Raw genomic sequence first — 204012 nt, 5'->3', positions numbered from 1 at the left:
CGCCCCCCCCCCCCCCCCCCCCCCCCCCCCCCCCCCCCCCCCCCCCCCCCCCCCAGTCTGTGTTTTCAGGATCGATCCTTGCGCCGCAGCTCTGCCAACTGCTCGGCCAAGGCGTCCACACCCTCTTCAGGCTTTTGCGGCATCGCTCGCAAAGTCGCCTGCATCAAACGCATCTGGCGAATGAATCGCCGGCAATTGCGGCAGAACATCAGGTGATGACGCACCATCAGTTTCTCGCGAAAGCTCAACTGGCCATCAAGATAATCGCTGGATCGCGCCACTTGCTCCTTGCAGGTCAACATTCTCCCGTCTCCTCAAAATGCTCCACGGTCGCAAAGACCTTCAAACGTGCCCTGTGCAGCAGCACGCGGACATTGGAGAGCGAGATCTCCAGAAGATTACAGATCTCCTCCAGCTCCAGGCCCTGGCGCTCGCGCAGCGTGAGCACACTGCTCTGAAGTTCGGAAAGACTGAGCAACGTATGCTCCAGGCATTCACGCAGCTCGCCTTCGGTCAGCAATGCCTCGGGGGTGTCCTGGTGCCAGGCGAACGGTGCGACCAGCCAGTGGCCGTCGCCGGGAGAAAAACGATCGTCGTCGATGGTGCCGTGGGGGGATGGCAGATCATCCAGCAATACTTCGCGACGATTGAGTTTGTAGCGGCTCTTGGCCGAGTTGGCGGTGATGGTCAGCAGCCAGGTCTTGAGGCTGGAGCGCCCCTCGAAGCGACTGATATTACGCACCACCGACAGCCAGGCATCCTGCACCACTTCTTCGACATGGCGCTGGCCGACAATCGCGTACGCGACCGCGCGCATAGGGCTTTGATAGGTACTGACCAGTTCCTTGAATGCCTTTTGCTCACCGGCGAGCAGGCGCTCAAGCAGTCGGGTGTCGTCTACCGCCATCCATCATTCCCCTTTTTCTGTCTTCGAAAGAATAGCGGCAGGACTATTCGCCTGCCGCCACGTTCGAAAATTACAGCGTTCGCGCCGATTCGGATGTAGGAAACGTCAGCGCGATTAAGAGGAAATGAACTCGCTCTTAACGTTTACGCAGAATCACGCTACCAATCGAGTAACCGGCACCGAACGAACTCAGCACCGCCAGCGAACCGGCCGCCAGATCGTCCTGATATTTGTGGAACGCAATCACGGAACCGGCGGAGCTGGTGTTGGCGTAGGTGTCGAGAATCACCGGGGCTTCTTCTTCGGTGGCTTCGCGGCCCAGCAGCTTGCGCACGATCAGGTGGTTCATGCTCAGGTTGGCCTGGTGCAGCCAGAAGCGTTTTACGTCACCGACATTGAGCTTGTTCTCTTCCAGATGCTCGCCAATCAGTTCGGCCACCATCGGGCAAACATCCTTGAACACCTTGCGGCCTTCCTGCACGAACAGTTTGTCGCGGGCGCCGATGCCCTCTTCCGCTGCGCGGTTGAGGAAGCCGAAGTTGTTGCGGATGTTGTTGGAGAACTTGGTCAGCAGTTTGGTGCTGACCACGTCGAACTGGTGCCTGGAGGTTGCCAGATCGGCGCGCTCGATAATCACGGCGGTGGCCGCGTCACCGAAGATGAAGTGGCTGTCGCGGTCACGGAAGTTCAGGTGGCCGGTGCAGACTTCCGGGTTGACCATCAGGATTGCCCGGGCCTGGCCCAGTTGCACGGTGTTGGCGGCTTGCTGGATACCGAAGGTCGCCGACGAGCAGGCAACGTTCATGTCGAACCCGAATCCCTGGATGCCCAGCGCTTCCTGGACTTCGATGGCGATGGCCGGGTAAGCGCGCTGCAGGTTGGAGCAGGCGACGATCACACCGTCGATGTCGGCGGCGGTCTTGCCGGCCCGTTGCAGGGCTTGTTCGGCAGCACCGATGGCCATCTGGCAAAGCACCGACCATTCGTCGTTGGAACGCTCCGGCAGGCGTGGCGCCATGCGCGCAGGGTCGAGGATGCCATCCTTGTCCATGACAAAGCGGCTCTTGATGCCGGAAGCTTTTTCGATGAACGCGGCGCTGGATTCGGTCAGAGCCTGAATCTCGCCGCTGGCGATGGCGTCAGCATTGTCCGCGTTGAACTGGGCGACGTAGGTATTGAAAGACTGCACCAGCTCTTCGTTGGAAATGCTGTTGGCCGGGGTGTACAGGCCGGTGCCGCTGATGACGACGTTATGCATGGTCGTTTCTCTAATCTGTTCAGGCAGAAAGTGCTGGCACCGACGTGCCAACACGCAAAGGGTTCATTCCCGTATCAAGGGACGCAAAAACCAGGCATCGCTTTATTCCGCTGCGCGGCCCGGCAAAGGCTCTGGGACGCGAAAACGGCATTTATGGTGGCGAAGTTTGCCATAAACCCAAGGTTTTGGCCCCATTCTCAAGTACAACGCCTGACCAATGTGGGAGCTGGCTTGCTCACACAAGGGGAATCTCGTCCCCTCAAGGTCATGCCTCGACCTGCGTCCACTGCTTGTTCAGCCGCTTGTCGGAGATCGGCACTTTCGTCCCCAACTGCTGGGCGAACAGCGAAACCCGATACTCCTCCAGCCACCAGCGATACAGCTCGAGTTGCGGATCGCGTTTGCCTTCCTGGGCATGCTTGGCGGCGCGAGTCTGGTATTGCGTCCAGAGCCCGGCGAGCTCGCCGCTCCAGACCCGATCCTTCTGCACCTGCGCGCCCAACTTCTCGAAACGCTGCTCGACCGCCTTCAGATAACGCGGCAATTCCTTGAGCCAGAGCATCGGCGTTTCCCGGACGAAGCCCGGATACACCAGATGGCTGAGCTGCTGCTTGATGTCGTTAAGCGCCACAGCCTGAGCCAGATCGATCTTGCCCTTGAAGCGTTTTTGCAGACCGTGCCAGAGCTTGAGGATTTCCAGCGTCAGGCGCGCCACGCGTTCGGCGTGTTCGGTCCAGCTGCCGCGCTTGCGCTCGGCCAGCGCCGCCAAACCTGCGCCGTCACGCGGCAACGGATCTTCGCCCTCGAGAATGCAGCTGTCGAGGCTGGCCAGCAGAATGTCTTCGACCAGCGCATCGACCCGACCCAGTTCGCGGTACAGCAAGCCCAGTTCGGTCAGGCCCGGCAACTTGCCGCGCAGGAACTTGGCCGGTTCCGCCAGTTGTTGCATCAGCAGGCGTTGCAAGGCGCGGCGGTGCTGGAATTCAGCTTCGGCCGGGGTCGAGAAGCGGCCTTCCTTGACCGTACCGCCCTCTTCCACCAGCGCCGGATACACCGTCATCGACAACCCGGCGATCTTCTGCTGAGTCTTTTCCGCCACCGGCGCGAAGACCTTGGCCTCCACCGGTTGCTGACTTTTCGCACTCTGCGGCACTGCCAAAGCAGCTTGGCTGGCTTCGGCGAAACGTGCGGTCAGTTCCGCCAGATCCCGGCCTTCGCCGAGGAACTTGCCTTGGCCGTCGACGATTTCCAGGTTCATCCGCAGATGGCTTTCAACCTGCTGCGCCGCTTCGGCCCAGGCTTCATCACTGACCCGCGCACCGGTCATGCGCAGCAGTTCGCGGCCCAGTGCCTGTGGCAACGAACCTTCGGCAAAGGTCATGCGTTGCAGCGCGGCCTTGATGAAGTCCGGCACCGGCACGAAGTTTTTGCGCAATGCCTTGGGCAGGTTGCGCACCAGCGCAATGCATTTGGCTTCGATCAGCCCCGGCACCAGCCACTCCAGACGCTCCGGCGGCAGCATCGGCAGCAGCGGCGCCGGCACACGCAGGGTCACGCCGTCGCGTGGGTGATTCGGTTCGAAGTGATAACTCAGGGCCAGTTCCAGATCGCCGATGTGCAGCGTGTCCGGATAATGCTGGGCGGTGACTTCGCTGGCTTCGCGGGCCAGCACATCTTCCTCGCGCATGATCAGCAGTTGCGGATCTTTCTGGCTGTTGACCCGATACCAGCTATCGAACGTCGCGGTCTGGTGAATCTCCGCCGGCAAACGCGCGTCGTAGAACGCGTAGAGGGTTTCCTCATCGGCCAGAATGTCCCGGCGCCGGGCCTTGGCTTCCAGTTCGTCGAGCTGTTCGAGCAATTGCTTGTTGGCGGTCAGGCACTTGGCCCGGGACTGAATCTCGCCCCGCACCAGGCCTTCGCGGATGAACAGCTCCCGCGAAACCACAGGATCCACCGGGCCGTAATGCACCGGCCGGCGACCGACCACGATCAGGCCAAACAGCGTGATCTGCTCAAACGCGACGACCTGGCCGCGCTTCTTCTCCCAGTGCGGTTCGAAGTGGTTCTTCTTGATCAGGTGCCCGGCCAGCGGCTCGATCCAGTCGGCGTCGATCTTCGCCACCATCCGCGCGTAGAGCTTGGTGGTTTCCACCAGTTCGGCGGTCATCACCCACTGCGGGCGTTTCTTGCCTATGCCTGACGACGGGTGAATCCAGAACCGCCGCTGACGGGCGCCAAGGTAATCGCCGTCCTCGGTTTTCTGGCCGATCTGGCTGAGCAAGCCGACCAGCACCGCTTTGTGCAGCTTCGGATAATCCGCTGGCTCTTTGTTCAGGCTCAGCTGCAAGTCGCGACAGATCAGGCTCAACTGGCGATGGGAATCGCGCCACTCGCGCAGGCGCAGATAATTGAGGAAATTCTTCCGGCACCAGTTGCGCAGCGGACTGGCGGTCAACGCTTGGCGCTGTTCTTCGAAGCCACGCCACAGATTGACCAGCCCGGCGAAGTCCGAATCGGCGTCCTTCCACTGCGCGTGGGCCTGATCAGCCGCTTGCTGACGCTCCGGCGGACGCTCGCGCGGGTCCTGAATCGACATGGCGCTGGCGACGATCAGCACTTCCTGCAGGCTGCCGAGCTTGGCCGCTTCCAGCAGCATACGGCCCATGCGCGGGTCCACCGGCAGGCGCGCCAATTGGCGGCCGAGCGGGGTCAGCTGACTGTTGCGGTCCACCGCCGAGAGTTCTTGCAGCAGGTTGAAACCGTCGCTGATCGCCTTGCCGTCTGGCGGCTCGATGAACGGGAAATCGGTGATCTCGCCGAGGCGCAGATGGAGCATCTGCAGAATCACCGCCGCGAGGTTGGTGCGCAGGATTTCCGGATCGGTGAATTCCGGGCGACCGAGGAAATCCTCTTCGCTGTACAAGCGCACGCAGATGCCCGGCTCGACCCGGCCGCAGCGACCTTTACGCTGGTTGGCGCTGGCCTGGGAAATCGCTTCGATCGGCAGCCGCTGAACCTTGGCGCGGTAGCTGTAGCGGCTGATGCGCGCGGTGCCGCTGTCGATCACGTAACGGATGCCCGGCACGGTCAGCGAGGTTTCGGCGACGTTGGTCGCCAGCACCACACGACGGCCCGGATGCGACTGGAAAATCCGCTGCTGCTCGGCCGGTGACAGGCGAGCGTAAAGCGGCAGGATTTCGGTGTGCTTGAGCTGGGCTTTGCGCAGCATGTCGGCGGCGTCACGGATCTCACGCTCGCCGGGCAGGAACACCAGCACATCGCCGGGGCTGCGACGTTCGCTGCGCTCGTAAGCGGCGATTTCGTCGAGGGTGGCGAGGATCGCCTGATCGACAGTCAGGTCGTCTTCGACACGGTTGCCCTCTTCGTCCTGCTCAAGCGTCAGCGGGCGATACCAGGTTTCCACCGGGAAGGTGCGGCCGGACACTTCGACAATCGGCGCATCGTCGAAATGCCTGGAGAAACGCTCCAGGTCGATGGTCGCCGAAGTGATGATGACTTTCAGATCCGGACGACGCGGCAGCAGGGTTTTCAGGTAACCGAGCAGGAAGTCGATGTTGAGGCTGCGTTCGTGGGCTTCGTCGACGATGATCGTGTCGTAGCGTTCGAGGTAGCGATCGTTCTGGGTTTCCGCCAGCAGGATGCCGTCGGTCATCAGTTTGATCAGGGTGTTGGAATCGCTCTGGTCTTCGAAGCGCACCTGATAGCCGACCAGCGCGCCCAGCGGCGTACCGAGTTCTTCAGCAACCCGGCTGGCCACGCTGCGCGCGGCAATTCGCCGAGGCTGGGTGTGACCGATCAAGCCATGCTGGCCGCGACCGATCTCCAGACAGATTTTCGGCAACTGAGTGGTTTTACCCGAGCCGGTTTCGCCGGCGATGATCAGCACCTGATGCTTTTCCAGGGCCTTCTTGATTTCGTCACGCTTGGCCGCAATCGGCAGGCTGTCGTCGTAACGGATCACCGGCAGGCTGGCCTTGCGCGCGAGCACCTGATCGCAGGACGCCTGCATCCGCGCCACCCATTGGGCCAGCTTGGCTTCGTCGGGTTTCTTGCGCAGCTCAAGCAACTGCCGCCGCAGCCGGTGGCGGTCGGCGAGCATGGCGTGATCGAGGTTTTTCAGCAGTTTGTCGATGGAGGGCGATTCGTCGGTCATCGGGTACGCAATTCGGTCGTCTAGTGGCGCAAGGACGCGATTGTCGCAGAAAAGCAGCTGCAAGCGGCAAGCTGCGAGCCGCAAGTTGAATGCGGCGTTTGACTTGAGGCTTGGAGCCTGCGGCTTGCAGCTGCTTTATTCGTTATCGAGACCCTTGCGCCGATAAGGGAACACATCAATAATTTTCCCCGCCCGAATCGCCTCCTGTAGCCCCTTCCAGTAATCGGCGTTGTACAACTCGCCATGCAACTGATCGAACAATTTGCGCTGCGCCGCATCGGCGAACAGGAACGGCGGAAACTCCTCGGGGAACACGTCCAGCGGCCCGATCGAATACCACGGTTCGGAGGCCATTTCGTCCTCCGGCGTGCGCGGTGCCGGGATGTGGCGGAAGTTGGCTTCGGTGAGGAAACAGATCTCGTCGTAGTCGTAGAACACCACCCGGCCATGGCGGGTGACGCCGAAGTTCTTCAGCAGCATGTCGCCGGGAAAGATGTTGGCCGCCGCCAGTTGCTTGATCGCCAGGCCGTAATCCTCCAGTGCTTCGCGCACCTGGGCTTCGTTGGCGTTATCCAGATAGAGATTGAGCGGGGTCATTCGACGCTCGGTCCAGCAGTGGCGGATCAGCACGGTTTCACCTTCCAGCGACACCGTGGACGGCGCGACTTCCAGCAGTTCCGCCAGGCACGCCGGCTCGAACTTGCTCAGGGGAAAACGAAAGTCGGCGAATTCCTGGGTATCGGCCATGCGCCCGACGCGGTCGACGCTTTTCACCAGTCGGTACTTCTCGATCACCGTGGCGCGGTCGACGTTTTTCGACGGCGAGAATCGGTCCTTGATGATCTTGAACACGGTGTTGAAGCCCGGCAGCGTGAACACGCTCATGACCATGCCGCGCACGCCCGGCGCCATGATGAACTGGTCGTCGGTGTTGGCCAGGTGATTGATCAGGGCGCGGTAGAACTCGGATTTTCCGTGCTTGTAGAAGCCGATCGAGGTGTACAGCTCGGCAATGTGCTTGCCCGGCAGGATGCGTTTGAGGAAGCCAATGAATTCCGCCGGCACCGGCACATCCACCATGAAATACGAACGGGTGAAGGAGAAGATGATCGACACCTCCGCTTCGTCGGTGATCAACGCGTCGATCTGAATCCCCCGACCCTCGCGGTGCAGTAATGGAATCACCAGCGGCCATTGATCGTCACTGGTGTAGATGCGCCCGACCAGGTATGCGCCCTTGTTACGGTAGAGCACCGAGGAAAACAGCTCGACACTCAGCTCCGGATCCTTGCACACCCAGTCCGGCAGGTTCTCGCGCAGTTGCGCTTCCAGGCGCTGCAAGTCGCCGGGCAAATCGGCGTAGGCCTCGCTGAAGCGATAATCGGCAAAGATGCTCGCGAGCATGCTCGATATCTGTCCATGGGGCTTGTAGGTGCGGGTCTGTGCGGCTCGCGCGCGGCGCAGGCTCGGGCGCGTGGTGTGGATGAACATGCAGCCGTCGCTGATCAGGTCGTGGCTGAACAGGCCGCAGAAAATCGAGTTGTACCAGGTCTCGGACAGTTCATCGTCGAAGCGCAGGTCGATGATGCTGATGTAGGCACTTTTCACCAGCGGCCAGCAGGTGACATCCATCAAGGTGTCCGGCTCGAAATACTCGCGCAGGCGGGCGACGGTTTCACCGACCTTTTCTTCGTAGAGGTTGATCCGGGCCGCCGATGCGGTTTGCGTGTCCTGCCAGCGGGCCTGCTCGAAGCGCTCCCGGGCGCCGTCGGTGATCCGCCGGAAATGCTCGCGGTAATCGTCAAAGCCATCGAGGATCAGGCGGGCGATGTCGGTGGCTGGCCATTGCTGCGGCATGGATGAGACCTCTGCGGGAATTGGAGAATCTGTGCTCGAAGGCCTGAGCTTAGCCACGGAAACGGGTGCAGGAGAAGCGCAATTTCGGCCAAATCCTCTTGCGGGTTGTACAACGACACAGTTTTTATCAAAGTTTTTTTAATCGACCGTTCGGTCAGTAAACATCCCCTCAGGTTCTCCCCAACGCCGGGCGCCAGCCCGCGATTTCTCTGGGTTTCGGATCCAATTCAACGGCGACGTCTCTAGCTAGCACTGTTGCCCGGCTTGTTCATCCCTGTCCATTCCATCTGCCAATAGCCAATGATTGGTCTTACCAAGATAGTGGCACTTTGATATACAGCCCGCCATCACCCGCCTCACAACAAGATCCTCGGCTCACGAGGACGACCTCTACCCAAATGCCCAAGGAGCACATTGATGTCTATCCGGAATCTGCGCATCGGTTTGCGCGCCAGTTTGTGTTTTGCCGTTCTGGCCTGTCTTCTGGTGGTGGTCGGCCTGTTCGGTCTGGGCCAGATGAAAACCCTGCGCGAGAGCGCGGCAGTGATCGAGGAATCGTGGATGCCCAGTATCGAAAGCATCCATGACGCGGCGGCAAACATCGCCAACATCCGCCTCGAATCCCTGCGCCTGATCACCAGCACCCAGGCTGCCGTTCGCGAACGAAGCAAAGGCCTTCTCACCGCGCAACGCCAGGAGTTGCTCAAGCGCCTCGACGATCACAAAACCCTGATTGCCAATGACCAGGAGCGGACGATGCTGGAAGGCCTGAGCGCCGATATCGCCAAGTACCTGAGCATCCTCGACCAGATCATGAAACAGATCGACGCCGGGCAAAATGATCAGGCTTACGCACGCCTGTCCAACGAACTGGCGCCCCAGGGCACGGTGCTCGACAAGACCCTGGAGCAAATGATCAGCTTCAATCAGCAAGGCGCGGATGCTGCGGCCGAGTCCGCGGCGGCGATGTACCAGCAGGCGCTGTGGATTGTCGCCACGATCATCGTCATCGCCCTGATTGCCACGTTGTTGCTGGCCTGGCTACTGACCCGCAGTATCACCTCGCCGATCAATCAGGCACTGAACGTGGCGCAGCGGATTGCCTCTGGAGACCTCAGTGGTCGCATCGAAAGCGCGGGGCGCGATGAAGCGGCGCAGTTGCTCACGGCTCTGGCCGAGATGCAGGGCAATCTGCGCTCGACCATTCGCGGCATTAGCGAGTCGGCCCAGCAACTGGCCTCCGCTGCCGAGGAAATGAGTTCGGTGATGGAACAGAGCACCCGCGGCCTGCAACAGCAGAATGACCAGATCGAACAGGCTGCCACGGCGGTCACCGAGATGAGCACGGCGGTCGATGAAGTGGCCGCCAATGCGGTGTCCAGTGCCGAAGCGTCCGAAGCCTCGAACGAGGACAGCAAACACGGGCATGTACAGGTCAGCGAGACCATCAGTTCGATTCAGGAACTGGTCAGCGCCGTGCTCGGCGCCTCCGAACAGGCCGAGGGCCTGGCGACTCAGGCCCAGGACATCAGCAAGGTGCTGGAGGTGATTCGCGGCATCGCCGGGCAGACCAACCTGCTCGCGCTTAACGCCGCCATTGAAGCGGCGCGGGCCGGCGAGGCCGGACGAGGGTTTGCGGTGGTCGCCGATGAAGTCCGCTCGCTGGCCCAGCGCACGCAGAACTCCACCGAAGAAATCGAGCTGATGATCAGCAGCATCCAGCAAGGCACCAGTGCCACCGTCGGCGCCTTGCAAACCAGCGCCGAACAGGCCAGCCACACCCTGCGCCGGGCCAACAGCGCCGGCCAGGCACTGGAGAAAATCACCGCGTCGATCTCGCAGATCAACCAGCGCAACCTGGTCATCGCCAGCGCCGCAGAGCAGCAGGCACTGGTGGCCCGGGAAGTCGACGAGAACCTGGTGAACATCCGCGACCTGTCGACCCAGACCGCTGCCGGCGCCACCCAGACGTCTGCCGCCAGTCAGGAACTGTCGCGATTGGCCGTCGACCTGAACGGACTGGTGACGCGCTTTGTGATCTGACCAGAAAATTAAATGCCCGATTAGCGGTTGCCATCGCCGGGGCCCTCGGCAACACTCTCGTCCCGATCAAGGAAGGAGTGGCCCGTGAGCCCCGTCGATATTTTCCGCATGCTGTCGCTGGCCGCCATCTGGGGCGCGAGCTTCCTGTTCATGCGCATCATCGCTCCCGCGATCGGTACGGTTCCGACCGGATTCTTCCGTGTTTCGATTGCCGCCGTCGGCCTGCTGGTGATTCTCGGGCTGATGCGCATCAGATGGGATTTCAAAGGCAAACTCAAGACCGTGATGATGCTGGGCGTGATCAACTCCGGCGTGCCGGCGACGCTGTACTCCGTCGCCGCCCAGGTGCTGCCCGCCGGTTATTCGGCGATCTTCAATGCCACCACACCATTGATGGGTGTGTTGATCGGCGGTTTGTTTTTCAGTGAAAAACTGACGCTGGCCAAACTGGCCGGGGTGTTCCTCGGCCTGCTCGGGGTGGGCGTGCTGACTCGCGCCGGGCCGGTCGCCTTCGATCTGCAACTGCTGATGGGCGCGGTTGCCTGTCTGCTCGCAACCACCTGCTACGGCTTCGCCGGGTTCCTCGCCCGACGCTGGCTGGATCAGGCCGGCGGGCTCGACAGCCGTCTGTCGGCGCTGGGCAGCATGCTCGGAGCGACCCTGTTTCTGTTGCCGCTGTTCGGTTACAGCGTCATCACTGCGCCGCCGGTGAGCTGGGGTGGCTGGAATGTCTGGCTGTCGCTGCTGGGCCTGGGTCTGGGCTGCACCGCGTTTGCCTACATCATCTACTTCCGCCTGCTGAGTTCCATCGGGCCGGTGAAGTCGATGACCGTGACCTTCATGATTCCGCCGTTCGGCGTGTTGTGGGGGGCGCTGTTTCTCGATGAGCCGCTGTCGATGGCCCATGTGTATGGCGGGGTGTTGATCGCCATTGCGCTGTGGCTGGTGTTGAAACCGGCGGCGGTGAAACCGGCAGAAATCGCCACTCGCTGATTTGCAGATGCACAAAGGCCCGGGAGTTTCCTCCCGGGCCTTTTTCATGCGCGGCGGTTACGCCGATTTACTGAACACGAACACCAGACCGACGATGATCAACAGCATCCCCAGCACGCTCAACGCCGCCAGGCGATTGCCGAAGATCAGGTAGTCCATCACCGCCGTCACGGCCGGCACCAGATAGAACAGGCTGGTGACATTCACCAGATTGCCCCGGGCGATCAGTCGATACAGCAGCAACGTCGCCAGCACGGAAACCACCAGCCCCATCCACAACACCGGCACGATGAAACCGGCACTGTGCTCGAAGTGAAACGGCTGGAACGGCACGAAAATCCCGCACAGCAGCAGACCGGCCAAGTACTGCACCGGCAGCGTGCCGAGGGGATTGTCGGTGATGCGTTTCTGCATGATCGAGCCGAAGGTCATGCTCGCCAGCGCCAGCAGCCCGAACAGCATCCCCGCCAGCGACATCCCGGCCAGACCGATGCCCTGATAAACCACCATGATCAGACCGGCCAATCCCAGCGCCAGACCAAAGATCCGGCTCGCCGAGCGCTGCCGCTCCATGATCACCACCGTGAGGATCGGCTGCACGCCCATGATGGTCGCCATCACGCCGGGGGTGACCTTCAGGTCCAGCGCCAGCAGATAGAAAATCTGATAAGCCCCCAACAGCACCACCCCGGTAGCCATCGCGTACAGCATCGGCTTGCCGCCCTTGGGCAGTTTCAGTTTGAGCAACGGCACCAGCAGCACCAGCCCGCACAGGGCGATCACGAAGCGGATCAGCAGAAAGGCAAAGGGTGAAGCGTGGGCCAGTCCCCACTTGGAGAAGATCGCCCCGCTGCTCCACAGCAGAACGAACAGGCTCGTGGACGCCGCCGCGAGCGCGGACTTTTTCGAAAGGACAAACATGAATACCACCTGTAGTCAGGCAAATAGCCAACTCAGCCGAAGCTGAAATTCAGTAGGTTTTTTCAGGCGGGCACAGGGGTCAGCAGGAAACGCTGATCAGCCCGAAACACCAACGCCCGGCGGTGATACGACTGCGCACACCGGCGTGCTACTGACAGGTGGAGGGTAATGACTGATCTGCACAGGCTGCTGATTCCCGCACGGCACGACGCCAGCGTTGACCGCTGAATCGACTACCGCGTTGATGAGGGATGCAGGCATCTGGGCTGATCTTTTTTTGAAGGGTTGAAAGGTGAGTCATGCGACTCACGAGCGCCGACTATAACCAGCCTGCGACATGGATTGCAATGAGTTGGACAAAGGGCCAGTAGCGACAGGCAGGAGGCAGGCGCATAGGCTCGTTTGCTATTGCAACGACCATTGGTGGGGGACATGGAATGCGCGAGATCATATGCCAAGGGAACGTAATCATCTGCGGTATCAGTTGTACAAATCGCAAGCCAGGAAGCTTGCCCGCCTTGCCACGACTCAACTCCAGATTGACCTGGAGATGGCTGGTCCCACAACGCTTGACCTTTCGAAAGTACGTTTCGAACCCATCGACTCGTTGGCGCTGAGTGCTTTTGAGTGTTGGGAGAGCCCGCATTTTTCATGGGAAGAAGTCATTGGATGGAAAGCGCGCGAACCTCTCGCTCTCGACATCGCAATCTGGTTTGAATCTGAACTGTGCGGACTTTGCTTTGCCAACCCGAATAAAAGTCGACAACGCATCCGAATCGTACGACTGGAGGGGCGGCCAAGAGAAACACATCCATTGAAGAACCGTGTTGCACCGCTATCCGTTCTGGCAATTGAGCAATACTTCCGCATCATTGGCAGTAGCTTGATCGAGGCTCAAGAACCATACCAGGGAGCAATACCAATTTACGAACAGCTCGGCTTCGGTTTGGATAACGAGGGTCGCCTTGTCAAAACAGTAGGGAGCCTAGTATTGTGAAAAACGCTCAAATATTGATCAACCAAGGTGGGAATATGCGCAAAGAAATAAAAAAATCCCCCAGAAAGAAAAAAGTGCATGCAATAAGGGGTGAATCTGATCCAACGGTTCTGACAGTCAGTCAACGACGGCTTTTACAGATCATTGCTACCGGCACCGCTATCGATGAACCAAGCTCACTTGCTGGCCGTCCCTGATTCCGAAAACAAAAAACCGCTCAAACGAGCGGTTTTTTATGCTTTTAAATCCAGCCTCAACCAAACAGCCAATACCCCAGCAATGTCAACACCACCACCGCCAGCACCGGCCGCATTACGCGGTAGGCCTTTGGATTGCGGCGTTTCCACTGTTTGACCGCACCGCTGAACTTGTCGCTGAAGTTCTTGCTCCAGGCGTAAGCCTGGTTGATCCCGCCGACGCGTTCGTCGTCGAGGTTTTGCGGTGCGGTGGCGCGGCCCAGCCAGGCGCTGATGAAGCGGTTGATGCGGGTCATCAGTCGATTGCTCAGCGGTCGCTCGATGTCGCAGAACAAGATGACGCGGGTCTTGTCAGTCTCGTTCTTCACCCAGTGCACGTAAGTTTCGTCGAACATGACGTCTTCACCGTCGCGCCAGGCGTAGACCTGACCGTCGACGAAAATCCGGCAGTCGTCGGAGTTCGGCGTCGAAAGGCCCAGGTGATAACGCAGGGAACCGGCGAAAGGATCGCGGTGCGGGTTCAAATGGCTGCCGCCCGGCAGCAGCGCGAACATCGCGCCTTTTACGTTGGGGATGGCACTGACCAACGCCACGGTTTTCGGGCACAGGGTTTCGGCCGAAGGCAGCGGTTTGTCGTACCACTTGAGGTAGAAACGCTTCCAGCCTTTCTTGAAGAACGAGCCGAAACCGGCGTCATTGTTCTTCTCGGCCGCGCGGATGTAGCCCTCGTCGAACAGATGCATGGCTTCGTCGCGAATGGTTTCCCAGTTATCGCGCAACACGTCCAGTTCAGGGAATTTGCTGCGATCCAGATACGGTTTGGATGGCACGCCCGAGAACAAGTACATCAAAGCGTTGTACGGGGCAAATAGCGCCGAATGGTTGACGAACTGCCGCAGCACCGGCAAACGCGCCTTGCCGCGCAAATGCACGTAGAGGATGCTGCCCACAAACAGCAGCAACACCGACACCTTGGCGGCTAACGAAAAGGTCATCAACAACTCCTTGAAATAAGACAACGCCACGCCACGTCATTTGCCCGAGATGGCGGCCGGCCATGATAAACACTACCGGCTCCGGGAAAAACCCGCCCGACTCAAGATTCAGTGTTAAGAATTGCGCAACAAAGCACTTATTAACATAACGATCCTGAACCCTGGCTGACCTGAATCAACGCGCCCCTTACTGCTGGTTCTCCTGATCGGTGAACAGATCACTGAACAGCATGCTCGACAGATAACGCTCACCGGAGTCGGGCAGCACCACGACAATAGTCTTGCCCTGCATTTCCGGGGTTTCCGCCAGACGCACCGCGACCGACATGGCCGCGCCGCAGGAAATACCGCACAGGATACCCTCCTCCTGCATCAGGCGCAGCGCCATGGCCTTGGACTCGTCATCCGTCACCAGCTCGACCCGGTCAACCATCGACAGATCAAGGTTCTTCGGCACGAAACCGGCACCGATGCCCTGAATCTTGTGCGGGCTCGGCTTGATCTCCTCGCCGGCCAGCGCCTGGGTAATCACCGGCGAAGACACCGGCTCCACCGCCACCGACAGAATCGGTTTGCCTGCGGTATTCTTGATATACCGCGACACGCCAGTGATGGTTCCTCCAGTGCCGACGCCCGCTACCAGCACATCAACTGCACCGTCGGTGTCGTTCCAGATTTCCGGACCAGTGGTTTTTTCGTGAATGGCCGGGTTGGCCGGGTTATCGAACTGGGCCGGCATAAAATATTTGCCGGCATCGCTGGCGACGATCTCCGCGGCCTTTTCGATCGCGCCCTTCATGCCTTTGGCTGGCTCAGTCAACACCAGTTCCGCACCCAGCGCCTTGAGCACCTTGCGCCGTTCGATGCTCATCGAGGCCGGCATGGTCAGCAGCAATTTGTAACCGCGAGCGGCCGCCACGAAGGCCAAGCCGATGCCGGTGTTACCGGAGGTCGGCTCGACGATGGTCATACCCGGCTTGAGTTTGCCGCTGCTTTCGGCGTCCCAGATCATGTTGGCACCGATCCGGCACTTGACCGAGTAGCCCGGGTTGCGACCTTCGATCTTGGCCAGAATGGTCACGCCACGGGGCGCGATGCGGTTGATCTGCACCAGCGGCGTGTTGCCGATGGAATGGGCATTGTCAGCAAAAATACGGCTCATGGCTGGGTCCTTGTGCAGCGTTGAATTCAGCTCTCCAAGGTAAGCCTGTTGTCTTTGTCAGTCCAGTTCGGTCGAACGTCTGCGGCAGGCGGCAGTCAACCGCCTTATATCGTTCGGGATCTATTGCCATGAAGCGTCGCTACCGCTGGCCGTTGTGGACTCTTGCCACCACAGTTGTTCTGCTGATCGCCCTGCACATCGCCCTGCCCTATCTGGTGCGCGACTATCTGAATGACAAACTGGCCAACATGGGCGACTACCGCGGCCAGATCACCGACGTTGACCTGGCGCTCTGGCGCGGGGCCTACAAGATCAATGGCCTGAAAATCGTCAAGGCCGAGGGCAAGGTACCGGTGCCATTCGTCGATGCGCCGGTTATCGACCTGTCTGTCAGTTGGCACTCGCTTTGGTACGACCATGCTGTCGTGGCGCAGGTGAAATTCTTTAAACCTCAGGTGAACTTTGTCGATGGTGGTGCCAACAAGCAGAACTCCCAGACCGGTCAGGGCACCGACTGGCGTGAGCAACTGGGCAAACTGTTGCCTATCACGCTCGACGAAGTGCAGATCAGCGATGGGCGGATCAGCTTTCGCAACTTCAACTCCAAACCACCGGTAAACATGAATGCAACCAACGTCGACGCCAGCATTTATAACCTGACCAACGTGGTCGACAAGGAGGGCAAACGCGACGCTCGCTTCGAAGGCAAGGCCCTGCTGCTGGGCCATGCCCCGCTGGAAACCACAGCCACCTTCGACCCCTTGAGCAATTTCGAAGACTTCGAATTTCGCCTGCGGGCCCGCGACATCCAACTCAAGCGCACGAACGACTTCGCCTCGGCCTACGGCAAATTCGACTTCAACGCCGGCCACGGCGACGTGGTCATCGAAGCCGCCGCCAACAAGGGCCAGCTCAAGGGCTACATCAAACCGCTGCTGCGCGACGTCGACGTCTTCAACTGGCAGCAGGATGTCGAGAACAAGAACAAGGGGATCTTCCGCTCGATCTGGGAAGCACTGGTCGGCGGCACCGAAACCGTGCTGAAAAACCAGGGCAAGAACCAGTTCGCCACCCGAGTCGAACTCAGCGGCAGCGTGCACCAGCAGGATATCAACGCGTTCGAAGCGTTTTTGCAGATTTTGCGCAACGGATTCATTCAGGCCTTCAATGCCCGGTATGAACGGCCGAAGCCGGATGCCGGATAGCGCTTGCTCAACTCGCTCTCGGCCGAAACCGAGTCAACATGTGACGCCCCATTCAGAGACTGAATAAGCCGTCTGCGTTCACAGTCGACCGGGCCGCGCGTTATAGTCGGGCATTCGATTATTTCGCCCCCGCCCTGCCCGTTCAGGTCGGCGTTACCGTTCGAGGATTAGCAGATGAAGTTCGAAGGCACCCAGGCCTACGTCGCCACCGATGACCTGAAGCTGGCGGTCAACGCCGCCATCACCCTGGAGCGGCCGCTGCTGGTCAAGGGCGAACCGGGTACCGGCAAGACCATGCTCGCCGAGCAACTGGCCGAATCGTTCGGCGCCAAGCTGATCACCTGGCACATCAAGTCCACCACCAAGGCCCATCAGGGCCTGTACGAGTACGATGCGGTCAGCCGTCTGCGCGACTCGCAACTGGGCAATGAAAAAGTCCACGACGTGCGCAACTACCTGAAGAAGGGCAAGCTCTGGGAAGCGTTCGAGTCCGAAGAGCGGGTCATTCTGCTGATCGACGAAATCGACAAGGCCGACATCGAGTTCCCCAACGACCTGCTGCAAGAACTCGACAAGATGGAGTTCTACGTTTACGAGATCGACGAGACGATCAAGGCCAAGAAGCGCCCGATCATCATCATTACCTCCAACAACGAAAAAGAACTGCCGGACGCCTTCCTGCGCCGCTGCTTCTTCCACTACATCGCCTTCCCCGACCGCACCACCCTGCAGAAAATCGTCGACGTGCACTACCCGGACATCAAGAAGGATCTGGTCAGTGAAGCGCTGGACGTGTTCTTCGACGTGCGCAAGGTGCCGGGCCTGAAGAAGAAGCCGTCGACCTCGGAACTGGTGGACTGGCTGAAGCTGCTGATGGCCGACAACATCGGCGAAGCCGTTCTGCGCGAACGCGATCCGACCAAAGCCATACCGCCGCTGGCCGGTGCGCTGGTGAAGAACGAACAAGACGTGCAATTGCTTGAGCGCCTGGCGTTCATGAGCCGTCGCGGCACCCGCTAAGAGGCTGACGCCATGTTGCTCAACCTGTTCAACGAAATGCGCGCAGCCAAGGTGCCGGTGTCGGTGCGCGAGCTGCTCGACCTGATCAACGCGCTGAAACAGCGCGTGACGTTCGCCGACATGGACGAGTTCTACTACTTGTCGCGGGCGATTCTGGTGAAGGACGAACGGCATTTCGACAAGTTCGACCGTGCGTTCGGCGCCTACTTCAATGGCCTGGAAAAGCTCGACGATCACTTGCAGGCGCTGATTCCCGAAGACTGGCTGCGCAAGGAATTCGAGCGCTCGCTGACCGATGAGGAACGCGCGCAGATCCAGTCCCTCGGCGGCCTGGACAAGCTGATCGAGGAGTTCAAGAAACGCCTGGAAGAACAGAAGGAACGCCACGCCGGCGGCAACAAATGGATCGGCACCGGCGGCACCAGCCCGTTCGGCTCCGGCGGTTTCAACCCGGAAGGCATTCGGGTCGGCGATGCCGGCAAGCGCCAGGGCAAAGCGGTGAAAGTCTGGGATCAGCGCGAGTACAAGAACCTCGACGACTCCGTGGAACTGGGCACCCGCAACATCAAGGTCGCCCTGCGCCGCCTGCGCAAATTCGCGCGTCAGGGCGCGGCGGAAGAACTGGACATCGACGGCACCATCGACCACACCGCCAAGGACGCCGGTCTGCTTAACATCCAGATGCGCCCGGAACGGCGCAACACGGTGAAGCTGTTGCTGCTGTTCGACATTGGCGGCTCGATGGATGCCCACGTGAAGATCTGCGAGGAACTGTTCTCGGCCTGCAAGACCGAGTTCAAGCATCTGGAGTACTTCTACTTCCACAACTTCATTTATGAATCGGTGTGGAAGAACAACATGCGTCGCACCTCCGAGCGCACGTCGACCCAAGACCTGCTGCACAAGTACGGCGCCGACTACAAAGTGATTTTCATCGGTGACGCGGCGATGGCGCCTTATGAAATCACCCAGGCCGGCGGCAGCGTCGAGCACTGGAACGAAGAGCCGGGTTACGTGTGGATGCAGCGCTTCATGGAGAAGTACAAGAAGCTCATCTGGATCAATCCGTACCCGAAAGATACGTGGGGCTACACCTCATCGACCAACATCGTGCGGGATTTGATCGAGGATCAGATGTATCCGTTGACCCTGCGCGGGCTGGAAGAAGGGATGCGGTTTCTGTCCAAGTAATTCGTTGTCTGGACTGACGCCATCGCTGGCAAGCCAGCTCCCACAGGGATCGAGGTGAACACAAATCTTGTGAGCACCGCCGAACACTGTGGGAGCTGGCTTGCCAGCGATGCTTTTAGCGTTGTTTGAACTGGCGCAGATATTCGACGTGTTCCCGGTGTGCGACGTCCTGTACCACCGGGCGCAATCTGACCTTCGCTCCCGGCAGACACTGTGCCAGCCGCGCCAGCGCCAACGGCGTCAACGCGCCCAATCGCGGATAGCCGCCAATGGTCTGCCGATCATTGAGCAACACAATCGGCTGCCCGTCCGGCGGCACCTGCACCGCGCCCAGCGGAATGCCCTCGGAAATCATCGGTTTGCCCTGATACTGCAACGCCGTCCCCAGCCACCGAATGCCCATTCGGTCGGCGCGACTGTCCAGCGTCCAGGCACTGTTGAAGGCATCGAACAGGCTCTGCCCGCTGAACTGACCGATCTGCGCGCCGAGCACCAGATCGAGCGGTGCGTCGAGGCGCAGATCCGGTCGATGCTCCGCCGGCACCTCGCGCACCAACAGGGTTTCGCCCTGATAACTCAGCGAAGCGCCCTTGGCCAGCGGCAGGCCAAAACCATCGAGCCCGCCAAGCTCTTCGCGTACGACCGTGGCACTGCTGCCCAACACTTGCGGCGCACTGAAACCACCGGGCGCCGCCAGATAGGCCCGCGCGCCCAGCAACGGCTGGGTGAACGTCAAGGTCTGCCCTTTACGCAACTTGAAACTGCGCCACGGCGCCAACGCCTCACCGTCGATCTGCGCGCCAAGATCCGCGCCAGCCAATGCCAGCAGACAATCCTCTTGCGCCACCACCGTAAACCCGCCGAGGGTGATTTCGATCACCGGCACATCCAAGCCATTGCCCAGCAGCCAGTTGGCCCAGGCCATCGACCGCCAGTCCACCGCGCCGCCCTGGGTCACGCCCAGATGCCGTACGCCAAACCGGCCGGCATCCTGCAACAGGCACAGCGACGTACTCGCTTCAATCGTCAGTCGGCTCATGCGAGGGCCTCCAGAGGCGTGTCGTCACCGCCGAGGCGGATGAATTCGGCATGGCTCACTGCTTCAAAACGCACGGTATCGCCGGGCTGCATGAGGCTGTAGCCATCGCGTTCACGGTCGAACAACTTTGCCGGTGTGCGACCGATCAGGTTCCAGCCACCGGGGGACACCACCGGATACGCCGCTGTCTGCCGTTCGGCGATGCCGACGCTGCCGGCGGCGACTTTCTTGCGTGGGGTATTCAGACGCGGCGCCGCGAGGATTTCTTCCACCAGGCCCATGAAGGCAAACCCCGGTGCAAAGCCTAGGGCGAACACCTGATATTCACGGGCACTGTGGCGGCGGATCACTTCGTCCACCGACAAACCGCTGCGTTGCGACAGCAGGCTCAATTCCGGTCCGACGCTCAGGTCGTACCACACCGGCAGCACATGGCACTGGCCGCCGGTGCGCGCATTCGGCGACAGGTCGATCAGCGCTTCGGCGATCAACTCCCGCGCCTGATTCGGGCTCAACGCGGTCAGATCGTAATGCACCATCAACGTGGTGTACGACGGCACCAGATCGATCAGATGTTCGCCGAACACCGCGCGCAACCGCTCGCTGGCGGCGAGCATCCACGGCATGTTGGCTTCGGCGATTTCATCGAACAGGCGCAGCATCAGGCAATCCAGCGCCACCACTTCCACCCGCGGATTCATGGCGCGCTCTGCTCGTTCAAGGCCTGACGAATGCGCTGCACGGCGGCCACCGAACTGGCGTTGTCACCATGCACGCACAAGGTGTTGGCTTGCAGGTGCAGCACGCTGCCGTCGCTGGCGGTGAGGTTGTCGCCACGGGCGATGGTCAGCGCTTGGCCGATGATGGTTTCGCAATCGTGGTGCACCGCGCCCGGCAGTTGTCGCGAAACCAGTCGGCCGGCGCTGTCGTAGGCGCGGTCGGCGAAGGCTTCGAACCACAGAGTCATGCCGTATTCGTCGCCAAGCTGTTGCGCCGCTGTGTTGTCGCGGGTTGCCATCAGCATCAGCGGCAAGCTGCGGTCGTAAGCCGCGACGGCCTGAATCACCGCCCGCAACTGCGCCGGGTTGGCCATCATGTCGTTGTACATCGCGCCGTGGGGTTTGACGTAACTGACTTTGCCACCCTGGGCACGGCAAATGCCGTCGAGGGCGCCGATCTGGTAATGCAGGATGTCTTGCAGTTCCTGGGCGGTGTAGGCCATGGAACGTCGGCCGAACCCCACCAGATCCTGATAGGCCGGATGCGCGCCGATCTGCACGCCATGACTGAGGGCCAGGCTGACGGTCTTGCGCATGATGCCCGGGTCGCCGGCGTGGAAACCGCAGGCAATGTTGGCGCAGTCGATGAAGGGCATGACTTCCGCGTCCAGACCCATGGTCCAGCTGCCGAAGCTCTCGCCGATGTCACAGTTCAATAGCAGGCGGCTCACGGTGAACACTCCTGTAGTTCTTTTCTTTTTTTGCCGTGGGACAGACAGTGTCCCGCAGGTTATCAGTTACTGCGCGTCCAGTTGCTTGCCACGGGTTTCCGGCAGGCTCAATGCCGCGAGGATCACCACGCCGTAGGACACTGCCGCAAAGGCACCGATGCCGACACTCAGCGGCACTTTCTGGCTCAGCAGGCCGATCAGCAGCGGGAACAACGCCGCCAGCGCCCGGCCAATGTTGTAGCAGAAGCCCTGCCCCGAACCGCGAATCCGCGTCGGGAACAACTCAGTGAGAAACGCGCCCATCCCACTGAAAATCCCCGAGGCGAAAAAGCCCAGCGGGAAACCCAGCCACAGCATCACGCCGTTGCTGACCGGCAATTGGGTGTAGAGCAGAACGATGGTGAACGAGCCGACCGCGAACAGGATGAAGTTCCTCTTGCGGCCCAGCAGGTCGGTCAAATAGGCGCTGATCACGTAACCGGCGTAGGAACCGATGATCACCATCGCCAGATAACCGCCGGTGCCGAGTACGCTCAAACCGCGTTCGTTCTTCAGAAAAGTCGGCAGCCAGGAGGTAATCGCGTAATAACCGCCGAGGGCGCCAGTGGTCAGCAACGAGGCGCGAATCGTGGTGAAGAGCATGCCGGGGGCGAAGATCTCGTAGAACTTCGAAGGGCTGTCCGGGGTTTGCCTGGCCTTGGCTTCGCGATAAATCTCAGGATCTTTCACCAGACGCCGGACAAAAATCACGAACACCGCCGGCACGATGCCGAGGATAAACAGTGCACGCCAGGCATCCTCCGGCGGCAGCACCGAGAACAGCAGCGCATAGAGAATCGCCGTCAGGCCCCAACCCAAGGCCCAGCCGGATTGCACCATGCCTACTGCCTTGCCGCGATCCTTGGCGCGGATCACTTCACCGATCAGCACTGCGCCAGCCGTCCACTCGCCGCCGAAACCGAAGCCCATCAGGGTGCGGGCGATCAGTAATTGCTCGTAGTTCTGAGCAAAGCCGCAGAGGAAGGTGAAAAACGCAAACCACAACACCGTCAGTTGCAAAGTGCGCACGCGGCCGATGCGGTCGGAGAGAATCCCCGCCACCCAACCGCCGATGGCCGAAGCGATCAGGGTGCTGGTGTGGATCAGGCCGGCTTCGCCGGTGGTGATGCCCCACATCGCGATCAGGGTCGGCACCACGAAGCTGAGCATCTGGGTGTCCATGCCGTCCAGACCGTAGCCGATCTTGCAGCTCCAGAAGGTGCGGCGCTCCTGCTGATTGATGTTGCGATACCAGTCGAACGGGCCGGGACGGGCCGCAGTCTTGGGGAGGTCGAGGGTGTCGGGCGCGCTCATGGCATGTCTCCGCAGGCTTTTATTGGTCTTGTTCGAAGTTCCGACGACGCCTATCGTGGGAACCGGATGCGTCGATTCTTGGGTGCGTCACCCGGTCGCGTCCAACGAATAAAAACCCGCCCAAGACATAAGAAAAATTTGTTGCCATGAACCTGAAGTTTCTCGAAACCTTCGTCTGGGTCGCCCGGCTGAAAAGTTTTCGCCTGACCGCCGACAAGCTGTTCACCACTCAGGCCTCGATCTCGAGCCGGATCGCGGTGCTCGAAGGCGAGCTCGGGGTGAAGCTGTTCCTGCGCGATTCACGCGGCGTCAGCCTGACGCCCGAAGGTTTGAAAGTGCTGGACTATGCCGAGCAGATGCTCGACACGATGCAGGCGCTGAAACAGTCGATCGAGACCCGATCAAGCAAGGTCGGCCGGGTACGGATCGGGGTGATGGATACGGTGATCCACACTTGGCTCAGCCCGCTGGTGGCGCAGATGACCGATCTGTACCCACGGGTGGAAATCGAGCTGGTGGCGGATACCTCGCTGAACCTCTGCGATCAGCTGCAAAAAGGCTTTCTCGATCTGATTCTGCAAACCGATCTCGTGCGCCAGGAAAGCGTGCGCAGCCTGGAACTGGCCAGCCACCCCATCGGCTGGATCGTCGCCAGCAACTCGATCTACAACCGCGACTATCAAAGCCTCGCCGACCTGGCCCAGGAACGGATCATCACCTACTCGAAAAACTCCCGGCCGCACCAGGACATCCTGGCGTTGATGCAGACCCAAGGTGTGTTGGCGCCACGGTTGAACTGTGTGAATTCGGTGTCGGCGATTACCCGGCTGTTACGCGACGGGTTCGGCATTGGCGCGTTGCCGCCGGTGCTGGTGGCCGAGGAACTGGCGCGGGGCGAACTGACCTTGCTCGACATCGAACAGCGCCCGCCAAACCTGCAAGTCGTGGTGTCGTGGCGGGTCGGTGTGGAATGGGTCGAGGAGATTGTGACGCTGTGTCAGCAGGTGCTGGAGGAATATGCGCGCAAGGTGGGCAAGGATTACATCGCTTTAAGTTGATCGTTCCCACTGCGTGGGAACGATGCATCGAAGCTTACAGCCCGCGCACATCCCGGTCTTCGATCGGCCGGCTCTGGCGCAGGCGCTTGCCGCCCAGCACCACCCAGTCGATCAGACGGAACAGGCACTCCAGGCCGAACGACAGCAGCAGCGCGCCGCTCATGCCCCAGATCATCGCTTCCGGCGTCAGCAGGATCTGGTAGCTGTAGCCGTTCCAGGTTTCCTTGCGGATATCCGGATCGGCGGCCAGCACCACTTGCAGGAAGCGGATGTACCACGGGCCTTGCATCGCCTGGAATTGCTTGTCCAGCGCCAGCTGACGGTTGAGCAAAGTGCTCAAGCTGTCGGCATCGCTGCGAAACACCGGGTCTTCGCTGGCGCGATAGTGGGCGACCAGCGCCTGGATATCACCCTTGAAAAACTGCTCGGCGGTGCCCTGGAAGCCGCGCAGACCGGTCTGCGCCTCGATCAGGTGCGCTTCGACCCGCTTGGCGTAATCGTTGATGAAGCCGGGCACCTGGACGCCGATCAACAGGCCCGCCGCAAACAACACCAGCCGTAGATAACTGAGCAACATCGAGGAGAGATCCTTTATTCGGTCGTGCCCTGGCTGACGCATTCGCCGCGTCGCCACAGGCTCCATTGGCCCGGTTCGTAGCGGGTCCAGGTTTCGTTTTCGGTCAAGGGTTCGGTGGCAATCACCGTCACCACGTCGTTGGGCGTGGTTTCGGCCTGGAAATCGACGATCACATCGACGTCCTTGAGCCGCGCCGGGCCAAACGGAGCGCGTCGGGTGATCTGCGCCAGTTTGGTCGAGCAATAGCAGAACAGCCAGTCGCCGTCGCTCAGCAGGCAGTTGAACACGCCCTTACTGCGATATTCGGCGCAGGCCGCGACCAGATCCGGCAGCAGCACTTCTATATCGACCGGTTCCGGAAACGCTGCACGTACGCGATTGAGCAAATCGCAGAACGCCGCTTCGCTGTCGGTATCGCCGACCGGGCGGTAAAAACTCTTGATCGGGGTGAAATCGGCGAGCTGGCCGTTGTGCGCGAAGCACCAGTTGCGCCCCCACAGTTCGCGGACGAACGGGTGGGTGTTGGACAGGCAGACCTTGCCGACGTTGGCCTGACGGATATGACCGATGACCACTTCACTCTTGATCGGATAGCGCTGCACCAGATTGGCGACTTCCGACTCGCTGCTGGCCGCCGGGTCCTGGAACAGGCGCAAGCCGCGCCCTTCGTAGAAGGCAATGCCCCAGCCGTCGCGGTGTGGCCCGGTGCGACCACCGCGCTGCATCAACCCGGTGAAGCTGAACACGATGTCGGTCGGCACGTTGGCACTCATGCCCAGTAATTCACACATGTGCGGACTCTCGTGATTACAGCCGCGGCTCGACCCGCATGCGCTGCGGATTGCTCGGTACCGGCGGGCGACCGTAGCGGTCATCGCCGGCGCCGCCGAACGGTTGATCGGCGTCACGCTCGTCTTCGGCGCGGGCGGCTGCGCGAGCCGCTTCGGCCTGTTCCTTGCGAGCGTTCGAAGCGCGCTCGATCGGGAAGCGGATCAGCACGAAAATCAGGTACAGGCCGAACGCGATCATGGCGTACATGAGCAGTTCGGAAATGGCGCGCCAGGCGTTGTTGCCAACCTTGAACGCCAGATCCAGCGCGGTGATGGCGATGGCCGGCGCGAATTTTTCCTTCACCGGGTCAATGATGGTCGGGCTGAACAGCAACACCGCCATCAATACACGCAGCGGCTCGCGCAGCCAGCGCCACATCCAGCGGGTCATGCGCATCCACACCAGCAGGCAGCCCACGGCGGCAAAGGCGTAAAGGCCCCAGGCGATCAGATAGTCGTTCTCGGTCATGGTGTCCATGGCAAGGCAGGCAAAGAGGCGCTTATAGTAACGACTTTTCGCACGTCAGGCTTCCCCGCCGTCCGTGCGGCCCTTATTTGTCATGTCCGAGAGCTTTCCATGCCCGTATCCGCCAACGTCATCAGCGCCCCGATTGCCCACAAGGCCGCCGGTCACGACCCGTACGCCTGGCTGCAGGAACGCGACACCGACGCGGTGCTCGACTACCTCAAGGCTGAAAACGACTACCAGCAGGCGCAGACCGCCGATCAGGCCGAACTGCGCGAAACCCTGTTCGAAGAGATCAAGGGCCGGATCCTCGAAACCGACCTGTCCCTCCCCTCGCCGTGGGGCCCGTACCTGTATTACACCCGCACCACCGCAGGTGACGAATACGCTCGCCACTACCGTTGCCCGCGTCCGGCCGACGACAGCCTGACCCTCGACGAAAGCCGCGAACAGCTGCTGCTCGACCCGAATGCTCTGGCCAATGGCGGCTTTTTCTCCCTCGGCGCGTTCAGCATCAGCCCGGATCACCAGCGCCTGGCCTACAGCGTTGATGCCTCGGGCGACGAGATTTACACGCTGTTCGTGAAGGAATTACCCAGCGAGCGTGTCAGCGAACTGGAATTCCAGGACTGCGACGGCAGCATGACTTGGGCCAATGACAGCCTGACCCTGTTCTTCGGCGTGCTCGACGACACCCATCGCCCGCACAAACTGTTCCGCTACCGCCTGGACGGCACCGCCGCCGAAGAGGTATTCCACGAACCGGACGGGCGTTTCTTCCTGCATTGCTACCGCGCCAGCTCCGAGCAGCAATTGCTGTTGTCGCTGGGTAGCAAGACCACCAGCGAAGTCTGGGCGCTGGATGCCAATCAGCCGCAGCAGCCATTCACTTGCCTGGCGCCACGGGTCGAGGATCACGAATACGACGTCGATCACGGCAAGCTCGATGGCGAATGGACCTGGTTCATCCGCACCAACCGCGACGGCATCAACTTCGCCCTGTATCAGGCGCCGGACACCGGTATTGCACCGAGCGAAGCCGACTGGCAGAACCTGATCCCGCACAGCGATTCGGTAATGCTCGATGGCGTGACCCTCAACGCCGAAGCCCTGACCCTGAGCCTGCGTGAAGGTGGTCTGCCGATCATCGAAGTTCGTCCACACGGTCTGGCGCCTTATCGCGTGCAATTGCCAGACGCGGCCTACAGCCTCTATGTGCAAAACAGCCTGGAATTCCAAAGCGACCGCATTCGCCTGCGCTATGAAGCGCTGAATCGTCCGGCTCAGGTTCGGCAACTGATCCTCGCCACCGGCGAACAGTCCGTCCTCAAGGAAACCCCGGTGCTCGGCCCGTTCGACGCCGACGCCTACGTCAGCCAGCGCCTGTGGGCGACTGCACCGGACGGCACCCAGGTGCCGATCAGTGTGGTGATGAAACGGGAAATGGTCGGCAAACCCGTGCCGCTGTACCTGTACGGTTACGGCGCTTACGGTTCGAGCCTCGATCCGTGGTTTTCCCACGCCCGCCTGAGCCTGCTGGATCGCGGCATGGCGTTCGCCATCGCCCACGTTCGCGGCGGTGGTGAACTGGGCGAAGCCTGGTACCGCGCCGGCAAGCAGGAGCACAAGCACAACACCTTCAGCGACTTCATTGCCTGCGCCGAATTTCTGATCCTCAACGGCATCACCACCGCGCCACAACTGGCGATCAGCGGTGGCAGCGCCGGTGGTTTGTTGATCGGCGCGGTGCTCAACCAGCGTCCGGATCTGTTCGGCGTGGCGATTGCCGAAGTGCCGTTCGTCGACGTGCTCAACACCATGCTCGACCCGGATCTGCCGCTGACCGTCACCGAATACGACGAGTGGGGCAACCCGGAAGAACCGGAGGTCTACGAGCGGATCAAGGCCTACGCGCCGTACGAAAACGTCACCGCGCAGGCGTATCCCGCAACACTGGTGATCGCCGGCTACAACGACAGCCGCGTGCAGTATTGGGAAGCGGCCAAGTGGGTGGCGAAATTGCGCGCGACCAAGACCGATGACAATCTGCTGCTGCTCAAAACTGAACTGGGCGCCGGCCACGGCGGCATGAGCGGGCGTTATCAGGGATTACGTGACGTAGCGCTCGAATATGCATTTGTTTTCAAGGTTCTGGGCATCGCCTGAGGAACTCCGCCGGTCACTTGGGTCTTAATTCCAGACATTAAGAGCCGATACACATAGAACCCTGTGGGAGCGGACAAGCCCGCTCCCACAAGGAATGTGTAACGCGCGGAAACCGTGAAAAACAAAAAGACTGTGACGACATGTCAGAACCAACCCTACTGAACAACGAAATCCGCGACTGGCTGATGGACTGCGGCCTGTTCGATCAATTGCAACTGGCGGATTTCGCCGCCGCCTCGGGCTACTTCAGCATCAGCACCGTGGCTGAAGGCGAAGCGATCTTTCGCGAAGGCGATGCCGGCAGTTTCATGTGCATCATCCACACCGGCCAGGTGGCCGTGCAGAAAACCGGCGGCGACGGTCAGGTTGTGACCATGGCCACCCTGCGCAGCGGCCGGGCGTTCGGCGAAATGGCCGTACTCGACGGCGAACGCCGTTCGGCGACCTGCGTGGCGGCGAGCAACTGTCAGTTGCTCAACCTCGGCAAGGATTCGCTGGAAAAAATGCTCAACGATGCGCCGAAGATCGCCGCCAAGATCATCCGCGCCCTCGCCGTCTCCCTGTCCAAACGCCTGCGCATGGCTGACGGCCAGCTCGCCGCCCAGCAGATCTAGCCCCCCGGGGATTTGGCTTTGCTTTCATTCTGTTCCAGGCCCGGCAAGGGCTGATCCTTGGTTGGCGGGCTGGGCATTTCGATCGGCACCAGCGGCGGGCCGCCACTACCGGGGCCGGCCTTGGGAATCGGCACCGGACTGATCTGCGGATACGGGGTTGGCGTCGCCGTGCCGGGCGAGCCCGGTTGCGGTGTCGGGCTGACGGGAATCGTCTGTTGCGCCTGTACGGCAGTTATCGAGAGCGCGGCCAGGGTAATGACCGTTAGAATGGTGCGCTTCATCAAGGGCTCCGTTGGCCTGAAGTCTGCCTTCAGGCTACTCCCAACGCGCCGGCTTGCCTTCCCCCCCTGTAGAGATTTCCATGAAACGTTTCGTTCTGCTCGACACCACGCCGATCCCCGACAACGGCGGCGCCCTGTGCCTGTTCGAGTATGGCGAGGACTTCGTCATCAAGATCCAGGGCGGAGACGGCGGACAATTGATGAACACCCGCATGCACGGCTCCGAAGATGCACTGGCCGAAATCCCCTGCCGCAAGGTCGCCGGCCGGCCGAACTCGCGGGTGTTGATCGGCGGTCTGGGCATGGGCTTCACCCTCGCCTCCGCGCTCAAGCATCTGGGCAAGAGTGCTGAAGTAGTGGTCGCCGAACTGGTGCCCGGGGTGGTCGAGTGGAACCGTGGCCCGCTCGGTGAAAAGTCCGGACGCCCGCTGCTCGATCCGCGCACGGTGATTCGCCAGGAAGACGTGGCCAAGGTGCTGCAAAGCGAGCCGAACGGCTTCGACGCGATCATGCTCGACGTCGACAACGGCCCCGAAGGCCTGACCCAGAAGGCCAACAGCTGGCTGTATTCCGCCGCCGGTCTTGCCGCGTGCGCCAAAGCGATGCGGCCCAAAGGCGTGCTCGCGGTGTGGTCGGCCAGCGCCGACCGGCAGTTTTCCGACAAATTGAAGAAGGCCGGTTTCAAGGCCGAGGAAGTCCAGGTCTTCGCCCACGGCAACAAGGGCACGCGCCACACGATCTGGATTGCCGAGAAGCTCAAGGGCTGAGCTAAACTTGCCCCATAACCGTCATTAGTCTTCTGCAAAGGTGAACCCATGAGTTCGTCCACCCCGACCAACACTTCGAAGCTGGATCGCATCCTCGCCGACAACCAGCGCGACAAGGAAATGGGCTACCGCGACAAGGCCCTGAAGATGTACCCGCACGTGTGCGGCCGCTGCGCCCGTGAGTTTTCCGGCAAGCGCCTGAGCGAGCTGACCGTGCACCACCGCGACCACAACCACGACAACAACCCGCAGGACGGTTCCAACTGGGAACTGCTGTGCCTGTATTGCCACGACAACGAACACTCGCGCTACACCGACCAGCAGTACTTCGGCGAAGGCTCGCTGAGCACGCCGAAAATCGCCAAGGCTACTCACAATCCGTTTGCGGCGCTGGCCGGGCTGATGAAGAAAGAAGACTGAAGATCTTCAGTGGCCACACCGGCCCATTCGCGGGCAAGCCCTATCCCACAGGTTTCTCTGGTGTAATCAGATTTTGTGAACGATCGAGATCACTGTGGGAGCTGGCTTGCCAGCGATGAGGCCAGCCCAGACACCACAACGCTTGAACCTGCCCGCCCTCCCCCAATCCCCGTATAATCGCCCTCTTTTTCCCGAAGGCACCCCGCTCGTGGCAGACAAACGGTACAGCTGCATTGGTTTGTATAACCCCAAATCACCGGAAAACGTCGGTTCGGTGATGCGCGCCGCAGGCTGCTACGGCGTGTCGACCGTGTTCTACACCGGCAAGCGCTATGAACGCGCCGCCGACTTCGTCACCGACACCAAGCGCGTGCACTACGACATTCCACTGATCGGCATCGACGACCTGAAAAAGATCCTGCCGCTCAATTGCGTCCCGGTCGCCGTGGAACTGGTCGATGGCGCCCGCCCGCTGCCGGAATACACCCACCCGGATCGCGCCCTGTACATCTTCGGCCCCGAAGACGGCTCGCTGGATCAGGAGATCCGCGACTGGTGCGAAGACGTCGTGTACATCCCGACCACCGGTTGCATGAACCTCGCCGCCACGGTCAACGTCGTGCTCTACGACCGCATGGCCAAAGGCCTGAACACCCGCTCCGGGCCGAAATTCCGCTGAAACGCCGCACATCCGATGGAACGAGCTGACCGCCTGCGCAGTCAGCTTGTTTATCCATTACTCATTGCCTGGAGAAAGATCATGACCGAGCTCAAACGCGTCGAGCGTATCGAATCCACCCCGTTTCAGAGCCGTTCCGAGCAGAACGTCGAAGGCTGGGAGCGCATCGGCTCGCTGGCCGGCGGCGTGATCATGGTCGGCAAGGGCCTGCGCCGTGGCGGCGTATTCGGGCTGATTCAGGTGGCGATTGGCGGCGTGGCCATGGCCCGCGGCATCACCGGGCACAGCTCGGTGAAAAGCCTGCTGGAGAAAAGCCGTCAGGACATGAATAACGTGCGGGCGAAGATCGAGCGGGCCGGTGAAGAACTGAGCAAGCTCAAAGCCAATGCCGAGGCGGCGACCAAGACCGCCACCGTGACCGGCAATGACTCGGTGAAATCGCCGAAAGCCGGGGTCTGATCCGGCATTTGCGGTGGGGCTGAGGGCCTCATCGCTGGCAAGCCAGCTCCCACAATGTTTTGAGTTGGGCACAAATCAGTGTCCAACCCACAAACCGATTTGGGCGGGACAAAAAATCAGTGCTCACCGCACAAATCTGTGGGAGCTGGCTTGCCAGCGTAGGCGGTTTTACTGCAGTAACCCGGTATCAAGGACTTTGGACGGCTCGCCGAGAATGCTTTCGGCGAGTTGCACGAATTCTTTTGTATCGACAGTCCCCAGGTGCATCGCCCCGCGCAGCACGTCGTCCAGCGAGCGCTTGTTGCGGGTCTTCAGGCGAATCTCGCCATCCAGCTCCTGCAACAACAGCACCGCTTTCGACAGCTGCGCGGAGCTGATCTGCTCGCCGCGCAGGGTCGTGACTTTCTGGCTGTCCTTGGTCAGTTTTGCCTGCAACGCCTGATACCGCTCGTCACTCATGCCGCCGGCACGGCGCACCAGTTCGATCGCGTAATACTCCGCAAAACCCTCGCTGATCCAGTCGCTGCGCTGCTCGTCGTTGATCCGTCCGAACACCTGCGCCAGCTCGCGCACCAGGGCGCTGCTGCCGTTTTCGCTGACCAGCGGCAACCGCGTGTTGAGGTAGATCGACTCTCGCGCCGCGAGGCTGCCACGCCACATCGGGTCGTTGGCGCCGACAATCAGCAGTTTGCTCGGATGGCGCGGAAACACCGCCTGCACCTGCGGCCAGACAAACGTCAGCAGCGTCAGCACATCCATCCGGCGCATGCCCTGCCCTTGCGGCGAGGCCACGGTGACTTCGGTTTCCCCCAGTCGAGTGCGGCGGCTGCCGAGGTGGCCGGCGAGCATCCAGCCGGTCGGGCGGTCGAACAGGCGTGACGGATTGTCGATGCGGAATTTGTTCTTGCCGATGCGCGGCCAGGCGGTTTCGACGCTTTTCCAGCCGTCGGGCAATTCGAAGTGCAGGCGTGCGACCAGTTCGACGCCGTCCTGCTGATCGAGCCTGGCCGGCGGCACCAGTTCATCGCCGCGCATCAGCGCCCAGGTCGGGGTCATGCGCGTGTCGAAGCTGCCGTTCTTGCGGCCGTGGCTGATGCGTACGCGATAGGTCAGGCTGGCCTTGTCCGCTGTCGGTCGCCAGACCCCGCGCGCCGCTTTGCCCGGCGTCAGTTGCCACTGGCCGTCGGCCTTGAAGTCGCTGTAGTGGCTGCCGTCGCCGAGGTCGAAATCCAGGCTGCGCACGACTTCGCCCTTGGCGAGGCTCACGCGCACTTCGGCCTGATCGCTCTGCGGCAGCAGGCGTACCTGATAATCCAGATCGACTTTCTTCGCCGCCCACACCGGCGCACTCAGCGCCAGCAGCGTGACGCTCAGCGCCCGGCGCAATCCCGTCGCCATACCTGCTCCTGGGTCAATCGTTAACCTGCGCGGAAAATCAGGTGATCTTCCCAGTCGTCTTCCGGCACGCTGCCTTCGGCGAGCATGCGCCCCGACTGAGAAATCCGTTCGTGGTGTACAGCGTCGCGATCACCGCAGACCAGGTGATGCCACAGCGGCAGATCCTTGCCTTCGCTGACCAGCCGATAACCGCAGGTCGGCGGCAGCCATTTGAAGGCTTCGGCCTGACCGGGGGTGAGCTGGATGCAGTCCGGGACAAACTTCATGCGGTTCGGATAATCGCTGCACTGGCAGGTTTTCAGGTCCAGCAGTTTGCAGGCGATGCGCGTGTAATAGACGCTGTTGTCTTCCTCATCCTCGAGCTTTTGCAGGCAGCACAGGCCGCAACCGTCGCACAGCGATTCCCATTCCTCGTGGTCGAGTTGATCGAGGGTTTTGCGTATCCAGAACGGTTCGACTTTGGCGGCCATGGCTCAAGCATCAACATCAGGTGGTGAAAAGGCCGCCAGTCTAGTGCCCAAGGCCCCGTGATCCAAGCGCTGGCGACTGCCGGTTGTGCGGGGCTTGTCAGTTTTTGCGCGGCCAAGTAGCTTTGCCGGTCACACCAGGCCTTTGCCGGATGCCATTAACGCTCGACCGCGTCGTCTCCGGTGAACTGCAGGCTTGCGCCACAACCCCATCGTTCAGCCCAACTGATCCCGCCGGGTTTCGCTTCCAACCTGTCCTCAAACGTAGCAAGGAATCTTTCGATGAGTGCCAACCCTCGCGTTGCCGAATACGCCATTCACCCGCAGTTCACTGATCGCTGGTCGCCCCGCGCCTTCACCGGCGAAGCGATTCCGGAAGAAACCCTGCTGAGCTTCTTCGAAGCCGCACGCTGGGCACCGTCGGCGTATAACTCGCAGCCGTGGCGTTTTCTCTACGCCCGTCGCGATACGCCGAACTGGGAGCGTTACCTGGGCCTGCTCAATGAATTCAACCGCAGCTGGGCACAGCACGCGTCGGCGCTGGTGATCGTGATTTCGAAAACCACCTTCACCGCACCGGGCGCGACCGAGGAAACGCCGGCGCTGTGGCACACCTTCGACACAGGTTCCGCCTGGGGCCATCTGGCGCTGCAAGCGAGCCTGAGCGGCTGGCACACCCACGGCATGGCCGGCTTCGATCAGGAGCTGACCCGCAAGGAGCTGAACATTCCAGAAGGTTATGCGCTGCATGCCGCCGTAGCGGTGGGCAAGCTGGGTGACAAGGCAACCCTGGCGGATTACCTGCAAGCACGGGAAACGCCGAGCCCGCGTCGTCCGCTGAGCGAACTGGCGGCTGAAGGCGACTTCACCCTCTAAACCATGGCGTCTAACGAAATGTGGGAGCGGGCTTGCTCGCGAAGAGGGCTTACCAGTCGACGACTTGGCTGACTGATAAACCGCTTTCGCGAGCAAGCCCGCTCCCACATTTTTCACTGCGGTGAATCAGTAACCGCGTGCGAAATCCACTTCCCCGCGCAACGCCTCTCCCGCCTGATACACCCGCACGTTATCCAGAAACAACTGCACCATCATCGGCGGCGAGGTCGGCGCCGAGCTGTGACCGGTCAGCAACAAGCCCCAGGCGGTCCAGAACGGATGCCGCTGCGGCAATGGTTCCTGACGGCAGACGTCGATCACCGCGCCCGCCAGATGGCCTTCCTTCAATGCTTCGACCAGATCCGCATCGACCACCGCGACACCGCGTCCGGCGTTGATGAACAACCCGGTCGGCTTGAATTGCTTGAACAGCGCCGCATCGTAAATGTCGTGGGTGTGCTCGGTGTTGGGCAGCAGGTTGACCACGTAATCCGCCTCGCCGACCAGACGCGGCAAGTCCGCCATCGAACCGACCTCGACAAACGGCGCCTGTTCGCGAGCGCTGCTGGCGATGCCGTACAACTCGACGCCGAACGGCAGCAGGAACTGCGCCACGCTCTGGCCGATGTCACCGGTGCCGACGATCAGCACCTTGCGCCCGACCAGACTCTGGCCGGTGCGGTTGTCCCACTTGCGCTCGACCTGGCTGACCAGTCGCGCCAGCACTTCGCGCTCGTGGCCGAGCATGTAAGTCAGCACGTATTCAGCCATGACCTGGCCGAAAATGCCGACGGCCCGGGTCAGGCGGTAATCCCGGCGCAGGCCGTCGGCCAGCAGCGGCGTGATCCCGGCCCAGGTCGATTGCAGCCATTGGGGCTGGTGGCCCTGACGCAACAGGGTCGCCAGCAGATCCGGCTGACCCAGCCACACCGGGCAATCAACGGCCTGGCGGGCCAGTTCGGCGGAGTCACCGCTGGTCAGTACTTCAAGCTCCGGGGCCGCCTGACGCAGCAGTCGGGCGTATATCGCGTGGTCGTGTTCAGCAATCAGAACGCGCATCTTCAAACCTTTCGCAAACCGTGCAGGCGGCCGTCCACTTCGTGGCAGCCGTCGCCGTAAAAACCGTTCCAGGGGTTACCAGAGGCCCAGGACAGGGCCTCGCGGATCAGACCGGATCGTTGCGTCGCAGCAACTCTTCGGGCAGGTGTTCGATGTACTCGTCCTCGGCCGGTGGCATTTGCAGGTGATAGCCCTGCTTTTCGAGGTTTTCCAGGACCACGGCGATGTCTTCGCTGGCCAGCTTGCGCTCCGGGGTCAGTACCAGATCGAAGGAATGCCTGGCCTTGCCGAACGCCGCCATCAGGCCTTCCGGCACGCGCTCCAGCGCATCGCTTTTGAGCACGTAAAGGTACATGCCGCTTTTCTTCGAACTTTGATAAATGGAACAAATACGTTTCAAGGCTGTTCTCCGGCGGTGGCCAGGCTGTCGAGCAGCTTCTGGCCCATCAATTCGCGGCGCCAGCCACGCAGCGAATCAGGCAATTGGTAAGGGCCCTCGGGGAAACCGCTTTTGACCAGCGCTTCGAGGGTTTTCTTGCGCAGCATCAGTTCCGGCGCGATGCCCAGACGTTCCGCTTCGGCCTGACCGAGCGCCCGCAGCTGTTTGATCAGGGCGGCGGCTTCGATCGGCAACGGCTCCGGCACGGCTGGCGGCCATTGATCAGGCCCCACACTGCCAGAGCGCTTGATCAGATCAAGCAGAAACTCGCCGTCCTGACGCACGGTACGCGGATGCATGTCTTCAATCTTGCCCAGCGCGCTGAGGTTGTCCGGTTGCGTGCGGGCCAGCGGCCACAACGAATGCTCACGGATAATACGGTTGCGCGGCAGGTCCCGCGCACGGGCCTCGCGCTCGCGCCAGGCGCACAATTCGCGCAGCACAGCCAGTTGGGCGCGGGACAGTTTCCACGCCAGCTTGGCTTCGCGATACACCTCGTACGGATCAGTTTCGCGGCGCAGGTTGGCGACCAGTTCGGCGCCGTCCTCCAGCACCCAGGCGTATTTGTCGTCGGACAGTTTCGGACGCAGTTGTACGAAAACCTCCGCCAGATGCACGGCGTCTTCGGCGGCATAGCTGATTTGCGTGTCGGACAACGGACGCTGCAACCAGTCGGAACGGGTTTCGCCCTTCGGCAGTTCGATGCCGAGCACTTCCTGCACCAGACGCGAATAACCCATCGAGAACCCGAGGTTCAGGTAGGCAGCGGCCAGTTGGGTATCGAACAGCGGCGCCGGCAGGCTGCCGGTCAGGCGCAGCAGGACTTCGAGGTCTTCGCTGCAGGCGTGCAGGACTTTGAGCACCGCCGGGTTTTCCAGCAACGCGGCCAAGGGCTGCCAGGCGTTGATGGTCAGCGGGTCGATCAGGTAGGCGCGTTTGCCGTCGCCGACCTGCAACAGGCCGGCAATCGGGTAGAAGGTGTCGACCCGCATGAATTCGGTGTCGAGGGCAACGAACGGCAGCTGCTGCCACTCGGCGCAAAACTGCGCGAGGCTATCGTTGTCGCGAATCCAGTGAATATCGATGGCCACACGGCTCTCCCTTCAAGAATGGCGCGCAGTATATATCGCCACCGGCGCTTTCCGCGCCTCTACAGGGCAAGAGCTTGATGAAATCTCCTGCCTGAGGGGAAGAATAGTCTTACAGAGTGAGTCTGCCGGCTCAGTCCTTGGCCAACACCCCGTCGATCACCGCGCCCCGGCAACCGGCAAACATATCCAGATCGGGCTGGTAGACCTTGCTCTGCACTTCCAGCAGACCGAGCATCGAGTGGAACAGGTTGTCCTGGCTCAGCGGCTTGTCGCGGCTCATTTGCAGGCAATGAGTGTCGACCGAGTAGGACTTCTGATAGCTGTCGGAGAACCAGGCCAGCATCGCCACGTGTTTTTGCTGCTCCGGCGCCAGCATGTAAGGCGTGCCGTGGAGGAACAGGTTGTACTCACCCAACGACTCGCCGTGGTCGGACAGGTACAGCATGGCGGTATCGACCTTGTCCTGATTGCTGCGCAGCACATCGATCAGGCTCGACAGCACATGGTCGGTGTACACCAGCGTATTGTCGTAACCGTTTAAGATGCTTTCGCGGCTGCAATTGTTCAGTGCGTTGCTCTCACATACCGGAGTGAAGTGTTCGTATTCCTTTGGATAACGCTTGAAATACTCCGGGCCGTGGCTGCCCATCTGATGCAGGACCAGCACGGTGTCCTTGTCCAGGTGATCGATGAAGCTTTGCAGGCCCTGCAACAGGATTTCGTCGCGGCATTCATTGTTGGCGCACAGCGCCGGGTCTTTCAGATTGCTGACATCCTGCAGGGTGACGCGATCGCAGGTGCCTTTGCAGCCGGACTGGTTGTCGCGCCAGATCACGTCGATCCCGGCCCGTTTAAGCACGTCCAGCAACCCTTCCTCATTCTTTGCCTTGCTGGCGTCGTAATCCTTGCGGCCCATGTTGGAGAACATGCACGGCACCGACACGGCGGTTTCCGTGCCGCAGGAATGCACGTCGGTGAATGCGATCAGGCCGGCTTCCTTGTCCAGTTTCGGCGTGGTGTCGCGGCCGTAACCGAGGATGCCGAAGTTTTCTGCCCGGGCACTCTCCCCCACCACCAGCACCGTCAGGGATTTGCGCGGATGGTTCTGCACGGCGGCGTTGCGCTGGGCGTCTTCGCCGATTGTGACGAACGGTTGATGCACCGAGGCCACCTGCTCACGCAGATAACCGGCCGAGGCGCCGATGTAGTTGCTCGGCACCAGCATCAAGCGAATTTCGTGGTGATTGCGAAACAGCGACGAGAGCCCTTGATAATTGGCCAGCGCCACGCCGCCAATGACTGCAACCGACGCGACACTCACCACAACTTTGCTTAATAACTCGCGATGCCAACGACGATAGTTGACTGGAACTTTCCACAACAACCAGGACGGCAAGACACCCAGAAAAACGATATAAGCCAACAACTTCAAAGAAAGCAGATCGCGAACTTCAGTAGCATTGGTTTCAGCAAAGTTGCGAAACATGCCGGCATCGATCATGACCCCGTATTGGCTCATGAAATAAGCCACGCCGGCACTGACCATGAACAACAACGTCAATACGGGTTTCAACACGGGTCGAAACGCCAGCAACGTCAGCACGATGTTATACGCCGCGAAGATCATCACCCCGAACGCAATGCGCATGGCAATACCCTTGCCGTCAGCAGTGGTGATGTCGAACAGGTGTTGCCAGAGCACGAAATTGAATCCGGTCAAAAGAAAGGCGCTGGCAAACAACGTCACCCATTCCGGGCGCACGGCTTTTAACTTGAGCATGGCGAGGGGCTATTTCCTTGAAAGAAGTGCCGTCGTCAATTGTGAAAATTTCATTGACTCAGACCGCACAAACTTTAAGCACGCAACCATCAATTTTTTGTGAAAAAGAAGCCAACGATTAGTTGGCACATGAAATAACCATGAAACTTGCAGCGTATTTGAGAATGATTCAGCTGTGGTGCAGTCGCGGGCAACGAAAACGCGGTATCGAATTTCTCGATAGCGCTCCCGACTTTCTGATTTGCCGCCCCGCTCGCCTGCCCGCCTAATCGGCAACCTCTGGTTCCAAAGGTCTGACGATGGAAAACGTACGCGCCACTGCCCGCCCCGCTGTCTGGCTGATGCTCGGCATCATCCTGGTCGCCCTCAACCTGCGCCCGTCGATGGCGGCGGTCGGGCCCTTGCTTTCGGCCATTCGCGGCGATATGGCGCTGAGTTTCAGTCTCGCAGCATTGCTGACCCTGCTGCCGGTGATGGCGATGGGGCTGGCGATGTTCTTCGGCATGGCGGTCAGCCAGCGCCTCGGTGAACACCGCACGGTACTGCTGTCGTTGCTGATCATTGGCTTGGCGACGCTGTCACGGTTGTTTCTCGACTCGGCGGGTGGATTGATCGCCAGCGCCGTACTGGCCGGGATCGGCATTGCCCTGATCCAGGCCTTGATGCCCGCGCTGATCAAATCGCGGTTTCCCGACAACGTGGCGCTGTGCATGGGGCTTTACGTCACTTCGATCATGGGCGGCGCGGCGCTGGCCGCTTCGTTCGCACCATGGGTGCTGATGCAAACCGGTAACTGGCGGGCAGGGCTTGCCGTCTGGGCGGTTTTGGCACTGCTCGCCATTCCTGTGTGGTGGGCAACTCGCGCCACGTCATCGGACACCATCCGAACCGTCGTCAGAAAAGAATCTTTCTTCACGAATTCCCGCGCCTGGTTGCTCGCGATCTTCTTCGGTCTGGGCACCGCGTCCTACACCTGCGTGCTCGCCTGGCTGGCGCCTTACTACGTGGAAAAGGGCTGGAGCGAACAAAATGCCGGCCTGATGCTGGGTTTTCTGACGGCCATGGAGGTGATTTCCGGGCTGGTGGTGCCGGCCATCGCCAATCGCAGCCGTGACCGACGTCTGGTGTTTGGGGCACTACTCGGCCTGATCATCGCCGGATTTCTGGGGCTGATCCTCAGCCCGCAGCACCTGAGCCTGCTGTGGCCCTGCCTGCTCGGGCTGGGCATCGGCGGACTGTTCCCGATGAGCCTGATCGTGTCCCTTGATCACCTCGACGAACCACAACGTGCCGGCGGGCTGACCGCGTTCGTACAAGGTATCGGTTACCTGATTGCCGGGCTGTCGCCGCTGATGGCCGGGGTGGTTCGCGATCGACTGGGCAGCTTCGAGTGGGCCTGGTGGTCACTGACGGCAGTGATGGTGCTTATGCTGCTGATGGTGCTGCGTTTCAACCCACGGCATTACGCGCAACACATGGACTAATCTGGCCGGCCCGTCTGGATAAAGGCTTCTGGCCATCTTTACCGGCTTTAAGTTGGCACGTCGTGTTACTAAAACTTTCTGTCCCACAACTGACCGTGAAACGTCCTACAGGGCTTTCTCCTGGCACCATCGTTCCGTTACGATCATGCGCACACGTTTGCGCGGATTCGGCGCAAGGAGCACAGCGAGACGGAACGGATGCTGAACAGTAACTTGCTTAGAAAGCTCGACATGCAGGATCTCATGGTGTTTGTCGCCGTGTATGAGCAAAGCAGCGTCACCGATGTGTCGGAGGCGCTGTTCGTCAGCCAGTCCACCGTCAGTTACTGCCTGAAAAAACTGCGCACCAGTTTTGAGGACGAGTTGTTCGTCAACACCCGCACGGGCATGCGCCCGACGTACAAGGCCAGCAGCATGTACGGCCATGTGCAGAAAATCCTCGAAAGCATCAACCTGTGCCACGCCGGCGCCCCGACCTTCGACCCGATGGCACAAGCGGTGACCTTCAACATCTGCGCGCCGGAATACTTCGAACAACTGATCCTGCCGCGAATGTTGAAACGCTTCGACTTCGATGACTTGCCGGTGATGGTCAACATGCACAAGTTCGAGACCGACGTGCCGGTCGAAGAGTTGCGCGACGGCAGTCTCGATCTGGTGATCTGTTTCGGTCCGAACTTCCATCGCAGTCACGCCGACCTGAAATCACGCATGCTGCTGGAAGATGACCTGGTCTGCGTCTTCGACAAACGCGCCACGCCGCTGGAACCGCGCCTGAGCCTGCAAGCCTTCACCGAACGCCGGCATGTGTTCCCGACACCGTGGACGTCGACCACCAACATGGTCGATGGCTGGCTGGCGCGGCAGGCGCAGAAACGCCAGATCGTCGCCCGTTCCAACAGTTACAGCGCGGCGCTGAAGATGATCACCGGCACCGACTTCATCCTGACCCTGCCTCGGCGCATCCAGCGTTTGCTGACCAACGACGCGGTGTTCCAGCACTGCGAGGCGCCCAATGGTCTGCCGGGCTTCACCCTCGACATGCAGTGGAGCCACAACGTCGATCAGGATAGCGCCAACCTCTGGTTGCGCGAGCAGGTCATCAAGACCTGCGCGGAGCTGGAAGCGGCCTGAGTCCTACACGCCGATGGCGACTTTGCTGTAGGACTCGCGGTCGATATCGAGCAGTTCCACACTCAACTGCACCTCGACCCCAACCGGCCATTCGCACAGGTCCTGCAACACCGCCAACAGGTTCTGCGACAGTTGTTTCTTGATCTCCGAAGATCGACCGCTGAGCAGCGCCAGCCTGACCGCGACAAAGGCGCGCTCGTTCATGGCGGTGCCGACCTTGAAGGTTTCAACCTTGAGCGCACGACTCTTGATATCGAATTCCGCCCCGAATTGACCAGAACCCACCAGGGTGTTGTTGAGCCGGATCAACGCAACATCGGCGTTCAGTTGCGGCAGGTTGGCGGTGTATTCCAGGTGCAGGTGCGGCATTTCGGTGCTCCAGTGGTTCGGCGGAAAGGTCGTACATATAACACAGCAATGCCTGACTCACTCCAGCGACGACATCACCGGCCGCTCACTCATGAATTGCTCCAGCCGCGAACGCAGCCAGCGCTCGCCCGGGTCGCTGTCAACGTGGCTGAGCCAGACCATCGACAGATCGAGGGTCGGAGTCTTGAACGGGAACGGCTCCTTGAACAGCAGCCCGGACGCGGCCATGGCGTCGGCGGTGTAGTCCGGCAGGCTGGCAATCAGGTCGGTGCCGGCCAGCAGCGCCGGCAACGAACTGTACTGCGGCACCGACAGCACCACCTGACGGGTGCGACCGATGTCCGCCAGCCACTCATCGGCGTAGCCACTGACATTGGCGGTGTGGGAAACCAGCACGTGCGGGCGTGCGCAATATTCATCGAGAGTCAGCGGCGTGTCGGACTTGTCGGCGCGCAAGATGCTCGGCTGAATGTGCCGCAGCAGTTTGCGCTTGGCATTGGCCGGCAGACCACGGGTCTGGCTGATGCCGACGGTGATGTCGCCGGCGGCCAGCAGATCGGGAATCCGCCAGTAATCGACGTGTTGCACCACGAACACCACGCTCGGCGCTTCCTGGCGCAAGGCGCGCAGCAGCGGTGGCAGCAGTCCGAATTCAACGTCGTCCGACAAACCGATGCGAAAGGTCATGGTGCTGACGGCGGGATCGAAATCCCGGGTCAGGCTAAGGGCCACCGACAACGAGTCGAGCGCAGGCTTGAGATGGCGATAGATGTCTTCGGCACGGGCGGTCGGCTCCATGCGATGGCCGACGCGGATGAACAACGGATCATTAAGCATGGTGCGCAGACGGTTGAGCGCCGAGCTGATGGTCGGCTGGCCGAGAAACAGCTTCTCGGCGGCTCGGGTCACGTTGCGTTCGAGCATCAAGGTCTCGAACACCACCATCAGGTTGATGTCGGCCTTGCGTAGTTCATTGCGGTTCATCCATTGCCCCCCGATCCCCAGATTGCGCGCAGTGTAGAAAGGCCGCGGGGGCGGCGTCCATCGAAACGCTGCGTCATTGCACCGTCAACGTCTTCAGCCCCAGGCCCATCATCCGCAAATCGTCGTTGATACCCAGTTGCCGAGGGCTGACGGCATCCGGCAACTGTAATTCGATATCGAGCCGGTCATCATTGCCGAGGCGCTGGTTGAGCGCGGCGCTGATCGGAACTTCCAGGCGATTGCCTTGAAACTGCGTCAAACGGGTATCCAGTACCTGTTGGCCGTTCAGACTGACGATCACCCGCTGGCCGGGGTGCCGGGGCTGGATGAATGCCAATGCGTCGATCACGATCGAACGCGCCGGCGGCAACACCCGCAATTCGATCTTCGCCTGTTGCCCTTCCGTCCACGTCCCCCAGCTTTCCGGCGTCGACCAGCCGCTGGCCAGTTGTCGGTTTCGATAATTGAAGGTGAGCGTTTGTCCTGGGCGAGTGAGGGGGATCAGTGACATCCGCCGCCCCTCATCCTGTACGGACAGACACTGCACACAGCGTTTCCAGCCCGGCGCCAGCACCGCGACCCCATCCACGCGCGTCAGCAGATCGGTTTCACTGTTGATGGTTCTGGCGGCATCGACCAGCGCATCGTCGTCCAGCAGGTACAAAGAGTCCGCGTCGTATTGCCCCGAATCGAGCATCGCGCGTGCTTTCTGCTGTGCCCGCGCCAGCGCCGAAGTGCTCATGCGTCCCAGATAGACCGCATCGGTTTTCATCCCGTGAGTCGCTGCGAAACCGGCGATCATCTGCCAGCGCTCACCCTGGTTCTGTGGCATCAGGCTGCGGACATTGGCATAACGCGCAGCGGCACTTGCCCAGAACGGATCCGTCATCGGGCTGGCCCAGACCGACGAAGGTGCCACCAATTTTCCCTGCCGCAGCCCCATCCAGCCGTTGCGGCTATCGGCGACCTGGATCAGCAGCGCCACCGCGAGCAGACCGATGGCGATACGCGGTCGATAACCGCGCACCACCAGGAAAATCGCAGCCAGGATGCAGACGTACAGAACCGGCCAGAACATCCGGCCCGAGGCACGAAAGATATTGGCCAGCGCGACAAGACTTTTCGGCAGCGGATAACCAAGGTTCCACGCCCCGATACCGATCTGATTCGACAGCGCGAACAGCCATAAACCGAACAGGGCCATCAACAGCCATGGACGTGCGCGCACCTGATGGTTCAGCGATTGGCGGTTCCGAAACCAGGCTATCAGCGCCAGCGGCATCAACAAGAGAACGCCCAGGCCAAGATAGTTGAAACCTTCGTAATCCCCGTCAGCCTTCGGCAGATCGGGAAGGATCAATGACCAGCCAGCCGGGTCGACAGGCGACAGCAGATTCATCCGGTACAAACCAAAACCGCCGGAGGCCGCACCATCGGCAATGCTGAAGTAACCGGCCTGCCAGCAACACACGCTCACCAGAGCGAAAAGCGTACCGCCCTCGATCAACCCCTGACGCCGGCTCAAAGCCTGATTGAAAGTCTTGTCCAGCAGATCCGCCACCCAGATCAGGGCAACCATGGCCAGCAGGTAGGCGTGTACCCATGCCGTCACCGCCAGCAAGGCTCCCCAGGCGAGGCGCCGTCGGCGCAGATTCGGCAGCAGCGTCAGGTACAGCGCGGCCAGAATCAGGAAATGGCCGGCCAGTGAAAGGTGCCCGCCCATGCGCAAGAACATTGCTGGCGATAACGCCAGCAGCCCTGCACCCAGGAGTCGAATCAAGGGATTGGCCGTCATCAGCCCAATCAGTTTCCAGCCAAACCAGGCTTGCAACACGCAACACGCCAACAGCCACAAACCGAAATACTGGAAGGTGTCCGGCAACCAGGCATTGAATGGTTTGAACAACAGCGCCAGCAGTGGAATGGAGTCGGAAAAAATGATCGCGCTACCCAGTTCCAAACCGTAAGAAGGATTGAGCCCGAGCGGAAAAGTCCACGGCGCATGCCGGAAAAATGCCCAGCCCAGATAATGCGTCGCCGGATCGCCCTGCTCCAGCCAGGCGATGTTCTGGGGGTTCAGCGCCTGCGGCCCGACCACCAGAAAAAACACCAGAACACCCAATAACAAGGGCAACAGAAATAGAGCCGGCTGCTCGCTTGAATCCTTCATCGATACGTCCAGAAGTTATGCAGTACGAACGTGAACGCCGGAATCGTCAGCGCCACCGCACCGATACCCGCCAGATAATGCAATCCGGCCAGCTGCACCGCCCAGGCCACGAACATCGCCAACAGAAAGCCGCCCGCCGAAACCATCAGAAAACGCAGCAGGGTCTTGCCGTGCAACCGGGCGGAAAAACTCCAGGTGGTGTTGATCACGTAGGACACCACCGTTGCCACGGCAAAAGCCACGCCGTTGGCCAGCGGAGGCTGTGGACTGACGAAGTTGATAAACAGCACCGCCACCAGTGCATGCAGTGCCGTAACGAACAGACCGGTTACGGCGAAGCGCAGGCCGCGCTGAATCAAAGCGGATCTCTGGGGTATCGTCACGGCTTGCGCGCCAGCACGAACACACTCAGACCGCCCACACGGTTGATGCCCATCAACGGCAACTCAAGACTGCACAGGGTTTTCAGCAGCATATTGACCAGCGGATGATGTTTTTTCAGCTGCGAACGCGGGGCCGCCCCCCGAGCGCCGCCGGGTAACAGGCGCGACGCCAGCGCAAGCGGGAAGACCACTGCGAAGTAATAGGCGCCCCGCTCCACCGTCAATCCGGCGTTACCCGCCAAAGCCTCGAATTGCCCCAGGGTGTAGCGACGCTTGTGTTCGAGAAAATCATCGTGCCCGCTCCACATGAACTGGAACGCCGGCACGGTCATCAGGAAGCGACTGCCGGACGGCACTTTGTCGACGTACGACTTGAGCAGACCGAGGTCGTCATCGACGTGCTCCAGTACATCCATCAGCAACACCAGATCAGCGTCGACGTTGTCGATCGAGCGACGGTAATGCACCGGTTTGCCAGCAGTGGTGGCGCTCGAGTCGGCCGGGTAGCTGATGTCCACGCACCACGCTTCGCGCGCCGCCGCGTGGGTCAACAAGTGATGGGAGAAAAATCCTGAACCGGCGCCGACGTCGAGAATTCGTTGGATCGGCGCTTCACCCAGCAAACGGCGGGTGGCGGCCGCTTTGGAGCAGTAATACCAATGTTCGTCGATGCTGTCGCCGAGGATGTCGGTTTCCTTGAGATCCATCTGTCAGTCCTTGGATTCGTAGATGCGGCGCACCAGGAAAACCGGCCGGCGCTTTGCTTCGATATAAGTGCGGCCCAGGTACTCGCCGAGCACGCCGATGCCAATCAACTGCAAACCGCCGAGAAAAGTCACGGCAACCATCAGCGAGGCGTAACCGGGCAAGTCAACGCCATGAATCAGCGTGCGCAGCACAATGAACATCGCAAAGGCGAACGACACCAGAGAGACCAGCGCCCCCAGATACGTCCAGATCCGCAACGGTTCGGTGCTGAAACTGGTGATGCCCTCCAGGGCGAAATTCCACAGCTGCCAGCCATTGAACTTGCTCTGCCCCGCCGCCCGCTCCGGGCGTTCGTACTCGACTTGGGTGGTGCGGAAACCGACCCAGGCGAACAAGCCTTTCATGAAGCGTCGGGATTCGGGCAGCGTCAGCAGCGCGTCAACCACGCAGCGATCCATCAGGCGGAAATCGCCGACATTTTCCGGCAATGCCTGTTCGGCAATTTTGTTGTGCAGGCGATAGAACCAACTGGCGGAAGTCTGCTTGGCCCAAGTGTCGTTGCGCCGGCTAAGGCGATGGCCGAGCACCACTTCAAAACCTTCGCGCCAGCGCTCGATCATTTGCAGGATGACCTCGGGCGGATCCTGCAGATCGACATCGATCGGCACCACGATTTGCCCGGTGGCCGTCTGCAACCCCGCGGAAAGCGCCGCCTCCTTGCCGAAATTGCGGCTCAGATCGACGATGCGGATGCGCGAATCGCTCTGCTGGCAATGCAGCAAACGTTCCAGCGTTGCATCGGAACTGCCGTCATTGACGAACACCAGTTCCAGTTCGACCCGCGTCTCTTGCTCGAAAACCTGACGAATGCGCAGGAGAAAGCCGTCGAGGCTGTCCTCTTCATTGAATACGGGGATCACCAGTGACAACTTCACCGGGCCCACGTGTTGCGTTCCGTGCGGATGGGTCAATGGACTGCTCTTTCTTATAGTGATTGTCGGTCGCCGAACGCTGTTCGACGCCATGAGCCGCCCAGTATTAAGCAGCAGCCCCGAATGTCATGCAAGGGTGAAACAACGGCGTTCCGGCCAATCCGGAGGACGATCCCTACGCTCTGGTCCGTGCTTTTCAGAAACATTCACGAACGATTGGAAACAAATCCCCGATAGCCAAAAAACCGCGCTCCGCTAGGCTTGCGTCGAGGCGTCACACAGGCTGTCGCACATAAATCGCATGGAGCGAACTGAATGTATTTCGAGATTTACAGGCAATCCAAAGGCACCCCGAGCACCGGCAAGGGCCAATGGCGCTGGAGATTGAGGGCGGGGAATCACGAGACGGTCGCCAGTGGCGAATCGTATGTGAACAAGGCGGATTGTCTGCACGTGATCGAATTGATCAAGGGTGTGCAGGGGGATACGCCGGTCAAGGAGATCTGAGGATTCGATCAAAACGCCGGGCTGCCTGTGCGGGCAGTTCCGGCGACTTCTGATCTGGCCTTAGAACCTTTCGGGAATGTGTCGGAACGGATAATCCGACTCTTTATAACCACTTGGTTTCTGCCGCTTGGGCAATCTCACTTTCTCTCGCGGCACCTCTTTGTAGGGGATGCGACTGAGCAGGTCGGAGATGATATTGAGCCGCGCCCGACGCTTGTCGTTCGAGTTGGCCACCAGCCATGGTGCGTAATCGGTGTCGGTGGCTTCGATCATCTCGTCCCGCGCCCGGGAGTAGTCATACCAGCGGCTGTAGGACTTGAGGTCCATCGGCGACAGTTTCCAGATCTTGCGCCCGTCGACAATCCGCGCCTCCAGGCGCCGTGTCTGTTCTTCCTGGCTGACATTGAGCCAGTACTTGAGCAGGATCACCCCCGAACCGACAACTGCGCGCTCCACCAGCGGCACGCTCTTGAGAAACTTGTCGACCTGTTTGTCCGTGCAAAAGCCCATCACCCGCTCGACACCGGCGCGGTTGTACCAACTGCGATCGAAGATCACCACTTCGCCGGCGGCCGGCAAATGCGGCAGATAGCGCTGCAGGTACATCTGGCTCTTCTCGCGATCAGTCGGGGCCGGCAACGCGATGACGCGAAAGACTCGCGGGCTGACCCGCTCGGTGAGTGCCTTGATGGTGCCGCCCTTGCCCGCACCGTCACGGCCTTCGAAGATAATGCAGATCTTGATGCCCTCGGCCTTGACCCATTCCTGCATTTTCACCAGTTCGATATGCAGGCGGCGCAGCTCGGCAAGGTAGTCCTTGCTTGACAGTTTTGTATGTTCGTCAGGTTTTTCTCGGGGCGAGTCTTTCTTTTTTCCCTTTGCCATGGCCAGACCTCTCGGGTTGGAGCGACAGCCAGGCTCTTTGGCATTGCATGGCCTGGAACCGGAAAGTTTAGTCATTTATCGCAAAACGCAAGCAAACGTGCGGTAACTCACAGGCAACGTGCTTATTTCGAAAAAGCCTGTACAACTTTTGACGGAATGCCAATCGCCAACCATTCTCCATCACGGCGCAGCGTCCGATGTCGGCCGTTGATGCCTGGCGTGTTGCAAACCTGCCATCTGGATGTGGGGAAAAGGTCATGCACAGTTCGCTCTTGCGTGCCGCGTCGCTCCTGCTCGCCTTGAGCGCTGCACCGCTCTTGTTGCAGGCCGCCGATGCGCCTGCGGCCCCGGCGGCGGCCACCGCTCCGGCCAAAGATGCCGTGTTTACCGCAGAGCAGCTCGACCAGATGCTCGCGTCGATTGCCCTGTATCCCGACCCACTGCTCGCTCAAGTACTGATGGCCGCCACTTATCCGGGAGAAGTCGCCGAAGCCGCGGCCTGGTCCAAGGCTCATCCGGACGCCAAGGGCGATGACGCGGTCAAGCAAGTGGCCAGCCAGACGTGGGATCCGAGCGTGCAGGCATTGGTGGCGTTCCCGCAGGTCTTGGCGACTCTGGGGCAGGACCCGGTCTGGGTACAACGTCTGGGGGATGCCTTTCTGGCCCAGTCTGACGAACTCATGGCCGGCGTTCAGCGTTTGCGGCGTCAGGCCCAGGCGGCGGGCAATCTGCAGAGCAATCAATATCAGAATGTGACAGTGCAGAACGTAACGCCGCCCATCTCTGCCGGGACAACCAAGCCTGCCGACAACACAACCATCATCATTCAGCCCGCCGATCCGCAGGTGGTCTACGTCCCGACCTATAACCCGACGACCACTTACGGCACCTGGCCTTATCCGGCCTCGCCGCCGGTGTATTACCCGCCGCCGCCCGCCTATTATCCCGGCCAGGCACTGGTGGCCGGACTGGCCTTCGGTACGGGCGTGGCGGTTGTCGCGTCATTGTGGGGCGACTGCGATTGGGGCAATAACGATATCGACATCGATGTAAACCGCTACAACAACATCAACGGCAACAACCGGATCACCAACAACCAGAACAAGTGGCAGCACAACACCGTGCATCGAGATGGTGTGCCTTATCGTGACAACCGCAGCCGCGCGCAGTATGGCCGGCAGCTGGACGGCGCCGCTCAGCGTGACGCCTATCGCGGGGACAACGCGCAGCGGGCCCAGGCTCGGGAAAGGGCCCGCAGTTCGATGGACAGGGCCGGTATCGAACGTCCCGCCACCAGCAATCGGGAAGCCCGCAATCAAGTCCGCGAAGCGCAATCTGCCAACGTTGGCAATCGCATGCAAGGTGGTGCGGACAGACCCAGAGCCGCCGACCGTGCTCAAGGCAACACGCGGGAAGCGCGGCAACCGGGCGCGAATCAACGCGATACCCGTACATCTCAAGCCCGACCCGCAGCAGGCAGCGCGCGGAACAACGCCTTCGCCGGCGCGCGCTCCCCGTCACAGACCCGCGTCCAGGCTGATCGTGGGCGGGCCAGCCAGATTTCCGCGCAACGTCCCAACCCCTCACGCGCCGCCGGACATCAGATCAGCCGGCCCTCCGGCGGGGGCATGCGTCAGAGAGGGGGTGGCCGTCGATGAACACTCATTCTCTGTTCAGGAGCTGCCTGATCCTCGCGGCCGGCCTCGCATTGTCGACCTTCGCCTCGGCCCAGCAAGTATTTCCAACTCCGGAAAAAGCCGCTGACGCCTTCGTCGAAGCCCTCGGTACAGAACACGCCGATCAAAAACGCCTGACTGAATTGCTGGGCAAGGAATGGCACAGCTTCATTCCCCGTGAAGGCTTGCAGCGCAGCGATGTCGATGCCTTCCTGCAGCAATACCGCAAACAGCACACGCTGGAAAAGACCGGCGACAGCAAGGCCGTGCTCTCCGTCGGGCCCGATCACTGGACACTGCCCATACCCCTCATCAAAGACAAAACCGGCTGGCGCTTCGACATGAACGCCGCGCAGATCGAAATCCGCGCCCGCCGCATCGGCCGTAACGAACTGGCGGCGGTGCAATCGGCGCTGGCCTACCACGATGCACAAATGGACTACGCCTCGGAAGACCGCGACGGCGACGGCGCCCTCGAATACGCACAGAAAATCTTCAGCTCCCCCGGCAAACACGACGGCCTCTATTGGCCAGAAGACGACAGCGGCCAGATCAGTCCCCTCGGCCCCGCCTTCGGCCAGGCCATCAACGACGAAGACTGGCACGGCTACCACTTCCGCATCCTCGACGCCCAAGGCCCGTCAGCACCGGGCGGCACCTACAGCTATCTGATTGGAGACAAGATGAGTCGCGGATTCGCCTTGATCGCGTGGCCGGCGAAGTATGCCGACACCGGGGTGATGAGCTTCATGATCAGCCATGAGGGCCAGGTGTTTCAGAAGGACCTCGGGCCGGATGGGGAGAAAGTGGCGAAGGCGATGAAGCGGTTCGATCCGGATGATAGTTGGGAGGTGGTGGACTTGGGGCAGAAGTAGTTGGGGTATTGAATTGGTCTGGATCGGAAACGAAAAAGCCCCGTAGCTTCTCAGCTACGGGGCTTTTTCTATGTATGGCGGAGAGATAGGGATTCGAACCCTAGGTACCGGTGAAGGTACAACGGATTTCGAATCCGTCCCATTCGGCCACTCTGGCATCTCTCCAACGGCGCGCATCATAACAACACTTTCGTTGAATGGGAAACCCCCAGACGAAATTTTTTCCGTGCTATCAGATGCTTGCGTCGATTAAAGCGGTACGCCCAGACGGTTGGCGACTTCTTCGTAGGCTTCGATGACGTCACCGAGGCCTTGGCGGAAGCGGTCCTTGTCCATCTTCTTCTTGGTGTCCTTGTCCCACAGACGGCAGCCGTCCGGGCTGAACTCGTCGCCCAGGACGATGGAGCCGTCGCTGAACACACCGAATTCAAGCTTGAAGTCCACCAGCAGCAGGCCGGCATCGTCGAACAGTTTGCTCAGGACTTCGTTGACCTTGAGCGACAGTTCTTTCATGCGCGCCAGTTGCTCGGCGGTGCCCCAGCCGAAGGCCACGACGTGGGATTCGTTGATGAACGGGTCGCCCTTGGCGTCGTCCTTCAGGAACAGTTCGAAGGTGTACGGGTTGAGCTTCATGCCCTCCTCGACGCCCAGACGCTTGACCAGGCTGCCGGCGGCGTAGTTACGCACGACGCACTCGACCGGGATCATGTCCAGCTTCTTCACCAGGCATTCGTTGTCGCCCAGCAGCTTGTCGAACTGGGTCGGAATACCGGCCGCTTCGAGTTTCTGCATGATGAAGGCGTTGAACTTGTTGTTCACCATGCCTTTGCGGTCGAGCTGCTCGATGCGCTTGCCGTCGAACGCCGAAGTGTCGTTGCGAAACAGCAGGATCAAGCGGTCAGCGTCGTCGGTCTTGTAAACCGATTTGGCTTTGCCGCGGTAGAGTTCTTCACGTTTTTCCATGATGGGCTCCGCTTGCTAAGTAGATGGGCTAGGCGATGTGGCGCCAGTCGAGCCCTGAATCTTGATCGGCCAGTTGCAGCCAGTCCGGGTCGCACCCGAGGGTGTCGACAAAACATTGCCGGGCCAGCTGCGGCAGGTTGTTCTTGCTGCTCAGATGGGCCAGGACCAGGTGTTGCAGGCCTTGCCAGCCCAACTCGGCCACCAGGAATGCCGCCTGATGGTTGTTCAAATGTCCCAGCTCGCCGCCCACCCGCTGCTTGAGAAAGTACGGGTAATGACCACGGGCCAGCATGTCGCGACAATGGTTGGACTCGATCATCAACGCATCGAGGTCCCGATAGCCGTCCAGCACCCGCTCGCAGTAGGAACCCAGGTCGGTCAGCAGGCCGAAGCGCCGCTGCTCTTGATCACTGAATACGTACTGGGTCGGTTCCTGTGCATCATGGGCCACGGCAATGACCCCGATGTTCAGAGCACCGATCTGCAGTTGCTCGCCACCGGTCACGAAACCGGCAGGTTCAATCGGTTTGCGCATCCCGCGCAGTGTGCCGCGACTGAGGTAGACAGGCAGATTGTAGCGCCGAGACAGCAAACCCACGCCATGCACGTGGTCGGCATGTTCGTGGGTTACGAGTATCGCGCTCAGTTGCGCCGGGCTCACACCCAGGCGCAACAGGCGTTTTTCGGTTTCCCGCAGGGAAAAACCACAATCCACCAGCACATACGTATCAGCACTGGCGATCAGCGTGCCGTTCCCTTGGCTACCGCTGCCGAGAACGGCAAAACGCATTGGATCAGCCCAGGTTGTCCTGAATCACGCTCAACACTTTGCGGGCGACATCGGCCGGCGCAACGGTGTTGATGTTTTTCTCGACGGTCACCTGAACGTTTTCGCCGACCTTGCTCAGGCGAACCTGATAACGCTCGGCACGGGCTTCAACTTCTTCCTTGGTCGGCGCGCTGCCGAACAGGCTGCTGAAGAAACCAGGCTTCTCGTCTTTCTTCTCGGCCTTTTCGGACAGGTTGATGTAGTAGAGACCCAGGCTGCGGTTGATGTCTTCAACGCGCCATTCACCCTGCTCCAGTGCACGACCGACGCTCGACCAGGCACGATCCAGGTCCGTACCGACGTTCAGTACCGGGTTGCCGCTGCCGTCTTCGCTCAGGCTGACACGGCTCGGGGTATCGAAATCACGCGAAGCCAGCATCGACACCGAACCACCCTTCTCGGAGGTACGGCTCATGCTCGCGAGCATGTCGTCGACCAGCGCGGCGTCGAGGCCGGTGTTGACCGAACGGTTGGTGAAATCGACATTGGCAGTGCTGCCGGCAGGACGCTCGGCGCTGACCACATAGACTTCACTGGTGTTGCGCTGCACGCCCGGCTCAATGCGCACCCGCACACGGGTTTCACTGTCGGTGCTGACGCCGGCGGCGCTCAGGCGCTTGGCCATGGCGGCGGACAGTTCGTCGGAATGCTGCCAGGTGGTGGTGAATTCGCCGGTTTGCGGGCGCTGTTCATCCAGACGGAAACCGTTGTCCTGGAAGTACTGCACCGCCACTGGCCAGACTTCGGCCGGTGGATGCTGGGCCATGACCCAACGGGAATCACCGCTCTTCTGCAGCGAGTAGTCGCTGGCATCGGCCACGGTCGACAGCGGTTGAGGACGCGGAACGATGTATTCACCCTTGGCGGTGTCGTCGGCCACGTTGCGCGGGATCGGCAGCAGCGGATCCAGGCGCTTGGAGGTGCTGACGTCCGGTGGCAGTTGCATCGGTGCAGTCTGTTGCGCTTCCAGGTAATCGCTACCACGGTCACGGAAATAACCTTCCGGGCCCCAGATCCATCCGCAGCCACTGGTGCTGGAGATAATCAAGGCAAGTGCGGAAAGTCCGGCCATTCGCTTCATGCGTTGTACTTCCTCAATTAAACCAGGACGTTGCACTGGCGCAGGGCCGAGCGCAGCGTTTCATGACAAGGAGCGCTCAGCCAGGTCAGCGGCAGGCGGATGCCTTGGTGCATCAGGCCCATTTCGACCAAAGCCCACTTCACCGGAATCGGGTTGGCTTCGATGAACAGGTCCTTGTGCAGCGGCATCAGTTTTTCGTTGATCGCCCGTGCGGTCTCGGCGTCGCCCTTGAGCGCGGCCTCGCACAGGTCGGCCATTTCGCGCGGGGCGACGTTGGCGGTGACGGAGATGTTGCCCTTGCCGCCCAGCAGGATCAGCTCGACTGCGGTCGGATCATCACCGGACAGCACGATGAAGTCCTTGCTCACGCCTTCGATGATCGCCTTGGCACGTTTCAGGTCGCCGGTCGCTTCCTTGATGCCGATGATGTTCGGCACGGTGGACAGGCGGATCACGGTCTCGGCCTGCATGTCGCAGGAGGTGCGGCCGGGAACGTTGTAGAGAATCTGTGGGATGTCGACCGCTTCGGCGATGTGCTTGAAGTGCTGGTACAGGCCTTCCTGGGTCGGCTTGTTGTAGTACGGGACGACCAGCAGGCAGGCATCGGCGCCGGCTTCTTTAGCGTTGCGGGTCAGCTCGACCGCTTCGCGGGTCGAGTTGGCGCCCGTACCGGCGATCACCGGAATACGACCGGCAACCTGTTTGACCACGGCTTTGATGACGGCGATGTGTTCTTCTACATCAAGGGTTGCCGACTCGCCGGTGGTGCCGACCGCGACAATGGCATGGGTGCCGTTCTTGAGATGGAAGTCCACGAGTTTGCTGAGGCTGTCCCAGTCAAGACGCCCTTGTGCATCCATGGGAGTGACCAGTGCCACCATACTGCCCGCAATCATGAAACCGCTCCTGCCGGAAAAAGAGAGCGGTAATGGTACTGGCGCCAAGATGCTTGCACAAGCGAAGTACTGTGCCGCCATTCCCCTTGGCGCCGCTTTTCGCTACCCTTCAGACTTTGATCGGTACTGATCAGCTTGTACGCCGGGTTCCAGTCTCCCGTTTCGGCCTCCCGGGCCCCGTTCCAGTGTCGTTGCCGTACGCTTGCTTGTTCATGAAGCCGTAGCGCCACACGAATCGGGCCTTCCGGACAGGCATTGCCCCGGCAATCAACGCCCTCTCCCTACCGACCGCTCATCGCTTTAGGAATGCTGCATGTCCACCCCCACAGTTCGCGAACAATTCCTTGTCATCAGTGCCCTCGGCGCCAATCCCATGGAGCTGACCAACGTCCTGTGCCGCGCCAGCCATGAAAACCGCTGCGCGGTGGTTACCTCGCGCCTGACCCGCCACGGCGAGTGCAGCGCGCTGGTGCTCGAAGTCTCCGGCAGCTGGGACGCCCTGGCTCGCCTGGAAGGCAGCCTGCCGGTGCTGGCCAAGCGTCATGCGTTCACCGTCAACGTGGTGCGCAGCGCCGCCCTGGAAAACCGTCCGCAAGCCCTGCCGTACGTGGCTTACGTGTCTTCGGCGTACCGTCCGGACATCATCAACGAGCTGTGCCAGTTCTTCATGGATCACAACGTCGAGCTGGAAAACCTGACGTGTGATACCTATCAGGCACCGCAGACCGGCGGCACCATGCTCAACGCCACGTTCACCGTGACCCTGCCCGCCGGCACCCAGATCAGTTGGCTGCGCGACCAGTTCCTGGATTTCGCCGACGCCATGAACCTGGATGCACTGATCGAACCGTGGCGCCCACAGAACCCAATGTAAGGAAGCTTTCATGGCCGTTGTCATCGACCAACCGGTTACGGATTTCGAAGCACCTGCCACCAGCGGGCAGACCGTCAGCCTGTCGGCCCTCAAGGGCAAGCAAGTGGTGATCTACTTCTATCCGAAGGACAGCACCCCGGGCTGCACCACCGAAGGCCAGGGCTTTCGCGATCAATACGCAGCGTTCAAGGCTGCCAACACGGAAATCTTCGGAGTTTCCCGCGACAGCCTGAAGTCCCACGAGAACTTCAAGTGCAAGCAGGAATTTCCGTTTGAGCTGATCAGCGACAAGGACGAAGCCGTCTGCCAGCTGTTCGACGTGATCAAGCTGAAGAAACTTTACGGCAAGGAATATCTGGGCGTTGATCGCAGCACGTTCCTGATCGACAGGGACGGCGTACTGCGTCAGGAATGGCGCGGTGTGAAAGTGCCAGGACATGTCGATGCAGTGCTGGCTGCTGCTCAGGCGCTGAACAAGGCCTGATGCTGTCGGCGCCCTCGCGGGCGCCGCTCCATTTTCAAAGCAGCGGCGCTACCGCCGGCTCCTTGCGCGGCCAGGCATCCAGCACAGCCTTGAACAGCGTCGCCAGCGGAATCGCGAAGAACACTCCCCAGAATCCCCACAACCCGCCGAACAACAGCACCGCACAAATGATCGCCACCGGGTGCAGGTTGACCGCTTCGGAGAACAGCAACGGCACCAGCACGTTGCCATCCAGGGTCTGGATGATCCCGTAAACCGCCATCAGATAGATGAACTGATCGCTCCAGCCCCACTGGAACAGCGCAATCAGCAGCACCGGCACGGTCACCATCACCGCACCGACATACGGCACCACCACCGACACGCCCACCAACAGGGCCAGCAGCGCCGCGTAATTGAGCCCCAGCGCGACGAACGCGATGTAGGTCACGCCACCGCAAATCACGATCTCGATGACCTTGCCGCGAATGTAGTTGGCGATCTGCCGGTTCATTTCCTCGGCAACCCGGGTGATCAGCGCCCGTTCGCGCGGCAAATAGCCGCGTACCCACTCGCCGATCATTGCCCGGTCCTTGAGGAAGAAGAACACCAGGATCGGCACCAGCACCAGATAGATCATGATGTTTACCAGCAGTGGCAGGCTCGACAACGAGAACGTCAACGCCCACTGGCCGAACTTGCCGATCTCGCCTCGCGCCGCTTCGATGGCTTGCAGCACCTGCTCATCGGAGACCAGATGCGGATAGCGCTCGGGCAGCAACAGCAGCAGCGATTGCCACTTGGCGAGCATGCCCGGCAACTCGTTGAACAGGGTGATCAACTGGTGCCAGAGCAGCGGCAGCACCACGACGATGAACACCATCAGCACGCCCATGAACAACGCAAACACCAGACCGACCGCCGCGCCACCGGGCACACGCAGGCGCTCGAGCGTGAGCACCAACCCCTGCATCAGATACGCCAGCACCATGCCGGCCAGCACCGGCGCGAGCATTCCGCCAAGCGTCAGTACCGCGGTGAAGGCGAGAAACAACAGCACCGCCAGCACCACGGCTTCTTCATCGGAGAAGTAGCGCTGAATCCAGTCGCGCAACACTTTGAACATCAATTTTCCTTAGGTCATTTACGCGGTCGGTTTCAGGCTTTTTTCAGCCAGTAACGGTAGACACCCGCCTCGTCTTCTTCACGCAGCAGCGTATGACCGGCCAACTTGGCAAAGGTGCGAAAGTCGCGTTGCGAGCCAGCATCCGTGGCAATCACCTTGAGTATTGCACCGCTGGGCAACTTGTTCAGTTCCATCTTGGCCTTGAGTAACGGTAACGGACAATTCAGGCCACTGGCGTCCAGTTCACAGTCATGGGCTACAGCGTCGGTCATGCGTCACTCCGAATCAGGTGGTCAGGCTGCCTAGAATATCTGGTCGCAGGCCCGGTGTCCGGCTACAGTAAGGTCTTTGTCGACTAAGGCTTTGTGCATGACATTTCTGCGCCCTACCCTGCTGACGCTCGCTTGCCTGCTCGCCTCACCGGGCTTCGCCGACGACCTGCCGTCACTCGGTGACGCCAGCTCTGCCATCGTCTCGCCACAACAGGAATATCAATTGGGTCGCGCCTGGCTGGCGTTGCTGCGCAGCCAGGTTTCGCAGCTCAACGATCCACAGCTCAAAGACTACGTCGAGTCCAGCGTCTATAAGCTGGTGGAAACCAGCCAGGTCAATGACCGACGCCTGGAGTTCATCCTGATCAACAGCCCGCAGTTGAACGCCTTCGCCGCACCGGGCGGGATTGTCGGGGTCAACGGTGGCCTGTTCCTCAACGCCCAGACCGAAGGTGAATATGCCTCGGTACTGGCCCACGAACTGGCTCACTTGTCTCAGCGCCACTTCGCCCGAGGCGTCGAGGCCTCCCAGCGGATGCAGGTGCCGATGATGGCCGCTCTGCTGGCCGGCATCGTGATTGCCGCTGCCGGAGCCGGCGATGCCGGGATCGCGACCATCGCCGGCACCCAGGCGGCAGCCATTCAGTCGCAGCGGACCTTCTCGCGTCAGAACGAGCAGGAGGCCGACCGTATCGGCATTCTCAACCTGGAAAAGGCCGGTTACGATCCGCGTTCGATGCCAACCATGTTCGAACGCTTGATGCGCCAGTATCGCTACGACGCCAAGCCACCAGAGTTCCTGTTGACTCACCCGGTAACCGAATCCCGCATCGCCGACACCCGCAACCGCGCCGAACAGGCCAAGCCCGGCGGTATCGAGGACAGCAAGCGCTACCAACTGATCCGGGCGCGGGTGCAGTTGACCTATGAAGAAACGCCGGGCCTTGGTGCCAAGCGCTTTCGCGCGCAACTGGATGAGAACCCGAAAAACGACGTGGCTCGATACGGTCTGGCGATCGCCCAGATCAAGGGCGGCCAGTTGAACGAAGCACGGGAGAATCTCAAGCAACTGCTGGAGAAATCGCCGAACGAGATCATCTACAACCTCGCGCAGATCGACCTGGACATCACTAACAACAAGCTGCCCGATGCTCAGTCCCGGGTTGACCGGATGCTCAGCCAGTATCCTGGCAACTATCCGCTGAATCAGGTGCGCGTCGATCTGCTGCTGAAACAGAACCGAACCGCCGATGCGGAGAAGGCACTCGAAGGCTTGTTGAAATCGCGTCCGGACGATCCAGACGTTTGGTACCAGGTTGCAGAAACCCGCGGACTGTCCGGCAACATCATTGGCTTGCATCAGGCCCGTGCCGAGTATTTCGCGCTGGTCGGCGATTATCGCCAGGCCATCCAGCAACTGGACTTCGCCAAACGCAAGGCGGGCAGCAACTTCCCGCTGTCCTCACGCATCGATGCACGCCAGCGCGAGCTGATGGAGCAAGAGCGTATGGTCAAGGACATGATGGGTTAAGCCCGCGCCGAGACAAATTCCGGATACAAAAAAACCGCCTCTTTCGAGGCGGTTTTTTTACTTCCTGGACAGCTGGATCATTCAGCCAGTTTGAAGGTGATGAAGCTGGCACGGCCCTGACGCAGAACGCGCATCGACACCGAACGGTTTTTCGGTAGCGCCTTGGCGATCTCGGCGAACTCCTTGGAAGAACCGATGGCCTGATTGTTCAGGTGCGTGATGATGTCGCCCGGTTGCAGACCGATCAGGGCCGCAGGACCATCCTGCACTTCCTTGATCACCACACCACCTTTGAGGTCGTAGGTTTTCTTCTGCTCGGCGCTCAGCTCGGCAACCGAAACACCCAGACGATTGCTGTTGGTTTCAGCACCGGATTTAGGCAGGGCATCCAGCTCCTTGTCTTCGTCCGGAATGGCACCTACGGTCAGCTCGACATTCTTGCGCTTACCGTCACGTATCACTTCGAGATTGGCTTTGGCACCAGCCTTCAACGCACCCACCAGATGTGGCAGATCAGCAGACATGACGATCGGTTGACCGTTCATGCTCAGGATCACGTCACCCACTTGCAGGCCGCCCTTGGCAGCCGGGCCGTCATCCTGAATCTGTGCAACCAGCGCACCGGCCGGTTTGTCCAGACCGAACGACTCGGCCAGATCCTTGTTCACTTCCTGGATGACGACGCCCAACCAGCCACGGCTGACCTTGCCGCCGCTTTTCAGTTGATTGGAAACGTCCATGGCCACGTCGATCGGAATGGCGAACGACACGCCCATGAAGCCACCGGAACGGGTGTAGATCTGCGAGTTGATCCCGACCACTTCACCGTTCAGATTGAACAGCGGGCCGCCGGAGTTACCCGGGTTGATCGGCACGTCGGTCTGGATGAATGGCACGTAGTTTTCGTTCGGCAAGCTACGGCCGACGGCACTGACGATGCCCTGGGTCACGGTGTGGTCAAAGCCGAATGGCGAACCGATTGCCACCACCCACTGACCGGCTTTCAGATCCTGAGATTTGCCAAGCTTCAGCACTGGCAGATCCTTGCCTTCGATTTTCAGCAGCGCCACGTCGGAACGTGGGTCGGTGCCGATCAGCTTGGCTTTCATTTCACTGCGATCTGCCAGACGGACGAGGATTTCGTCGGCATCGGCGATCACATGGTTATTGGTCAGGATGTAGCCATCCGGCGAAATGATGAAGCCCGAACCCAACGACTGCGCTTCACGCTGGCGATCACCACGCGGAGAACGCTGTTGAGGCGGCATGCCACGCTCGAAAAACTCACGCAGCATCGGCGGCAAGCCTTCCAGGTCGGGCATTTGCTGGTTCACTTTGCGATCCGGCAGCTTTTGCGTGGTACTGATGTTCACCACCGCAGGCGACGCCTGTTCGACCAGTTGGGTGAAATCCGGCAGGTTGGCCGGGCTGGCCGCCTCAGCCGCATGGACTGCAGGAACAGCCTGACCGAGCACCAGCACCGTGGCGAAAATGGAGAGATAAGACTTCAAGCTTGGTATCGACATACAGCTCCCGTTACGACGAGCAGGGTTAAGCGATATGGAGCAAGGAACACCGGAAACCACAGGCCGGCATTTTTGTTCCGGGAACAACAAACAAGGCCAGAGCCGAGAGGCTCTGACCTATAAAAAATTTTCGGGTGTTTTGCAAATGAAAATGCTCAGCAAACATTTCACGTCTCGACGACGAAGTGGAGATAGCTGGAATCAGCTCACTGCTTGCTGGTTGCAGCGCCATCATTGCGCATCGACAGGGCAATCCGTTCGGCGGTCCCGATTGGAATCTCGCCGACTACCGTCACCATCATTTCGCCTTGAGGCGTTGTCAGGCGGCGGGATACAGCAACGGTCGGGCCCAGCTGAGTCCGGGTATCGGTAACGGTTGCACCGTTCAACGGCTCGAGAAACACCGAAAATCGGGCCAGACCGTCGTCATACATCAGACTGTTGACCTGTGTCTTGGTTTCCGGATCCTTGTGCGAGGAACTGCTGGTCAGTTCGAAGCCAGGAGGCAACCAGTCAGAGCGCCAGACCTGCGCGGTCTTGACCGCAGAAGCCTTGTCGCTGTCGAGATTGACCGGCTTGCAATCGGAGTTGGCTTGCAGGTCCCTATCGGTGGGAACTTCAGAGGTATCCAGCCGCGTAAACTGAAATCTCTCGAGTAACTGCCCCTTGTCGTTCAACAGCAGCGACTTGAGCGGCAGACCCGTTTCCTTATCCAAATGCAGTTCGAAGCCGTAACGGTGCTGATCACGTGGCGTCAGCGATACAATCACTGCTTCACGCCCGGCCACACGTGACTTGCCAATGACGGCAAGCTCATACCAGTTCTTCAGCTTTTTAGGATCAAGCGGACGGGCGGCAGAGTTGGGTGAATCCCCCAGACCCGCAATCAAGGTGCCGCTGACGCATTGAGTATGCCCATCAATGCGCAGGACTTCCTGAGCCGAACCGTCGAGCTGAAGCAAACGCTCGCGGACCTGACCATTCTGGACGCGATGCCAGATGTTGTGGGTAGAAAAACTACCGTTACGCTCGTAAACGAATGTGCCGTGAAAGCTTTGCTGCTGCTCAGCCTGGCCCAGGCGGGTCAACCAGTCCTGAGCCTCGTCGGCGTGGGCTGGAACAATGAACCAGCCGCTAAGCAGAAGCGAAAGTAGAGGTATGGCGCGCATGATCCCCCTTAACGGTTTTCCAGACTTGCTGCACGTGCATAAGGCAGCGCGCTCTCGGTGCCTTTCAAGGCAGCCTGTTGAGCGTGTTGGCGCAGGTAACCCGGCAGACGCTGATCATGCCAGCCTGGCTGACCTTGCAGTACGCCATTGGCCATCGGGCCAGTAGCTTCGGAGCTCTCGTTGTAACCTGCCAATACCGCCGGGCCTTTGACCTGAGGAGTCGCAAGGACAGGCTGATTGGATTGCTGGGCGAGTTCAACGCCAGCGATTTCATCCTGGTTATACAGACGAACACCCGCCAGAACGGCAACGGTCACCGAAGCGGCTACGGCCAGACGACCTAGGCTGCGCCATGGGCCGCGAGACACTTTCGCAGGGGCAGCTTCATCTTCCAGCGCAGCAGAAACAGCCGCAGCGAGATCCAGACGCGGAAGCAACAGATCCTTGTGCATGGCTGCCCGAGCGATCTGGTAACGAGCCCAGGTTTCACGGGTTTCAACATCGTCCAGTGCGTTAAGCACTCGACGCAATTCCAGTTCGTCCGCTTCGTTATCCATCACTGCGGACAGCGATTCCTGCAGGGCTTCACGACTCATGGCGTTCCTCTCTTGGCTGTCGCCGCTGTCTTTAGTTCTCCTGCAGCAACGGCTGCAGGGCTTTATCGATGGCCTCCCGGGCGCGGAAAATCCGGGAGCGCACGGTACCAACCGGACATTGCATGACGCTCGCGATGTCCTCGTAACTCAGACCATCAAATTCGCGCAAAGTTAATGCCGTACGCAAATCCTCTGGCAGTTGCTGAATGGTTCGATGGACGGTGCCTTCGATCTCATCCCGCAGCAATGCTCGTTCAGGAGACTCGAGATCCTTCAGGCCGTGATCGCCGTCGTAGAACTCTGCATCTTCGGAACTTACATCACTATCCGGCGGCCGGCGGCCGCGTGAAACCAGATAGTTTTTCGCCGTGTTAATGGCGATGCGGTACAGCCACGTATAAAACGCACTGTCGCCGCGGAAGTTTCCAAGCGCTCGATAAGCCTTGATGAAGGCTTCTTGTGCGACGTCCTGGGCTTCATGGGTGTCGTGCACAAAACGCACGATCAACCCGAGAATTTTGTGCTGATACTTCAGCACCAGCAGATCGAAAGCTCGCTTGTCGCCACGCTGAACGCGTTCGACCAGCTGCTGATCCTCTTCCTGGGTTAGCATGAACACTCCTCGATAAACTCGGAGGAGTCTTTCATGGCCAAACGACCGGACTTGCAAACATAGACTCGGGCTTTTCGCAAAAGTTCTCCCCCTCCAAGCAAGTTTCCTGCGGGCTCTGATTTGGCACGCACGAAAAACGCAGCGCGGGATAAACCGGCTGCGCGAATAATCTTGTCATCGGCTCACCGGCAAGAACCCAACCGCAGGTTCCGCATTGAAGCCGACACTGTCCCTTGTTTCGGGCAACTGTCTATTGATCTTGGGCCTCTGGCAAAAGTTCCAAATATTTATAGACGTGCCGCATCGACATTGTGCAACCGGGGCCGGAAAAAGCGTGTTTCATCTGCGATACAGTCGCTTTTTTCCAAAGTCGCTGAAAAAAACTTCCGACAAAGCGTCAGAATTTTTCCGTCGCAGTAGTCTCACAATGCCATATCCGCCCGGCTATTGTGCCGCCCCACCCCTCTATATACTAGTGGGCTGTGTGGCTGTCTCGACTCGCCCATCCGCCTGTCCTGCGCCAACCCCGACCCGGGTCGCTTTGAGCGGAATCCTGAAATGAGCCAACAGTTTCAACACGATGTCCTGGTGATTGGCAGCGGTGCTGCCGGTTTGAGTCTTGCGCTGACCCTGCCCGGTCACTTGCGTATCGCCGTCCTGAGCAAAGGCGATCTTGCCAACGGCTCGACCTATTGGGCACAGGGTGGCGTCGCGGCCGTGCTGGACGACACCGACACCGTCGAATCCCATGTCGATGACACCCTCAATGCTGGCGGCGGCCTGTGCCATGAAGACGCGGTGCGTTTCACCGTGGAGCACAGCAAAGAGGCGATCCAGTGGCTGATCGACCAGGGCGTGCCGTTCACTCGCGACGAACAGTCCGGCACCGAAGACGGCGGCTTCGAATTCCACCTGACCCGAGAAGGCGGTCACAGCCATCGACGGATCATCCACGCAGCCGATGCCACTGGCGCTGCAATATTCACGACCCTGCTGGCCCAAGCCAAAAAACGCCCGAACATCGAATTGCTCGAACAGCGGGTAGCGGTCGATCTGATCACCGAGCGTAGGCTGGGGCTGGAAGGCGAACGTTGCCTCGGCGCCTACGTACTCAACCGCAAAACCGGGGAAGTCGATACCTTCGGCGCACGCTTCGTGATCCTGGCGTCCGGCGGCGCCGCGAAAGTCTATCTATATACAAGCAACCCCGACGGCGCCTGTGGTGACGGCATCGCCATGGCCTGGCGCTCGGGCTGCCGAGTGGCGAACCTCGAGTTCAACCAGTTCCACCCCACCTGCCTCTACCACCCGCAAGCCAAGAGTTTCCTGGTAACCGAAGCCCTGCGCGGCGAAGGCGCCCATTTGAAGCTGCCGAACGGCGAACGCTTCATGCAACGCTTCGACTCACGTGCAGAACTGGCACCTAGAGACATCGTCGCCCGTGCGATCGACCATGAAATGAAGCGCCTGGGTATCGATTGCGTCTACCTCGACATCAGCCACAAACCCGAAGCCTTCATCAAATCGCACTTCCCGACCGTCTACGAGCGCTGCCTCGGATTCGGCATCGACATCACCAAGCAACCGATTCCGGTCGTACCGGCTGCGCATTACACCTGCGGAGGCGTGATGGTCGATCAACAGGGCCGCACCGACGTGCCCGGTCTGTACGCCATCGGCGAAACCAGCTTCACCGGTCTGCACGGCGCCAACCGCATGGCCAGTAACTCGCTGCTCGAATGCTTCGTCTACGCCCGTTCGGCGGCAGCAGACATTCTTGAGCAACTGCCCGACGTCGCCATCCCGCGTGCCCTGCCCGCCTGGGACGCCAGCCAGGTGACCGACTCCGATGAAGACGTGATCATCGCCCACAACTGGGACGAATTACGGCGATTCATGTGGGACTACGTGGGTATCGTGCGCACCAACAAGCGCCTGCAACGGGCACAGCATCGGGTGCGTTTGCTGCTGGATGAAATCGACGAGTTCTACAGCAACTATAAAGTCAGTCGCGACCTGATAGAGTTGCGCAACCTGGCGCAAGTAGCGGAACTGATGATCCGCTCGGCCATGGAGCGCAAGGAAAGCCGGGGCCTGCATTACACACTCGACTACCCACACCTGCTGCCCGAAGCACTTGACACTATTCTGGTGCCGCCCACCTACGTCGGCTGAACTTGAGGCGTACCCGCAGGCGTCGGTGCAGATCCGCCGCCTGCGCATCCTGCGGCACACAGATCGACCTGACCCGCCGCTCACCGCGCAAGCGAAAGCGCAGCACCACAATCAATGGCAGCGCCAGGCTGTCCGGTCGCAATTGCACCGCCTGCCAGCCATCGGCCTTGTTCCACAACTGCCAGCCATCGGCGTCCCGGCGCAATCGGCAAAATGCCTTGGGATGACTCAGCAGGATCTGGCGCGGCAACACCCAGGCAGCATGACCGAGACACGCGAATGCCCCGAGCAGAGAAGCCCAGAATGGAATCGACAATATAAGCAGAGAACCCAGCGCGAATGCCTGGGCCAGCAGATACGCCGCCAGCAACTGCCGTGAGGCATGCCAGCGGCATTCGAACGTGTTACTTGGGCTGGACACGATCCAGAATCATGCGAACCATGCGTTGCAGCTCGGGATCTTCCGATTCGCTGCGCTCCATGAACCAGCCGAACATGTCCTGATCCTCGCACTCGAGCAGGCGGACATACAGCGCGCGATCCACCTCGTTCAGATTGGCGTAGACCTCTTTCACGAACGGCACCAGCAACACGTCGAGTTCCAGCATGCCGCGACGGCTGTGCCAAAAGAGGCGATTCAGTTCAACTTGTTCGACCATGGAGCCCTCCTCAAATAGGCCGCAAGTATACAGGCCCGAAGCGGGCCGAACAGTCGGCTTTGGTCGGGCGCCATCGATCCTTTATGAACTACCCATTTCAACACCACCCCCTTATGATGTGCCCCAGTCTATTTACCCTGCGATGACCCATGGCCGATTCTGCTTTTTTCTGCACCCTGTCTCATGAAGGCGTTCTCGCGGTTCGCGGCGCGGATGCCGGCAAATTCCTGCAAGGCCAGCTGACCTGCAACATCAATTACCTGAGTGAAACCCAGGCCAGCCTTGGTGCGCGTTGCACACAGAAAGGCCGGATGCAGTCGAGTTTCCGCATCGTGCTCGAAGGCGACGGCGTGCTGCTGGCGATGGCCGGCGCGCTGCTGGAACCGCAACTGGCGGATCTGAAGAAGTACGCGGTGTTCTCCAAATCGAAACTGACCGACGAAAGCGCCTCCTGGGTGCGCTTCGGTCTGGATCATGGCGATGCGGCCCTGAGCAGCCTGGGTCTGGAACTGCCGGCAGAAACAGACAGCGTGGCCCGCCACGAAGGGCTGATCGCGATTCGCGTCTCCCCGAACCGTGCAGAACTCTGGGTGCCCGCCGATCAGGCCGACACCGTCAAGGGCAAGCTGTCCGCGCAATTGACCGAAGCCGAACTCAATCAATGGCTGCTGGGCCAGATCCGCGCCGGGATCGGTCAGGTCATGCCGAGCACCCGCGAGCTGTTCATCCCGCAGATGCTCAATCTGCAGGCCGTCGGCGGTGTGAGCTTCAAGAAAGGCTGCTACACCGGCCAGGAAATCGTCGCGCGCATGCAGTACCTGGGCAAACTCAAGCGCCGCCTGTACCGCGCGCAACTTGACGCGGCTGAGTTACCGGAGCCCGGCACCGCGCTGTTCGCCCCGAGCCACGGGAGTTCCATCGGCGAAGTGGTGCTGGCCGCGCGTACCGAAAAGAATATTGAACTGCTGGCGGTGTTGCAGGCCGAAGCTGCCGAAGCGGGCGACTTGCATCTGGGCTCGGCCGAAGGTCCGGCGCTGCACTTGCTCGACCTGCCATACGAACTGGATCGCGACCGCGAAATCCAGCGTTGATCGCAGCATTTGTTGCAACACCCTAGAGAAACGACATGAGTGAGCTGGCGGATAAGGTCCAACAGGATTTGGTTGAGGCCATCGATAACGATGACCTGGTTCTGCCAACGTTACCGGAAGTGGCCCTGCAGATTCGCAAGGCCGCTGAAGATCCGGATATCAGCGTCAGCGACCTGAGCAAAGTGATCGGCCGCGACACGGCGCTGTCGGCGCGCCTGATCAAAGTGGTGAACAGCCCGCTGCTGCGCGCCACCCAGGAAGTCACCGACCTGCACACCGCCATCACCCGGCTCGGCGTCAATTACAGCAGCAACCTGGCGATCGGTCTGGTGATGGAGCAGATCTTTCACGCCCGTTCCGACGTGGTCGAACAGAAGATGCGCGAAGTCTGGCGCAAAAGCCTGGAAATCGCCGGAGTCAGCTACGCCCTGTGCCGTCGGTATACCCAGCTCAAGCCCGATCAGGCCGCGCTCGGCGGACTGGTTCATCAGATCGGCGTGCTGCCGATCCTGACCTATGCCGAAGATCACTACGAATTGCTGTCCGATCCGGTCAGCCTCAACCATGTGATCGATCACATTCACCCGTTGCTCGGCGACAAATTGCTGCGGGTCTGGGAGTTTCCGGAGCGTCTGGTGGAATTGCCGGGGCTGTATCAGGACCTCAAGCGCGAATCGCAGCAGATCGATTACGTCGACATCGTGCAAGTGGCCAGCCTGTATTGCCACAAGGACACCGATCACCCGCTGGCCCGCATCGATCCGTTCAGCGTGCCGGCATTCCGCAAGCTCGGCATCGACCCGGAGAACAAGGCGCTGTGCGCCGATCTGGAAGAATCGCGGTCGATGTTCTACTGATCAACTGGCGATAAAGCTCACCCGCACCTTCAAACCCGCCTGCTCACCATCGTGCAGGCTGATCTGCGCCAGATGCGCGCGGCAGATTTCCCCGACAATCGCCAACCCCAGCCCGGAACCGGCCACCTGCTGGTTACGCCGGTAAAAACGTTCGAACACCCGATCCCGCTCTTCCAGCGGAATGCCCGGCCCATCGTCTTCAACCTCCAGCACCGCCGGCGCCGTGACCCGCAGAATCACGTTGCCACCCGGCGGCGTGTGCGCCAGCGCGTTGTCCACCAGATTGCTCAGCAACTCGTTGAGCAATGTCGGCTCGCCGCGCAGCCACACCGGCTCGTCCGCTTCCAGCGCCAACGCCACGCCACGAGCGTGAGCCAGTGGCGCCATGGCCATGCCCAGTTCGCGGGCCAACTGACTCAGATCGAGCAACTGCGCCCCGCCCTCGGCGATCGCCCGGGCGCCATTTTCCACCCGCGCCAGCGACAACAACTGATTGGCCAGATGGGTCAGGCGATCCGTGCTTTGTGCCGAGGATTCCAGTGTGTCGCGCCAGGTCTGCGGCTCGTTCGAGCGCAAGCCCAGTTCAAGACGCGCCTTGAGCGCTGCCAGTGGGGTGCGCAGTTCATGGGCCGCATCGGCGATAAATTGCGCCTGTCGCTCGAACTGGCCACGCAGGCGTTCGGTGAAATGGTTGAGCGCACGCACCAGCGGCGACAACTCATGCTGGACTTCCACCAGCGGCAACGGACGCAAGTCGTCAGGTTGGCGCTCTTCCACTGCCGTGCGCAGACGTTCGATCGGCCGTAGCGCAGCACTCACCGCAAACCACACCAGCAACAACGCGCCAATCGCCAGCATGCCCAATCGCAGCAAGGTATCGGCGGCCAGACTGCGAGCCATGCTGACACGCGCCTCGTCAGTTTCGGCGACGCGGATTTCCGCCATGCCGTTCATGTTCGGCTCACTGACTGCCTTGAGCAGACTCACCACTCGTACGTTCTGCCCCTGATATTTCGCGTCGTAAAAGCGCGCGAGGGCGGGATAGCTGTCGGTTCTCGGCGTGCCTGGCGGCGGGCCCGGCAGATTTTCATAGCCGGAAATCAACTTCTGGTTGATGTCGTTGACCTGGTAATAGATACGACCTGCGCTGTCGTAAGCAAACGTATCGAGCGCCACATACGGCACGTCGGCACTGAGACTGCCATCGCGCTGCGACAGACCGGCGGCGATGGTCCGCGCCGAGGCCAGCAGCGTGCGGTCATAGGCGGTGTCGGCGGCCTCGCGACCGTTCCAGTACGCGCTCAATCCGCTGGCGAGCATCAACACCACCAGCAGCAACGCGAGGTTCCACAGCAACCGCCAGCGCAGGCTGCTGGGCTTATGCATCGCGGCTTTCCAGCAAATAGCCCAGACCGCGGAAGGTCACGATGGCCACCGAATGGCCGTCGAGCTTCTTGCGCAGGCGATGCACGTAGATTTCGATGGCGTCGGGGCTGGCCTCTTCGTCGAGACCGAACACCTGCGCAGCCAGTTGTTCCTTGCTCATCACCCGCCCCGGACGGGCAATCAGCGCTTCGAGCACTGCCTGTTCGCGGGAGGTCAGCGTCAGCAATTCATCGCCGAGGGTGAAGCGCCGGGTGTCGAGGTCATAGGCCAGCACACCACAACGCTGCTGGCGTTCGCCGCCGAGCACGCTGCGGCGCAGCAACGCCTTGACCCGCGCTTCGAGCTCAGTAAGTTCGAACGGCTTGGCCAGGTAATCGTCGGCGCCGAGATTGAGCCCGTGGACCCGATCCTTGACGTCGCTGCGGGCCGTCAACATCAGCACCGGCAGGTTCTTGCCCCGGGCCCGCAGACGCGCCAGCACTTCAAATCCGTCCATGCGCGGCAGGCCGACATCGAGAATCGCCACCGCGTATTCCTCGCTGCCCAAGGCCAGGTCGGCAGCCACGCCGTCGTGCAAAACGTCCACGGTCAGACCGGTGCTCTTGAGCGCCTGAGCGACGCTTTCAGCCAGCGGCAAATGGTCTTCGACGAGCAGGACACGCATGGATCTCTACCTCATTCAGGGATGGTCGGCGCCATTCTTTGCGGCGGAGTTTACAGCCGCAACCGCCACTGTGAAGCCCGAAAACACGCGAAAGAATACTGAAAGGTTAGCGAAAGGTTGGGCCGTTAGAGTCGTTTCACCGAAGGTCCCGACTGCCGACCTTCGCCATTTTGCTTGTCCTTGCACCGTAGCTTCAAAACGTAGCTCTCGAAAAACGCCTCGATGCGTTTTCGCCAATAAGAACAATAACGAGGTACTGCACCATGCTGTCGACACAGCTTCAGGTTGACCCGTTTCATTCTTCCTCTCGAATTTCCCCGTTTTCGCTTGTCAGCGCCATCCTCGGCTGCGCGGCGTTCAACCCGTCCGGGTCTGAGCCTGATAGCCTGCGCGCGCGAAACTGCCGCACCTGAAATATCCCCAAAAACAACAACTCCAGTGGAGACACTCATGAACCGATCCCTGCGCCGTTTCGCCCTCGCCGCCGGTTGCGTGCTGTTCGCCGGCCAACTGATGGCCGAACCGAAACGTCCGGAATGCATTGCCCCCGCCTCCCCCGGCGGCGGTTTCGACCTGACCTGCAAACTGGCGCAAAGCGCGCTGGTCAACGAAAAACTGCTGACCAAACCGATGCGCGTGACCTACATGCCCGGCGGTGTCGGCGCGGTGGCGTACAACGCCGTCGTGGCGCAGCGCCCCGCCGATGCCGGCACGCTGGTGGCGTGGTCCAGCGGCTCGCTGCTCAACCTGGCTCAGGGCAAGTTCGGTCGGTTCGATGAAACCAACGTACGCTGGCTGGCGGCGGTCGGCACCAGCTACGGCGCCATCGCGGTGAAAAGCGATTCGCCCTACAAAACCCTCGATGATCTCGTGCAGGCGCTGAAGAAAGATCCGAGCTCCGTGGTCATCGGCTCCGGCGGTACCGTCGGCAGCCAGGACTGGATGCAGACTGCGCTGATCGCCAAAGCCGCCGGGATCAACCCGCGCGACCTGCGCTACGTCGCCCTCGAAGGGGGCGGCGAGATCGCCACCGCCCTGCTCGGCGGCCACATTCAGGTCGGCAGTACCGACATCTCCGACTCCATGCCGCATATCCAGAGTGGTGACATGCGCCTGCTGGCCGTGTTTGCCGAAAAACGCCTGGATGAGCCGGAAATGAAGGACATTCCTACCGCGCGTGAACAAGGCTACGACATCGTCTGGCCGGTGGTGCGCGGCTTCTACCTCGGGCCAAAAGTCAGCGATGAAGACTACGCCTGGTGGAAAGACTCCTTCGACAAACTGCTGGCCTCGGAAGACTTCGCCAAGCTGCGCGATCAGCGTGAACTCTTCCCGTTCGCCATGACCGGTCCCGAGCTGGACACCTACGTCAAGAAACAGGTGGCGGACTACAAGGTGCTGGCCAAAGAGTTCGGCCTGATTCAGTGATCGTCTCGGTCTAGCGTCCATGGCCCTTTCAGCGGGGCCATGGCAGGAGTTCCCTCATGCTTATTCAACGCATTTTTGCCTCGGTGCTGTTGCTGGCCTGTGCCGGCCTGGCGCTGATGGCGTGGCCGTATCAGGCGGCTTTTTCCTACGAACCGGTCGGTCCTCGGGCCTTCCCTCTGTTGATGCTGGGTCTGATGAGCCTGGCGCTGCTGTACATGGTGTTTCGCCCGGCGCCGATCAAACACAGCGATGACGAGCCGCCGCTGGATCGCGAAACCCTGACCAAGATCGCGATCTGCATCGCCCTGCTGCTGGTGTTTGCCGGCCTGTTCGAGCCGCTGGGCTTCATTCTCAGCAGCATTCTGATCGGCATTCCGATGGCGCGCCTGTATGGCGGGCGCTGGTTACCGAGCGTCATCGTCACAACGCTGATGGCGATCGGTCTGTACGTGCTGTTCGACCGCGTGATGGACGTACCGCTGCCCCTCGGCCTGCTCGACGTTCTGGAGAACTGATATGGATACTCTCGGTTATTTGGGTCAGGGCTTCGGCGTCGCGCTGAGTCCGTACAACCTGGTCACCGCCCTGACCGGCACGCTGATCGGCACCGTGGTCGGCTTGTTGCCGGGCCTGGGCCCGATCAATGGTGTGGCGCTGCTGATCCCGATCGCGTTCGCCCTCGGACTGCCGCCGGAATCGGCCCTGATCCTGCTGGCGGCGGTCTATCTGGGCTGCGAATACGGCGGCCGGATCAGCTCGATCCTGCTGAACATTCCGGGCGAAGCCTCCACCGTGATGACCACCCTCGACGGTTACCCGATGGCCCGCAAAGGCCTGGCCGGCGTGGCGTTGTCGTTGTCGGCATGGAGTTCGTTCATCGGCGCCTTCATCGCCACCTGCGGGATGGTGCTGTTCGCCCCGCTGCTGGCGAAATGGGCGATTGCCTTCGGACCCGCGGAATATTTCGTACTGATGGTGTTCGCGATTGTCTGTCTCGGCGGCATGGCCGGTGACCGGCCGGTGAAAACCTTTATCGCGGCGTTGATCGGTCTGTTCCTGTCCAGCGTCGGCATCGACGCCAACAGCGGCGTGTACCGTTTCACAGGCGACAACATTCACCTGACTGACGGCATTCAGTTCGTGGTGCTGGTACTGGGTCTGTTCTCGGTCAGCGAAATCCTTCTGCTGCTGGAGAAAACCCACCGCGGCCAGGAAGCGGTGAAAGCCACCGGGCGGATGATGTTCAACTTCAAGGAAGCGGCGTCGGTGTTCGTGGTGAACATCCGTTGCGGCCTGCTCGGTTTCATCATGGGCGTGTTGCCGGGTGCCGGTGCGACCCTCGCCAGTGCCGTGGCCTACATGACCGAGAAACGCATCGCCGGTGCCAGCGGCAAGTTTGGCCAGGGCGACGCCCGCGGTCTCGCTGCGCCGGAAACCGCCATCGGTGCCTCCGCTTGCGGCGCGCTGGTGCCGATGCTGACCCTCGGTGTTCCGGGTTCGGGTACCACAGCGGTGATGATCGGCGCCCTGTCGCTGTACAACATCACCCCCGGCCCGCTGCTGTTCCAGCAACAGCCGGACATCGTCTGGGGCCTTATCGCTTCGCTGTTCATCGCCAACATCATGCTGGTGATCCTGAACATCCCGATGATCCGCATCTTCACCCGCATCCTCGCCGTGCCGAACTGGGCACTGGTGCCGGTAATCGCGATCATCACCGGGATCGGCGTGTACGCCGTGCACGCGACCACATTCGACCTGTTCCTGATGGTCGGCATCGGCATCTTCGGCTACATCCTGCGCAAACTGGACTTCCCACTGTCGCCAGTGTTGCTGGGGTTCATCCTCGGCGGCCTGATGGAGCAGAACCTGCGCCGGGCGCTGTCGATTTCCAACGGTGCGCTGGAGATTCTCTGGTCGAGCCCGATCACCTTCGGCGTCTGGGTGCTGACCGCGATCATGTTGCTGATGCCGCTGCTGCGCATCTGGCGCAAACGCTCGGCCGCGCAACGCGCCATTGCCGATGTCTGATCGGCTCTCCCTCAAAACCTGGTGGGGAACCCCGCTGGTCGGTCTGCTTGGCGGTTTCATCGCCAGCCAGATCGGCTGGCCGCTACCGTGGATGGTCGGCTCGTTGCTGGCGATCATCCTGGTGCGCTGCCTGACTCCGTGGCAATTGACCGAAATCCCTGGCGGCCGCAAGTGCGGCCAGTGGATCGTCGGCATCGGTATCGGCCTGCACTTCACCCCACTGGTGATGGAGCAGGTCCTCAGCCACTTCGGCCTGATCTTCTTCGGCGCGATGGTCACCAGCCTGTCGGCGGTGGTCGGCGTGTGGCTGATGCGCCGTACCGGCGAGGATCGCGCCACAGCGTTTTTCTCCAGCATGCCCGGCGGCTCCGGCGAGATGGTCAACCTCGGCGCCCGCAACGGCGCACTGCTCAGCCATGTCGCGGCGGGGCAGAGTCTGCGGGTGTTGGTGGTGGTGTTGTGTGTACCGGCGGCGTTCAAATATCTGCTGGGTGACGGCACCCCGATTTCACACGCCGGCAGCGTCGATTGGCGCTGGCTGGCGATTCTTTTTCCGGCGGGCGGCTTGCTCGCCTGGCTCTGGCAACGTTTGCGTCAACCCAACCCTTGGCTGTTCGGCCCGCTGCTGGTCAGCGCAGCGGTGAGCATCGGTTGGGATCTGCACATCGGTTTGCCCAATGGCGGCAGCCAGATTGGTCAGTGGTTGATCGGCAGCGGTCTAGGCTGTCACTTCAACCGTCAGTTCTTCCGCCGCGCACCATCGTTCATGGGACGCACATTGATCGGCACGGCACTGACCATGTTGATCGCGACACTGGCGGCGTTGGGATTGAGTGCGCTGACCCAGCTCGACCTGCGCTCGCTGACGTTGGGCATGATGCCCGGCGGGATCGCAGAGATGAGCCTGACGGCAGAGACCCTGCAACTGTCGGTGCCGCTGGTGACGGCAATGCAGGTGATGCGGTTGTTGTTCGTACTGTTTCTGGCGGAACCGCTGTTCAAATACTGGAACCGCCAGCCCTGAGCATCAGACCACCGACGGCAGGCGCCACTCGATCGGCGCTTCGCCGTTCTGCTCCAGGAATTTGTTGGTGCGGCTGAAATGCCCGCAACCAAGGAAACCGCGATAAGCCGACAGCGGCGACGGATGCACCGAGGTCAGCACCAGATGCTTGGTGGCATCGATCAGCTTCTGCTTGCTCTGCGCATGGGCGCCCCACAGCATGAACACCAGATGCGGTTGTTTCTGGCTGACCACCTCAATGATCCGGTCTGTGAAGAACTGCCAGCCCTTGTCCTTGTGCGCGTTGGCGTTGGCACGCTCGACGGTCATGGTGGTGTTGAGCATCAGCACACCCTGATCGGCCCAGCTCTGCAGATACCCGTGGTTGGGGATGTCGATGTTCAGGTCGCGCTTCAGCTCTTTATAGATGTTGACCAGCGACGGTGGCGCCGGCACGCCCGGTTGCACCGAGAAGCACAAGCCGTGGGCCTGGCCCGGGCCGTGGTACGGGTCCTGGCCGAGAATGACCACTTTCACCTTGTCCAGCGGCGTCGAGTTCAGCGCGTTGAAGATCATCGGACCCGGCGGATAGATTTCCTTGCCGGCCGCCCGCTCCTGCTGCAGAAAAGTGCGCAACTCTGCCATGTAGGGCTGGTCGAATTCGGCACGCAGTGCCTCCTTCCAGCTCGGTTCGAGTTTGATACGGTCGTCAGCAGTCATGGTCATACCCGGCAAAAACAATGGGGCGAACCCTAGGAAAGCCGACCACGCTTGTCAATTGATCTGACGCAGATCCGGCACTTTCCCACACAGCGATCATACTGATCGTTCAAATTCCTGATCGAGGTCACGATGAATCTGCACTTCGAAGAACTTACCGGCACCGACGGCGCACGCATCGGCGTGGCCACGCTGGATGCCGAAAAGTCGCTCAATGCGCTGTCCCTGCCGATGATCCACGCCCTGAGCGACAAACTGAACGCCTGGGCCAAGGATCCGCAAATCGTCTGCGTGCTGCTGCGCGGCAATGGCGCCAAGGCCTTCTGCGCCGGCGGCGAAGTGCGCAGCCTGGTGGAAGCCTGCCGAGCGCATCCCGGCGAGGTGCCGCCGCTGGCCGCCCAGTTTTTCAACGCGGAATACCACCTGGACTACAGCCTCCACACCTATCCGAAACCGTTGATCTGTTGGGGTCATGGTTATGTACTCGGCGGCGGCATGGGCCTGCTGCAAGGTGGGAGCATCCGGATCGTCACGCCGAGCAGTCGTCTGGCGATGCCGGAAATCAGCATCGGCCTGTATCCGGATGTCGGCGCCAGTTGGTTTCTGTCGCGCCTGCCCGGCAAACTCGGCTTATTCCTTGGCTTGACCGGCGCGCACATGAATGGCCGCGATGCGATCGATCTGGATCTGGCCGACCGTTTCCTGCTCGACGAACAGCAGCAGGAACTGATCGACGGTTTGTTGCAGTTGAACTGGCAGGAACAGACCGCCATGCAGCTCAACAGCCTGCTCAAGGCGCTGCAGCAGGAAGCCGTGGCGCAGATGCCGGAGGCGCAATGGCTGCCGCGTCGGCAGCAGATCGATGAATGGCTGGATGTCAGCGACGTGGTCTGCGCCTGGAAAGCCATCAGCCTGCATCGCGACAGCAGCGATCTGTTGATTGCCCGTGCGGCGAAAACCATGAGTGAAGGTTCGCCGCTTACCGCGCATCTGGTCTGGGAACAGCTCATCCGCGCGCGCCACATGTCGCTGGCCGAAGTCTTTCAGATGGAATACACCCTGAGCCTCAATTGCTGCCGACATCCGGAGTTCAGCGAAGGAGTCCGGGCGCGGCTTATCGACAAGGATCACAAACCGCACTGGCACTGGCCGGACATCGCCCGGGTGCCGGACGCGGTGGTCGAGGCGCACTTTCACAAGGTCTGGGAGGGGCGGCATCCGTTGGCGGATCTGTCGCAATACTAAAACCGATCATTGCCCGCGATGGCAGTCTCTTGAGCTCTGTCGCGGGAAGTTTGAGCCCGTTGCGAAACTATCTGCGATCAAACATTCAACGCGTAAAACGCGATTATTTCCTTCAATGCCCGCAACGCCTCTTCATCATTTCTCGGCAAGATATCCTCTACGTCCCGTAAGGGAGGTAGAGGGTGCAAAAGCTCAGCGAGCTGGTTCGCCGTGTAATTCTTAACTGCTCCCTCTTTTCCTTGAACGCTGATGAAGCTGATAGCGGCACCGCCTCCTGAAAAGTGTTGGGAGACACGAATCTTTGGAGACATGCCATAACTCACTACGATGACGAGATCATCCCGTTCACGGTGAAACTTGAGTTGATCAATCGACAGTCCGACCTCCGAAAAGTCTATACCGTCAGTTCCGCCACCGGCATTGACTACCAGATCTCGTCCGAGACCATCATATTTATACACATCATTGCCCCCGCCACCGGACAAGGTGTCATTGCCCGGCCCACCGTAAAGCACGTCATCGCCTGAGCCACCGCCGAGCAGATCATCCCCTTGCATCCCTCTTATTTCACCAGCGCCTCTGAGGGTGTCATTACCGCGACCGCCCACGAGCGGTAGAAAACGGTTCTCTCGAAAGGACTTAACCTGAGCAGCGTCCTGAACGGTGATGCCGTGATGATAAGTATCGGGGGCAATGCCTAATCGGCTGACGAGATCTTTAAAACTGATGCTCGATCCGTCAGAAAACCTCACCCGTTCAATTCCGGAACCACCGATGTCATTCGGATTGGGCAAAACGATTCGTACTTTTTGAGTTCCGCCCCATTCGATATCGAGTGTCGTGTACAACATCTGGGCCCGAGGCGGTTGACGATGAGCGTTACGTGGTGGGGCGGGTGAAAGTTCGATATTTACCGTCTCAACCAATACAGCGCCCCAGGTTAGCTTCAACTTATCTGGTTTCGCCTCTTCCGGAAGAACGACTGTATCAATATCAAGCCCCCCAAACTCTTCATGCCACCCAGAGGCTCCAACCTCAGGACGCAAAAAAAAGAGGTTAAGCACGTCGGCAATAATGGTGGTTGCGCCATCATGCGCTTCAACTATGTAAGTGTCGGGACCGTTTTCGCCGTAAAGCCAATCTTCTCCCGATCCACTGATCAAATAATCGGCCCCCGCGGAACCGAGCAGTGTGTCGTTGCCTGCGCCAGCTGATAAAAATGCGCCTGGGATCCTGTGGTTCACCCCGCCGTACTCAAGCACTGAACCAGCATAGCTAACCACCAGGTCATCTCCTGCACCGCCATGAAAGAGATTTCCCACTTCGAGATTTACCCTGCCGCCAGCGTCATTACCATGAACAACTTTATGCTTGATCGTTTGGGTAGTAGAGCTCCAGCGAAACGCTTTACGAACAGTTTCATGATTTTCAAAACTGCCAGCGGGGTACACGTACCACCCCTTAATGGCGCCCGAGTGGTCTATATCTTCGACTACAGCATCACCCAAGTTGAACGAGAACCCCGAATAACTGGAGCCGGAGGGGTAATATTTGGGCTTCTGTTTCGGTAATTGCGCAGCTTCAGCTTTTACATACTTGAACGTGGTTTTCGTTGCAGAGATTGACTGCCTTTCACTCACCACGGCGTCTGCGGCAATCGCCCCCATCCACTCAGGTGTATTGGAAAAGACTCCGGCTTCAACGTCCTCATGGATCAGGTCGGCGCTGATGGCATAGCCACTTTCGTCGGTAGCAATATGATTTCTTACCCAAACACCCTGATCGTTCAGTGCAAATCCTGATGCCTGCCTGTCCGCTGAGCGCTTTGCTTTCAGTTCCGAAAGAAAAAGACTATCCCAGTCGATGTGACGACTGGTTTCACTACCTTCCCTCTCAGTAGAGGCGGCTAAGTCATCGGGCAGTGTCTGGACGACTGCCACGATCTCACTCTCCATGTCCTGAATTTTTCCGGCATCGGGCACCCTAGCAATTGTCGCGGACGGATCCGTTACATCTACCGGTTGCACCGTTAATTTGATTACATCCTGGAAACTCAGGATCACACCATCGCTGAACCGGAACGTAGAACTTGCCCAATTTTCATGGTGACGAATCAGAAGAATGTCACCAGTACCATTCGACAGCCGCAACGCTGTGCCCGCATCAAGACTGACGATCTCGGCCTGCAAGTTCTCAGCAGAAAATCCACCGCCAAAACTCACGACATTGTTGCCACCTGTATCGGCAACAACATCCAGTCCATCGCCCACTCCGAAGTAGAAAACATCGTTACCCTGCATCCCTTCCAGATAATCGTTGCCGGCACCACCTTCAAATTCGTTATCGCCAGGGCCGCCAAGTAAATAATCGACTCCCTCCCCGCCAACCAGCGTGTCGTTTCCGCCACCGCCCAGCAAAGTGTCGTTGCCTGAACCGCCATCAAGATAATCAGCGCCATGTTCTGCTTCGGATGCTTGCTCGTAATCCCCCATCAAAAAATCATCATCGGCACCGCCCAAAAGCGTATCGGCGCCCAAACCTCCCCAAAGCGTATCGTTTCCTGAATTACCTTGAATGTGGTCATCGTTGGTTCCGCCCGCTTTCAAGTTGGGCTCATCGCCATCCAGAGCGTCGGCGCCTGATCCGCCTATCAGTGTGTCGGAGCCGCCCAAGCCACGGAGTGTGTCGTCACCCGTATTGCCATCAAGATAGTCATCACCGTGATAACGAATCGGGTGTTCATGGTAATCACCGACCAATTCGTCATTCCCACCGCCACCGAAAAGCGAATCACCGGCACCGCCGCCCCAAAGGGTGTCATGTCCCTCACCGCCATCCAGAAAATCACTTCCGAAAAAGTCTACGGCATCGCCCGAAACGCCTCGCAGCACCTCGTCATCACCTTTCAGCACATCATTGCCGCTGCCGCCGTACAACACGTCGCTACCACCGTTTCCGGCAAGGGAGTCATCGCCACTGCCACCCGCCAACAAATCGTCGCCATGATGGCAACTGTCGAGACCGCCACCCCAATCCAGGTTGTCTCCCAGCAATGTGTCATTGCCACTCCCGCCAGCCAGCGTGTCATTACCCTCTTCGCCGCACAGCGTGTCGTCGTCACTTCCGCCATCGAGCAGGTCATCTCCCCAGCCACCGATAATAAAATCTCGGCCACCCTGCCCATAGAGGATGTCGTCACTACCCTCGGTGGGACTATTTAATGAAAATTTGTCAAAGACGCTACGCATGCTGATGACGCCATCACTGAGTGGAACGTCGATGCGCTTGATTGTCCAATTGTGCTCATGTGCTCCGGTTGTTTGATCACCGGACAAATTGTCATCACCTGCTCCTCCAATCAGCGTGTCTCGACCGTTGCCGCCGAGCAGCACGTCTCGCGAGGCAGTGCCGACAAGCAGGTCATCACCCTGCCCACCATCCAGCCAGTCGCCACGGCTGGCCTTTCCTTTTGTTGCATCGGCAAAGGCTTTTTCAAGAGACGACTGCTTGTCGCCGAATAAACGATCGTTGCCTTCTTTGCCGAACAATCGATCAGACCCGCCAAGACCAACGATGAGGTCATCTTTCGGTGATCCGTAGAGCAGGTCGGCTTTGTTCCTCTGTTTAACATTGGGCAAAAGCAAGGCGTTGCCCAACTCATCATAGGAAGGCTGATCCCCACGAACATCCGGGTCGGAATCTTTGACTTTCCAGTCGCCTTGAAGGACCAGATCGGGAGCGGGGAACGCCTGGTCCTGGTAATCAGGAAGATCAATGCCGAGCATCCCCGGCTTAAAGTTCTTTATGACGATGAGATCACTCAGTCCGTATTTAATGTTCAGCGTGGTTTCAGCCAGATCTTCAATGAGCGTCAAGCTGATGGCTCGATCCTCCGTAAGCCAGATATTGCTGAGCGGAGCACTGCGTTCGAGAGGCGGGATAGCAACTCCATTTATCAGCAACGCGCCATCAACGTCCGCCTCGATAATCTCGTCTATTCCATCTCCGCTGGAGAACTCATACCGATCGTTACCCGCCCCTCCAATCAGAGAGTCGTTGCCCTTTCCACCCACCAAAACATCATCACCAACCATCCCGTGCAACGCGTCATTCCCATCGCCTCCACTCAAAAAGTCGTTACCGCGAGCCCCCTGGATAAAATCATTACCGGAAAGTCCGCTGATTGAATCGTTGCCGCCACCGCCGTAAAGATGATCGGTATTCGTTCCGCCACCAAATGATCGTCCGCCATCATCACCAAACATGACCAGAGGGTTTGAGACACCTGTGGTCATCGGGGCCTGTTTGCCCGAAGCCAAATCCGAATAGGAAAAGGTCTGGACAGTATTTCGACCGAACGATCCATTGGTTCGGGAAATCAGCCGGGCCAGCATTTCAGAGCGATCGGCAAGCCACTGCTCAGTGATGAAGCCCTCCCCCGTTTCGGGATCGTAAAGCTCCAGTTCGCGTCCGGAAAAACCGTCGGCTCGCTCAATCACGATTTCGCTTAGTTGCTTGAGGGAATTGCGTAACGCGGCGCCGATGGGCGTTGCCTGGGCGGCCAACCTGGCCCAGTCGCTGGCGCTGCCATACTCGCCAATGGTTCTGGTAACGATGCTTTGAGATTGAGACGGAGAAAATGCGGAGAAAAATGTGTAAGCGTTGGAGGCGAAGGTTTCATCGGTGGTAGGCGTGGCGGCCAAATTTCCGTCGTATGTCCGCCTGAGCATGTCAAAGAAGTCATTCAGGTTATATCGCAATATCAGGCTGACAATAGGTGAAATGGGCGTACCTTTCACCACGTGCTGAATAAGCGGATTGATGCTGCCACTGGCAAGAGCGATATTTATCTGTTCAGGCAGGACTGAGAACAGGCTTTCGACCATATTCAACCCAAAGTTTTTGATCACTGCCTGCAAGGCTATACCGTATGAATCCACGGCAAACAGAATATTCTTTAGGTCATCTAGCCTGTTGAACCTGGCAAGACCATGATTCCCTTTTATATGGGAATCCGGGTCACCGGCGGAGATCAATCGCCAGGTTTCATAGGGTCTTTCTCCACCCAGCAGGCTAAAGCCGATTGTTCCAGACCATCCCGCATTACGACTGGTAGCCGTATCAATGTCACCAACATCTCCACGAAATAATACTTCACCAATCGCGCTCGCATCGATTTCTGCAATTTGGCTTATGGAGGGCACAGTCCATGGAGCCAAATCATGTTCAACGGAGCCTTTTATCAGCGTATTCATGAGATTGACAGCCACCTTATTAGATGACTCTTGCATCTTCGAATCGCTGATTTTTTTATTTAACCTCAACTCCCCCTCTCGCATGGTGTAGGCTCGGATCAACGCAGAGTAAGCGCCCACCCCGCCATTTGCATCAATTGCCACATCGAGCCAGAGTTTGGCATCTTTAAAAATGCCCATTACGTTATCATCGAACGCAGAACCGTCTAAAAACTTCTCACCCAAAATATTCGACAATGTGCGATAAAGTAAAGCGCAGTTTCGCCCCTCCACTGCCATCGCAAAATACTCTTCCTCCTCGACATTGAATTTCATTCCCTCACAAACATTTGCAGCCTGCAAAATTTTCGACTTTTCCAAATCACTGAATATATAACTCATATTTACTTCCCTGTAATAATTGAATGTGAAAGATAGTCACTAACAGCTTTAAGCGCTTCTGGAGCACCCCGCAAACCCTCGGTACCCAAATGTATACGAGCATCCCCACCTGCAAAGTCGAAATGGTGCAACTCGACCGTACAATACGCACGCAAACTCCCAAACTCCAAATTCTCCAACTGCTCCTTATTCATTTTCAAAAGATATGCTTTACTCAAACCACTGGCCGAAGCTTTAGAATCGGGCGAATTTAGACCATTACAATTTATCTTCCGTGGTGTTCCATCACGTCGGCGCCAGTCTTGCATAACAAAAAGTCGAACAGAGAATTCATTTTTGATACTGGGTGGAGGCGCGGTAAGCCAAAGTTCCAGGCCTGGATAATTTTTCAGCTTAACAATCAGTTCATCCGGCCAATTCACATGCCGCCCGCCCATGTTGTGCGGTGCCGTGGTATCCCTCCTTGTGAAAAGCCTGGCGGTAACGTGGAAATGCGTCCAGCTGCTGGGTGGTTCTACCCCAAGAGTTTCATACACAGGAACCAGTTCTTTTCCCGTCCACCAGAATGACCCATCAAGAAGATCGGCAATACAGGAACCGTCGCTCCTTAATGTCGATCCAAAATGGAACCCGGGAATCCTTGTCCGGTCCAGCAGACTGCCGCCAAGGATAGGGACCTGCTCCATGCCCGCCAGTTTCCTGCTGCACTCCCCCTGTTTTTTCTGATAAATCGCCCGCCTTTCTGCAGCCTCTTCCCACCGGATATAGAAATCAACCATCCAATAACAGATCGCTAGCAACAGTCCATATTTAATCGCCCGTCTGCACTGACGAAAAACTTCCCTGCGAGACATCTTCAGCATTTCAAATCTCCATTTTAAAATGATCAATCACGTCACTCGAAACAACTCACCCCACCAACTCCTTGAACACTTCGAAGTAGCCATTCACTCCTTTAACCACATCGAATTCGCTTGCCTTCAACCTCGCCGCGTCCTTCATAGATTCAAAGCCACCGAAAGACGTTAAAACCCTGCACACTGCCGTGGCGATTTCTTCAGTGTCAAAAAAATCCACAAGTATTCCGTTGACTCCACTCTCGATAACTTCCCGTACGGGAGCTGTATCTGAGCCGACGACAACACAGCCAGACGCCATTGCTTCCAACAGAGACCAAGACAAAACAAACGGATATGTCAAATACACGTGAGCCTTTGAAAGACTCAGAACCGACCTGTATGTTTGATAAGGCAACTTCCCAACAAAGTGAACATTGGAAATATCAACATCCACCTCCGTGACCATCTTGCTTCGCCAGTTCCGGTATCCAATGGGCATCCGCCCATAACTGACACCATCCCCACCCACTACAATGACCTGCGCGCTCGGGCACTTTTCCTGAATATAGGGAATGGATCTCATAAAACTATGAAAGCCTCGGTAAGGTTCGAGGTTTCTGGCGACATAAGTCACGATAGGCTGACCTGCTTTTATCACGCGCCCACTCGGCAGCGTTACAGACTCGACCTTTTCTGATTCGGCAAATTGAACAATGCCTTCGTGAATGACGCGAATTTTAGACTGATATGTTTTCGGAAAAAGACCGCGCTGCCATTGTGTAGGTGCAATCCCGGCATCACACTGCTCAACATTCAGAAGATGCATCGAATTCAAGACTCTAAGCCTTGAAGACGCGTCCATCGCACAGGGGAACTCGGGATCGAAACCAGAGTCTGCTTCACGCGCTCGATAATAGTACTCACAGAAATGAACCAGAGGCACGTCGGGATACACATCTTTGACGAATAGCGATTCACCCCACCCAGGATGAGCGAGAACTACATCAGGCTGAAAGCCTGCATGGCTGAGCTTCTTCAATATTCTTTGAACTTGTTGCCCGTCCGAAACAGCCTCTTGATATCTATGCAAATAGTCGTGAGCGTCATTAGTCATCTTCCTTGATGGTCGATATCGAAATAACTTCACCCCGGCAATACCTGGCGCTGTATCGCGTCCAATTGCAATGACGCCCAGACGCCTGCGCAATGCTTCCAACGCCACATGACGAAACTGACCGGGAAAATTCTGATGAATGATAAGAAGATTCATATCCGAGCAATATCCCGCGCTTATACACCTCCATGAAATTGAAGTTTTTCAACATCAACATGTGCATACAAACGCTAACAAATGCCCAGAAATAAAACTGTAGGAGGGTTCCGAGAACCTCCTAGGAGATGGTGCGATACACACATTGCAAAAAAACAGGCACAAAAAAAGCGGCGCTCAATGCGCCGCTTTTTTTGCGGGGTGTTACCAGCGGTTACCGTGTCGGCCGTAATCGCCACGTCCACTGTGACGGTCGTAATTGCCACGACCCCGGCGGTCATCCCAGCCACCGCGACGGTGGTCGTCCCAGCGTCCGCGATCATGGTCGTGCCAGCGACGGCTTTCGTAGTAGCGCGGAGCCGGTTGATAGTAACGGGGCGCTGAATAATAACGGGGCGCCGGTTGGTAATAGCGCGGTGCTGGCTGGTAGTAGCGCGGCGCCGAGTAGTACGTGCTGCCGCCGCTGTAGTAGGTGCCACCGCTGTAATACGAAGGTGCCTGCGATGTGTAGACCTCTGAGCTGTAGTAGCCATCTCCGTAGGAATAAGGGACGCACCCGCCAAGGGAAAAAAGCATCACGGTAAACAGAAGAATTCGGCGATACATGGCGGCCTCCTGGACCGCGGGTAGCCACACCAGCGACGCTGGCAGGCGTCAGTCTTTCATTCGGCGACTGACGAAAAATCAGACAGCGTTTTCAGCATCTGGTGCGTTCCTGTAACAACTTGAAACAAGTGATTGATGAAACCTTGTTCATGCAGAAACGCCGTCATTCAGCCGCTGATTAATGGTGCCCACCGTGATATCCGCCGCCGTGATAACCGCGCCCGTAACCGCCCCCATAGCCATGGCCACCGTAGTAATAACGGGCGCCACCGTAGTAACGCGGACCGTAATAACCACCGTAGTAATAGGGCGAGTAATAGCCGGGATAGTAATAGGGCGTGGAGTAAACATCGTAGCCGCCGGCGTAGTAGTAACAACCGGACAGCCCTAGACCGAGCACTGCTCCCAGCAGCACCCGACGCAGCAATTTTGAAATACGCATGGCGGCCTCCTGAAAGACCTGTGACAGCAGTCGGCACAGACCGGCTGACAACAGATTTGACTGGCGGACCGGCAGCGAGTGCCCAACCCTCACGGGCATCGGATCAGCGGCACCGGACGCTGCATGACGGTGCAAGCGCGCACCAACACAAAGCGTTTACACCGAACCCGCCACCTGCAGCAACGCCATGCCCCCTGTTCCAGAGGGCCCGCCTCGACTTGGCACGCCTCTCGCTTTAACAAACCCGTGCAGGAGTCATCACAGGTTCGCGGCACCACAATTTGCAATGGCTGACTAGGGTTCCGGCTCGCATCTGCGAGTGGCTGGTCCGAGAGTTGGCGACCTCCAGTTGAGGTTACACGGCGGGACAAAAGCCCGGGAGACAAGCCACCGTTCGCGGTGCCGCGTTGCCTTCCTGTCCGCCCTCGATCAACTGGAGAAGCCACCATGTCCCGACTACGTTTGCCCGCCCTGCTCGCCGCCGCGTTCGCCGCGCTCATCAGCACTCAATCCCCCGCCGCGCAGAAAGACCACTTCAGTGTCTGCTGGACGATCTATGCCGGCTGGATGCCATGGGAATACGCCGGCAGCCAGGGCATCGTCGACAAATGGGCGAAGAAGTACGGGATCAAGATTGATGTCGTGCAACTCAACGATTACGTCGAGTCGATCAACCAGTACACCGCCGGCCAGTTCGACGGCTGCACCATGACCAACATGGATGCCCTGACCATTCCGGCCGCCGGTGGCGTCGACAGCACTGCGCTGATCGTCAGCGATTTCTCCAACGGCAATGACGGCATCGTCCTCAAGGGCGAAGGCAAAAAAGTTGCCGACCTCAAGGGCATGGATGTCAACCTGGTCGAACTGTCGGTCTCGCATTACCTGCTGGCCCGCGCGCTGGACTCGGTGGACCTGACCGAGAAAGACCTGAAAGTGGTCAACACCTCCGACGCCGACATTTCCGCCGCCTTCAACACCGAGCAGGTCAACGCCGTCACCACCTGGAACCCGATGCTTTCGGACATCAAGGCCAAACCCGGTGTGACCGAAGTCTTCAACTCCAGCCAGATCCCCGGCGAAATCATGGACATGATGGTGGTCAACAGCGCCACCCTCAAAGACAACCCGGCCTTGGGCAAGGCGCTGACCGGCGCGTGGTTCGAAGTGGTCGAGTTGATGAACGCCAAGAACGCGGCGAGCAAAGCCGCGCTGGAGCACATGGCCAAAGCCTCGGGCACCGATCTGGCCGGATTCCAGGCGCAACTGGACACCACCAAACTGTTCGCCACACCGAAAGAAGCCCTGGCGTTCGCCACCAGCAAGCAACTGCCGGAAACCATGCGCAGGGTCGCCGAGTTTTCGTTCCAGCACGGTTTGCTCGGTGAAGGCGCCAAGGACACCAGTGCCGTCGGCATGGCGTTCGCCAACGGCGTGACCAGCGGCGACACCGGTAACCTCAAGCTGCGTTTCGATCCGACCTACGTGCAGATGGCCGCTGACGCCAAGCTGTAAGCCACGGAGGATTTGGCCATGCGCCTGATCAATCGCCACCCGGATCGCCCGAGTCGCCTGTTGCTGGTGATCCTGCCGTTCGCTCTGGTGCTGTTCGCCTACTTCATGGGCTCGGCCGAGCGCCTGGCGGAAAACCCCAACGACAAACTGCTGCCCAGCGCGGTGCAGATGACCGATGCGGTGAAACGCCTGGCGTTCAATGCCGACAGTCGCACCGGTGAGTACCTGCTCTGGCAGGACACAGCATCCAGCCTGCAACGCCTGGCCATCGGTCTCGGTATCGCCGCACTGGCCGGGTTATGCCTGGGCATGGCCGCCGGCACCCTGCCGCTGTTCGGCGCGCCGCTCTCGCCATTGCTGACGGTGCTGTCGATGGTGCCGCCACTGGCGATCCTGCCGATCCTGTTCATCGTCTTCGGCCTCGGCGAGTTGTCGAAAGTGATGCTGATCGTGATCGGCATCACCCCGGCCCTGGCCCGTGATTTGGAACAGCGCGCCCGGGACATCCCCGTCGAACTGCTGATCAAGGCCCAGACCCTCGGCGCCTCGACCTGGACCCTGATGCTGCGCGTGGTGCTGCCACAACTGTTGCCACGCCTGCTGATTTCACTGCGGCTGATGCTCGGTTCGGCGTGGCTGTTCCTGATCGCCGCCGAAGCCATCGCTTCCACCGACGGTCTGGGCTACCGGATTTTCCTCGTGCGCCGCTACCTGGCGATGGACGTGATCCTGCCGTACGTGGTGTGGATCACCCTGCTCGCCTGGCTGATGGATTGGGGCCTCAAATACCTGACCCGTCGGGCATTCCCCTGGTATGAGGGGGCCGCCAAATGAGCTTCATCACGGTGAAAAACGTCTGGCAGCAATACGCCGACCAAGTGGTGCTGGAAGGCTTGAACCTCAACGTCAACGAGGGCGAGTTCTGCACGCTGGTCGGTGCCTCGGGCTGCGGCAAGTCGACCTTCCTGCGCCTGCTGCTCGGCCAGGAAACCGCCAGTCGCGGTGAGATTCTGCTCGACGGCCAGCCACTCGCCCACGAACCGGATGCCAGCCGTGGCGTGGTGTTCCAGCGCTACTCGGTGTTCCCGCACCTGAGCGTACTGGACAACGTCGCCCTCGGCCTCGAACTGCCCCGGGCGCCACTGCTCGGTCGTCTGTTCGGCAGCGCCAAACGGGACGCCCGCGAACAGGCCTCGGCGCTGCTGCACAAAGTCGGCCTCGGCCATGCGCTGGACAAGTACCCGGCGCAACTGTCCGGCGGCATGCAACAGCGGCTGGCGATCGCCCAGGCGTTGATCATGAAACCGCGCGTGTTGCTGCTCGACGAACCGTTCGGTGCGCTCGATCCGGGCATCCGCAAGGACATGCACGCCCTGCTGCTGGAGCTGTGGCGCGAGACGCAACTGACGGTGTTCATGGTCACCCACGACCTGTCCGAAGGTTTCAGCCTCGGCACCCGTTTGCTGGTGTTCGACAAGGTCCGCCTCGACCCGCACGCCCCCGGCGCCTATGGCGCCCGCATCACCTACGACATCCCTTTGAACAGCGACCGCCGCGCCCAACGCGCCGCCGTCGACGCCCTGCCCGCCGAGCTGGCCGGCACGCTTCGTATTGCCTGAGAGGACTGCTCCCATGACTGATTCGACCCAACTGTTTCCCCCCTTCGCCGAAGAAACCCTGCCCGGCGGCGGCCACCGTTCCTTCGTCCTGAAACGCGGCCAGCTACTGCGCCTGACCGACCTGCGCGGCGGCGCCAACGTCAGCCTGACCCTGCTCAACGCCAACGAGAAAACCGAGCGCCTGAACCTGCCCGACAGCCTCAAGTGCCAACACACCGCCAAGCTCACCACCGGCCACTGCCTGTACTCGGACATGGGCCGGGTGCTGGCGGCAATCACCGCAGACACTTGTGGCTGGAGCGACAGCCTCGGCGGCGTGCTGTGCGCTGAAGAGGTCGCCGAAAAATACGGCCAGGGCCGCTATCAGGAACTGCGCAACGGCTTCTTTCGCAACGGCACCGACAACCTGCTGGTGGAACTGGGCAAGTGGGGCCTGGGCCTGTCCGACCTGCTGATGACCCTCAACCTGTTCAGCCGCGTGAACGTCGATGAAGCCGGGCGCTTCCATTTCGTCGAAGGCCATTCGAAGGCCGGCGATTACATCGAGCTGTACGCCCCGATGGACACCCTCGTCGTCCTCACCGCCCTGCAACACCCGATGGATCCCTCACCTGAATACGCGCCTAAACCGCTGAAGCTGAGCTGGATGAACGCCGACCCGAGCGTCGCCGAGCACTGCCGTACCTCGCGCCCGGAGAACGAGCGCGGCTTTATCAACACCGACCGCTTGTTCGCCTGAGGATCGTCGCCATGTCAGTTGCAATCGCCACTTCGCAAAAACAACCCGACACTGCGGTGTACCGCGCCACCATTCCCGCCGGCGAACCCTGGCTGATGGAGGTCAAGGCCGGCCAGACCCTGCGCATCCTCGACCTGGAAGGCAATCAGGCGGTCGATACGCTGTTCTACAGCCTCGCCAATCCCCGTGAACGCTACGACGTGCAACGCACATTGCGCCGGCAGAACAGCGTGTACCTGAGCACCGGCAGCGTGTTGTATTCCAATCTCGGCAAACCGATGCTGACGATCATCGCCGACACCTGCGGCCGCCACGACACCCTCGGCGGCGCCTGCGCGCAAGAGAGCAACACCGTGCGCTACGCCCTGGAAAAACGCTACATGCACAGCTGCCGCGACAACTACCTGCGCGCCTGCGCCCACGACGGGCGCCTGAGCAAAGGTGATATCGGGCCGAACATCAATTTCTTCATGAACGTGCCCGTGACCGCCGACGGCGGCCTGACCTTCGAGGACGGCATTTCCGCGCCGGGCAAGTATGTCGACCTGCGCGCGGAGATGGACGTGATCGTGCTGATCTCCAACTGCCCGCAACTGAACAACCCGTGCAACGCCTACAACCCGACACCTGCGGAGCTGCTGGTATGGAACTGACATTCGTCCGGCTGCGCCGTTGGTTGTTTGCCCTGTGCCAGGCCCGTTCCGGCCAGTGCCTGAAATCCCCCAAACACCCCTGAACCCTGCGGGAGCTGGCTTGCCCGCTCCCACAAGGTCAATGGTGACTTTCGAAAGTGTGATTTTGCCGTCGGGGACGACCCCGGCGCTCATCGAAAAACTGCGGGACGGCCCGCATCCCCTTCAGGGGTTTTGCCATGTTCGAAAAAGTCCTGATTGCCAACCGTGGCGCGATTGCCTGCCGCATTCTGCGCACCTTGCGTGAACTGCACGTCGAAGGCGTCGCGGTGTACTCCGAAGCCGATGCCGCCAGCCTGCACATCCTGCAAGCGGACGAAGCCCACAGCCTCGGTGAAGGCGCAGCGGCCGGCACTTATCTGGCCGTCGAAAAGATCCTCGCCATCGCCAAAGCCAGCGGCGCCACCGCGATCCACCCAGGCTACGGCTTCCTCTCGGAAAACGCCGCATTCGCCGAAGCCTGCGCCAACCATGGCATAGCCTTCATCGGCCCGACCCCGGAGCAACTGCGGGTGTTCGGCCTCAAGCACACCGCCCGCGCGCTGGCCAAACAGCACGGGGTGCCGATGCTCGAAGGCACCGAACTGCTCGACAGCCTCGACGCCGCGCTGATGGCCGGCGCGCAGGTCGGTTATCCGGTGATGCTCAAAAGCACCGCCGGGGGCGGTGGCATCGGCATGCGCGTGTGCCGTAACGCCAGCGAACTGAGCGAGTCGTTCGAGGCGGTGAAGCGTCTCGGCCAGAACAATTTCAGCGACGCCGGGGTGTTCATCGAGAAGTACATCCAGCGTGCGCGGCATCTGGAAGTCCAGGTGTTCGGCGACGGCCATGGCGAAGTGATCGCCCTCGGCGTGCGCGACTGTTCGGTGCAGCGGCGCAATCAGAAAGTCCTCGAGGAAACCCCGGCACCGAACCTGCCCGACGGCATGGCGGATGAGCTGTGCGCGGCGGCGATCAAACTGGCCAAAGCGGTGAATTACCGCAGCGCCGGCACCGTCGAATTCGTTTTCGACAGCGATGCGCAGCGCTTCTATTTTCTCGAAGTGAACACCCGGTTGCAGGTTGAACACGGCGTCACCGAACAGGTGTGGGGCGTCGATCTGGTGCGCTGGATGATTGAACTGGCGGCAGGAGATCTGCCGCCGCTGAGCACATTGTTTGAGGGCCTGAAACCGGACGGCCACGCGATTCAGGCGCGACTGTACGCGGAGGATCCGGGGCGCGATTTCCAGCCGAGCCCAGGGCTGCTGACCGCTGTGGAATTTCCTGCGGCCAACGGTATTCAACTGCGCATCGACACCTGGGTCGAGGCTGGCTGCGAGATCCCGCCCTACTTCGATCCGATGATCGCCAAAGTCATCAGCTGGGCGCCAACCCGCGAACAGGCCCGCGCCGATCTGCATCAGGCCCTCGGCGACAGCCTGCTGTACGGCGTGGAAACCAACCGCGATTACCTGCGGCAGATTCTGCTCGATACACCGTTCGCCAGCGGCCAGCCGTGGACCCGTTGCCTGGAAGGTCTGGTGTACCGGGCCAACACGTTTGAAGTGCTGAGCGCCGGCACCCAGACCAGCGTTCAGGACTACCCCGGTCGCCTCGGTTACTGGGCGGTCGGCGTGCCACCCTCGGGGCCGATGGACAGCCGCGCGTTGCGCCTGGGCAATCGCTTGCTGGGCAATGCCGAAGGCGCGGCGGCACTGGAAATCACCATGAACGGGCCGCTGCTGCGCTTCAATTGCGACGCGGTGGTGGCGGTGACCGGGGCACCGTTGGCGCTGACCCTCGACGGCGAAGCGATGCCGATGAACACCGCGCTGTTGATTGAGGCGGGCAGCCAGTTACATCTCGGCGGCTTGCTCGACGCCGGCGCCCGCAGCTACCTGTGCCTGCGCGGCGGCCTGCAGGTGCCGGACTATCTGGGCAGCAAAAGCACCTTCACCCTCGGTCAGTTCGGCGGTCATGGCGGGCGAGCCCTGCGTGCCGGGGACGTGTTGCACCTGGCCCCACTGAGCGACCGAAGCGCCGGGCAGACCCTGGCCCCGCATCACGTCAGCGAACTGCCCGCCGTGCGCCGGATCCGCGTGATCTACGGCCCCCACGGCGCGCCTGAATATTTCACTGAAAACTACATCGACACCTTTTTCGCCACGCAATGGGAAGTGCATTTCAACTCCAGCCGCACCGGCGTGCGCCTGATCGGGCCGAAGCCGGAATGGGTGCGCGCCGACGGCGGCGAGGCCGGTCTGCATCCGTCGAACATTCACGACAATCCCTACGCCATCGGCGCCGTGGACTTCACCGGCGACATGCCGGTAATCCTCGGCCCGGATGGCCCGAGCCTTGGCGGCTTCGTGTGCCCGGTGACGGTGATCGAGGCGGATCTCTGGCAACTGGGTCAACTCAAGGCCGGGGACAAAGTGCAGTTCGTGCCCGTCGATCTCAAGACCGCACGCGATCTCGCCCTCAAATGGGACACCTGTGGGAGCTGGCTTGCCAGCGATGGGGCCCGACCAGACACCGCGTCAACTTCATCACTGGCAAGCCAGCTCCCACAGGGTCTGGTTTCGCCTGTGGTTCTGGAATTAGGTGAGGACGACAAGCGGCTGGTCGGGCGTGTGTCCGGCGATACCCATCTGCTGCTGGAAATCGGCGCGCCGGAACTGGATCTGGTCCTGCGCTTTCGCGCCCATGCCCTGATGCAGGCGCTGGAAGGCAAAAACCTGCACGGCGTGATCGACCTGACACCGGGCATTCGTTCGCTGCAGATCCACTACCAGCCCGAACAATTGCCGCTGGCCGATCTGCTCGGCATCGTCGCCGGTGAATGGGATGCGGTGTGCGCCGCCCAGGACCTGCAAGTGCCGTCTCGCATCGTCCACTTGCCGCTGTCGTGGGACGATCCGGCCTGCCAGTTGGCCATCGAGAAATACATGACCACCGTGCGCAAGGACGCGCCGTGGTGCCCGAGCAATCTGGAGTTCATCCGCCGCATCAATGACCTGCCCAACCTCGACGAAGTGCAACGCACGGTGTTCGACGCGAGCTATCTGGTGATGGGCCTCGGTGATGTGTATCTCGGCGCACCGGTCGCCACCCCGCTCGACCCGCGCCATCGACTGGTGACCACCAAATACAACCCGGCGCGCACCTGGACCGCCGAGAACTCGGTGGGCATCGGCGGCGCCTACATGTGCGTGTACGGCATGGAAGGGCCCGGCGGTTACCAGTTTGTCGGACGCACCTTGCAGATGTGGAACCGCTATCGCGAAGTCGCGGCGTTCGACGGCAAACCGTGGCTGCTGCGGTTTTTCGATCAGATCCGTTTCTACCCGGTCAGCGCCGAAGAACTGCTGCGCATCCGCCGGAATTTTCCCCTCGGGCGTTTTGATCTCGACATCGAACATAGCCAGCTCAACCTCGCCGACTACCAGGCCTTTCTGCAACGCGAAGCCGAAAGCATCAGCGCGTTCCGGGCGCAGCAACAGGGTGCCTTCCAGGCTGAGCGCGAACGCTGGATTGCCAGCGGCCAGGCGCACTTCGACAGCGAAGAAGCCGTGCCGGACAGCAGCGAAGACACACCGCTTGCCAGCGGCCAGCAGAGTATCGACAGCCACATTGCCGGCAACCTCTGGCAGGTGCAGGTCGAGGTCGGCAGTCGCGTGGCGGCCGGTGATGTGCTGGTGATTCTGGAGTCGATGAAGATGGAAATCCCCGTGCTCGCGCCCATGGCCGGGGTGGTGCAGGACATTCGCGTGCAGCCGGGATCGGCGGTGCGTGCCGGACAACGGGTCGTGGTGCTGGAACTCGACTGAAACCATTTGCCAAAGGATCAACCCATGAATCTGCAATTCGATGCCCTGCGCCAGGCCTACCGCAATGGCGACACCACACCCCGGCAATTGCTGTTGGCGTTGCGGGAAAAAGCCGCTGCACTGAACCCGGACTATCACCTGTTCATCCATCTGCTCAGCACCGAAGAACTGGAACCGTATCTGGCCGCCCTCGACGGTCACGACCTCGACAGCCTGCCGTTGTATGGCGTGCCGTTTGCGATCAAGGACAACATTGATCTGGCCGGTGTCCCGACCACCGCTGCATGCCCGGCGTTCGCCTACGTACCGGAGCGTTCGGCGACCATCGTCGAGCAGCTGCTGGCGCTGGGCGCGATCCCGCTGGGCAAGACCAATCTCGACCAGTTCGCCACCGGCCTCAACGGCAGCCGTTCGCCCTATGGCGTGTGCCCGAACAGCGTGTTGCCGGAGTATCCGTCGGGCGGTTCGAGTGCCGGCTCATCGCTGGCCGTGGCGCTCGGCGTGGCCAGTTTCGCGTTGGGCACCGACACGGCCGGCTCCGGCCGGGTGCCGGCGGCGTTGAACAATTTGGTGGGCCTGAAGGCCAGCAAAGGGCTGATCTCCACCGCCGGCGTGCTGCCTGCCTGTCGCACGCTGGACTGCGTCACCACGTTCACCGCAACGGCCCGGGAAGCCAGTCAGCTGCTGGCGCTGACCGCGCGCCTCGATCCGAGGGACGAATACAGCCGCAGCAATCCGTCATGGAACGACGGCTCCGCCTTTGGCGTGCCACGGCCGTTCCGCTTCGGTGTACCACGTGCGCGAGACCTGGCGTTTTTCGGCTGTGAGGAAGGCCCGCGGCTGTTCGGCGATGCCATCGGCCGTCTGAAAGCTCTGGGCGGTGAAGCGGTCGAACTGGACCTGTCGCCGTTCCTCGAAGCGGCGCGGTTACTTTATGAAGGGCCGTGGGTGGCCGAGCGCTACAGCGTGGCCGGCGAGTTGATGGAAGAAAATCCCGAAGCAGTGCTGCCGGTGATCCGCGCGGTGCTGGCCAAAGCACCGGCCGTCAGCGGCGTGCAGACATTCCGTGCGCAATACCGCCTGCAAGCGCTGAAAGCCGTTTGCGATAAAGCACTGGAAGGACTCGACTGCGTGCTCACGCCCACCATCGGTCGTCCGGTGACGCTGGCGGAACTCGACGCCGAACCGGTGCTGCGCAATTCCGAACTGGGCTACTACACCAACTTCATGAACCTGCTCGATTACGCTGCCGTCGCCGTACCCAGCGGTTTCATGACCAACGGGCTGCCGTGGGGTGTAACGCTGTTTGGCCGGGCGTTCACCGATCAGTATCTGCTGAGCGTGGCCGATGCCTTGCAGCGCCAGCAGGATCCCGCGCTGCCGACGCCGAACAACCCGGCGCGCCATGACCGTGCGCGACTGGTGGTCTGCGGCGCGCATCTGGACGGCTTGGCCCTGAACTGGCAGTTGCGGCAACGCGGCGCACGCCTGATCGAGGCCACTTACAGCTCGAAGGACTACAAACTCTACGCCTTGGCCGGCGGCCCACCGTTGCGTCCAGGAATGCTGCGCGTGGCCGAAGGCGGCGTGGCCATCGCCGTGGAAGTCTGGGAGCTGCCGAGCAGTGAACTGGGCTCGTTCCTGACCGGAATCCCGGCACCGCTGGGCCTGGGCAAGGTGCAACTGGCGGATGGCCGATGGGAAAGCGGATTCATCTGTGAACCCTACGGCCTGGAAGGTGCAACCGACATCAGCCATTTGGGTGGGTGGCGAGCGTATCTGCAAACCGGAAACTGATCCGAACAGCGGCCCCCTCTCGTTCCGGGAGGGGGCTGGATGAGCAAGCCATTCTCCAGACACCCCTGCCCGGCTGATCCCCCCGCATTTCAGGCACAAATCCCGCAGTCTTTTCCCCGCCGTGCCACTAGAATGCTGCCCATCGGGTCACTGTCAACGGAATTGCCAATGCCGCTCAGATCTGCGTTTCACTCCCAACGTTCGCTGGTACTGACCCTCGTCGCCCTGCTCGGCGCAGGTTTTCTCGCCACATCGCTGCTCAGCTACTACGCCTCGCGGGCGTCGATCCGCGACAACATCGTCAACACCGAGCTGCCGCTGACTTCCGACACGGTGTACTCGGAAATCCAGAAAGACCTGGTCAGACCGATCCTGATTTCCTCGATGATGTCCCGCGACACCTTCATGCGCGACTGGGTAGTGAACGGCGAGAAAGACAGCGACCAGATGACCCGCTACCTCGACGAGGTCATGACCCACTACGGCGCCTACACCGCGTTTTTCGTCTCCAACAGTACCCACACCTACTACCACGCCAAAGGCGTGCTCAAGCAGGTGAAAATCGACGAACCGCGCGACGCCTGGTACTTCCGCGTACGTGACATGAAGGATCCATACGAGATCAATGTCGACCCGGATCTGGCCAACAAAGACAACATGACCTTCTTCATCAACTACAAGGTCTACGACTACAACAATCGCTTCATCGGCGCCGCTGGCGTAGGGTTGACGGTGGACGCGGTGATCAAGCTGATCGACAAGTACCAGCAGCGCTATCAACGCAGTGTTTACTTCGTCGACACCTTCGGCCGACTGGTACTGACCGGCGCCGAGGGCGGACCGGAAGGGGCGCGGGTCGGGAAAAGCCTGACCGACCTCGACAGCGTGAAAAGCCTGGTCAGCCAATTGCCCAAACCCCACAGCGGCAGCTATGAATATTCCACCCACGGCCAAGGACATTTCCTCAACGTGCGGTTCATTCCGGAGCTGAACTGGTACCTGTTTGTCGACAAACGCGAAGACGGCGCGCTGAGTGAAATCCGCCAGTCGCTCTATCTCAACCTGCTGATCTGCCTGCTGGTGACGCTGATCGTGCTGGCGCTGGTCAATCGATTGATCAAGCGCTATCAGGACAAGATCCACGCTCAGGCCACCCTGGACAGCCTCACTGAACTGCCCAACCGCCGCGGCTTCGACCTGCTCGCCGCGCAAGCGCTGCACGAAGCTCACCGCGAGCCGAAACCGCTGACTGCGCTGCTGCTGGATCTTGATCACTTCAAAGTCTTGAACGACACCTACGGGCACATGGCCGGCGATCAGGTGCTGATCGGATTCGCCCGGGACCTGCAAAGTTGTCTGCGGCATTCCGACATTGTCTGTCGTTGGGGCGGTGAGGAATTTATCGTGCTGCTGAAGGACACCGACGGCGAGACCGGTCAGAAGATTGCCGAGAAGATCCGCCAGCACGTCGAACAGCATGAATTTGCCTACAACGGTCACACCCTGAATCTGACCGTCAGCATCGGCGCCACCACCCTGCAACCGGATGACACCTTGCACAGTCTGCTGTCCCGGGCCGATCATGCGATGTACCGGGCCAAACAGACCGGCCGTAACCGCACCTGCGTGGAAATGCCTCACTCGACCTATGCCTGACGCCAAGAACACACCTGACCTCTGCCCGGCCTGCGGCGCCCGCAACGACTGCACCCTGGCCGACCCGCGCACCGCCGACCGCGCCTGCTGGTGCTACGGTGTTTCCATTGACCCGGCAGTGCTCGAAGCCCTGCCGGCGGAACTGCGGGACAAGTCCTGCCTGTGCCCACGCTGCGCTCAGGTCGAGGCGCAACTGCAAGCGGCCAGGCCGTCGATCCCGTAAGATGCGCGGCCCGCTTCCTGCCGATTGCTGATCATGCGTGTCGACCGTTTCCTCAGTAACCTGCCCCGCTACAACCGCAAGCAGGTTCGCCTGTTGCTGGTGGAAAAGCGCGTGCGCATTGACGGAAAAGTCGTCAGCGACCCTCACAGCGAAGTCCTGGAATTCAGTCGCGTCGAAGTCGACGACGAAGTGCTGCAAAGCGGCAAACCGGCGCGCTACTTCATGCTGAACAAGCCGCAGGGCTGCGTCAGCGCCACCCGCGATCCCGAACATCCGACCGTGCTCGACCTGATCCACGAACCGGACAAGGACGACCTGCACATCGCCGGGCGCCTGGACTTCAACACCACCGGACTGATGCTGATCACCAACGACGGCACCTGGTCCCGGCGCCTGACCCAGCCGCAGACCAAACTGCCGAAGGTCTATTACGTCGAGACCGAACAGGAGATCGGCCCGGAATATGCGATCAAGTTCGCTGAAGGGATCTACTTCGCCTTCGAAGACCTGACCACCCAACCGGCTCAGCTGCAAGTACTCGGCCCGCGAACCGCGCGGTTGAGCATCGTCGAAGGTCGTTACCATCAGGTGAAGCGCATGTTCGGCCACTTCAACAACAAAGTGCTGCGCCTGCACCGCGAATCCATGGGCCCGCTGCTGCTGGATCACGCGCTAAAACCGGGCGAGTACCGCGCTTTGCGCACCGAAGAGATTCATTTGTTCTAAGCAGCCGACCGCTCAGCAGAAGTTGTCGAACAATTTACCAACGGCACTTGCGCGATCCGGATCCCCCTGCTTGAATCAGGTCGTCGGCCAAATTGTGACCGATTAGTCACACATAGCATCCAAGAAACTTTTTGTCGGTAGACAGCCCATCAGGGCTGCGCCTCAGCCGACAGACTGCCCGCCAATAACAACACCCGTCGACCTGCCGTATCGGATCGACATGGGCCACAAAATTCCAGGCATATGCCTACCTGTCACAAAGCTCGTGCAATCTCATTTGCGCGCATACCCGCTTGCTTGCCAGGAGTCTTATGACATGAGGCCAGAAATCGCTGTGCTGGATATACAGGGTCAGTATCGGGTTTACACGGAGTTCTATCGCGCAGACGCCGCAGAAAAGACCATCATCCTGGTCAACGGCTCGATGGCCACGACTGCGTCGTTTGCACAGACCGTGAAAAATCTGCACCCGCAATTCAACGTGGTCTGCTACGACCAGCCCTACGCGGGCAAGTCGAAAGTCCACAACCGCCACGAGAAACATCTGACGAAAGAAGTCGAAGGTCTGATCCTGCTGGAGCTGATCGATCACTTCGCCGCTGAACACGTGCTGTCGTTCTCCTGGGGAGGCGCCGCGACCATGGTCGCCCTCGCGCATCAGCCTCGGCGCATCGAAAAAGCCGTGATCAGCTCGTTCTCGCCGGTGATCAACGCACACATGCTTGATTACCTCGAACGCGGCGTCGAATGCCTCGGCCAACGCGACGGCGACCGAGTCGGGCACCTCGTCAACGACACCATCGGCAAACACCTGCCGTCGCTGTTCAAGCGCTTCAACTATCGCCACGTCAGCAGCCTGGCCGAGCACGAATACGGGCAGATGCATTTCCACATCAACGACGTGCTGCACAGCGACCGTCAGTGCTATTTGAACGCGGCGAAGAAAATCAACGTACCGGTGCTGTTCCTGAACGGCGAATGGGACGAATACACCGCCGCCGAAGATGCGCGCCTGTTCGGCAACCATGTCGCACAGAGCACCTTCACCACCCTGCAGGCCACCGGGCACTTCCTCGACATGGAACACAAATCCGCCTGCCGGGACAGCCAGAACGCCTTGCTCGGTTTCCTGAAACCGGCGCAACAGGCCAGCCGAACGCGTTACCAGTTTGTTCAGGATCACCATGCATTGGCCATTTGAAACAGTGTCGTCGCGAGCAAGCCTGCGAGGCTGAGATTCAGCCGTTCTTCAGCCCGCTGCGCTTGCCCGCGATTGACCGATTTCGGCTCTGCTTCAGGACTTTCCGTAGTTCGCGTGCAAAGAAAACTTCAAATCCGTGGCCGAGTCTGGTACAAAGTCAGCCGCTCTGAGCGGGTGTCGTATAATGGCATTACTCCAGCTTCCCAAGCTGATAACGAGGGTTCGATTCCCTTCACCCGCTCCAATCGAATTTATGTCCTGCGTCGTGGTTTTACGGGGGATGAAAAAAACCGGCCTTGATGGCCGGTTTTTTTGTGTCCGGGATTTAGGGCAAATCCCGTTCACTGTGCCGAGAGCGGACATTACTTGCACTTCTTAACTCCACTTCACTGTGGGTTATCACGCCAAAATCGAGATAAACCACAAAATATTGGAATTGGAGGTCGCCTCAAGAACTTACTTTGGCCAGTAACCCACACCTGTTGAGCCTCAACGCCAACCCATTGGATTTCATGGAAACGGCCTGCAATACACTCCCCATCCTGCTGAAGGATCCCAGCCTAGACTTCTTCGTGACCGCCGCCCAATCAAAGGACGATGACCGCTCGGTGGTTATAGTGTTGATCGATAAAAAATCGTGGGTATAGTACCCACCAAGCACACCGCAGGGAGGTGTTGTGAATAGCCGCTTTCTAATTGGCCAGCTCGTCGCAGACGGTTGGTATCTGGTGCGGGTCAGGGGCAGTCATCATCATTTCAAGCATCCGACCAAACCTGGTCTGGTCACAGTGCCTCACCCGAAGAAGGATCTTCTCAAGAAAACGGCCATCAGTATTTTGCAGCAGGCGCTACTTTGACCCGTCAGGTCAATTGCGCCGTGGAGGACGACACATGCTTTACCCGATCGCTATTTCAGTGGGTGACGAAGGACATGCCTGGGGAGTGGAGGTGCCGGATATTCCGGGCTGCTTCTCCGCTGGAGATGATCTGGATGACGCGATGGCGATGGCCCGCGAAGCCATTGAAGGCCATTTCGAGATTCTGGCCGAGGACGGTTCGCCAATCCCGCCAGCCAACAAGGTCACGCTGCATGCCGCCAATCCAAAATACGCTGGCTGCACGTGGGCGTTGGTGGACATCGATGTAACCAAATACCTGGGCAAAGCTCAGAAACTCAACATCACATTGCCGGGCTACCTGCTCAATCGAATCGATGAGTACGTGTTGCACCATCCGGAAGAGAAAAGCCGTTCCGGATTTCTGGCCTCGGCGGCGCTCAAGGTGTTGCAGCAAAGTTGAAGCTGATCAAAAAACCGGTCGCGATGACCGGTTTTTTTATGCCTGCCAGAACAGCTGTAATTCAGTCCTTCACCTCAACATGATCCAGCGCCTGATTCACCGCCAATTCCCCCAGCATCACCAGTTGCGCAATACCTATCGCGGTTCTGCGGTGGGCGGGGTCGAGGGTGGCGGCGAAGTTGTTGAGCATCTCGGATGCCGAGCCCAGTGATTCGCTGGCGTTGGCCAGCAGGGATTCGGTGTCGTAGGCCGGGTTGGCGAAGTACATCGGGTCGGGTTGGTTGGTCGTGCCCATGACATGGGCGCCGGGGCAGAGATAATGATCAAGGGCGCGGTTGGCGGCGTCGTGAAGCTTTCTGCAGTCGATCGAGACGTACGGGGATGTTGGGTCGGTTTCGACCTCGGGGGGATTCGGGGTTGGCTTGAACATGATTTCATCTCTCCAAAAACAGGTTGGAGCTGACCCATTCGGTTCCACGCGAAAGGAGGCAGCTGTACGCAGGTTGGAACCCGGGGAGAGACAACCCGGCAGACCCGAAGGTCTCCCGCGCACAGCCGCCATAACAGAGTGCACACATTCAAGGTGCGCAGCATACGTCATGAATAATGATTGTGCGTTCCAACTCTCCTCGGGGTTCCAATCCCGATCGCCGATTCATCAGCGACCCTCACAGGCTAGAGTCCGCACTTCCGACGGACAACCTGAAAACCTTGTGGGAAGGTTCAGTAAACAGGGCCAACTCTTTAAACATCCCGTATCGAAAAACCGCGTTTACAGATCCCCAACACTCCCCCGGTTCTCACACTCGCCACGACCCGCTAGCATTTCCCCATCGCCCACCACCCTCCCCCTGCGCGGCCATCGACGAATACGCGCTATCACGTTTCGAGGGATTCAAAACCGTGGCCTGCGAGCCACCCAAATCAAATTCAAAAGAGCAGCAAACCCATGACCCAGAACATCTACGACGACCCCGAGTTTTTCCAGGGCTACAGCCAGATGAACCGCTCCATCGGCGGCCTCGATGCCGCGCCGGAATGGCCCGCGCTGAAAGCCTTGTTGCCCTCCCTGCACGGTTTGCAAGTGGTGGATCTGGGCTGCGGCTACGGCTGGTTCTGCCGCTGGGCCAGCGAAAACGGCGCTGCCGAAGTGCTGGGGCTGGATGTCTCGGAGAAAATGCTCGAACGGGCGAAGGAAACCACCTCGGCCGCAAACATCCGCTACGAACGTGCCGACCTGGAACACCTCGATTTGCCTGCGTGCACTTACGATCTGGCCTACAGCTCACTGGCGCTGCACTACATCAAGGATCTCTCGGGGCTGTTTGCCAAACTGCATACGGCGCTTAAACCCGGTGCGCACTTTGTGTTTTCCATCGAGCACCCGATCTTCATGGCGCCACGCAATCCGGGCTGGCTGATCGACAGCGAGGGCAACAAGCGCTGGCCGCTGGACAGTTATCAGAGGGAAGGCGAGCGAGTTACGAACTGGCTGGCCGACGGTGTGATCAAGCAGCATCGCACGGTCGGGACATTGCTCAACGCGTTGATCGACGCCGGGTTCGCGATTCAACACGTCAATGAATGGGGCCCGAGCGATGCCGAAGTGGCTGCCCAACCGGCCCTCGCTGAAGAGCGTGAGCGACCGATGATGATGCTGGTCGCCGTACAGCGCTGACCGCAAAAGAAAGGGCCGATCAAATCGGCCCTTCTTCGTATCAACGTGTTGCGACAATGAACAACCGCGGAAACGGCAACAACACCGAACCATCCGCCAGCGCCGGATAAGCCTTTGCAACCTCCGCCAGATACTGCGCCAGATACTCAGCCCGCTCCGCTTCAGTCAGCGGACTGAGGAACGGAATCAGACCGCTGCCCTTGAACCACTCGACAACGCCTGAAGCCCCGCCCGCCAACTGATGGTGATAGGTGGTGCGCCACACATCGACCCGCGCGCAATGCGGCCGCAGCATCGAGAAATAGGCACTGGCGTCCGCCATCTCGGTCCGCTGCCCCGCCGCGCCCGCCAGTTTGCTGGCCCAAGGCCCGTTGGCCGCGACTTCGCGCATCAACCGATGGGACGGCTCGTTGAGGTTGTCCGGCATCTGAATCGCCAGGCTGCCGCCCTGCGCCAACTTGCCCGCCAGCGCCGGCAGCAACGTCGCGTGATCCGGCACCCACTGCAAAACGGCGTTGGCAAAGATCACATCGAATGGCCCCGCATCCGCCCATTTATCGATGTCCGCCACCGCGAACTGCAACTGCGGCAGACGCTTGCGCGCGGCGTCGATCATGTCCGGCGACCTGTCGAGCCCCTGCACTTTCGCCCCCGGAAAACGCTCCACCAACAACTCGGTCGAGTTGCCCGGACCACACCCGATATCAACCACGGAACGCGCCTCAGGCGTGGGAATCGCCGCCAGCAGGTCGCGGGCCGGGCGGGTGCGTTCATCTTCGAAAGTGACGTATTGCTTGGCGGACCAGGTCATTGCGTTCTCCTGTCGTGGACGTTCTGGCGAAACGTGGAAAAGCGGCTGCCGTCACGATACAGCGATCGTGTTTATCTGCCTTCCCCTACGTAGGTCCGATATCGCCGGGAACGCTGTCTTCGGCCGTGCCCACAGGGATTGAGAAAAACTGTAAGTAGAATTTTCCGCGTCTACCCGATGTCTGAATTTCAAGCGCCCCCACAAGGAACACAGCCATGAAATTCGCAAAGATCTCCCAGACGCTCGCCCTCTGGGCCGGCAGCCCCAAGACGTTTATGGGGGCTTTGATTCTGATCGGGCTCTGGGGCTTGAGCGGGCCGATTTTCGATTACAACGACACCTGGCAACTGATCATCAACACCTCGACCACGATCATCACATTCCTGATGGTGTTCCTGATCCAGAACACTCAGAACCGCGACACCGACATCATTCATTTGAAACTCGATGAGTTGTTGCGGGTGAACAAGGAGGCGCAGAACGCGATGCTCGGGCTGGAGTCGCTGGATCTCAAGCAGCTGGAAGCGTTGCGTCGGCATTACCGGGCGATGGGCGAGAACGAGGTGTTTGACCTGGAAGGTCTGGGGGACAAGAGCAAGCCGAAGCAGGATCTGAATGAATGCTGACAGGCAAAAAAAACGGCGCTAAAAAAGCGCCGTTTTCATTGCTGCCGATTCAGCGACTGGCCTGAAGGGCTCGGGCCATTTCCAGATGACTCTGCAGTTTTGGCAGGGTCTCGTCGGCAAACGCCTTGATCTCCGGCACGTCGGAGGTCTGAGCCTCCTGCTGGATCTGCTGGATGGCCTCTTCCGTGGCTTTGACCTGGCTGGCGGCGTAGGCCTGATCGAAGCTGGCGCCCTCTTTGACCTCCGGCATCAATGTCTTGGCCTTGTCGGCAACTTCTTCGCGGGGCGCTACCGGCAGGTCCAGTTTCTTGGCAATTTTTGCCAGATGCTGGTTGGCGGTGGTGCGGTCGTTGATGACCTGGATGGTGTAGTCCTTGACCTCTTTGGACTCGGCCTTGCTGTGCGCCAGACGACTGGCCTCGATGTCGGCCATGCCTTTGGCCGAGGCTTCGTTGATGAAGTCGGCGGGCGACTGGGCAAACGCGCTGCTGGCAAACAACCCCAGCAGGCTGACAAAACTGATGTGGCGTACTCGGGTGGCCATCCGGCTCATGGTCGCGCCCTCCTTCTTTGCAGATTCAAGCGGGAGCTTGCGCCCCCGCCTCTCAATCAAAACAACCTTCGCCGACTACTTCGATTTCTGAGCAGGCTTGCGGCCCATGTCGGTTTTTGGCTCTTTGTCGACAGTCGTGGTGGTGGTTTTCCCACCTTTGCGACCGGCTTCAGAGGCCTTGGTTCGATCGTTGGCGAAGTTTCCCGAGTTCGAGTTTCTTGAGTTAGGCATGATTCTCTACCTCTTGGCATTGATCGTAAGCGAGCAGGTGCCCGCCTAGATTGAGAATTTCCTGACTGACAAAGGTTTAGAAAAGTTGCCGTCGCCGCGACGAACGGTGACCCGCCGATCAGTTGTCCAGCCTTTTATGATTCTGCCGTTTGGCGGCATACATCACTTGATCGGCGTGACGAAACAGTTGCTGTTCCTCATCACCATGCTCGGGATAACGGGCCACGCCGATGCTCGGTTCGATGTGCAGGTTGTGCCCGTCCAGGCGCATGGGTTGCACCAGTACCTGTCGGATTTTTTCCGCGACACTGTCGGCATCGTCGGCGGCGTGGACGCTGTGCAACAGCACCACGAACTCGTCGCCACCGATCCGCGCCACGGTGTCGGTCTCGCGCACGCAGCCCTTGAGCCGGTTGGCCACCGCCTGCAACAGCATGTCGCCGACCCCATGGCCAAAGGTGTCGTTGACCTGTTTGAAACGATCCAGATCGACATACAGCAGCGCCATGTGCCCGGCCCGTTCCCGCGCATGGTTCAGCGCAGCCTTGAGCCGGTCACGCAGCAGTTCGCGGTTGGGCAACTGGGTCAGTTGGTCGTATTGCGCCATGCGCCGCAGGCGGGCGTGCAGTTGCTGGCGTTCGATGGCGGTGGCGACCTGGGCGCAGACGTATTGCAGCAGTTCCTTGTCGCGTTCGGTGTAGCGCTCGCCGCCGGCCAGGCTTTTGACGATCAATGCGCCGATGGTGCGGTCTTTCGAACTCAGCGGCACGCCCAGCCAACACGGCGATTGCTGGCCGGCCACCAGCGCGGCGAACTCCGGCGGCGCGTGGGGGCAATCCGGGGTCAGCAGGATTGGCTGGCGGCTGCGGATCACTTCCGCACACAGACGCCCAGTGACGGTGCCGGGTTGTTCCGGTTGCAACTCGTCATCGTCGACGTGATAGGGAAAATTCAGTTGCGCGCAATGTTCGTCGTACAGCGCCACGGAGAAATTCAGCGCCGGCAGCCACTCGCCGATGATCAGGTGGATGCGCTTGAACAGCGCCAGCAGATCCTCCGCCGCGTGCGCCGCTTCGGAGATCGCGTACAACGCCGCCTGCCGGGATTCTGCGAGTTTGCGCTCGGTGATGTCACGGGCCACGGCGATGCGCAGTTGATCGACTTCCGACCAGCGCGCCGACCACAGGATGTGCACGACGCTGCCGTCCTTGCGCACGTAGCGGTTTTCGAAATTGTGCTTGGGCTCGCCGCCCATGATGTCGCTCGCGGCGGCCAGGGTGCGCTCACGGTCGGCCGGGTAGACGTAGTCGATCATCGACTGGCCGATCAGTTCGTCAGGCGTGTAGCCGAGAATCCGCTCGCAGGCAGCACTGACAAAAACGAAGCGACCTTGCTTGTCGACCGCGCAAACGGCATCCAGCAGCAGATCGATGTAACTCGCCAACGGCGCGGAATTTCGGCTTTCCATGGTTCAGCGTGGGTGTCCGGGCAATGCAGCACTGTTCAACCATCCATGACCTCGACCTCGCATCCCTGCGACTGTTTTCAAGCCTTGTTCGGCATCAACCCCGGCAGCGCATGCACCAGCGCGTTGATGGCAAAACCGATGAACATGATCCCGCACAACCGGGTGATCGCCAGTTCATGGCGCTGGTACAGCGTACGCACCTGGCGCGCCCCGACGATGCCGATGAGGATAGCGTAGGCGAGCAATCCGCCGAGGAAACTCAAGGCGATCAGCATCGGCAGCATCGACCAGTTGAGCAGTTCGGCGCGGCTCGACAGCAGCGCGGTGAAAGTCGCCACTGCGACCGGGTAGGCCTTGGGGTTGGTCAGGCCGAACAGGATGCCGTGCCAGAACGGCTGACGCGCTGCGCCCTGGGGTTGCTCGCCGTTACTGCGTTTGGCCCGCACTGCACGCCAGCCGAGCCAGAACAGGTACAGGCCGCTGAGTACGCCAAGCACATCGAACGCGGTGCTGCCGATTTCCCGGGCGCCGACAATCGCGATCAACGCGGTGCTGCACCAGATCACATCGCCCAGCAGATGCCCACACAGGAATCCCGCCCCGGCCCGCCGCCCACGTGCAGCGCCAATGCCGAACACCGCCAGCACACCCGGCCCCGGCGTGATGCCGTAAATGAAACCCGAAGCCAGCACGGCCATTAGCAACGATGGAGTCATGAAAACCTGCAAGTCCCGGAAAACGTGGCCGCCAGTCTATCCCAGCGTTTGGTGAATGTTCACGACTCGCTGAAAAAACCCATGCCCGCGTAGGGCTTTTGCCGACACGCGGCCAGTCGCGAGGCCAGATCGCCGACATGGGCTTCGAGTTTGTGCCCGTCCGGGTCGAGGAAGTAGAACGACGCACCTTCGCTGCGGTTGTCGCGCCATTCCTGCACGTTGGCGGCGCGCAGCTGTTGCACGAACAGCGGGAAGTTCGTTGCGCCAATGCTGAAGGCGTAGTGGGTGTAGTCGGCGGCGGGCTCGGGATGGCGCTTCGGATCGAGGGACAGGCACAACCACAGGCCCGGGAGCGACAGGTAGGCACCCGCGTCCCAGGTGGCCTCGACCCGCAGCTTCAGCACGTCACGGTAGAACGCGAGGCTACGGTCCAGGTCGGTGACGGCGAGGGTCAGGTGGTTGAGGCCGGTGAGCATAGGGTCAGTAACCTCTGAGGTCTTCGGGGATGAGGTATTGCTTGCCGTCGTAGGTCAGGGTGATTTGGGTTTTCTTCAGGTCGGTGGTTTTGGAAACGCACTCTTTGCCTGACTGGGTCGAGGTGTACACCACACCACTTGAGGAGACGATCAGATCAGCGAACCCGTTATGGCTGGACGAGCCGATTTCCACGGTCCTGAGGATTTTCGTGTCCTTGGTTTCGCACTCACCGGTACCCTCGCCAAATTCTTTCCGAATGACCAGACCTTCCAGCACCGGTCGCAACTTGCTGCCTTCGCGCACATACAGCGCCAGATCGGTTTTCGCGTAGGGGTTGGCTCTTGAGAGACGGTCGGCGAAATCCGAACGCAGGCCAAAGGCACGAACGTCCGACGCCAAACGGTATCGCGCGGTATCGATCTTCAAGTCATCGAAGCGGATCGCGTCGGAGTTATAGGCTCCAGGCTTGACGTAACTCGCCAAAGGCTTGGCATTCGCGGCGTTGAGGAGCGACAACTCAAGATCGAAAACGCCGTCGTGATCACCTTCGGAGTCGGACACGAATGTAGATTTTGCCGAGATCGCCTTGTCCGGGAAGGCCGGCCACACTTTGCAGCGTGACAGGGAGTGACCGTCGAATTTCTTTATCTCACAGGCGGCGTGGGCCTGAGTGGTTACGGCCAGGAAGCCTAGGACGATAAGAAGTCGGGTTGGGGTAAACATTGTTCTTCCTTGAAATAAGTCGCGTTGGCTCTGTATCACTCGATGGCTTTGAAACCTTTAGGCAAAACGTATGATTTTCCGTCGTAGTGAAGGGTTGTCAGTTCAGGGCTGCTGACACTGGTCTTGTCTTCACAAGTGTCGCCCTCGACGACATTGGTGGTCCCTGTCGTTCTGGTTTTGATGATCAGATCGGCATAGCCATGGGAGCTGGTCTTGGCGATTTCTACCGTTCTGGTCGTCTCATATCGCTCGCCGGCGCAATCACCGTCCCATTCACCGCCGTACTCATAAACCACTAATTGACTGAGCACTGGGCGTAACTTATCGCCCTCTTTGACATAAAGTGAGAGGTGCGTTTCCTCAAGCGGGTTGAGGCGAGAGCCATTGGTGAATTGCACGCGAACGCCAAACGCCTGTACCTCTGGGGTGAGCTTGTAGCGCGCGGTATCGAGCGAGAGCTCTCGCAATGCCACCCCACCCGAGAAGAAAGCGGAGCCTTGGTGATAAGTGGCAACCGGTTCTGTTGGGTCGCTTTTCAAGATAGATAAATTGAAATCATAGGTGCCGCTCGTGTCGGCGCTATCCGGCACGGAGCTACGTTCAAATTTCGCATTCGCGCTGATGGTCAACCCCGGATACGCCGGCCACTCCTTGCACACGGAGAAGTCCAGATCACCGGTCACAGGCGCAGGCACACAATCAGCCAACACCTGCCCCGCCATCAACGCCCCACACAGCGCCACCCAACCAACGACCCCAGACTTCACTGTCACGCCCCGCTCCTTGATGTTTTTCAGCCGCGCACTATCCCCTGCTCAATCCGCCGATTCAACCAGTTCAACGCCTGATCCCCGCCCCGCCGTTTGTGCCACGCCGACACAAACGTGAACGGTGCAATTTCAAACGGCGGCGGCAGGACGATCAGCGATTGGTCATCCACCTCGTTCAACGCCCGCGAAGCCACGGTCAGGATCAGATCCGTGCCGCTGATGAACCGCGGCGCAACACTCCAGTGCGGCAGGCTGATGGCGACGCGGCGGCGCTCGCGCAGGGCGGTCAGGGTGCGTTCGATTTCCGGGGTGCCGCTGCCGCGCATTTCCAGCAAGACATGGGGACGGGAGAGATAGGTTGGCAAGTCGAGAACACCTCCGGCGGGAAGGCTCTCGCGATCCAGGAGGCAGACGTAGCGTTCCTCGAACAACGGCGTGCTGCGCAGTTCGCCGGGCAACTCAGGGAGCACGCCGGCAGCAAGGTCGATGTCGCCGTTAAGCAGGCCTTCGACCATGCCTTCGCGGCTGGCGTGGCTGATTTGCAGATCAATGCCCGGTGCTTCTGCGCGCAACGTGCGAATCAGCCCGGGCAGGATGAGCGCCGCGCCGTAGTCCGACATCGCGAGGCGAAAGGTCCGACGGGCGCTGGCCGGATCGAAGGTGTTCGGCGCCAGCAACGATTGCACCTGGGCCAGGGTTTCAGCCAGCGGCGCCGCCAGCTCCAACGCCCGCGCGGTGGGGACCAACCCCGAACCGGCACGCACCAGCAACGGATCGCCGAGCAAGTCGCGCAGACGCGCCAACGCATGGCTGACTGCCGGTTGGCTCAGGTGCAGGCGTTCGGCGGCGCGGGTCACATGTTGCTCGCTGAGCAAAGCGTCGAGGATCACCAGCAGGTTGAGGTCGATGCGGCGCAGATCATTCATTTGATGCATGTTCCGGATACCAAAACAGAATTTAAATCTGCGCGACGAATACCCTAGAGTCCAGCAAAACCTTGTTGGAGAACGATCATGGGAACAATGCAGTGGGTCGGTTTGCTGCTGTTGGCGGTATTCGCCGGGGCGGTGGTGCCGTTTCAGAGTGCGATCAACATCAATCTGGCGCGGGGGTTGGGGCATCCGCTGTGGGCGACACTCACCTCTCTGGTGGTGAGCGTGCTGGTGTTGTTGCCGGTGATTGTCGCCCTGCGCCTGCCGTTGCCGTCGCTGGCCCTCGCCTGCAAGCTGCCGCTGTGGATGTGGACCGGCGGTGCGTTCGGGGTGTGCTTCGTCGCGTTGGCGGTGGTGTTGCTGCCGAAGCTGGGAGCTTCGGGATTTCTGGCGCTGGCTCTGGCCGGGCAAATGATCACGTCAATCGTGCTGGATCACTTCGGCCTGTTCGGGCTGGTAGAGAAGCATCTGACGTTGCCGCGACTGTTCGGCGCGCTGTTGTTGATGGCGGGAGTGGTGCTGATCCAGTTTGGTGACTCGGCCGCCAGGTCCTTGGCACCGGCGGGCTGATCGTTCGCGTGATCGGAACGACCAGCCCGCAATCTCAGTACTTGTCGAGTGTGCGCAATTTCTGCGGCAGCCCCCACAGCAGCAACGCCGCCGCGATCAGTGCCGCCACACCGATGACATACAGTGCCGGTGTGGTACTGCCAGTCAGGTCCTTGATTCGGCCGACCATCACCGGACTGACGATGCCGCCGAACTGCCCCAGTGTATTGATCACCGCAATCCCGCCCGCCGCACCGGCCCCGGCACCCGCCAGCAGTTTCGGTGGCAAGGTCCAGAAGCTCGGAATCGACGCAATGATCCCGGCACCCAACAAGCCAAGAGCGACGATCAAAAACGTGGTGTGGCTGGCAAAAATCCCCGCGCTGAAAAAGCCGATGGCGCCGACGATCACCAGCCCCGCGACAAACTTGCGCCGCTCACCCGTAGCATCGGACAGACGACCGATCACCACCATGCTGATCGCACCACAAATGTAGGGGATCGAGGTCAGCAGGCCGATCATCACCGGGCTTTCGGTGCCGGCACTGCGGATCAGTTGCGGAGCCCAGAAATTCAGGCCGTAGGACGCGACCTGGATCAGGAAGTAGATCAGCCCCAAAGTCAGGAAACCCGGAATCTTCAGTGCCGCCAGCAACGAGCCGCCGCTCTTGTGCGGTTCGTGATGGGCGATGCGGCTGGCCAGCAGTTTTTTCTCTTCCGGCGTCAGCCAGTGCGCGTCCTCGATGCGGTCCTTGAGCAAGGTCAGTACCAAAAACCCGAGGCCGACACAGGGCACGCCACCGAGCAGAAACAACCAGTGCCAGCCGCGCATCTGCAACACGCCATCAAGGTGTTCCAGCACCAGTCCGGAGAACGGCGCACCGACCAGCCCGGCAAACGCCGAGGCCAGGAACAGCATCGAAGTGATGCGGCCACGGAAGTGCTGCGGGAACCACAGCGTCAGGTAATACAGCACGCCGGGGGCGAAACCGGCCTCCATCGCGCCGATCAGAAAGCGCAGCACGTAGAACTGCCATTCGCTGTTGACGAACACCATCAGCGCCGTCGCCACACCCCAGGACATCATGATCCGGGCGATCCAGCGCCGCGCGCCAACCTTGTACAGCATCATGTTGCTCGGTACTTCGAACAGCACGTAACCGACCACGAACAGCCCGGCACCGAGACCGTAAGCGGTGTCGCTCAGGCTCAGGTCGGCCTGCAACTGGAACTTGGCGAAGCTGATGTTGATGCGGTCGAAGAAGGCGAACAGGTAGCAGACCATGATCAACGGCATCAGGCGCCAGGCGACCTTGCTGACCAGGGCTTTTTCGGCATCGTGATCGACGGACGAGCTTGCGCCCGCCTCCATTACATTGAGGCTCATAGTTTTTTCTCCAGGCGGACTGCCGGTGGGCGTCCGATTGTTTTTGTTGTCTGGTTGGGGTGGGTCAGTGAGCGTGTGACATCAGGTGGGGATCGGGTGCAGATCGCAATTGCGTCCGGCCTTGGCCAGTTGCCCCGGCACGTCGTGGCCCAGCAGCGCGGGCAAGCCACGGGACAGTTTCAGCAGCAAAGGCAGATCGATGCCGGTGTGAATGCCGACTTCATCGCAGAGGTTGACCAGGTCTTCGGTGCAGATGTTGCCCGAGGCGCCGGGTGCAAACGGGCAACCGCCGAGCCCGCCCAATGCCGCGTCGAAACGCCGGGCGCCCGCTTCGTAAGCCGCCAGCACGTTGCACAATCCCAGGCCTCGGGTGTTGTGAAAGTGCAGGGTCAGATCCGCCGCCGAAACCCGCTGCAACACCCGCCGCACCAGTCGGTCGACCTGTCGCGGATTGGCCATGCCGGTGGTGTCGGCCAGGGTGATGCCCTGAATACCGAGCTGTTGATAGGCCTCGACGATTTGCAGCACGCGCTCCTCGTCAATCCTGCCCTCAAACGGACAACCGAAAGTCGTCGCGATACTGCCGTTGAGCCGCACGCCCGAGCCGCTGGCGAAGCTCACGATCTCGCCAAACGCCGCCAGCGAAGCTTCGCAACGCATGCGCATGTTCGCCAGGTTGTGGGTCTGGCTGGCGGACATCACCAGGTTCAGTTCATCGGCGCCAGCCTCCAGTGCCCGTTGCGCACCCTTGAGGTTGGGAATCAGCGCGACGTAAATCACCCCCGGCTGACGCTGGATACCCTTGAACACCTGCTCGCCATCGCGCAGGGCCGGGATCGCTTTCGGCGAGACAAACGAGCCGGCCTCGATGCGGCTGAATCCGGCCCGGGACAGTTGATCGATCAGGGCGATCTTGTCTTCGGTCTCGACCCAGGTCGGCTCGATCTGCAGGCCGTCCCGGGGCGAGACTTCCTGGACGATCAGGGTCTGCGAGTAATCGCTGATCATTGCACCACCCCCTGGCTTTTCAGGCGTTCGATGTCAGAAGCGGTCAGGCCGAGACCGGCGAGGATGCCATCGGTGTGCTGACCGAGGCCGGGCCCCGACCAGTTCACACCACCGGGGGTTTCCGAGAGTTTGGGCACGATGCCCGGCATCTTCACGGTCGCCCCGCCGGGCAACGCGGCGTCAAGCAACATGTCCCGGGCCTGATAGTGCGGATCGGCAACGATGTCGGCCACCGAGTAGATGCGGCCGGCCGGCACTTCGGCGGCTTCCAGCGCCGCCAGTACGTCATTGATCGGCAGGCTGCTCGTCCAGTGGGTGATGGCGGCGTCGAGCAGTCCACTTTTCGCGGCGCGGCCGTCGTTGTGGGCGAATTCTTCGGCTTCGGCCAGGTCATCCCGACCGATGACCTGCATCAGGCGCTTGTAGATCGGGTCGCTGTTGCCGGCGATCACCACGTAGGCGCCGTCAGCCGTGAGGTAAGTATTGGAAGGTGCGATGCCCGGCAACGCGCCGCCACTGCGTTCGCGGACATGGCCGAGCATGTCGTATTCCGGTACCAGGCTTTCCATGACGTTGAACACGCTTTCGGCCAGCGACACATCGACAATCTGCCCGCCGCCCTGCCCGGTCTTGACCCGCAGCAGCGACATCAGTGCCCCGATCACCGCGTGCAATGAAGCCAGCGAATCGCCGAGGCTGACGCCGACCCGCGCCGGCGGTGAACCGGGAGTGCCGGTGGTGTAGCGAATGCCACCCATGGCCTCGCCGATCGCACCGAAGCCGGGGCGGTCCCGGTAAGGGCCGGTCTGGCCGTAGCCGGAAATGCGCACCAAGGTCAGGTTGGGGTTCAGGGCGTGCAGCACGTCCCAGCCCAGGCCGAGTTTTTCCAGGGCGCCGGGGCGCAGGTTTTCGATGATCACGTCGGCATCGCGCGCCAGTTGCTTGACCAGCTCGATGCCTTCGGCGGATTTCAGATTGAGCGCCAGGGATTTCTTGTTGCGCGATTGCAGGTACCACCACAGCGACGTTCCTTCGTGCAGCTTGCGCCATTTGCGCAGCGGGTCGCCCTGACCCATGGCTTCGATCTTGATCACTTCGGCGCCGAATTCGGCAAGCATGCGCGCGGCAAACGGCGCAGCGATCAGGGTGCCGATTTCGATCACTTTGATCGCACTCAAAGGGGCAGTCATCGCGGGGTACCTCTTGTTCTTGGAATTGCGGCCAAGGCTAGAGGAACGTCATGGGCGCGATCCAGCCGTCACTCGGCAACGGCCGTTCGCCAAACGCGAACGCTCAGCTGGCTGCGCGCAAATGCTCGAACAGGATCCGGCTCACCGGCGACAGCCCGGCCTCGTCACGCACCACCACGAGCAAGTCACGATCCGACCAGCCATCGGTCAGCGGCACCGCCTGAAGTCCCAGCGCCCGACCGAACAACTCATAAGCCCGCTGCGGCAGGATGCCGATGCCCATGTTGGCCTGCACCATCCGGCACACGGCATCGAAGCCCGGCACATGAATGCGGATGCGCAACACCTTGCCGGCCTGCCGCGCGGCAGCGTGGGTGCGCATATTGATCGAACTGGCGGCGTGCAGACCGACGTAATCGCTGTCGAGGGTTTCACTGAACGCCACGGATTCGCGCACCGCCAACGGATGCTCGGGCAGCATCACCACCACCAGTTTGTCCCGGCGATAGCGCACGCTGTGCAGGCCTTTGATGTCGCTGTCACTGGAACAGATGCCCAGATCCGCCACGCCATCGAGCACGCCCTGAACCACGCCGGCGCTGGGCCGCTCTTCCAGATCGGTCTTGACCTGCGGCTGTTGCGCAGTGAAATCGCGCAGGTCTTCGGGGAGAAACTGAATGATCGCCGACAGGTTCGCCAGCATCCGCACATAGCCGCGCACACCGTGGCTGTGCTCGCCCAGTTCGAGGCCCATTTTCTCGACGTTGAACAACATCTGCCGAGCGTGGTGCAACAGGGTTTCGCCGGCCGGGGTCAGGGTCATGCCCTTGGCCTGGCGCACGAACAGGCTGATGCCCAGCGCTTCCTCCAGTTCCATCAAACGCTTGCTCGCCGCCGACACGGCAATCGCCTCGCGGGAGGCGGCACGAGTCAACGTGCCTTCCTCGTGGACGGCGACGAACAATTGCAGGGTGATCAGGTCGAGGCGGCGGATCAGGCTTTTTTGCAGCATGCAGGACTCGGCGAGGGCAGCGCGGACGAACACTCAGCATAACGTTGTTCGCCCGCCTCGCGCCCGCCTCAGAACGCGCTGCGGAAAATCTCCTCGATCTGCCGCTGATCCGCCGCGCGCGGATTGGTGAAGCCGCAGGCGTCTTTCAGGGCGTTGGCGGCGAGCACCGGGATGTCGGTGCATTTGGCGCCCAGGTCACGCAGGCCGCCGGGAATCTCCACATCCCTGGCCAGGCAACGAATCGCATCGATCGCGGCTTTGGCGCCCTCTTCCGGGCTAAAGCCACGAATGTCGGCGCCCATGGCGTGGGCCACATCGGTCAGACGACCGGCACAGACCTGTGCGTTGAACGTCTGCACATGGGGCAGCAGCACCGCGTTGCAAACACCGTGGGGCAAGTCATAGAAACCGCCCAACTGGTGCGCCATCGCATGCACGTAGCCAAGGGAGGCATTGTTGAACGCCATGCCGGCGAGGAACTGCGCATACGCCATGTTTTCCCGCGCCGCCAGGTCGCTGCCGTCGCGCACGGCCAGGCGCAGGTTGTTGCTGATCAGGGTCATGGCCTTGAGTGCGCAGGCGTCAGTGATCGGGTTGGCGGCGGTGGACACGTAGGCTTCGATCGCGTGAGTCAGCGCATCCATGCCGGTGGCAGCAGTCAGGCTTTTCGGCATGGCAACCATCAGCGCCGGGTCGTTGACCGACAGCAGCGGCGTGACATTACGGTCGACGATGGCCATTTTCACGTGGCGGGTTTCGTCGGTGATGATGCAGAACCGGGTCATCTCGCTGGCGGTGCCGGCGGTGGTGTTGATGGCGATCAGCGGCAGTTGTGGCTTGGTCGATTGATCGACGCCTTCGTAGTCACGGATCTGCCCGCCGTTGGTCGCGCACAGGGCGATGCCCTTGGCGCAGTCGTGGGGCGAACCGCCGCCGAGGGACACCACGAAATCGCAGCGACTCTCCTTGAGCAGCGCCAGTCCTGACTCAACGTTGGCGATGCTCGGATTGGGTTTGGCGCCGTCGAAGACCACCGAATCGATGTCCTGCATCGCCAGTTTCTCGGCAATCATCGACGCCACGCCGGCCTTGGCCAGCCCGGCATCGGTGACAATCAGCGCCTTGCGAAAACCGTAGTTGCGGATCGCATTCATGGCTTCATCGAGGCAGCCGCTGCCCATGATGTTTACCGCGGGAATGAAAAAGGTGCTGCTCATGGCGCGTCTCCTGGCTGGGGCCGAATCGGTGCTTGCAATTCGGCGGGTGCGCAAAGGATCGACCGATCGGTCACGGTGGATGTTGATCTGGCTCAATGCCCGCTCGTGATAAAGTCGCCGTCCATCTGCCCCTTTGTTTTGAGACGTGCCCTGCAATGACCGATTTTCTGGATGTCGACGCCACCCTCGAAGACTGGACCACGTTGCGCGCCACCACCGAATTCAGTGGCCTGCTGCTGGGCAACGGCGCCAGTCGTGCGGTGTGGGACGATTTCGGCTACGACTCGCTATTCGAAAACGCCCGCACAGTAGAAGAAAAGCCCCTGAGCCCGTCGGAGCTGAGCGTGTTCGACGCCATGCAGACGCGCAGTTTCGAGCAGGTGCTCGGCGCGCTGAAAACCACCAGTCGGGTCAACAAGGCGCTGGCCGTCAGCTCGGCCGCGCCGCGTAACCGCTACTACGCGATCAAGGAAGCGCTGATCAACACCGTGCACGCGGTACACATCCCGTGGCGGCTGATCGAAGCGTCGACCCTGGCAACCCTGAACAGCGAGCTGGCAAGTTATCGCACGGTGTTCACCACCAATTACGACTTGCTCAATTACTGGGCCCTGCAACATCAGGGCGAGGTCATCGACGACCTGTTCAACGGCCCCGACGCCAGTTTCGATCTGTGCGAAAGCCACACTGAAAAACCGCGTCTGCTGTACCTGCATGGAGGCCTGCATCTGGTGCGCAACCAGGACGGTACCGCACGCAAACTGACCGCCACCGAGGGCACGCTGCTCGGCAGTTTCGCGATCAACAACACGATCAAGACGCTCGACGACGTACCGCTGTTCGTCAACGAAGGGCCGAGCGCCGACAAGCTCAAGACCATCCGCAGTTCCGATTATCTGTCGTTCTGCTACGACCAGTTACTCGAACACGGCGACAACCTGTGCATCTTCGGCCACGCCCTCGGCGAACAGGACAGCCACCTTGTACGCGCCCTGCGTCTGGCGAAACCGAAGACCGTGGCGATCTCGATCTACCCGCGCAGCGCGGCGTTCATCCAGCACCAGAAACGCCACTACGCCAAGGTGTTTGAGGGCACGGGCGTCGCGTTGCGCTTCTTTGATTCCAAGAGCCACGCGCTGGGCAACCCGAAGCTGTCGGTGCCGGTCGAGGTCTGATCACTCCTCGCTGCTGTGCACCACCACCAGCAACTGCGCCTGCACCTCGCCCACTGAGCGGATGCGATGGGGTTTCTGCGCATTGAAGTGCAGCGCATCGCCCCGTTCCAGCAGCACCCTTTCGTTCACGAAGTCCACTTCGACCCGGCCTTCGTGGACGAACAGGAACTCCTCGCCCAAGTGTTCCTTGAAGGTTTTGTCGGTGAATTCGCTCGGCGGATAAATGATGAACGGCAGCAGGCTGCGTTCGCTGACCTGATGGGCCAACACCGCATAGCCGGGGCTGTGGTCGTTGGCCGCCAGCGACTGGCGTTCGTGGCTGCGCACCAGGCTGTAGCCGTCGAGGCTGACGTTGTCTTCGGAGAACAGCTCCTCGACTTTCACATTCAGCGCCTTGGCCAGTTTCAGCGCGGCGGCAATCGACGGCGTGTTCAACCCGCGCTCGACCTTCGACAGGTAACTCTTGGTCATGCCGGATTTCTCGGCCAGCGCCTCAAGGGTTACGCCAAGTTTTTTTCTCAATAATTTCAAACGGATAGACATGCGAAGCGATTAATCCACCAAAGGAAAGACGATTTGTCCTTGTCAATGACACAAAGTGTCATATAGCCTCGTAAGTGTCATCCATGGCAACCACCACAGGACACGGATATGGCGAAGACATTAGCACTACCCAAAGACGAACTGGTCAAGCAAGCACTGACCCAGATGCAAAAAACCCTGGCGGATAATACGTGGACGGACCGGCAAAAGCTGGCCCTGACCTGCCGGATCCTGTTCGAGAACGGCCACGATTCGGGCCTCGCCGGGCAGATCACCGCCCGTGGCCCGCAGCCGGGCACTTACTACACTCAGCAACTGGGCCTGGGTTTTGACGAAATCACCGCGAGCAATCTGCTGCTGGTCAACGAAGACCTGGAAGTGCTCGAAGGCCACGGCATGGCCAACCCGGCCAACCGTTTCCACAGCTGGGTTTACCGCGCCCGGCCGGACGTGAACTGCATCATCCACACTCACCCGACGCACATTGCCGCGCTGTCGATGCTGGAAGTACCGCTGCAGATTTCCCACATGGATTTGTGCCCGCTGTACGACGATTGTGCGTTCCTCGAAGGCTGGCCGGGTGTGCCGGTGGGCAACGAAGAAGGCGAACTGATTGCCGGGGCGTTGGGCGACAAACGGGCGATCCTGCTTTCCCACCACGGACAGCTGTCCACCGGGACGACCATCGAGGAAGCCTGTGTCATCGCACAACTGATCGAGCGCGCCGCCAAACTGCAATTGCTGGCGATGGCCGCCGGGACGATCAAACCGATCATCCCCGAGCTCGGTCGCGAGGCCCATGACTGGGTGTCGAAACCCAAGCGCCACGCCGCGGCCTTCAACTACTACGCCCGGCAGAACCTGCGTCAGCACGCCGATTGCCTGAACTGAACACCTCATCCTTGCGGAGCACTCTCATGTCCAACATTCACGGCATCATCGGCTACACCATCACCCCGTTCGGCGCCAACGGCGAAGGCGTTGACCTGCCGGCCCTCGGCCGCTCCATCGACCGTCTGATCGCCGGCGGCGTCCACGCCATTGCGCCCCTGGGCAGCACCGGCGAAGGCGCCTACCTGAGCGATGCGGAGTGGGATCAGGTCGCCGAGTTCAGCATCAAGCACGTCGCCAAACGCGTGCCGACCGTGGTCAGCGTGTCCGACCTGACCACCGCCAAAGCGGTACGCCGCGCACGCTTTGCCGAAGCCCATGGCGCCGACGTGGTGATGGTGCTGCCGACGTCCTACTGGAAGCTCACCGAAGCGGAAATCCTCGCCCACTACCGCGCCATTGGCGACAGCATCGGCGTGCCGATCATGCTCTACAACAACCCGGCCACCAGCGGCACCGACATGTCGGTGGAGCTGATCCTGCGGATCGTCAACGGCGTGGAAAACGTGACCATGGTCAAGGAGAGCACCGGCGACATCCAGCGCATGCACAAGCTGCAACTGCTCGGCGAAGGCCGGGTGCCGTTCTACAACGGCTGCAACCCACTGGCGCTGGAAGCCTTTGCGGCCGGGGCCAAGGGCTGGTGCACGGCGGCACCGAACCTGATCCCGCAGCTCAACCTGGACTTGTACGAAGCCTCGCTGGCGGGGAACCTGGGCAAGGCGCGGGAACTGTTCTACCGCCAGTTGCCGCTGCTGGATTTCATCCTCAAGGGCGGCTTGCCGGCGACGATCAAGGCCGGTCTGCGCCTGACCGATCTGGAAGTCGGCGATCCGCGTTTGCCGGTGTTCCCGCTGGCTGAGGCCGGGCGTACGCAATTGCAGGCCTTGCTGAACACCTTGCGCTAAACGAAAAAAAATCCCGCCCGGTTCACCCCGGGCGGGATTGTTTGTGGCCGTCGATCAGAGGCTGGCGGCGCGTTTCATGGCTTCGCGGTGGAACGGCTGATCCTTGAGAATCTGCGCGATGAACGTGTCGCTGATCAAGCGCATGTGTTCGAACTGACCGCCCGAGGCGTTGAATGCGCCGCGCCAGGATTCGGTGTGGTTCTTCACGGTGTACACGCCCAGTATCTGCTTGCCATGGCTGAGGCTGAACACCACCGTGCTGTCGAAACTCACCGGCACCGGCACCAGAAACAGAGTGAAGGCGCTCAGAAGCATCTGCGGCTGAATCCCGCCGACATCACTGTTGGCAATGACTAAAACGTTGTAGCCGTCTTCGCTGCGACCGGCCTTCACTTCTTCAAAGGTGCCACGCCGACGCAATTCGTCACGCAGCATCCAGCTTGGCATGCCGATCACACTGACGTTGATGGCCGGCAATTGCTGGCTGCTGTAATCGACGTCCGGCGCCTTCAGCGAATGGGTGGCCTGGCAACCGCCGAGCAGCAGAAGCAAGCCCAGAAGCAGACGTTTGATGAGCATCAGAATTTCCCCGAGAGCATGGCTTTGTAGACGGAGGCGCTGGTGCCGTTCTCTTCACGAATAAACGGTGTGGCGGTGTACAGGTTCGGCATGTCCAGTCGTTGCAGGCCGGGCACTTGCGGATACCCGGCGCGAACCAGCGCGGCGTCGCGTTCGAGGTGATCGCTGTGCAGGAACAGGCAGGTGCTGTCGCTGGGGGACACGCAGCCGGCGCGGAAGTCACCGATGTAATAAGCCTTGCCCGCTTCGAGCTGCATGCCGATGGTGAAGTCTTCACGGCTCCAGGACACCGATCTGCCGCGATCGAATCGCACGTTGTAGATCTCGTAGCGTCCAGGTTTGAGCGGCATCACGAACAGCGTGCCGATACCACGGCCGGTCTCGCGCACGTCCCGTGCCGTGCGGGCATAGAACTCGTTGTGCAGGCGCGCGCTGGCGAATTCGTCACTGCCACGCTTGCGGATCAGCAGCATCTGTTCCTGGGCCGCATAGGCCGCTTTCGGCCAGATGCCGACCACACCCACCAGGTACGCTGTGCCGGAATCGGCACTCGGTGCGAGTTCATCATCGATTTTTGTAGGAGACAGGCTATAGCAGCCACTCAAGCCAAGCAGCAGGGTCAGGACAACGAAAAAGCGGATCATCAGTGGGAAAACTCTGGCGGCAGTGGTTCAAAAAATCCGCGAAAGAGTCATCTCAACGCCCCCTTCCTTGGATTGGCGGCGGAGGATAAGCGAAATGATGGCACATAGCCAGAATTCAGTCGCCAAGGATTTGGCGACTGAACGTCATGGGTGGTTCAAAGCACCGGCAGGGTTTTGTCCTTGATCACCTTGGACGGCCCGTTGGCCTTGACGCTTGCAATGCCTTTGGCACACGCCGCTTCCGATGAATAGGATTCGCTGCTGCCGATGATCTGATGATTGGCCGCCTTGAGGTTGAAGTAGGGATGGCCGTCTTTCGTCGATTTTTTCTCGTAGCGTTCGTCCAGCGGGCTGTTGGTCTGCACCGAGGCGATGCCGTTTTCGGCGGCCGTGCGGCTGGTGTACAGCTCGCTGGTCAGAATGGTTTCGGCATTCGCCGCTTTCAGCACGAACCTGTACTGGCCGTTGCTGCTTTTGCTCAACTCATACCATCCGGACATGGGGTTTCTCCTTATCGATGTGTCACAGAGTGATTTTGGTTCCAAGCAAACCGAGGAAACCGGCCAGCCATTTCGGGTGCGCCGGCCAGGCGGGCGCGGTGGCAAGGTTGCCCTGGACATGGCCGTCCGTGACCGGGATGTCGATGTAGGTGCCGCCGGCCAGCCGTACTTCCGGGGCACAGGCCGGATAGGCGCTGCACTCGCGCCCTTCGAGAATCCCCGCCGCCGCCAGCAGTTGCGCACCGTGACAGACGGCGGCAATCGGCTTGCCGGCCTTGTCGAAAGCACGCACCAGTTCGAGGACTTTTTCGTTCAGCCGCAGGTATTCCGGCGCACGCCCACCGGGCACCAGCAACGCGTCGTAATCCTTGGCATCGACCTTGGCGAAATCGAAGTTCAGGGCGAACTGATGACCGGGCTTCTCGCTGTAGGTCTGATCGCCTTCAAAGTCATGGATCGCGGTGCGCACGGTCTTGCCGGCGACCTTGTCCGGGCACACGGCGTGCACGGTGTGACCGACCATTTGCAGGGCCTGGAACGGCACCATCACTTCGTAGTCTTCGACGTAATCGCCGACCAGCATCAATATCTTTTTCGCGGCCATGGGCAGGACTCCTCTGGTGAATGCGCAGGAATATTCACAGTAGCCTAAGGACCGCGATGGCGTTCGCAAACTGTATGGATAACTCTGCGCTCAGCTGTAACAGCCCGACTGCCGTGGTTTGTGGCTAGATGAAGGCACCTCCCTGCCACCTTTGAATCGGTTTGCCCTCATGTCTTCGCGCGAAAACACCGGCATGGCCCTCGGCCTGCTTGGCGTTGTGATTTTCAGCCTTACCCTGCCCTTCACCCGCATCGTGGTGCAGGAACTGCACCCGCTGCTCAACGGCCTCGGCCGCGCCTTGTTCGCGGCGATTCCGGCAGCGGCGCTGCTGTTGTGGCGACGGGAGAAGTGGCCGACCTGGAAGCAGGTCAAAGGCCTGAGTCTGGTAATTGCCGGGGTGATTCTCGGTTTTCCGGTGCTGTCGGCGTGGGCCATGCAGACCCTGCCGGCGTCCCACGGTGCGCTGGTCAACGGTTTGCAGCCGCTGTGCGTGGCGCTGTATGCCGCGTGGCTGTCCCATGAACGTCCGTCGAAAGCCTTCTGGGCCTGTGCGGCGCTGGGCAGTGCGCTGGTGCTGGGTTATGCGTTGTACACCGGCGCCGGCAGCATTCAGGCCGGGGATTTATTGATGTTGGGTGCGATTGCAGTGGGCGGTCTGGGTTACGCCGAGGGCGGGCGGCTGGCCCGGGAGATGGGCGGCTGGCAGGTAATCTGCTGGGCGCTGGTGCTGTCGACGCCGCTGCTGATCGGCCCGGTGATGTACCTGGCGTTGCAGCATCAGGGCGCGGTGTCGGCGAAAACCTGGTGGGCCTTCGGTTATGTCGCGCTGTTTTCGCAGTTCCTGGGGTTCTTCGCCTGGTACGCCGGGCTGGCCATGGGTGGCATTGCCCGGGTCAGTCAGATCCAGTTGTTGCAGATCTTCTTCACCATCGCGTTCTCCGCACTGTTCTTCGGCGAACACGTGGAGCCGATCACCTGGCTGTTCGCCTGCGGCGTGATCGCGACGGTGATGCTCGGGCGCAAGACCGCGGTGCGCCCGGCTCAACCGGGCACGTTACCCGCCGGGGTTCAGCTCAAGCCTTGAGCTTCAGCAGGCCGTCAGCGAGCAGCAGGGTTTCGAGGCAGTGCTCGCTGATCTGGTAGAACGCCTTCAATTCCTGGATCTTCACCAGCAGCTGAGTCGGGTCCACCGGCTCGGCGCGCTTCACGGCGAGGATCATCTTGTTCTTGTTGGTGTGGTCCAGCGAGATGAATTCGAACACCTTGGTCTCGTAACCGCAGGCTTCGAGGAACAGCGCGCGCAGGCTGTCGGTAACCATTTCCGCCTGCTGGCCCAGGTGCAAGCCGTATTGCAGCATCGGCTTGAGCAGCGCCGGGCTCTGGATCTGCAAGCGGATCTGTTTGTGGCAGCACGGCGAGCACATGATGATCGAGGCGCCGGAGCGGATACCGGTGTGGATCGCGTAATCGGTGGCGATGTCGCAGGCATGCAGGGCGATCATCACGTCCAGCTCGCTCGGCGCCACGCTGCGCACATCACCGCATTTGAACACCAGCCCCGGATGTTCCAGCTTCGCCGCGGCCGCGTTGCACAGATTGACCATTTCTTCACGCAGCTCGACGCCGGTGACTTCGCCCTCGGCCTTCAGGGTGTTGCGCAGATAGTCATGAATCGCGAACGTCAGGTAACCCTTGCCCGAACCGAAATCCGCCACCCGCACCGGTTTGTCGAGGGCCAGCGGCGACGAGGTCAGCGCGTGGCTGAAGACCTCGATGAACTTGTTGATCTGCTTCCACTTGCGCGACATCGCCGGAATCAGCTCGTGCTGGGCATTGGTCACGCCCAGGTCCTTGAGGAACGGTCGGTTCAGATCCAGGAAACGGTTCTTTTCGCGGTTGTGCTCGGCGGACGGCACTTCGCGCAATTGCTGGGGTTTGCTCATAAACAGCGAGCTCTTGCCCTTTTTGCTGTATTCGAGCTGGGCTTCGTCAGTCAGCGCCAGCAAATGCGCATTTTTGAATGCCGTCGGCAGCAGCCCGGCAATCGTCGCCAGCGCCTCGTCCAACGGCAGATTCTTGGTGATGTCGCGGGTCTTGTAGCGATAAACGAACGACAGGCACGGCTGCGCCTTGACCGTCACCGGTTTGATGATGATCCGCTGCAGGTCCGCTTCTTCGCCGACGTACTTGGCCAGCACCAGTTTGATGAAGCCGTTCTGTTCGAGGCTGGTTTGCAGCAGCTCGATGAACCGGGCGTGGTGATCGGGCGCCGGTTTGGCGGATGCGGAAGGAGCGGTAACGGACATGAGAAAAAGCGGCCTCGGACGGGCAAATCGGGAATGGCCGCTAGTTTAGGGGGGATGGGGATTGGGGACACGCTCTTATTTACCGAACGGCTTTTAAAAGCGGCCCTCACCCCAGCCCTCTCCCGGGGGGAGAGGGAGCCGACCGAGATGTCTTTCGCTATCCATCGACCTGAAATATCGAGTCGATTATGGACTCAAAGCCAATCGTTCAAGTCGGTGTATCTGCTCAATATTCCCCAATCGGCTCCCTCTCCCTCCGGGAGAGAGCTGGGGTGAGGGCTGCGATATCAAGTCTTATAACACTGCCAAAACTACCCCAACACCACCAATCGATTGGGCAACTCATTCCTCACCTGCGTCACCGGCACATGCACCTTGAGCAACTCGCCGCACGCCTCGATACACGTGACAAAGCCCTGCAACGTCTGTCCCTGCCGCACCTGCTCGGTAAACGCCGCCACAATCGAGTCCCAGCTCTTGTTGTCCAGCTTTTTGGAAATCCCTTCATCCACCAGGATTTCCACGTACCGCTCAGCCTCACAGACAAAAATCAGCATGCCAGTGCTGCCCACCGTGTGGTGCAGGTTCTGTTCGAGAAACTGCCGGCGGGCCAGGTTCGACGCGCGCCAGTGCCGGACACGGCGCGGCACCAGATGCGTGGTGATTTTCGGCAGGCGAAACACCAGGCACAGCACGATGAAAATACCCCACTGCACCAGCAACAGGCTGTGCATCGTCAACCAGCCGGTCAGGTAATGCACGATCCCCGGCACCACCAGCGCCAGCAGGCTGGCCCACAGCAGCGGGATGTACGCGTAGTCGTCGGCGCGGGCCGCGAGCACCGTCACCAGTTCGGCGTCGGTGTCGCGCTCGACCCGGGCGATGGCCTCGGCGACCTTGCGTTGTTCGTGTTCAGTCAGTAATGCCATGTCGTGAAGTGCCTGCTCATTATTGTTATCACCAGCCGCCGGAGGATCCGCCCCCGCCGAAACTGCCACCGCCGCCGCTGAAGCCCCCGCCTCCACCGCCGCCGCCAAAACCTCCGCCACCAAAGCCGCCCCCTCCTCCGGAGCCGCCCCGGCCGGCGGGAAGGATACCGAGCATCTGGCAGACAAAAACAGTCAGGATGAACAACATCACCAGAAATACGAACAATGCCGGGTGGCGCGAGACGAAATCGTCCGCGGGGTCGCCAGCCGACTCATACACCGTGGACGGTTCGTCCAGCGGATTGCCGCCCAGCACCACCAGCATCGCCGCCACACCGTCGCTGATGCCCTTGCTGAAGTTGCCGGCCTTGAACGACGGCGTGATGACCTGATGGATGATCACCGAACTCTGGGCATCGGTCAGGCGATCTTCCAGCCCGTAGCCGACTTCGATGCGCAATTTGCGCTCGTCACGGGCGACGATCAACAGCGCGCCGTTGTTTTTGTCCTTCTGGCCGATGCCCCAGTGCCGGCCGAGTTCGACGCCATAGTCCTCGATGGTGGCGCCTTGCAGGTTCGGCAGCGTCACCACCACCAACTGCTCGCCGGTCGCCTGTTCGTGGGCCTGCAACTGCTGGCTCAGTTGCGCCCGCACCGACGGCTCGATCATCTGCGCATCGTCCACCACCCGCCCGGTCAGCGCCGGAAAGGTCAATTCGGCCCGGGCGCTGACGGTGAACAGCCACAGCATCAGCACCAGGCCCATCTTCAACACACGCATGGGCATCCCCGGCTCAGAACTTCACTTCCGGGGCCTTGTCCGCGCCGGGGCTGGTGGCTTCGAAGGTCTCACGGATCGGCAGATCGCTGTACATCACGCTGTGCCACAGGCGACCGGGAAAGGTGCGGATCTCGGTGTTGTACTTCTGCACCGCCAGAATGAAATCACGACGGGCCACGGCGATGCGGTTTTCCGTGCCCTCGAGTTGCGATTGCAGGGCGAGGAAGTTCTGGTTGGCCTTCAGGTCCGGATACCGTTCGGACACCACCATCAATCGGCTCAAGGCACCGGTCAGCTGATCCTGCGCCTGCTGGAACTGCTTGAGTTTTTCCGGGTTGTCGAGGGTGCTGGCATCGACCTGGATCGACGTTGCCTTGGCCCGGGCCTCGATCACCGCGGTCAGGGTTGCTTCCTCGTGTTTGGCATAGCCCTTCACGGTTTCCACCAGATTGGGGATCAGATCGGCGCGCCGCTGGTACTGGTTCTGCACCTGACCCCAGGCAGCCTTGGCCTGTTCGTCGAGGGTCGGAATATTGTTGATGCCGCAAGCGGTCAACAACGTGGCCAGCACCAGCAGGGTGGCGACCTGCAAACGCGAGCGGTAGGCGGGACTTACATTCATCGGACGGGTGCTCCCTTGCACATTTCATGAATAATGAATCGCGAAACATTCTTGGCCGGCGGTTGCGGCATAATCGCCCCGCCACTGGATTGCGGCGGGCCGATGGGCTAAAAAGAGGCCCTGCGCGATCATGTCGCCGAGACGTTCGACGTACATTCGGCTGTCGTATTCTGAATCAGCACCCGAACAACAATAGTCGCTCCCTACATTTTGGCTGGCCGGTGTTGTAACGCCGTTTAGGCCCTTGAGAAAACTATTCATGAAGAAGCTGTGTTTGCTGGGCCTGTTCGTCAGCCTGGCCAGTCATCAAGTACTGGCCGCCACGACCCCGGTCCCCCTGGAAAACAAGGACGCGTTCATCAGCAACCTGATGAAGCAAATGACCCTCGACGAGAAGATCGGCCAGTTGCGCCTGATCAGCATCGGCCCGGAAATGCCCCGCGAGCTGATCCGCAAGGAGATCGCCGCCGGCAACATCGGTGGCACCTTCAACTCGATCACCCGCCCGGAAAACCGTCCGATGCAGGACGCGGCCATGCGCAGCCGGCTGAAGATTCCGATGTTTTTCGCGTACGACGTGATCCACGGTCACCGTACGATTTTCCCGATTCCACTGGCCCTGGCATCGAGCTGGGACATGGACGCCATTGGCCGATCCGGGCGCGTTGCAGCCAAGGAAGCCGCCGCCGACAGCCTCGACATCACCTTCGCGCCGATGGTCGATATCTCCCGCGACCCGCGCTGGGGCCGCAGCTCCGAAGGTTTCGGTGAAGACACCTACCTGACCTCACGCATCGCCAAAGTCATGGTCAAGGCCTATCAGGGCGAGACCCCGAGCGCGGCCGACAGCATCATGGCCAGCGTCAAGCACTTCGCCCTGTACGGCGCGGTCGAGGGCGGTCGCGACTACAACACCGTCGACATGAGCCCGGTGAAGATGTACCAGGACTACCTGCCACCGTACCGCGCCGCGATTGATGCCGGCGCCGGTGGCGTGATGGTGGCGCTGAACTCGATCAACGGCATCCCGGCCACCGCCAACACCTGGCTGATGAACGACCTGCTGCGCAAGGAGTGGGGCTTCAAGGGGCTGGCGGTCAGCGACCACGGCGCGATTTTCGAACTGATCAAGCACGGCGTGGCCCGCGACGGGCGTGAAGCGGCGAAGCTGGCGATCAAGGCCGGCATCGACATGAGCATGAACGACACCCTTTACGGCAAAGAGCTGCCGGGGCTGCTCAAGTCCGGCGAGATCGAACAGAAAGACATCGACAACGCGGTGCGTGAAGTCCTCGCCGCCAAGTACGACATGGGCCTGTTCAAGGATCCGTACCTGCGCATCGGCAAGGCCGAAGACGATCCGGCAGACACCTACGCCGACAGTCGCCTGCACCGCGCCGACGCCCGTGAAGTGGCGCGTCGCAGTCTGGTGCTGCTGAAGAACCAGAACGAAACGTTGCCACTGAAGAAAACCGCCAAGATCGCGCTGGTCGGCCCGCTGGCCAAGGCCCCGATCGACATGATGGGCAGTTGGGCCGCCGCCGGTCGTCCGGCGCAATCGGTGACCCTGTTCGACGGCATGAGCAATGTCATCGGCGACAAGGCGAACCTGATCTACGCCCGTGGCGCCAACATCACCAGCGACAAGAAAGTCCTCGACTACCTGAACTTCCTCAACTTCGACGCCCCGGAAGTGGTCGATGACCCGCGCCCGGCCAACGTGCTGATCGACGAAGCGGTGAAAGCCGCGAAGGACGCCGATATTGTGGTTGCAGCGGTGGGCGAGTCCCGTGGCATGTCCCACGAATCGTCGAGCCGCACCGACCTGAACATCCCGGAAAACCAGCGTGAGCTGATCCGTGCCCTGAAAGCCACCGGCAAGCCGTTGGTGCTGGTGCTGATGAACGGCCGTCCGCTGACGCTCCTCGAAGAGAAAGAACAGGCCGACGCAATTCTGGAAACCTGGTTCAGCGGTACCGAGGGCGGCAACGCCATCGCCGACGTGCTGTTCGGCGACTACAACCCGTCGGGCAAACTGCCGGTGACCTTCCCGCGTTCCGTGGGCCAGATCCCGACCTACTACAACCACCTGAGCATTGGCCGACCGTTCACGCCGGGCAAACCGGGCAACTACACCTCGCAGTACTTCGATGACACCACCGGTCCCCTGTTCCCGTTCGGTTTCGGCCTGAGCTACACCGATTTCAGCCTGAGCGACATGGCGCTGTCCTCGACCACCCTGAACGCCACCGGCAAGCTCGACGCCAGTGTCACGGTCAAGAACACCGGCAAGCGTGACGGCGAAACCGTGGTGCAGCTGTACATTCAGGACGTCACCGGGTCGATGATCCGTCCGGTCAAGGAGCTGAAGAACTTTCAGAAAATCATGCTCAAGGCCGGCGAGCAGAAGGTTGTGCACTTCACCATCACCGAGGATGACCTGAAGTTCTACAACGCCCAGCTCAAGTACGCGGCCGAGCCTGGCAAGTTCAACGTGCAGATCGGCCTGGACTCCCAGGACGTGACGCAGCAGAGCTTTGAGTTGCTGTAATTAGCCATGCGCTGCAAAACCTGTAACCGATCGTTCCCACGCTCCGCGTGGGAACGATCAATCGGGGACAGCGACTAGCCGCGTCTGTCGAGCAAGTTGACCACCACCCGATCCACCCAGCCCCAGATCCGCTGCTTCACCCGCCGCCACAGTGGCCGTTTTCGCCATTCCTCCAGACTCACCTGCTGACTCAGGCCGAAGTCCTTCTCGAAACTCGCCGCCACCGCTGCCGTCAATGACGGATCCAGCGCTTCCAGATTCGCTTCAAGATTGAAGCGCAGATTCCAGTGATCGAAATTGCACGAGCCGATGCTCACCCAGTCGTCCACCAGCACCATTTTCAGGTGCAGGAAACACGGCTGGTATTCGTAGATTTTCACCCCGGCCTTGAGCAGGCGCGGGTAGTAGCGATGCCCGGCATAACGCACCGACGGGTGATCGGTGCGCGGTCCGGTCAGCAGCAGACGCACATCGAGTCCCCGAGCGGCAGCCTTGCGCAGGGAGCGGCGGATTTTCCAGGTTGGCAGAAAGTACGGCGTGGCCAGCCAGATACGCTTTTGGCCACTGTTCAAGGCGCGGAACAGCGATTGCAGAATGTCCCGATGCTGACGGGCGTCGGCGTAGGCCACACGGCCCATGCCCTCGCCCGTGTCCGGCACGCGCGGCAGTCGTGGCAGGCCGAAATGCGCGTTGGGCCGCCAGGCCCGGCGATGGCGGTTGGCGATCCATTGGCGGTCGAACAGCAACTGCCAGTCGAGCACCAGCGGGCCGGTGATCTCCACCATGACCTCGTGCCATTCGCTGGTGTCGTGGCCCGGCGTCCAGAACTCATCGGTGACCCCGGTGCCGCCGACCACCGCCAGATGCTGGTCGACCAGCAACAGCTTGCGATGATCGCGATAGAAATTGCCGACCCAGCGCCGCCAGTTCAGCCGATTGTAAAAACGCAGCTCGACCCCGGCACCGGTCAGCCGCCGGCGCAGCGTGAGGGTGAAGGCAAGGCTGCCGTAATCGTCGAACAGGCAACGCACCCGCACGCCCCGCTCCGCCGCCAGTACCAGCGCCTGCACGATGGTTTCGGCACAGGCACCGGCCTCCACCAGATACAGCTCCAGTTCGATCTGCTCACGGGCGCGGGCAATCTCGTCGAGCATGCGCGGGAAGAATTGCGGGCCGTCGATCAACAGCTCGAAGCGGTTGCCATCACGCCACGGAAACACCGCGCCGCGCATGTCAGCGCGCCGTGAAGATCAGCACCGCACCCACCGGTACCGACAGACTGATGGCCGACAGGCCGGCCAGGTTGCGCAGGCTTTCCAGGCCCGGCAGCAGATCGAAATCCTCGGCGCTGATCACCAGCGGCTCCAGCGTCACCACTTGAAAGCGTCGGTCATCGAGGCGCGTGGCGAGCAGCTCGGCGGGGTATTCGTGTTGCTTGCCGTGCAAGTTGACGGTCAGCGGCAGGCGCAATTCAAGCTGCGCGCCGGGGGCCAGATCGTTGATCGGGCGCAGGTCGATTTGCGTGGTAATGGTCGCTTCGGGGAATTGCTCGATCTGGAACAGTTCCTTGCGCATGCGCTCGTCGCGCAGCGGGATGCCGCTGTTGATCGAGTCCAGCTCGACTTCGACTTCGGCACGGCCATCGGGATCGACCTTGCCGTGCAGCACCAGAAAGCGCTGCACTTCGGACACGTTGGCGTTTTTCGTACTGACGAACGACAGCCGCGACGACTCGCCGTCCAGATACCAGTTGGCCTGGGCCGGCAGCGCAGCGGCGCCCAGCAGCAGGCCGGCGAAGGCGTTGCACAGAGAACGGTTGAACATTGAAGACTCGTGGGGCCGATAAACGTGCACGAACCTTAACTGGCCGTGGCGTTATTGCAAACCGCAAGATCACGGTTGCAGACGACAACCCTGGCGCTGGCCCAGCCAATGCGCAGTGTTGCTGCGGCCCATGCCACTGACGGTGATGGTCTTGCTGACGACGTCATCGCTGAAACGGTCGGTCGGCAACCACTGCTTCACGTAGCCCCGGCAATACTCGGCGTCGTTGTTCATGACGTAGCGGCACGAACAATATTCCTTGGCGGTGTAGGCGCTGATGATGTCCGGGAAGGCCCACAGGTTTTCGCGCTCGTGCCAGCCCCAACCCAGCAGCACAACCAACAGCACCAGCAGGGTGCGTCTGAACAGTTTCATGGCCGCACCGCCCCGAGCACGCGCTTGAGCAATTCGTTGTGGCGATAGCTGCCGTCGCGGTCATCGGCGTAGCGCACGATCACCAGTTTTTCGCTCGGGATCACGTACAGCGCCTGGCCCCAGTGGCCGAGGGCGGCGAAGGTGTCGGGCGGTGCGTCGGGCCATGGTGAGGGCGCGCCGTCTGCCGGGCGATTGAGCCACCAGTGGCCGCCGGGAACGGCTTCGTCCTGATTCGCCTTGTACCCGGCGAAGGGTTGGCGGTTGAAGGCGACCCAATCCTTGGGCAGCAACTGCCGTTCGTTCCAGCGTCCGTCCCGTTCCATCAGCAGGCCGATTCGCGCCAGATCCCGGGCGCTCATATAAGCGTAAGAAGAGGCGACAAAGGTGCCCGTCGCATCGGTTTCCCATGTGGCATGGCGGATGCCCAAGGGACCGAAAAGTGCCGTCCACGGATAGTCCGGATAACGCTGTGGGCCGACGATGGTTTTCAGCGCCGCCGCCAACAGATTGCTGTCGCCGCTGGAATAGCGGAACGCCTGACCCGCTGGCGCGTAGCTGTCGTGATCGGCGGTGAAGGCGGCCATGTCACGGTGGCCACGGGTGTAGAGCATCGCCACCACCGAGGATTTCAACGGGGCGTATTCGTAGTCTTCCTGCCAGTCGATGCCCGAAGCCCAGTGCAGCAGATCCTTGATCGTGACGGCCGGGTGTTTTTCCAGCGCCGGGTAAAACGTCACCGCCGGATCATCGAGCTTGAACAAGCCTTCGCCGTACGCCACGCCGAGCACCGTGGCCATCAGGCTTTTGCTGATCGACCAGGTCAGGTGCGGGGTGTCGGCACTGGTCGCGGCGGCGTAGCGTTCGTAGATGAGCTGGCCGTCACGGATCACCAGCAAGGCGTCGGTGCGGATGCCTTTTCGGGTGCTGTCATCGCGGGTCGGAAAGGCGTAGGCCTCCAAAGCCTCGACGGCCGGGCCGGTGGGTTTCGGACCGATCGGCCATTGCTCGCCCGGCCATTGTTCGGCCTGAACCGTGAAGCTGATCAGCAGCAGAAACAGGGACAGGCCTTTGAACATGGTGAGGGCTCTTGGGGAGAACCTGCTGAGGGTAGTCAGGATTGATGACAAATTGGAGATTTCGGCTGCCCATGAGATCGCCATCGCTGGCAAGCCAGCTCCCACAGGGGTCGAGGATTGCCATTGATAGCCTGTACACCAGCGACTGTGTGGGAGCTGGCTTGCCAGCGATGAGGCCGGTCAGTCCACCGCCAACGCCTTGGCCAGGCGTTTGGCCCGCGCACCCGCCGCCAGTTGCATAACCGACTGATCGCGCTGCCACATCGTCGCCCACTCAGGATCGCCGTTGCGCAGGGCCTGATCGACCTCCGCGTTAAGCCCGTCGAACTGCGCAAACAAACCACCGAGCAACACATGCCCGGCGGGATTGTTCGGCGGCTGGCGACTGACTTCCGCGCACCCGGCCAGAAGCGCCAGCAGGCGCAATTGCAACGGCTGCGGCCAGCCGCTGTCCTGACCGACGCCGTACAGCCACGCGGTCATCGCGCTCAATACGTAAACGTCTTCAAGGGTGCGGAACGGTTTGACGTAAGCATCCCAACCGTCCCCGGCGAGCAGTTCACACAACGCATCGTCGAGATGCAGCCGACCATGGCTGATGTCCGGCATCAACGGCAGCGCCGGGAGTTTTTCCACCCGTACGCCGGGTTCGCCGGGATACACCACCGCCAGACTCAGGCGCGGTGATTCGCCGGGTTGCTCGCTGCGCGCGGCGATCAGCAGCCAGTCCGCCGCATCGCCGGCAGTGACGAAATCCTTTTGCCCGGTGAGGCGCAGATCCGTGAGCCGGGTCTGCATGTCCGCCGGGCGCAGGCTGCGCTGCTCGGTCGCACACATCGCCCCGAGGCTCGGCGGCGCGCTCGGCCAGAGCATGCGCAGCGCCGCCTGATAACCCACCAGAAACGCCAGCCCCGGCGTCGCCATCCGCCGCCCTCCCGCCACCGCCAGTTCGAACGGCGTCACGCTGCCCAGTTGCTGCAGCAACGTGGCGAAGCCCTCCGCCAGATCGGCAACGGCGGGCAGGCGTTCGCGGCATTCAAGCAGGGTCGACCAGGTCATCAGAGGCTCCTCGTGGGCTGTCATATAAGCATCACCAAACATTCATGGCGATGACACCGGGGCTACATAGCCTGACTTTGCACAACACGGCTGCATAAAGAAAGTCGATCGGCTGCAACCCATGACGGGTTCAAGGCCCGTACGGAGATTCACATGACTCAGATCGCCCGCATCAGCGACACCGGCAATGAACGCCGCCTGCAAGCCGAACGCCTGATCGGCGCCGAGGCCTTGCAGCAAGCCCAGGCCTTGCGCTTCAACGTGTTCAGCGGCGAGTTCAACGCCAAGCTGAACGGCGCGGAGCTGGGTCTGGACATGGATGACTATGATGTTCACTGCAGCCACATCGGCGTGCGTGACCTGAACACCGGCCGCCTGGTGGCGACCACCCGCCTGCTCGATCACACCGCCGCCAGCAGCCTGGGCAAGTTCTACAGCGAAGAAGAATTCAGCCTGCACGGCCTCGCCGGTCTGCAAGGCCCGATCCTGGAAATCGGCCGCACCTGCGTCGACCCGGCCTACCGCAACGGCGGCACCATCGCTGTGCTGTGGGGCGAACTGGCCGAAGTCCTGAATCAGGGCGGCTACAGCTACCTGATGGGTTGCGCGAGCATTCCGATGCAGGACGGCGGTGTACAGGCCCACGCGATCATGCAGCGTCTGCGCGAACGTTATCTGTGCACCGAACACCTGCGCGCCGAGCCTAAGAATCCGCTGCCAACTCTGGATATTCCATCGAACGTGATCGCCGAAATGCCGCCGCTGCTCAAGGCCTACATGCGCCTGGGCGCGAAGATCTGCGGCGAGCCGTGCTGGGACGAAGACTTCCAGGTCGCCGACGTGTTCATCCTGCTCAAGCGCGACGAACTCTGCCCGCGCTACGCCAAGCACTTCAAGGCGGCCGTGTGATGAGCCGGCTGCGGGTGTACGCGCGGATCGCGCGAGTGCTGCTGGTGGTGACGCTGGGCTTGAGCATGGCCAGTGTCTTCGGGGTTTTCGAACGTCTGGGGCTCGCTCATTCGATGGAGCGTCGGCAGCGCTGGTCGCGGTTTTTCATGGCGCGGTTGAGCAATGCCCTGCCCTTTCGCGTGACCGTGCATGGTGAGCTGCCGAAACAGCCGATGCTGTGGGTCAGCAACCATGTGTCGTGGACCGACATTCCGCTGCTCGGCATGCTCACGCCGCTGTCGTTTCTATCCAAGGCTGAAGTGCGCACCTGGCCGGTGGCCGGTTGGCTGGCAGCGAAGGCCGGCAGCCTGTTCATCCGTCGCGGTTCGGGCGACAGCCAGTTGATCCGCAAGCAGATGACCCGTCATCTGCAAACCGCTCATCCGCTGCTGATGTTCCCCGAAGGGACCACCACTGATGGCCGTTCGCTGCGTACCTTTCACGGTCGCCTGCTGTCGGCGGCGATTGATTCCGAGGTGAAGCTGCAACCGGTGGCGATCCGTTATCTGCGCGACGGCAAGATCGATTCGCTGGCGCCGTTCATTGGTGACGATGATCTGCTGTCGCACCTGATGCGTCTGTTCAGCAACGACTGCGGCGATGTCGAGATTCATCTGCTCAAACCGATTGCCTGCCAGGGCCGGGAGCGCGCGGCATTGGCGTACGAGGCCCAGCAAGCGGTGCAGAAAGCCTTGTTCGGCGATGTGCTCAAACCCGTCGAAGCGCAACACGCCCGCGATCTGATCGCGGCCTGATCGGCGACATCTGCCTACAGCTGCCGGCCGGCAAAGTCCTGCAGCTGTGGGTAGAACAAACGAAAGTCCTCGCTCAACGGTTCATACAACCGGCGCAATTCCTCCATCGCCCCCGCCAGTTCTTCGGGCCGGGTCAGGCGTCGGGAGATGCCGCGCAACACCTGCTCCAGCACTTCGAACTCCTGATACGAGCCCAACCAGTCATTGGCCACCATGTGCGGGGCGATCCTCGCCAGGCGCTCGGGCAATTGCCGTTCTCTGGACAGCACGCGGTAAACGTCGGTGGTGAATTGGCCCAGCGGCCGGTCGGCGTACTGCGTCCAGTCCCGGGCCAGGCAATGGTCGAAAAACACATCGAGGACAATGCCCGCGTAACGGCGGCGGGTCGTGGAAAACCGCGCCAGTGAGGCATCCACCAGCGGGTGGCGATCGGTGAACACGTCGATCTGCCGGTGCAGGGCAATCGCCGCTTCGATCTCCGGGTCGAACTGCCCTTGCAGCCGCCCTTTGACGAAGTCGCCATACAGACTGCCGAGCAGTTGACCGGGGCGCTGGCCACCGAGGTGTAAATGTGCGAGATAGTTCATGGGCGCAGCTTAGCACCGCGCCCGCGTTTGTTTACACCTCACATATCGTTATAACCCGATATACCGATTTATGCGGTCATCAGATCAAATTCATATTGGTGTATCGCGAAGCACCGATATAAAGTTCGCCTCATCGCGATATAGCGCTACACACATCACGAGCACCCAGCCATGAACATTGACCTCGACGAAATAATAAAAGCCCTGGCACACCCAGTACGGCGAGACATCCTCAACTGGCTGAAAGACCCGAAAGCCCAGTTTCCGGAACAGATCCACAACCACGAGTACGGCATCTGCGCCGGGCAGATCGATCAACGCTGCGGCCTGTCGCAATCGACCGTCTCCGCCCACCTGGCCACCCTGCAACGGGCCGGGCTGATCAGCAGTCAGAAAGCCGGCCAGTGGCACTTTTTCAAACGCAACGAGGACGTGATCCAGGCGTTCCTCAGCACCCTCAGCAAAGAGCTCTGACCCTTAACGTCAGCCAGCCAAAAGGATCCAACGATGCCCCTCTCGCTTCTCATACTCGCCTTGAGCGCCTTCGCCATCGGCACCACCGAGTTCGTCATCATGGGCCTGCTGCCCAATGTGGCGGCTGACCTCGGTGTGTCGATTCCCGGTGCCGGCTGGCTGGTGACCGGCTACGCCCTGGGCGTGGCGATTGGTGCGCCGTTCATGGCAATGGCCACTGCAAAACTGCCGCGCAAGGCTGCACTGGTAACGCTGATGGGCATTTTCATTATCGGCAACCTGCTCTGCGCCATCGCCACTGACTACAACGTGCTGATGTTCGCCCGTGTCGTCACCGCGCTCTGCCACGGCGCGTTCTTCGGCATCGGTTCGGTGGTCGCGGCCAACCTGGTGGCGCCGAACAAACGCGCTTCGGCCGTAGCCCTGATGTTCACCGGCCTGACCCTGGCCAACGTGCTGGGCGTACCGCTGGGCACCGCCCTCGGTCAGGAAGCCGGCTGGCGCTCGACCTTCTGGGCAGTGACCGTGATCGGTGTGATCGCGCTGATCGGCCTGATCCGCTTCCTGCCAGCCAAGCGTGACGAAGAAAAACTCGACATGCGCGCCGAACTGGCCGCGCTAAAGGGCGCCGGCATCTGGCTGTCGCTGAGCATGACCGCACTGTTCGCCGCCTCGGTGTTCACGTTGTTCACCTACGTCGCACCGCTGCTGGGCGATGTCACCGGTGTTTCGCCCCGTGGCGTGACCTGGACCCTGATGCTCATCGGCCTGGGCCTGACTGTCGGCAACATCATCGGCGGCAAACTGGCTGACAAGGGCCTGGCCGCGACGCTGATCGGCGTGTTCATCGCCATGGCCGTGACCTCCACCGTCCTGACCTGGACCAGCATCGCGCTGATCCCGACCGAGATCACCCTGTTCCTCTGGGCCACCGCGTGTTTCGCCGCCGTGCCGGCCCTGCAAGTGAACGTCGTGACCTACGGCCAGGCCGCACCGAACCTGGTGTCGACCCTGAACATCGGCGCCTTCAACGTCGGCAACGCGCTCGGCGCCTGGGTCGGCGGCAGCGTCATCGCCCACGGCTACGGCCTGACCAGCGTGCCTCTCGCTGCCGCAGCACTCGCGGTCCTCGCGCTGCTGGTGACCCTGATCACATTCCGCCAGAACGGCAATCCCGAGCTGGCCACCGCTAACTGATTCACTCACTTACCTCACGAGGGTTGTATCTCATGGCAACAATTTTCGATCCGATCAAACTGGGCGACCTCGAGCTGTCCAACCGCATCATCATGGCGCCGCTGACCCGCTGCCGCGCCGACGAAGGCCGCGTACCCAACGCGCTGATGGCCGAGTACTACGTACAACGCGCCTCGGCCGGCCTGATCCTCAGCGAAGCCACCTCGGTGACCCCGATGGGCGTCGGCTACCCGGACACTCCGGGGATCTGGTCCAACGACCAGGTGCGCGGCTGGACCAACGTGACCAAGGCCGTTCACGCCGCCGGCGGCAAGATCGTCCTGCAACTGTGGCACGTCGGCCGGATTTCCCACCCGTCGTACCTGAACGGCGAAACGCCGGTTGCACCGAGCGCCATCCAGCCAAAAGGCCATGTCAGCCTGGTTCGCCCGCTGGCCGACTATCCAACCCCACGTGCGCTGGAAACCGCTGAAATCGCCGACATCGTCGACGCCTACCGCGTGGGTGCGGAAAACGCCAAGGCAGCCGGTTTCGACGGCGTGGAAATCCACGGCGCCAACGGCTACCTGCTCGACCAGTTCCTGCAAAGCAGCACCAACCAGCGCACCGACAACTACGGCGGCTCCCTGGAAAACCGTGCCCGCCTGCTGCTGGAAGTGACCGACGCGGCGATCGAAGTCTGGGGCGCCGGCCGCGTAGGCGTGCATTTGGCTCCGCGCGCCGACTCCCATGACATGGGCGACGACAACCTGGCCGAAACCTTCACCTACGTCGCTCGCGAACTGGGCAAGCGTGGCATTGCCTTCATCTGCTCCCGCGAGAAAGAAGGCGCCGACAGCCTCGGCCCACAGCTGAAAGAAGCCTTCGGCGGCGCCTACATCGCCAACGAGCGTTTCACCAAGGACAGCGCCAACGCGTGGCTGGCCGAGGGCAAGGCTGACGCCGTGGCATTCGGTATCCCGTTCATTGCCAACCCGGATCTGCCGGCCCGTCTGAAGGCCGATGCGCCGCTGAACGAACCGCACCCGGAAACCTTCTACGGTAAAGGCGCGGTCGGCTACCTCGACTACCCGACCCTGTAAGCCACACCGCAGAAACACAAAAGCCCCCGACTCGTGAGAATCGGGGGCTTTTTATTGGTCGCCGGACGGGTGACTCGCTCACATTCGTTCACAGGCTCGACACAAAATCCCTACAAAATACGTAGCTCGCTACATATCAACCCGCACCGCAGAGGTATATAAAAGCATCCCATTGCAGCGGGGCGAGTGAACAGGGATCTTCACCCTCCTCCGTCATTGACACAAACTGATCCAACAGCGAATTTTGTTTCATTTGCGCAGGCTGGGGCTCAGGCGCAGCATATCCAGCCCGGTATCGACCCAGCGTTCGGCCTCGGCGTACAGCTCGAAGCTGTCCGGCGCCAGGAGCCATCCATAAAGGAGGCCGTCGATATAGGCGTGAATGCTGGTGGCTGCCCGGGCGGTGTCGAGGTCCGCCGGCAACTGCCCACGATTGACTGCATTACTCAATGTCAGCGCGATCCGCACATTGCAATCGAGGCTGGCGGTCCGGCGCTGCTGGCGCAGGTCGCACATTTCATCGGTGAACTCGCACTTATGAAACAGAATTTCTTTGATACGCCGGGTCTTCGGGTCCAGCGCAACTTGATGAAACAAATGAATCAGCAATTGGCGCATGCAGCCCAGCGGATCGGGTTCGTCCTCGCTTTCGCTGGCCTTGGCCAGTTCGTCCAGCGGCTCATGCAGGGTATCGAGCATGGCTTGCAACAGATCGGCCTTGTTACTGAAGTGCCAATAGATCGCACCGCGCGTCACCCCGGCCAGAGTCGCGATATCCGACAGGGTCGTGCGGGCCACGCCCCGCTCATAGAAGGCTTTTTCGGCCGCTTCGAGAATCTGGCTGCGCGTTTCCTGAGCTTCCTCTTTGGTACGACGAACCATGGCAGTAAAACCTCAAACAGGATGTTTCAGGGATGGCTGAATATCCGCTGAATAAAAAAGGGTTGATCTCTCGCGGATCGGATCCCCGGCCTACAATTTCAGACCTTGCGACGACTTTTGTAACAGGGTGGATACGACGCCAAGGTGTTTACAAACAACCATGAACGTAAGTATATTCCTTAGCAAGCTACTTATCCACCCGGTAACCCTTTTTTACCCTTCCACACTTCTTGTGCGCTTTTCGCGCGCCTGACCCGAGGATCTTCATGCAATTCAAGCCAGCTGTTACCGCTCTGGTCACTGCCGTCGCCCTGGCATCGCTGCTCAGCGGATGTAAAAAGGAAGAGGCGGCTCCCGCCGCACCACCTCCTCAGGTCGGCGTCGTCACCCTGCAACCACAAGCCTTTACCCTGACTTCCGAACTGCCGGGACGCACCAGCGCGTTCCGCATCGCCGAAGTTCGTCCACAGGTCAACGGCATCATTCTCAAGCGTCTGTTCAAGGAAGGCGCCGATGTCAAAGCCGGCCAGCAGCTGTATCAGATCGATCCGTCGGTCTATGAAGCGACCCTGAAAAGCGCCGAAGCCAACCTGCGTTCGACCAAGTCGATCTCCGACCGCTACAAGCAACTGGTCGACGAGCAGGCCGTCAGCCGTCAGGAATACGACACTGCCGTGGCCAACCGCCTGCAATCGGAAGCGTCGTTGCAGAGCGCACAGATCAACGTGCGTTACACCAAGGTCTACGCACCGATCTCTGGTCGTATTGGCCGCTCTTCGGTGACCGAAGGCGCGCTGGTCAGCAACGGACAGGCCGATGCGATGGCCGTGATCCAGCAACTGGACCCGATCTACGTCGACGTCACCCAGTCCTCGGTCGAGTTGCTGGAGCTGCGTCGCGAACTGGAAAGCGGTCGTCTGCAGAAGGCCGGCGACAACGCCGCTGCGGTCAAGCTGACCCTCGAAGACGGCAGCCAGTACAAGCTCGACGGTAAGCTGGAATTCTCCGAAGTGTCGGTCGATCAGACCACCGGTTCCGTGACCCTGCGCGCCGTGTTCCCGAACCCGGATCACACCCTGTTGCCGGGCATGTTCGTTCACGCGCAGTTGCAGGCCGGTGTGAACAGCGCCGCGATCCTCGCACCGCAGCAAGGCGTGACTCGTGACCTCAAAGGCACCCCGACCGCGCTGGTCGTCGGCCCGGACAACAAGGTCGAACTGCGTCAGCTCAAGGCCAGCCGCACCGTCGGCAGCCAGTGGCTGATCGAAGACGGCCTGAAGGCCGGCGATCGTCTGATCACCGAAGGGCTGCAATTCGTCAAACCGGGTGTTGAGGTCAAACCGACCGAAGCGACCAACGTCGGCAACAAGAACCCGGCCCCCGCTCAGGCAGCTGACAAAGCCGCCGGCGGCAAAGGGGAGTAATCCATGTCAAAATTTTTCATCGACCGTCCGATTTTCGCCTGGGTAATTGCCCTGGTGATCATGCTGGTCGGGGCACTTTCGATCCTGAAACTGCCGATCAACCAGTACCCGAGCATTGCGCCACCGGCCATTGCGATCTCCGTGACCTACCCGGGTGCTTCGGCACAGACGGTTCAGGACACCGTGGTCCAGGTGATCGAGCAGCAGCTCAACGGTATCGACAACCTGCGTTATGTGTCCTCGGAAAGTAACTCCGACGGCAGCATGACCATCACCGCGACCTTCGAGCAAGGCACCAACTCCGACACCGCGCAGGTCCAGGTCCAGAACAAGCTGAACCTGGCCACCCCGCTGCTGCCGCAGGAAGTGCAGCAACAGGGTATCCGCGTGACCAAGGCAGTGAAGAACTTCCTGCTGGTGATCGGCGTGGTGTCGCGTGACGGCAGCATGACCAAGGACGACCTGTCCAACTACATCGTGTCGAACATGCAGGACCCGATCTCGCGGACCGCCGGTGTCGGTGACTTCCAGGTCTTCGGTGCCCAGTACGCGATGCGCATCTGGCTCGATCCGGCCAAGTTGAACAACTTCAACCTGACCCCGGTCGACGTGAAAACCGCGATTGCGGCGCAGAACGTCCAGGTGTCGTCCGGTCAGCTCGGTGGCCTGCCTGCCGTGCAGGGCCAGCAGCTGAACGCCACGATCATCGGCAAGACCCGGCTGCAGACCGCCGAGCAGTTCAAAGAGATTCTGCTCAAGGTCAACAAGGATGGCTCTCAGGTCCGTCTGAAAGACGTCGCCGACGTCGGCCTGGGTGGCGAGAACTATGCGATCAGCGCCCAGTTCAACGGCAGCCCGGCGTCCGGTCTGGCGGTTAAACTGGCCAACGGCGCCAACGCCCTCGACACCGCCAAGGCACTGCGCAAGACGATCGACGATCTCAAGCCGTTCTTCCCGCAAGGCATGGAAGTGGTGTTCCCGTACGACACCACCCCGGTGGTGACCGAGTCGATCAAGGGTGTGGTTGAAACCCTGGTCGAAGCGATCGTGCTGGTGTTCCTGGTGATGTTCCTGTTCCTGCAGAACTTCCGCGCCACGGTCATCACCACGATGACCGTGCCGGTGGTACTGCTCGGTACGTTCGGCATCCTCGCGGCGGCCGGCTTCAGCATCAACACCCTGACCATGTTCGGCATGGTGCTCGCTATCGGCTTGCTGGTGGACGACGCCATCGTCGTGGTGGAAAACGTCGAGCGGGTGATGAGCGAAGAAGGCTTGTCACCGAAGGAAGCGACCAAGAAATCCATGGGCCAGATCCAGGGCGCCCTGGTCGGTATCGCCCTGGTACTGTCGGCGGTACTGCTGCCGATGGCATTCTTTGGCGGCTCCACCGGTGTGATCTACAAGCAGTTCTCGATCACCATCGTGTCGGCCATGGCGCTGTCGGTACTGGTTGCACTGATCTTCACCCCGGCGCTGTGCGCCACCATGCTCAAGGCGATTCCACACGGCGAACACGGCACCCCGAAAAAAGGCTTCTTCGGCTGGTTCAACCGTGGTTTCGACCGCAGCGTCAAAAGCTACGAGCGCGGCGTCGGCAACATCCTGCGCCACAAGGCCCCGTACCTGCTGGCTTACCTGATCATCTTCGTCGGCATGATCTGGCTGTTCCTGCGTATTCCATCGTCCTTCCTGCCGGAAGAAGACCAGGGCGTACTGTTCGCCCAGGTGCAGACCCCGGCCGGTTCGAGTGCCCAGCGCACTCAAGTGGTCGTGGATGAAATGCGTGAGTTCCTGCTGCGTCCGACCAAGGATGGCGGTGAAGGCGACGCCGTAGCGTCGGTGTTCACCGTGACCGGCTTCAACTTCGCCGGCCGTGGCCAGAGCTCGGGTATGGCGTTCATCATGCTCAAGCCGTGGCACGAGCGGAACGCCGACAACAGCGTGTTCAAACTCGCCGCCCGCGCCCAGCAGCACTTCTTCAGCTTCCGCGATGCAATGGTGTTCGCCTTCGCCCCGCCGGCCGTACTGGAGTTGGGTAACGCCACCGGTTTCGACGTGTTCCTGCAGGACCGTGCCGGTATCGGTCACGAGCAACTGATGGCCGCGCGTAACCAGTTCCTGGGCATGGCCGCGCAAAGCAAAGTGCTGTCGCAGGTGCGTCCGAACGGTCTGAACGACGAACCACAGTTCCAGTTGGAAATCGACGACGAGAAGGCCAGTGCTCTGGGCATCACCATCTCCGACATCAACAACACCCTGTCGATTGCGCTGGGCAGTAGCTACGTCAACGACTTCATCGACCGTGGTCGGGTGAAGAAGGTGTACGTACAGGGCCAGCCGGACTCGCGCATGAGCCCGGAAGACCTCAAGAAATGGTATGTGCGTAACGCCAGCGGCACCATGGTTCCGTTCTCCGCATTCGCCAAGGGGGAGTGGATCTACGGCTCGCCAAAACTGTCGCGTTACAACGGCGTGGAAGCAGTCGAGATTCTCGGTGCCCCGGCGCCTGGCTATTCCACCGGTGAAGCCATGGCCGAGGTCGAGGCGATTGCTGCCAAACTGCCGAAGGGTGTCGGTATCTCCTGGACCGGTCTGTCCTATGAAGAGCGTCTGGCAGGTTCGCAGGCGCCGGCACTGTTCGCGCTGTCGCTGTTGATGGTGTTCCTGTGTCTGGCGGCTCTCTACGAGAGTTGGTCGATTCCGATCGCCGTCGTGCTCGTCGTACCGCTGGGGATCATCGGGGCATTGCTGGCGACCAGTCTGCGCGGTCTGTCCAACGACGTGTACTTCCTGGTGGGTCTGTTGACGACCATCGGTCTGGCGGCGAAAAACGCCATTCTGATCGTCGAATTCGCCAAGGAGCTGCACGAACAGGGCGCCAGCCTGCGTGACGCAGCTATCGAGGCTTGCCGCATGCGTCTGCGTCCGATCATCATGACGTCCCTGGCGTTCATCCTCGGCGTGGTGCCTCTGGCAATTTCCACCGGGGCAGGTTCGGGCAGCCAGCACGCAATCGGCACCGTGGTGATTGGCGGTATGATCACTGCCACCGTTCTGGCGATATTCTGGGTACCACTGTTCTTCGTCACTGTGTCGTCCATGGGCCAGCGCAAAAATGCCGGCAAGGATGACGCCATAGAAACTCCTAAAGAGGCTGGCCAATGAGCAAGTCGCTACTCTCCATCGCAGTCGCCGCCTTCGTGCTGAGCGGTTGCTCGCTGATACCGGATTATCAGCAGCCGGAAGCACCGGTGGCCGCGCAGTTCCCGCAGGGCCCGGCGTACTCGCCGGCCCAGGCACCGGCGCAGGCCGCTGCCGAGCAGGGCTGGAAACAGTTTTTCCATGACCCGGCCCTGCAACAGCTGATCCAGGTCGCCCTGGAAAACAACCGCGACCTGCGTGTCGCGGCGCTGAACATCGACGCCTATGCGGCTCAATACCGCATCCAGCGCGCCGACCTGTTCCCGGCCGTGTCGGCCAATGCCAGCGGCAGCCGTCAGCGGGTTCCGGCCCGTGCGTCGCAGACCGGTGAAGCGGCCATCAGCAGTTCCTACTCCGCTACCGTCGGCATCAGCGCCTACGAACTCGACCTGTTCGGTCGGGTTCGCAGCCTGAGCGAACAAGCGCTGCAACAATACTTCGCCACCGAAGAAGCGCGCCGCAGCACCCAGATCAGCCTGGTGGCCAGCGTGGCCAACGCCTACCTGACCTGGCAGGCCGACAAGGAACTGCTGAAGCTGACGCAAGACACCCTCGGTGCCTTCGAGGAAAGCTACAAGCTGACCAGTCGCAGCAACGAAGTCGGTGTGGCCTCGGCGCTGGACCTGGCGCAGTCACGCACCTCGGTGGAAAACGCCCGGGCACAACTGGCGCGTTACACCCGCCAGGTCGCCCAGGACGAAAACAGCCTGACCCTGCTGCTCGGCACCGGCATCCCGGCCAACCTGCAAGCGGCCAAGCCGCTGTCGGATGACCTGCTGGCCGATGTGCCGGCCGGTCTGCCGTCGGATCTGCTGCAACGTCGTCCGGACATCCTTCAGGCCGAGTACAACCTGAAGGCGGCCAACGCCAACATCGGCGCGGCCCGCGCAGCGTTCTTCCCGAGCATCAGCCTGACCGCCAACGCGGGCAGCCTGAGCCCGGACCTGTCCGGCCTGTTCAAGGGCGGTTCGGGCACGTGGCTGTTCCAGCCGCAGATCAACCTGCCGATCTTCAACGCCGGCAGCCTGCGCGCCAGCCTCGACTACGCCAAGATCCAGAAGGACATTGGCGTGGCGAACTACGAGAAGTCCATTCAAACGGCCTTCCAGGAAGTCGCCGACGGCCTGGCCGCGCGCCAGACCTACACCGAGCAGTTGCAGGCCCAGCGTGATTTCGTTCAGGCCAACCAGGACTACTACCGCCTGGCCGAGCGTCGCTATCGCATTGGCGTCGACAGCAACCTGACCTTCCTCGATGCCCAGCGTCAGCTGTTCAGCGCGCAACAATCGCTGATCACCGACCGCCTCGCGCAGTTGACCAGTGCGGTCAACCTGTACAAGGCCCTGGGTGGTGGCTGGAATGCGCAGACCGCGCAGAACGAGCCGCTCAAAGAAGAAGCGCCGAAGATGAAGTTGTTCTGATCATCCGGTGAACACAAGAAGCCCGCCGATTGGCGGGCTTTTTGTTGCCTGCGAATCTTGCGTTCGATAATCGCCCAAATTCCACTTTCGCCGATTGAATCGCCTCGCCCGCGCCCCGCACCATTCGAGCCACAAAACCAATAACAACAGGTTCGACACCATGCTCCCGCGCCCTGCTCCACCCGGCTGATCGCCGCCGTTTCACCTCTGCATCCATCGAATGTCTGCGCCTTGAAAAACGGCCGCAGCGCCCCCGTTTGCCCCAAAAAAACAAGAGAGACCCGAGCCCATGACAACCTCCCCTGCGCCCTACGCACTTCCCGGTCTGATCGCCATCGCCCTCGCCGGCATCGCGCTGCCCGCTGCGGCTGAAGAAGCCGGTTTTATCGACGGGGCCAAGGTCAACCTGAATCTGCGCAACTTCTACATCAATCGCAACTTCACCAACCCGACCAAGGCTCAGGGCAAGGCTGAAGAGTGGACGCAGAACTTCATCCTCGACGCCAAATCCGGTTTCACCCAGGGCACCGTCGGGTTCGGCATGGATGTGCTGGGGTTGTACTCGGTGAAGCTCGATGGCGGCAAAGGCACCGGTGGCACGCAGTTGTTGCCGCTGGATCATGACGGACGCCCGGCGGACAACTTCGGCCGCACCAACGTCGCGTTCAAGGCGAAGCTGTCGCAAACCGAAGTGAAGGTCGGCGAGTGGATGCCGGTGTTGCCGATCCTGCGCTCGGACGACGGCCGCTCGCTGCCGCAGACCTTTCGCGGCGGCCAGATCACCTCGAAGGAAATCGATGGCCTGACCCTTTACGGCGGCCAGTTCCGCGCCAACAGCCCGCGCGACGACAGCAGCATGAGCGACATGTCGATGACCGGCAAAGCCGCGTTCACCTCGGATCGCTTCAACTTCCAGGGCGGCGAATACGTGTTCAACGACAAGCGCACCCAGATCGGCCTGTGGAACGCCGAACTCAAGGACATCTACAGCCAGCAATACGTCAACCTGATCCACAGCCAGCCAATCGGCGACTGGACCCTGGGGGCCAACCTCGGTTTCTTCTATGGCAAGGACGACGGCAGCGCCCGCGCCGGCGAACTCGACAACAAGACCTGGTCGGGGATGTTCTCGGCAAAATACGGTGGCCACACCTTCTACGTCGGCCTGCAGAAACTCACCGGCGACAGCGCCTGGATGCGGGTCAACGGCACCAGCGGCGGCACCTTGGCCAACGACAGCTACAACGCCAGTTACGACAACGCACAGGAACGCTCCTGGCAGGTGCGCCACGACTACAACTTTGTCGCCATCGGCGTCCCCGGCCTGACCCTGATGAACCGTTACATCAGCGGCGACAACGTGCACACCGGGACTATCACCGACGGCAAGGAATGGGGGCGCGAATCGGAACTGGGCTACACCGTGCAGAGCGGCGCGTTGAAGAACCTGAACGTCAGATGGCGCAACTCGACCATGCGCCGCGACTTCAGCAACAACGAGTTCGACGAGAACCGCCTGATCGTCAGCTATCCGATCAGTTTGCTGTAAAACACTTCATAAATACTCAAAACTTCAAACGAACAGTTCATATAACCGATGAACTGTTCGTTGGATCTGTAGCCATTTCACCTCACAACTTGATACTTATAACTAATCCTCCACTTTAGTATTCACAAAGATGCTAACAACCTGTTAGTTATAACAGTATCCACGCGCCTACCTGACTTCTAACATCTGCCCTGTGCCACACTCGGCACAGCTGACTACGGAAGGAAAAAGCGATGAACTGGTGGCAGATCGACATTCTTATTATGTTCTCATATGGCTTGGTACATTCTTGCCTGACAACCAGACCGGCAATGAAACTGTACGAGATATTCTTTCCGGATTGGAGCTGGAATATCGCCATGTGCTTATTCTCAGCCGTTACACTTGCAATGGGTATTTATTACTGGCAACCGTCCGGACAATACATATATGTCCTGATTCCAGGCAGTCCTCTTTTTCACTTTGCGGCATTGTCGATGGTGATGCTACTGGGGCTGACGATTTACTGTTTCCGTTACACCTCGACGTTTTGGCAATGGCTGGGCATCCGGCAACTTATTGCTCGTTTGAAAGAAAAAAAAGCACCCGCCCCCTATCGAATGCACATACAGGGCATCAAGCGCTACGTAAGATTCCCCCACCATACGTTTCTGATGTTCTTCTTCTGGGCTCACCCGATCATGACGTATGACACATTGCTTTTTTCCGTCGGCACTACCATTTATATGTACCTGGGCACTTGGCACATGGACAAACGCCTGGAGTCAATATTCGGCAATGAGTGGCGCGCGTACAAGAAAGATACGGGTTTGATGCTACCAACCTTTAAAGCATGGTCACGTCTTTTCGCGGATATTCACCAAACCAGCGATACCGTCTAGTTCTCTGCGAAATTATCTAAACTTACGTACTCGCAAGGATGCAATCATGTTTGATAAAGAACTTGAGCCCTATCGGAAGCGATTGGCACAACATCCAATTTACAAAACGATTCGCACGATTGAACACGTCAGGCTGTTCATGAGTCGCCATGTATTCGCGGTATGGGACTTCATGAGTCTGGCCAAGCGCTTGCAGCGTGATTTGACCTGCATGGCACTGCCCTGGATGCCAGGACAGAACGAGGCCAACGCCCGTCTCATCAATGAAATCATCACTGGAGAAGAATCGGACATCGGTCCCGATGGCGAACCGGCAAGTCATTTTCACTTGTATCTCGATGCGATGGCCGAAGTGAGCGCATCTACCAAGAACATCGACATCTTCATCGGTCATTTATCAGCTGCTTCGTCTCTGCGACACGCCATGAAAGAAGCTGAGGTTCCGGCCTACGTACAGACATTCGTCAAGCACACCTTGAAAACCGCTCGCCAAGCCTCGACAGCCGAAGTAGCGAGCAATTTCTTGTTCGGCCGTGAGGATCCAATCCCTGAAATGTTTCAGACCCTGTTGAATAACTGGGGACTTGATGCCAATCAGGCCCCGAAACTGACCTACTATCTCAATCGCCACATTGAAGTAGACAGTGACGATCACGGTCCCGCGGCACAGAAAATGTTATCTCGACTAATCCACACTCCAGACATCCATGAACGAGCTTTGCGGGCAGCAATTTCCGCGATCGATCACAGAGTCGGCCTGTGGAACGGCATTTATCGTGAAATCAGAAAACTGGATGCCGTCGTCTAGAACAAAGCGTTCATGGCCAGAGAGGACCACCTCATGATCATTCAAAGGCAGTTGCAAAATGCTGACTGCGCAACATGTTGGAACGCCAGGGCATACCAGCAGTTTTCCCGTCTCAGGCAACGCCCGGTCGATGAATTGCTCGGCCGCGTCGAACTGAACGATCCGAAACGCATTTACGACCTAGGTTGCGGCACCGGCATCGCCACGAAGGCTCTGGCAGATCGCTGGCCCCAGGCAGACCTCAAGGGCATCGACAGTTCGAGAGACATGCTCCAGGTCGCCCGTTGCCTGCCGATCAAGGCACGCTGGCAACACGCCGAACTGCAACACTGGAAGCCCCGCAAACGGGCCGATCTGTTGTTCGCCGCCGCCGTGCTGCATTTCATCGATGACCATCGAACGCTGTTGCCGGGGTTGCTCCGCCACCTCAACCCCGGCGGATGCCTGGCCGCGCATATGCCGGACTGGCGTGATGCGCTGTGGTATCAACTGATGCTCGACACGCTCAACGACGCCGGTCCCTGCGGTCGCCCCATCGGCACTGCACAATTGCGCCAGCGCATGGCCGCGCGGACGTTGTTGTCGCTGGAGGATTACTACCGGTTGCTGGCCCCGCTGACCGAGTCGCTGGATATTTGGGAAACCGAGCAGTTGCAGGTGGTCGACGGCAAGTCGCCGATTTATGACTGGGTGAAGGTGTCGGCGCTGCGGCCGGTGATGCAGGGACTGACGTCAGAGGAACAGGCGCGTTTCATTTATCACTACCTGATGCGGGTGCATGCGCACTATCCGCAGGAGGAAAACGGCCATACGTTGTTTGCGTTCAAGCGCATTTTCATTGTTGCCAAGGTGTGATGTATCAAGGCAACTGCCGCTATCGCTGGCAAGCCAGCTCCCACAGGAACTTCGGTGGACACAGATTTCGTGAACGGCAGAAGACCTGTGGGAGCTGCGGTGCGACGATTCGACTTGCCAGCGATGAGGCCGGCTCAGCCACCGTCACTCGCGGGATTCGGTACCCAGCTCATCCCAAACCGACTCGGCCAGATGAAAGGTCGCATTCGCCGCCGGAATCCCGCAGTAGATCGCGCTCTGCATGATCACTTCCTTGATCTCGCCGCGGCTCACGCCATTGTTGGCCGCTGCCCGCAGATGCAACTTGAGTTCGCCTTCGCGATTCATGCCGATCAGCATGGCGATGGTGATCAGGCTACGGGTATGGCGTGGCAGGCCCGGCCGGGTCCAGATGTCGCCCCAGGCGTGTCGGGTGATCATCTCCTGGAATTCCGAGTTGAACTCGGTCAGCGTGGTCAGGCTGCGATCGACATGGGCATCACCCAATACTGCGCGGCGCACTTGCATGCCGTCGTCGTAACGTTGTTTCTCGTCCACGGAAATCCCTCAATCGGCCAGCAAAAAGGTCAGCACGCGGTCGCTGAAAGCGTCGCCGGCCTGAACGTTGGAAAGGTGCGCCGCATAAAACTCGGCGTACTCGGCGCCGCGCACGTGTTCCTGAATGAAATGCCCGCCGGACGGTGGCGTCACCGCATCTTCGGTACCGGCGATCACCAGCAGCGGTACCGTGATCGACGACAACTGCTCGCGGAAATCCGCATCGCGCACCGCTGCACAGTTGGCGGCGTAACCTTCAGGACGGGTTGCGGCCAGCATGTCGGTGATCTGCTTGGCGGCTGCCGGGTTGGCCGCCGAGAAGTCCGGGGTAAACCAGCGGGCAATCGACGCATCGCGCAACGCGACCATCGCCGCCGGACCGTCGCGCAGTACGGTTTCGATGCGCGGATTCCACACCGACGGATCGCCGATTTTCGCCGCCGTGTTGCAGACGATCAGTTTGTTCAGCCGCTGGCCGGCATTGATCCCCAGCCACTGGCCGATCAGGCCGCCCATCGAAAGACCGCAGAAATGCGCGCGTTCGATGTGCAGCGCATCCAGCAGCGCCAGCACGTCGCGACCCAGTTGCTCGATGCTGTAAGGGCCCGGTGTTACCAGCGACTGGCCGTGCCCGCGCGTATCAAAACGCAGCACCCGAAAGTGTTCGGTGAAGGCCGGCATCTGCACGTCCCACATGTGCAGGTCGGTGCCCAGCGAGTTGGACAGCACCAGCACCGGCGCATCGACCGGGCCTTCCAATGTGTAATGCAGTTCGCCATCGGCGAGTTGAACGAAAGCCACAGCCCTCTCCTTTCAGTCAGAAAATGCGTTGTGTTCGGCCACTGCCCGCTCGACCCAGACCTGCGCCTGACCGAGGTAATGGGCGGGATCGAGCAGATGATCCAGTTCGGTTGTGCTCAGCTCGGCGGTCACCTGCGGCTCGTCACCGAGTACCGCTCGCAGATGACGCTGTTCGGCCACCGCCCGTTTGCAGCATTGTTCGAGCAGATGATGCGCGGTATCACGGCCGACCCGTTGCGCCAGCACGATGCTTACCGCTTCGGCCAGCACCAGGCCTTGGGTCAGTTCCAGGTTGCGGGCCATGCGCGCGCCATCGACTTCCAGACCATCGGCCAGCAGACGCGCCTGTTGCAGTGCGCCCGACACCAGGCAGCAGATTTCCGGCAGGGTTTCCCATTCGGCGTGCCACAGACCAAGGCTGCGCTCGTGCTCCTGCGGCATGGCGCTGAACAGCGTCGAGACCAGCCCCGGCACGCGGGTCGCCGCACCGATCAACACCGCCGCGCCCACCGGGTTGCGCTTGTGCGGCATGGTCGAGGAACCGCCCTTGCCCGGCGCCGACGGCTCGAACACTTCCGCCGCTTCGGTCTGCATCAACAGGCTGATGTCGCGGCCGAATTTTCCGAGGCTGCCGGCGATCAGACCGAGTACCGCGCCAAACTCGACGATGCGGTCGCGCTGGGTGTGCCACGGTTGTTCCGGCAAGGTCAGTTGCAACTCTTCGGCCAGCGCCTGGGCAATCGGCAGCGCCTGCTCACCAAGTGCCGCGAGAGTGCCGGACGCGCCGCCGAATTGCAGCACCAACAGCCGTGGCTTGAGCTCGCGCAGACGCTGACGGCTGCGGGTCACGGCGCCGAGCCAACCGGCGATCTTCATCCCGAGCGTCACCGGCGTTGCGTGTTGCAGCCAAGTGCGTCCCGCCAACGGCGTCGCGGCGTGGCGCTGCGCCTGAATGGCGAGAGCGTCAGCCAGTTGCGCCAGCTCCCTTTCAATCAATTCCAGCGCCTGACGCAATTGCAGCACCAAGCCGGAATCCATCACGTCCTGGCTGGTGGCGCCCAGATGCACGTAGCGCTCGGCTTCGGCATCGGTCGCGGCGATCTGTTTGCCCAACGCCTTCACCAGTGGAATCGCCGAATTGCCGGCCGTGGCAATCGCCTCGCCCAGTGCGGCGAAATCAAACAGCCCGGCGCGGCAGGCGTTTTCGATCGACTCGACGGCGCCCGCCGGAATCAACCCGACGCGCGCTTCGGCCCGGGCCAGTGCCGCTTCGAAGTCGAGCATCGCCTGCACCCGGCCCTGATCGCAGAACACGTCGCGCATATCGCGGGCAGTAAAGTAGGCATCGAACAATTGATTGCCCGGTCGCTGAGTCATAAACAGTCCTTGCCGGCGCGGGCCGTTGTGGCCCGCGCGCATGGTTTAAAGGTCGTGGTGCAAATACTTCGCTTCTTTGGGCAGGCGCAGGCTGAACAGGAACGCCACGGCCATCATGATCGTGACATACCAGTAGAACGCGTTTTCCATTCCGCCAGCCTTGAGGCTCAGGGCCACGTATTCTGCCGAACCGCCGAAGATCGCATTCGCTACCGCGTAGGCCAGGCCGACGCCGAGGGCGCGCACTTCCGGCGGGAACATTTCGGCTTTCACCAGACCGCTGATCGAGGTGTAGAAACTGACGATCGCCAGCGCCAAAGTGATCAGCACAAAGGCCAGGAACGGGCTGCCGACACTTTTCAGGCTGAGCAGGATCGGCACCGTGAACAACGTGCCGAGGCCGCCGAACCAGAGCATCGAGTTACGTCGGCCGATCTTGTCGGCGAGCATGCCGAACAACGGCTGCATGCACATGTACAGGAACAGCGCGCCGGTCATGATGTAGCTGGCGGTCTTGGCGTGCATGCCGGCGGTGTTCACCAGGTACTTCTGCATATACGTGGTGAAGGTGTAGAAAATCAGCGAGCCACCGGCGGTGTAACCGAGCACGGTGATGAACGCAGCCTTGTGGTCGCGGAACAGAGCACTGATGCTGCCGGCGTCCTTGTGCTCACGGGTTTCCTTGTTGGTGGTTTCTTTCAGCGTGCGACGCAAGAACAGCGAAATCAGCGCCGCTACCGCTCCGACCACGAACGGAATCCGCCAGCCGTAGGCACGCAATTCTTCTTCGGTGAGGAACTGTTGCAGGATCACCACCAGCAGCACCGCCAGCAGTTGCCCGCCGATCAGGGTCACGTACTGGAACGAGGCGAAGAACCCGCGCTGGCCCTTGAGCGCGACTTCGCTCATGTAGGTCGCGGTGGTGCCGTACTCACCGCCCACCGACAGGCCTTGCAGCAGACGCGCGAACAACAGCAGCAGCGGCGCCCAGACGCCGATGTCCTTGTAGGTCGGCAAACAGGCGATCAGAAGCGAGCCGAAGCACATCATCAGGATCGAGATCAGCATCGAGTTCTTGCGCCCGTGCTTGTCCGCGACCCGGCCGAAAATCCAGCCGCCGATCGGTCGCATCAGGAACCCGGCGGCGAATACGCCTGCCGTGTTGACCAGTTGCACCGTCGGGTTGTCGGAGGGGAAAAACGCCGGGGCGAAATAGATCGCGCAGAAGGCGTAGACGTAGAAGTCGAACCATTCGACGAGGTTGCCGGACGAGGCACCGACAATGGCAAAGATGCGCTTGCTGCGCTCTTCACCGGTGTAATGGGAGGTGGTGGTTGTCATTGTTTTTTCACTCGATAGGGACAGTGAGAGTCTAGACACACTTCGCAACAGTCCCGTTCCACAGACACTCTGCGCCGCAAATCCCTGTGGGAGCGGGCTTGCCCGCGATGCGGTGTGTCATTCAGCACATAGGACACTGAACTACCGCCATCGCGAGCAAGCTCGCCCCCACAGGGTTAAGTGGTGTTCTAGTAATCGAAGAACACCGTCTCGGCATCAGTGCCCTGCAGAATCACATTCCACTGATAGACACCCGCCGCATCCGCCTTCGCCAGCAACGTATCGCGGCGCTCGGCCGGTACGCATTCGAGCAGTGAATCGTTGACGTTCGCCGGATCGCCCTCGAAATAAATCCGCGTCAGCAAGTGCTTCACCAGCCCGCGCGCAAACACCAGCACCACCAGATGCGGCGCCTGAGTCGTGCCTTTCAGGCCTTCGACCGTGCCCGGTTTGATCGTGGTGAAACGGAAGCTCCCATCGGCATCTACCGGCACCCGGCCGAAGCCTTCGAAATTCGGGTCCAGCGGTTTGGCCTGCTCGTCTTCCGGGTGATCGTATTTGCCGGCGGCGTTGGCCTGCCAGACTTCGAGCATGGCGTCGTTGACGACGTCGCCGTTGCCGTCCACCACTTGGCCGGTGATCGCCACGCGCTGGCCGAGGGTCAGTTCGTTGGCCAGGTTTTCACGGTTCAGCCAGGTCAGGCCGATGTGGTAATACGGCCCGACGGTGTGGGACGTGGTCGCAGTCAGGGTCATCTCATTTCTCCATCGGCGTGGCTTCGCGGCCGCGCAGCACGATGTCCCAGCGATATGCGAGGGCGTAGGACGGAATGGTTTTTTCCAGATCGAAAGCGGCGATCAGGCGTTCCTTGGCCGAGGTGTCCGGCACGCAGTTGTAGATCGGGTCGTAGGCCAGCAGCGGATCGCCCGGGAAATACATCTGCGTGACCAGACGGGTCAGGATGCTCGGCCCGAACAGCGAGAAATGCACATGCGCCGGACGCCAGGCGTTGTGGTGGTTGCCCCACGGATAGGCGCCGGGCTTGATGGTCTGGAACTGATACCAGCCGTCGGCGTCGGTCACGGTGCGGCCGGTGCCGGTGAAATTCGGGTCCAGTGGTGCATCGTGCAGGTCACGGGCATGGTTGTAGCGACCGGCGGCGTTGGCCTGCCAGATCTCCACCAGAATCCCCGGCACCGGCAGACCGTCCTCGTCGAGTACACGCCCATGAATGATGATCCGCTCACCGAGGGGTTCACCCTGGTGCTGGGCGGTCAGATCGTTATCGGTGTCCGCCACACGCTCGGCGCCGATGGTCGGGCCGGTGATTTCCGACAGCGAATGCGGCAGAAACACCAGCGGCTTGGACGGCGAGCGCAGATTGGTGGATTGATAGGTCGGGTGCAGGTACGGCGGCTGGGTGCCTTCCTGCGGGCGGCGGTAACCAGGCTTGTCAGTCATTTCGCTTTCCTCTGTTCTTTTTCGTCACGGCTTGCGTCAGACGCGTTCGATGGCCAGGGCCAGACCCTGGCCGACACCGACGCACATGGTCGCCAGACCTTTCTTGCCACCGGATTTTTCCAGCTGATGCAGCGCGGTCAGCACCAGTCGCGCGCCGCTCATGCCCAACGGGTGGCCCAAGGCAATCGCGCCGCCGTTCGGGTTGACCTGCGCCGCGTCGTCCGCCAGCCCCAACTCGCGTAATACCGCCAGACCCTGGCTGGCAAACGCTTCGTTGAGCTCGATCACATCGAAATCGCTGACCGCCACGCCGAGGCGTTCGGTGAGTTTGCGCACCGCCGGCACCGGGCCGATGCCCATCACCCGTGGCGCGACCCCGGCGCTGGCCATCCCGAGCACTTTGGCGCGGGCGGTCAGGCCGTGTTTTTTTACCGCCTCGGCGGAGGCCAGAATCAGCGCGGCGGCACCGTCGTTGACACCCGACGCGTTGCCAGCGGTGACGGTCTTGTCCGGGCCGTTGACCGGTTTCAGTTTGCTCAGCGCTTCAAGCGTGGTGTCGGCGCGAGGGTGTTCGTCCTGGCTGACCACGGTTTCGCCCTTCTTGTGGGCGATCCGCACTTCGACGATTTCCTCGGCGAAGTAGCCAGCAGCCTGAGCCGCGGCCGTCCGTTGCTGACTGCGCAGGGCGAAAGCGTCTTGATCCTCGCGGGAAACTTCGTAATCGTCGGCGACGTTGTCGGCGGTCTGCGGCATCGCGTCGACGCCGTACTGGGCCTTCATCAACGGGTTGATGAAACGCCAGCCGATGGTGGTGTCTTCCAGTTTCATGTTGCGCGAGAACGCCGCATCAGCCTTGCCCATCACGAACGGTGCGCGGGACATCGACTCGACGCCACCGGCAATCGCCAGCTCCATTTCACCGCTGGCGATGGCGCGGAACGCGGTGCCGATGGCATCCATGCCCGACGCGCAGAGGCGATTGAGAGTGACGCCCGGTACGCTCTCCGGCAGGCCGGCCAGCAGCAACGCCATGCGCGCCACGTTACGGTTGTCTTCGCCGGCCTGGTTGGCGCAGCCGAGGAATACCTCGTCGATGGCGCTCCAGTCCACCGATGGATTGCGTTCCATCAGAGCCTTGATCGGCACGGCGGCCAGGTCGTCGGCGCGAACCGCTGCCAGACCGCCACCGAAACGACCGATGGGGGTACGAATCGCATCGCAGATATAAACGTCACGCATCATGCTTCTCCCGGTGCCTGGCCGTGGGCGGCGGCGGTGCGCGCTTCAAGATCGCGCAGCGCAGTCAGCTCGACCTCGGTCGGTTCGGCGGTGGTGGCCACGCTGTCGGCAAAACGGATCGCCCAACCGGTAGCGGCGACCACTTGCTCGCGGGTCACGCCCGGGTGCAGTGCGGTGACCACGAATTCGTGGGTGCCCTCTTCCGGTTCCATGATGCACAGGTCGGTGATGATCCCGACCGGGCCGGCGCCCGGCAGGCCCAGACGTTTGCGCGAATCGCCGCCCTCGCCATGGCCGACCGAGGTGATGAAATCGAGCTTGTCGACAAACGAACGCGCCGACTGTTTAAGGATGATCAGCACGCTTTTGGCGGAACCGGCGATCTCCGGCGCGCCACCGGCACCCGGCAGACGCACTTTCGGCTGGTGATAGTCGCCGACCACGGTGGTGTTGATGTTGCCAAAACGGTCGACCTGGGCTGCGCCGAGGAAACCGACGTCAATGCGCCCGCCCTGCAGCCAGTAGCGAAAAATCTCACCGGTCGGCACGACAGTGTCAGCGGTTTCAGCCAGTTCGCCATCACCGATGGACAGTGGCAATACGCTGGGTTTTGCGCCGATCGGGCCCGACTCGTAGATCAGCACCACGTCCGGCGACGAAGTCAGACGCGCCAGGTTGGCGGCTTTCGACGGCAGGCCGATACCGACGAAGCACACCGAGCCGTTCTTCAGGCGACGGGCCGCGGCGACGGTCATCATTTCATTGGTGGTGTAAGTCATTACTTGGCCTCCGAAGCAGCGGCCAACTTGGCCTGGAACTCGCTGAAGTCAGCGCAGCCATGGATGTATTCGTTGATCCACGCGGTAAACGTCTCACGGTCGCGGGCGATCGGATCCCACGCCTGATAGAAACGGTTGTCACGCTCGGTGTAACCGTGGGCGTAGGACGGATGCGCGCCACCGGGTACGTGGCAGACCGCGCTCAAGGCCCAGGTCGGCAGCACGCAGGCGTTCATCGGCGCGTTGAGGTTGTCGACGATTTCTTCGACGGTGACGATGCAGCGTTTGGCGGCCAATGCGGCTTCTTTCTGCACACCGAGGATGCCCCACAGCAGCACGTTGCCCTGACGGTCGGCTTTCTGAGCGTGGATCACGGTCACGTCCGGGCGCACCGACGGTACGGCCGCCAGCACTTCGCCGGTGAACGGGCAAGTCACGGACTTGATCAGCGGGTTGACCTTCGGCAGGTCGGAACCGGCGTAGGCTCGAAGCACCGCGAATGGCAGGCCGGAAGCGCCGGCGACGTAGGCGTTAGCCAGGTCGGCGTGGCTGTGTTCTTCGATTTCCAGCGCGTGCGGCCATTGCTTCTCGACCGCGTCGCGCAGACGGTGCAGCGAACCCACGCCAGGGTTGCCGCCCCAGGAGAAGATCAGCTTGCGTGCACAGCCGGCGCCGATCAGTTGGTCGTAGATCAGGTCAGGCGTCATCCGCACCAGGGTCAGATCTTTCTTGCCCTGACGAATGATTTCATGACCCGCCGCCGTAGGGATCAGGTGAGTGAAGCCTTCGAGCGCGACGGTGTCGCCGTCGTTGACGAATTGCTTCACCGCGTCGTGCAGCGAAAGGATCTCAGCCATGGAGCGGGCTCCTGTTTTTGTAATGAATCGCCAGTGATAAAAAGGCGCGAGGTTCTGCGCCGGAGTCACTGAAGATTAAGCCGCTGAATTTCGCCAAACAATCCGATAATCGACTGAGTGTTCGTTTATCGAACAGATTGTTATCTACCTAATGATCACTCCCGCACCGCGTGCGGGAGTGATGAACGTGGATATCAGGTCGCGTCCGCGTGACTGACCAGACCCTTGATCACCACAGCTGCCGTGGCCAGCCCGGCCGGAATCACCAGCGCCGTCAGCACCTGTTCGAAATTCCAGCCCAGGCCCAGCAGGGTCGCGCCCATCCACGCGCCGAGAATCGCGCCGAAGCGGCCGATCCCGAGCATCCACGACACACCGGTCGCCCGGCCCTGAGTCGGATAAAACCGCGCCGCCAGCGACGGCATCGCCGATTGCGCACCGTTGACGCACATGCCCGCCACCAGCACCAGCGTCGCCAGCAGCGTGATATTGCCCAGGCTCTGCCCAACGGCGTAGGCAAACACCCCGGCCAGCAGGTAGAAAATGCCGATGACCTTGTGCGGATTGAAGCGGTCCATCGCCCAACCTACGCCGACCGCACTCAACACCCCGCCGAACTGGAACAGCGCGCCGATAAACGCCGCCTGCTCCATGCTCGCGCCGCTGTCGCGCATCAGGGTTGGCAGCCAACTGGTCAGCAGGTAAACGATGACAAGGCCCATGAAGTAGGTCAGCCACAGCAGCAACGTGCCGACGCTATAGGTGCCGGAGAAAATCACCGCGAACACGTTGCGCGCTTTGACGGTTTTCTGTTCCGGCACGCTGAAACTCGCAGCCTGAGCGACGGTGGCCGGGTCAATGGGCGCGAGGGTCTGGCGCACTTTGTCGGTGCCGCGATTGCGCACCACCAGATAACGTGCCGATTCCGGCAGCCAGAGCAGCAGCACCACGGCGAGGATCAGCGGCAGAATCCCGCCGATCAGCAACAGACTGTGCCAGCCAAACGCAGGAATCAGCTTGGCCGAGATGAATCCACCGCCGGCCATGCCCAAGTTGAAGCCGCAGAACATGCTGGTCACCAGCAACGACTTCTTGCGCTCCGGGGTGTATTCCGACAGCAGCGTGGTGGCGTTCGGCATCCCCGCGCCCAGTCCCAGACCGGTGAGGAAACGCAGCACCAGCAGTTGATCGACGTTGGTGGCGTAGGCCGAAGCCAGGCTGAAAGCACCGAACAGAAAAACCGCGCCGACCAGTACGACTTTTCGCCCGAAGCGGTCAGCCAGCGGACCGGAGCCCAGCGCGCCGAAGACCATGCCGATCAGCGCGGCACTCATCACCGGGCCGAGGCTGGCGCGGTCGATGCCCCAGTCCTGGGAAAGCGCAGGCGCAATAAAGCCCATCGCCGCAGTATCGAGGCCATCGAGGAACACAATCAGGAAACACAGGATCACCACGCGCCACTGATAGCGCGAGATCGGTTGGGCATTGATGAAGGACTGCACGTCGAGGCAGTGACCCACAGCGGACTGAGGCTGGTTCATTATTTTTATTCCACGCAAGAAAACGCAGTCGAACGGCGGCCGGCCAGAGAGCGGCACGGTCACAACTATATAAGGAAGGAATCAGGCGTTGCGCTAATACCGGCAACAGGAACGGGTGCGGCGACAGTCGGGGGACATGCGCATGGGAAGTTGCCTCTTGTCATTATTATGGGAGTCGACAATCCGGCGGGCTCATTCATATTCGCGCCGGATGACGCTGCCGCGACATTAATGATCCGGGGGTTTTAGCGTCAATTCGATAAACGCAACTCTGTGCGTTTATCGAACAGCTTCATCAGGCGAACAACTGCGCACTGAGGTCGCGGCTGGCGCTCAACAGGCCGGGCAGAAAGCGCTGCTCCAGCTCGGTGCGGCTGACGCGACCGGCGTGGGTGCTGACGTTGAGCGCGGCCACCACCTGGCCGGAAGCGTCATAGACTGGCACGGCAATCGAACGCAGGCCCTGCTCCAGTTCCTGATCGACGATGCACCAGCCTTGCTGCCGCACTTCCTGCAGACATTCGAGCAGGGCGTCGGGGGTGTGAATCGTACGGCTGGTCTTGGCCACCAGTTCGGCATGGTCGAGGTATTCGCGCAGCGAGGTGTCGTCGAGCGCCGCCAGCAGAATCCGCCCCATGGACGTGCAATACGCCGGCAAGCGCCCGCCCACCGAGAGGTCCACCGAAATCAGACGCTGAGTGGTGGCCGAACGGGCGATGTAGAGAATGTCGTCGCCTTCCAGCGTGGCCATATTGCAGGCCTCGTGCAGTTGCTCGCTCATGCGGTCGAGGTACGGCTGGGCCGAGACCGCCAGCGGCGTCGAAGACAGATAGGCGTGGCCGAGGGTCAGCACTTTGGGCAGCAACGAATAGGTGCGCCCGTCGGTGGTGGCGTAGCCGAGCTTGATCAGTGTGTGCAGGCAACGGCGTACGGCGGCGCGGGGAATTTCCGTGCGGTGGCTGATCTGGGCGATGGTCAGGTGGCGCTTGCGCTCCTGGAACGCCTGCACTACCGCCAGGCCGCGGGCCAGGGAGGTCATGAAATCCGGATCACCGGTCAGGGCCTGGATACGCTTGGCCGGCGAAGCGACGATCGGCGGCGCTACCGAGGTGAAGGAATTGCGCATTTGATCGTTCATGTCGGGTCCTTTTTTCTTGTTCGGATCAACAGCTATACAAACGGCTCGCCGGCGGTTACACAAGCGACAGACCGCCAACACCGGGCGATTATCGAACCGTCGACCGATAATCGCAATCATCCTCTCCTCCTTGGCTGGGCTGTGCAGAGCGGATTTGAACTAGGAAAGGCTGCGGAATTTAAGCGCCTTAGTTGTTCGACTAAATGGCGCCAGAAACCAAACACTGCGCAACAAGGATGCAACTATCGATGAAAGTTGCACGTCACAAAACAATCACACATCCGGAACCGTTTTTAATTTGGCAAAGATAGTCAATCCCGATTCGGCCGCTATAATGCACCTCAGCGACACCGCGCTTTTTTGCAGACGGTGTCGCTCGCTGGCGCGATGTCCATCGCCGCCAGCCCCGGCCAGCGCCTGATGCTCATTACTCATGCACCGCCAGCGCGCTCGCTGAAACAGGAAACTGATGCTGCGTCAGTTTTAATCTGGTGCCGTAGCCGCCTGCAACATGGAAGTCCTGACCGCTTCCCGACAATAGCGCTGCCTGCACAGGCAAGCGCTTGTTGGCGAACCGGTTAAATGATCCGTTGCAGTGCGTTCACCAGACATTTATCTCAACTCATACAGGTAGCACTGTGACGAAAGACGAACTGCGCGCGGAACTTGAGCGCCAGGAACAACGTTACAAGGAAGTTTACGGCGGGGAAGTCACCACCTACGCCGCCCAGCCCGAACCAGAACGCAAAGCCTGGCGTAAACGCCCTACCGTTCAGGATCAGGTCTTCCAGCAAGAACTGAAAAAAATGGAAGAGGAACTCAAAGCCGAAGAGCCTTGAAGCGGTCCCTTCCATCTTTCGAGGGTAAGCGTACTCACCGGGTTACAAGCACGGTGGACTGACGATGCCTTGCGCGCCCGCTACCCGCGGGCAGCGGCCAACTCCTCTGTATTGCACAGGTTTGGAGCATGTCAGACGTGTTTCCAAGATATTTCATACAAGCTTCTGGCCCCTCCCGACAACCGGCCAACCCGCCGGATCTTTACGTTTTTCTTAACTGAATCAATGACTTGCAAAACCACGCAAAAAGCTGGGGTAATGCCCTCTGATACAAATTAATTCGTTGAAGAATGTTACCGATGAGCAGGTAGGGGATCGATTTCCAGTCTTTTCTGGCATAATCGCGCCCCCTTATGACCGGGTCAGAAAACCTTCATGATCGATTTATTCAGCGGACTGGATGCCTGGGTGCTTGTGAGCCTCCTGCTCGCCCTGACATTTGTCCTCGCCTTCGAGTTCATCAATGGATTTCATGACACCGCTAACGCGGTAGCCACTGTTATCTACACCAAAGCGATGCCGCCTCACCTGGCGGTGTTCTTCTCGGGCGTGTTCAACTTCCTCGGCGTATTGCTGGGCGGCGTTGGCGTGGCGTATGCCATCGTGCACCTGCTGCCGGTAGAACTGTTGATCAACGTGAACACCGGCCATGGTCTGGCAATGGTGTTCTCGCTGCTCGCCGCCGCGATCGCCTGGAACCTGGGCACCTGGTACTTCGGTATCCCGGCCTCCAGTTCGCACACACTGATCGGCTCGATCCTCGGTGTCGGCCTGGCCAACGCCCTGATCAACGAAATCCCATTGGCCGACGGGGTCAACTGGCAGAAAGCGATCGACATCGGCGCCTCGCTGGTGTTCTCGCCGATGGCCGGCTTCCTGATCGCCGCACTGGTGCTGATCGGCCTGAAATGGTGGCGCCCGCTGTCGAAGATGCACAAGACGCCGGAGCAGCGCCGCAAGATCGACGACAAGAAGCACCCACCGTTCTGGAACCGTCTGGTCCTGGTGATCTCGGCCATGGCCGTGAGCTTCGTGCACGGCTCCAACGACGGCCAGAAAGGTATCGGCCTGATCATGCTGGTACTGATCGGTATCGTGCCTGCGCAGTTCGTACTCGACCTGAACAGCACCACCTACCAGATCGAACGCACTCGCGACGCGACCCTGCACCTGAGCCAGTTCTACAAGCGCAACGCCGATACCCTGGGCGAATTCCTGGCCCTGGGCAAAAGCGTGGACGGCGACCTGCCGGAGAAATTCCGTTGCAACCCGCAACAGACCGAACCGACCATCGCCGCCCTGCTCGACACGCTCAAAGGTGTAGCTGACTACCACTCGCTGTCCGCTGAAAGCCGCATCGAAGTGCGTCGCTACCTGCTCTGCCTGGACGACACCGCGAAGAAAGTCAGCAAACTGCCAGGCCTCGCCGCTCGTGAAAAAGCCGACCTGGACAAACTGCGCAAAGACCTGACCACCACCACCGAATACGCCCCGTTCTGGGTGATTCTGGCGGTAGCGCTGGCCCTGGGCCTGGGCACCATGGTCGGCTGGAAACGCGTGGTACTGACCATCGGCGAGAAGATCGGCAAGCAAGGCATGACCTACTCCCAAGGCATGTCGGCCCAGATCACCACCGCCAGCCTGATCGGCATGGCCAACATCTTCAGCCTGCCCGTGTCCACCACCCACGTCCTCTCCTCGGGCGTGGCCGGCACCATGGTCGCCAACAAAAGCGGCCTGCAAGGCGGCACGGTGAAAACCATCCTGCTGGCCTGGGTCCTGACCCTGCCGGCCACCGTGGCCCTGTCGGCCGGCCTGTTCTGGCTGGCGTCGAAGGCGCTGGGTAGCTGATAGACCGCTGAAATGAAAAAGGCGTGATTCGAAAGGATCACGCCTTTTTTGTTGGTCGCGGTGAAGAGGTGCTGAAGATCAAGAGCGCCCTCACCCCAGCCCTCCCGAAACGTCGGACCGCCCGTAGGGAGAGGGAGCCGATCGAGGTGTTTGGGTGAAGTACGCCGACGTGACATACCGAGGTGAGCTCCGGTCTTAAACAGCCCACATCCCGCACCTGCTTTGGCTTTGGCTTTGGCCTTGGCTTCCCACCACTCAAAACGATGAGCGTTAGCTCGAGTACCGCTTTTGACGTGCCGGCCCCATCGGCAGGCTGAGTGGAGGGATTTATCCGGGGGTGGGAGCGCAGCGACCGTGCGGCGTAGCCGCATGCATCGAGAGGAGGTGCAGCGAAGCAAACCGTAGGCGATGCCCCCGGATGAATCCCGGAACGAAGGAACACCGAGCCTCAGCGAGGTGCCGAACGCCGGGGCCAAGCCTTTTGCTTACTTTTTGGCGTTTGAAAAAGTGAGCCGCCGTAAGGGCGGAACCGCCAGCGGCAGCACCCGAAGAAACGGATATACACCCAAAACCCCAAGAGCATGGTCGGCCCAAAGGCCGCCAAGAAGACAAAAAAAAAGGGCAACCGAAGTTGCCCAAAATGCCTTGCGTGCTCATCAAACCCGGAAGAATCAAGGCTTCTTGCGCTTGTTCGCATCCTTCCAGATAAAAAATCCAAACCCTGCAAAAAACAGAACCATCAGGCCCACAGTCAGGACCCCGGCAAACACCACGTTATCGAAAAACATGACTGGCCTCCTGGCCCCTGCTCTGCTGCGATGGAGCTAAGTTAACCAATCAGGCAGGCGCCGGAATTGACCGGGATCAATGCCGGTCAATACGCAGAAGAAAGGAGGGGAAATAACTGACCTGCATCAACGGATGCAGGGGAGATCAACGCTTTTTCGGTTTGTTTTTCGGCTTTTTCTTCGGTTTACCCAGCGGCATGGCCTGCTCGAAAGCCTGACGTACTTCGTTCAGGCGCTTCTCGTTGAGGTCATGCACCCGCTTGGCGCGTTCGGTGTTGAGGTCAATCAGCTTGTCGTCTTGGCTCATGGCGTTCGGTGCATCGCTTGGACTGAATCACAACTGCCGGATCCCCGACAGGACTGCGCCAATAATGCGGCCTGACGCAAGCGCTGACCAGCCACCGACCTGAACGCTCTACAACAATTCATGTACCGCCCACCGGATTTGCCCGCACAATCGGCACCTCGCCCTGAACCCGAAGGATCTGCGCCGTGCCCCTGCATCAGGATCTGCCACCGCTGATGGCCTTGCGCGCCTTCGAGGCCGTGGCCCGCCATTTGAGTTTCATCAAGGCTGCCGATGAGCTGTCGGTGACCCAAAGCGCGATCAGCCATCAGGTGCACAAACTCGAAGAATTCCTCAATCAGCGACTGTTCGTGCGCCGCACCCGGGCGATCGATCTGACACCCGCCGGCGAACATTACTACCGGCAGATCGAACCGGCCCTCGCCGCGATTGCCGCCGCCACCCACCACCTGCGCGGCGAACGCCCCACCATCCTGCGCATCGGTCTGCTCGCCTCTTTCGCTACCTTGTGGCTGGCACCGCGTCTGGCGGACTTCAACGTGAAATACCCGAACATCCATGTCGAACTGCTGCCCGCCGTGCAACTGGCTGACGTCGACGCGGGCGAGGTGGATCTGGCGATCCGCTACGGCAAGGGCGGCTGGCCGAAAGTCCAGGCCCGCCGGTTCATGGATGAAACCCTGATGCCGGTGTGCAGCCCGGCCTTCAAGGCCAAGGGCGTGAGCAACGGACCGTTGCTGATGGCCAAGTCGCACCAGCCGTTCGAGTGGAACGACTGGCAGCAACACAGCGGCATCGATCTGGCTCATGTATCCAGCGTCATGCTGCACGACTACAACATCGTCGTCGAAGCGGCCGTCGCCGGTCAGGGCATCGCCATGGGTCGCCAGCGAATGATCGAACGGCGGATCAATGACGGCGCGTTGGTGCCAGCCTTCGACACGCCGCCGATGCTCGGCGAGATCGGTTATTGGCTGGTCACCCCGCAACGCCCGAACACGCCGGCAGCGCAAAGTTTCTGCGAGTGGCTGGAGGAAACGGCCAACGCATGAGTTTTTTGGATGCGTCGGATTAAATCTATCCGTTTGTCGCCCTCCGCTCGCGCCAACATGCTGAAGCCCTCACTCAGGAGGACTTCCCATGACCGATTCCCTCAGCCAACGTGTGCAACAACTCGGCCTGCGCCTGCCCGAACCGAGCCAGCCGATCGCCAATTACGTCAACCATGTGCTCAGCCAGAATCAGTTGTTCATCTCCGGGCAGATTCCATTGCTCGACGGCAAACCTGCTTTCATCGGGCGACTTGGCGAAGCGATTTCCGACGAGGAAGGAGTTAAAGCCGCTGAACTGGCTGCCCTGGGCCTGCTCGCCCAGTTGAGCCATGCGCTGGGCGATGACCTGTCGAAACTGGTGCGCATCCTGCGCCTCGGGGTTTTCGTGGCTGCCACACCGGACTTCAAGGCCCAGGGCGTCATCGCCAACGGCGCCTCGAACCTGCTGGTCAACGCCCTCGGCGACAAGGGCCGGCACGTGCGCACCGCGGTCGGCGTGTCGAGCCTGCCGGCCGGCGTTGCGGTGGAAATCGACGCGATCTTCGAGCTCAAGCCGTGAACATCGATGACCTCTCGCGCCTGCGCGCCGTCACCCCCGGTTGCGCTCAGGTGTTCCACTTCAACCACGCCGGCGCCTCGCTGCCGAGCCAGGCCACCCTCAATGCAGTGATCGAACAGTTGCAACGCGAAGCCCTCGGCGGGCCGATGGAAGCGGCGGACAACCGGGTCCAGGAACGCGCGCGCAACGCGGCCGCCGCCCTGCTCAACGCTGAACCCGAGGATGTCGCCTTCGCCAGCAGCGGCTCGGCGGCCTGGAGCCAGGCGTTCAATGCGCTGGGGCCGTGGCAGCCCGGCGAGCGGATTCTGGTGGGCCGCCATGAATGGGCCGGCAACCTGGCGTGCATGGCCGAAGCGGTGAAGGCCGGCGCGCGGCTCGAAGTGATTGCTTGTGACGCCCACGGTGCGGTCGACCCGCAAGCCCTGGCGCAGATGATCGACGGCCAGGTGCGGCTGATCGCCCTGACCTGGCTGCCGGCCAACGGTGGTCTGATCAACCCCGCCGCGCAGATCGGCAGTGTGGCGCGGCGCCATGGCATCCCTTATTTCATCGACGCCGGTCAGGCGCTGGGCCAGTTGCCTTGCGATGTTCAGGCCTTGCAGTGCGACGTGCTCAAGGGTGCCGGGCGCAAATTCCTGCGCGGGCCGCGCGGCACGGCGCTGATGTACATCCGGCCGCAATTTTTGCAACGGTTGCTCCCCGTGCAACGCGATGTTTTGTCGGCGCCGTGGGATGGCAAGCGCTTTACCTTGCGTGACGACGCGCGCCGATTTGAAACCAGTGAAGTGTCGCTGGCCCTGCTGGCCGGGCTGGCCAATGCGTTGGAGGAGTACAACCGCCTCGGCGCGATCCCCATCCGCCAGCGCATCGAACAACTGAGCAGTGGATTGCGCCAACGTCTGAAGGCGATTCCCGGCCTGACGCTACGGGATCTCGGAACGGCCAATCAACAATCCGGGCTGATCGCCTTCACGCTGGAAGGCTGGGACAGCGTGGCGCTCAAGCAGACGTTGGCCGAACGGCGAATCAACATCGGCGCCAATGGCGTGGCCTACACGCCGCTGGACATGCAGGCGCGCGGGCTGACGAATATTGCGCGGGTCTCGGTGAGTTACTTGAACACAGAAGAAGAGATCGACGTGCTGCTGGAAAATCTGATGGAGCTGGCAACCCGGCCTCAGATTTCGATGTCGACCCAAAGCCCCTGACGTGGCTGATCTTCCATCAGCGGCGCCACCGGAACGGTGTTGTCAGCATTCAGTTCGGTGCCGGGCACGGCAAGGTGCGCTTCCGGGTCGTCGTCGGCTTCGCGGCGCCGGCGATCGCGTTCCTGCTGGCGGCGCTGCTCTTCGCGCAGCAGATAGCCGTCCTCTTCCGGATCGCGCTTTTGCAGGTCGATGGTGCTTTCGTTGGAGCTTTCCTGCACCGGCACCACAGGGGGAATATCCGGTCGCTGGCGGATCGGATCCTGCTGGGAAGTGATCGGCACGGCGCTCAGGGGGAGCATCGGTGGCAGCATATGAAGGGTCTCCTGTCAGCAGGTTATCGGCGGCGCCAAGGGTGCCTTGAGCCATCGGTCGCAAACTTGTGACCGGTTTGGCACTCAAGGGTGCCGCAACATCCCGTAAAACCGATGCATGACCTAATCTTCCCTGCAATTGGCCGATTGCGGTTAAAAGCCGACCGTGGCTCCTTATCCTTTGGCCTCGGGCCCTCATTCCGTTAAGATAGCCCGCTTTTTCAAGGTGGGAGTCAGGCAGCATGGCGCAGCAGTATCAACCGGGGCAACGCTGGATCAGTGACAGCGAAGCAGAGCTTGGTTTAGGCACCGTTCTGGCACAGGACGGCCGCTTGTTGACCGTGCTTTACCCGGCCACTGGCGAGACTCGCCAGTACGCGCTACGGAATGCGCCCCTCACCCGCGTGCGGTTCTCGCCGGGCGATTCGATCACTCACTTCGAAGGCTGGAAAATGACCGTCCAGCAAGTCGACGACGTCGACGGCCTGATGGTCTACCACGGCCTCAACGCGCAGAACGAAGCGGTCACCCTGCCGGAAACCCAGCTGTCGAACTTCATTCAGTTCCGTCTGGCCAGCGACCGTCTGTTCGCCGGCCAGATCGACCCGCTGGCGTGGTTCTCCCTGCGTTACCACACCCTGGAACACACCAGCCGCCAGTTGCAGTCTTCGCTCTGGGGCCTGGGCGGCGTGCGCGCACAACCGATCGCCCACCAACTGCACATTGCCCGTGAAGTCGCCGACCGCATCGCGCCGCGGGTATTGCTGGCGGACGAAGTGGGTCTGGGCAAGACCATCGAAGCCGGTCTGGTGATCCATCGTCAGTTGCTGTCGGGCCGCGCCAACCGCGTACTGATCCTGGTGCCGGAAAACCTCCAGCACCAATGGCTGGTGGAAATGCGCCGCCGCTTCAACCTGCAGGTCGCGCTGTTCGACGAAGAACGTTTCATCGAAAGCGATGCCACCAACCCGTTCGAAGACACCCAACTGGCCCTGGTGGCGCTGGAGTGGCTGGTCGACGATGAGAAGGCCCAGGACGCACTGTTCGCTGCCGGCTGGGACCTGATGGTGGTCGATGAAGCCCACCATCTGGTGTGGCACGAAGACAAAGTCAGCCCGGAATACTCGCTGGTGGAACAGCTGGCCGAGGTCATTCCCGGCGTGCTGCTGCTCACCGCCACCCCTGAACAACTCGGCCAGGACAGCCACTTCGCCCGTCTGCGCCTGCTTGACCCGAACCGTTTCCATGACCTGGCCGCCTTCCGTGCCGAGAGCGAAAACTATCGCCCGGTGGCCGAAGCCGTTCAGGAACTGCTGGACAAGGGTCGCCTGTCGCCGGCCGCGCACAAGACCATCCACGGTTTCCTCGGCAACGAAGGTGAAGCCCTGCTCACCGCCGTCAACGATGGCGACACCGAAGCCAGCGCCCGCCTCGTGCGTGAACTGCTCGACCGCCACGGCACCGGCCGCGTGCTGTTCCGTAATACCCGCGCCGCCGTGCAGGGCTTCCCGGAGCGCAAGCTGCACCCGTACCCGCTGCCGTGCCCGGACGAATACCTCGAACTGCCCCTGGGCGAACACGCCGAGCTGTACCCGGAAGTCAGCTTCCAGGCCCAGCCGGACGCCAGCGAAGAAGAACGCTGGTGGAAATTCGACCCGCGCGTCGAATGGCTGATCGACCAGCTGAAAATGCTCAAGCGCACCAAAGTGCTGGTGATCTGCGCCCACGCCGAAACCGCGATGGACCTGGAAGACGCCTTGCGCGTGCGCTCCGGCATCCCGGCCACGGTGTTCCACGAAGGCATGAACATCCTCGAGCGTGACCGCGCCGCCGCCTACTTCGCCGACGAAGAGTTCGGCGCACAGGTGTTGATCTGCTCGGAAATCGGCAGTGAGGGTCGTAACTTCCAGTTCGCCCACCACCTGGTGCTGTTCGATCTGCCGTCGCACCCGGACCTGCTGGAACAGCGGATCGGTCGTCTCGACCGGATCGGCCAGAAGCACATCATCGAACTGCACGTGCCGTACCTGGAAACCAGCCCGCAAGAGCGCTTGTTCCAGTGGTACCACGAAGCCCTGAACGCGTTCCTCAACACCTGCCCGACCGGCAACGCCTTGCAGCATCAGTTCGGCCCGCGCCTGCTGCCGCTGCTCGAAGAAGCCGACGACGGCGAATGGCAAGCGCTGATCGACGAGGCGCGCACCGAGCGCGAACGTCTGGAAGCCGAGCTGCACACCGGTCGCGACCGTCTGCTGGAGCTCAACTCCGGCGGCGCCGGCGAAGGTGAGGCGCTGGTCGAGGCCATCCTCGAGCAGGACGATCAGTTCGCCCTGCCGATCTACATGGAAACCCTGTTCGACGCCTTCGGCATCGACAGCGAAGACCATTCGGAAAACGCCCTGATCCTCAAGCCGAGCGAGAAGATGCTCGACGCCAGCTTCCCGCTGGGCGACGACGAAGGCGTGACCATCACCTACGACCGCAACCAGGCGCTGTCGCGCGAAGACATGCAGTTCATCACCTGGGAACACCCGATGGTGCAGGGCGGCATGGATCTGGTGCTGTCCGGTTCGATGGGCAACACCGCCGTTGCGCTGATCAAGAACAAGGCGCTCAAGCCAGGCACTGTTTTGCTGGAATTGCTCTACGTCAGCGAAGTGGTTGCCCCGCGCTCGCTGCAACTGGGCCGTTACCTGCCGCCGGCCGCCCTGCGCTGCCTGCTCGACGCCAACGGCAACGACCTGTCGTCGCGCGTGGCGTTCGAAACCCTCAACGATCAACTGGAAAGCGTGCCGCGCGCCAGCGCCAACAAGTTCATCCAGGCCCAGCGCGATCAGCTGACACCACGGATCAACGCCGGTGAAGACAAGGTCACCCCGCGCCACGCCGAGCGCGTCGCCGAGGCCCGCCGCCGTCTGGCAGCCGACACCGACGAAGAACTGGCACGCCTGACCGCGTTGCAGGCGGTCAACCCGACCGTGCGCGACAGCGAACTGGACGCTCTGCGCAAGCAGCGTGAACAAGGTCTGGCGATGCTCGACAAGGCCGCGCTACGACTGGAAGCGATCCGGGTGCTGGTGGCGGGCTAAACCGCCCTGCTCCATCGCCACAAATGAAAAGGCCCGCAGCGATGCGGGCCTTTTTGTTTGTCTGTTATTTATTAGCTGATGCTGATGGCCTCATCGCTGCGATGCGGCGTTCCGACAAGCCAGCTCCCACAGGTTTCGGTTTGGATACAGATTATGTACACGACTCGGTCACTGTGGGAGCTGGCTTGCCAGCGATAGCGGTTATGCAGTCACCGCTGCAACCTCTGGCTCAACCACCGCCACCAGCCCTTCCTTCATCCGCTTGGCATCCCGCACAAAACAGCGCGAGGCGAGGAACAGGAACACCATGGTCAGGAACAGCGCCACCGGAATCAGGTACATCGCATCATGCAGGCCGACGGCCTTGAACGCTTCGGTCATCTGCTCGGCGCCCGCCGAGGCCATCGCCGACTTGGCGAAGTGATCCGACAAACCGCCGACCACCACCGGACCCAGACCGCCGCCGAGCAAATACAAGCCGGCAAAGAACAGCGCCATCGCCGTAGCCCGCAGGCGTGGCTCGACCACGTCCTGAATCGCCGTGTACACGCAGGTGTAGAAGTTGTAGGCGAACAGCCAGCCCACACTGAACACCGCGACAAACACCCCGATCTCAATACGCCCGGCATGCAGCGCCCACGCCGTACACAGGGTCGAGATGATCAGGCTGAACGCAGCAAACAGCAGTCGGCCGTTGGCCACCCGCTGGTGGATCTTGTCAGCGATCCAGCCGCCGAGGGTCAGCCCGATAAGCCCGGTCACACCGACGATTACCCCGGTCGCCACCGCCGCTTCCTGCAACGGCATCAGGAAATAACGCTGGAGCATCGGCACCAGGAACGAGTTGCAGGCGTAGGTCGCAAAGTTGAAGCACAACCCGGCCATCACCAGCCACAGGAAGGTCGGAATGGCGAGAACCCGACGAATCGGCTTGTCGACTTTTTCCTGAGACACCTGCACGGTTTCCGCCGCGCCGCGCTTGGGTTCCTTGATGAAGAACATGAACACCGCCAGCACCAGCCCCGGCACGGCGGCGATGAAGAACGGCGCGCGCCAGCTGTCGAAAGCCTTGACCATCCAGCCGATGGTGAAGAAGGCCAGCAGCAGCCCCAGCGGCAGGCCGAGCATGAAAATGCCCATGGCCCGGGCCCGGCGATGGGCCGGGAACAGGTCGCCGATCAGCGAGTTGGCGGCGGGCGCGTAACTGGCTTCACCGATGCCGATGCCCATGCGCACCAGCAGGAAACTCCAGAAACTGCCGACCAGACCGTTGACCGCCGTCAGCGCGCTCCAGGTCGCCAGGCCCCAGCCCATCAGTTTGCTGCGCGAACCGGTATCGGCCATGCGCCCCAGTGGTAAGCCGGCGATCGCATAGACCAGGGTGAACGCGGTGCCGACGATCCCCAGCTGAAAGTCGCTGAGGTGCCATTCCATGCGGATCGGCTCGATGATGATCGCCGGGATGGTGCGGTCGAAGAAGTTGAACAGGTTGGCAAGGAACAGCAGGAACAGAATGCGCCAGGCATTCGCCGCTTGGGTCGAGTTCTGCATGGGTCCGTCTCTTTATTGTTATGAGGGCTTCACTACCAACGCATCCGAGCCCGGAACCTGCAATCTAGTCACGCTCGTCGGGGCTGTCTGTGATCATTCGCAAGCCTGATGACGGGCCATGGCCGTGTTACGAAACGTAAGCCCTTGAAATGCTTCGAATCCCCCGAAAACCGGGGGTTTTGCGGAAAAATCCGGCAATGAAAAAATACTTTCACGCCCCCCTTCCCAACGCCGTGGCGAAGCCTAGAATGGCCGCCGGATCCGTCCGGATCCTGCCGATCAACCCCTTTGATATCCCGCCCATGTCCGAAGTCAGTCCGTGTCTGAATTGCGGTGCCTGCTGTTCCCATTTTCGTGTGTCATTTTTCTGGGGTGAATGCGCATCCTCCGGCGGGACCGTACCCGATGAACTGGTCACCCAGATCACGCCCAGCCGGGTCGCGATGATCGGTACCGACCGCAAGGCGCCGCGCTGTACCGCGCTGGAGGGCGAAGTCGGAAAAGCCGTGAGCTGCACGATCTACGACAAGCGTTCCAGCCCCTGCCGCGAATTCGAAGCATCGTGGGAAAACGGCGAACAGAACACCGACTGCGACAAGGCGCGGGCCCGTTTCGGCCTGCCACCGCTGCAACCGCACTGGAACGAAGTCGCCTGAGTTCAGGCCTGTGCACGCTTAGCGCCATTCGCTATGAGGCTAATGCCGAAATCATTAGCACCAATGTGCCACTACCGCGTGCACGGCAAAAACCGCCTCTATACTGCAACCATTCGCCTGCGTTGATGACGCAGTAAGGACGCACTCAGAGACGGGGCATGCTATGGAGTGGCTTGGGTTGCAGTTTGTTGCCGAGCAGCCGGAGAGCGGGCAGGTCATCCTCAATTGCACACACAATCCCCTGCTGGTGCTGGTGGCCTACCTGGTCGCCTGCGCCGCGAGTTTCGCCACCCTCGACATGGCCGAACGGGTCGCCCACGCCGAAGAGCCCGGCTCGCAGCGGATATGGCGCTGGATCGGTGCAACCTGTCTGGCCGGCGGCATCTGGGCCATGCACTTCATCAGCATGCTGGCGTTCCAGGCGCCGATCGGCATTCAGTACGACCTGCCCGTGACCCTGTTTTCCCTGGTGATCGCGCTACTGGCGTCCTGGCTGGCGATGCACACCCTGAGCACGCCCCAGCCGAGCCTGCTGCAATACCTCAAGACCGCCATCGTCATTGGTCTGGGCATCGCCGGCATGCACTACGTCGGCATGGCCGCCATCGAATCCGCCGCCACGGCTTACTACGACCCCACTCTGTTTCTGGCCTCGATCGTGATCGCGATCGGCGCCAGCTTCGCGGCGTTATGGGTCGCCGGTTATCTGCGCGAAGGCAGTGGCCTGCACATTCAGATGCTCAAATACGTAGCAGCGCTGATTCTCGGCGCGGGCATCCTCAGCATGCACTTCACCGGCATGGCGGCACTGCAACTGGTGCTGCCCGAAGGGCAACTGCCGACCCTGGCGTCGCAAACCAGCCATTTGCAGTTGGGCCTGACCGTCGCGCTGATCACCTTGCTGATCCTCGGCAGCGCAATAAGCGCCGCATTGGCCGACAAGAAGCTGCAGAACAAGGAGCACGATCTGCGCCGGGTCAACGCCCTGCTCAGCCAGCTCGATCAGGCACGCATGTCGCTGCAGCACGTGGCCAACTACGACGCCCTGACCAACCTGATCAACCGGCGCGGCTTCAATCAGATCTTCGCCGAAAAACTCAGCCAGAAAACCAGCGAAGGCGGCATGCTGGCAGTGATGTTCCTCGACATCGACCACTTCAAACGCATCAACGACAGCCTCGGCCATGACGCCGGCGACGAACTGCTCAAAGTCATCGCCCAGCACATCAAGGGCTCGGTGCGCAGCCACGAAGATGTGGTGGCGCGATTCGGCGGCGACGAGTTCTGCATCCTGATCGGTCTGCGCGACCGCGAAGAGGCACGCAATCTGGCCCAGCGCATCATGCTCAAGATGAAAGAGCCGATCGAACTCGCCGGTCGGCGCATGGTGATGACCACCAGTATCGGCATCAGTCTGTTCCCCGAGGACGGCTCCACCTGCGATGAACTGCTCAAGCACGCGGATCTGGCGCTGTACCAGTCCAAAGGCGCCGGGCGCAACGGCGTGCATTTCTTCGATTCCAATCTGAAAAACCGCGCCAGCCTTGAGCTGCAACTGGAAGAGGAACTGCGCCACGCCCTGCGTGAAGAGAACGGCCTGCGGTTGTATTACCAGCCGATCTTCGAACTCAAGACCGGCAAGGTCACCAAGCTCGAAGCGCTGATCCGCTGGCAGCACCCGGTGCACGGCCTGCTCACCCCGGACCGATTCATCGCCATCGCCGAAAACAACGGCCTGATTGCCGAGCTCGACAACTGGGTCCTGCGCAAGGCCTGTGAGGACCTTGGCGAACTGTCGCGCCATGGCTGTTCAGAACTGAAGATCGCCTGGAACTGCTCACCGCTGAATCTGGCCCGGGAAGAACTGGCCAATGAAATCGAGCACGCCTTGCGCAGCGCCGGGGTCGCCCCGGAACGGCTGGAACTGGAAGTCACCGAAAACGCCTTGATGGGCAACATCGCCAACACGCTGGTGTTGTTGCGACAGATCCGCGCCCTCGGCGTGTCACTGTCGATCGACGACTTCGGCACCGGCTATTCGTCGCTGGCCTACCTCAAGCGCCTGCCGCTCAACACTCTGAAGGTCGACCGCTCGTTCATCCTCGACATTCCCAAGGCCACCGCCGACATGGAGATCGTCCAGGCGATCATCGTCATGGCGCACACCCTGCATTTGCAGGTGGTCACCGAAGGCGTCGAAAGCCTGGAGCAGTACGAATTCCTCGAGCGCTCGGGCTGCGACTTCATTCAGGGTTACCTGCTCAGCCGCCCGGTGCCACTGGCCGAACTGCGCCCGGTGCTGGAGGAAATCAATCAGCGCAAACACGCGCACGCGGTCAATCCGTTGAGTCTGGCGCGCGGTACATTTGCACCAGTGTCGCTGGATCCTTCTGCAAAAAACCCTGCGCCCCATGCAGGCGCATCAGTTGTGCGGCCAATCCGCTGATCGGCGTGGCCGAGCCGGTTTCCCGGGAAAACTTCACGGCGGTATCCAGATCTTTCAGCAGCGTGCGCACGTGCCACTTCACCGGTTCGAAACGACTTTCGGCCATTTGCGGGGCAAGAATCTGCAACGGTCTGGAATCGGCAAAACCACCGGCCAGCGCCTCGGCGATCAGGCTGGCATCGACCCCGGCCTGCTCGGCCAGCGCCACCACTTCGGCGATCACCAGGGCGTTGCAGGCGACGATCATCTGATTGCAGGCCTTGGTCACCTGACCGGCGCCGACGCCGCCCATGTGCGTGACGCGCTGCCCGAGTTCGAGCAATACCGGGCGTACGCGATCAAGATCTGCTGCATCACCGCCGACCATGATCGCCAGGCTGCCGGCCTCGGCCCCGACCACCCCGCCGGACACCGGCGAATCGAGCCAGGCCATGCCTGTCTTGTCGGCCAGTTCAGCCGCCATTTCACGGGTGGCCGTCGGTTCGAGGCTGGAAAAATCCACCAGCAACTGACCGGGTTTCGCCCCTTCGGCCACGCCGGCCGGGCCGAACACCACCTCGTGCACCACCGCGGTGTCGGCCAGGCACAGCATCACCACGTCAGCCTGTTCACAGAGTTCAGCGGGGGTCACCACCTGCCGGGCGCCGGCCTCGACCAGCGGCGCGCACTTGGCCGGGTTGCGGTTCCACACGGTCAGCGGGTAACCGGCGGCCAGCAGGCGGCGGCACATCGGCAGGCCCATCAGGCCGATTCCGGCAAAACCCAACGAAGGTCGCGTTGACATCATTTAGCCTCCTTTTGATTAAAGATCGCCGAATAATGGCCGATCCATCATCAATCAGGAAAGGATTCCCCCGCGCGGCACTCAGGCCATAACCCTGACGCACGGGCCAAATACGCGCAGAAAAAAGACGCGAGATTCCCATTCCGTGAGGTTCGACGACAGCGGTCGTTGAACCAACCAGTCCAGGTAGATGGCGCTCAATGACTTCTAAAAACAATCCGGCCACTGCGGTATCCGATCTGACTCTGAGCCCTGCGGCGAACAGCCCTGCCCCGATGAAGCCATTGCCACCTTCGCGCCCGCTGGGCACCCAGCAATACCTGTACTTCACCGAAACCAACACCGACCGCATCCTCGACAACCTCGATGGCCTGCGTGATCTGGTGTTCCCGCGCCCACCGCACCTGGAAGGCGACAACGAACAGCACAACGATCAGGAATTTCCGTCGGTGTGCCTGATCGGCCTCGGTCGCTGCGGCTCCAACATCGCCCTCGACGTGGCAGAGCTGGTGTACAACGCACGCAAGTTCTACCTCAACGAATTCAACAACGAGGATCGCGCGGCTGACCGTCGCCTGGCCTCCGACAAAGGCTACAGCCCGGCCCAGTGGATCAAGCAGAATCTGCGGATCGGCCCGAACAAGTCGACCAAACCGGTGTTCCTGGTGGAACCGCTGGTGATGCTCGGCGACCTGGACAAGGACATTGCCGGACGTATCCGCTTCTCGCGCAAGGGCGAAAAGAGCGGTTTCCTGCGCGACTACAGCAAGATGAAGATCATGGACTTGTCGGAAGTCCACGCCGGTGGCGCCGGTAACGCGCCGATCCTCGGCCAGTACCTGGCGAAGATCATCCTGAACAAGGACACCCAGCGCTTCTCCAGCCCTGACTGGAAAATGATCCACTCGTACCTGATCGACAGTTGCGGCATCAAGGCCAACCAGTCGCGCCTGTATTTCTCGATCTTCAGTGCCGGCGGCGGTACCGGTTCGGGCATGGCCTCGGAATTCGGCCTGGCCCAGCAGCACTCGTACATGAACAAGACGTTCGACACCAAGCCGATGGACGAACATGACGGCAAGAGCGGTCATTCGTTCGTGTTCGAGCCGATCTTCACCAGCGGCATCTGCGTGCTGCCGAACATTTCCGACCACCGCAGCGAAATGTCCGAGGCGCTGCACATCAACGCCGGTCGTCTGCTGTGCAAATACCTGTCGGAAGAATGGGATTTTTCGTACAACTTCGCCAACGAAGACAGCAGCGAAGCCAGCGTCATGGGCCGTATCCGCCCATGGAACGCGATGATGCTGATCTCCAACGACATCATGCGTTACGCCGAAGAGAGTGATGACGGCAACATCCAGAACATTGATGTCAATGCGATGGAGAAGCACGCAAACCAATACATCTCGCAGCAGATCTTCAACATTCTGACGGCCCAGGCGGTTACGACCGACTACGACCAGAACTATTTCCGTCGCGCCGGGATCGACATCGGCGAGACCATTCGCCTGGACGCCAACGACCTGTTCATGAGCCTGGCCGGCCCGGTGGCGATTGCCTATGCAGAATCGGTAGTGCCGGAAACCCCGCCGCCAAGCAGCGACAAGTTCAAGGTGTTCGACAAAGAGCCGCAGCGCCTGAACATCGACGACCTGTTCTTCCGCTCGATCGACCTGCCGCACTTCAACAAAGTGACCCAGGCCATCGAAGGCATCAGCCTGCTGCCGATCGAGTCCAAGCGCTATCGCGCTTCGCTGGAGCAGTACAAGAATTCCGGTTACGACGCGGCCGCGCTGCATGACCTGCACTTCTTCAAGAACTGCTCGTCGGTGGTCTCGATCGTTTCGCTGCCGAAAGACTACAAGCTGTCGTACATGGACCTGAACCGGCTGAAGACCCACCTCAACAGCCTGTTTCCCAACACCACGCTCAAGCGTTACGCGCTGGTGATCGGCGCCTCGGCCAACCTGTCGCTGACCACTCTGATCGCCAAGAGCCCGTGCCTGTCGGACGACTTCCTGACGCTGATCGTGGCGTTCATCAAGCGTTGCTTCGCCAAGACCCCATACCGTTTTGACGAGACCCTGGACAACTCGATCCTCGACTTCATCATCCAGGAGGAGTTCGACGAAGACCGCATCGACGACCTGCTCAACGAATTCGAGAACCCGGCGAAGATCCTCGATACCAACTGGTACGCGATCAAGCCGATGTACGAGAAGAAGTACCGCGAACTGATCAACGACAAAGAGAAGTTTGTCTCGATCAATGACATTCGCCTGTCGCGCGATTGCGTGAAGAAGTCGATCAAGTACCTGCGCGAGATCTACCGTCACCGGATCGGCAAGACCAAGGTCATCTCGCTGAACAACCATACCGGCAAGTCTTACTCGGTCTGATCGAAGACCGGGTCGCCCCCATCGCTGGCAAGCCAGCTCCCGCAGGGTTCGAGTGAACACGAATATTGTGGACACCACGAAAACTGTGGGAGCTGCGGTGCGACGATTCAACTTGCCAGCGATGAGGCCCCGAAATTCACTGAAGATTTCAGCCCTTCCAACATCCCGACACAATTAAGCAGCCCTTATTCTGCTTACTAAACTGTGCCCTTTACGTTTACGTCACCGTTATGCCACCCATGCTTGTGGCATTTCTCTACGGCAACATGCCATCACGCTACTCCGCTACACACTTTTTCGCGGTCATCACTCGCACCAACAAGGTGCACCCCATCAAACCGATGCCCTTTCCTGGACCAGGATCCACGGCCGGACCACCACGGCCCACATCTCTGGATCACGCTCGAAAATATCCAGCGCCCGCGTTTCAGACAGCTTGGCGACCTTGTCTTCGGCCAGCCAGGCGGCGACTTTCTCGCCCTGATCCGACGCCACGGCCTCAGCGACCGCGATCAAATCCAGGCCGGGGTCGACCCACAATAGGGCACCCTGGGCGTAGAAGCGCTCCAGCTCTTTCCAGGTAATAGATGCGGTTTCACCAAGCAGCTTGGCATAGAGGGTGCTAGGTTCTTGATTCATGGGGCTGTCCGGAAAAGAAATCGGCGCGAATGATAACGTCGGTGGTTCGGCAGAAAAACCCGGTTGCAAAAGGCCGTACCGAACGAAAAGAGCAGGAACGCCAGGGAATGCTGATGATTGGGCATAAGCCCTCTGAACGTCCCGCCGCAATTCTGTCTTTTTCTTTCATTAAAGCGACACCCTCAGGTTTTGCCCCCTGGCGCCAGCTTCCCAGGCCAACAACCGGCGCTCTACACTGTACCGGTACAGTTGCCGGGGGCATTTCCGGAGGGTATCGCCTAGATATCTGTCCCGGTTCTGCTGCTACGGCGTCAGGACTCTAAAAAAATACAACAGTAAGAGTGGAGCACTATGACTAAGGCTACTAAGCAGATTTCCAAACTGTTTGCCGCTATGGTTCTGGCCGGGGTTGCCAGCCATTCGTTCGCAGCTGACACCATCAAGATCGGTATCGCCGGCCCTAAAACCGGTCCAGTAGCCCAGTACGGCGACATGCAGTTCAGTGGCGCGAAAATGGCCATCGAACAGATCAACGCCAAAGGCGGCGTCGACGGCAAGAAGCTCGAAGCCGTTGAATACGATGACGCCTGCGATCCAAAACAAGCGGTAGCGGTAGCGAACAAGGTCGTCAACGACGGCGTCAAGTTCGTGGTCGGTCACCTGTGCTCCAGCTCCACCCAGCCTGCTTCGGACATCTACGAAGACGAAGGCGTGATCATGATCACCCCGGCTGCCACCAGCCCGGACATCACCAACCGTGGTTACAAGATGGTCTTCCGCACCATCGGTCTGGACAGCGCCCAGGGCCCTGCCGCCGGTAACTACATCGCCGATCACGTGAAGCCGAAAATCGTCGGCGTGCTGCACGACAAGCAGCAGTACGGTGAAGGCATCGCCACTGCCGTCAAATCCACCCTCGAGAAGAAAGGCACCAAGGTTGCCGTGTTCGAAGGCGTCAACGCCGGCGACAAGGACTTCTCCGCGATGATCGCCAAGCTCAAGCAAGCCAACGTCGACTTCGTCTACTACGGCGGCTACCACCCGGAGCTGGGTCTGATCCTGCGTCAAGCCCAGGAAAAAGGCCTGAAAGCCAAGTTCATGGGTCCGGAAGGCGTGGGTAACGACTCGATCACCCAGATCGCCAAGGACGCGTCCGAAGGCCTGCTGGTGACCCTGCCGAAGTCCTTCGACCAGGATCCGGCCAACGTGGCCCTGGCCGATGCATTCAAGGCCAAGAAAGAAGACCCGAGCGGTCCGTTCGTGTTCCCGTCCTACTCGGCCGTTGAAGTGATTGCCGAAGGTATCAAGGCTGCCAAGTCCGAAGATGCTGCCAAGGTGGCTGAAGCCATCCACGCCGGTACTTTCAAGACCCCGACCGGCGACCTGAGCTTCGACGCCAAGGGCGACCTGAAGGACTTCAAATTCGTGGTCTACGAGTGGCACAACGGCAAACCTAAAACCGAAGTGTCGCCTCAGTAAGGCCCTGCCTGACTGACTGCCAACAAAGCCCACGGCGTGCCGTGGGCTTTGTTTTACGAATGTATTGGGCCGCGCTGGCGTGATCCGCCAGTCTCCCCACCTGAAAATCTCAAAACCGTCATCAGCGGTTCGCTGGCAAAACCCGGATTCGAAGTGGATAAAGATCCACGGGACCGGGCGGGAAAATGACTCCACCAGTGAAATGCGTATCAGGTTTTTAGGAGCGCTGTAATGCCTGACATCTATCACTTCTTCCAACAGCTGGTTAACGGCTTGAACGTTGGCAGCATGTATGCCCTGATCGCCATCGGCTACACGATGGTCTACGGCATCATTGGAATGATCAACTTCGCCCACGGCGAGGTGTACATGATCGGTTCCTACGTGGCGTTCATCGCCATCGCCGGGCTGACCATGATGGGACTCGAAAGCGTCCCGCTGCTGATGACCGTGGCGTTCATCGCCAGCATCGTCGTCACCAGTTCCTACGGATACAGCATCGAACGCATTGCCTACCGCCCGTTGCGCGGCAGCAACCGTCTGATCCCGCTGATTTCCGCGATCGGTATGTCGATCTTCCTGCAGAACACGGTTCTGCTGGCGCAAGACTCCAAGGACAAAGCAATCCCCAACCTGATTCCGGGCAACTTCGCCTTCGGCCCAGGTGGCGCACATGAAGTGCTGATTTCCTACATGCAGATCGTGGTGTTCGCGGTGACCCTGATCGCCATGCTCGGCCTCACGCTGTTCATCTCCCGCTCTCGCCTGGGCCGCGCCTGCCGCGCCTGCGCCGAAGACATCAAGATGGCCAACCTGCTGGGCATCAACACCAACAACATCATCGCCCTGACCTTCGTCATCGGTGCTGCGCTGGCGGCTGTCGCGGCCGTGCTGCTGAGCATGCAGTACGGCGTGATCAACCCGAACGCCGGTTTCCTCGTCGGCCTCAAGGCCTTCACCGCTGCGGTACTGGGCGGGATCGGCAGCATCCCCGGCGCCATGCTCGGCGGGCTGGTGCTCGGGGTGGCGGAAGCCTTTGGCGCCGATATCTTCGGCGACCAGTACAAGGACGTCGTGGCTTTCGGCTTGTTGGTTCTGGTGCTGTTGTTCCGTCCGACCGGCATTCTGGGCCGTCCGGAGGTTGAGAAAGTATGAACAGGAATCTTAAACAGGCGCTGTTCAGCGCCTTGCTGGTCTGGGCCGTGGCCTATCCGGTACTGGGTCTGAAACTGACCATCGTCGGTATCAACCTGGAAGTGCACAACACCAGCCCGGCCATTCTGGCGACCATCGCCATTTGCTCGGTGCTGATGTTCCTGCGGGTGCTGTTCAACCAGCAGATCAGCAAGGCGTGGCGTTCGTCGCCGGGCATGCCGCTGATCCCGGCCAAGGCCAGCAACTTCCTGACCCTGCCGACCACCCAGCGCTACTTCATCATCGCCCTGATCATCGGTGCGCTGGTGTGGCCGTTCTTCGGCTCCCGCGGCGCAGTGGATATTGCGACGCTGATCCTGATCTACGTGATGCTCGGCCTGGGCCTGAACATCGTGGTCGGTCTGGCCGGTCTGCTCGACCTGGGTTACGTCGGCTTCTACGCTGTCGGCGCCTACAGCTACGCGCTGCTGTCGCACTACTACGGCCTGAGTTTCTGGATTTGCCTGCCGATTGCCGGCCTGATGGCGGCGACGTTCGGCTTCCTGCTCGGCTTCCCGGTGTTGCGTCTGCGCGGCGACTACCTGGCGATCGTGACCCTCGGTTTCGGGGAAATCATCCGCCTGTTCCTGCGTAACCTGACAGACATCACCGGCGGCCCGAACGGCATCAGCAACATCGAGAAACCGACGTTCTTCGGCCTGACCTTCGAGCGCAAGGCTGCGGAAGGCCTGCAAACCTTCCACGAGTATTTCGGCCTGGAATACAACTCGATCAACAAGGTGATCTTCCTGTACCTGGTTGCTCTGCTGCTGGCGCTGGCTGCGCTGTTCATCATCAACCGCCTGCTGCGCATGCCGATCGGCCGTGCGTGGGAAGCGCTGCGTGAAGATGAGATCGCCTGCCGCGCGCTGGGTCTCAACCCGACCGTGATCAAGCTCTCGGCGTTCACCCTGGGTGCGAGCTTCGCCGGTTTCGCCGGTAGCTTCTTCGCCGCCCGTCAGGGTCTGGTGACGCCGGAGTCGTTCACCTTCATCGAGTCGGCGATCATCCTCGCCATCGTGGTGCTGGGTGGCATGGGCTCGCAGCTGGGCGTGATTCTCGCGGCCGTGGTGATGATCCTGTTGCCGGAAATGATGCGTGAGTTCAGTGAGTACCGCATGTTGATGTTCGGTGCCCTGATGGTGTTGATGATGATCTGGCGTCCACAAGGTCTGCTGCCGATGCAACGCCCACACATGGAGTTGCGAAAATGAGCCGCGAGATCCTTAAAGTCGAAAATCTGAGCATGCGCTTCGGCGGCTTGCTGGCGGTCAACGGCGTGGCCCTGACCGTGAAGGAGAAACAGGTGGTGGCGCTGATCGGGCCGAACGGCGCCGGCAAGACCACCGTGTTCAACTGCCTCACCGGCTTCTACCAGCCATCGGGCGGCAGCATCCTGCTGGACGGCGAGCCGATCCAGGGCCTGCCGGGCCACAAGATCGCCCTCAAGGGCGTGGTGCGGACCTTCCAGAACGTGCGGTTGTTCAAGGACATGACGGCGGTCGAGAACCTGTTGATCGCCCAGCACCGTCACCTGAACACCAACTTCCTGTCCGGCCTGTTCAAGACCCCGGCGTTTCGCAAGAGCGAGCGCGAGGCAATGGAGTTCGCCGAGTACTGGCTGGAAAAGGTCAACCTGAAAGAGTTCGCCAACCGCCCCGCCGGCACCCTGGCCTACGGTCAGCAGCGTCGTCTGGAAATCGCCCGCTGCATGATGACCCGTCCGCGGATCCTCATGCTCGACGAACCGGCCGCGGGCCTGAACCCGAAGGAAACCGAAGACCTCAAGGCGCTGATCAGCGTGCTGCGTGAAGAGCACAATGTGACTGTGCTGCTGATCGAACACGACATGAAACTGGTCATGAGCATTTCCGACCACATCGTCGTGATCAACCAGGGCACGCCCCTGGCCAACGGTTCGCCGGAACAGATCCGCGACAATCCTGAAGTGATCAAAGCCTACCTGGGGGAAGCGTAAATGCTGCAGTTCGAAAACGTTTCCACCTTCTACGGCAAGATCCAGGCCCTGCACAGCGTCAACGTCGAAGTCCGCCAGGGCGAGATCGTGACCCTGATCGGCGCCAACGGTGCCGGCAAGTCCACCCTGCTGATGACGCTGTGTGGTTCGCCGCAGGCCCACAGCGGCAGCATCCGCTACATGGGTGAGGAACTGGTCGGCCAGGACTCGTCGCAGATCATGCGCAAGAGCATCGCCGTGGTGCCGGAAGGTCGTCGGGTGTTTGCCCGTCTGACCGTCGAAGAAAACCTGTCCATGGGCGGTTTCTTCACCGACAAGGGCGACTATCAGGAACAGATGGACAAGGTTCTCGGACTTTTCCCACGCCTGAAAGAACGCTTCAATCAGCGCGGCGGCACCATGTCCGGCGGCGAACAGCAAATGCTCGCCATCGGCCGTGCGCTGATGAGCAAGCCGAAATTGCTGCTGCTCGACGAGCCGTCGCTGGGCCTGGCACCGATCATCATCCAGCAGATCTTCGACATCATCGAACAGCTGCGCAAGGACGGTGTGACGGTGTTCCTGGTCGAACAGAACGCCAACCAGGCGCTGAAAATCGCTGACCGTGCGTACGTTCTGGAGAACGGCCGGGTGGTGATGCAAGGCACCGGTGAAGCGCTGCTGACCGACCCGAAAGTGCGCGAGGCATACCTCGGCGGTTGATGGATCGCTTCAAACAGAAAACGGCCTTCGGGCCGTTTTTTTGTGCCCGGCAAAAAAACTTTTACCGATCGCTGTAACGCATCGCCAAGTCGTTTCTCTAGTGGGGCAAGCAAGCGCAATCGCTTGTTCAAACCCAAGTTCAAACCGGAGAAACATCATGACTGCTACCACCCGCACCCTGTCCGCCACCGCCCTGGTTCTGGCCCTCGGTTCCGCTCTGAGCATCGCTGCCGTCTCCACCGCCCACGCCGCTGACGACAACATGGAAAAATGCTTCGGCGTGGCCATGAAAGGCAAGAACGATTGCGCCGCAGGCGCGGGCACCACCTGTGCCGGCACCGCGAAAATGGATCATCAGGCCAACGCCTGGAAACTGGTTCCGAAAGGTACCTGCACCACCACCGAAAGCAAAACCTCGCCGACCGGTTTCGGTCAGCTCGAAGCGTTCAAAGCCAAGTCCTGATCCGGGAGCCGCCCGAGTGTCGATCATGATCACTTCCTGCGACCATGCCTTGCGCCGCACTCGGGCAGCCCTCACCGGGCTCCCGTCCCGTGCCGGGCTGGGACTCAAGAGCGAGCACTTCAGCGAAGTGCTCGATTCACGTCCGGACATCGGATTCTTTGAAGTCCACGCCGAAAACCACATGGTGGCCGGCGGTCCGTTTCATCATTTTCTGGGGCTGATTCGAGAAACCTATCCGCTGTCGCTGCACGGCGTCGGGCTGTCCATCGGTGCCGAAGGCGCGCTGGATGTCCAGCACCTCAAACGCCTGGCGGCACTGATCGAGCGCTATCAACCTCACTCCTTTTCCGAACACCTGGCCTGGTCGAGCCACGGCCCGGTGTTTCTCAATGACTTGCTGCCCCTGGCGTACGACACGCCGACGCTGAACCGCGTCTGCGACCACATCGACCAGGTACAGAACACCCTCAAGCGTCCGATGCTGCTGGAGAACCCGGCGACGTATTTGGCATTTGAACGCTCGACGATCGACGAAGCGGAATTCATCCGTGAGGTCATCCGGCGCACTGGCTGTGGTCTGTTGCTGGACGTGAACAATGTCTACGTCTCGTGCATCAACCATCAGCGCGATCCCCTGGCTTATCTCGACGCACTGCCGCTGCACACGGTGGGCGAGATTCATCTGGCGGGGTTTGCCGAAGATTCCGACAGCCTCGGTGATCGCTTGCTGATCGATGATCACGGCGCGCCGATCGATCAAGCCGTCTGGTCGCTGTACCGGAAAGCGCTGGAACGTGTCGGCCCGGTGGCGACGCTGATCGAACGGGACAATCAGGTGCCGGCCTTCAACGTGCTGTTGACGGAAGCGCAGCAGGCCGATGAGCTGTTGCTGTGCGCGGGAGGTCGGCCGTGAGCACTCAAGCCACGTTCAGCGCAGCGTTGCTCGATATCGACCTGCCCTGCCCCGACGGTTTGTGCAGCGCCAACGGCGCCGATCCGGCCAGCCGTTTCGCGGTGTACCGCAACAATGTTCAGAGCTCGTTGATCAACGCACTGGCCGACAGTTATCCCGTGGTGGTGCAGTTGGTGGGGGACGAATTCTTCCGGGCCATGGCCGGAATTTTCGTGCAAAGCCATCCGCCACACAGTCCGTTGATGAGCGACTACGGCGATGAGCTGGCAGACTTCATCAGCGGCTTCGAACCAGCCGCGAGCGTCCCCTATCTAGCCGATGTCGCGCGACTGGAACGCTTGCGCACGCTGGCCTATCACGCTGCCGATGCGTTGCCCCTGAGTCAGGAGCGGATCGCTGCTGTATTCGCAGATGCCGATGCGCTGAACGAACTGCGCATCGGCTTGCACCCTTCGCTGCATCTGCTCGATTCAAGCTTCGCCGTGGCGGACATCTGGGCCGCGCATCAGCACGACGCGACGCTGGCCGGGATCGATCTGCATCACGCCCAACACGCGTTGATCCTGCGCAATGGACTGGAAGTCGAGGTGTTCGCCGTGGATCGCGGCGCCAGTCAGTTCATTCGTCAACTCAAGGCCGGCCATTTACTGACTCAGGCACTGGAGTCCGCCGAGGCCTTCGACCTCAGCCAGACCCTCGCCCTGCTGATCAGTCGCCAAGTCATCACTCATTTCCATCCAAAGGTGTCGTCATGAACAGCCTCATTGCCCGCGCCATCGCGCTGCTGGAAAAAATCCCCCACAGTCTGATCGCTTTCATCGCGCGTTTTTCCATCGCAGCGGTGTTCTGGAAATCCGGGCAGACCAAGATCGAAGGCCTGGCCGTCGACCTGATCGATGGCACCTTCGAGTTCGGCTGGCCGCGTCTGGCGGACTCGACGATTCCACTGTTCAAGAGCGAATACCACGTGCCGCTGCTCGCGCCGGAAATCGCCGCGCATCTGGCGGCGTTTGCCGAGCACTTCTTTCCGGTTCTGATCCTGATCGGCTTCGCCACACGGTTTTCGGCGCTGGCGTTGCTGGGCATGACCCTGACCATTCAGCTGTTCGTGTACCCGGATGCGTACCCGACCCACGGCACCTGGATGGCGGTGTTGCTGTACCTGATGGCGACCGGGCCGGGCAAACTGTCGCTCGATTACCTGATCGCCCGGCATTACAACCGGTCCAGCGCTTCGCCACTGAGCTTGAACCAACCGATCAGATAATCCGCCAGCACCTGGGTGCGTTTCGGTAGACCGCCCTGATACGGGTGCACCAGGTACATCGGCATGCGTCGGGTCTGAAAATCCCGCAGGAGCCAGCGCAACCGGCCGTCAGCCAATTCTGCCTGCAACAGGTAGGACGGCAGGCGAGCAATGCCGGCGCCGGCCAGTGCGGCTTTCTTCAACAGGTTGTAGTGATTGCTGGCGAACGGTCCCGACACCCGCACCCGCAGCAGTTCGTGCTGCTGGTGATAGAGCCATTCCTCGCGACCGCTGTAGTGACTGTTGAGCAGGCAACGGTGTTCGGCCAGTGCCTGTGGCGTCAGCGGTTCGCCAAAGCGCTCCAGATATTCAGGGCTGGCGCAGGTCATTTCCTGCCAGGCCAGCAGCGGCCTGGCCACCAGTCGCTCGTCATTGGCCACTTCGGTGCGGATCGCCAGATCGAAGCCGTCGCGAGACAGGTCGCGGTAGCTGTTGTTCAGCTCCAGTTCGATCTGTACCTCGGGGTATTTCTGCGAGAAATCCAGCAACAGGCCGTCGAAGAACGTTTCCCCCAGCGACACCGGCACCGTCATACGCACGGGACCTGCCATATCGTCCTTCAATCGCGCCAATGCCTGACGTGCTCTTTCGACCTGGACTACAAGCGCCTGAGCCTGTGGCAACAACGCCGCACCGGCCGCCGTCAGGCTCAACCGACGCGTGGTGCGTTGCAGCAACACCACGGAAAACCGCGTCTCCAGCTGACTGATGCGCTTGGACAACTGCCCCTTGCTACACCCCAATTGCTGCGCCGCCAGAGTAAAACTTCCCGCCTCGATCAACACCGCGAACGCCGCCAGATCATCCATCTCGCTCATGGATTGTTTCCATTTGAAAACCAAAGGTTGCCCATTAGTGCGCTTATCCGCAGAAAAAACCACTCTAGACTGAAACCTTGTTCAATCACTTGAGGCAAGCACGATGAAAATTCTGTTGATCGGCGCAGGCGGCACTATCGGTTCGGCCGTGGACAAAGAACTGTCGCAGCGTCACGAAGTCATTCGCATCGGTCGCAGCAGCGGCGATTTCCGGGTGGATATCAGCGACAGCGCATCGATCCGCAAGCTGTTCGAACAGACCGGCAAGTTCGACGCTCTGGTGTGCGCCGCCGGCAACGTGACCTTCGCCCCGCTGGGTGAAATGACCGAAGACAGCTTCGCCCTCGGCCTGAAAGACAAGTTGATGGGCCAGGTCAATCTGCTGCTGATCGGCCGCGAATTCGCCAACGACGGCGCATCGTTCACCTTCACCACCGGCGTGCTCAGCCACGATCCGATCCGCAGCGGCGCCTCGGCTGCACTGGTCAACGGCGCGCTGGACAGCTTCGTGCGTGCCGCCGCCATCGAGCTGCCACGCGGTCTGCGCGTGAACTCGATCAGCCCGACGGTGCTGGTCGAGGCCATGGGCAGCTACGCCCCGTACTTCCGTGGCTACAAGCCGGTTCCTGCGGCGGATGTGGCGTTGGCCTACGCCAAAAGTGTCGAAGGCTTGCAGACAGGTCAGACGTTTCACGTGGGTTGAAAAACTTCGGCTTGCGACGCTGGGTCAGCGTCGCATCAAGGTGTCAAAGGCTCCAGCAGCGTCGGCACCAGATTTCTGGCGACCTCACGCGGCACGCCTATCCTCAGGCCCGGCCCGCGGACCACCGATCCAACCATCGCGCTCGACACTTGAATGCCATTGATGGATACCTGCAGGAGCTTGTGCATTCCCTCAGTCGTCGCCCGCTCCAGGCGACGCTGTGCATCCGGGCTCAAGGTGACATTGAGCTCGACCGTTTGCGGATTCGGATCATCGATTCGTTTGAGCTCGAGGCTCATTTCGGAGAAATCCGCCGCTGATGAAAAAGCAATTTCTGCCGCCACCGACGGCAATGAAGCCATCAATGCCAGTACTGCCAATAGCACCCTGCCTGATCCTTTCATACAAAACCTCGCGCATCCAAAAGGCGGACAAGGTACTGCCAAATACCTTTCGCCCCGACTTCCAAAGTTAACCCAAATGTTTCCGGTACATGGCAGGTCCAACTCATGGTTGTGATCAGCGGCCAGCCTGCGTAACGTGGCGGCACTTGTCTGGAGAGCCAAAGATGCGTGTTGCCCGTTCCCTGATTGTTGTTGCCCTGCTCCCGTTGTTTGCCGCGTGCCAATTGTTCGACGGTGCGCGGGAAAGCGCCTCCCACGTCGGCCAGACTCGGATGCAGGGGCAACTCACCGCTGCCGACGGCAAACTGGTGTTTCAGGCCTGCGGCGAGCAGCGCCAGTACGTGGTCAATGACATCGGCGGCACCAGCGTCCTGCAAGAGGCCGCCACCCTGGCCGATCAGCAGGGCAAGCTGTTCGCCGACGTGCGCGGGAAGATCTCCGGCGACCGCCTCGACCTGACCCAGCTCTATCGCGTCGAACGCTCCGGCACTGCCTGCGACGATCCCAACTTCAAACAGCTGATCCTGCGCGCCGCCGGCCATGGCCCGGAATGGAACGTCAAGGTCAGCGGCAAGGGGCTGGTCATCGACCGCGAAGGCCAGCCACCGCTCGCCGTGCCTTACGTTGAAGAGCAACTGGGCGATGGCCGCTTCAACCTCAGTAGCGAAGCCAACAACCAGCGCATCGAGCTGTGGGTGGCACCGCAGCGCTGTGTCGACAGCAGCACCGGCAGCGTGCAGCACATGAGCGCCGAGCTGCGTATCGACGGCCAGGTACAGCGCGGTTGCGGGTATTTCGGCGGTTCGCGTAACGACTGATCGTTTTACCCTCACGGGATCCGGCGGATGCGGCTTATAATCGCCGCCTTCAAACGCCCTGGCGCAGTTGTGCGCCCCGCGAACCGGATCCTGTCATGTTACGAATCACCGAACTCAAGCTGCCGATCGACCATCCCGACGAAGACCTGCGCGCTGCCATCGTGCAACGCCTGGGCATTGCCAGCGATGACCTGCTCGATTTCACCTTGTTCAAGCGCAGCTACGATGCGCGCAAAAAGTCTTCCGAACTGTGCTTCATCTACACCATCGACCTCCAAGTGCGCGACGAGGCCAAAGTGCTGGGCAAGTTCGCCGACGACCGTAACGTCAATGTGGCGCCGGATGTCAGCTACAAATTCGTCGGTCAGGCACCAAGCGACCTGAGCCAGCGCCCGATCGTGGTCGGTTTCGGCCCGTGCGGGATCTTCGCCGGCCTGCTGCTGGCGCAGATGGGCTTCAAGCCGATCATCCTCGAACGCGGCACCGAAGTGCGCCAGCGCACCAAGGACACCTGGGGCCTGTGGCGCAAAAGCGTGCTCAATCCCGAGTCCAACGTGCAGTTTGGCGAAGGCGGCGCGGGCACGTTCTCCGACGGCAAGCTGTACAGCCAGATCAAGGATCCGAAATTCCTCGGCCGCAAGGTTCTGCACGAATTCGTGAAGGCCGGCGCGCCGGAAGAAATCCTCTACGTCAGCAAACCGCACATCGGTACGTTCCGCCTGACCGGCATGGTCGAGACCATGCGCGAAGAGATCCGTGCCCTCGGCGGTGAAGTACGCTTCCAGGAACGCGTCACCGACGTGCTGATCGAGGACGGCCAACTGGTCGGCGTCGAACTGGCCAGCGGCGAAACCCTGCACTCCAGACACGTGATCCTGGCGCTGGGCCACAGTGCCCGCGACACCTTCCGCATGCTCCACAGCCGTGGCGTGTTCATGGAAGCCAAGCCATTCTCGGTGGGTTTCCGGATCGAGCACCCGCAATCGCTGATCGACCGCGCACGTCTTGGCAAGTATGCCGGACACCCTAAATTGGGCGCCGCCGACTACAAACTGGTGCACCACGCCAAGAACGGCCGTTCGGTCTACAGCTTCTGCATGTGCCCGGGCGGTACCGTGGTGGCGGCGACTTCCGAGCCGAACCGCGTGGTCACCAACGGCATGAGCCAGTACTCGCGTAACGAGCGCAACGCCAACTCCGGCATCGTCGTCGGCATCACCCCGGAAGTCGATTATCCGGGCGGCCCGCTGGCCGGGATCGAGTTGCAGGAACGTCTGGAGTCCCACGCCTTCATCCTTGGCGGCAGCGACTACAAGGCGCCGGCGCAACTGGTCGGCGACTTCATCGCCGGCACGCCATCCACCGCGCTGGGCGAAGTCGAGCCGTCGTACAAACCGGGCGTCTCGCTGGGCGATCTGGCCCTGGCCCTGCCGGACTTCGCCATCGAAGCCATTCGGGAAGCCCTGCCGGCGTTCGAGAAGCAGATTCGCGGTTATTCGCTGCACGATGCGGTGCTGACCGGGATCGAGACCCGCACCTCGTCGCCGCTGCGCATCACCCGAAATGAATCGCTGCAGAGCATGAACGTGAAAGGTCTGTTCCCGGCCGGTGAAGGCGCGGGTTATGCGGGCGGGATTCTGTCGGCGGGTGTTGACGGGATTCGCATCGCGGAAGCCGTGGCGCGCGATATCCTCGGTCTGAAAGACTGACCTGCACCGCCTGAAACACTGCAAAAACTGTGGGAGCTGGCTTGCCAGCGATGACGGACTCAGATTCACATTTAATGTTGACTGACACTCCGCTATCGCTGGCAAGCCAGCTCCCACATTGGTTACCGGTGACTCAAATATTTGCGCGCAACACTGAAGCCGGCAGCGCCTCACCCTGCTCGGCACTCGCCGCCACGGCCGCCATCAATCCCTCCAGCTCATAGCCCTGCGCCTTGAGCCACGCCTGATCGTAATACGTATCCGCATAGCGCTCGCCGCCATCGCACAGGATCGCCACGATCGAGCCCGACTCCCCCGCTGCCTTCATCTGCTGCGCCGCCATCAGTGCGCCGATCAGGTTGGTGCCACTTGACCCACCCACATGCCGGCCCAGACGCTGCGCCAGGTAATGCATGGCCGCCAGCGACAAGGCGTCCGGCACCTTGACCATCGCATCGATTACCTTCGGCAGAAACGACGCTTCCACCCGTGGCCGGCCGATCCCTTCGATCCGCGAACCGTGGTCCAGACGCAGGCTGGCATCGCCGCTCTGGTAAAAGTCGAAGAACACCGAACGCTCGGCATCCGCGCACAGTACGCGGGTACAGTGCTGGCGGTAACGCACGTAACGCCCGAGGGTCGCGGTGGTGCCGCCGGTGCCGGGGCTGGAAATCAGCCAGGCCGGGCATGGATGCTGCTCATAGCGCATCTGCTGGAAGATCGACTCGGCGATGTTGTTGTTCGCCCGCCAGTCGGTGGCGCGCTCGGCGTAGGTGAACTGGTCGATGAAGTGACCGTCGTGCTCGCGGGCCAGGCGTTCGGATTCGGCGTAGATCTGGGTCGGATCATCCACCAGATGACTCTGGCCACCGTAGAACGCAATCTGCGCAATCTTCTCTCTGGAGGTGGTCGCCGGCATCACCGCAATGAACGGCAGGCCGAGCATCCGTGCGAAGTACGCTTCGGAAATCGCCGTCGAACCGCTGGACGCCTCGATCACCGGCGCGCCGGGTTTGAGCCAGCCATTACACAAGGCGTAGAGAAACAGCGAGCGGGCGAGCCGATGCTTGAGGCTGCCGGTCGGGTGGCTGGACTCGTCCTTGAAATACAACTCGATGCCCGGAAAACCCGGCAGCGGCAAGGGGATCAGGTGGGTGTCGGCGCTGCGCTGGAAGTCCGCTTCGATGATCCGGATGGCTTCGCGGGCCCACTGTCGGTTGTCGCTCATGGCTGTTGATCTCGTTGAATCGGGCAGAAATGCCTTCACAGGCTCAGTCCCAAGCTTAGGAAAAAACCTACAGCACCGACAGATACAGCTGAACTTCAATACCTTGGGCAACTGCTAGGCTCTCCTGCACATTGGCCGGCGCCCTGTAACCATATATAACAAAAAAGAATATAACTTTTGTTTTAACAACTAACGGTACGGGTTAGGGTGTGCCACCTTTTGACTTTATCGATGGAGAGCGACCTTGCCTCTGCGTAGCACTTTCACGCGTTTCTTTCAGTTGGAAGCTGCCAGCGGTCTGTTACTGATCGCCGCAGCCATCCTGGCTCTAATCATCAACAACTCGCCGCTGTCGTGGTTGTACAACGGCCTGCTCGACACCCCGGTGGTGGCGCAGATCGGCGCGTTGAAAATCGCCAAGCCCCTGCTGCTGTGGATCAACGACGGCCTGATGGCGCTGTTCTTCCTGCTGATAGGCCTGGAAGTGAAGCGCGAAGTGCTCGACGGTCAGTTGTCTAAACCGTCGCAGATCGTCCTGCCCGGTGCGGCCGCAATTGGCGGCATGCTGGTGCCGGCGCTGATCTACTGGTTCCTCAACCGTGACAACCCGGCAGCGCTCGACGGCTGGGCTATCCCGACCGCCACCGACATCGCTTTCGCCCTTGGCGTGCTGGCCTTGCTCGGCAAGCGGGTGCCGGTGTCGCTGAAGCTGTTCCTGATGACCCTGGCGATCATCGATGACCTTGGCGCGATCGTGATCATCGCGATTTTCTATTCCGGCGAGCTCTCGACCCTGTCGCTGGGCCTGGCGGCGGCGTGCATTGCGGCGCTGGTAGCGATGAACCGGCTCGGTGTGGTCAAGCTCGGGCCGTACATGATCATCGGGCTGATCCTGTGGGTCTGCGTGCTCAAGAGCGGTGTCCATGCGACGCTGGCAGGCGTGACCCTGGCGTTCTGCATCCCGTTGCGCACCAGGAATGCCGAACCTTCGCCGCTGCTGACCCTCGAACACGCGCTGCACCCGTGGGTGGCCTACGGCATTCTGCCGCTGTTCGCCTTCGCCAACGCGGGTCTGTCGCTGAGCGGCGTGACTGTCGAGAGCTTCACCCACCACGTGCCGATGGGCATCGCCGTCGGCCTGCTGCTGGGCAAGACCCTCGGCGTGTTCGGCCTGACCTGGCTCGCCGTGAAGACCGGCATCGCCGCCTTGCCCCAGGGCGCCAACTGGGGCCAGGTGCTGGGCGTGGCGATCCTCTGCGGGATCGGCTTCACCATGAGCCTGTTTGTCGGCTCCCTGGCATTCGTGCCGGGTGCCAGTGAATACGCCGGGATGGACCGGATGGGCATTCTCACCGGGTCGGTGTTTGCGGCATTGATCGGTTATGCGGTGACATTGGCGGCGAGCAGAAAAGGATCCACACAATGAAGTTAACACGCTCATTACGCGCCTCTCACTGGAAGGCCCAAGACTCAATGAAAGATTCACACACATGATTGGGCTCCAGAACCCTGCAAAGCATTTGGTAGTCTCCCGTTGGCGCTGCTCGCAGCGCTTAACCTGAGCCTTTCAAGTGTGCTATATCTTCTGTTGACAGCAGCGTCACCTCAGAACGTTTTTTCGGAGCCTTCCATGTCACGCAAAGCAGAAAAGCGCCCAATGACGGACAGTCAGATTGCCGTGCAGGAGTCTTATATTCCGGACATTGCCCTGAAAGCGTTCAACAACGCCTACAAAATGGCGCTTGCCAACGGTGCTGCTGTGCTTGTCGCCAAAGATGGTCAGCTGTTTGAAGTGACAGAAAAATCTTCGGTTGCATTGCGCTCGATCGGCACATATGGAAACCTGAAAAGCGGGACTCGCCTGCAAATCAGCAAACTGCCTAAACAGGTCGTTTCTTGAGCACACCGAGGGTACGTATATTCGCCGGACCAAATGGCTCAGGAAAAAGCACCTTTAATCGGCTGGTTCCTGCGCATCTATTGGGAAATTACATAAACCCGGATGATATAGAGCGTGCAATCAAAGACACTGGTTATTTTGATTTCACCACCTATCGCATCGAATCTCACAAAAATGACATTTTCGATTTTTTCCGCAACCACGCCCTGCTGAAAAAAGCTCCAGAGTCATTGGCAAAATAGGATTCGATTACGATTGAAGGTGACAGGCTCAGCTTCTCGGATACTCAGATCGACTCCTATGTAGCCTCCGCTCTTTCCGACTTCATACGGCGCTCTTTGATCAAAGAGAAAATCAGTTTTACGTTCGAAACCGTCATGTCCTCCTCAGATAAAGTCGATTTGCTTTACGAAGCCCAGAGATCCGGGTACAGGGTTTACGTCTATTACGTTGCAACAGCCGACCCGGAAATCAATGTCGCCAGGGTTGCCTATCGCGTATCACAGGGTGGGCACAACGTTCCTCCTGAAAAGATACGAAAGCGTTATTGGAGGTCTCTGGCGCTCCTAGCGGATGCAATCCTCACCTCGAACAGAGCCTATATCTTTGATAACTCCGACGAAGGTAGCGAAGGACTGACACAGGTTGCAGAGATCACAGACGGGGAGCTGATTGAAATCAAATCTGACGTACAGCCACCTTGGTTTAAAGAGTTCGTGCTCGATAAACTGATCTAGATCAGAAGCCTACGACTTCTCTTAATGTCGGCCTTTATTCACGTCGAACAATCACCCACGCCTTTAAAGATACGTCCTACCTAATCGCATTCGTCTATCGGGATCACTGGTGAACACCAAACAAAAACCCCGACCAGTCACCTGATCGGGGTTTTCTTTTACCGCTCGTTCGCGATTAGTGCGAAACGCGGCTGGTCCCGCCAACGGTGGAAATCCGTACCCGCTCACCCACGCGGAACACTTCATTCTCCTGAACCTGCTGCACATAGGCACGCATGCTGCCGTCGTCTTCGCGCACGGTGATTTCAACACCTTGAGTGCGAGTCAGGCCTTCTTCAGTGGCCGAACCGATCAGGCCGCCGGCCACGGCACCGATAACGGCTGCAACGATGCTGCCTTTGCCGCCGCCGATGGCACTGCCGCCAACACCGCCAACCACTGCACCGGCAGCGCCGCCGATCGGGGTCTTGGTGCCTTCGATTTTCACCGGACGCAGGGATTCGATGGTGCCCATGCGAATCGTCTGCACGCGACGCGCTTCGTCACGGGAGTAGGAGTCACCGGTCAGGCTCGACTGGCAGCCGGTCAGCAACATCGCCATCGTGGAAAAGGAAGCAACCAGCAGAACAGACTTACGCATAGCATCAACTCCAAAGGACAGGTATTCATTAAACTCCGCAGCTTGACGCCTGTCACGGCGTCGCCCGGATAAAGTTGCTTTCATTCAGGCCCGGTACAGGCACCCGCGAACTCCCCAACAGTAGCGCCAAATTCCATTTCCTGCGCCGCCGACCCAAGGATTTCCATGGATTACTTCATCATTGTCGTCACCACAACCGCCGGCCTGTACTTCCATTGGTGGCTGTATGTGCGGATCAAACGCTGGATGGATCGCGATCTGGCATTGTCACTGGCCGGCAAGGATGAAGGCAAACGCGCGTTCATGCTCGAACGGCTGGAGCAGGCTCAGGCGCAGAAGATCAAGCGCCGGGACCTGCCGAAGTGGCTCCAAGCCGCTGCGGCAGACTATCCCGCTCGGTAGACTGCTCAGGGTGCCAGACGTTCAAGAATCCAGTCGGCGCCCTGCACACGGTAGTTGAGGCGATCGTGCAGGCGGCTCGCGCGGCCCTGCCAGAATTCCACGCGTTCGGGGAGCAGGCGGTAGCCACCCCAGTGTTCCGGGCAGTGAGGCTGAGTGTCGGTGAAGCGTTGCTCGGTCGCCTTGAGCAAATCTTCCAGCTCACCCCGGCCGTTGATCACCCGGCTCTGCGGTGAAGCCCAGGCGCCGAGTCGGCTCCCCAGCGGTCGCACCTGATAGTACGCATCCGACTCTTCAGGCGTGACCTTCACCACCCGCCCTTCGATCCGCACCTGGCGCTCCAAAGTCGGCCAGAAGAATGTCATGGCAGCAAACGGGTTCGCCGCCAGATGCTGGCCCTTGGCGCTTTCGTAGTTGGTGAAGAAGGTGAAGCCCTGCTCGTCCAGCCCCTTGAGCAGCAGAATGCGGCAATGCGGACGGCCATCCGCATCCACCGTGGCCAGGGTCATGGCGTTGGCTTCCACTGGCGCCTGTTCGGTTTTCACCGCTTCGGCAAACCACTGGTGAAACAACGCAAAGGGCTCCGCCGGGGCTTGCGCCTCGGTCAGGCCATCCCGAGTGTAATCACGACGCATATCTGCCAGAGACTGGGTCACGGCGCATTCCTTTTCGTTAGCGGATCACTTTTTAGTGGTATCGGTCGCAGCGACGTTCTTGTCGGTTGCGGCGGCTTTGGCGGGCGCGGTCTTTTTCGCCGGAGCCTTGGCCGGGGCCTTCTTCGCTGGAGCCTTGGCAGCCGCTTTCTTGGCCGGAGCCTTTTTGGTGGCCGGTACAGCGGCTTTCTTCGCAGTTGGCGCCGGGGTCACCGGTTTGGCGACAGGCTTGACGTCCTGAGCAGCGACCATCGTCACTGGCTTAGGTGCCGGCATGTTGTACTTGCTCAGCAGCGCGACCATGGTGTTCTGCGGGGTCACCAGCAGTTCGACACGGCGGTTCAGGGCACGGCCTTCAACGCTGTCGTTGGCAGCACGCGGTGCTTCGGAGCCCATGCCGCGCAGCATCAGGCGGTCACGCTGCAGACCGCTGAGGCGGAAGATGGCCGCCACGGCCTGGGCGCGTTCCTGACTCAGCTTGATGTTGGCCGGAGCGGCACCGGTGGTGTCACTGTGACCGAGCACCAGTACGGCGGTTTTCGGGTCGGCTTCGAGGATTTTCGCCACGCGGGTGAACGGGCCGAGGGTCACTGGCAGCAGCATCGCCGGACGATCCGGGTTGAACGAGCCTTCCACCGGCGCGGTCACGACCAGCACGTTTTCACGGCGTTCGAGTTGCAGGTTGCTGTCCTTGATTGCGGTGCGCAGGCGCGGTTCGTAGTCATCCAGCCACGCTTGGGTCACTTTCGGATCGGGCATCGGCACGACTTTGGCCGTGTCCTGCTCCTTGCCACCAAACGGCCACCACCATTTGCCACCCTTGTCGGCCTCGGCCTTGGCGACTTCAACCGGTTTTGCCTCGGGTTTGGGTTTGGCTTCAGCTTTCACTTCAGCCTTGGCCGCCGAGTCGTCCGAGCCAAACGGCCAGTACCACGGACTGCTGCTCTCAGCCTTGGCCAGAGGCGCGGTGGCGGCCGGTTTCAACGGGGCAGGTGCCGGAGCGAGTTCCTTGGCTGCGACTTTGTCGGAAGAACCGAACGGCCACCAGCTGCCGCCATCGGCGTCGTTCTTTGGAGTCTGTGCACAACCGGTGATTGCGAAACACAGGGCCAGGGCGAGAGTTTGTTTGGACGACATTGGAAACCCACAAAAATAATTAGTGAACAATCAGAGGACTTTCGCCCGGATAAACAGACGCTTTGAAACGAAATTCGCCATGAGGTTCCGGCCCTGGAACCTCGGACGACGCTTTACAGACAAGTGGCAAGTACCCGCGCCAGCTTCTGCGCGCGCGGATCCATCAAGACGTACGGCCCCAGTGTATTTGTCACAAATCCGAAGGCAACATCGTGCTCCGGATCAGCAAAACCGATGGAACCGCCAGCACCCGGATGGCCGAATGCACGCGGGCCGAGGCCGTAGGTGGCGTTCGGCACGTCGGGTTGATCGAGCATGCAACCGAGACCGAAACGGGTGCGGGTCAGCAAGGTCTTGTCCTCGCCGAGGCTGTGTTCGCGGGTCAGTTCGTCGAGCATTTCGCTTTCCAGCAGGCTGCCGTCGAGCAGACCGGCGTAGAACCCGGCCAGACTGCGGGCATTGCCGTGGCCGTTGGCCGCCGGTTGCTGCATGCGCCGCCATTCCGGTTTGTTGGTGCTGGTGAGCACCGACGGCGGATTGGTGAAGGCCCGGGTGGTCATGGCCGTCGGCTCGCGCATGGTCACTTGCAGCAAGCGCTGGGCGGCAGCGTCGCCGGTGTTGCCCTTGCCGCGAGCGATGTGCGCCACGCGATGGAATTCTTCGTCGGCCAGACCGACATGGAAATCCAGCCCCAGCGGTTTGGCGACCCGCGCCACAATGGACTCCCCCGGCCCGCGACCGTCGGCGCGCCGCAGCAATTCGCCGATCAACCAGCCGTAAGTGATCGCGGCATAACCGTGACCGGTGCCCGGCGTCCACCACGGTGCTTCGGCGGCGAGGGCGTCGACCATGGTTTGCCAGTCGTACAGCGCTTCCGGCGCCAGCAATTCGCGCAGGGCCGGCAGACCGGCCTGATGGCAAAGCAGTTGGCGCAGGGTGACGGACTCCTTGCCGGCAGCGGCGAATTCCGGCCAGTAACGGGCGACCGGCGCATCGAGCTGCAACTTGCCTTCGGCGACCAGTTGCAGCGCGGTGACGGCGGTGAAGGTCTTGGTGCAGGAGAACAGGTTGGCGATGGTGTCGCTGTGCCAGGCCTCGGCGCCGTCCTTGTCGGCGGTACCGGACCAGAGGTCGAGGACGGTTTCCCCGCCGACCCGGATGCACAACGCGGCGCCGCGTTCCTGGGGATCGTCGAACAGTGCGGCGAAGGCTTCGCGCACCGCTTCGAATTGAAGCTCGTAATGGCCCTGAATCTGCACCCGCAACTCCCCCGCGAAAACGCTCTACAAAGTGGCCCGCATTGTTCCAGCCCGTGAGGCTTTTGGGAACCGCTGCGGGCCGGGCGGTCTTCAGGTTTCGTAACGATCAGTGACCGTTGCCGGAATGCCCGCCTGTATGGCCTGCGCCCTGCCCCGGGCCTTTGCCGGGGTCAGCCTTGCGGCCGCCTTCGGTTTCGTGGCCGGCCTTGTCCGCTGCGGCAGCCGCTTTCTGCGCCTCTTCGCTCAACTGATCGACGGTCGCCAGGTTGCTTTTGCGCACCGTTTCGACAAAGCCCTGAAACGGCAGATCAGTGACCCCGACCAGACCAAAGTGACCGTTCTCGCCATCGAGCAGGCGCCCGGTCACCGGTTGGTCCAGATACTGGAACCAGTGCACACCGACAATCGACGGTTCGCTCAGCGCCTGCTTGAGGAAGTTGGCGTAGGCCGGGCCGCGGTCTTCTTCCTTGCTCAACGGGGTCACCCCACCCCAGAACGGGCCACGGTCGGTGGAGCCGAAGTTGAATTCGGTGATCAGCACCGGTTTGTCGAGGTTGCGCAATGCGGCGAAGTCATAGCCGTCCTGAGGTTGCAGGGTGTACATGTTGAAGCTCAGCACGTCGCAGTACTGGGCACAGGACGCCACGGCTTCCGGGGTGCTGGTGGCAAAACGGCCGCCGAGCAGCAACTGGTTCGGCGCGTGCCATTTCAGAGAGTCGGAAATGGTCTTGAAGTAAGTGTCGGCAAAGACCTTCTGGAAGTATTTGAAGTCAGCCTCGATTTCCGGATGCTCCGGATTCGGCAGCGGCGCTTCGAAACCCGGGTCTTCCATCAACTCCCACGCCGGCAGATCAATGCCCCAGGCTTTCGACAGCCCCGCCTGATTGCGGTACTTGTCACGCAACTGCTTGAGAAACGCACGTTTGGCCGGAACATCGGTGGTCATTTTCAAGGTGCCGTAGGCCAGCGCGTAACGGGATTTCGGATCATCGCCGGGGCCGGCCCAGGCCAGTTCGTTGTCGGCGAAGTAGCCGATCAGCCACGGATCATCGCGATGATCGCGGGCGGCGATGGCCACGGCGCGCTCGGTGGCCATGGCAAAACGTGGGTCGAACGGGTCAGGCATACCGCCCCACCAGTCGGTGCCGGTGCTGATGCTGGTGTAATCGCCGACGATCGACAGCGGCAAGGTGTAGGGCATGCGCTCGGCGTCGCCAAGGACAGGGGCGCTCCAGTTACCGACGGTGTTGAAGCCCCAGGCTTGCAGGCGATCAAGGGTATGGCTGGCCCACTTTTGCTCGTCGACGGTGTTTTTGCACGGTGCCGAGACGCTTTGCCCGCTGGTGGCTGCCGACTCCGCGACCCCGGCTTTCGGCTGTTCGGAGGCGGCTACTGGTGCATTGGCGTTGGTTGCCGCCTCTTCGGCGGCGCCAGCCTTGGCGGCTTCGGCGACACCGGCCTTGTTGCCGCTATCCGGGATGCATGGCTCGCCATAAAGGCGCTGAAGGTTGGCGCCGTAGAAGTCGTACCAACGCCCGAAGTTGTAGCCACGGCCTTGGTCGACACCATTGCCACCACGGTTGTCACCTTCGCCGAAGTGGCTGGCCAGTGGCTCTTCCGGTTTGGGCAGGGATTCGAACATGTATTCGCGGCCGGCCACGTAGGTCTGATTGACCTCCGGGCTGACGGTGTTCACGCCCAGGGAATAGAACGGATGGCCCTCGGGCGTCACGAGATACCAGCGGCCGTCACGTTTCTCGGTGCGGAAGAAACCGCTGGCCTTGAACGCCGGGCCTTTGCTCCAGCCACCGAACTTGTCCAGCGAGGACTTTTCGCGCTCGGCCAGCCAGGTGCTCAGTTGTTGCTGCTCTTTGGCGGCGGCGGATTTCAGTTGTTCGTCATTGGCGACTTTCTCCGGCCACTTGCCGCGAGTCGACTGGCCATAGGCATCCACCAGATTGCCGTAGGCGGATTTGATCACCTCGCCTTCGTCCTGCACGCCAAAGCGCTCGAGCAACAGACTTTGCGCGGCTTTCGGCTGATCCATCGACAGGCTGACCGACACCACCTGGCTGCGATCCAGCTCACCGCTGCTGCTCGCCAGCAGGATGCGCTGCCCGTCGATCATCATCGGCATCGCCGGCCCGGCTTTCATGCCCTGGCTCAGTGGCGAGGTCGCGGTCAACGGCACCAGCAAGGTCTGCGCCGGGCCGGCCGGCAGGTCAACGCGGCTGATCAGGGTCTTGCCGTCATTGCTCTGGATCTGAACGTAGACGGTCACGGCCCAGTTCATCGCGCTCTGGATGCGCAGGCTCATCATCCCGGACTGCGACCAGTCCCAGGCGCCAGTCTGCGGGGACAGACGCAGGGTCGGGCGGGCCGTCGGGTTGAACGTCACCCGCCGCAGCACTTCGCCTTCGGGGGTCTGCTCGGCGTTGGCTTGCGGCAGGTCGGCGTTTTCGGTCGCCACTTTCACCACATCGGCGGGGCGGACAAAATTGAACAGGGTCTGCTGGCCAGCAGGTGCCGCCAGCAAGGGGCCAGCGAAAACCAGGGCAAAAATGGCAGGCAACGAACGACGAATCATGAGAACGGAATTCTCCCTAACGACCCGCAAGGGCCAATGGAAAAGCAGTGACAGAGAGATAGACAGCGCGGCGGGCAAAACTGCCCACCGATGTCTCAGGATATTTCACGACGGAAAGGAGGCAATGCATTGAGGATCGCCTTGCCGTAGCGCTGGGTGACCAGCCGCCGATCCAGCAAGGTGATGGTGCCGCGGTCTTCTTCGGTGCGCAGCAGACGGCCGCAGGCCTGGACCAGCTTCAGCGAGGCGTCGGGCACCGAGATTTCCATGAACGGATTACCGCCCCGGGCTTCGATCCATTCCGACAGTGCGGCTTCGACCGGATCATCCGGCACCGAGAACGGGATCTTGGCGATCACCACGTGCTCGCAGTAGGCGCCCGGCAAATCCACACCTTCGGCAAAACTGGCGAGGCCGAACAGCACGCTGGAATCGCCGCCATCGACCCGCGCCTTGTGCTTGTTCAGGGTTTCCTGTTTCGACAGGTTGCCTTGAATGAACACTTGCTTGCGCCAGTCGCGGTCGAGGCCGTCGAACACGTCTTGCATCTGTTTGCGCGACGAGAACAGCACCAGACTGCCGCGCGAGCCTTCGACCAGTTCCGGCAGATCGCGGATGATCGCGGCGGTGTGGGCGGCGGCATCTCGTGGGTCGGCCTTCAGGTCCGGCACCCGCAACACACCGGCATCGGCGTGATGGAACGGGCTCGGCACGACGGCGGTGACCGCTTTTTTCGGCAGACCGGCACGCATGCGGAAACGGTCGAAGGTGCCGAGGGCGGTCAAGGTCGCCGAGGTCACCAGACAGCCGTAAGCCACGTTCCACAGGCTGCGACGCAGGGTTTCGGCGGCGAGGATCGGGCTGGCGTTGACCTCGATGTCGAACAGCGAACCGCTTTCGGCCAGGGTCAGCCAGCGGGCCATCGGCGGGTTGTCTTCCGGATCTTCAGCGGTGAACGCGGTCCACAGCTCCCAGTTGCCGGAGGCGCGGGACAACAGGCTGCCGAACAGCGGATACCACTCTTCAGCCTGATTGCTGGCGATGCCGATGTTGACCTCGCCGTCCATGCCTTCCTTGAGCAGATCGGTCAGGCGGGTAAACAGGTCATTGAGGCGTGCGAAGCCTTTTTTCAGCTCGATGCCCATCTCGCGCATGTGCTCGGGAATCACCCCGCCGATAAAGCGATGACGCGGACGCTCGCGGCCTTCGACATCTTCACCGGGCTTGAAATCGGCGATCTGTTCGCAGGCGGTGAACATGAATTGCTGCTGGGTCTTGATCTCCCGCGCCAGCTCCGGCACTTGCTCGATCAGTTTGCCGAGGTCGCCCGGCAGCGGATGCTGGGCCAGCAACTTGGTGAGGTTCTTGGCGGTGGTTTCCAGCCAGTCGGCGGTAGAGCGAAGGCGCGTGTAGTGGGCGAAGTGGCCGATGGCCTTGTCCGGCAGGTGATGGCCTTCGTCGAACACATAAATGGTGTCACGCGGATCGGGCAACACTGCCCCGCCGCCCAGCGCCAGGTCGGCCAGCACCATGTCGTGGTTGGTGACGATCACGTCGACCTTGCCCATGCCTTCGCGCGCCTTGTAGAAGGCGCACTGGCCGAAGTTCGGGCAATGACGGTTGGTGCACTGGCTGTGATCGGTGGTCAGGCGCGCCCAGTCGGCGTCCTCCAGCGCGTTGGGCCAGCTGTCGCGGTCGCCATCCCATTTATTGCCGGCGAGCTTCTCGATCATGCTGGTGAACAGCTTCTGACTGGCCTCATCGACCTCGATCTTGAAGCCTTCTTCTTCGAAAAGCTGCGCCGTGGCGGTCTGCGCGTGGCCTTCCTGCAACAGCATGTCGAGCTTGGACAGGCACATGTAGCGGCCACGGCCCTTGGCCAGGGCGAAGCTGAAATTCAGCCCGCTGTTGCGCATCAGGTCGGGCAAGTCCTTGTAGACGATCTGCTCTTGCAGGGCGACGGTGGCGGTGGCGATCACCAGGCGTTTGCCGGCCAGTTTCGCCGTCGGGATCGCTGCCAGGCTGTAGGCCACGGTCTTGCCGGTACCGGTGCCGGCTTCCACCGCGACAATCGCGGGGTCGCCACTGCGCCGGCCTTCGTCGTCGGTATCGATATCCCCGAGGACCTTGGCGACTTCAGCGATCATCAGGCGCTGGCCGTAACGCGGTTTGAGGCTCTTGGCCTCTAGAAAACGCGAGTAGGCGCCCTGGATCGTGGTTTTGAGTTCAGTGCTGATCATTGAGTGTCGGGCGCAAAAAACGCTGGATAAATTTTCAGTGGTTCGGATGGGGGGGCTATCATACCCCGCGAATCAATCCTGCGCAGATCGGAGTACCCCAATGACACCTTTTAGCCTCGTTTACCCCATCCATGTACTGGCCGCGCTGGTGTGGGTCGGCGGCATGTTTTTCGCCTGGATGGTGCTGCGCCCCGCGGCGATGAAGGCACTGGACGGCCCCGGGCGCCTGACGCTCTGGGTGGAAGTGTTTCAAGGTTTTTTTCGTTGGGTGTGGGGGGCGGTGATTCTGCTGCCGGTGACCGGAGTGGGCATGCTGCACCTGCAACACATCGCCTTCGATAACGCGCCGCGTTATGTGCAGGTGATGATGGGGTTGTACGTGGTGATGACCGCGCTGTTCATCCGGATTCAGGGCTTGATGCTGCCGGAACTGCGCACGGCGGTGCAGGCGAAGGACTGGCCGGCCGGTGCGGCAGTGCTGGGGCGGATTCGCAAGGTGGTGGGGTTCAATCTGCTGGTCGGGATGCTGCTGGTGGCGGTGGCGGCTGCGCGCCCGATGTTTTGACCATGATCGCTCCCGCGCACGGCACGGGAGCGATCAGTTGACAGCTTACAGGCGCTGCACCGTCACAGACCCCGCCGCACCCGCAGGCCCCGGCTGCCCGTCGGCACCCGGCTTGCCGCTCTTGCCACCGTCGGCGCGATAGACCAGGCAGCCCTTGGACTTGCCACCCGCCCCCGGCTTGCCGCCAGGACCGGCCGGGCCACCGGCACCGCCGGCAACTTCGACCTTGATCAGCTCGGCCGGAAATTCGCGCGGCACTTCAAGACGCACCAGTGC

General features: G+C 60.7%; 199 protein-coding genes, 2 tRNA genes and 1 riboswitch (1 of these 202 running past the window's edge). Of the genes, 92 read left to right on the top strand and 109 right to left on the bottom strand.

What is annotated here, in order from left to right:
- Window positions 1-65: 65 nt before the first annotated feature.
- The 5 genes from QLG12_RS17305 to aceK all read right to left on the bottom strand — a co-directional run bounded on the left by QLG12_RS17305 (window position 66) and on the right by aceK (window position 8199).
- On the bottom strand, window positions 66-302 hold the full coding sequence (locus QLG12_RS17305; protein ID WP_064383173.1) for a zf-HC2 domain-containing protein: 237 nt from the start codon (window positions 300-302) through the stop codon (window positions 66-68).
- On the bottom strand, window positions 296-907 hold the full coding sequence (locus QLG12_RS17300) for an RNA polymerase sigma factor (protein ID WP_197871696.1): 612 nt from the start codon (window positions 905-907) through the stop codon (window positions 296-298). Before QLG12_RS17300 ends, QLG12_RS17305 begins: the two co-directional genes overlap by 7 nt.
- Before the next feature lie 136 nt (window positions 908-1043).
- Window positions 1044-2165 carry a beta-ketoacyl-ACP synthase III gene (locus tag QLG12_RS17295; RefSeq protein WP_197871694.1) on the bottom strand — a complete coding sequence of 374 codons (1122 nt, stop codon included), beginning with the start codon at window positions 2163-2165 and terminating at the stop codon, window positions 1044-1046.
- Window positions 2166-2430: 265 nt separating this feature from the next.
- A complete protein-coding gene (hrpA, locus tag QLG12_RS17290) occupies window positions 2431-6342 on the bottom strand; it encodes an ATP-dependent RNA helicase HrpA (RefSeq protein WP_197871692.1) in 3912 nt (1303 codons plus the stop codon).
- Window positions 6343-6477: 135 nt separating this feature from the next.
- Window positions 6478-8199: a bifunctional isocitrate dehydrogenase kinase/phosphatase gene (aceK, locus tag QLG12_RS17285; RefSeq protein ID WP_197871690.1), complete on the bottom strand. Its 1722-nt coding sequence runs from the start codon at window positions 8197-8199 to the stop codon at window positions 6478-6480.
- 417 nt (window positions 8200-8616) lie between these two features.
- On the opposite strand from aceK, the gene QLG12_RS17280 reads away from it, so the two are divergent.
- Window positions 8617-10242 carry a methyl-accepting chemotaxis protein gene (locus QLG12_RS17280; protein ID WP_282474965.1) on the top strand — a complete coding sequence of 542 codons (1626 nt, stop codon included), beginning with the start codon at window positions 8617-8619 and terminating at the stop codon, window positions 10240-10242.
- Window positions 10243-10326: 84 nt separating this feature from the next.
- Window positions 10327-11235: a DMT family transporter gene (locus QLG12_RS17275; RefSeq protein WP_236193898.1), complete on the top strand. Its 909-nt coding sequence runs from the start codon at window positions 10327-10329 to the stop codon at window positions 11233-11235.
- 57 nt (window positions 11236-11292) lie between these two features.
- Here the strand turns inward: QLG12_RS17275 and QLG12_RS17270 are convergent, their stop codons facing one another.
- Window positions 11293-12156, bottom strand: a complete 864-nt coding sequence (locus tag QLG12_RS17270; protein WP_282474964.1) for a DMT family transporter — start codon at window positions 12154-12156, stop codon at window positions 11293-11295.
- 451 nt (window positions 12157-12607) lie between these two features.
- Between QLG12_RS17270 and QLG12_RS17265 the strand changes: the two genes are divergently transcribed.
- Both QLG12_RS17265 and QLG12_RS17260 read left to right on the top strand, forming a co-directional pair.
- On the top strand, window positions 12608-13153 hold the full coding sequence (locus tag QLG12_RS17265) for a hypothetical protein (RefSeq protein WP_197871682.1): 546 nt from the start codon (window positions 12608-12610) through the stop codon (window positions 13151-13153).
- Entirely contained in the window at window positions 13150-13350 is a 201-nt protein-coding gene (locus QLG12_RS17260) for a hypothetical protein (protein ID WP_282474963.1), read from the top strand. The genes QLG12_RS17265 and QLG12_RS17260 overlap by 4 nt, the downstream gene beginning before the upstream one ends.
- Window positions 13351-13406: 56 nt before the next feature.
- On the opposite strand, the gene QLG12_RS17255 is transcribed toward QLG12_RS17260, so the two are convergent.
- Window positions 13407-14345, bottom strand: a complete 939-nt coding sequence (locus tag QLG12_RS17255) for an aspartyl/asparaginyl beta-hydroxylase domain-containing protein (RefSeq protein WP_197871680.1) — start codon at window positions 14343-14345, stop codon at window positions 13407-13409.
- Between the two features lie 187 nt (window positions 14346-14532).
- Complete coding sequence (cysK, locus tag QLG12_RS17250; protein WP_064383157.1) at window positions 14533-15507, bottom strand: cysteine synthase A; 975 nt, start codon at window positions 15505-15507, stop codon at window positions 14533-14535.
- 128 nt (window positions 15508-15635) lie between these two features.
- On the opposite strand from cysK, the gene QLG12_RS17245 reads away from it, so the two are divergent.
- The 3 genes from QLG12_RS17245 (at window position 15636) to QLG12_RS17235 (ending at window position 18923) form a co-directional block, all read left to right on the top strand.
- Window positions 15636-16712 carry a DUF748 domain-containing protein gene (locus QLG12_RS17245; protein ID WP_282474962.1) on the top strand — a complete coding sequence of 359 codons (1077 nt, stop codon included), beginning with the start codon at window positions 15636-15638 and terminating at the stop codon, window positions 16710-16712.
- 174 nt (window positions 16713-16886) lie between these two features.
- Entirely contained in the window at window positions 16887-17732 is an 846-nt protein-coding gene (locus tag QLG12_RS17240) for a MoxR family ATPase (RefSeq protein WP_007911294.1), read from the top strand.
- A gap of 12 nt (window positions 17733-17744) precedes the next feature.
- Complete coding sequence (locus QLG12_RS17235) at window positions 17745-18923, top strand: VWA domain-containing protein (protein WP_007956512.1); 1179 nt, start codon at window positions 17745-17747, stop codon at window positions 18921-18923.
- Between the two features lie 115 nt (window positions 18924-19038).
- Here the strand turns inward: QLG12_RS17235 and QLG12_RS17230 are convergent, their stop codons facing one another.
- The 4 genes from QLG12_RS17230 to QLG12_RS17215 all read right to left on the bottom strand — a co-directional run bounded on the left by QLG12_RS17230 (window position 19039) and on the right by QLG12_RS17215 (window position 22765).
- Window positions 19039-19962, bottom strand: coding sequence for a biotin-dependent carboxyltransferase family protein (locus QLG12_RS17230; protein ID WP_282474961.1), 924 nt, complete (start codon window positions 19960-19962; stop codon window positions 19039-19041).
- Window positions 19959-20663: an allophanate hydrolase subunit 1 gene (locus tag QLG12_RS17225; RefSeq protein WP_282474960.1), complete on the bottom strand. Its 705-nt coding sequence runs from the start codon at window positions 20661-20663 to the stop codon at window positions 19959-19961. The genes QLG12_RS17230 and QLG12_RS17225 overlap by 4 nt, the downstream gene beginning before the upstream one ends.
- Window positions 20660-21412 (bottom strand): 5-oxoprolinase subunit PxpA, encoded by a 753-nt coding sequence (locus tag QLG12_RS17220; RefSeq protein ID WP_197871673.1) that lies wholly within the window; start codon window positions 21410-21412, stop codon window positions 20660-20662. The genes QLG12_RS17225 and QLG12_RS17220 overlap by 4 nt, the downstream gene beginning before the upstream one ends.
- Before the next feature lie 66 nt (window positions 21413-21478).
- Entirely contained in the window at window positions 21479-22765 is a 1287-nt protein-coding gene (locus QLG12_RS17215; protein WP_236193908.1) for an MFS transporter, read from the bottom strand.
- Window positions 22766-22911: 146 nt separating this feature from the next.
- Here QLG12_RS17215 and QLG12_RS17210 point away from each other — a divergent pair, with 146 nt between their 5' ends.
- Window positions 22912-23823 (top strand): LysR family transcriptional regulator, encoded by a 912-nt coding sequence (locus QLG12_RS17210; RefSeq protein ID WP_197871669.1) that lies wholly within the window; start codon window positions 22912-22914, stop codon window positions 23821-23823.
- A 34-nt stretch (window positions 23824-23857) separates the two neighbouring features.
- Here the strand turns inward: QLG12_RS17210 and QLG12_RS17205 are convergent, their stop codons facing one another.
- From QLG12_RS17205 to QLG12_RS17195, 3 genes are read right to left on the bottom strand one after another with little or no spacing between them, the layout of a single operon-like run.
- Window positions 23858-24400: a DUF2937 family protein gene (locus QLG12_RS17205; protein ID WP_007956487.1), complete on the bottom strand. Its 543-nt coding sequence runs from the start codon at window positions 24398-24400 to the stop codon at window positions 23858-23860.
- A 14-nt stretch (window positions 24401-24414) separates the two neighbouring features.
- Complete coding sequence (locus QLG12_RS17200; RefSeq protein WP_025110635.1) at window positions 24415-25191, bottom strand: class II glutamine amidotransferase; 777 nt, start codon at window positions 25189-25191, stop codon at window positions 24415-24417.
- A 16-nt stretch (window positions 25192-25207) separates the two neighbouring features.
- Window positions 25208-25708 (bottom strand): hypothetical protein, encoded by a 501-nt coding sequence (locus QLG12_RS17195; RefSeq protein WP_064383140.1) that lies wholly within the window; start codon window positions 25706-25708, stop codon window positions 25208-25210.
- Between the two features lie 99 nt (window positions 25709-25807).
- Between QLG12_RS17195 and QLG12_RS17190 the strand changes: the two genes are divergently transcribed.
- Together QLG12_RS17190 and QLG12_RS17185 are read left to right on the top strand one after the other, a co-directional pair.
- The gene (locus QLG12_RS17190; protein WP_282474959.1) at window positions 25808-27862 is read left to right on the top strand and encodes a S9 family peptidase; all 2055 of its coding nucleotides are present in this window, start codon (window positions 25808-25810) and stop codon (window positions 27860-27862) included.
- A gap of 140 nt (window positions 27863-28002) precedes the next feature.
- Window positions 28003-28476: a cyclic nucleotide-binding domain-containing protein gene (locus tag QLG12_RS17185; RefSeq protein ID WP_007956482.1), complete on the top strand. Its 474-nt coding sequence runs from the start codon at window positions 28003-28005 to the stop codon at window positions 28474-28476.
- Here the strand turns inward: QLG12_RS17185 and QLG12_RS17180 are convergent.
- Window positions 28473-28757, bottom strand: coding sequence for a hypothetical protein (locus tag QLG12_RS17180; protein ID WP_236193911.1), 285 nt, complete (start codon window positions 28755-28757; stop codon window positions 28473-28475). The genes QLG12_RS17185 and QLG12_RS17180 overlap by 4 nt on opposite strands.
- Window positions 28758-28837: 80 nt before the next feature.
- Here QLG12_RS17180 and QLG12_RS17175 point away from each other — a divergent pair, with 80 nt between their 5' ends.
- The 4 genes from QLG12_RS17175 (at window position 28838) to QLG12_RS17160 (ending at window position 31082) form a co-directional block, all read left to right on the top strand.
- Window positions 28838-29524, top strand: a complete 687-nt coding sequence (locus QLG12_RS17175) for a hypothetical protein (RefSeq protein ID WP_011332930.1) — start codon at window positions 28838-28840, stop codon at window positions 29522-29524.
- Between the two features lie 48 nt (window positions 29525-29572).
- Window positions 29573-29944: a YajD family HNH nuclease gene (locus QLG12_RS17170; protein ID WP_007944009.1), complete on the top strand. Its 372-nt coding sequence runs from the start codon at window positions 29573-29575 to the stop codon at window positions 29942-29944.
- A gap of 208 nt (window positions 29945-30152) precedes the next feature.
- Complete coding sequence (locus tag QLG12_RS17165; RefSeq protein WP_007958066.1) at window positions 30153-30623, top strand: RNA methyltransferase; 471 nt, start codon at window positions 30153-30155, stop codon at window positions 30621-30623.
- A gap of 81 nt (window positions 30624-30704) precedes the next feature.
- Window positions 30705-31082 carry a DUF2892 domain-containing protein gene (locus QLG12_RS17160; RefSeq protein WP_007958064.1) on the top strand — a complete coding sequence of 126 codons (378 nt, stop codon included), beginning with the start codon at window positions 30705-30707 and terminating at the stop codon, window positions 31080-31082.
- A 168-nt stretch (window positions 31083-31250) separates the two neighbouring features.
- Here QLG12_RS17160 and QLG12_RS17155 read toward each other — a convergent pair whose 3' ends face one another.
- Together QLG12_RS17155 and QLG12_RS17150 are read right to left on the bottom strand one after the other, a co-directional pair.
- Window positions 31251-32480: a hypothetical protein gene (locus QLG12_RS17155; RefSeq protein WP_282474958.1), complete on the bottom strand. Its 1230-nt coding sequence runs from the start codon at window positions 32478-32480 to the stop codon at window positions 31251-31253.
- Window positions 32481-32500: 20 nt separating this feature from the next.
- Window positions 32501-32950, bottom strand: coding sequence for a YcgN family cysteine cluster protein (locus QLG12_RS17150; RefSeq protein WP_085700618.1), 450 nt, complete (start codon window positions 32948-32950; stop codon window positions 32501-32503).
- A 279-nt stretch (window positions 32951-33229) separates the two neighbouring features.
- On the opposite strand from QLG12_RS17150, the gene QLG12_RS17145 reads away from it, so the two are divergent.
- Window positions 33230-33823 carry a nitroreductase family protein gene (locus tag QLG12_RS17145; RefSeq protein ID WP_011332926.1) on the top strand — a complete coding sequence of 198 codons (594 nt, stop codon included), beginning with the start codon at window positions 33230-33232 and terminating at the stop codon, window positions 33821-33823.
- Between the two features lie 126 nt (window positions 33824-33949).
- On the opposite strand, the gene QLG12_RS17140 is transcribed toward QLG12_RS17145, so the two are convergent.
- From QLG12_RS17140 to QLG12_RS17125, 4 genes are all read right to left on the bottom strand, one after another.
- On the bottom strand, window positions 33950-34882 hold the full coding sequence (locus tag QLG12_RS17140; protein WP_282474957.1) for a D-2-hydroxyacid dehydrogenase: 933 nt from the start codon (window positions 34880-34882) through the stop codon (window positions 33950-33952).
- A gap of 106 nt (window positions 34883-34988) precedes the next feature.
- Entirely contained in the window at window positions 34989-35282 is a 294-nt protein-coding gene (locus tag QLG12_RS17135) for a YcgL domain-containing protein (RefSeq protein ID WP_197871659.1), read from the bottom strand.
- A complete protein-coding gene (rnd, locus tag QLG12_RS17130) occupies window positions 35279-36412 on the bottom strand; it encodes a ribonuclease D (protein ID WP_197871657.1) in 1134 nt (377 codons plus the stop codon). Before rnd ends, QLG12_RS17135 begins: the two co-directional genes overlap by 4 nt.
- Before the next feature lie 130 nt (window positions 36413-36542).
- Entirely contained in the window at window positions 36543-38192 is a 1650-nt protein-coding gene (locus QLG12_RS17125) for a phosphoethanolamine--lipid A transferase (protein ID WP_282474956.1), read from the bottom strand.
- Window positions 38193-38491: 299 nt separating this feature from the next.
- Between QLG12_RS17125 and QLG12_RS17120 the strand changes: the two genes are divergently transcribed.
- On the top strand, window positions 38492-39676 hold the full coding sequence (locus tag QLG12_RS17120) for a cyanate transporter (protein WP_282474955.1): 1185 nt from the start codon (window positions 38492-38494) through the stop codon (window positions 39674-39676).
- A 198-nt stretch (window positions 39677-39874) separates the two neighbouring features.
- Window positions 39875-40810 (top strand): LysR family transcriptional regulator, encoded by a 936-nt coding sequence (locus tag QLG12_RS17115; RefSeq protein WP_236193919.1) that lies wholly within the window; start codon window positions 39875-39877, stop codon window positions 40808-40810.
- A 3-nt stretch (window positions 40811-40813) separates the two neighbouring features.
- Here the strand turns inward: QLG12_RS17115 and QLG12_RS17110 are convergent, their stop codons facing one another.
- The 6 genes from QLG12_RS17110 to QLG12_RS17085 form a co-directional block, all read right to left on the bottom strand.
- Window positions 40814-41179: a 5-carboxymethyl-2-hydroxymuconate Delta-isomerase gene (locus tag QLG12_RS17110; protein ID WP_064383123.1), complete on the bottom strand. Its 366-nt coding sequence runs from the start codon at window positions 41177-41179 to the stop codon at window positions 40814-40816.
- A 57-nt stretch (window positions 41180-41236) separates the two neighbouring features.
- Window positions 41237-42163 carry a LysR family transcriptional regulator gene (locus tag QLG12_RS17105; RefSeq protein ID WP_011332920.1) on the bottom strand — a complete coding sequence of 309 codons (927 nt, stop codon included), beginning with the start codon at window positions 42161-42163 and terminating at the stop codon, window positions 41237-41239.
- A gap of 73 nt (window positions 42164-42236) precedes the next feature.
- Window positions 42237-44333 (bottom strand): DUF6311 domain-containing protein, encoded by a 2097-nt coding sequence (locus QLG12_RS17100; protein WP_282474954.1) that lies wholly within the window; start codon window positions 44331-44333, stop codon window positions 42237-42239.
- Entirely contained in the window at window positions 44330-44716 is a 387-nt protein-coding gene (locus QLG12_RS17095; protein ID WP_197871645.1) for a GtrA family protein, read from the bottom strand. Before QLG12_RS17095 ends, QLG12_RS17100 begins: the two co-directional genes overlap by 4 nt.
- Window positions 44713-45423 (bottom strand): methyltransferase domain-containing protein, encoded by a 711-nt coding sequence (locus QLG12_RS17090; RefSeq protein ID WP_282474953.1) that lies wholly within the window; start codon window positions 45421-45423, stop codon window positions 44713-44715. Before QLG12_RS17090 ends, QLG12_RS17095 begins: the two co-directional genes overlap by 4 nt.
- Before the next feature lie 3 nt (window positions 45424-45426).
- Window positions 45427-46395, bottom strand: coding sequence for a glycosyltransferase family 2 protein (locus QLG12_RS17085; RefSeq protein ID WP_197871641.1), 969 nt, complete (start codon window positions 46393-46395; stop codon window positions 45427-45429).
- A gap of 276 nt (window positions 46396-46671) precedes the next feature.
- On the opposite strand from QLG12_RS17085, the gene QLG12_RS17080 reads away from it, so the two are divergent.
- The gene (locus QLG12_RS17080; RefSeq protein ID WP_064383113.1) at window positions 46672-46863 is read left to right on the top strand and encodes a DUF1508 domain-containing protein; all 192 of its coding nucleotides are present in this window, start codon (window positions 46672-46674) and stop codon (window positions 46861-46863) included.
- Window positions 46864-46923: 60 nt separating this feature from the next.
- On the opposite strand, the gene ppk2 is transcribed toward QLG12_RS17080, so the two are convergent.
- Window positions 46924-47748, bottom strand: a complete 825-nt coding sequence (gene ppk2 / locus QLG12_RS17075) for a polyphosphate kinase 2 (RefSeq protein ID WP_282474952.1) — start codon at window positions 47746-47748, stop codon at window positions 46924-46926.
- Between the two features lie 257 nt (window positions 47749-48005).
- Between ppk2 and QLG12_RS17070 the strand changes: the two genes are divergently transcribed.
- Both QLG12_RS17070 and QLG12_RS17065 read left to right on the top strand, forming a co-directional pair.
- On the top strand, window positions 48006-49406 hold the full coding sequence (locus tag QLG12_RS17070; protein ID WP_282474951.1) for a DUF3300 domain-containing protein: 1401 nt from the start codon (window positions 48006-48008) through the stop codon (window positions 49404-49406).
- The gene (locus tag QLG12_RS17065) at window positions 49403-50299 is read left to right on the top strand and encodes a DUF2950 domain-containing protein (protein WP_282474950.1); all 897 of its coding nucleotides are present in this window, start codon (window positions 49403-49405) and stop codon (window positions 50297-50299) included. Before QLG12_RS17070 ends, QLG12_RS17065 begins: the two co-directional genes overlap by 4 nt.
- 75 nt (window positions 50300-50374) lie before the next feature.
- On the opposite strand, the gene QLG12_RS17060 is transcribed toward QLG12_RS17065, so the two are convergent.
- The 5 genes from QLG12_RS17060 to dapA all read right to left on the bottom strand — a co-directional run bounded on the left by QLG12_RS17060 (window position 50375) and on the right by dapA (window position 54068).
- Window positions 50375-50464, bottom strand: a tRNA-Ser gene (locus QLG12_RS17060).
- 84 nt (window positions 50465-50548) lie between these two features.
- Window positions 50549-51262 (bottom strand): phosphoribosylaminoimidazolesuccinocarboxamide synthase, encoded by a 714-nt coding sequence (gene purC, locus QLG12_RS17055; protein WP_007963288.1) that lies wholly within the window; start codon window positions 51260-51262, stop codon window positions 50549-50551.
- Between the two features lie 28 nt (window positions 51263-51290).
- Window positions 51291-52052: an MBL fold metallo-hydrolase gene (locus tag QLG12_RS17050; protein WP_282474949.1), complete on the bottom strand. Its 762-nt coding sequence runs from the start codon at window positions 52050-52052 to the stop codon at window positions 51291-51293.
- 4 nt (window positions 52053-52056) lie between these two features.
- Complete coding sequence (bamC, locus tag QLG12_RS17045; protein WP_011332910.1) at window positions 52057-53172, bottom strand: outer membrane protein assembly factor BamC; 1116 nt, start codon at window positions 53170-53172, stop codon at window positions 52057-52059.
- Between the two features lie 17 nt (window positions 53173-53189).
- Window positions 53190-54068, bottom strand: coding sequence for a 4-hydroxy-tetrahydrodipicolinate synthase (gene dapA / locus QLG12_RS17040; RefSeq protein ID WP_197868580.1), 879 nt, complete (start codon window positions 54066-54068; stop codon window positions 53190-53192).
- 313 nt (window positions 54069-54381) lie between these two features.
- Between dapA and QLG12_RS17035 the strand changes: the two genes are divergently transcribed.
- On the top strand, window positions 54382-54942 hold the full coding sequence (locus QLG12_RS17035) for a glycine cleavage system protein R (RefSeq protein ID WP_007958014.1): 561 nt from the start codon (window positions 54382-54384) through the stop codon (window positions 54940-54942).
- A gap of 10 nt (window positions 54943-54952) precedes the next feature.
- The gene (locus tag QLG12_RS17030; protein WP_197868581.1) at window positions 54953-55426 is read left to right on the top strand and encodes a peroxiredoxin; all 474 of its coding nucleotides are present in this window, start codon (window positions 54953-54955) and stop codon (window positions 55424-55426) included.
- A gap of 34 nt (window positions 55427-55460) precedes the next feature.
- Here the strand turns inward: QLG12_RS17030 and QLG12_RS17025 are convergent, their stop codons facing one another.
- Together QLG12_RS17025 and QLG12_RS17020 are read right to left on the bottom strand one after the other, a co-directional pair.
- Window positions 55461-56531, bottom strand: coding sequence for an AI-2E family transporter (locus tag QLG12_RS17025; protein WP_282474948.1), 1071 nt, complete (start codon window positions 56529-56531; stop codon window positions 55461-55463).
- Between the two features lie 32 nt (window positions 56532-56563).
- Entirely contained in the window at window positions 56564-56803 is a 240-nt protein-coding gene (locus QLG12_RS17020) for a sulfurtransferase TusA family protein (RefSeq protein ID WP_011332907.1), read from the bottom strand.
- Window positions 56804-56900: 97 nt separating this feature from the next.
- Between QLG12_RS17020 and QLG12_RS17015 the strand changes: the two genes are divergently transcribed.
- Complete coding sequence (locus tag QLG12_RS17015) at window positions 56901-58334, top strand: M48 family metalloprotease (protein ID WP_197868582.1); 1434 nt, start codon at window positions 56901-56903, stop codon at window positions 58332-58334.
- 77 nt (window positions 58335-58411) lie between these two features.
- Here the strand turns inward: QLG12_RS17015 and QLG12_RS17010 are convergent, their stop codons facing one another.
- From QLG12_RS17010 to rpoE, 4 genes are all read right to left on the bottom strand, one after another.
- The gene (locus tag QLG12_RS17010; RefSeq protein ID WP_011332905.1) at window positions 58412-59860 is read right to left on the bottom strand and encodes a DegQ family serine endoprotease; all 1449 of its coding nucleotides are present in this window, start codon (window positions 59858-59860) and stop codon (window positions 58412-58414) included.
- A gap of 206 nt (window positions 59861-60066) precedes the next feature.
- Window positions 60067-61029: a MucB/RseB C-terminal domain-containing protein gene (locus QLG12_RS17005; RefSeq protein ID WP_197868583.1), complete on the bottom strand. Its 963-nt coding sequence runs from the start codon at window positions 61027-61029 to the stop codon at window positions 60067-60069.
- A gap of 8 nt (window positions 61030-61037) precedes the next feature.
- Window positions 61038-61625, bottom strand: a complete 588-nt coding sequence (locus QLG12_RS17000) for an anti sigma-E factor RseA C-terminal domain-containing protein (protein WP_197868584.1) — start codon at window positions 61623-61625, stop codon at window positions 61038-61040.
- A gap of 31 nt (window positions 61626-61656) precedes the next feature.
- A complete protein-coding gene (gene rpoE, locus QLG12_RS16995) occupies window positions 61657-62238 on the bottom strand; it encodes an RNA polymerase sigma factor RpoE (protein ID WP_003172477.1) in 582 nt (193 codons plus the stop codon).
- 558 nt (window positions 62239-62796) lie between these two features.
- Here rpoE and nadB point away from each other — a divergent pair.
- The gene (nadB, locus tag QLG12_RS16990; protein WP_282474947.1) at window positions 62797-64413 is read left to right on the top strand and encodes an L-aspartate oxidase; all 1617 of its coding nucleotides are present in this window, start codon (window positions 62797-62799) and stop codon (window positions 64411-64413) included.
- Here the strand turns inward: nadB and QLG12_RS16985 are convergent.
- Both QLG12_RS16985 and QLG12_RS16980 read right to left on the bottom strand, forming a co-directional pair.
- Window positions 64382-64834 carry a protein YgfX gene (locus QLG12_RS16985; RefSeq protein WP_236195335.1) on the bottom strand — a complete coding sequence of 151 codons (453 nt, stop codon included), beginning with the start codon at window positions 64832-64834 and terminating at the stop codon, window positions 64382-64384. The genes nadB and QLG12_RS16985 overlap by 32 nt on opposite strands.
- Complete coding sequence (locus QLG12_RS16980) at window positions 64818-65072, bottom strand: succinate dehydrogenase assembly factor 2 (protein ID WP_007957989.1); 255 nt, start codon at window positions 65070-65072, stop codon at window positions 64818-64820. Before QLG12_RS16980 ends, QLG12_RS16985 begins: the two co-directional genes overlap by 17 nt.
- A gap of 149 nt (window positions 65073-65221) precedes the next feature.
- On the opposite strand from QLG12_RS16980, the gene QLG12_RS16975 reads away from it, so the two are divergent.
- Together QLG12_RS16975 and QLG12_RS16970 are read left to right on the top strand one after the other, a co-directional pair.
- Window positions 65222-66163, top strand: coding sequence for a folate-binding protein YgfZ (locus QLG12_RS16975; protein WP_197868586.1), 942 nt, complete (start codon window positions 65222-65224; stop codon window positions 66161-66163).
- Between the two features lie 35 nt (window positions 66164-66198).
- Window positions 66199-67020, top strand: a complete 822-nt coding sequence (locus tag QLG12_RS16970) for an HDOD domain-containing protein (RefSeq protein ID WP_039772686.1) — start codon at window positions 66199-66201, stop codon at window positions 67018-67020.
- Here QLG12_RS16970 and QLG12_RS16965 read toward each other — a convergent pair whose 3' ends face one another.
- Together QLG12_RS16965 and QLG12_RS16960 are read right to left on the bottom strand one after the other, a co-directional pair.
- Window positions 67021-68406: a sensor histidine kinase gene (locus tag QLG12_RS16965; protein WP_064383088.1), complete on the bottom strand. Its 1386-nt coding sequence runs from the start codon at window positions 68404-68406 to the stop codon at window positions 67021-67023.
- Window positions 68399-69070 carry a response regulator gene (locus tag QLG12_RS16960; protein WP_007957980.1) on the bottom strand — a complete coding sequence of 224 codons (672 nt, stop codon included), beginning with the start codon at window positions 69068-69070 and terminating at the stop codon, window positions 68399-68401. Before QLG12_RS16960 ends, QLG12_RS16965 begins: the two co-directional genes overlap by 8 nt.
- Window positions 69071-69520: 450 nt before the next feature.
- On the opposite strand from QLG12_RS16960, the gene QLG12_RS16955 reads away from it, so the two are divergent.
- The 4 genes from QLG12_RS16955 to QLG12_RS16940 are packed head-to-tail and all read left to right on the top strand — an operon-like array spanning window position 69521 to window position 73553.
- Complete coding sequence (locus tag QLG12_RS16955) at window positions 69521-70498, top strand: tripartite tricarboxylate transporter substrate binding protein (RefSeq protein WP_011332896.1); 978 nt, start codon at window positions 69521-69523, stop codon at window positions 70496-70498.
- A gap of 56 nt (window positions 70499-70554) precedes the next feature.
- Window positions 70555-71013, top strand: a complete 459-nt coding sequence (locus QLG12_RS16950) for a tripartite tricarboxylate transporter TctB family protein (protein WP_197868587.1) — start codon at window positions 70555-70557, stop codon at window positions 71011-71013.
- Between the two features lies 1 nt (window position 71014).
- The gene (locus QLG12_RS16945) at window positions 71015-72529 is read left to right on the top strand and encodes a tripartite tricarboxylate transporter permease (protein ID WP_197868588.1); all 1515 of its coding nucleotides are present in this window, start codon (window positions 71015-71017) and stop codon (window positions 72527-72529) included.
- A complete protein-coding gene (locus QLG12_RS16940; protein ID WP_282474946.1) occupies window positions 72522-73553 on the top strand; it encodes an AbrB family transcriptional regulator in 1032 nt (343 codons plus the stop codon). The genes QLG12_RS16945 and QLG12_RS16940 overlap by 8 nt, the downstream gene beginning before the upstream one ends.
- A 3-nt stretch (window positions 73554-73556) precedes the next feature.
- On the opposite strand, the gene ung is transcribed toward QLG12_RS16940, so the two are convergent.
- Window positions 73557-74252, bottom strand: a complete 696-nt coding sequence (ung, locus tag QLG12_RS16935; RefSeq protein WP_064384152.1) for a uracil-DNA glycosylase — start codon at window positions 74250-74252, stop codon at window positions 73557-73559.
- 132 nt (window positions 74253-74384) lie between these two features.
- Here ung and QLG12_RS16930 point away from each other — a divergent pair, with 132 nt between their 5' ends.
- A complete protein-coding gene (locus QLG12_RS16930) occupies window positions 74385-75497 on the top strand; it encodes an enoyl-CoA hydratase/isomerase family protein (RefSeq protein ID WP_197868590.1) in 1113 nt (370 codons plus the stop codon).
- Between the two features lie 77 nt (window positions 75498-75574).
- Here the strand turns inward: QLG12_RS16930 and QLG12_RS16925 are convergent, their stop codons facing one another.
- From QLG12_RS16925 to QLG12_RS16905, 5 genes are all read right to left on the bottom strand, one after another.
- Window positions 75575-81133, bottom strand: coding sequence for a calcium-binding protein (locus QLG12_RS16925; protein WP_282474945.1), 5559 nt, complete (start codon window positions 81131-81133; stop codon window positions 75575-75577).
- A 2-nt stretch (window positions 81134-81135) separates the two neighbouring features.
- Complete coding sequence (locus QLG12_RS16920) at window positions 81136-81996, bottom strand: hypothetical protein (RefSeq protein WP_282474944.1); 861 nt, start codon at window positions 81994-81996, stop codon at window positions 81136-81138.
- Window positions 81997-82042: 46 nt separating this feature from the next.
- The gene (locus QLG12_RS16915) at window positions 82043-83242 is read right to left on the bottom strand and encodes a glycosyltransferase family 4 protein (RefSeq protein ID WP_282474943.1); all 1200 of its coding nucleotides are present in this window, start codon (window positions 83240-83242) and stop codon (window positions 82043-82045) included.
- A gap of 204 nt (window positions 83243-83446) precedes the next feature.
- Entirely contained in the window at window positions 83447-83848 is a 402-nt protein-coding gene (locus tag QLG12_RS16910; protein WP_085655520.1) for a hypothetical protein, read from the bottom strand.
- A gap of 178 nt (window positions 83849-84026) precedes the next feature.
- On the bottom strand, window positions 84027-84290 hold the full coding sequence (locus QLG12_RS16905) for a hypothetical protein (protein ID WP_282474942.1): 264 nt from the start codon (window positions 84288-84290) through the stop codon (window positions 84027-84029).
- Window positions 84291-84573: 283 nt separating this feature from the next.
- Window positions 84574-84674: riboswitch (guanidine-I (ykkC/yxkD leader) on the top strand.
- A gap of 63 nt (window positions 84675-84737) precedes the next feature.
- Between QLG12_RS16905 and QLG12_RS16900 the strand changes: the two genes are divergently transcribed.
- The 14 genes from QLG12_RS16900 to QLG12_RS16835 all read left to right on the top strand — a co-directional run bounded on the left by QLG12_RS16900 (window position 84738) and on the right by QLG12_RS16835 (window position 99569).
- Window positions 84738-85805: a putative urea ABC transporter substrate-binding protein gene (locus QLG12_RS16900; RefSeq protein ID WP_282474941.1), complete on the top strand. Its 1068-nt coding sequence runs from the start codon at window positions 84738-84740 to the stop codon at window positions 85803-85805.
- Between the two features lie 18 nt (window positions 85806-85823).
- Window positions 85824-86639: an ABC transporter permease gene (locus QLG12_RS16895; RefSeq protein WP_282474940.1), complete on the top strand. Its 816-nt coding sequence runs from the start codon at window positions 85824-85826 to the stop codon at window positions 86637-86639.
- The gene (locus QLG12_RS16890) at window positions 86636-87424 is read left to right on the top strand and encodes an ABC transporter ATP-binding protein (RefSeq protein ID WP_108560009.1); all 789 of its coding nucleotides are present in this window, start codon (window positions 86636-86638) and stop codon (window positions 87422-87424) included. Before QLG12_RS16895 ends, QLG12_RS16890 begins: the two co-directional genes overlap by 4 nt.
- A gap of 13 nt (window positions 87425-87437) precedes the next feature.
- Entirely contained in the window at window positions 87438-88163 is a 726-nt protein-coding gene (locus QLG12_RS16885; RefSeq protein WP_197868597.1) for an urea amidolyase associated protein UAAP1, read from the top strand.
- 11 nt (window positions 88164-88174) lie between these two features.
- Window positions 88175-88816 (top strand): urea amidolyase associated protein UAAP2, encoded by a 642-nt coding sequence (locus QLG12_RS16880; protein ID WP_064383065.1) that lies wholly within the window; start codon window positions 88175-88177, stop codon window positions 88814-88816.
- Window positions 88817-89034: 218 nt separating this feature from the next.
- Window positions 89035-92667 carry an urea carboxylase gene (uca, locus tag QLG12_RS16875; RefSeq protein WP_282474939.1) on the top strand — a complete coding sequence of 1211 codons (3633 nt, stop codon included), beginning with the start codon at window positions 89035-89037 and terminating at the stop codon, window positions 92665-92667.
- Window positions 92668-92691: 24 nt separating this feature from the next.
- Window positions 92692-94464, top strand: coding sequence for an allophanate hydrolase (atzF, locus tag QLG12_RS16870; RefSeq protein ID WP_282474938.1), 1773 nt, complete (start codon window positions 92692-92694; stop codon window positions 94462-94464).
- A gap of 168 nt (window positions 94465-94632) precedes the next feature.
- Entirely contained in the window at window positions 94633-96120 is a 1488-nt protein-coding gene (locus QLG12_RS16865; RefSeq protein ID WP_282474937.1) for a sensor domain-containing diguanylate cyclase, read from the top strand.
- Entirely contained in the window at window positions 96113-96343 is a 231-nt protein-coding gene (locus tag QLG12_RS16860; RefSeq protein ID WP_039772720.1) for a cysteine-rich CWC family protein, read from the top strand. Before QLG12_RS16865 ends, QLG12_RS16860 begins: the two co-directional genes overlap by 8 nt.
- A 33-nt stretch (window positions 96344-96376) precedes the next feature.
- Window positions 96377-97069, top strand: coding sequence for a pseudouridine synthase (locus tag QLG12_RS16855; RefSeq protein WP_282474936.1), 693 nt, complete (start codon window positions 96377-96379; stop codon window positions 97067-97069).
- A gap of 316 nt (window positions 97070-97385) precedes the next feature.
- Window positions 97386-98270: an alpha/beta hydrolase gene (locus QLG12_RS16850; RefSeq protein WP_236195346.1), complete on the top strand. Its 885-nt coding sequence runs from the start codon at window positions 97386-97388 to the stop codon at window positions 98268-98270.
- Window positions 98271-98440: 170 nt separating this feature from the next.
- Window positions 98441-98514, top strand: a tRNA-Gly gene (locus tag QLG12_RS16845).
- Between the two features lie 433 nt (window positions 98515-98947).
- Window positions 98948-99127, top strand: a complete 180-nt coding sequence (locus tag QLG12_RS16840) for a type II toxin-antitoxin system HicA family toxin (RefSeq protein WP_007957952.1) — start codon at window positions 98948-98950, stop codon at window positions 99125-99127.
- A 34-nt stretch (window positions 99128-99161) separates the two neighbouring features.
- Window positions 99162-99569 (top strand): type II toxin-antitoxin system HicB family antitoxin, encoded by a 408-nt coding sequence (locus tag QLG12_RS16835; protein WP_064594065.1) that lies wholly within the window; start codon window positions 99162-99164, stop codon window positions 99567-99569.
- A 61-nt stretch (window positions 99570-99630) separates the two neighbouring features.
- Here the strand turns inward: QLG12_RS16835 and QLG12_RS16830 are convergent, their stop codons facing one another.
- Entirely contained in the window at window positions 99631-99999 is a 369-nt protein-coding gene (locus QLG12_RS16830) for a DUF6124 family protein (RefSeq protein ID WP_282474935.1), read from the bottom strand.
- A gap of 519 nt (window positions 100000-100518) precedes the next feature.
- Here QLG12_RS16830 and QLG12_RS16825 point away from each other — a divergent pair.
- Window positions 100519-101247 carry a class I SAM-dependent methyltransferase gene (locus QLG12_RS16825; RefSeq protein WP_282474934.1) on the top strand — a complete coding sequence of 243 codons (729 nt, stop codon included), beginning with the start codon at window positions 100519-100521 and terminating at the stop codon, window positions 101245-101247.
- Between the two features lie 40 nt (window positions 101248-101287).
- Here the strand turns inward: QLG12_RS16825 and tam are convergent, their stop codons facing one another.
- Window positions 101288-102058, bottom strand: coding sequence for a trans-aconitate 2-methyltransferase (gene tam / locus QLG12_RS16820; RefSeq protein ID WP_282474933.1), 771 nt, complete (start codon window positions 102056-102058; stop codon window positions 101288-101290).
- A gap of 215 nt (window positions 102059-102273) precedes the next feature.
- Between tam and QLG12_RS16815 the strand changes: the two genes are divergently transcribed.
- A complete protein-coding gene (locus tag QLG12_RS16815) occupies window positions 102274-102684 on the top strand; it encodes a low affinity iron permease family protein (RefSeq protein WP_201816689.1) in 411 nt (136 codons plus the stop codon).
- Between the two features lie 49 nt (window positions 102685-102733).
- Here QLG12_RS16815 and QLG12_RS16810 read toward each other — a convergent pair whose 3' ends face one another.
- The 8 genes from QLG12_RS16810 to QLG12_RS16775 all read right to left on the bottom strand — a co-directional run bounded on the left by QLG12_RS16810 (window position 102734) and on the right by QLG12_RS16775 (window position 108557).
- Window positions 102734-103237, bottom strand: a complete 504-nt coding sequence (locus QLG12_RS16810) for a DUF4142 domain-containing protein (protein ID WP_282474932.1) — start codon at window positions 103235-103237, stop codon at window positions 102734-102736.
- Window positions 103238-103312: 75 nt separating this feature from the next.
- The gene (locus tag QLG12_RS16805) at window positions 103313-103468 is read right to left on the bottom strand and encodes a KGG domain-containing protein (RefSeq protein ID WP_077045875.1); all 156 of its coding nucleotides are present in this window, start codon (window positions 103466-103468) and stop codon (window positions 103313-103315) included.
- A 118-nt stretch (window positions 103469-103586) separates the two neighbouring features.
- Complete coding sequence (locus QLG12_RS16800) at window positions 103587-104936, bottom strand: diguanylate cyclase (RefSeq protein WP_197868610.1); 1350 nt, start codon at window positions 104934-104936, stop codon at window positions 103587-103589.
- A 77-nt stretch (window positions 104937-105013) separates the two neighbouring features.
- Complete coding sequence (locus QLG12_RS16795; RefSeq protein ID WP_007957940.1) at window positions 105014-105652, bottom strand: LysE family translocator; 639 nt, start codon at window positions 105650-105652, stop codon at window positions 105014-105016.
- Window positions 105653-105711: 59 nt separating this feature from the next.
- Entirely contained in the window at window positions 105712-106128 is a 417-nt protein-coding gene (fos, locus tag QLG12_RS16790; protein WP_282474931.1) for a fosfomycin resistance glutathione transferase, read from the bottom strand.
- 4 nt (window positions 106129-106132) lie between these two features.
- Complete coding sequence (locus tag QLG12_RS16785) at window positions 106133-106852, bottom strand: hypothetical protein (RefSeq protein ID WP_197868612.1); 720 nt, start codon at window positions 106850-106852, stop codon at window positions 106133-106135.
- A 35-nt stretch (window positions 106853-106887) separates the two neighbouring features.
- The gene (locus QLG12_RS16780) at window positions 106888-107625 is read right to left on the bottom strand and encodes a hypothetical protein (protein WP_282474930.1); all 738 of its coding nucleotides are present in this window, start codon (window positions 107623-107625) and stop codon (window positions 106888-106890) included.
- Window positions 107626-107645: 20 nt separating this feature from the next.
- Window positions 107646-108557 (bottom strand): LysR family transcriptional regulator, encoded by a 912-nt coding sequence (locus tag QLG12_RS16775; protein ID WP_282474929.1) that lies wholly within the window; start codon window positions 108555-108557, stop codon window positions 107646-107648.
- Window positions 108558-108635: 78 nt separating this feature from the next.
- On the opposite strand from QLG12_RS16775, the gene QLG12_RS16770 reads away from it, so the two are divergent.
- Entirely contained in the window at window positions 108636-109124 is a 489-nt protein-coding gene (locus QLG12_RS16770) for a DMT family transporter (protein WP_197868615.1), read from the top strand.
- A gap of 34 nt (window positions 109125-109158) precedes the next feature.
- Here the strand turns inward: QLG12_RS16770 and QLG12_RS16765 are convergent, their stop codons facing one another.
- From QLG12_RS16765 to yiaY, 5 genes are all read right to left on the bottom strand, one after another.
- Complete coding sequence (locus QLG12_RS16765; RefSeq protein WP_011332861.1) at window positions 109159-110490, bottom strand: MFS transporter; 1332 nt, start codon at window positions 110488-110490, stop codon at window positions 109159-109161.
- A gap of 81 nt (window positions 110491-110571) precedes the next feature.
- Entirely contained in the window at window positions 110572-111498 is a 927-nt protein-coding gene (locus tag QLG12_RS16760) for a hydroxymethylglutaryl-CoA lyase (RefSeq protein ID WP_282474928.1), read from the bottom strand.
- The gene (locus QLG12_RS16755) at window positions 111495-112688 is read right to left on the bottom strand and encodes a CaiB/BaiF CoA-transferase family protein (RefSeq protein ID WP_236195356.1); all 1194 of its coding nucleotides are present in this window, start codon (window positions 112686-112688) and stop codon (window positions 111495-111497) included. Before QLG12_RS16755 ends, QLG12_RS16760 begins: the two co-directional genes overlap by 4 nt.
- A gap of 103 nt (window positions 112689-112791) precedes the next feature.
- Entirely contained in the window at window positions 112792-113700 is a 909-nt protein-coding gene (locus tag QLG12_RS16750; RefSeq protein ID WP_197868618.1) for a LysR family transcriptional regulator, read from the bottom strand.
- Window positions 113701-113768: 68 nt separating this feature from the next.
- Window positions 113769-114917, bottom strand: a complete 1149-nt coding sequence (gene yiaY / locus QLG12_RS16745) for an L-threonine dehydrogenase (RefSeq protein ID WP_236195357.1) — start codon at window positions 114915-114917, stop codon at window positions 113769-113771.
- A 155-nt stretch (window positions 114918-115072) separates the two neighbouring features.
- Between yiaY and QLG12_RS16740 the strand changes: the two genes are divergently transcribed.
- Window positions 115073-116092, top strand: a complete 1020-nt coding sequence (locus QLG12_RS16740) for a DUF4917 family protein (RefSeq protein ID WP_282474927.1) — start codon at window positions 115073-115075, stop codon at window positions 116090-116092.
- On the opposite strand, the gene QLG12_RS16735 is transcribed toward QLG12_RS16740, so the two are convergent.
- Window positions 116093-116635, bottom strand: coding sequence for an XRE family transcriptional regulator (locus tag QLG12_RS16735; protein WP_011332854.1), 543 nt, complete (start codon window positions 116633-116635; stop codon window positions 116093-116095).
- Window positions 116636-116743: 108 nt separating this feature from the next.
- On the opposite strand from QLG12_RS16735, the gene QLG12_RS16730 reads away from it, so the two are divergent.
- Window positions 116744-117526, top strand: coding sequence for an aldolase (locus QLG12_RS16730; protein WP_064594034.1), 783 nt, complete (start codon window positions 116744-116746; stop codon window positions 117524-117526).
- Window positions 117527-117552: 26 nt separating this feature from the next.
- Entirely contained in the window at window positions 117553-118434 is an 882-nt protein-coding gene (locus tag QLG12_RS16725) for a dihydrodipicolinate synthase family protein (RefSeq protein ID WP_282474926.1), read from the top strand.
- A 54-nt stretch (window positions 118435-118488) separates the two neighbouring features.
- Here QLG12_RS16725 and QLG12_RS16720 read toward each other — a convergent pair whose 3' ends face one another.
- The 4 genes from QLG12_RS16720 to QLG12_RS16705 all read right to left on the bottom strand — a co-directional run bounded on the left by QLG12_RS16720 (window position 118489) and on the right by QLG12_RS16705 (window position 120761).
- The gene (locus QLG12_RS16720; protein WP_064383015.1) at window positions 118489-119013 is read right to left on the bottom strand and encodes a hypothetical protein; all 525 of its coding nucleotides are present in this window, start codon (window positions 119011-119013) and stop codon (window positions 118489-118491) included.
- Entirely contained in the window at window positions 119013-119657 is a 645-nt protein-coding gene (locus QLG12_RS16715; RefSeq protein WP_197868622.1) for a hypothetical protein, read from the bottom strand. The genes QLG12_RS16720 and QLG12_RS16715 overlap by 1 nt, the downstream gene beginning before the upstream one ends.
- Before the next feature lie 155 nt (window positions 119658-119812).
- Complete coding sequence (locus QLG12_RS16710; protein WP_197868623.1) at window positions 119813-120157, bottom strand: YegP family protein; 345 nt, start codon at window positions 120155-120157, stop codon at window positions 119813-119815.
- Window positions 120158-120179: 22 nt separating this feature from the next.
- A complete protein-coding gene (locus QLG12_RS16705; protein WP_197868624.1) occupies window positions 120180-120761 on the bottom strand; it encodes a DJ-1/PfpI family protein in 582 nt (193 codons plus the stop codon).
- A gap of 169 nt (window positions 120762-120930) precedes the next feature.
- Between QLG12_RS16705 and QLG12_RS16700 the strand changes: the two genes are divergently transcribed.
- Window positions 120931-121845 carry a DMT family transporter gene (locus QLG12_RS16700; protein WP_282474925.1) on the top strand — a complete coding sequence of 305 codons (915 nt, stop codon included), beginning with the start codon at window positions 120931-120933 and terminating at the stop codon, window positions 121843-121845.
- Here the strand turns inward: QLG12_RS16700 and QLG12_RS16695 are convergent.
- The 5 genes from QLG12_RS16695 to QLG12_RS16675 form a co-directional block, all read right to left on the bottom strand.
- Window positions 121835-123067 (bottom strand): SAM-dependent methyltransferase, encoded by a 1233-nt coding sequence (locus QLG12_RS16695; protein ID WP_236195362.1) that lies wholly within the window; start codon window positions 123065-123067, stop codon window positions 121835-121837. The genes QLG12_RS16700 and QLG12_RS16695 overlap by 11 nt on opposite strands.
- A gap of 311 nt (window positions 123068-123378) precedes the next feature.
- Complete coding sequence (locus QLG12_RS16690) at window positions 123379-123996, bottom strand: TPM domain-containing protein (protein ID WP_197868626.1); 618 nt, start codon at window positions 123994-123996, stop codon at window positions 123379-123381.
- 28 nt (window positions 123997-124024) lie between these two features.
- A complete protein-coding gene (locus QLG12_RS16685; protein WP_197868627.1) occupies window positions 124025-124777 on the bottom strand; it encodes a TPM domain-containing protein in 753 nt (250 codons plus the stop codon).
- A gap of 13 nt (window positions 124778-124790) precedes the next feature.
- Window positions 124791-125399, bottom strand: coding sequence for a LemA family protein (locus QLG12_RS16680; RefSeq protein WP_197868628.1), 609 nt, complete (start codon window positions 125397-125399; stop codon window positions 124791-124793).
- 24 nt (window positions 125400-125423) lie between these two features.
- On the bottom strand, window positions 125424-125660 hold the full coding sequence (locus QLG12_RS16675; RefSeq protein WP_197868629.1) for a hypothetical protein: 237 nt from the start codon (window positions 125658-125660) through the stop codon (window positions 125424-125426).
- On the opposite strand from QLG12_RS16675, the gene bglX reads away from it, so the two are divergent.
- Complete coding sequence (bglX, locus tag QLG12_RS16670) at window positions 125659-127950, top strand: beta-glucosidase BglX (protein WP_197868630.1); 2292 nt, start codon at window positions 125659-125661, stop codon at window positions 127948-127950. The two genes, QLG12_RS16675 and bglX, sit on opposite strands and share 2 nt — an antisense overlap.
- A gap of 74 nt (window positions 127951-128024) precedes the next feature.
- Here bglX and QLG12_RS16665 read toward each other — a convergent pair whose 3' ends face one another.
- The 5 genes from QLG12_RS16665 to QLG12_RS16645 form a co-directional block, all read right to left on the bottom strand.
- Complete coding sequence (locus tag QLG12_RS16665; protein ID WP_197868631.1) at window positions 128025-129182, bottom strand: phosphatidylserine/phosphatidylglycerophosphate/cardiolipin synthase family protein; 1158 nt, start codon at window positions 129180-129182, stop codon at window positions 128025-128027.
- Window position 129183: 1 nt separating this feature from the next.
- Window positions 129184-129774 (bottom strand): YceI family protein, encoded by a 591-nt coding sequence (locus tag QLG12_RS16660; RefSeq protein WP_011332843.1) that lies wholly within the window; start codon window positions 129772-129774, stop codon window positions 129184-129186.
- Between the two features lie 69 nt (window positions 129775-129843).
- Window positions 129844-130149, bottom strand: coding sequence for an amidase (locus QLG12_RS16655; RefSeq protein WP_236194296.1), 306 nt, complete (start codon window positions 130147-130149; stop codon window positions 129844-129846).
- Window positions 130146-131225 (bottom strand): serine hydrolase, encoded by a 1080-nt coding sequence (locus QLG12_RS16650; RefSeq protein WP_282474924.1) that lies wholly within the window; start codon window positions 131223-131225, stop codon window positions 130146-130148. The genes QLG12_RS16655 and QLG12_RS16650 overlap by 4 nt, the downstream gene beginning before the upstream one ends.
- Before the next feature lie 180 nt (window positions 131226-131405).
- Entirely contained in the window at window positions 131406-132284 is an 879-nt protein-coding gene (locus QLG12_RS16645; protein WP_282474923.1) for an acyl-CoA dehydrogenase family protein, read from the bottom strand.
- A 153-nt stretch (window positions 132285-132437) separates the two neighbouring features.
- On the opposite strand from QLG12_RS16645, the gene olsB reads away from it, so the two are divergent.
- Both olsB and QLG12_RS16635 read left to right on the top strand, forming a co-directional pair.
- Window positions 132438-133193 carry an L-ornithine N(alpha)-acyltransferase gene (gene olsB / locus QLG12_RS16640; protein WP_085729947.1) on the top strand — a complete coding sequence of 252 codons (756 nt, stop codon included), beginning with the start codon at window positions 132438-132440 and terminating at the stop codon, window positions 133191-133193.
- The gene (locus QLG12_RS16635) at window positions 133193-133987 is read left to right on the top strand and encodes a lysophospholipid acyltransferase family protein (protein WP_282474922.1); all 795 of its coding nucleotides are present in this window, start codon (window positions 133193-133195) and stop codon (window positions 133985-133987) included. Before olsB ends, QLG12_RS16635 begins: the two co-directional genes overlap by 1 nt.
- 14 nt (window positions 133988-134001) lie before the next feature.
- Here the strand turns inward: QLG12_RS16635 and QLG12_RS16630 are convergent, their stop codons facing one another.
- On the bottom strand, window positions 134002-134574 hold the full coding sequence (locus QLG12_RS16630) for an ACP phosphodiesterase (RefSeq protein WP_197868637.1): 573 nt from the start codon (window positions 134572-134574) through the stop codon (window positions 134002-134004).
- A gap of 171 nt (window positions 134575-134745) precedes the next feature.
- Between QLG12_RS16630 and QLG12_RS16625 the strand changes: the two genes are divergently transcribed.
- The 3 genes from QLG12_RS16625 to QLG12_RS16615 are packed head-to-tail and all read left to right on the top strand — an operon-like array spanning window position 134746 to window position 137327.
- Window positions 134746-135048 (top strand): helix-turn-helix transcriptional regulator, encoded by a 303-nt coding sequence (locus QLG12_RS16625; RefSeq protein ID WP_007957866.1) that lies wholly within the window; start codon window positions 134746-134748, stop codon window positions 135046-135048.
- 33 nt (window positions 135049-135081) lie between these two features.
- Window positions 135082-136245 (top strand): MFS transporter, encoded by a 1164-nt coding sequence (locus QLG12_RS16620; protein WP_011332833.1) that lies wholly within the window; start codon window positions 135082-135084, stop codon window positions 136243-136245.
- A 32-nt stretch (window positions 136246-136277) separates the two neighbouring features.
- Complete coding sequence (locus tag QLG12_RS16615; protein ID WP_011332832.1) at window positions 136278-137327, top strand: alkene reductase; 1050 nt, start codon at window positions 136278-136280, stop codon at window positions 137325-137327.
- Between the two features lie 249 nt (window positions 137328-137576).
- Here the strand turns inward: QLG12_RS16615 and QLG12_RS16610 are convergent, their stop codons facing one another.
- On the bottom strand, window positions 137577-138209 hold the full coding sequence (locus QLG12_RS16610; protein WP_282474921.1) for a TetR family transcriptional regulator: 633 nt from the start codon (window positions 138207-138209) through the stop codon (window positions 137577-137579).
- A 266-nt stretch (window positions 138210-138475) separates the two neighbouring features.
- Between QLG12_RS16610 and emhA the strand changes: the two genes are divergently transcribed.
- The 7 genes from emhA (at window position 138476) to QLG12_RS16575 (ending at window position 148351) form a co-directional block, all read left to right on the top strand.
- A complete protein-coding gene (gene emhA / locus QLG12_RS16605) occupies window positions 138476-139633 on the top strand; it encodes an efflux RND transporter periplasmic adaptor subunit EmhA (RefSeq protein ID WP_197868639.1) in 1158 nt (385 codons plus the stop codon).
- 3 nt (window positions 139634-139636) lie between these two features.
- Window positions 139637-142801: an efflux RND transporter permease subunit EmhB gene (gene emhB, locus QLG12_RS16600; protein WP_282474920.1), complete on the top strand. Its 3165-nt coding sequence runs from the start codon at window positions 139637-139639 to the stop codon at window positions 142799-142801.
- Window positions 142798-144258, top strand: a complete 1461-nt coding sequence (emhC, locus tag QLG12_RS16595; protein ID WP_011332828.1) for an efflux RND transporter outer membrane subunit EmhC — start codon at window positions 142798-142800, stop codon at window positions 144256-144258. The genes emhB and emhC overlap by 4 nt, the downstream gene beginning before the upstream one ends.
- 289 nt (window positions 144259-144547) lie before the next feature.
- Window positions 144548-145807 carry an OprD family porin gene (locus QLG12_RS16590; RefSeq protein WP_282474919.1) on the top strand — a complete coding sequence of 420 codons (1260 nt, stop codon included), beginning with the start codon at window positions 144548-144550 and terminating at the stop codon, window positions 145805-145807.
- A gap of 233 nt (window positions 145808-146040) precedes the next feature.
- Window positions 146041-146688: a hypothetical protein gene (locus QLG12_RS16585; protein WP_197868642.1), complete on the top strand. Its 648-nt coding sequence runs from the start codon at window positions 146041-146043 to the stop codon at window positions 146686-146688.
- 46 nt (window positions 146689-146734) lie between these two features.
- On the top strand, window positions 146735-147496 hold the full coding sequence (locus QLG12_RS16580; RefSeq protein WP_197868643.1) for a DUF3050 domain-containing protein: 762 nt from the start codon (window positions 146735-146737) through the stop codon (window positions 147494-147496).
- A gap of 33 nt (window positions 147497-147529) precedes the next feature.
- A complete protein-coding gene (locus tag QLG12_RS16575) occupies window positions 147530-148351 on the top strand; it encodes a methyltransferase domain-containing protein (protein ID WP_197868644.1) in 822 nt (273 codons plus the stop codon).
- 144 nt (window positions 148352-148495) lie between these two features.
- Here QLG12_RS16575 and pcaC read toward each other — a convergent pair whose 3' ends face one another.
- From pcaC to pcaR, 11 genes are all read right to left on the bottom strand, one after another.
- The gene (pcaC, locus tag QLG12_RS16570) at window positions 148496-148888 is read right to left on the bottom strand and encodes a 4-carboxymuconolactone decarboxylase (protein ID WP_011332825.1); all 393 of its coding nucleotides are present in this window, start codon (window positions 148886-148888) and stop codon (window positions 148496-148498) included.
- Between the two features lie 9 nt (window positions 148889-148897).
- Window positions 148898-149689 (bottom strand): 3-oxoadipate enol-lactonase, encoded by a 792-nt coding sequence (pcaD, locus tag QLG12_RS16565; RefSeq protein WP_197868645.1) that lies wholly within the window; start codon window positions 149687-149689, stop codon window positions 148898-148900.
- 12 nt (window positions 149690-149701) lie between these two features.
- Entirely contained in the window at window positions 149702-151066 is a 1365-nt protein-coding gene (locus tag QLG12_RS16560) for a 3-carboxy-cis,cis-muconate cycloisomerase (protein WP_236194289.1), read from the bottom strand.
- Window positions 151067-151111: 45 nt separating this feature from the next.
- Window positions 151112-152407 (bottom strand): MFS family transporter, encoded by a 1296-nt coding sequence (locus QLG12_RS16555; RefSeq protein ID WP_282474918.1) that lies wholly within the window; start codon window positions 152405-152407, stop codon window positions 151112-151114.
- Window positions 152408-152595: 188 nt separating this feature from the next.
- Window positions 152596-153162: a protocatechuate 3,4-dioxygenase subunit alpha gene (gene pcaG / locus QLG12_RS16550; RefSeq protein WP_282474917.1), complete on the bottom strand. Its 567-nt coding sequence runs from the start codon at window positions 153160-153162 to the stop codon at window positions 152596-152598.
- Between the two features lies 1 nt (window position 153163).
- Window positions 153164-153868 (bottom strand): protocatechuate 3,4-dioxygenase subunit beta, encoded by a 705-nt coding sequence (gene pcaH, locus QLG12_RS16545; protein WP_011332820.1) that lies wholly within the window; start codon window positions 153866-153868, stop codon window positions 153164-153166.
- Window positions 153869-153904: 36 nt separating this feature from the next.
- A complete protein-coding gene (gene pcaF / locus QLG12_RS16540; protein ID WP_197868648.1) occupies window positions 153905-155110 on the bottom strand; it encodes a 3-oxoadipyl-CoA thiolase in 1206 nt (401 codons plus the stop codon).
- Complete coding sequence (locus QLG12_RS16535) at window positions 155107-155886, bottom strand: CoA-transferase subunit beta (RefSeq protein ID WP_007957829.1); 780 nt, start codon at window positions 155884-155886, stop codon at window positions 155107-155109. The genes pcaF and QLG12_RS16535 overlap by 4 nt, the downstream gene beginning before the upstream one ends.
- The gene (locus tag QLG12_RS16530; RefSeq protein ID WP_003222404.1) at window positions 155886-156743 is read right to left on the bottom strand and encodes a CoA transferase subunit A; all 858 of its coding nucleotides are present in this window, start codon (window positions 156741-156743) and stop codon (window positions 155886-155888) included. Before QLG12_RS16530 ends, QLG12_RS16535 begins: the two co-directional genes overlap by 1 nt.
- 194 nt (window positions 156744-156937) lie before the next feature.
- Complete coding sequence (locus tag QLG12_RS16525; protein ID WP_197868649.1) at window positions 156938-158284, bottom strand: MFS transporter; 1347 nt, start codon at window positions 158282-158284, stop codon at window positions 156938-156940.
- A gap of 295 nt (window positions 158285-158579) precedes the next feature.
- Window positions 158580-159422 (bottom strand): pca regulon transcriptional regulator PcaR, encoded by an 843-nt coding sequence (gene pcaR / locus QLG12_RS16520; RefSeq protein WP_007917109.1) that lies wholly within the window; start codon window positions 159420-159422, stop codon window positions 158580-158582.
- Between the two features lie 638 nt (window positions 159423-160060).
- Between pcaR and QLG12_RS16515 the strand changes: the two genes are divergently transcribed.
- On the top strand, window positions 160061-160261 hold the full coding sequence (locus QLG12_RS16515) for a hypothetical protein (RefSeq protein ID WP_007957826.1): 201 nt from the start codon (window positions 160061-160063) through the stop codon (window positions 160259-160261).
- Between the two features lie 375 nt (window positions 160262-160636).
- Window positions 160637-162112: an inorganic phosphate transporter gene (locus QLG12_RS16510; RefSeq protein ID WP_197868650.1), complete on the top strand. Its 1476-nt coding sequence runs from the start codon at window positions 160637-160639 to the stop codon at window positions 162110-162112.
- Between the two features lie 671 nt (window positions 162113-162783).
- On the opposite strand, the gene ccoM is transcribed toward QLG12_RS16510, so the two are convergent.
- Complete coding sequence (ccoM, locus tag QLG12_RS16505) at window positions 162784-162900, bottom strand: cytochrome c oxidase subunit CcoM (RefSeq protein ID WP_007959205.1); 117 nt, start codon at window positions 162898-162900, stop codon at window positions 162784-162786.
- Between the two features lie 145 nt (window positions 162901-163045).
- A complete protein-coding gene (locus QLG12_RS16500) occupies window positions 163046-163207 on the bottom strand; it encodes a hypothetical protein (RefSeq protein ID WP_007959203.1) in 162 nt (53 codons plus the stop codon).
- 185 nt (window positions 163208-163392) lie between these two features.
- Here QLG12_RS16500 and QLG12_RS16495 point away from each other — a divergent pair, with 185 nt between their 5' ends.
- From QLG12_RS16495 to QLG12_RS16485, 3 genes are all read left to right on the top strand, one after another.
- Window positions 163393-164259: a LysR substrate-binding domain-containing protein gene (locus tag QLG12_RS16495; RefSeq protein ID WP_282474916.1), complete on the top strand. Its 867-nt coding sequence runs from the start codon at window positions 163393-163395 to the stop codon at window positions 164257-164259.
- 88 nt (window positions 164260-164347) lie between these two features.
- The gene (locus QLG12_RS16490; protein ID WP_197868653.1) at window positions 164348-164818 is read left to right on the top strand and encodes a RidA family protein; all 471 of its coding nucleotides are present in this window, start codon (window positions 164348-164350) and stop codon (window positions 164816-164818) included.
- Complete coding sequence (locus QLG12_RS16485) at window positions 164815-166026, top strand: aminotransferase class V-fold PLP-dependent enzyme (RefSeq protein WP_197868654.1); 1212 nt, start codon at window positions 164815-164817, stop codon at window positions 166024-166026. The genes QLG12_RS16490 and QLG12_RS16485 overlap by 4 nt, the downstream gene beginning before the upstream one ends.
- On the opposite strand, the gene QLG12_RS16480 is transcribed toward QLG12_RS16485, so the two are convergent.
- The gene (locus QLG12_RS16480) at window positions 165996-166337 is read right to left on the bottom strand and encodes a hypothetical protein (protein ID WP_007959194.1); all 342 of its coding nucleotides are present in this window, start codon (window positions 166335-166337) and stop codon (window positions 165996-165998) included. The genes QLG12_RS16485 and QLG12_RS16480 overlap by 31 nt on opposite strands.
- Before the next feature lie 242 nt (window positions 166338-166579).
- Here QLG12_RS16480 and rapA point away from each other — a divergent pair, with 242 nt between their 5' ends.
- Entirely contained in the window at window positions 166580-169426 is a 2847-nt protein-coding gene (rapA, locus tag QLG12_RS16475; RefSeq protein WP_085748196.1) for an RNA polymerase-associated protein RapA, read from the top strand.
- A gap of 201 nt (window positions 169427-169627) precedes the next feature.
- On the opposite strand, the gene QLG12_RS16470 is transcribed toward rapA, so the two are convergent.
- Entirely contained in the window at window positions 169628-170977 is a 1350-nt protein-coding gene (locus tag QLG12_RS16470) for an MFS transporter (RefSeq protein ID WP_282474915.1), read from the bottom strand.
- Between the two features lie 302 nt (window positions 170978-171279).
- Between QLG12_RS16470 and QLG12_RS16465 the strand changes: the two genes are divergently transcribed.
- On the top strand, window positions 171280-171633 hold the full coding sequence (locus QLG12_RS16465) for a YkgJ family cysteine cluster protein (protein ID WP_064382949.1): 354 nt from the start codon (window positions 171280-171282) through the stop codon (window positions 171631-171633).
- A 163-nt stretch (window positions 171634-171796) separates the two neighbouring features.
- A complete protein-coding gene (locus tag QLG12_RS16460) occupies window positions 171797-174079 on the top strand; it encodes a bifunctional diguanylate cyclase/phosphodiesterase (protein WP_236194283.1) in 2283 nt (760 codons plus the stop codon).
- On the opposite strand, the gene QLG12_RS16455 is transcribed toward QLG12_RS16460, so the two are convergent.
- The gene (locus tag QLG12_RS16455) at window positions 173970-174866 is read right to left on the bottom strand and encodes an NAD(P)-dependent oxidoreductase (RefSeq protein ID WP_197868657.1); all 897 of its coding nucleotides are present in this window, start codon (window positions 174864-174866) and stop codon (window positions 173970-173972) included. The genes QLG12_RS16460 and QLG12_RS16455 overlap by 110 nt on opposite strands.
- 197 nt (window positions 174867-175063) lie before the next feature.
- Here QLG12_RS16455 and QLG12_RS16450 point away from each other — a divergent pair, with 197 nt between their 5' ends.
- On the top strand, window positions 175064-177265 hold the full coding sequence (locus QLG12_RS16450; RefSeq protein WP_011332804.1) for a hypothetical protein: 2202 nt from the start codon (window positions 175064-175066) through the stop codon (window positions 177263-177265).
- 333 nt (window positions 177266-177598) lie between these two features.
- Here QLG12_RS16450 and QLG12_RS16445 read toward each other — a convergent pair whose 3' ends face one another.
- Complete coding sequence (locus QLG12_RS16445; protein WP_197868659.1) at window positions 177599-177904, bottom strand: DUF2288 domain-containing protein; 306 nt, start codon at window positions 177902-177904, stop codon at window positions 177599-177601.
- A gap of 351 nt (window positions 177905-178255) precedes the next feature.
- Here QLG12_RS16445 and QLG12_RS16440 point away from each other — a divergent pair, with 351 nt between their 5' ends.
- The 9 genes from QLG12_RS16440 to QLG12_RS16400 all read left to right on the top strand — a co-directional run bounded on the left by QLG12_RS16440 (window position 178256) and on the right by QLG12_RS16400 (window position 185900).
- Window positions 178256-179383: a branched-chain amino acid ABC transporter substrate-binding protein gene (locus QLG12_RS16440; RefSeq protein WP_197868660.1), complete on the top strand. Its 1128-nt coding sequence runs from the start codon at window positions 178256-178258 to the stop codon at window positions 179381-179383.
- Window positions 179384-179614: 231 nt separating this feature from the next.
- Window positions 179615-180538, top strand: a complete 924-nt coding sequence (livH, locus tag QLG12_RS16435; RefSeq protein WP_197868661.1) for a high-affinity branched-chain amino acid ABC transporter permease LivH — start codon at window positions 179615-179617, stop codon at window positions 180536-180538.
- Window positions 180535-181791 (top strand): high-affinity branched-chain amino acid ABC transporter permease LivM, encoded by a 1257-nt coding sequence (locus tag QLG12_RS16430; RefSeq protein WP_085697438.1) that lies wholly within the window; start codon window positions 180535-180537, stop codon window positions 181789-181791. The genes livH and QLG12_RS16430 overlap by 4 nt, the downstream gene beginning before the upstream one ends.
- A complete protein-coding gene (livG, locus tag QLG12_RS16425; RefSeq protein ID WP_197868662.1) occupies window positions 181788-182555 on the top strand; it encodes a high-affinity branched-chain amino acid ABC transporter ATP-binding protein LivG in 768 nt (255 codons plus the stop codon). Before QLG12_RS16430 ends, livG begins: the two co-directional genes overlap by 4 nt.
- A complete protein-coding gene (locus QLG12_RS16420; protein ID WP_003222380.1) occupies window positions 182556-183257 on the top strand; it encodes an ABC transporter ATP-binding protein in 702 nt (233 codons plus the stop codon). It begins immediately after the preceding gene.
- A 157-nt stretch (window positions 183258-183414) separates the two neighbouring features.
- Window positions 183415-183720 carry a DUF2282 domain-containing protein gene (locus QLG12_RS16415; protein ID WP_011332799.1) on the top strand — a complete coding sequence of 102 codons (306 nt, stop codon included), beginning with the start codon at window positions 183415-183417 and terminating at the stop codon, window positions 183718-183720.
- A gap of 25 nt (window positions 183721-183745) precedes the next feature.
- Window positions 183746-184633 carry a DUF692 domain-containing protein gene (locus QLG12_RS16410; protein WP_282474971.1) on the top strand — a complete coding sequence of 296 codons (888 nt, stop codon included), beginning with the start codon at window positions 183746-183748 and terminating at the stop codon, window positions 184631-184633.
- Window positions 184630-185388, top strand: coding sequence for a DNA-binding domain-containing protein (locus QLG12_RS16405; RefSeq protein ID WP_197868664.1), 759 nt, complete (start codon window positions 184630-184632; stop codon window positions 185386-185388). The genes QLG12_RS16410 and QLG12_RS16405 overlap by 4 nt, the downstream gene beginning before the upstream one ends.
- Entirely contained in the window at window positions 185385-185900 is a 516-nt protein-coding gene (locus tag QLG12_RS16400) for a DoxX family protein (protein ID WP_197868665.1), read from the top strand. Before QLG12_RS16405 ends, QLG12_RS16400 begins: the two co-directional genes overlap by 4 nt.
- Here QLG12_RS16400 and QLG12_RS16395 read toward each other — a convergent pair.
- Entirely contained in the window at window positions 185849-186757 is a 909-nt protein-coding gene (locus tag QLG12_RS16395) for a LysR family transcriptional regulator (RefSeq protein ID WP_197868666.1), read from the bottom strand. The two genes, QLG12_RS16400 and QLG12_RS16395, sit on opposite strands and share 52 nt — an antisense overlap.
- 103 nt (window positions 186758-186860) lie before the next feature.
- Here QLG12_RS16395 and QLG12_RS16390 point away from each other — a divergent pair, with 103 nt between their 5' ends.
- The gene (locus QLG12_RS16390) at window positions 186861-187460 is read left to right on the top strand and encodes a short chain dehydrogenase (RefSeq protein ID WP_197868667.1); all 600 of its coding nucleotides are present in this window, start codon (window positions 186861-186863) and stop codon (window positions 187458-187460) included.
- 35 nt (window positions 187461-187495) lie between these two features.
- On the opposite strand, the gene QLG12_RS16385 is transcribed toward QLG12_RS16390, so the two are convergent.
- Window positions 187496-187846 carry a hypothetical protein gene (locus QLG12_RS16385; RefSeq protein WP_282474914.1) on the bottom strand — a complete coding sequence of 117 codons (351 nt, stop codon included), beginning with the start codon at window positions 187844-187846 and terminating at the stop codon, window positions 187496-187498.
- A 182-nt stretch (window positions 187847-188028) separates the two neighbouring features.
- On the opposite strand from QLG12_RS16385, the gene QLG12_RS16380 reads away from it, so the two are divergent.
- Together QLG12_RS16380 and QLG12_RS16375 are read left to right on the top strand one after the other, a co-directional pair.
- Window positions 188029-188682: a hypothetical protein gene (locus QLG12_RS16380; protein ID WP_197868669.1), complete on the top strand. Its 654-nt coding sequence runs from the start codon at window positions 188029-188031 to the stop codon at window positions 188680-188682.
- A 95-nt stretch (window positions 188683-188777) separates the two neighbouring features.
- A complete protein-coding gene (locus QLG12_RS16375; protein WP_282474913.1) occupies window positions 188778-190391 on the top strand; it encodes an NAD(P)/FAD-dependent oxidoreductase in 1614 nt (537 codons plus the stop codon).
- 133 nt (window positions 190392-190524) lie between these two features.
- Here the strand turns inward: QLG12_RS16375 and QLG12_RS16370 are convergent, their stop codons facing one another.
- Entirely contained in the window at window positions 190525-191619 is a 1095-nt protein-coding gene (locus QLG12_RS16370; RefSeq protein ID WP_197868670.1) for a PLP-dependent cysteine synthase family protein, read from the bottom strand.
- A 244-nt stretch (window positions 191620-191863) separates the two neighbouring features.
- On the opposite strand from QLG12_RS16370, the gene nhaA reads away from it, so the two are divergent.
- The 4 genes from nhaA (at window position 191864) to QLG12_RS16350 (ending at window position 194256) form a co-directional block, all read left to right on the top strand.
- Entirely contained in the window at window positions 191864-193045 is a 1182-nt protein-coding gene (gene nhaA, locus QLG12_RS16365) for a Na+/H+ antiporter NhaA (protein WP_197868671.1), read from the top strand.
- A gap of 204 nt (window positions 193046-193249) precedes the next feature.
- Window positions 193250-193519 carry a hypothetical protein gene (locus QLG12_RS16360; protein WP_085605362.1) on the top strand — a complete coding sequence of 90 codons (270 nt, stop codon included), beginning with the start codon at window positions 193250-193252 and terminating at the stop codon, window positions 193517-193519.
- Window positions 193516-193761, top strand: coding sequence for a hypothetical protein (locus tag QLG12_RS16355; protein WP_282474912.1), 246 nt, complete (start codon window positions 193516-193518; stop codon window positions 193759-193761). Before QLG12_RS16360 ends, QLG12_RS16355 begins: the two co-directional genes overlap by 4 nt.
- A 6-nt stretch (window positions 193762-193767) precedes the next feature.
- Entirely contained in the window at window positions 193768-194256 is a 489-nt protein-coding gene (locus QLG12_RS16350) for a zeta toxin family protein (protein WP_349017007.1), read from the top strand.
- Between the two features lie 175 nt (window positions 194257-194431).
- On the opposite strand, the gene QLG12_RS16345 is transcribed toward QLG12_RS16350, so the two are convergent.
- A complete protein-coding gene (locus tag QLG12_RS16345; RefSeq protein WP_007969461.1) occupies window positions 194432-194896 on the bottom strand; it encodes a glycine zipper 2TM domain-containing protein in 465 nt (154 codons plus the stop codon).
- Between the two features lie 165 nt (window positions 194897-195061).
- On the opposite strand from QLG12_RS16345, the gene QLG12_RS16340 reads away from it, so the two are divergent.
- A complete protein-coding gene (locus QLG12_RS16340; protein WP_197868672.1) occupies window positions 195062-195298 on the top strand; it encodes a hypothetical protein in 237 nt (78 codons plus the stop codon).
- A gap of 5 nt (window positions 195299-195303) precedes the next feature.
- Here QLG12_RS16340 and pdxH read toward each other — a convergent pair whose 3' ends face one another.
- From pdxH to dinG, 5 genes are all read right to left on the bottom strand, one after another.
- Complete coding sequence (gene pdxH, locus QLG12_RS16335; RefSeq protein WP_011332787.1) at window positions 195304-195951, bottom strand: pyridoxamine 5'-phosphate oxidase; 648 nt, start codon at window positions 195949-195951, stop codon at window positions 195304-195306.
- Between the two features lie 24 nt (window positions 195952-195975).
- Window positions 195976-197085 (bottom strand): OmpA family protein, encoded by a 1110-nt coding sequence (locus QLG12_RS16330; RefSeq protein WP_282474911.1) that lies wholly within the window; start codon window positions 197083-197085, stop codon window positions 195976-195978.
- A 113-nt stretch (window positions 197086-197198) separates the two neighbouring features.
- The gene (locus tag QLG12_RS16325) at window positions 197199-198344 is read right to left on the bottom strand and encodes an EstA family serine hydrolase (protein WP_011332785.1); all 1146 of its coding nucleotides are present in this window, start codon (window positions 198342-198344) and stop codon (window positions 197199-197201) included.
- Window positions 198345-198450: 106 nt separating this feature from the next.
- A complete protein-coding gene (locus tag QLG12_RS16320) occupies window positions 198451-200931 on the bottom strand; it encodes a beta-galactosidase (RefSeq protein WP_282474910.1) in 2481 nt (826 codons plus the stop codon).
- 95 nt (window positions 200932-201026) lie between these two features.
- Window positions 201027-203171, bottom strand: a complete 2145-nt coding sequence (gene dinG, locus QLG12_RS16315) for an ATP-dependent DNA helicase DinG (protein WP_007952008.1) — start codon at window positions 203169-203171, stop codon at window positions 201027-201029.
- A 100-nt stretch (window positions 203172-203271) separates the two neighbouring features.
- On the opposite strand from dinG, the gene QLG12_RS16310 reads away from it, so the two are divergent.
- Complete coding sequence (locus QLG12_RS16310) at window positions 203272-203736, top strand: CopD family protein (protein WP_197868675.1); 465 nt, start codon at window positions 203272-203274, stop codon at window positions 203734-203736.
- A gap of 45 nt (window positions 203737-203781) precedes the next feature.
- Here the strand turns inward: QLG12_RS16310 and QLG12_RS16305 are convergent, their stop codons facing one another.
- Window positions 203782-204012, bottom strand: partial view of a collagen-like protein gene (locus QLG12_RS16305; RefSeq protein WP_197868676.1) — the final stretch only. Its footprint extends 528 nt past the window's final position; the window shows 231 of its 759 coding nt (coding positions 529-759); its start codon lies off the right edge, out of view — the gene reads right to left on this strand; the stop codon is at window positions 203782-203784.

The organism is Pseudomonas sp. V88_4, assembly GCF_029967985.1.
GTDB classification, from domain to species: domain Bacteria; phylum Pseudomonadota; class Gammaproteobacteria; order Pseudomonadales; family Pseudomonadaceae; genus Aquipseudomonas; species Aquipseudomonas glycinae.
The sequence above is the reverse complement of the archived record's forward strand: the minus strand, read 5'-3'. Positions and strand labels throughout refer to the sequence as shown.

Excerpts from the sequence above, each read along its gene's own strand:
- QLG12_RS17305 (WP_064383173.1), bottom strand. The coding sequence starts at position 302 with ATGTTGACCTGCAAGGAGCAAGTGGCGCGATCCAGCGATTATCTTGAT.
- QLG12_RS17300 (WP_197871696.1), bottom strand. The coding sequence starts at position 907 with ATGGCGGTAGACGACACCCGACTGCTTGAGCGCCTGCTCGCCGGTGAG.
- QLG12_RS17295 (WP_197871694.1), bottom strand. The coding sequence starts at position 2,165 with ATGCATAACGTCGTCATCAGCGGCACCGGCCTGTACACCCCGGCCAAC.
- hrpA (WP_197871692.1), bottom strand. The coding sequence starts at position 6,342 with ATGACCGACGAATCGCCCTCCATCGACAAACTGCTGAAAAACCTCGAT.
- aceK (WP_197871690.1), bottom strand. The coding sequence starts at position 8,199 with ATGCCGCAGCAATGGCCAGCCACCGACATCGCCCGCCTGATCCTCGAT.
- QLG12_RS17280 (WP_282474965.1), top strand. The coding sequence starts at position 8,617 with ATGTCTATCCGGAATCTGCGCATCGGTTTGCGCGCCAGTTTGTGTTTT.
- QLG12_RS17270 (WP_282474964.1), bottom strand. The coding sequence starts at position 12,156 with ATGTTTGTCCTTTCGAAAAAGTCCGCGCTCGCGGCGGCGTCCACGAGC.
- QLG12_RS17265 (WP_197871682.1), top strand. The coding sequence starts at position 12,608 with ATGCCAAGGGAACGTAATCATCTGCGGTATCAGTTGTACAAATCGCAA.
- QLG12_RS17255 (WP_197871680.1), bottom strand. The coding sequence starts at position 14,345 with ATGACCTTTTCGTTAGCCGCCAAGGTGTCGGTGTTGCTGCTGTTTGTG.
- cysK (WP_064383157.1), bottom strand. The coding sequence starts at position 15,507 with ATGAGCCGTATTTTTGCTGACAATGCCCATTCCATCGGCAACACGCCG.
- QLG12_RS17245 (WP_282474962.1), top strand. The coding sequence starts at position 15,636 with ATGAAGCGTCGCTACCGCTGGCCGTTGTGGACTCTTGCCACCACAGTT.
- QLG12_RS17240 (WP_007911294.1), top strand. The coding sequence starts at position 16,887 with ATGAAGTTCGAAGGCACCCAGGCCTACGTCGCCACCGATGACCTGAAG.
- QLG12_RS17235 (WP_007956512.1), top strand. The coding sequence starts at position 17,745 with ATGTTGCTCAACCTGTTCAACGAAATGCGCGCAGCCAAGGTGCCGGTG.
- QLG12_RS17230 (WP_282474961.1), bottom strand. The coding sequence starts at position 19,962 with ATGAGCCGACTGACGATTGAAGCGAGTACGTCGCTGTGCCTGTTGCAG.
- QLG12_RS17225 (WP_282474960.1), bottom strand. The coding sequence starts at position 20,663 with ATGAATCCGCGGGTGGAAGTGGTGGCGCTGGATTGCCTGATGCTGCGC.
- QLG12_RS17215 (WP_236193908.1), bottom strand. The coding sequence starts at position 22,765 with ATGAGCGCGCCCGACACCCTCGACCTCCCCAAGACTGCGGCCCGTCCC.
- QLG12_RS17210 (WP_197871669.1), top strand. The coding sequence starts at position 22,912 with ATGAACCTGAAGTTTCTCGAAACCTTCGTCTGGGTCGCCCGGCTGAAA.
- QLG12_RS17205 (WP_007956487.1), bottom strand. The coding sequence starts at position 24,400 with ATGTTGCTCAGTTATCTACGGCTGGTGTTGTTTGCGGCGGGCCTGTTG.
- QLG12_RS17200 (WP_025110635.1), bottom strand. The coding sequence starts at position 25,191 with ATGTGTGAATTACTGGGCATGAGTGCCAACGTGCCGACCGACATCGTG.
- QLG12_RS17195 (WP_064383140.1), bottom strand. The coding sequence starts at position 25,708 with ATGGACACCATGACCGAGAACGACTATCTGATCGCCTGGGGCCTTTAC.
- QLG12_RS17190 (WP_282474959.1), top strand. The coding sequence starts at position 25,808 with ATGCCCGTATCCGCCAACGTCATCAGCGCCCCGATTGCCCACAAGGCC.
- QLG12_RS17185 (WP_007956482.1), top strand. The coding sequence starts at position 28,003 with ATGTCAGAACCAACCCTACTGAACAACGAAATCCGCGACTGGCTGATG.
- QLG12_RS17180 (WP_236193911.1), bottom strand. The coding sequence starts at position 28,757 with ATGAAGCGCACCATTCTAACGGTCATTACCCTGGCCGCGCTCTCGATA.
- QLG12_RS17175 (WP_011332930.1), top strand. The coding sequence starts at position 28,838 with ATGAAACGTTTCGTTCTGCTCGACACCACGCCGATCCCCGACAACGGC.
- QLG12_RS17170 (WP_007944009.1), top strand. The coding sequence starts at position 29,573 with ATGAGTTCGTCCACCCCGACCAACACTTCGAAGCTGGATCGCATCCTC.
- QLG12_RS17160 (WP_007958064.1), top strand. The coding sequence starts at position 30,705 with ATGACCGAGCTCAAACGCGTCGAGCGTATCGAATCCACCCCGTTTCAG.
- QLG12_RS17155 (WP_282474958.1), bottom strand. The coding sequence starts at position 32,480 with ATGGCGACGGGATTGCGCCGGGCGCTGAGCGTCACGCTGCTGGCGCTG.
- QLG12_RS17150 (WP_085700618.1), bottom strand. The coding sequence starts at position 32,950 with ATGGCCGCCAAAGTCGAACCGTTCTGGATACGCAAAACCCTCGATCAA.
- QLG12_RS17145 (WP_011332926.1), top strand. The coding sequence starts at position 33,230 with ATGAGTGCCAACCCTCGCGTTGCCGAATACGCCATTCACCCGCAGTTC.
- QLG12_RS17140 (WP_282474957.1), bottom strand. The coding sequence starts at position 34,882 with ATGCGCGTTCTGATTGCTGAACACGACCACGCGATATACGCCCGACTG.
- QLG12_RS17125 (WP_282474956.1), bottom strand. The coding sequence starts at position 38,192 with ATGCTCAAGTTAAAAGCCGTGCGCCCGGAATGGGTGACGTTGTTTGCC.
- QLG12_RS17120 (WP_282474955.1), top strand. The coding sequence starts at position 38,492 with ATGGAAAACGTACGCGCCACTGCCCGCCCCGCTGTCTGGCTGATGCTC.
- QLG12_RS17115 (WP_236193919.1), top strand. The coding sequence starts at position 39,875 with ATGCTGAACAGTAACTTGCTTAGAAAGCTCGACATGCAGGATCTCATG.
- QLG12_RS17110 (WP_064383123.1), bottom strand. The coding sequence starts at position 41,179 with ATGCCGCACCTGCACCTGGAATACACCGCCAACCTGCCGCAACTGAAC.
- QLG12_RS17105 (WP_011332920.1), bottom strand. The coding sequence starts at position 42,163 with ATGAACCGCAATGAACTACGCAAGGCCGACATCAACCTGATGGTGGTG.
- QLG12_RS17100 (WP_282474954.1), bottom strand. The coding sequence starts at position 44,333 with ATGAAGGATTCAAGCGAGCAGCCGGCTCTATTTCTGTTGCCCTTGTTA.
- QLG12_RS17090 (WP_282474953.1), bottom strand. The coding sequence starts at position 45,423 with ATGGATCTCAAGGAAACCGACATCCTCGGCGACAGCATCGACGAACAT.
- QLG12_RS17080 (WP_064383113.1), top strand. The coding sequence starts at position 46,672 with ATGTATTTCGAGATTTACAGGCAATCCAAAGGCACCCCGAGCACCGGC.
- ppk2 (WP_282474952.1), bottom strand. The coding sequence starts at position 47,748 with ATGGCAAAGGGAAAAAAGAAAGACTCGCCCCGAGAAAAACCTGACGAA.
- QLG12_RS17070 (WP_282474951.1), top strand. The coding sequence starts at position 48,006 with ATGCACAGTTCGCTCTTGCGTGCCGCGTCGCTCCTGCTCGCCTTGAGC.
- QLG12_RS17065 (WP_282474950.1), top strand. The coding sequence starts at position 49,403 with ATGAACACTCATTCTCTGTTCAGGAGCTGCCTGATCCTCGCGGCCGGC.
- purC (WP_007963288.1), bottom strand. The coding sequence starts at position 51,262 with ATGGAAAAACGTGAAGAACTCTACCGCGGCAAAGCCAAATCGGTTTAC.
- QLG12_RS17050 (WP_282474949.1), bottom strand. The coding sequence starts at position 52,052 with ATGCGTTTTGCCGTTCTCGGCAGCGGTAGCCAAGGGAACGGCACGCTG.
- bamC (WP_011332910.1), bottom strand. The coding sequence starts at position 53,172 with ATGAAGCGAATGGCCGGACTTTCCGCACTTGCCTTGATTATCTCCAGC.
- dapA (WP_197868580.1), bottom strand. The coding sequence starts at position 54,068 with ATGATTGCGGGCAGTATGGTGGCACTGGTCACTCCCATGGATGCACAA.
- QLG12_RS17035 (WP_007958014.1), top strand. The coding sequence starts at position 54,382 with ATGTCCACCCCCACAGTTCGCGAACAATTCCTTGTCATCAGTGCCCTC.
- QLG12_RS17030 (WP_197868581.1), top strand. The coding sequence starts at position 54,953 with ATGGCCGTTGTCATCGACCAACCGGTTACGGATTTCGAAGCACCTGCC.
- QLG12_RS17025 (WP_282474948.1), bottom strand. The coding sequence starts at position 56,531 with ATGTTCAAAGTGTTGCGCGACTGGATTCAGCGCTACTTCTCCGATGAA.
- QLG12_RS17020 (WP_011332907.1), bottom strand. The coding sequence starts at position 56,803 with ATGACCGACGCTGTAGCCCATGACTGTGAACTGGACGCCAGTGGCCTG.
- QLG12_RS17015 (WP_197868582.1), top strand. The coding sequence starts at position 56,901 with ATGACATTTCTGCGCCCTACCCTGCTGACGCTCGCTTGCCTGCTCGCC.
- QLG12_RS17010 (WP_011332905.1), bottom strand. The coding sequence starts at position 59,860 with ATGTCGATACCAAGCTTGAAGTCTTATCTCTCCATTTTCGCCACGGTG.
- QLG12_RS17005 (WP_197868583.1), bottom strand. The coding sequence starts at position 61,029 with ATGCGCGCCATACCTCTACTTTCGCTTCTGCTTAGCGGCTGGTTCATT.
- QLG12_RS17000 (WP_197868584.1), bottom strand. The coding sequence starts at position 61,625 with ATGAGTCGTGAAGCCCTGCAGGAATCGCTGTCCGCAGTGATGGATAAC.
- rpoE (WP_003172477.1), bottom strand. The coding sequence starts at position 62,238 with ATGCTAACCCAGGAAGAGGATCAGCAGCTGGTCGAACGCGTTCAGCGT.
- nadB (WP_282474947.1), top strand. The coding sequence starts at position 62,797 with ATGAGCCAACAGTTTCAACACGATGTCCTGGTGATTGGCAGCGGTGCT.
- QLG12_RS16980 (WP_007957989.1), bottom strand. The coding sequence starts at position 65,072 with ATGGTCGAACAAGTTGAACTGAATCGCCTCTTTTGGCACAGCCGTCGC.
- QLG12_RS16975 (WP_197868586.1), top strand. The coding sequence starts at position 65,222 with ATGGCCGATTCTGCTTTTTTCTGCACCCTGTCTCATGAAGGCGTTCTC.
- QLG12_RS16970 (WP_039772686.1), top strand. The coding sequence starts at position 66,199 with ATGAGTGAGCTGGCGGATAAGGTCCAACAGGATTTGGTTGAGGCCATC.
- QLG12_RS16965 (WP_064383088.1), bottom strand. The coding sequence starts at position 68,406 with ATGCATAAGCCCAGCAGCCTGCGCTGGCGGTTGCTGTGGAACCTCGCG.
- QLG12_RS16960 (WP_007957980.1), bottom strand. The coding sequence starts at position 69,070 with ATGCGTGTCCTGCTCGTCGAAGACCATTTGCCGCTGGCTGAAAGCGTC.
- QLG12_RS16955 (WP_011332896.1), top strand. The coding sequence starts at position 69,521 with ATGAACCGATCCCTGCGCCGTTTCGCCCTCGCCGCCGGTTGCGTGCTG.
- QLG12_RS16950 (WP_197868587.1), top strand. The coding sequence starts at position 70,555 with ATGCTTATTCAACGCATTTTTGCCTCGGTGCTGTTGCTGGCCTGTGCC.
- QLG12_RS16945 (WP_197868588.1), top strand. The coding sequence starts at position 71,015 with ATGGATACTCTCGGTTATTTGGGTCAGGGCTTCGGCGTCGCGCTGAGT.
- QLG12_RS16940 (WP_282474946.1), top strand. The coding sequence starts at position 72,522 with ATGTCTGATCGGCTCTCCCTCAAAACCTGGTGGGGAACCCCGCTGGTC.
- ung (WP_064384152.1), bottom strand. The coding sequence starts at position 74,252 with ATGACTGCTGACGACCGTATCAAACTCGAACCGAGCTGGAAGGAGGCA.
- QLG12_RS16930 (WP_197868590.1), top strand. The coding sequence starts at position 74,385 with ATGAATCTGCACTTCGAAGAACTTACCGGCACCGACGGCGCACGCATC.
- QLG12_RS16925 (WP_282474945.1), bottom strand. The coding sequence starts at position 81,133 with ATGAGTTATATATTCAGTGATTTGGAAAAGTCGAAAATTTTGCAGGCT.
- QLG12_RS16920 (WP_282474944.1), bottom strand. The coding sequence starts at position 81,996 with ATGCTGAAGATGTCTCGCAGGGAAGTTTTTCGTCAGTGCAGACGGGCG.
- QLG12_RS16915 (WP_282474943.1), bottom strand. The coding sequence starts at position 83,242 with ATGAATCTTCTTATCATTCATCAGAATTTTCCCGGTCAGTTTCGTCAT.
- QLG12_RS16910 (WP_085655520.1), bottom strand. The coding sequence starts at position 83,848 with ATGTATCGCCGAATTCTTCTGTTTACCGTGATGCTTTTTTCCCTTGGC.
- QLG12_RS16905 (WP_282474942.1), bottom strand. The coding sequence starts at position 84,290 with ATGCGTATTTCAAAATTGCTGCGTCGGGTGCTGCTGGGAGCAGTGCTC.
- QLG12_RS16900 (WP_282474941.1), top strand. The coding sequence starts at position 84,738 with ATGTCCCGACTACGTTTGCCCGCCCTGCTCGCCGCCGCGTTCGCCGCG.
- QLG12_RS16895 (WP_282474940.1), top strand. The coding sequence starts at position 85,824 with ATGCGCCTGATCAATCGCCACCCGGATCGCCCGAGTCGCCTGTTGCTG.
- QLG12_RS16890 (WP_108560009.1), top strand. The coding sequence starts at position 86,636 with ATGAGCTTCATCACGGTGAAAAACGTCTGGCAGCAATACGCCGACCAA.
- QLG12_RS16885 (WP_197868597.1), top strand. The coding sequence starts at position 87,438 with ATGACTGATTCGACCCAACTGTTTCCCCCCTTCGCCGAAGAAACCCTG.
- QLG12_RS16880 (WP_064383065.1), top strand. The coding sequence starts at position 88,175 with ATGTCAGTTGCAATCGCCACTTCGCAAAAACAACCCGACACTGCGGTG.
- uca (WP_282474939.1), top strand. The coding sequence starts at position 89,035 with ATGTTCGAAAAAGTCCTGATTGCCAACCGTGGCGCGATTGCCTGCCGC.
- atzF (WP_282474938.1), top strand. The coding sequence starts at position 92,692 with ATGAATCTGCAATTCGATGCCCTGCGCCAGGCCTACCGCAATGGCGAC.
- QLG12_RS16865 (WP_282474937.1), top strand. The coding sequence starts at position 94,633 with ATGCCGCTCAGATCTGCGTTTCACTCCCAACGTTCGCTGGTACTGACC.
- QLG12_RS16860 (WP_039772720.1), top strand. The coding sequence starts at position 96,113 with ATGCCTGACGCCAAGAACACACCTGACCTCTGCCCGGCCTGCGGCGCC.
- QLG12_RS16855 (WP_282474936.1), top strand. The coding sequence starts at position 96,377 with ATGCGTGTCGACCGTTTCCTCAGTAACCTGCCCCGCTACAACCGCAAG.
- QLG12_RS16850 (WP_236195346.1), top strand. The coding sequence starts at position 97,386 with ATGAGGCCAGAAATCGCTGTGCTGGATATACAGGGTCAGTATCGGGTT.
- QLG12_RS16835 (WP_064594065.1), top strand. The coding sequence starts at position 99,162 with ATGCTTTACCCGATCGCTATTTCAGTGGGTGACGAAGGACATGCCTGG.
- QLG12_RS16830 (WP_282474935.1), bottom strand. The coding sequence starts at position 99,999 with ATGTTCAAGCCAACCCCGAATCCCCCCGAGGTCGAAACCGACCCAACA.
- QLG12_RS16825 (WP_282474934.1), top strand. The coding sequence starts at position 100,519 with ATGACCCAGAACATCTACGACGACCCCGAGTTTTTCCAGGGCTACAGC.
- tam (WP_282474933.1), bottom strand. The coding sequence starts at position 102,058 with ATGACCTGGTCCGCCAAGCAATACGTCACTTTCGAAGATGAACGCACC.
- QLG12_RS16815 (WP_201816689.1), top strand. The coding sequence starts at position 102,274 with ATGAAATTCGCAAAGATCTCCCAGACGCTCGCCCTCTGGGCCGGCAGC.
- QLG12_RS16810 (WP_282474932.1), bottom strand. The coding sequence starts at position 103,237 with ATGAGCCGGATGGCCACCCGAGTACGCCACATCAGTTTTGTCAGCCTG.
- QLG12_RS16805 (WP_077045875.1), bottom strand. The coding sequence starts at position 103,468 with ATGCCTAACTCAAGAAACTCGAACTCGGGAAACTTCGCCAACGATCGA.
- QLG12_RS16800 (WP_197868610.1), bottom strand. The coding sequence starts at position 104,936 with ATGGAAAGCCGAAATTCCGCGCCGTTGGCGAGTTACATCGATCTGCTG.
- QLG12_RS16795 (WP_007957940.1), bottom strand. The coding sequence starts at position 105,652 with ATGACTCCATCGTTGCTAATGGCCGTGCTGGCTTCGGGTTTCATTTAC.
- fos (WP_282474931.1), bottom strand. The coding sequence starts at position 106,128 with ATGCTCACCGGCCTCAACCACCTGACCCTCGCCGTCACCGACCTGGAC.
- QLG12_RS16785 (WP_197868612.1), bottom strand. The coding sequence starts at position 106,852 with ATGTTTACCCCAACCCGACTTCTTATCGTCCTAGGCTTCCTGGCCGTA.
- QLG12_RS16775 (WP_282474929.1), bottom strand. The coding sequence starts at position 108,557 with ATGCATCAAATGAATGATCTGCGCCGCATCGACCTCAACCTGCTGGTG.
- QLG12_RS16770 (WP_197868615.1), top strand. The coding sequence starts at position 108,636 with ATGGGAACAATGCAGTGGGTCGGTTTGCTGCTGTTGGCGGTATTCGCC.
- QLG12_RS16765 (WP_011332861.1), bottom strand. The coding sequence starts at position 110,490 with ATGAGCCTCAATGTAATGGAGGCGGGCGCAAGCTCGTCCGTCGATCAC.
- QLG12_RS16760 (WP_282474928.1), bottom strand. The coding sequence starts at position 111,498 with ATGATCAGCGATTACTCGCAGACCCTGATCGTCCAGGAAGTCTCGCCC.
- QLG12_RS16755 (WP_236195356.1), bottom strand. The coding sequence starts at position 112,688 with ATGACTGCCCCTTTGAGTGCGATCAAAGTGATCGAAATCGGCACCCTG.
- QLG12_RS16750 (WP_197868618.1), bottom strand. The coding sequence starts at position 113,700 with ATGCTGCAAAAAAGCCTGATCCGCCGCCTCGACCTGATCACCCTGCAA.
- yiaY (WP_236195357.1), bottom strand. The coding sequence starts at position 114,917 with ATGAGCAGCACCTTTTTCATTCCCGCGGTAAACATCATGGGCAGCGGC.
- QLG12_RS16740 (WP_282474927.1), top strand. The coding sequence starts at position 115,073 with ATGACCGATTTTCTGGATGTCGACGCCACCCTCGAAGACTGGACCACG.
- QLG12_RS16735 (WP_011332854.1), bottom strand. The coding sequence starts at position 116,635 with ATGTCTATCCGTTTGAAATTATTGAGAAAAAAACTTGGCGTAACCCTT.
- QLG12_RS16730 (WP_064594034.1), top strand. The coding sequence starts at position 116,744 with ATGGCGAAGACATTAGCACTACCCAAAGACGAACTGGTCAAGCAAGCA.
- QLG12_RS16725 (WP_282474926.1), top strand. The coding sequence starts at position 117,553 with ATGTCCAACATTCACGGCATCATCGGCTACACCATCACCCCGTTCGGC.
- QLG12_RS16720 (WP_064383015.1), bottom strand. The coding sequence starts at position 119,013 with ATGCTCATCAAACGTCTGCTTCTGGGCTTGCTTCTGCTGCTCGGCGGT.
- QLG12_RS16715 (WP_197868622.1), bottom strand. The coding sequence starts at position 119,657 with ATGATCCGCTTTTTCGTTGTCCTGACCCTGCTGCTTGGCTTGAGTGGC.
- QLG12_RS16710 (WP_197868623.1), bottom strand. The coding sequence starts at position 120,157 with ATGTCCGGATGGTATGAGTTGAGCAAAAGCAGCAACGGCCAGTACAGG.
- QLG12_RS16705 (WP_197868624.1), bottom strand. The coding sequence starts at position 120,761 with ATGGCCGCGAAAAAGATATTGATGCTGGTCGGCGATTACGTCGAAGAC.
- QLG12_RS16700 (WP_282474925.1), top strand. The coding sequence starts at position 120,931 with ATGTCTTCGCGCGAAAACACCGGCATGGCCCTCGGCCTGCTTGGCGTT.
- QLG12_RS16695 (WP_236195362.1), bottom strand. The coding sequence starts at position 123,067 with ATGTCCGTTACCGCTCCTTCCGCATCCGCCAAACCGGCGCCCGATCAC.
- QLG12_RS16690 (WP_197868626.1), bottom strand. The coding sequence starts at position 123,996 with ATGGCATTACTGACTGAACACGAACAACGCAAGGTCGCCGAGGCCATC.
- QLG12_RS16685 (WP_197868627.1), bottom strand. The coding sequence starts at position 124,777 with ATGCGTGTGTTGAAGATGGGCCTGGTGCTGATGCTGTGGCTGTTCACC.
- QLG12_RS16680 (WP_197868628.1), bottom strand. The coding sequence starts at position 125,399 with ATGAATGTAAGTCCCGCCTACCGCTCGCGTTTGCAGGTCGCCACCCTG.
- bglX (WP_197868630.1), top strand. The coding sequence starts at position 125,659 with ATGAAGAAGCTGTGTTTGCTGGGCCTGTTCGTCAGCCTGGCCAGTCAT.
- QLG12_RS16675 (WP_197868629.1), bottom strand. The coding sequence starts at position 125,660 with ATGAATAGTTTTCTCAAGGGCCTAAACGGCGTTACAACACCGGCCAGC.
- QLG12_RS16665 (WP_197868631.1), bottom strand. The coding sequence starts at position 129,182 with ATGCGCGGCGCGGTGTTTCCGTGGCGTGATGGCAACCGCTTCGAGCTG.
- QLG12_RS16660 (WP_011332843.1), bottom strand. The coding sequence starts at position 129,774 with ATGTTCAACCGTTCTCTGTGCAACGCCTTCGCCGGCCTGCTGCTGGGC.
- QLG12_RS16655 (WP_236194296.1), bottom strand. The coding sequence starts at position 130,149 with ATGAAACTGTTCAGACGCACCCTGCTGGTGCTGTTGGTTGTGCTGCTG.
- QLG12_RS16650 (WP_282474924.1), bottom strand. The coding sequence starts at position 131,225 with ATGTTCAAAGGCCTGTCCCTGTTTCTGCTGCTGATCAGCTTCACGGTT.
- QLG12_RS16645 (WP_282474923.1), bottom strand. The coding sequence starts at position 132,284 with ATGACCTGGTCGACCCTGCTTGAATGCCGCGAACGCCTGCCCGCCGTT.
- olsB (WP_085729947.1), top strand. The coding sequence starts at position 132,438 with ATGACTCAGATCGCCCGCATCAGCGACACCGGCAATGAACGCCGCCTG.
- QLG12_RS16635 (WP_282474922.1), top strand. The coding sequence starts at position 133,193 with ATGAGCCGGCTGCGGGTGTACGCGCGGATCGCGCGAGTGCTGCTGGTG.
- QLG12_RS16630 (WP_197868637.1), bottom strand. The coding sequence starts at position 134,574 with ATGAACTATCTCGCACATTTACACCTCGGTGGCCAGCGCCCCGGTCAA.
- QLG12_RS16625 (WP_007957866.1), top strand. The coding sequence starts at position 134,746 with ATGAACATTGACCTCGACGAAATAATAAAAGCCCTGGCACACCCAGTA.
- QLG12_RS16620 (WP_011332833.1), top strand. The coding sequence starts at position 135,082 with ATGCCCCTCTCGCTTCTCATACTCGCCTTGAGCGCCTTCGCCATCGGC.
- QLG12_RS16615 (WP_011332832.1), top strand. The coding sequence starts at position 136,278 with ATGGCAACAATTTTCGATCCGATCAAACTGGGCGACCTCGAGCTGTCC.
- QLG12_RS16610 (WP_282474921.1), bottom strand. The coding sequence starts at position 138,209 with ATGGTTCGTCGTACCAAAGAGGAAGCTCAGGAAACGCGCAGCCAGATT.
- emhA (WP_197868639.1), top strand. The coding sequence starts at position 138,476 with ATGCAATTCAAGCCAGCTGTTACCGCTCTGGTCACTGCCGTCGCCCTG.
- emhB (WP_282474920.1), top strand. The coding sequence starts at position 139,637 with ATGTCAAAATTTTTCATCGACCGTCCGATTTTCGCCTGGGTAATTGCC.
- emhC (WP_011332828.1), top strand. The coding sequence starts at position 142,798 with ATGAGCAAGTCGCTACTCTCCATCGCAGTCGCCGCCTTCGTGCTGAGC.
- QLG12_RS16590 (WP_282474919.1), top strand. The coding sequence starts at position 144,548 with ATGACAACCTCCCCTGCGCCCTACGCACTTCCCGGTCTGATCGCCATC.
- QLG12_RS16585 (WP_197868642.1), top strand. The coding sequence starts at position 146,041 with ATGAACTGGTGGCAGATCGACATTCTTATTATGTTCTCATATGGCTTG.
- QLG12_RS16580 (WP_197868643.1), top strand. The coding sequence starts at position 146,735 with ATGTTTGATAAAGAACTTGAGCCCTATCGGAAGCGATTGGCACAACAT.
- QLG12_RS16575 (WP_197868644.1), top strand. The coding sequence starts at position 147,530 with ATGATCATTCAAAGGCAGTTGCAAAATGCTGACTGCGCAACATGTTGG.
- QLG12_RS16560 (WP_236194289.1), bottom strand. The coding sequence starts at position 151,066 with ATGACTCAGCGACCGGGCAATCAATTGTTCGATGCCTACTTTACTGCC.
- QLG12_RS16555 (WP_282474918.1), bottom strand. The coding sequence starts at position 152,407 with ATGACAACCACCACCTCCCATTACACCGGTGAAGAGCGCAGCAAGCGC.
- pcaG (WP_282474917.1), bottom strand. The coding sequence starts at position 153,162 with ATGACCCTGACTGCGACCACGTCCCACACCGTCGGGCCGTATTACCAC.
- pcaH (WP_011332820.1), bottom strand. The coding sequence starts at position 153,868 with ATGACTGACAAGCCTGGTTACCGCCGCCCGCAGGAAGGCACCCAGCCG.
- pcaF (WP_197868648.1), bottom strand. The coding sequence starts at position 155,110 with ATGATGCGTGACGTTTATATCTGCGATGCGATTCGTACCCCCATCGGT.
- QLG12_RS16535 (WP_007957829.1), bottom strand. The coding sequence starts at position 155,886 with ATGACTTACACCACCAATGAAATGATGACCGTCGCCGCGGCCCGTCGC.
- QLG12_RS16530 (WP_003222404.1), bottom strand. The coding sequence starts at position 156,743 with ATGGCTGAGATCCTTTCGCTGCACGACGCGGTGAAGCAATTCGTCAAC.
- QLG12_RS16525 (WP_197868649.1), bottom strand. The coding sequence starts at position 158,284 with ATGAACCAGCCTCAGTCCGCTGTGGGTCACTGCCTCGACGTGCAGTCC.
- pcaR (WP_007917109.1), bottom strand. The coding sequence starts at position 159,422 with ATGAACGATCAAATGCGCAATTCCTTCACCTCGGTAGCGCCGCCGATC.
- QLG12_RS16510 (WP_197868650.1), top strand. The coding sequence starts at position 160,637 with ATGATCGATTTATTCAGCGGACTGGATGCCTGGGTGCTTGTGAGCCTC.
- ccoM (WP_007959205.1), bottom strand. The coding sequence starts at position 162,900 with ATGTTTTTCGATAACGTGGTGTTTGCCGGGGTCCTGACTGTGGGCCTG.
- QLG12_RS16500 (WP_007959203.1), bottom strand. The coding sequence starts at position 163,207 with ATGAGCCAAGACGACAAGCTGATTGACCTCAACACCGAACGCGCCAAG.
- QLG12_RS16490 (WP_197868653.1), top strand. The coding sequence starts at position 164,348 with ATGACCGATTCCCTCAGCCAACGTGTGCAACAACTCGGCCTGCGCCTG.
- QLG12_RS16480 (WP_007959194.1), bottom strand. The coding sequence starts at position 166,337 with ATGCTGCCACCGATGCTCCCCCTGAGCGCCGTGCCGATCACTTCCCAG.
- rapA (WP_085748196.1), top strand. The coding sequence starts at position 166,580 with ATGGCGCAGCAGTATCAACCGGGGCAACGCTGGATCAGTGACAGCGAA.
- QLG12_RS16470 (WP_282474915.1), bottom strand. The coding sequence starts at position 170,977 with ATGCAGAACTCGACCCAAGCGGCGAATGCCTGGCGCATTCTGTTCCTG.
- QLG12_RS16465 (WP_064382949.1), top strand. The coding sequence starts at position 171,280 with ATGTCCGAAGTCAGTCCGTGTCTGAATTGCGGTGCCTGCTGTTCCCAT.
- QLG12_RS16460 (WP_236194283.1), top strand. The coding sequence starts at position 171,797 with ATGGAGTGGCTTGGGTTGCAGTTTGTTGCCGAGCAGCCGGAGAGCGGG.
- QLG12_RS16455 (WP_197868657.1), bottom strand. The coding sequence starts at position 174,866 with ATGATGTCAACGCGACCTTCGTTGGGTTTTGCCGGAATCGGCCTGATG.
- QLG12_RS16450 (WP_011332804.1), top strand. The coding sequence starts at position 175,064 with ATGACTTCTAAAAACAATCCGGCCACTGCGGTATCCGATCTGACTCTG.
- QLG12_RS16445 (WP_197868659.1), bottom strand. The coding sequence starts at position 177,904 with ATGAATCAAGAACCTAGCACCCTCTATGCCAAGCTGCTTGGTGAAACC.
- QLG12_RS16440 (WP_197868660.1), top strand. The coding sequence starts at position 178,256 with ATGACTAAGGCTACTAAGCAGATTTCCAAACTGTTTGCCGCTATGGTT.
- livH (WP_197868661.1), top strand. The coding sequence starts at position 179,615 with ATGCCTGACATCTATCACTTCTTCCAACAGCTGGTTAACGGCTTGAAC.
- QLG12_RS16430 (WP_085697438.1), top strand. The coding sequence starts at position 180,535 with ATGAACAGGAATCTTAAACAGGCGCTGTTCAGCGCCTTGCTGGTCTGG.
- livG (WP_197868662.1), top strand. The coding sequence starts at position 181,788 with ATGAGCCGCGAGATCCTTAAAGTCGAAAATCTGAGCATGCGCTTCGGC.
- QLG12_RS16420 (WP_003222380.1), top strand. The coding sequence starts at position 182,556 with ATGCTGCAGTTCGAAAACGTTTCCACCTTCTACGGCAAGATCCAGGCC.
- QLG12_RS16415 (WP_011332799.1), top strand. The coding sequence starts at position 183,415 with ATGACTGCTACCACCCGCACCCTGTCCGCCACCGCCCTGGTTCTGGCC.
- QLG12_RS16410 (WP_282474971.1), top strand. The coding sequence starts at position 183,746 with ATGATCACTTCCTGCGACCATGCCTTGCGCCGCACTCGGGCAGCCCTC.
- QLG12_RS16400 (WP_197868665.1), top strand. The coding sequence starts at position 185,385 with ATGAACAGCCTCATTGCCCGCGCCATCGCGCTGCTGGAAAAAATCCCC.
- QLG12_RS16395 (WP_197868666.1), bottom strand. The coding sequence starts at position 186,757 with ATGAGCGAGATGGATGATCTGGCGGCGTTCGCGGTGTTGATCGAGGCG.
- QLG12_RS16390 (WP_197868667.1), top strand. The coding sequence starts at position 186,861 with ATGAAAATTCTGTTGATCGGCGCAGGCGGCACTATCGGTTCGGCCGTG.
- QLG12_RS16380 (WP_197868669.1), top strand. The coding sequence starts at position 188,029 with ATGCGTGTTGCCCGTTCCCTGATTGTTGTTGCCCTGCTCCCGTTGTTT.
- QLG12_RS16375 (WP_282474913.1), top strand. The coding sequence starts at position 188,778 with ATGTTACGAATCACCGAACTCAAGCTGCCGATCGACCATCCCGACGAA.
- QLG12_RS16370 (WP_197868670.1), bottom strand. The coding sequence starts at position 191,619 with ATGAGCGACAACCGACAGTGGGCCCGCGAAGCCATCCGGATCATCGAA.
- QLG12_RS16360 (WP_085605362.1), top strand. The coding sequence starts at position 193,250 with ATGTCACGCAAAGCAGAAAAGCGCCCAATGACGGACAGTCAGATTGCC.
- QLG12_RS16345 (WP_007969461.1), bottom strand. The coding sequence starts at position 194,896 with ATGCGTAAGTCTGTTCTGCTGGTTGCTTCCTTTTCCACGATGGCGATG.
- QLG12_RS16340 (WP_197868672.1), top strand. The coding sequence starts at position 195,062 with ATGGATTACTTCATCATTGTCGTCACCACAACCGCCGGCCTGTACTTC.
- QLG12_RS16330 (WP_282474911.1), bottom strand. The coding sequence starts at position 197,085 with ATGTCGTCCAAACAAACTCTCGCCCTGGCCCTGTGTTTCGCAATCACC.
- QLG12_RS16320 (WP_282474910.1), bottom strand. The coding sequence starts at position 200,931 with ATGATTCGTCGTTCGTTGCCTGCCATTTTTGCCCTGGTTTTCGCTGGC.
- dinG (WP_007952008.1), bottom strand. The coding sequence starts at position 203,171 with ATGATCAGCACTGAACTCAAAACCACGATCCAGGGCGCCTACTCGCGT.
- QLG12_RS16310 (WP_197868675.1), top strand. The coding sequence starts at position 203,272 with ATGACACCTTTTAGCCTCGTTTACCCCATCCATGTACTGGCCGCGCTG.